This window comes from Peptoniphilus phoceensis (assembly GCF_001517665.2).
Lineage (GTDB): Bacteria > Bacillota > Clostridia > Tissierellales > Peptoniphilaceae > Peptoniphilus_A > Peptoniphilus_A timonensis.
The window spans coordinates 57672-288357 of sequence record NZ_LN999808.1 but is presented as its reverse complement, the minus strand read 5'-3'; the positions used below and the strand labels follow the sequence as shown (position 1 = coordinate 288357).

220 protein-coding genes, 3 tRNA genes, 1 other RNA gene, 1 pseudogene and 1 riboswitch (2 of these 226 only partly in view) are annotated in these 230686 nt (G+C 31.9%); of the genes and pseudogenes, 148 read left to right on the top strand and 77 right to left on the bottom strand.

The annotated features are described in order from the left end of the window. On the bottom strand, positions 1-901 hold the 5' portion of the coding sequence (msrB, locus tag BN3657_RS03415; protein ID WP_062551779.1) for a peptide-methionine (R)-S-oxide reductase MsrB. 41 nt of this gene lie to the left of the window's left edge; the window shows 901 of its 942 coding nt (coding positions 1-901); it begins with the start codon at positions 899-901; its stop codon lies off the left edge, out of view. Positions 902-1117: 216 nt separating this feature from the next. Here msrB and BN3657_RS03410 point away from each other — a divergent pair, with 216 nt between their 5' ends. Next, complete coding sequence (locus BN3657_RS03410) at positions 1118-3121, top strand: C69 family dipeptidase (RefSeq protein WP_062551778.1); 2004 nt, start codon at positions 1118-1120, stop codon at positions 3119-3121. A gap of 161 nt (positions 3122-3282) precedes the next feature. Here BN3657_RS03410 and ftsH read toward each other — a convergent pair whose 3' ends face one another. The 11 genes from ftsH to folE all read right to left on the bottom strand — a co-directional run bounded on the left by ftsH (position 3283) and on the right by folE (position 15848). Then, positions 3283-5124, bottom strand: coding sequence for an ATP-dependent zinc metalloprotease FtsH (ftsH, locus tag BN3657_RS03405; RefSeq protein ID WP_062551777.1), 1842 nt, complete (start codon positions 5122-5124; stop codon positions 3283-3285). 83 nt (positions 5125-5207) lie between these two features. Then, positions 5208-6248, bottom strand: coding sequence for a ribonucleotide-diphosphate reductase subunit beta (locus BN3657_RS03400; protein ID WP_062551776.1), 1041 nt, complete (start codon positions 6246-6248; stop codon positions 5208-5210). Between the two features lie 13 nt (positions 6249-6261). Beyond that, a complete protein-coding gene (locus BN3657_RS03395) occupies positions 6262-8790 on the bottom strand; it encodes a ribonucleoside-diphosphate reductase subunit alpha (RefSeq protein WP_062551775.1) in 2529 nt (842 codons plus the stop codon). Between the two features lie 156 nt (positions 8791-8946). Continuing rightward, positions 8947-10683 (bottom strand): copper amine oxidase N-terminal domain-containing protein, encoded by a 1737-nt coding sequence (locus BN3657_RS03390; protein WP_062551774.1) that lies wholly within the window; start codon positions 10681-10683, stop codon positions 8947-8949. A gap of 662 nt (positions 10684-11345) precedes the next feature. Beyond that, a complete protein-coding gene (gene tnpA, locus BN3657_RS03385; protein ID WP_062551533.1) occupies positions 11346-11801 on the bottom strand; it encodes an IS200/IS605 family transposase in 456 nt (151 codons plus the stop codon). Positions 11802-12180: 379 nt separating this feature from the next. Then, on the bottom strand, positions 12181-12900 hold the full coding sequence (locus BN3657_RS03380; RefSeq protein WP_062551773.1) for a hypothetical protein: 720 nt from the start codon (positions 12898-12900) through the stop codon (positions 12181-12183). Between the two features lie 15 nt (positions 12901-12915). Further along, entirely contained in the window at positions 12916-13413 is a 498-nt protein-coding gene (locus BN3657_RS03375) for a hypothetical protein (protein ID WP_062551772.1), read from the bottom strand. Beyond that, complete coding sequence (locus BN3657_RS03370) at positions 13410-13988, bottom strand: glycoside hydrolase family 73 protein (RefSeq protein WP_062551771.1); 579 nt, start codon at positions 13986-13988, stop codon at positions 13410-13412. Before BN3657_RS03370 ends, BN3657_RS03375 begins: the two co-directional genes overlap by 4 nt. Beyond that, complete coding sequence (folK, locus tag BN3657_RS03365; protein ID WP_062551770.1) at positions 13978-14796, bottom strand: 2-amino-4-hydroxy-6-hydroxymethyldihydropteridine diphosphokinase; 819 nt, start codon at positions 14794-14796, stop codon at positions 13978-13980. Before folK ends, BN3657_RS03370 begins: the two co-directional genes overlap by 11 nt. 18 nt (positions 14797-14814) lie before the next feature. Beyond that, positions 14815-15294 (bottom strand): HD domain-containing protein, encoded by a 480-nt coding sequence (locus BN3657_RS03360; RefSeq protein WP_062551769.1) that lies wholly within the window; start codon positions 15292-15294, stop codon positions 14815-14817. After that, a complete protein-coding gene (folE, locus tag BN3657_RS03355) occupies positions 15294-15848 on the bottom strand; it encodes a GTP cyclohydrolase I FolE (RefSeq protein WP_019139054.1) in 555 nt (184 codons plus the stop codon). Before folE ends, BN3657_RS03360 begins: the two co-directional genes overlap by 1 nt. A gap of 166 nt (positions 15849-16014) precedes the next feature. Between folE and BN3657_RS03350 the strand changes: the two genes are divergently transcribed. Then, on the top strand, positions 16015-17385 hold the full coding sequence (locus tag BN3657_RS03350; RefSeq protein WP_062551768.1) for a D-alanyl-D-alanine carboxypeptidase family protein: 1371 nt from the start codon (positions 16015-16017) through the stop codon (positions 17383-17385). A gap of 63 nt (positions 17386-17448) precedes the next feature. After that, positions 17449-17525 (top strand) — tRNA-Arg (locus BN3657_RS03345). Between the two features lie 36 nt (positions 17526-17561). On the opposite strand, the gene cutA is transcribed toward BN3657_RS03345, so the two are convergent. Continuing rightward, on the bottom strand, positions 17562-17879 hold the full coding sequence (gene cutA, locus BN3657_RS03340; protein WP_062551767.1) for a divalent cation tolerance protein CutA: 318 nt from the start codon (positions 17877-17879) through the stop codon (positions 17562-17564). A 91-nt stretch (positions 17880-17970) separates the two neighbouring features. On the opposite strand from cutA, the gene BN3657_RS03335 reads away from it, so the two are divergent. Continuing rightward, positions 17971-18303: a phage holin family protein gene (locus BN3657_RS03335; protein WP_062551766.1), complete on the top strand. Its 333-nt coding sequence runs from the start codon at positions 17971-17973 to the stop codon at positions 18301-18303. A 292-nt stretch (positions 18304-18595) separates the two neighbouring features. Here BN3657_RS03335 and BN3657_RS03330 read toward each other — a convergent pair whose 3' ends face one another. From BN3657_RS03330 to rpmH, 12 genes are all read right to left on the bottom strand, one after another. Then, positions 18596-19012, bottom strand: a complete 417-nt coding sequence (locus BN3657_RS03330) for a hypothetical protein (RefSeq protein ID WP_062551765.1) — start codon at positions 19010-19012, stop codon at positions 18596-18598. Beyond that, positions 19012-19902, bottom strand: coding sequence for a PhzF family phenazine biosynthesis protein (locus BN3657_RS03325; RefSeq protein WP_062551764.1), 891 nt, complete (start codon positions 19900-19902; stop codon positions 19012-19014). The genes BN3657_RS03330 and BN3657_RS03325 overlap by 1 nt, the downstream gene beginning before the upstream one ends. Positions 19903-19904: 2 nt before the next feature. Next, positions 19905-20756: a ParB/RepB/Spo0J family partition protein gene (locus BN3657_RS03320; RefSeq protein WP_019139060.1), complete on the bottom strand. Its 852-nt coding sequence runs from the start codon at positions 20754-20756 to the stop codon at positions 19905-19907. Beyond that, positions 20749-21504: a ParA family protein gene (locus BN3657_RS03315; RefSeq protein ID WP_062551763.1), complete on the bottom strand. Its 756-nt coding sequence runs from the start codon at positions 21502-21504 to the stop codon at positions 20749-20751. Before BN3657_RS03315 ends, BN3657_RS03320 begins: the two co-directional genes overlap by 8 nt. Before the next feature lie 186 nt (positions 21505-21690). After that, positions 21691-22383: a 16S rRNA (guanine(527)-N(7))-methyltransferase RsmG gene (rsmG, locus tag BN3657_RS03310; RefSeq protein ID WP_062551762.1), complete on the bottom strand. Its 693-nt coding sequence runs from the start codon at positions 22381-22383 to the stop codon at positions 21691-21693. Continuing rightward, entirely contained in the window at positions 22373-24277 is a 1905-nt protein-coding gene (gene mnmG / locus BN3657_RS03305) for a tRNA uridine-5-carboxymethylaminomethyl(34) synthesis enzyme MnmG (protein ID WP_062551761.1), read from the bottom strand. The genes rsmG and mnmG overlap by 11 nt, the downstream gene beginning before the upstream one ends. A gap of 6 nt (positions 24278-24283) precedes the next feature. Then, positions 24284-25663: a tRNA uridine-5-carboxymethylaminomethyl(34) synthesis GTPase MnmE gene (gene mnmE / locus BN3657_RS03300; protein ID WP_062551760.1), complete on the bottom strand. Its 1380-nt coding sequence runs from the start codon at positions 25661-25663 to the stop codon at positions 24284-24286. 76 nt (positions 25664-25739) lie between these two features. Further along, positions 25740-26543 (bottom strand): RNA-binding cell elongation regulator Jag/EloR, encoded by an 804-nt coding sequence (gene jag, locus BN3657_RS03295; RefSeq protein WP_062551759.1) that lies wholly within the window; start codon positions 26541-26543, stop codon positions 25740-25742. After that, positions 26543-27277, bottom strand: coding sequence for a YidC/Oxa1 family membrane protein insertase (locus tag BN3657_RS03290; RefSeq protein ID WP_062551758.1), 735 nt, complete (start codon positions 27275-27277; stop codon positions 26543-26545). Before BN3657_RS03290 ends, jag begins: the two co-directional genes overlap by 1 nt. An 18-nt stretch (positions 27278-27295) precedes the next feature. Then, a complete protein-coding gene (gene yidD / locus BN3657_RS03285) occupies positions 27296-27511 on the bottom strand; it encodes a membrane protein insertion efficiency factor YidD (protein WP_074017831.1) in 216 nt (71 codons plus the stop codon). Further along, on the bottom strand, positions 27508-27843 hold the full coding sequence (gene rnpA, locus BN3657_RS03280) for a ribonuclease P protein component (RefSeq protein ID WP_019139067.1): 336 nt from the start codon (positions 27841-27843) through the stop codon (positions 27508-27510). Before rnpA ends, yidD begins: the two co-directional genes overlap by 4 nt. 8 nt (positions 27844-27851) lie before the next feature. Beyond that, positions 27852-27986, bottom strand: a complete 135-nt coding sequence (gene rpmH, locus BN3657_RS03275; RefSeq protein WP_019139068.1) for a 50S ribosomal protein L34 — start codon at positions 27984-27986, stop codon at positions 27852-27854. A 432-nt stretch (positions 27987-28418) separates the two neighbouring features. On the opposite strand from rpmH, the gene dnaA reads away from it, so the two are divergent. From dnaA to BN3657_RS03225, 10 genes are all read left to right on the top strand, one after another. Then, the gene (gene dnaA / locus BN3657_RS03270; RefSeq protein WP_019139069.1) at positions 28419-29768 is read left to right on the top strand and encodes a chromosomal replication initiator protein DnaA; all 1350 of its coding nucleotides are present in this window, start codon (positions 28419-28421) and stop codon (positions 29766-29768) included. A 148-nt stretch (positions 29769-29916) separates the two neighbouring features. Beyond that, positions 29917-31011: a DNA polymerase III subunit beta gene (dnaN, locus tag BN3657_RS03265; protein ID WP_062551757.1), complete on the top strand. Its 1095-nt coding sequence runs from the start codon at positions 29917-29919 to the stop codon at positions 31009-31011. 2 nt (positions 31012-31013) lie between these two features. Then, a complete protein-coding gene (gene yaaA / locus BN3657_RS03260; protein WP_062551756.1) occupies positions 31014-31226 on the top strand; it encodes a S4 domain-containing protein YaaA in 213 nt (70 codons plus the stop codon). Continuing rightward, positions 31223-32296 carry a DNA replication/repair protein RecF gene (gene recF, locus BN3657_RS03255; protein ID WP_019139072.1) on the top strand — a complete coding sequence of 358 codons (1074 nt, stop codon included), beginning with the start codon at positions 31223-31225 and terminating at the stop codon, positions 32294-32296. The genes yaaA and recF overlap by 4 nt, the downstream gene beginning before the upstream one ends. A 16-nt stretch (positions 32297-32312) precedes the next feature. Then, a complete protein-coding gene (gene gyrB, locus BN3657_RS03250) occupies positions 32313-34226 on the top strand; it encodes a DNA topoisomerase (ATP-hydrolyzing) subunit B (RefSeq protein ID WP_019139073.1) in 1914 nt (637 codons plus the stop codon). A 9-nt stretch (positions 34227-34235) separates the two neighbouring features. Beyond that, positions 34236-36665, top strand: coding sequence for a DNA gyrase subunit A (gyrA, locus tag BN3657_RS03245; protein ID WP_062551755.1), 2430 nt, complete (start codon positions 34236-34238; stop codon positions 36663-36665). Positions 36666-36673: 8 nt separating this feature from the next. Beyond that, entirely contained in the window at positions 36674-36985 is a 312-nt protein-coding gene (locus BN3657_RS03240; protein ID WP_019139075.1) for an STAS domain-containing protein, read from the top strand. A gap of 1 nt (position 36986) precedes the next feature. Next, positions 36987-37337: an ATP-binding protein gene (locus tag BN3657_RS03235; RefSeq protein WP_019139076.1), complete on the top strand. Its 351-nt coding sequence runs from the start codon at positions 36987-36989 to the stop codon at positions 37335-37337. Positions 37338-37346: 9 nt separating this feature from the next. Next, on the top strand, positions 37347-38132 hold the full coding sequence (locus tag BN3657_RS03230; protein WP_019139077.1) for a SigB/SigF/SigG family RNA polymerase sigma factor: 786 nt from the start codon (positions 37347-37349) through the stop codon (positions 38130-38132). Beyond that, positions 38132-38788 carry a transporter associated domain-containing protein gene (locus BN3657_RS03225; RefSeq protein WP_019139078.1) on the top strand — a complete coding sequence of 219 codons (657 nt, stop codon included), beginning with the start codon at positions 38132-38134 and terminating at the stop codon, positions 38786-38788. Before BN3657_RS03230 ends, BN3657_RS03225 begins: the two co-directional genes overlap by 1 nt. A 39-nt stretch (positions 38789-38827) precedes the next feature. Here BN3657_RS03225 and BN3657_RS03220 read toward each other — a convergent pair. Then, positions 38828-38903 (bottom strand) — tRNA-Thr (locus BN3657_RS03220). A 99-nt stretch (positions 38904-39002) separates the two neighbouring features. Between BN3657_RS03220 and glpK the strand changes: the two genes are divergently transcribed. Both glpK and BN3657_RS03210 read left to right on the top strand, forming a co-directional pair. After that, the gene (gene glpK / locus BN3657_RS03215; RefSeq protein ID WP_062551754.1) at positions 39003-40490 is read left to right on the top strand and encodes a glycerol kinase GlpK; all 1488 of its coding nucleotides are present in this window, start codon (positions 39003-39005) and stop codon (positions 40488-40490) included. Positions 40491-40643: 153 nt separating this feature from the next. After that, positions 40644-41888 carry an L-cysteine desulfidase family protein gene (locus BN3657_RS03210; RefSeq protein ID WP_062551753.1) on the top strand — a complete coding sequence of 415 codons (1245 nt, stop codon included), beginning with the start codon at positions 40644-40646 and terminating at the stop codon, positions 41886-41888. Between the two features lie 51 nt (positions 41889-41939). Here BN3657_RS03210 and BN3657_RS03205 read toward each other — a convergent pair whose 3' ends face one another. Continuing rightward, a complete protein-coding gene (locus tag BN3657_RS03205; protein WP_062551752.1) occupies positions 41940-43385 on the bottom strand; it encodes a TraB/GumN family protein in 1446 nt (481 codons plus the stop codon). Then, positions 43385-44464 (bottom strand): pyridoxal phosphate-dependent aminotransferase, encoded by a 1080-nt coding sequence (locus tag BN3657_RS03200; protein WP_062551751.1) that lies wholly within the window; start codon positions 44462-44464, stop codon positions 43385-43387. Before BN3657_RS03200 ends, BN3657_RS03205 begins: the two co-directional genes overlap by 1 nt. Positions 44465-44551: 87 nt before the next feature. Between BN3657_RS03200 and BN3657_RS03195 the strand changes: the two genes are divergently transcribed. The 7 genes from BN3657_RS03195 (at position 44552) to BN3657_RS03165 (ending at position 51533) form a co-directional block, all read left to right on the top strand. Continuing rightward, complete coding sequence (locus tag BN3657_RS03195) at positions 44552-45550, top strand: threonine aldolase family protein (protein ID WP_062551750.1); 999 nt, start codon at positions 44552-44554, stop codon at positions 45548-45550. A gap of 8 nt (positions 45551-45558) precedes the next feature. Then, positions 45559-46194 (top strand): hemerythrin domain-containing protein, encoded by a 636-nt coding sequence (locus BN3657_RS03190; RefSeq protein WP_062551749.1) that lies wholly within the window; start codon positions 45559-45561, stop codon positions 46192-46194. Positions 46195-46518: 324 nt separating this feature from the next. Beyond that, a complete protein-coding gene (locus tag BN3657_RS03185; protein WP_230204178.1) occupies positions 46519-47424 on the top strand; it encodes a Fic family protein in 906 nt (301 codons plus the stop codon). Positions 47425-47566: 142 nt separating this feature from the next. Beyond that, positions 47567-50320 (top strand): heavy metal translocating P-type ATPase, encoded by a 2754-nt coding sequence (locus tag BN3657_RS03180; RefSeq protein ID WP_062551748.1) that lies wholly within the window; start codon positions 47567-47569, stop codon positions 50318-50320. Continuing rightward, the gene (locus BN3657_RS03175) at positions 50317-50586 is read left to right on the top strand and encodes a metal-sensing transcriptional repressor (protein ID WP_005955077.1); all 270 of its coding nucleotides are present in this window, start codon (positions 50317-50319) and stop codon (positions 50584-50586) included. The genes BN3657_RS03180 and BN3657_RS03175 overlap by 4 nt, the downstream gene beginning before the upstream one ends. A gap of 7 nt (positions 50587-50593) precedes the next feature. Next, complete coding sequence (locus BN3657_RS03170; RefSeq protein ID WP_062551747.1) at positions 50594-51064, top strand: hypothetical protein; 471 nt, start codon at positions 50594-50596, stop codon at positions 51062-51064. A gap of 7 nt (positions 51065-51071) precedes the next feature. Continuing rightward, positions 51072-51533, top strand: coding sequence for a hypothetical protein (locus tag BN3657_RS03165; protein WP_062551746.1), 462 nt, complete (start codon positions 51072-51074; stop codon positions 51531-51533). A 45-nt stretch (positions 51534-51578) separates the two neighbouring features. Here BN3657_RS03165 and BN3657_RS03160 read toward each other — a convergent pair whose 3' ends face one another. Together BN3657_RS03160 and BN3657_RS03155 are read right to left on the bottom strand one after the other, a co-directional pair. Continuing rightward, positions 51579-52979 carry a phospholipase D-like domain-containing protein gene (locus BN3657_RS03160; protein ID WP_187363614.1) on the bottom strand — a complete coding sequence of 467 codons (1401 nt, stop codon included), beginning with the start codon at positions 52977-52979 and terminating at the stop codon, positions 51579-51581. A 21-nt stretch (positions 52980-53000) separates the two neighbouring features. Further along, on the bottom strand, positions 53001-53420 hold the full coding sequence (locus tag BN3657_RS03155; RefSeq protein ID WP_062551744.1) for a hypothetical protein: 420 nt from the start codon (positions 53418-53420) through the stop codon (positions 53001-53003). 119 nt (positions 53421-53539) lie between these two features. Here BN3657_RS03155 and BN3657_RS03150 point away from each other — a divergent pair, with 119 nt between their 5' ends. The 3 genes from BN3657_RS03150 to BN3657_RS03140 are packed head-to-tail and all read left to right on the top strand — an operon-like array spanning position 53540 to position 55411. After that, positions 53540-53929, top strand: a complete 390-nt coding sequence (locus BN3657_RS03150; RefSeq protein WP_062551743.1) for a GntR family transcriptional regulator — start codon at positions 53540-53542, stop codon at positions 53927-53929. After that, complete coding sequence (locus tag BN3657_RS03145) at positions 53919-54761, top strand: ABC transporter ATP-binding protein (protein WP_062551742.1); 843 nt, start codon at positions 53919-53921, stop codon at positions 54759-54761. Before BN3657_RS03150 ends, BN3657_RS03145 begins: the two co-directional genes overlap by 11 nt. Next, positions 54758-55411: an ABC-2 transporter permease gene (locus BN3657_RS03140; protein ID WP_062551741.1), complete on the top strand. Its 654-nt coding sequence runs from the start codon at positions 54758-54760 to the stop codon at positions 55409-55411. The genes BN3657_RS03145 and BN3657_RS03140 overlap by 4 nt, the downstream gene beginning before the upstream one ends. A gap of 50 nt (positions 55412-55461) precedes the next feature. Here BN3657_RS03140 and BN3657_RS03135 read toward each other — a convergent pair whose 3' ends face one another. Both BN3657_RS03135 and BN3657_RS03130 read right to left on the bottom strand, forming a co-directional pair. Next, positions 55462-57306 carry an ABC transporter ATP-binding protein gene (locus BN3657_RS03135; RefSeq protein ID WP_062551740.1) on the bottom strand — a complete coding sequence of 615 codons (1845 nt, stop codon included), beginning with the start codon at positions 57304-57306 and terminating at the stop codon, positions 55462-55464. Continuing rightward, a complete protein-coding gene (locus BN3657_RS03130) occupies positions 57293-59029 on the bottom strand; it encodes an ABC transporter ATP-binding protein (RefSeq protein ID WP_062551739.1) in 1737 nt (578 codons plus the stop codon). Before BN3657_RS03130 ends, BN3657_RS03135 begins: the two co-directional genes overlap by 14 nt. Before the next feature lie 166 nt (positions 59030-59195). On the opposite strand from BN3657_RS03130, the gene BN3657_RS03125 reads away from it, so the two are divergent. Together BN3657_RS03125 and BN3657_RS03120 are read left to right on the top strand one after the other, a co-directional pair. Further along, a complete protein-coding gene (locus BN3657_RS03125; protein ID WP_019139172.1) occupies positions 59196-59435 on the top strand; it encodes a CDIF630_02480 family spore surface protein in 240 nt (79 codons plus the stop codon). A gap of 52 nt (positions 59436-59487) precedes the next feature. Next, entirely contained in the window at positions 59488-60039 is a 552-nt protein-coding gene (locus BN3657_RS03120; protein ID WP_062551738.1) for a phosphatase PAP2 family protein, read from the top strand. On the opposite strand, the gene BN3657_RS03115 is transcribed toward BN3657_RS03120, so the two are convergent. After that, a complete protein-coding gene (locus BN3657_RS03115; protein WP_074017830.1) occupies positions 60013-60465 on the bottom strand; it encodes a nucleoside deaminase in 453 nt (150 codons plus the stop codon). The genes BN3657_RS03120 and BN3657_RS03115 overlap by 27 nt on opposite strands. Positions 60466-60690: 225 nt before the next feature. On the opposite strand from BN3657_RS03115, the gene BN3657_RS03110 reads away from it, so the two are divergent. Further along, positions 60691-61569 (top strand): DegV family protein, encoded by an 879-nt coding sequence (locus BN3657_RS03110; protein WP_062551737.1) that lies wholly within the window; start codon positions 60691-60693, stop codon positions 61567-61569. Between the two features lie 34 nt (positions 61570-61603). On the opposite strand, the gene BN3657_RS03105 is transcribed toward BN3657_RS03110, so the two are convergent. Further along, positions 61604-62932 (bottom strand): MATE family efflux transporter, encoded by a 1329-nt coding sequence (locus BN3657_RS03105; RefSeq protein WP_062551736.1) that lies wholly within the window; start codon positions 62930-62932, stop codon positions 61604-61606. A 132-nt stretch (positions 62933-63064) separates the two neighbouring features. On the opposite strand from BN3657_RS03105, the gene BN3657_RS03100 reads away from it, so the two are divergent. Next, positions 63065-63799 carry a gamma-glutamyl-gamma-aminobutyrate hydrolase family protein gene (locus BN3657_RS03100; RefSeq protein ID WP_062551735.1) on the top strand — a complete coding sequence of 245 codons (735 nt, stop codon included), beginning with the start codon at positions 63065-63067 and terminating at the stop codon, positions 63797-63799. A 154-nt stretch (positions 63800-63953) separates the two neighbouring features. Here BN3657_RS03100 and BN3657_RS03095 read toward each other — a convergent pair. Beyond that, a pseudogene (locus tag BN3657_RS03095) lies at positions 63954-64902 on the bottom strand (IS30 family transposase). 250 nt (positions 64903-65152) lie between these two features. On the opposite strand from BN3657_RS03095, the gene BN3657_RS03090 reads away from it, so the two are divergent. From BN3657_RS03090 to BN3657_RS03080, 3 genes are all read left to right on the top strand, one after another. Then, on the top strand, positions 65153-66298 hold the full coding sequence (locus BN3657_RS03090) for a YibE/F family protein (protein WP_062551734.1): 1146 nt from the start codon (positions 65153-65155) through the stop codon (positions 66296-66298). 92 nt (positions 66299-66390) lie between these two features. Beyond that, positions 66391-68880, top strand: a complete 2490-nt coding sequence (locus BN3657_RS03085) for an S-layer homology domain-containing protein (RefSeq protein ID WP_062551733.1) — start codon at positions 66391-66393, stop codon at positions 68878-68880. 120 nt (positions 68881-69000) lie between these two features. Beyond that, positions 69001-69222, top strand: coding sequence for a helix-turn-helix domain-containing protein (locus BN3657_RS03080; protein ID WP_062551732.1), 222 nt, complete (start codon positions 69001-69003; stop codon positions 69220-69222). A gap of 180 nt (positions 69223-69402) precedes the next feature. Here BN3657_RS03080 and BN3657_RS03075 read toward each other — a convergent pair whose 3' ends face one another. Next, positions 69403-70494, bottom strand: a complete 1092-nt coding sequence (locus tag BN3657_RS03075) for a hypothetical protein (RefSeq protein WP_062551731.1) — start codon at positions 70492-70494, stop codon at positions 69403-69405. A 118-nt stretch (positions 70495-70612) separates the two neighbouring features. On the opposite strand from BN3657_RS03075, the gene BN3657_RS03070 reads away from it, so the two are divergent. The 6 genes from BN3657_RS03070 to BN3657_RS08545 all read left to right on the top strand — a co-directional run bounded on the left by BN3657_RS03070 (position 70613) and on the right by BN3657_RS08545 (position 76109). Further along, positions 70613-70882: an ACT domain-containing protein gene (locus BN3657_RS03070; RefSeq protein WP_019139166.1), complete on the top strand. Its 270-nt coding sequence runs from the start codon at positions 70613-70615 to the stop codon at positions 70880-70882. Positions 70883-70894: 12 nt separating this feature from the next. Continuing rightward, positions 70895-72250: a PFL family protein gene (locus tag BN3657_RS03065; protein ID WP_019139165.1), complete on the top strand. Its 1356-nt coding sequence runs from the start codon at positions 70895-70897 to the stop codon at positions 72248-72250. Positions 72251-72283: 33 nt separating this feature from the next. Then, positions 72284-73681 (top strand): APC family permease, encoded by a 1398-nt coding sequence (locus BN3657_RS03060; RefSeq protein ID WP_062551730.1) that lies wholly within the window; start codon positions 72284-72286, stop codon positions 73679-73681. Position 73682: 1 nt separating this feature from the next. Continuing rightward, entirely contained in the window at positions 73683-75302 is a 1620-nt protein-coding gene (locus tag BN3657_RS03055; protein WP_062551729.1) for an amidohydrolase, read from the top strand. Positions 75303-75318: 16 nt separating this feature from the next. Beyond that, positions 75319-75804: a GAF domain-containing protein gene (locus BN3657_RS03050; RefSeq protein ID WP_074017829.1), complete on the top strand. Its 486-nt coding sequence runs from the start codon at positions 75319-75321 to the stop codon at positions 75802-75804. A gap of 155 nt (positions 75805-75959) precedes the next feature. After that, a complete protein-coding gene (locus BN3657_RS08545) occupies positions 75960-76109 on the top strand; it encodes a hypothetical protein (RefSeq protein ID WP_187363613.1) in 150 nt (49 codons plus the stop codon). A gap of 54 nt (positions 76110-76163) precedes the next feature. On the opposite strand, the gene BN3657_RS03045 is transcribed toward BN3657_RS08545, so the two are convergent. Together BN3657_RS03045 and BN3657_RS03040 are read right to left on the bottom strand one after the other, a co-directional pair. Beyond that, on the bottom strand, positions 76164-76709 hold the full coding sequence (locus BN3657_RS03045) for a nitroreductase family protein (RefSeq protein ID WP_062551728.1): 546 nt from the start codon (positions 76707-76709) through the stop codon (positions 76164-76166). Further along, complete coding sequence (locus tag BN3657_RS03040; RefSeq protein ID WP_062551727.1) at positions 76699-77400, bottom strand: DUF188 domain-containing protein; 702 nt, start codon at positions 77398-77400, stop codon at positions 76699-76701. The genes BN3657_RS03045 and BN3657_RS03040 overlap by 11 nt, the downstream gene beginning before the upstream one ends. 97 nt (positions 77401-77497) lie before the next feature. Between BN3657_RS03040 and BN3657_RS03035 the strand changes: the two genes are divergently transcribed. Next, entirely contained in the window at positions 77498-78634 is a 1137-nt protein-coding gene (locus tag BN3657_RS03035) for an LCP family protein (protein ID WP_062551726.1), read from the top strand. A 146-nt stretch (positions 78635-78780) separates the two neighbouring features. Here BN3657_RS03035 and pepT read toward each other — a convergent pair whose 3' ends face one another. The 4 genes from pepT to BN3657_RS03015 all read right to left on the bottom strand — a co-directional run bounded on the left by pepT (position 78781) and on the right by BN3657_RS03015 (position 82143). After that, a complete protein-coding gene (gene pepT / locus BN3657_RS03030; RefSeq protein WP_098039829.1) occupies positions 78781-79980 on the bottom strand; it encodes a peptidase T in 1200 nt (399 codons plus the stop codon). A gap of 117 nt (positions 79981-80097) precedes the next feature. Beyond that, positions 80098-81108 (bottom strand): hypothetical protein, encoded by a 1011-nt coding sequence (locus BN3657_RS03025; RefSeq protein ID WP_195906151.1) that lies wholly within the window; start codon positions 81106-81108, stop codon positions 80098-80100. Between the two features lie 47 nt (positions 81109-81155). Further along, on the bottom strand, positions 81156-81578 hold the full coding sequence (locus tag BN3657_RS03020) for a PPC domain-containing DNA-binding protein (protein ID WP_062551724.1): 423 nt from the start codon (positions 81576-81578) through the stop codon (positions 81156-81158). A 91-nt stretch (positions 81579-81669) separates the two neighbouring features. Beyond that, positions 81670-82143 (bottom strand): methylglyoxal synthase, encoded by a 474-nt coding sequence (locus BN3657_RS03015; protein ID WP_062551723.1) that lies wholly within the window; start codon positions 82141-82143, stop codon positions 81670-81672. 117 nt (positions 82144-82260) lie between these two features. On the opposite strand from BN3657_RS03015, the gene rpsF reads away from it, so the two are divergent. The 5 genes from rpsF (at position 82261) to BN3657_RS02990 (ending at position 88375) form a co-directional block, all read left to right on the top strand. After that, positions 82261-82545 (top strand): 30S ribosomal protein S6, encoded by a 285-nt coding sequence (rpsF, locus tag BN3657_RS03010; protein ID WP_062551722.1) that lies wholly within the window; start codon positions 82261-82263, stop codon positions 82543-82545. Between the two features lie 9 nt (positions 82546-82554). Continuing rightward, entirely contained in the window at positions 82555-83100 is a 546-nt protein-coding gene (locus BN3657_RS03005) for a single-stranded DNA-binding protein (RefSeq protein ID WP_019139149.1), read from the top strand. An 11-nt stretch (positions 83101-83111) separates the two neighbouring features. Then, positions 83112-83336, top strand: a complete 225-nt coding sequence (gene rpsR, locus BN3657_RS03000) for a 30S ribosomal protein S18 (RefSeq protein WP_005957053.1) — start codon at positions 83112-83114, stop codon at positions 83334-83336. 330 nt (positions 83337-83666) lie between these two features. Beyond that, positions 83667-87116 (top strand): SdrD B-like domain-containing protein, encoded by a 3450-nt coding sequence (locus BN3657_RS02995; protein ID WP_062551721.1) that lies wholly within the window; start codon positions 83667-83669, stop codon positions 87114-87116. A gap of 221 nt (positions 87117-87337) precedes the next feature. Beyond that, a complete protein-coding gene (locus tag BN3657_RS02990; protein WP_062551720.1) occupies positions 87338-88375 on the top strand; it encodes a copper amine oxidase N-terminal domain-containing protein in 1038 nt (345 codons plus the stop codon). A gap of 24 nt (positions 88376-88399) precedes the next feature. Here the strand turns inward: BN3657_RS02990 and BN3657_RS02985 are convergent, their stop codons facing one another. From BN3657_RS02985 to BN3657_RS02970, 4 genes are all read right to left on the bottom strand, one after another. Further along, positions 88400-88645: a hypothetical protein gene (locus BN3657_RS02985; protein WP_062551719.1), complete on the bottom strand. Its 246-nt coding sequence runs from the start codon at positions 88643-88645 to the stop codon at positions 88400-88402. A 95-nt stretch (positions 88646-88740) separates the two neighbouring features. Beyond that, positions 88741-90045: a YjiH family protein gene (locus BN3657_RS02980; RefSeq protein WP_062551718.1), complete on the bottom strand. Its 1305-nt coding sequence runs from the start codon at positions 90043-90045 to the stop codon at positions 88741-88743. Positions 90046-90289: 244 nt separating this feature from the next. Further along, positions 90290-91996, bottom strand: a complete 1707-nt coding sequence (locus BN3657_RS02975) for a hypothetical protein (RefSeq protein WP_062551717.1) — start codon at positions 91994-91996, stop codon at positions 90290-90292. Continuing rightward, positions 91996-92904, bottom strand: a complete 909-nt coding sequence (locus BN3657_RS02970; protein ID WP_062551716.1) for an FUSC family protein — start codon at positions 92902-92904, stop codon at positions 91996-91998. Before BN3657_RS02970 ends, BN3657_RS02975 begins: the two co-directional genes overlap by 1 nt. Before the next feature lie 170 nt (positions 92905-93074). On the opposite strand from BN3657_RS02970, the gene hpf reads away from it, so the two are divergent. Both hpf and BN3657_RS02960 read left to right on the top strand, forming a co-directional pair. Then, a complete protein-coding gene (gene hpf, locus BN3657_RS02965) occupies positions 93075-93602 on the top strand; it encodes a ribosome hibernation-promoting factor, HPF/YfiA family (RefSeq protein ID WP_062551715.1) in 528 nt (175 codons plus the stop codon). A 225-nt stretch (positions 93603-93827) separates the two neighbouring features. Continuing rightward, complete coding sequence (locus tag BN3657_RS02960; RefSeq protein ID WP_062551714.1) at positions 93828-95444, top strand: alkaline phosphatase; 1617 nt, start codon at positions 93828-93830, stop codon at positions 95442-95444. 111 nt (positions 95445-95555) lie between these two features. Here the strand turns inward: BN3657_RS02960 and BN3657_RS02955 are convergent, their stop codons facing one another. The 5 genes from BN3657_RS02955 to BN3657_RS02935 form a co-directional block, all read right to left on the bottom strand. Further along, a complete protein-coding gene (locus BN3657_RS02955) occupies positions 95556-97244 on the bottom strand; it encodes a vWA domain-containing protein (RefSeq protein WP_062551713.1) in 1689 nt (562 codons plus the stop codon). 2 nt (positions 97245-97246) lie between these two features. Beyond that, positions 97247-98125, bottom strand: coding sequence for an AAA family ATPase (locus BN3657_RS02950; RefSeq protein WP_062551712.1), 879 nt, complete (start codon positions 98123-98125; stop codon positions 97247-97249). A gap of 13 nt (positions 98126-98138) precedes the next feature. After that, the gene (locus BN3657_RS02945) at positions 98139-98459 is read right to left on the bottom strand and encodes a hypothetical protein (protein ID WP_062551711.1); all 321 of its coding nucleotides are present in this window, start codon (positions 98457-98459) and stop codon (positions 98139-98141) included. A gap of 54 nt (positions 98460-98513) precedes the next feature. After that, complete coding sequence (locus tag BN3657_RS02940; protein ID WP_062551710.1) at positions 98514-99968, bottom strand: carbon starvation CstA family protein; 1455 nt, start codon at positions 99966-99968, stop codon at positions 98514-98516. A 360-nt stretch (positions 99969-100328) separates the two neighbouring features. Continuing rightward, positions 100329-100405 (bottom strand) — tRNA-Pro (locus BN3657_RS02935). 187 nt (positions 100406-100592) lie between these two features. Here BN3657_RS02935 and BN3657_RS02930 point away from each other — a divergent pair. The 5 genes from BN3657_RS02930 to BN3657_RS02910 all read left to right on the top strand — a co-directional run bounded on the left by BN3657_RS02930 (position 100593) and on the right by BN3657_RS02910 (position 103009). Beyond that, a complete protein-coding gene (locus BN3657_RS02930; protein ID WP_062551709.1) occupies positions 100593-101231 on the top strand; it encodes an HAD family hydrolase in 639 nt (212 codons plus the stop codon). Then, entirely contained in the window at positions 101228-101881 is a 654-nt protein-coding gene (locus tag BN3657_RS02925) for a VanZ family protein (protein ID WP_062551708.1), read from the top strand. The genes BN3657_RS02930 and BN3657_RS02925 overlap by 4 nt, the downstream gene beginning before the upstream one ends. 24 nt (positions 101882-101905) lie before the next feature. After that, positions 101906-102250: a transfer-messenger RNA gene (gene ssrA, locus BN3657_RS02920) on the top strand. A gap of 265 nt (positions 102251-102515) precedes the next feature. Continuing rightward, a complete protein-coding gene (locus tag BN3657_RS02915; protein ID WP_019139132.1) occupies positions 102516-102737 on the top strand; it encodes a type II toxin-antitoxin system RelB/DinJ family antitoxin in 222 nt (73 codons plus the stop codon). Next, entirely contained in the window at positions 102734-103009 is a 276-nt protein-coding gene (locus tag BN3657_RS02910; protein ID WP_062551707.1) for a type II toxin-antitoxin system RelE/ParE family toxin, read from the top strand. The genes BN3657_RS02915 and BN3657_RS02910 overlap by 4 nt, the downstream gene beginning before the upstream one ends. Positions 103010-103148: 139 nt before the next feature. On the opposite strand, the gene BN3657_RS02905 is transcribed toward BN3657_RS02910, so the two are convergent. Further along, the gene (locus tag BN3657_RS02905) at positions 103149-103565 is read right to left on the bottom strand and encodes a hypothetical protein (protein ID WP_062551706.1); all 417 of its coding nucleotides are present in this window, start codon (positions 103563-103565) and stop codon (positions 103149-103151) included. Positions 103566-103612: 47 nt separating this feature from the next. Here BN3657_RS02905 and BN3657_RS02900 point away from each other — a divergent pair, with 47 nt between their 5' ends. The 7 genes from BN3657_RS02900 to BN3657_RS02870 all read left to right on the top strand — a co-directional run bounded on the left by BN3657_RS02900 (position 103613) and on the right by BN3657_RS02870 (position 109436). Then, on the top strand, positions 103613-104608 hold the full coding sequence (locus BN3657_RS02900) for an MBL fold metallo-hydrolase (protein WP_062551705.1): 996 nt from the start codon (positions 103613-103615) through the stop codon (positions 104606-104608). A gap of 81 nt (positions 104609-104689) precedes the next feature. Continuing rightward, on the top strand, positions 104690-105664 hold the full coding sequence (folP, locus tag BN3657_RS02895) for a dihydropteroate synthase (RefSeq protein WP_062551704.1): 975 nt from the start codon (positions 104690-104692) through the stop codon (positions 105662-105664). A 53-nt stretch (positions 105665-105717) separates the two neighbouring features. Next, positions 105718-106689: a phosphate acetyltransferase gene (gene pta / locus BN3657_RS02890; RefSeq protein WP_062551703.1), complete on the top strand. Its 972-nt coding sequence runs from the start codon at positions 105718-105720 to the stop codon at positions 106687-106689. 83 nt (positions 106690-106772) lie between these two features. Continuing rightward, positions 106773-108038, top strand: coding sequence for an erythromycin esterase family protein (locus BN3657_RS02885; protein WP_062551702.1), 1266 nt, complete (start codon positions 106773-106775; stop codon positions 108036-108038). 69 nt (positions 108039-108107) lie between these two features. Next, positions 108108-108332, top strand: coding sequence for a type II toxin-antitoxin system RelB family antitoxin (gene relB, locus BN3657_RS02880; protein WP_062551701.1), 225 nt, complete (start codon positions 108108-108110; stop codon positions 108330-108332). Next, positions 108329-108595, top strand: coding sequence for a type II toxin-antitoxin system RelE family toxin (locus tag BN3657_RS02875; RefSeq protein ID WP_062551700.1), 267 nt, complete (start codon positions 108329-108331; stop codon positions 108593-108595). Before relB ends, BN3657_RS02875 begins: the two co-directional genes overlap by 4 nt. Positions 108596-108653: 58 nt before the next feature. Continuing rightward, positions 108654-109436, top strand: a complete 783-nt coding sequence (locus tag BN3657_RS02870) for an ADP-ribosylglycohydrolase family protein (protein WP_098039828.1) — start codon at positions 108654-108656, stop codon at positions 109434-109436. A gap of 61 nt (positions 109437-109497) precedes the next feature. On the opposite strand, the gene BN3657_RS02865 is transcribed toward BN3657_RS02870, so the two are convergent. Beyond that, complete coding sequence (locus BN3657_RS02865) at positions 109498-110055, bottom strand: chromate transporter (protein ID WP_062551698.1); 558 nt, start codon at positions 110053-110055, stop codon at positions 109498-109500. Further along, positions 110048-110608 carry a chromate transporter gene (locus BN3657_RS02860; protein ID WP_062551697.1) on the bottom strand — a complete coding sequence of 187 codons (561 nt, stop codon included), beginning with the start codon at positions 110606-110608 and terminating at the stop codon, positions 110048-110050. Before BN3657_RS02860 ends, BN3657_RS02865 begins: the two co-directional genes overlap by 8 nt. Before the next feature lie 78 nt (positions 110609-110686). Between BN3657_RS02860 and proC the strand changes: the two genes are divergently transcribed. The 12 genes from proC (at position 110687) to BN3657_RS02800 (ending at position 122720) form a co-directional block, all read left to right on the top strand. Next, positions 110687-111451, top strand: a complete 765-nt coding sequence (gene proC, locus BN3657_RS02855; RefSeq protein ID WP_062551696.1) for a pyrroline-5-carboxylate reductase — start codon at positions 110687-110689, stop codon at positions 111449-111451. A gap of 9 nt (positions 111452-111460) precedes the next feature. Further along, positions 111461-112027 (top strand): DJ-1 family glyoxalase III, encoded by a 567-nt coding sequence (locus tag BN3657_RS02850; protein WP_062551695.1) that lies wholly within the window; start codon positions 111461-111463, stop codon positions 112025-112027. A gap of 206 nt (positions 112028-112233) precedes the next feature. Continuing rightward, the gene (locus BN3657_RS02845; protein WP_062551694.1) at positions 112234-113382 is read left to right on the top strand and encodes a cation diffusion facilitator family transporter; all 1149 of its coding nucleotides are present in this window, start codon (positions 112234-112236) and stop codon (positions 113380-113382) included. A gap of 9 nt (positions 113383-113391) precedes the next feature. After that, positions 113392-114792, top strand: a complete 1401-nt coding sequence (trkA, locus tag BN3657_RS02840; RefSeq protein ID WP_062551693.1) for a Trk system potassium transporter TrkA — start codon at positions 113392-113394, stop codon at positions 114790-114792. Then, on the top strand, positions 114782-116236 hold the full coding sequence (locus BN3657_RS02835) for a TrkH family potassium uptake protein (protein ID WP_062551692.1): 1455 nt from the start codon (positions 114782-114784) through the stop codon (positions 116234-116236). The genes trkA and BN3657_RS02835 overlap by 11 nt, the downstream gene beginning before the upstream one ends. After that, entirely contained in the window at positions 116236-117603 is a 1368-nt protein-coding gene (locus BN3657_RS02830; protein ID WP_062551691.1) for an NAD-binding protein, read from the top strand. Before BN3657_RS02835 ends, BN3657_RS02830 begins: the two co-directional genes overlap by 1 nt. A gap of 4 nt (positions 117604-117607) precedes the next feature. After that, positions 117608-118279, top strand: a complete 672-nt coding sequence (locus BN3657_RS02825) for a uracil-DNA glycosylase (RefSeq protein WP_062551690.1) — start codon at positions 117608-117610, stop codon at positions 118277-118279. Between the two features lie 122 nt (positions 118280-118401). Next, the gene (locus BN3657_RS02820) at positions 118402-119175 is read left to right on the top strand and encodes a prolyl oligopeptidase family serine peptidase (RefSeq protein ID WP_062551689.1); all 774 of its coding nucleotides are present in this window, start codon (positions 118402-118404) and stop codon (positions 119173-119175) included. Beyond that, entirely contained in the window at positions 119175-120035 is an 861-nt protein-coding gene (locus BN3657_RS02815) for a polyphosphate kinase 2 family protein (RefSeq protein WP_062551688.1), read from the top strand. The genes BN3657_RS02820 and BN3657_RS02815 overlap by 1 nt, the downstream gene beginning before the upstream one ends. 186 nt (positions 120036-120221) lie before the next feature. Next, a complete protein-coding gene (locus tag BN3657_RS02810; RefSeq protein WP_062551687.1) occupies positions 120222-120923 on the top strand; it encodes a DUF5058 family protein in 702 nt (233 codons plus the stop codon). Between the two features lie 10 nt (positions 120924-120933). Next, complete coding sequence (locus BN3657_RS02805; RefSeq protein ID WP_062551686.1) at positions 120934-121602, top strand: hypothetical protein; 669 nt, start codon at positions 120934-120936, stop codon at positions 121600-121602. An 8-nt stretch (positions 121603-121610) separates the two neighbouring features. Next, positions 121611-122720, top strand: a complete 1110-nt coding sequence (locus BN3657_RS02800) for a M20/M25/M40 family metallo-hydrolase (protein WP_062551685.1) — start codon at positions 121611-121613, stop codon at positions 122718-122720. Between the two features lie 153 nt (positions 122721-122873). Here BN3657_RS02800 and rd read toward each other — a convergent pair whose 3' ends face one another. Further along, on the bottom strand, positions 122874-123035 hold the full coding sequence (gene rd, locus BN3657_RS02795) for a rubredoxin (protein WP_019139117.1): 162 nt from the start codon (positions 123033-123035) through the stop codon (positions 122874-122876). 163 nt (positions 123036-123198) lie between these two features. Between rd and BN3657_RS02790 the strand changes: the two genes are divergently transcribed. After that, the gene (locus BN3657_RS02790; RefSeq protein WP_062551684.1) at positions 123199-123591 is read left to right on the top strand and encodes an ATP-binding protein; all 393 of its coding nucleotides are present in this window, start codon (positions 123199-123201) and stop codon (positions 123589-123591) included. A gap of 155 nt (positions 123592-123746) precedes the next feature. Here the strand turns inward: BN3657_RS02790 and pepD are convergent, their stop codons facing one another. Both pepD and tyrS read right to left on the bottom strand, forming a co-directional pair. Beyond that, positions 123747-125141 (bottom strand): beta-Ala-His dipeptidase, encoded by a 1395-nt coding sequence (gene pepD, locus BN3657_RS02785; RefSeq protein WP_062551683.1) that lies wholly within the window; start codon positions 125139-125141, stop codon positions 123747-123749. A gap of 7 nt (positions 125142-125148) precedes the next feature. Continuing rightward, the gene (gene tyrS / locus BN3657_RS02780) at positions 125149-126375 is read right to left on the bottom strand and encodes a tyrosine--tRNA ligase (RefSeq protein WP_062551682.1); all 1227 of its coding nucleotides are present in this window, start codon (positions 126373-126375) and stop codon (positions 125149-125151) included. Between the two features lie 201 nt (positions 126376-126576). On the opposite strand from tyrS, the gene BN3657_RS02775 reads away from it, so the two are divergent. The 24 genes from BN3657_RS02775 to BN3657_RS02660 all read left to right on the top strand — a co-directional run bounded on the left by BN3657_RS02775 (position 126577) and on the right by BN3657_RS02660 (position 150764). Beyond that, positions 126577-127755, top strand: a complete 1179-nt coding sequence (locus BN3657_RS02775; protein WP_062551681.1) for an NAD(P)H-hydrate dehydratase — start codon at positions 126577-126579, stop codon at positions 127753-127755. A 133-nt stretch (positions 127756-127888) separates the two neighbouring features. After that, the gene (locus BN3657_RS02770; RefSeq protein WP_019139440.1) at positions 127889-128146 is read left to right on the top strand and encodes a hypothetical protein; all 258 of its coding nucleotides are present in this window, start codon (positions 127889-127891) and stop codon (positions 128144-128146) included. Positions 128147-128156: 10 nt separating this feature from the next. After that, on the top strand, positions 128157-128426 hold the full coding sequence (locus tag BN3657_RS02765; RefSeq protein WP_019139439.1) for a hypothetical protein: 270 nt from the start codon (positions 128157-128159) through the stop codon (positions 128424-128426). A gap of 122 nt (positions 128427-128548) precedes the next feature. Next, positions 128549-128893, top strand: coding sequence for a type II toxin-antitoxin system PemK/MazF family toxin (locus BN3657_RS02760; RefSeq protein WP_019139438.1), 345 nt, complete (start codon positions 128549-128551; stop codon positions 128891-128893). 177 nt (positions 128894-129070) lie between these two features. After that, the gene (locus BN3657_RS02755; protein ID WP_019139437.1) at positions 129071-129823 is read left to right on the top strand and encodes a WecB/TagA/CpsF family glycosyltransferase; all 753 of its coding nucleotides are present in this window, start codon (positions 129071-129073) and stop codon (positions 129821-129823) included. An 11-nt stretch (positions 129824-129834) separates the two neighbouring features. Next, positions 129835-131784, top strand: coding sequence for a transketolase (gene tkt, locus BN3657_RS02750; RefSeq protein WP_062551680.1), 1950 nt, complete (start codon positions 129835-129837; stop codon positions 131782-131784). A gap of 167 nt (positions 131785-131951) precedes the next feature. Then, on the top strand, positions 131952-132857 hold the full coding sequence (locus BN3657_RS02745; protein WP_062551679.1) for a DMT family transporter: 906 nt from the start codon (positions 131952-131954) through the stop codon (positions 132855-132857). Between the two features lie 84 nt (positions 132858-132941). Next, positions 132942-134021, top strand: coding sequence for a hypothetical protein (locus BN3657_RS02740; RefSeq protein ID WP_019139434.1), 1080 nt, complete (start codon positions 132942-132944; stop codon positions 134019-134021). A gap of 2 nt (positions 134022-134023) precedes the next feature. Next, positions 134024-134902: a mechanosensitive ion channel family protein gene (locus BN3657_RS02735; protein WP_062551678.1), complete on the top strand. Its 879-nt coding sequence runs from the start codon at positions 134024-134026 to the stop codon at positions 134900-134902. Beyond that, a complete protein-coding gene (locus BN3657_RS02730) occupies positions 134889-135113 on the top strand; it encodes a DUF951 domain-containing protein (protein ID WP_019139432.1) in 225 nt (74 codons plus the stop codon). The genes BN3657_RS02735 and BN3657_RS02730 overlap by 14 nt, the downstream gene beginning before the upstream one ends. A gap of 1 nt (position 135114) precedes the next feature. Beyond that, positions 135115-136323 (top strand): threonine ammonia-lyase, encoded by a 1209-nt coding sequence (gene ilvA, locus BN3657_RS02725; protein WP_062551677.1) that lies wholly within the window; start codon positions 135115-135117, stop codon positions 136321-136323. Between the two features lie 152 nt (positions 136324-136475). Then, positions 136476-137300, top strand: coding sequence for a triphosphoribosyl-dephospho-CoA synthase (locus BN3657_RS02720; RefSeq protein WP_062551676.1), 825 nt, complete (start codon positions 136476-136478; stop codon positions 137298-137300). Beyond that, a complete protein-coding gene (gene citC / locus BN3657_RS02715; protein WP_062551675.1) occupies positions 137293-138285 on the top strand; it encodes a [citrate (pro-3S)-lyase] ligase in 993 nt (330 codons plus the stop codon). Before BN3657_RS02720 ends, citC begins: the two co-directional genes overlap by 8 nt. After that, entirely contained in the window at positions 138272-138799 is a 528-nt protein-coding gene (gene citX / locus BN3657_RS02710) for a citrate lyase holo-[acyl-carrier protein] synthase (protein WP_062551674.1), read from the top strand. The genes citC and citX overlap by 14 nt, the downstream gene beginning before the upstream one ends. Before the next feature lie 301 nt (positions 138800-139100). Then, entirely contained in the window at positions 139101-140390 is a 1290-nt protein-coding gene (locus tag BN3657_RS02705; RefSeq protein ID WP_062551673.1) for a 2-hydroxycarboxylate transporter family protein, read from the top strand. Positions 140391-140405: 15 nt separating this feature from the next. Then, a complete protein-coding gene (gene citD / locus BN3657_RS02700; protein WP_062551672.1) occupies positions 140406-140687 on the top strand; it encodes a citrate lyase acyl carrier protein in 282 nt (93 codons plus the stop codon). Positions 140688-140691: 4 nt separating this feature from the next. After that, on the top strand, positions 140692-141591 hold the full coding sequence (gene citE / locus BN3657_RS02695) for a citrate (pro-3S)-lyase subunit beta (protein WP_062551671.1): 900 nt from the start codon (positions 140692-140694) through the stop codon (positions 141589-141591). After that, positions 141581-143128: a citrate lyase subunit alpha gene (gene citF, locus BN3657_RS02690; protein WP_062551670.1), complete on the top strand. Its 1548-nt coding sequence runs from the start codon at positions 141581-141583 to the stop codon at positions 143126-143128. The genes citE and citF overlap by 11 nt, the downstream gene beginning before the upstream one ends. Positions 143129-143393: 265 nt before the next feature. After that, positions 143394-144302 carry a hydroxyacid dehydrogenase gene (locus BN3657_RS02685; RefSeq protein WP_062551669.1) on the top strand — a complete coding sequence of 303 codons (909 nt, stop codon included), beginning with the start codon at positions 143394-143396 and terminating at the stop codon, positions 144300-144302. A 3-nt stretch (positions 144303-144305) separates the two neighbouring features. Then, on the top strand, positions 144306-145625 hold the full coding sequence (locus BN3657_RS02680) for a GntP family permease (protein ID WP_062551668.1): 1320 nt from the start codon (positions 144306-144308) through the stop codon (positions 145623-145625). A gap of 2 nt (positions 145626-145627) precedes the next feature. Continuing rightward, complete coding sequence (locus BN3657_RS02675; RefSeq protein WP_144020116.1) at positions 145628-146581, top strand: LysR family transcriptional regulator; 954 nt, start codon at positions 145628-145630, stop codon at positions 146579-146581. Between the two features lie 3 nt (positions 146582-146584). Beyond that, positions 146585-147454, top strand: a complete 870-nt coding sequence (locus BN3657_RS02670) for a fumarylacetoacetate hydrolase family protein (RefSeq protein WP_062551666.1) — start codon at positions 146585-146587, stop codon at positions 147452-147454. A 19-nt stretch (positions 147455-147473) separates the two neighbouring features. Beyond that, positions 147474-148268: an SDR family oxidoreductase gene (locus BN3657_RS02665; protein WP_062551665.1), complete on the top strand. Its 795-nt coding sequence runs from the start codon at positions 147474-147476 to the stop codon at positions 148266-148268. Positions 148269-148967: 699 nt separating this feature from the next. Next, on the top strand, positions 148968-150764 hold the full coding sequence (locus BN3657_RS02660) for a homoserine O-acetyltransferase/O-succinyltransferase family protein (protein ID WP_062551664.1): 1797 nt from the start codon (positions 148968-148970) through the stop codon (positions 150762-150764). Positions 150765-150861: 97 nt separating this feature from the next. Here the strand turns inward: BN3657_RS02660 and BN3657_RS02655 are convergent, their stop codons facing one another. Both BN3657_RS02655 and gap read right to left on the bottom strand, forming a co-directional pair. Continuing rightward, positions 150862-151722 carry a PPK2 family polyphosphate kinase gene (locus BN3657_RS02655; RefSeq protein WP_062551663.1) on the bottom strand — a complete coding sequence of 287 codons (861 nt, stop codon included), beginning with the start codon at positions 151720-151722 and terminating at the stop codon, positions 150862-150864. A 104-nt stretch (positions 151723-151826) separates the two neighbouring features. After that, positions 151827-152846: a type I glyceraldehyde-3-phosphate dehydrogenase gene (gap, locus tag BN3657_RS02650; RefSeq protein ID WP_062551662.1), complete on the bottom strand. Its 1020-nt coding sequence runs from the start codon at positions 152844-152846 to the stop codon at positions 151827-151829. A gap of 106 nt (positions 152847-152952) precedes the next feature. On the opposite strand from gap, the gene BN3657_RS02645 reads away from it, so the two are divergent. The 3 genes from BN3657_RS02645 (at position 152953) to BN3657_RS02635 (ending at position 155955) form a co-directional block, all read left to right on the top strand. Beyond that, a complete protein-coding gene (locus tag BN3657_RS02645; protein ID WP_062551661.1) occupies positions 152953-153543 on the top strand; it encodes an HDIG domain-containing metalloprotein in 591 nt (196 codons plus the stop codon). Between the two features lie 89 nt (positions 153544-153632). Beyond that, positions 153633-153857 (top strand): preprotein translocase subunit SecG, encoded by a 225-nt coding sequence (locus BN3657_RS02640; RefSeq protein WP_062551660.1) that lies wholly within the window; start codon positions 153633-153635, stop codon positions 153855-153857. Positions 153858-153951: 94 nt separating this feature from the next. Beyond that, positions 153952-155955, top strand: coding sequence for a sodium-translocating pyrophosphatase (locus BN3657_RS02635; protein ID WP_062551659.1), 2004 nt, complete (start codon positions 153952-153954; stop codon positions 155953-155955). Between the two features lie 143 nt (positions 155956-156098). On the opposite strand, the gene BN3657_RS02630 is transcribed toward BN3657_RS02635, so the two are convergent. Further along, complete coding sequence (locus BN3657_RS02630; RefSeq protein WP_062551658.1) at positions 156099-157526, bottom strand: leucyl aminopeptidase; 1428 nt, start codon at positions 157524-157526, stop codon at positions 156099-156101. Positions 157527-157705: 179 nt separating this feature from the next. On the opposite strand from BN3657_RS02630, the gene BN3657_RS02625 reads away from it, so the two are divergent. The 4 genes from BN3657_RS02625 to BN3657_RS02610 all read left to right on the top strand — a co-directional run bounded on the left by BN3657_RS02625 (position 157706) and on the right by BN3657_RS02610 (position 161262). Further along, a complete protein-coding gene (locus BN3657_RS02625; RefSeq protein WP_062551657.1) occupies positions 157706-158611 on the top strand; it encodes a DMT family transporter in 906 nt (301 codons plus the stop codon). 72 nt (positions 158612-158683) lie between these two features. Next, a complete protein-coding gene (locus tag BN3657_RS02620; RefSeq protein WP_019139422.1) occupies positions 158684-159310 on the top strand; it encodes a cytidylate kinase-like family protein in 627 nt (208 codons plus the stop codon). Between the two features lie 168 nt (positions 159311-159478). Continuing rightward, positions 159479-159952 (top strand): IS200/IS605 family transposase, encoded by a 474-nt coding sequence (tnpA, locus tag BN3657_RS02615; RefSeq protein WP_062551656.1) that lies wholly within the window; start codon positions 159479-159481, stop codon positions 159950-159952. A gap of 320 nt (positions 159953-160272) precedes the next feature. Continuing rightward, positions 160273-161262, top strand: a complete 990-nt coding sequence (locus BN3657_RS02610; protein WP_062551655.1) for a helix-turn-helix domain-containing protein — start codon at positions 160273-160275, stop codon at positions 161260-161262. A gap of 136 nt (positions 161263-161398) precedes the next feature. On the opposite strand, the gene BN3657_RS02605 is transcribed toward BN3657_RS02610, so the two are convergent. After that, entirely contained in the window at positions 161399-162007 is a 609-nt protein-coding gene (locus tag BN3657_RS02605; RefSeq protein ID WP_062551654.1) for a DUF4230 domain-containing protein, read from the bottom strand. A 160-nt stretch (positions 162008-162167) separates the two neighbouring features. Between BN3657_RS02605 and BN3657_RS02600 the strand changes: the two genes are divergently transcribed. Next, positions 162168-163520 (top strand): hemolysin family protein, encoded by a 1353-nt coding sequence (locus BN3657_RS02600; protein WP_062551653.1) that lies wholly within the window; start codon positions 162168-162170, stop codon positions 163518-163520. 322 nt (positions 163521-163842) lie between these two features. On the opposite strand, the gene BN3657_RS02595 is transcribed toward BN3657_RS02600, so the two are convergent. After that, a complete protein-coding gene (locus tag BN3657_RS02595; RefSeq protein WP_062551652.1) occupies positions 163843-164682 on the bottom strand; it encodes a gamma-glutamyl-gamma-aminobutyrate hydrolase family protein in 840 nt (279 codons plus the stop codon). 345 nt (positions 164683-165027) lie between these two features. Between BN3657_RS02595 and BN3657_RS02590 the strand changes: the two genes are divergently transcribed. The 6 genes from BN3657_RS02590 to BN3657_RS02565 all read left to right on the top strand — a co-directional run bounded on the left by BN3657_RS02590 (position 165028) and on the right by BN3657_RS02565 (position 173352). Next, on the top strand, positions 165028-165948 hold the full coding sequence (locus BN3657_RS02590) for a DnaJ C-terminal domain-containing protein (RefSeq protein WP_062551651.1): 921 nt from the start codon (positions 165028-165030) through the stop codon (positions 165946-165948). Between the two features lie 36 nt (positions 165949-165984). Then, entirely contained in the window at positions 165985-168564 is a 2580-nt protein-coding gene (clpB, locus tag BN3657_RS02585) for an ATP-dependent chaperone ClpB (protein ID WP_062551650.1), read from the top strand. A 190-nt stretch (positions 168565-168754) separates the two neighbouring features. Beyond that, positions 168755-170500: an S-layer homology domain-containing protein gene (locus BN3657_RS02580; RefSeq protein WP_062551649.1), complete on the top strand. Its 1746-nt coding sequence runs from the start codon at positions 168755-168757 to the stop codon at positions 170498-170500. Between the two features lie 203 nt (positions 170501-170703). Next, positions 170704-170873, top strand: a riboswitch (Lysine riboswitch). A gap of 103 nt (positions 170874-170976) precedes the next feature. Next, positions 170977-171828 (top strand): transporter substrate-binding domain-containing protein, encoded by an 852-nt coding sequence (locus tag BN3657_RS02575; RefSeq protein ID WP_062551648.1) that lies wholly within the window; start codon positions 170977-170979, stop codon positions 171826-171828. 20 nt (positions 171829-171848) lie between these two features. Continuing rightward, positions 171849-172619 (top strand): amino acid ABC transporter permease, encoded by a 771-nt coding sequence (locus BN3657_RS02570; protein WP_062551647.1) that lies wholly within the window; start codon positions 171849-171851, stop codon positions 172617-172619. Between the two features lies 1 nt (position 172620). Beyond that, on the top strand, positions 172621-173352 hold the full coding sequence (locus BN3657_RS02565; RefSeq protein ID WP_062551646.1) for an amino acid ABC transporter ATP-binding protein: 732 nt from the start codon (positions 172621-172623) through the stop codon (positions 173350-173352). A 161-nt stretch (positions 173353-173513) separates the two neighbouring features. On the opposite strand, the gene BN3657_RS02560 is transcribed toward BN3657_RS02565, so the two are convergent. Then, positions 173514-174503, bottom strand: coding sequence for a YeiH family protein (locus BN3657_RS02560; RefSeq protein WP_062551645.1), 990 nt, complete (start codon positions 174501-174503; stop codon positions 173514-173516). A 257-nt stretch (positions 174504-174760) separates the two neighbouring features. On the opposite strand from BN3657_RS02560, the gene metG reads away from it, so the two are divergent. The 17 genes from metG (at position 174761) to BN3657_RS02475 (ending at position 191109) form a co-directional block, all read left to right on the top strand. Further along, positions 174761-176713, top strand: coding sequence for a methionine--tRNA ligase (gene metG, locus BN3657_RS02555; RefSeq protein ID WP_062551644.1), 1953 nt, complete (start codon positions 174761-174763; stop codon positions 176711-176713). An 18-nt stretch (positions 176714-176731) separates the two neighbouring features. Beyond that, positions 176732-177496, top strand: coding sequence for a TatD family hydrolase (locus BN3657_RS02550; protein ID WP_062551643.1), 765 nt, complete (start codon positions 176732-176734; stop codon positions 177494-177496). Then, a complete protein-coding gene (gene rnmV, locus BN3657_RS02545) occupies positions 177493-178044 on the top strand; it encodes a ribonuclease M5 (RefSeq protein WP_062551642.1) in 552 nt (183 codons plus the stop codon). The genes BN3657_RS02550 and rnmV overlap by 4 nt, the downstream gene beginning before the upstream one ends. Continuing rightward, a complete protein-coding gene (rsmA, locus tag BN3657_RS02540) occupies positions 178037-178888 on the top strand; it encodes a 16S rRNA (adenine(1518)-N(6)/adenine(1519)-N(6))-dimethyltransferase RsmA (RefSeq protein WP_062551641.1) in 852 nt (283 codons plus the stop codon). Before rnmV ends, rsmA begins: the two co-directional genes overlap by 8 nt. A 7-nt stretch (positions 178889-178895) precedes the next feature. Continuing rightward, on the top strand, positions 178896-179246 hold the full coding sequence (locus BN3657_RS02535; RefSeq protein WP_062551640.1) for an ArsR/SmtB family transcription factor: 351 nt from the start codon (positions 178896-178898) through the stop codon (positions 179244-179246). 121 nt (positions 179247-179367) lie between these two features. Continuing rightward, on the top strand, positions 179368-179595 hold the full coding sequence (locus BN3657_RS02530) for a glutaredoxin family protein (RefSeq protein ID WP_019139403.1): 228 nt from the start codon (positions 179368-179370) through the stop codon (positions 179593-179595). A 62-nt stretch (positions 179596-179657) separates the two neighbouring features. After that, a complete protein-coding gene (locus tag BN3657_RS02525; RefSeq protein ID WP_062551639.1) occupies positions 179658-180224 on the top strand; it encodes a manganese efflux pump MntP in 567 nt (188 codons plus the stop codon). 541 nt (positions 180225-180765) lie between these two features. Continuing rightward, positions 180766-181080 carry an OadG family protein gene (locus tag BN3657_RS02520; RefSeq protein ID WP_062551638.1) on the top strand — a complete coding sequence of 105 codons (315 nt, stop codon included), beginning with the start codon at positions 180766-180768 and terminating at the stop codon, positions 181078-181080. A 41-nt stretch (positions 181081-181121) separates the two neighbouring features. Then, positions 181122-181559, top strand: coding sequence for a biotin/lipoyl-containing protein (locus BN3657_RS02515; protein ID WP_062551637.1), 438 nt, complete (start codon positions 181122-181124; stop codon positions 181557-181559). Positions 181560-181577: 18 nt separating this feature from the next. Continuing rightward, on the top strand, positions 181578-182714 hold the full coding sequence (locus BN3657_RS02510) for a sodium ion-translocating decarboxylase subunit beta (protein WP_062551636.1): 1137 nt from the start codon (positions 181578-181580) through the stop codon (positions 182712-182714). A gap of 72 nt (positions 182715-182786) precedes the next feature. Further along, positions 182787-183758 carry a glutaconate CoA-transferase subunit A gene (gctA, locus tag BN3657_RS02505; RefSeq protein ID WP_062551635.1) on the top strand — a complete coding sequence of 324 codons (972 nt, stop codon included), beginning with the start codon at positions 182787-182789 and terminating at the stop codon, positions 183756-183758. Next, positions 183758-184555: a glutaconate CoA-transferase subunit B gene (gene gctB, locus BN3657_RS02500; RefSeq protein WP_062551634.1), complete on the top strand. Its 798-nt coding sequence runs from the start codon at positions 183758-183760 to the stop codon at positions 184553-184555. The genes gctA and gctB overlap by 1 nt, the downstream gene beginning before the upstream one ends. 37 nt (positions 184556-184592) lie before the next feature. Continuing rightward, positions 184593-186362, top strand: a complete 1770-nt coding sequence (locus tag BN3657_RS02495) for an acyl-CoA carboxylase subunit beta (protein ID WP_019139396.1) — start codon at positions 184593-184595, stop codon at positions 186360-186362. Positions 186363-186603: 241 nt separating this feature from the next. Continuing rightward, a complete protein-coding gene (locus BN3657_RS02490; protein WP_019139395.1) occupies positions 186604-187422 on the top strand; it encodes an acyl-CoA dehydratase activase in 819 nt (272 codons plus the stop codon). Positions 187423-187442: 20 nt separating this feature from the next. Then, a complete protein-coding gene (locus tag BN3657_RS02485; protein ID WP_019139394.1) occupies positions 187443-188765 on the top strand; it encodes a 2-hydroxyacyl-CoA dehydratase subunit D in 1323 nt (440 codons plus the stop codon). A gap of 12 nt (positions 188766-188777) precedes the next feature. Next, on the top strand, positions 188778-189926 hold the full coding sequence (locus tag BN3657_RS02480) for a 2-hydroxyacyl-CoA dehydratase subunit D (RefSeq protein WP_019139393.1): 1149 nt from the start codon (positions 188778-188780) through the stop codon (positions 189924-189926). A 184-nt stretch (positions 189927-190110) separates the two neighbouring features. After that, on the top strand, positions 190111-191109 hold the full coding sequence (locus tag BN3657_RS02475; protein WP_062551633.1) for an ornithine cyclodeaminase: 999 nt from the start codon (positions 190111-190113) through the stop codon (positions 191107-191109). Between the two features lie 207 nt (positions 191110-191316). Here the strand turns inward: BN3657_RS02475 and BN3657_RS02470 are convergent, their stop codons facing one another. Further along, positions 191317-191910: a leucine-rich repeat domain-containing protein gene (locus BN3657_RS02470; RefSeq protein ID WP_019139391.1), complete on the bottom strand. Its 594-nt coding sequence runs from the start codon at positions 191908-191910 to the stop codon at positions 191317-191319. A gap of 382 nt (positions 191911-192292) precedes the next feature. Between BN3657_RS02470 and BN3657_RS02465 the strand changes: the two genes are divergently transcribed. The 5 genes from BN3657_RS02465 to BN3657_RS02445 all read left to right on the top strand — a co-directional run bounded on the left by BN3657_RS02465 (position 192293) and on the right by BN3657_RS02445 (position 196534). Beyond that, a complete protein-coding gene (locus BN3657_RS02465; RefSeq protein ID WP_062551632.1) occupies positions 192293-193522 on the top strand; it encodes a poly(R)-hydroxyalkanoic acid synthase subunit PhaE in 1230 nt (409 codons plus the stop codon). Between the two features lie 158 nt (positions 193523-193680). Next, positions 193681-194151 carry a DUF2975 domain-containing protein gene (locus BN3657_RS02460; protein WP_062551631.1) on the top strand — a complete coding sequence of 157 codons (471 nt, stop codon included), beginning with the start codon at positions 193681-193683 and terminating at the stop codon, positions 194149-194151. An 8-nt stretch (positions 194152-194159) separates the two neighbouring features. Continuing rightward, positions 194160-194378, top strand: coding sequence for a helix-turn-helix domain-containing protein (locus BN3657_RS02455; RefSeq protein WP_062551630.1), 219 nt, complete (start codon positions 194160-194162; stop codon positions 194376-194378). After that, a complete protein-coding gene (locus tag BN3657_RS02450) occupies positions 194371-194847 on the top strand; it encodes a hypothetical protein (protein WP_062551629.1) in 477 nt (158 codons plus the stop codon). The genes BN3657_RS02455 and BN3657_RS02450 overlap by 8 nt, the downstream gene beginning before the upstream one ends. A 202-nt stretch (positions 194848-195049) precedes the next feature. After that, positions 195050-196534: an aldehyde dehydrogenase family protein gene (locus tag BN3657_RS02445; RefSeq protein WP_062551628.1), complete on the top strand. Its 1485-nt coding sequence runs from the start codon at positions 195050-195052 to the stop codon at positions 196532-196534. A gap of 121 nt (positions 196535-196655) precedes the next feature. On the opposite strand, the gene BN3657_RS02440 is transcribed toward BN3657_RS02445, so the two are convergent. Then, positions 196656-197879, bottom strand: coding sequence for a sodium/glutamate symporter (locus BN3657_RS02440; protein ID WP_062551627.1), 1224 nt, complete (start codon positions 197877-197879; stop codon positions 196656-196658). A gap of 260 nt (positions 197880-198139) precedes the next feature. On the opposite strand from BN3657_RS02440, the gene hisS reads away from it, so the two are divergent. From hisS to BN3657_RS02410, 6 genes are all read left to right on the top strand, one after another. Continuing rightward, positions 198140-199447, top strand: coding sequence for a histidine--tRNA ligase (hisS, locus tag BN3657_RS02435; RefSeq protein ID WP_062551626.1), 1308 nt, complete (start codon positions 198140-198142; stop codon positions 199445-199447). Between the two features lie 104 nt (positions 199448-199551). Further along, a complete protein-coding gene (gene typA, locus BN3657_RS02430; protein ID WP_187363612.1) occupies positions 199552-201384 on the top strand; it encodes a translational GTPase TypA in 1833 nt (610 codons plus the stop codon). A 20-nt stretch (positions 201385-201404) separates the two neighbouring features. Then, positions 201405-202868 carry a cardiolipin synthase gene (gene cls, locus BN3657_RS02425; RefSeq protein ID WP_062551625.1) on the top strand — a complete coding sequence of 488 codons (1464 nt, stop codon included), beginning with the start codon at positions 201405-201407 and terminating at the stop codon, positions 202866-202868. Continuing rightward, entirely contained in the window at positions 202868-203407 is a 540-nt protein-coding gene (locus tag BN3657_RS02420) for a SprT-like domain-containing protein (protein ID WP_062551624.1), read from the top strand. The genes cls and BN3657_RS02420 overlap by 1 nt, the downstream gene beginning before the upstream one ends. An 8-nt stretch (positions 203408-203415) precedes the next feature. Continuing rightward, a complete protein-coding gene (locus tag BN3657_RS02415) occupies positions 203416-203631 on the top strand; it encodes a hypothetical protein (RefSeq protein WP_019139378.1) in 216 nt (71 codons plus the stop codon). Between the two features lie 102 nt (positions 203632-203733). After that, a complete protein-coding gene (locus tag BN3657_RS02410) occupies positions 203734-204489 on the top strand; it encodes a ZIP family metal transporter (protein ID WP_019139377.1) in 756 nt (251 codons plus the stop codon). A 312-nt stretch (positions 204490-204801) separates the two neighbouring features. Here BN3657_RS02410 and rlmH read toward each other — a convergent pair whose 3' ends face one another. Together rlmH and tpx are read right to left on the bottom strand one after the other, a co-directional pair. Beyond that, a complete protein-coding gene (gene rlmH / locus BN3657_RS02405; protein ID WP_062551623.1) occupies positions 204802-205284 on the bottom strand; it encodes a 23S rRNA (pseudouridine(1915)-N(3))-methyltransferase RlmH in 483 nt (160 codons plus the stop codon). Position 205285: 1 nt separating this feature from the next. Continuing rightward, complete coding sequence (tpx, locus tag BN3657_RS02400) at positions 205286-205786, bottom strand: thiol peroxidase (RefSeq protein WP_062551622.1); 501 nt, start codon at positions 205784-205786, stop codon at positions 205286-205288. A gap of 156 nt (positions 205787-205942) precedes the next feature. Here tpx and BN3657_RS02395 point away from each other — a divergent pair, with 156 nt between their 5' ends. From BN3657_RS02395 to BN3657_RS02385, 3 genes are all read left to right on the top strand, one after another. Continuing rightward, positions 205943-206359 carry a hypothetical protein gene (locus BN3657_RS02395; protein ID WP_062551621.1) on the top strand — a complete coding sequence of 139 codons (417 nt, stop codon included), beginning with the start codon at positions 205943-205945 and terminating at the stop codon, positions 206357-206359. Between the two features lie 50 nt (positions 206360-206409). Continuing rightward, positions 206410-206805, top strand: a complete 396-nt coding sequence (locus BN3657_RS02390) for a hypothetical protein (RefSeq protein ID WP_062551620.1) — start codon at positions 206410-206412, stop codon at positions 206803-206805. Positions 206806-206891: 86 nt separating this feature from the next. After that, positions 206892-207119 carry a hypothetical protein gene (locus BN3657_RS02385; RefSeq protein WP_062551619.1) on the top strand — a complete coding sequence of 76 codons (228 nt, stop codon included), beginning with the start codon at positions 206892-206894 and terminating at the stop codon, positions 207117-207119. 61 nt (positions 207120-207180) lie between these two features. Here the strand turns inward: BN3657_RS02385 and BN3657_RS08650 are convergent, their stop codons facing one another. The 5 genes from BN3657_RS08650 to htpG form a co-directional block, all read right to left on the bottom strand. Continuing rightward, on the bottom strand, positions 207181-207306 hold the full coding sequence (locus BN3657_RS08650; RefSeq protein ID WP_268258895.1) for a hypothetical protein: 126 nt from the start codon (positions 207304-207306) through the stop codon (positions 207181-207183). Between the two features lie 10 nt (positions 207307-207316). Further along, positions 207317-208429 carry a sodium ion-translocating decarboxylase subunit beta gene (locus BN3657_RS02380; RefSeq protein ID WP_062551618.1) on the bottom strand — a complete coding sequence of 371 codons (1113 nt, stop codon included), beginning with the start codon at positions 208427-208429 and terminating at the stop codon, positions 207317-207319. 128 nt (positions 208430-208557) lie between these two features. After that, positions 208558-209388: a nucleotidyl transferase AbiEii/AbiGii toxin family protein gene (locus BN3657_RS02375; RefSeq protein ID WP_062551617.1), complete on the bottom strand. Its 831-nt coding sequence runs from the start codon at positions 209386-209388 to the stop codon at positions 208558-208560. Beyond that, complete coding sequence (locus BN3657_RS02370) at positions 209381-209965, bottom strand: type IV toxin-antitoxin system AbiEi family antitoxin domain-containing protein (protein WP_230204183.1); 585 nt, start codon at positions 209963-209965, stop codon at positions 209381-209383. Before BN3657_RS02370 ends, BN3657_RS02375 begins: the two co-directional genes overlap by 8 nt. Before the next feature lie 678 nt (positions 209966-210643). Then, positions 210644-212497 (bottom strand): molecular chaperone HtpG, encoded by a 1854-nt coding sequence (gene htpG, locus BN3657_RS02360; protein WP_062551614.1) that lies wholly within the window; start codon positions 212495-212497, stop codon positions 210644-210646. A 310-nt stretch (positions 212498-212807) separates the two neighbouring features. Between htpG and BN3657_RS02355 the strand changes: the two genes are divergently transcribed. Then, positions 212808-220265 (top strand): InlB B-repeat-containing protein, encoded by a 7458-nt coding sequence (locus BN3657_RS02355; RefSeq protein WP_082676816.1) that lies wholly within the window; start codon positions 212808-212810, stop codon positions 220263-220265. 197 nt (positions 220266-220462) lie between these two features. Here the strand turns inward: BN3657_RS02355 and hutG are convergent, their stop codons facing one another. Both hutG and BN3657_RS02345 read right to left on the bottom strand, forming a co-directional pair. After that, positions 220463-221494, bottom strand: coding sequence for a formimidoylglutamase (gene hutG / locus BN3657_RS02350; protein ID WP_062551613.1), 1032 nt, complete (start codon positions 221492-221494; stop codon positions 220463-220465). An 8-nt stretch (positions 221495-221502) separates the two neighbouring features. Next, positions 221503-222456, bottom strand: a complete 954-nt coding sequence (locus BN3657_RS02345) for a 2-hydroxyacid dehydrogenase family protein (RefSeq protein WP_062551612.1) — start codon at positions 222454-222456, stop codon at positions 221503-221505. A gap of 198 nt (positions 222457-222654) precedes the next feature. Here BN3657_RS02345 and BN3657_RS02340 point away from each other — a divergent pair, with 198 nt between their 5' ends. The 3 genes from BN3657_RS02340 to tuf all read left to right on the top strand — a co-directional run bounded on the left by BN3657_RS02340 (position 222655) and on the right by tuf (position 225651). Further along, positions 222655-222927 (top strand): hypothetical protein, encoded by a 273-nt coding sequence (locus BN3657_RS02340; protein ID WP_062551611.1) that lies wholly within the window; start codon positions 222655-222657, stop codon positions 222925-222927. Positions 222928-223032: 105 nt separating this feature from the next. Next, on the top strand, positions 223033-224376 hold the full coding sequence (locus BN3657_RS02335) for an MATE family efflux transporter (RefSeq protein WP_187363611.1): 1344 nt from the start codon (positions 223033-223035) through the stop codon (positions 224374-224376). 81 nt (positions 224377-224457) lie between these two features. Continuing rightward, complete coding sequence (tuf, locus tag BN3657_RS02330; RefSeq protein WP_062551610.1) at positions 224458-225651, top strand: elongation factor Tu; 1194 nt, start codon at positions 224458-224460, stop codon at positions 225649-225651. Between the two features lie 359 nt (positions 225652-226010). Here the strand turns inward: tuf and BN3657_RS02325 are convergent, their stop codons facing one another. The 3 genes from BN3657_RS02325 to BN3657_RS02320 all read right to left on the bottom strand — a co-directional run bounded on the left by BN3657_RS02325 (position 226011) and on the right by BN3657_RS02320 (position 227968). Beyond that, complete coding sequence (locus BN3657_RS02325; protein ID WP_268258897.1) at positions 226011-226490, bottom strand: hypothetical protein; 480 nt, start codon at positions 226488-226490, stop codon at positions 226011-226013. Between the two features lie 139 nt (positions 226491-226629). Next, on the bottom strand, positions 226630-226800 hold the full coding sequence (locus BN3657_RS08480) for a hypothetical protein (RefSeq protein ID WP_154664283.1): 171 nt from the start codon (positions 226798-226800) through the stop codon (positions 226630-226632). A 226-nt stretch (positions 226801-227026) separates the two neighbouring features. After that, positions 227027-227968, bottom strand: a complete 942-nt coding sequence (locus BN3657_RS02320) for a LysR family transcriptional regulator (RefSeq protein WP_062551608.1) — start codon at positions 227966-227968, stop codon at positions 227027-227029. 127 nt (positions 227969-228095) lie between these two features. Here BN3657_RS02320 and BN3657_RS02315 point away from each other — a divergent pair, with 127 nt between their 5' ends. The 3 genes from BN3657_RS02315 to BN3657_RS02305 form a co-directional block, all read left to right on the top strand. Then, positions 228096-229313, top strand: coding sequence for a pyridoxal phosphate-dependent aminotransferase (locus tag BN3657_RS02315; RefSeq protein WP_062551607.1), 1218 nt, complete (start codon positions 228096-228098; stop codon positions 229311-229313). Next, positions 229313-229732, top strand: a complete 420-nt coding sequence (locus BN3657_RS02310) for a RidA family protein (RefSeq protein ID WP_062551606.1) — start codon at positions 229313-229315, stop codon at positions 229730-229732. The genes BN3657_RS02315 and BN3657_RS02310 overlap by 1 nt, the downstream gene beginning before the upstream one ends. A gap of 75 nt (positions 229733-229807) precedes the next feature. Continuing rightward, positions 229808-230686 carry the 5' portion of a GntP family permease gene (locus tag BN3657_RS02305; RefSeq protein ID WP_062551605.1) on the top strand. Its footprint extends 441 nt past the window's final position, so 879 of the gene's 1320 nt are visible here — the first part of the coding sequence; it begins with the start codon at positions 229808-229810; its stop codon lies off the right edge, out of view.

Here is a 230686-nt window from a genome sequence, read left to right as displayed (position 1 = left end):
CCATTTTTTCATAAGGAACAAAATCTAAAGAAGCACCATTTATACAATATCTAAGTCCTCCCATTTCAACAGGACCATCTGGAAAAACATGACCTAAGTGAGAATCTGATGACTTGGATCTTACTTCTGTTCTCACCATGCCAAAGGAAGTGTCCCTATCTTCTTCTAGATAAGTTGAAATAATTGGTCTTGAAAAAGATGGCCAACCACATCCAGCATCGAACTTGTCACTAGAAACAAAAAGTGGTTTTCTAGAAAGTTTGTCAACATAAATTCCCTTTCTATACTCATCATTTAATTCACTTGTAAAAGGTCTTTCTGTTCCAGAATTTTCCATTACATCATAGGAAATATCATCTAGATAATCTCTTTTGTTTTTGTTTAAAAATTCTCTTTCATCATCAATTATAGGATCATCTGCAAGACTCAAGTTCACATGACAATAACCCATAGGATTTTTCTCCAAATAATCTTGATGGTAGTCTTCTGCTTTTACAAAATTTTTAATAGGAGAGATTTCAACTGCAAGTTTTCCTAATTTTTCTTCTTCATATTTCATAATATCTCTTACAATTTGTTCAGAGTCTTTGTCTTCTTCTTCCCAATAGATACCAGTCCTGTACTGTCTACCAATATCATTTCCTTGTCTATTTATTGATTTTGGATCTATAATTCTAAAATAATGGAGTAAGATTTCTGTTAGAGAAATCCTTGAGAAGTCATAATAAATTTTAACAGTTTCTGCGTGATCAGTACTTGCTACAATTTCATAGTTTGTATCATCACTTTTTCCATTAGCATATCCAACTACTGTCTTCTTTATTCCTTTTAAGTTTTTAAAATAGGCTTCTGTTCCCCAAAAACATCCACCAGCAAGATAAATTACTTTAATATTTTTCATATTATCACCTAATTCACCTATACCCAAAAACCAAAATTTTTTAAATAAATAATTTTGTTTATTGATTTTAAGTGATACATTAATAAATTATAGTATTAAAATAAAACATTGACACATATGTTTAATGGTGTTACCTTATATTTATGAGATTCTCTGATTCCTCTATTTATAGATGAGGAAAACAATTTTATAAAAAAGAGAATTAAGGAGGTAATTATGAAAAGTAGTAAGAAAAAATTATTAGTAGCAGGTCTTGCATCTAGCTTAGTTTTATCTATTGCTATGCCTACTTTTGCCTGCACAGGAATCATTGTAGGTAAAGATCTTACAAGTGATGGGTCTTTTATCTTCGGAAGAACTGAAGACTATCAAAGAAACAGAACTATGAGACTCGTAACTCACCCTCGTGGAGAAATAAAGAAGGGCGATAAGTTAGTTGACGTCAATAACGGTTTTGAATACATACATAAAGAAGATTCTTTAAAGTTCTTCTCAACTCCAGATTCAAGTGCTAAACCAAAGGACATGGAACAAGGCGTCTACGATGCTGCCGGTTACAATGAAGCAGGTGTTGGCATTTTCTGTACAGTTTCTGCTGATCCATCAGAAGAAATCGAAAAAGCTGATCCTTTCGTTAAAAACGGTGTAAACGAAGCAAGCATGACTACATTTTTACTTGCTCACGCAAGATCAGCAAGAGGAGCAATTGAACTTTTAGCTGACACAATAGATAAACAAGGTGCATCTATGGGCGATATTGTTGCCTTTGGAGACCAAGACGAAGTTTGGTATATGGAAATCTATTCTGGTCACCAATATGTTGCAATAAATTATCCAACTGACAAATTCAGTATCTTCCCTAACGATTATTGGCTAGGTGGAGTTGATTTAAATGACAAGGAAAATGTCATTGCTTCAAAAGATATTGTTGAAGTTGCAAAAAAAGCAGGAACTTATAAAGAAACTGCAGATGGACTTATGGATATGGCAGGATCTTATGGTCCTAAAGAAATTGCAGAAACTAGCCGTTCAAGAGTTTGGTCTGGTATCCATGATCTAGATCCTAATTCAAAAGTTCCTTATGATGCTAAAAGATTTGACCTTTTAAATGACCTTTCTGAAGGCAGTGAAAAAATTGACATAAATCACGCTCTAAATGTTTTTAGAAATAGATTTGAAGGAACAGATTATGTCCCATCAGATAACAAGGCTGAAAGAAAAGCAAATCCTAATACTCACAAAAGACCAATAGGATCTATTAACACAATGCAAGCTCACATCTTCCAAATTAAGGAAGGATATCCTAAAGAAGCTCCAGGTCTAATGTGGATGACTTTAGGCAGCCCACTTAATATTCCTTGGATTCCAATTTTCCCTGATATTAATGATTCAACAGATGAAGCTAAAAATAATGCACCAACTTATGATGCAAACTCATATTACTGGGTTGGATCTTCTGTAAATGATTTAGTTTCTGGAAACAGGGAAGAACTAGGCGAATCAACAAGAAAGACTGTTACAGATTTTGAAGATAAGATTATGAAAGAACTTCCTCAAATCGAAAAAGAATGGATTGAACTTTATTCAAAAGATAAAGAAAAAGCAGCCGAATTTTCTACAAATAAAACAATGGAATGGGAAAAAGAAGCCTTTGATTTAGAAAAAGATCTTCAAGGAGAACTTTCAAAAGTTTCAAAAACTGACTTAATAGATCACTGGGCAAGAAAAGCAATTATCCAAGCTATTGACAAGAAATTAATGGTTGGAACAAGTGACCTTAAATTCTCTCCTAACGAAAAAATTAGCCGTGGAGAATTTATAACAATCTTGGGAAGACTTGGAAATGTAGATACTACAAAATACACTGAAGTAAAAGACAAAAATATCGAAGCTGGTAAGTTCTACACTGAATATATGAACTGGGCAGTTGAAAATAAACTTCTTCCAAAGACTTCTAAAGCCATAGCAAAAGAAAATATTACTCGTGAAGAAATGGCTCACATTTTAGCATCTTATTTAAAACTAATGGGCGACGATATTTCAACTCAAAAACTTGTTGTCTTTAACGATGAAAAAGAAATTTCTGACTGGGCTTATGAAGACATTCAATTCCTAGCTAACAAGGAAATTTTAAGCGGCACTTCAAATAACAAGTTCTCTCCAAAGGCAAACTTAACAAGGGCAGAAGTTGCACAAATAATTTCAAAACTTTCAAAATAAGTTAAATTAAAACTTTTATTCAAAGATAAATTGTAAAAACAATTATAAACAAAAAATCCTAGGCATAAAAACCTAGGATTTTATTTTTATCCCTAGACCTTTTTTTGCAATCAAAAAAGGCAGCCTAAGCCACCTTTTCACAAGTTACAAATTTATAAAATTTATTTTTCTTCATCAAAGTTCTTGTACTTTGATAAAATTTCCATAAATTCTTTTCCTGTTATTGTTTCTTCTTCAAGTAAATATTCAGCAAGTTCTTTCATTGCATCTCTATTGTCTGCAATTAACTTTCTAGCATTTTCTTGAGCTTTTTTAACTATGCTAACCATTAAGTCATCGATTTCTTTTCTTGTTTCTTCAGAGCAGTTCATGTTTCCAGTATCGCCCATATATCTTGAACCAGAATCTTGGAACTTAACCATGCCAAATTCATCAGCCATACCATATTGAGTTATCATAGCTCTTGCTGTTTCTGTTGCCTTTTCAATATCGTTGGCAGCTCCTGTTGACACTTCATTGAAGATTACTTCTTCTGCAGCACGTCCTCCACAAAGAGTTGTTATATGATTTATTAAATCTTCTCTAGTGTAAAGATTTTTTTCATCTTTAGGAACCTGCATAGTATATCCTAAGGCACCTGAAGTCCTTGGGATAATTGTAATTTTTTCCACAGGTTCAGACCCAGTTTGTAGGGCTGCAACAAGTGCGTGACCAATTTCGTGATAGGATACTCTCTTCTTTTCTTCTGGAGATAATATATCTTGTTTTCTTTGTGCTCCAGCAATTACAACTTCAATAGATTCTTGTATGTCTTCTTGTCTAACCTTATCGTGTCCCATTCTAACGGCACGAAGAGCTGCTTCATTAAGAATATTTGCTAGTTGGGCACCAGAAGCACCTGCAGTAGATCTTGCTATTAAAGAATAGTCAATATCTTCTTCCATTTTGTAAGATCTTGCATGAACTTTTAAGATTTCAATTCTATCTTTTAGTGTTGGAAGTTCAACTCTTATTTGTCTGTCAAATCTTCCTGGTCTTAAAAGAGCTGGGTCTAGAATTTCTGGTCTATTAGTTGCAGCAAGCATTACAATTCCAATGTTTCCGTCAAATCCATCCATTTCAGATAAAAGTTGATTAAGTGTTTGTTCTCTTTCATCATTTCCAGCAATTCCAGCAGAATCTCTCTTCTTTCCAATTGTGTCGATTTCGTCAATAAAAATTATACATGGAGCATTTTTCTTTGCCTCTTCAAAGAGCTCTCTAACTTTTGCTGCACCACGACCAACAAACATTTCGACAAATTCAGAGCCTGCAATTGAGAAGAAAGGAACGTGACTTTCTCCAGCCACTGCTCTTGCAAGTAAAGTCTTGCCAGTTCCTGGAGGACCAACTAAAAGTGCACCCTTAGGACACTTGGCACCAATTTCTGTATATTTCTTTGGATTTTTTAAGTAATCGACTATTTCCACAAGAGACTCTTCTGCTTCTTCTTGACCAGCAACATCGTCAAAGTTTACAGTTTCACCACTTGGTTCGTACTTTTCAATTTTCTTTCCACCGCCAAAGATTCCACCATTTCCAAGATTTTGCATTCTCTTAGTAAGTGCTCTTTGTAGCAAGAAGAAAAGTAGAATTGGAAATCCCCAAGTCATTATAAATGACACAAATAAACTTGGTTTTTCTGGTATTTCAGAAGAGTAGTCTACATTTTTTTCTTCTAAATCTTTTACAATATCTGGATCTTCCATTTTTCCAGTCTTGTAAATTTTCTTGTCATCTTTTAATTTGTAAAGAATTTGATCTTGTTTAAAACTAACTTCTTCAATTTTATTCTGGCTTAAATTCTTTCTAAAATCAGAATAGGAGGAGTTTTCCATACTATTTTGACTTAAAATTGGAAGAATTAACCAGTTTAGAGCAAAGACAGCCAAAATGGCAATTACATAATATCTAAGTAAATTATATTTGGGTCTTTTGTTATTATTGCCCTTATCTTCATTCATAATAAACCTCCCTCTTTTTTGATGAATTCCTTTAAAAGATAATAAAAACCGGATTAAAAATCCGGCTTAATTATTTTTAATTATTAAAGGTCATCTTCAATTACTGAAGATTTAGAATATGCAGATGGCTTTGCTTCGAAAAAGTCTGTCTTTATTTTATTTGGATCAGAATATTCGCTGACCCACTTCATTGATTCTGGCTCATCAATATTTTCATCAAATAGATTTCCAAAACCTAAATTTCTAGAACGCAAGTTGCCAAGATACATAATATAATCTTCAATCATTTTTTGATTTAGACCTCTTATTTCATCGCCTATGACATACTTACCCCAAGATATTTCTTCTTCAACACCTTTTTTAAGCATTTCTTTATATTTTTTTATATTTTCATCAGTAAATATTTCTGGATTTTCCTTTTTCATTTCAAGAATTATACTTCTAAATAACCAAAGATGAGTGTTTTCATCTCTATTTATATATCTTATTTCAGAAACTGTGCCAGGCATCTTGCCCATTCTTCCAAGATTGTAAAAGAAGGAGAAGCCTGAGTAAAAATAAATTCCTTCCAAGATATAATTTGCAATAAGTGCCTTCATGAAATTGTCCAAGTTTTCATCTTCATAAAAGTCTTGGTATTGGTCCCCAATAAATTTATTTCTTTTTAATAAAACTTCATCATCCTTATATTGGTAAAGAATTTCTTCTCTTTCTTCTGGAGAACATATTGTGTCCAAAATATAAGAATAGGATTGAGAGTGAATAGACTCTTGATAACCTTGGATTGAAAGACAAAGATTGATTTCATTTGCCGTAACATAAGATTGCAGTTTTGGTATTTGAGCTGTTTGAAGTGAATCAAGATAAATAAGAAAGGACAAAATCTTATCATAAGCTGTTTTTTCATGTTTATCTAAAATTCTATAGTCCTTAACATCTTGTGAAAGGTTTATTTCTTCTGGAATCCAGAAGTTATTCATAGCTTGACGATACCAATCACTTGTCCAAGAGTATTTTAAATTGTTAAAGTCATTTAAATTTGTAGTATTTCCATTAATAACTCTTCTTTTTGAAGTTTCAATATCTCCCTTTTCATTAAAGAGACCTCTTTTTGAAAGTTGCATAATTCCTCCTATTTTATGACGCACAATAATCGCAGTCTTCAACCTCTAAAGACTTGCTTCTAACATAATAAACAGACTTTAGTTTCTCCTTACAAGCTTTGATATATAGATTTAAAATCTTTCTCATTGTAAAGTCTGTAGTAATATAAAAGTTAATTGACTGAGCTTGGTCAATGTGTCTTTGACGAATTGCCGCAGCCTCAATTACAAAGTTTTGATCAAGTTCGTGGGCATTTTCATATAACCAGAAAGTTTGTGGACTAAGGTCTGGTGCAACTCTTGGTAAGATTGAACCTTTTTTTTCTTCTAAGAAGTATCTATTCATAACTGGATCAACTCCTGCACTTGTTGCCGAGATAATTGATGTTGAACCTGTTGGAGCTATTGCCATTATATATCCATTTCTAAGTCCATTTGCTTTTACTTCTTCTCTTAATTTATTCCACTTTTCATCTTTATAATCCCTTAGGTCAAAATAATTTCCATTTTGCCAGTCAGAACCTTCAAAGAAATCATAAGATCCTTTTTCCTTCGCAATCTCCATAGATGCTGTAATTGCGTGAAAATTAATTCTTTCATAAAGATTATCTGCCCATTTTAAGTGATCTTCTATGTCAGAAAATGCCATTCCAGCTTTTACAAGGGCATGGTGATAACCACTTGTTCCTAGTCCAATGGATCTGTATTTTCTATTTGTAACTTTTGCATAAGGTATTGGATAATAATTTAAGTCAATTACATTGTCTAGAGCCCTAACAGTTGTTGCCACAATATCTTTAAGCTCCTTGTCATTTTCTAGGTCAATATTTCCTAATACAAGTGATGCTAGATTACAAACAACAAAATCGCCTGGTTTTGTCTTTGTGACAATGACTTCATCTCCATCTTCTGTTTCTATTGTAGTTTCAAGAGTTTCAATAGCAGACATATTTTGCATAATTTCTGTACATAAATTTGATGAGTAAATCATGCCAACATGTTTATTTGGGTTCATTTCATTTACATTGTCCCTATAAAAAGCAAAAGGTGTTCCAGTTTCTGTAAGTGATTTTATTATAAGTCTTACTAAATCTTTTACGCTCATTTCACGGCGAGAAATATTTTTATCATCAATACATTCTCTATATTTTTCTTCCCACTCTTTTCCATAAAAATCTTCAAGAGCGTAACCCTTTTTTTCTAAAACTTCGTGAGGGTCAAACATATACCAAGTTGCATTAATGTCTTTTTCTGCCAATTCAAAAAATAAATTTGGGTAAGAAATAGCAGGGAAGATGTCGTGAGCCTTCATCCTATCATCACCATTATTTGTGCGAAGTTGCAAAAATTCTGGAATATCTTTGTGCCAAACATCAAGATAACAAGCGACGCTTCCTTGGCGAACACCAAGTTGATCTACGGCAACAGCAGTGTCATTAGCAAGTTTAATCCATCTTATTACACCACCAGCAACACCCTTAAATCCTCTAATATCAGACCCAGTTGCACGAACTTTTCCAAAATAAAGACCCATTCCGCCACCGTGTTTAGAGATTTGGGCGAAATTATCAATTGATCTATAAATTCCCTTTAAAGTATCAGGAACTGTGTCTACAAAACAAGAAGACAATTGATTGTATGGTTTTCTTGCATTAGACATTGTTGGTGTAGCAACTGTCACCTTTAAACTTGAATAAATATCATAGAATTTCTTCGCCCAATAAATTTTATTTTTCTCTGGTATAGCAAGGTGCATTGCAATTCCCATAAACATCTCTTGAATTGTTTCAACAAATCTTCCGTCATGACTTCTTATAACATATCTCTTAATTAAAAGATCTAAACCGGAGTAATTTAAAAGTCTATTTCTAGAATTATCAATATATTCTTCAAGTTCAAGAACTTCCTCTTTAGAATAATTTTCAAGGATATATTTTCCATAAAGACCCTTTTCAGTTAAGAAAACAATCTTTTCATAAAAATTATTAATCTTAAAATCTTCAAGATTTCTCTTAATTTTCTTTTCTAGGTCGTAGTTTAAAAATAAAGCTGCAATAAATTCCCATCTAGGTGCATCCTTATCTGTAAGTTCGCTGGCAGCCTTAATAATTTCAGAAAGATAGGCATCTTGTGTTTGATCTTTTTTTACAAAAGACTCAAATTTGTTATATAAATTTTCAAGCTCATACTTCTTTGGATCATAATTTTTCCTAACAAACTTCAAAATCTTTAGGACATTTTCGTCTGTAATGAAATTTGCAAATTTATCTAAAATTTGTCTTTCTTCAGAATGTCTATTTCTGTAAAGTATATAAGCTTTTACAACATCAATTTCTTTTTCATCGATAAGTTTTAATTCAACTAGATCCTGTATTTCCTCAACCGTTGGTGGATTTTTAGGATCATAGTTTTTTAAAAGGCTTTCTTTTATATCTAAGGCATAAGATGCTATTACAGCATCATCATAAGTCTTTCCAACAGAGTCAAAGGCTTTTTCAATGGCATTTTTTATCTTTAAATGATCAAAATTAACCTCTCTCTTATCTCTTTTTAATATTTTCATAAATCCCCCATATAGTAGATTTCATTAACTATTTAAAACATATACTACTATATAGTACCACAAACAAAAAATTTATAAATAGCTTATGATGAAAGAAAAAATATAAATAATTAAAAAAAATCCCAAGAGAACTTGCTCTTGGGAAAATTTTCTAGCTTATTTTACAACTGAAAACAATACTTTTGCTACTTTTTCTGCAGATTTTTCTGTTTTTTCAGTAAGCTTATCTTCTTTTTTATTTTCTTCTTTATCTTCTGGAACTTCTCCCATCATTTCATCTAATTCCTTTTGAATTTGATCTTGGTATTTCTTTAGAAGTTCTGGATCTTTGTCAATATCAGCCTTAGCTGCAAGAATTTTATCTAATTCTTCACCTTCATAAAGATTTTTTAAAGTTTCTTCTATTTCTTCATCTTTTTGACCAGATGATTTCATAGAAGCTATCATTTTATAATTTTCTTCTTTTTCTAATTCTTGAAGTTTTGTTTCTAATTCTTTTTCAGTAATATTAAAAATATCAACTATTGGCATTCCTTCGTTTGCATCGTATTTAACTTTGTAACCAAAAGCTTCAGATACAAATCTTACTGGAATATAAGTTTTATCTTTAATAATTGTAGCTGGTGAATCAAGCTTAACTTCTTTTCCATTTACAAGAGCCTTATCAGAATCAATCTTTAAAACAATCTTATAATTATCTTTTGAAACTGTTACACTTCTATCTTTTCCATTCCATTCAACTTTAGCGCCGATTTTTTCATAGAAAGCACGAGCAGCTAACATTGTTCTGTCATTAATAATCTTTGGAAGAGCTTCAGGATCTTCAAAAGTTATATCTTCGCCATTAACTCTTACAGTTAACATATTTACTTCTGGCATTATTAACTTCAAATATTCTTCTGAAGTCAATTTTTTAACTGAAGTTGGAAAGTTAATCTTAACATTTTCGTCTTTCACAGTATCAAAATTTCCCTTAACAGAAACTTTTACAAAATCAGCAACGTTAACTTTCATTGCTATTTCTTGAATCATTTTATTTTCTTCAAAAGTAGTTTTTTCAGATAAATTTGATCCTTTAATAGTTTCTTTAATTCCTTTAGCAGCTTCTTTTAAATCTTCTGCCTTGTATTCTTTGTTAAGTTCTTTAAAATCTTTTCTATCTTCTTCAGTCATTGGAAGTCCAGCCTTATCAACAATTGCTAGTGCAGAAGTTGAAACTGCATCCCAATTTTTCATAACGCCATCGGCAGATTTTATAAATTCATCTATGACAGCATCACTAGTAGTATTTAAAGTGTAAGTGTTACCTTCAACCTTAAAGTCAATTTCTTGTTTATAATCTTTTAAAGCAACTTCCATTAAATTTAATAAATCAGTCTTAAATTCCTCTGAATTAAAATATTTTGTAGCTTTTGGTGAAATGCCATTTTCTTCATTTGAAATTGAAATATAATCTTCTTTTATGTCTTTAAAAGAATCACTATTAAGTGCAAAGATGTCCTTTGACATAATAATTTCATTGTCCTTTACAAAAATGTCCATTTTCATTTTATTAGGTACATCTTTATTAAGTCCTGCAATTTCTTCTTGGCTATCTGATCTTTTAGCAATTTCTTTCTTTAAATTTGATAAGTCCATATCCATCAATACATGTGCCTTATCTTGACCCACTTGTTCACCAGTAAAACTTGCAGGGAACTTAATATTCACAGTTTCTTTACTTTCAGGATCCTTAACTTCGACATTATATTCGAGTTTTCCAGAGACCTTTGAGCCTTTCCAGTCTGCAACTTTTTGAGATGCATCTAGATAAGCTGTTGTGTTTGCACTACAAGCGCCAAGTGTTATGGCTGCAATAAGTACAAGAAAAATAGATAAAATTTTCTTTTTCATAGTATACCTCCTATTTGTCATGATTATATTATATATAAAAAACCATTGCAAATTAAATGAATATTACAAAAAATGTGTTAAACACAATAATTAACAAAGTTTAATATTTGAATATAATATAATAAAGTACAATTCTTCTCTAATTTAATATTACTTTTTTAACAATAACTATGTATTAATAAATCCCTCAATACCTCCTTTTTTTAACAAATATGTAAAATAAAGTTTATGAGTGTATATACTTTATATTTACACTATACTGCCCTTAAATACCTTTGTCAAGAATTTTATAAAATCTTTATAGAAATAACATATTCTATATCCTAATATAATAAATACCCTTAATTATTAATTTAATTTTTATTTTTGTAGTTTTCTAATTTTTATATTTTCAAACTCAATATAACAAAAATATTTATCTAACAAGTAAATAAATAGCAACTTTTGCTTGCATTTTACTTTCTCGTGAATTTTCACTAATTTTAATAAATTTTTCTTTTTTAATTCGAAATTCTTAAAATTCATCTAATCTTAACTTTGTAATTAAAACAAATAAAAATCCACCGGCGTAGCCGGTGGTTTTGCTTTTGCGGTCCAAAGGACCTTTTTTGCTAGCTGCGTCTCAAGGACGCTTGTGGTTTACCACTTGCAATTACTACTAGCTAACCCCTAAAGGGGTCTGTGTTGTCCATTGTTATCTGACCACTTAATTCATCCTCTTTAAGTTGGTTATGAATATACTCTTTTATTGCTTTTGTATTTTTTCCTGCTGTATCTACATAGTATCCTCGGCACCAAAATTGCCTTCCTCTGTATTTGTATTTTAAGCTACCCCACTTATCGTATATCATAATACTGCTTTTGCCTTTTAAAAATCCCATAAAACTAGATATACTCAATTTTGGTGGTATTTCTAACAACATGTGCACGTGATCTGGACAAACTTCTGCTTCTATTATGTTAACTCCTTTCCAGTTGCAAAGCTCTCTTAATATTGCACCTATTTCTAATCTTTTGCTTCCGTAAAATACTTTTCTTCTATATTTCGGAGCGAACACTACATGATATTTACAATTCCATTTTGTATGTGATAGACTATGTGTATGATTTAAATTCATAAAAAACCTCCTGTTATTTTTGTGTTCTGGTAAACCACAATTTATTTTAACATGGAGGTCTTTTTTTATTAGTTTTTCATCGCTAAAGCTAAATTGAACCCCTGGTCTAACCAGGGGTATTCTAATTACAAAAAAGAGACCCTTACGAGTCTCTAGATTTTAAAATTTTCAATTGTTATGTAACTATAGCTCTATACCTCTTAAATTAAGCATTCAACCTTTAGCACTAAGCTACTTCAAATGAGATACTTTGCTACCTTTCCCTTGCGGGATAATTTAAAACTTGTCATTGGAATCACCTTTTCTTAGTTACCAATTTGTTTTCTCTAGCTAGCTTACTTATAGTATAGAGCATGATTATGCTTTTGTCAATGTTTTCCTAAAAGTTTTTTATCTTTTTTAGATTAATTTTTTTCTCGTCAATTTTCCCTTCATTTAAGGCTTTGTTAATTTCTATAATTGCCTGATTTGCAGAGTTTAAAGAACCAATATTAACTATATAGTTTTTGGAGTCCTCTTTTCCTTTTATCACAATGTGATCATCCTTTGACTTGGAAATAGATTTCATACTTTCGTAAGGGAAAAAGTTATTTCCAATTACTAGCCCCTTACCATAAGATCCGACAACTGTTCCTAATCTATCTTTGCCATCTCTTATAGATGATTTAAAGGGTATTTCATAAATTATAGTGTCCTTGTCTTCTCTACTTGGGAATTTTCCATTTTGCAAATTAAATATAAATAATAGGAAAAGTCCTATTAAGAATAAGGGATTTGCCAAAAAGTTTATTATATCGTTGTTTCTTACATACATTTGTTGGAAAAAGTATATATTTACAAATATTAAAAATCCTATGTAGACAAAAACATTTAGGTTATAAGTTCTCTTTCTAATATTTAAGTCCTCTAGCTTTAATATTTTCTTGTACTTTTTTATAAAGTCAAGGGCTGTCATCAAAAAGAGATAGTTTACTATTGCCCACATAATTGAATACATTACTGATCCATTTCCAAGTTCTGATTTTAAGCCTGAAAACTGAAGCCCAAAGGGTATTATCGCCGATATTATTAAGACTATGTTTGATGTTTTTTTATTCAATTTTTATCCTCTTCCTTATTTTTTATTCTTTTTCTTTTTATTTCCATTAGTTTTTTTCATATTTTTATTTGTTTCTTCTTTTTCTAATGCAATTTCTTCTGCAATTTTATCGTTTTTTCTCGACATTGAAATTATCCCCAAGAATACAAAAACGTAAATTCCAATATTTAAAAACAACTTCTTAATCTCAAATTTTATAATTTCTAACTCTGCTGGGCTCACCCCTTCAAGAGTTTTAAACCTAAACAACGTTATTATTATGTCTATTGCCATCAAAATAATCATGTAAATAAAAAATGATTTTGTATCTTTATATCTCTTTTCATCTACGAAAAAGAAAACAATTAGGGTAGAAATCGATACTATCCCCAAAAAGATTGCCAGACTTTTGAAATTAAAAACTTTGACAAAATTATTTGTATCTAGATTGTTATATTTAAATACAAGAAAAACAATAGAAAGAATAATAGTTATTATGCTAGTTATTAGCCATTCTTTTTTTTCTTTTGTCACTTGTTTACCTCGTCATACTTATCCAATTCATACTTTTCTACAACTGATATTATTTTGTCAGCATAAGATGGATCTGTTGCATATCCGCCTTCTTTTATATATTTAGCCGCTTCTTTGTAATTCTTGGCAGTTTTTACTTTCTCATACCTCTTGGCTGTTGAGAGAAGTTTTGCATAATGTTCGAAAGATTCTCTTTTTGAAGAATATTTTTTAAAATTCTCCATGTATCTTCCACTTTCTCCATCTACATATTCTTCAGTTTCAAAAACAACACCCTGGTCTTTTTTTACTGCTTTTATTCCAAAATAATTGTTATATTCTTTAGAAAGTTCAGACCTACCCCAGTTACTCTCAAGTATTGATTGAGCTAACATTACAGAAGGCAAAATATTATTTTTTCTAGCTATTCTCACAGCCATTTTTTCAGTATCTTCTATATATGCTTGTCTAAAATCTATTTCTTCTTGGGCTCTTCTTTCTGAACTTGATTTAATTAAAAAATTCATGGCAATAATTATCCCAAAGAAAAATATTAAAATTATAAGACAACCACAAGCGATCCTCTTAATTTTCATCTTTCACTTCTTCGTAAAGTTTACTTATTTTTTTATTTAAGATTGGGTGAAAATAGTTTGGAATAAGTTCATTTAATGATTCCAATACAAATTCACGTTCTGCAATATAAGGATGTGGAACTATCAATTCATCTGTAAAGTGTATTTCTCTATCAATTAATAGAACGTCCAAGTCTATAGTTCTTTCTCCCCATTTTTCATGTCTAACTCTGCCTAAATCTAATTCAATTTTTTGCAATATATGAAGCAGATCATGAGGATCTTCAAAAGAAGATACTTTAACTACTGTGTTTAAAAAATCTCCTTGATCAGTTTTGCCCCAAGCCTTAGTTTCTATTATAGATGCTTTATCTAAAATATTAAGACCTGATTCTTTCATTTTTTCTAAGGCAGAATTTATATATCCTTCTCTGTCGCCAAGATTTGTACCTATTCCAATATAATAATCTCTTCTTTTTTTCTTACAGCGAACTTCTGCAGTATCTAGGGGAAGATTTATTGGCGCCCAAGGTTTTTTTATTGTCAAATCTACTGTCTTTGCTATTTCATAATTGTCAAAAATAAATTTTGTCATCTTATAAGCCAGAGTTTCGATTAAATCTTCAGTTTCATTTTTAAACAAGTCATATAATTCGTGGGATAATTTTCCATAATCAATGGACCTATCCAAGTTCTTTTCTATTGCACAATCTCTGAAGCTCATGCCTATATCTATACTAATTAAAAATTTTTGTCCAAGTTTTTTCTCTTCTTCAAAAAGTCCATGATTAGCATAGACTTCTAAATCTTTTATCTTGATAAAATCCATAATTCTCCCATCAATACATTAATATATTATTGTGTGATTTTTCTTGTGAAAACTCCAATTGCACATTTTATAGGCAGGACATCTAAAGCAAGGTCTAGAAAGTTTGTCTGCCCTATAAAAGATGTTAAAAAATTCATCTTCTGCTTTTTCCTTGCTCCTATGAGATCCTATACAATTTAGGATTCTTTCCTTTTCTTCATCAGAAAAATCTGTAAGTTCTAATATCTCTCTTGCAATTTTTACTGAGCCAATAGCGTGGTTTAAACCTTCCTTGATTTCAAGAACCCTCCCCAAATCATGAAGGAGGGCAGTTGCATAAATCATATCTTTTTCGACATCAACATTTTCTTCTAATTTTAGAATATAGCAAATTCTCGCAACAGATACGAAATGTTCATAGTTGTGTTTACAAAAAATCCTATCATTTTCAAGTTCTTCTAATTCGTTAAGATAGTCGTTGAAAATTTGGCTCTTTAATATTAAATCTGTTTCTTTCATTAAAATTCAATTAATCTAAAGGCTTCTTGTTTTTGTTTTTCATCTGTTTCTAAAACTCCTCTAGCAACAGCTGTTACAGTTTTTGAACCAGGTTTTTTTACGCCTCTCATATTCATACACATGTGTTCAGCTTCTATTACAACAAGAACTCCCTTTGGTTCAAGGTATTTCATCATTGCATCAGCTACTTCAATGCTAAGTCTTTCTTGAAGTTGTGGTTTTTTTGCATAAGTTTCCACAGTTCTTGCAAGCTTAGAAAGTCCAGCTACCTTTTCATTTGGAATATAGGCAATGTGAGCCTTTCCATAAAATGGCAGGAAGTGATGTTCGCACATGGAGTAAAAATCAATGTCTTTTACTACAACAATATTATCTTCTGTAATTTCAAAAGTTTTAGAAAGATGTTCTTCTGCAGTCTTTCCAAGTCCTGCAAATACTTCTTCATACATTCTAGCAACTCTTGCAGGAGTTTCCAAAAGACCTTCTCTCGTTTTGTCTTCTCCAATTGCTTCTATTATCATTTCAACTGCTTTTTCTATTTTTTGTTTATCCATTATGATCTCCTCATAGATTTATTTTTAAATTTATAAAATTTATTATAACATATTGACTCTTACATTGATAACATTACCCATAAATTAGCACTTCTATCTATTTCTAAAGATTGTCATTAATTTACAATCTATTTATAATTTGGTACAATATTTTTCGAGGTGCAAGATGAAGAAATTACTTCTGTATTTATCTCTAGGTCTAGTGCTCTTATCTTCTCCAGTTAATGTATTAGCAGAAGATAATACTAAATCTATTGAAAATACAAATGCAAGTAGCGAAAATAATATAGCTACAGAAAATAAAACAAGTGAAGAAAAAGAAGTGGACCCAAATACAATTAGAAATCAAAATTTTCTAGTTCCGACGAAAGAAGGGGTTCAAAAAGCCAATTTATATGAAGCTGAAAAAATAAAAAAATTAGAAGAACTTCCTCTGGAAAGCTTAACAAAATCTTACTTACTGGGAGACTATAAGTCAGGTGATATATTAGAAGGCTATAACTTAGATGAAGTTCGTGCCATGGCTTCAACTTCTAAATTAGTTTCGATTTTTGTAGTCTTGGATAAAATTCAAGAAGGCAAAATATCCTTGAGTGACGAAGTTGAAATAGATCACGAAGCTGCCGCATTGACAGGTTCTTCTTTTAAATTAAAAGAAGGCGATAAGGTAACTGTAGAAAAATTAGTGGAAGCTTCAATGGTAGTATCTGGCAATGACGCTATAACGGCCTTGGCAAAATATGTAGCAGGTTCAACAGATGCTTTTGTAAAAATGATGAACGACAAATGTGCCGATCTTGGTTTGAAAAATGCCCTTATGGTAAATCCAACAGGACTTACTAATTATGAAATACTTGACTACAACAAGATGACAACTAGGGAAATGTTTAAACTAGCATCTGAACTTATAAAGTTTCATCCAGATATATTACAATATACTACAATTGATAAATTAGAAGATCCAGCTAGAAATTTTATTGAATATAGTACAAACCCAGTTCTGGGAATTGTTCCAGAAATAGATGGCTTAAAAACTGGATATACCAATGCAGCAGGAAGATGCGTCATCTTAACTGGTCTAGAAAAGGGAGAAGAAGGTAAATCCAAAGACATGAGATTAATTGGAATAACCACTGGTTCAAACTCTGATTTTGAAAGATTTGTTGCCTGCAAAAGACTTATGACAAGAGGTTTTGAAGATTATGGATACAATGCTATTGGTGACACTTTTAAGGAAATTAGAACCATAGAAGTTCTTGACTCTCAAGATGAAAATATACCTGTTTACCAAAAAGATGTTGGATACATACTTTCTAAATCAACTGATAAATTTAGAGAAATTGTAGAAATTGATGATGAATTAAAAGCACCGATTGAAGCAGGCTCTTCAGTTGGAAAAATCAATTTTTATGATGGTGATGACCTAGTTTATACAAGTGATTTGATCGTAAAAGACAAGGTCTATGAAAAGGGAATAATTAACAAGTTTAAAAGAGTCTTTGAAGAAATCTTTGTTAACATGGAGAAAGCAGCTTGATCAAAAAAGAAGTGTCATAATTTATTGACACTTCTTAAATATTTATATACAATAATTTTATAGGTCTACGTAGCTCAGCAGGATAGAGCACACGCCTCCTAAGCGTGGGGCCGGAGGTTCGACTCCTCTCGTGGACGCCACAAATCACTTGCATTAGCAGGTGATTTTTTTACTATCTAAATATCTTTTAGTTCAATAATATTTATAACTGGAACTTCATAAGGATGATTGGACTTAATTGTACTTATTAAATCTTCTAAATCCTCTTCCTTAATCCTAAATTCAAGTTTACTTTCAAGGACTTCCTCCACTTTTCCAAGACTTCCAATATAAGGATTTGCACCTTCTATTGGACGAAAATGACCTAAAACTTCAGTTTCTGCATAACAATAATCATAATTTTCCTCTTTTAAAAAACCAGCATCGTTTATCTTTTTCATTAAATTTTTTGTATCTTCTCTAGGTATAAAAACCTCTATTTTCATGTGTTTCATAGAATACCTCCCATTTATTTTATACCCAAAATAATAAAAATTGTTTAAAATCAATCTCAGAGGTTATATATATATTAGGGAGGAATAATATATGATAAAATTATTAATCAAAGTATTGGTAAGTGGATTAGCTATTCTTATAACTTCTGCACTTTCAATCGGAATCCAAACAGACGGTTATTCAACTGCTATTATGGCAGCAATAGTTATTGGTCTTTTAGACTGGGCTATCAATAAATTCACAGGAGTTGACGCTTCACCATTTGGTAGAGGTGCAGTAGGATTTGTTGTTGCAGCAATAATTTTATTCATCACAGGTCAACTTGTTGATGGATTTACAGTATCAGTTCTTGGTGCTGTTGTTGGTGCACTTATCCTTGGTATTGTGGATTCTTTCCTACCAGTTGATAAAAAGACTATGTAGTTATAAAAATCGACTCGAGCTTGCTCGGGTCCTTTTTTTTGTGTTGTTTTCTGTGGATAAGTCGTGCTTTTCGCTTTTCCTCATTTATTTTCTTTATTTTTTAACAAATTTTATCCACAAAATTATTTTATTATCTACATTTGTTGATTTAATTTAAAATTTTAAACTTATACACAATATAAATTATGTTTATATCTTTTTTGTTTTAATTTTTTATCCACAGACTTCATAAAAGTAATTAATTGTCCACATTTTTTCAAATAAAAAACCCAGTGAGCCTTGCTCACCAGGTTTATCTTCCATATTTTTCTATTATCTCATCAATCATCTTTGAATCTTTTGAACTAATATTATAGTAAATATTATTAACTCTAACAGTTAAACCAGACTTTACAAATGAAATTTTATTTCCACTTGTAAAATAAACATTTATATAATTTACAATTTCACCATTTATATCTTTATTTGCCTGTTTTCCTCTTAAACCATTTAGGTCCTTTACAATTTTATTAACTGTTTTTCTATCTTTTATGGTTTTCATATTATCAGTCTTAAAACCAATAATTTCAATATAGTCAATGTCTTTTGGATTCATATCAACTATTTTATTTCTAGAAGAAACTAGGCTTATACCAAAAAACATTAGGACTGCAAAAAATATAACCAAAACCAATTTTGATCTATTTGATTTTTTATTTCTTCTTCCCATTATAAATAAATAACTCCATTCATAAACACGTAGGCTCTACCGCCAACCCTAATCTTATCATCACTTTCACCAATATTTGTTAAAACTTTTGAAATTCTTCCTATATAGTCACCTTGAATTGCAACTATAGAATCACTTTGCCCAATTTCATTTGCTTTTAAATAATGCATAGTAGCTGCTGTTGAAGTTCCACTTCCAAATTCTTCGTCAGCTCCAATAATTGGGGAGAAGGTTCTTTGTTTAACTTCTTTTCCATCTTCTGTTGTAAAAGCATGAATAGAAATAATATTTTCTTCCTTAGAAATTTTAATAGCCTCTTCTTTGTTTAAAACTATTGAAGACAAAAACTCTTCATTTTTTACGGGAACTAGAATATCACAGGTCCCCGTTGAGATTTTCTCCATATTTAAGTTTTCTTTTATAGTTAGACCGATAGCATTGCTATCTAAATTTAAAGCTCTTAAAACGCCTTCTGTGGCTTGATATTTTTCTCTTAATTTTATATCCAAGTTCATGTGGACATTTTGAATCTTAAAATTTCTATACTCAAGCTCAACTGGAATTTTTCCAATTTTGGTATGTTGAATAATATGTTTTGTTCCGCTATCCTGACTTTTTATATACTCATTTTCAGCTAAGGCATAAAAAGTAGCAATAGTTGCGTGACCACATAAATTTATTTCACCTTCTGGTGTGAAAAATCTTGTTAAATACCTATCTCTATCCAGTTCTTTTACAAATACTACGACAGACTGATTTATATCTTTAGCAATATTCTTCATTTCCAAATCTGTGAGTCTTCCATCATCAATTACAACACCAGTTGAATTGCCCATAAATGCCCTATCAGAAAAGGCTGATACTAAATATGTTGTGTAAAATCTCTTCATATTTAATCCAACTCTCTATTTAAAATTAAATCTAAAATTCTGGAAAGGTCTTCTTCGCCATAATATTCTATTTCAATTTTTCCGACCTTGCCTCTTTGTTTAAAGTTTACTTTAGTCCCCAGAGATCTTTCAACTTCATTTCTCATATTTGTTAAGAAAATATCCTCTTTTTCTTCATTTTTTTCTCTTTTTGAGGTCTTTTTATTGTTGTTTACAGGTAAAGAGTTTTTAATAATCTTCATTGCCTCTTTATACTGCTTATCTCCATCTTTTATAGATAAAAGCTTTTTTCCATGAGAAGTGCTAATTTTTTCTTCTTCAAGAAGTTTTAAAACTCTAGGATCTAGATTTAAAAGTCTGATAGTATTTCCAATGTATTGTCTAGATTTGCCAATTTCGTCAGCTAATTCCTTTTGAGTCAAATCCTGAGAATCCAAAAGATGTCTATAACTCATAGCTTCTTCAACTGGATTTAAATCTTTTCTTTGAATATTTTCTATGATAGCTATTCTACTAGATTCATCATCAGAAATATCTTTTACTATTGCAGGTACTTTATCAAGTCCTGCCATTCCAGCTGCTCTAAATCTTCTCTCCCCAGCAATAATCTCATATTTATCTTTTGTTTTCTTTAATAAAAGTGGTTGGATTATGCCGTATTTTTTTATAGAACTAGCTAGGTCTTTTAAGTCATCTTCATTAAAATTTTTTCTAGGTTGATCTTCATTAGGTAAAATTTTGGAAATTTCTATTTCCATTAATTTTGATTTTTCTTCTTCTATAACTTCTCTTATTTTGTCACTTGAATTTAGAAAATTTCCTATGCCTCTTCCAAGACTATTTTTCTTAGCCATTTATCTCACCTATTATTTCCTTAGCAAGGTCTGTGTACGCCTTAGCTCCCTTGGACTTTGAGTCATAATCAAATATATTCATGCCAAAACTTGGTGCCTCTGCCAATCTGACGTTTCTAGGGATAAAGGTCTTAAAAACTTTGCTTTCAAAGAATTTTTGAACCTCTTCGACAACTTGATTCGACAAATTCGTTCTTCCATCATACATGCACATTACAACGCCAAGTAAGCTTAAATTTGGATTAAAGTTTTCTCTAACCAAACTCATTGTATCCATAAGTTGTGACACACCTTCAAGAGCGTAGTACTCACATTGAACAGGAACTAAAATTTTGTCACTCGCAACAAGAGCCATCATTGATAAAATACCAAGTGATGGCGGAGAGTCAATTATTACAAAATCATAATTATCTTTTACTTTATCTATCATTTTTTTTAATTTAAACTGCCAATCTTCATGTCTTGCAAGTTCGATTTCAACTCCAGCAAATTCTCCATTTGAAGGTATTATGTCGAGCTTGTTAAATCCCGTTTGATATATTGAATTTTCTTCTTCATCTATCAAAAAATCATATATCATGTTTTCAAATTCATATAGACCAAGACCCGAAGTCGAGTTTCCTTGGGGATCCATGTCCACTATAAGAGTTTTTTTGCCTCTTAGAGCCAATGCTGAACTTAAATTTATGACTGTGGTGCTTTTTCCAACGCCACCCTTCTGATTAAAAACTGTAATTACAACAGACATATTCTTACCTCATTTCTATATTATAAATAATATCATGTTTCTTTATTATTTTAAAGATAAGCAAAAAAATAAGCTCCAAAAATTTTTTGAAGCTTATGCTCTACGTAGAGCATTATTATTTTTTATTTTCTTTTTTTGTTCTTATGCTCCACGTGGAGCATTTTTTATTTTCTGTTTTATTTTTCTTTAAAGTGGTGATTTTCTAGGCTTTCCTCCAGATCTAGGATATTTTTTATTTGTGGCTTTTACTTTTTTTATTAAAATTATATAGTGATCTATGTTATTAGGTAGTGGAGTGTGGATTACATCTTCAACGACACCACCCATAATTTCTATAGCTCTCTTTGCGTTTTTCAATTCCTCTTTATACTCTGGACCTTTTTGAGAAATAAAATATCCACCAACTTTTACAAATCCCATTGCATATTCTGTTAAGGTTGATAAATTCGCCACAGCCCTTGATACTGCTATGTCAAATTGTTCTCTGTATTCATCTGTTCTGGCAATTTCTTCAGCCCTTGCATGAATAGCTCTAATGTTTTGAAGTTCTAAGTCTTCTATTACTTTATCTAAAAAGTCAATTCTTTTTCTCAATGAATCAAGTAATGTTATGTCCAAATTTTCATTATAAAGTTTTAAGGGAACTCCAGGGAAACCCGCTCCTGTTCCAATGTCTATAATTTTTGCATTTCCATTAAACTTGCCTGTCTTTAATAAACTCAAAGAATCTAAAAAATGTTTAACATTAAATTCATCATCTTCAGTTATCCTAGTGAGATTTGTGTGTTTGTTGTAATCTAGAATTTCTTCCTTATATCTTTCAAATTTATCAATATTTTTGCTATCAAGGTCATATTCCTTCATGTAATCAATTAACATTTTTTCTCCTCATTTGTTCTAGGTAAATTAAAAGTACATTTATATCCGCTGGTGACACACCAGTAATTCTTGATGCTTGTCCAATTGATTCTGGTCTAATATCTGATAATTTTTCTCTTGCTTCTATCCTAAGTCCTTCTATTGATTTATAGTCAATATCCTTTGAAAGTCGCTTGTTTTCGAGCTTTTTAAATTGTCTGATCTGTATTTCTTGCTTTTTAATATAGCCTTCATATTTGATTTCGATTTCGATATTTCTAATTACGTCATCACGAACTACTGGTCTTTCTGGATCAAAAACTTTAAGCTTTTTATAATCAAGCTCAGGTCTTTTTATAAGTTCATAAAGGCTAAATGAATTTTGAGTTTCAGTTGAGCCAAGAGATTTTAAAATTTCATTGTTTTTAGCTGTTGGATTTATTTGAATTTTTTTAATTCTTTTAATTTCATCTTCAATAGCTTTTTTTCTATAAATATATCCTTCGTATCTTTCATCATCAACAAGCCCAATTTCTCTTCCTCTTTCAGTAAGTCTTAAATCGGCGTTATCTTGTCTTAGTGTAAGTCTGTATTCAGCTCTTGATGTCATCATTCTATATGGCTCACGACTTCCCTTAGTCACCAAATCATCAATTAATACACCTATATAGGCTTCTGACCTGTCTAAGATAAAAGGATCTTTTCCTTTTACCTTCAAAGCAGCATTTATACCTGCAACAATTCCTTGAGCTCCAGCTTCTTCATATCCACTTGATCCGTTGATTTGACCAGCAAAAAATAAGCCTTCATAATCCATATGTTCCAAACTTCTCTTTAAAAGAGTTGCATCTATGGCGTCATATTCTATGGCATAAGCAGGTCTTAAAATTTTACAATTTTCCATACCAATTATTTCTTTATAAAATTCTTGTTGTACTTCAACTGGTAAAGACGATGAAACTCCTTGAATATACATTTCATCAGTTGTAAGTCCTTCGGGTTCTATAAAAACTTGATGTGCATCTCTATCTGCAAATCTTGTAACTTTATCTTCGATGGATGGGCAATATCTTGGTCCTTTTCCTTCAATATCACCAAGTGCTAATGCCGATCTTCCTATATTTTCTCTAATAATTTCATGACATTTTTTTGTAGTATAAGTTAAATAGCAAAGTTCTTGATGAATGTCATAATTTTTGTCTATATTTAAGAAAGAGAAAGGGACAATATCTTCATCTCCACTTTGTTCTTTCATAACTGAATAATCTATTGATTTTCTCAAAACTCTTGCAGGAGTACCAGTCTTTAATCTTCTTAATTTCATTCCAAAATCTTTTTCCAAACTATCTGAAAGATAATTTGCTGGGCCAAAACCACTGGGACCAGAAGAATAATTTACTTCTCCCATAAAAATCCTGGATCTAAGGTAAGTTCCACTACAAATTACAACAGTTTTAGTGGTATACTTAGCACCATTTCTAGTTAAAACTCCACTTATTTTATTTCCTTCTTTTAAAATTCTAACAGCTTCATCTTCTACAAGATAGAGGTTTTCTTCGTTTTCTAAAACTCTTTTCATTGCTTCGTGATATTTTCTTTTATCAGCTTGCACCCTAAGCGAATGAACTGCAGGACCCTTTGAAGTGTTTAGCATTCTAGATTGGATAAAAGTTTTATCTATATTTTTTGCCATTTCACCACCAAGTGCGTCAATTTCACGTACTAAATGGCCCTTTCCAGTACCACCAATGTTAGGATTACAACTCATTTGAGCAATTGAATCCAAATTTATACATAAAAGGAGAGTTTTTGCACCAAGTCTTGCAGAAGCAAGGGCCGCTTCACTGCCAGCATGACCTGCTCCTATTACTACAGTGTCAAAATCTCCAGCTTCATAATATTTTATATCTGACATCTTTACCTACTTTCCTATACAAAAATCAGAAAATACTCTGTCCAAAATATCTTCTGTTGTAATTGTTCCTGTTATTTCAGAAATGTGTGCTATTACATTTTCAAGATCAACTTCTATTAAGTCTAAAAAGACTCTTTCTTTCAAGCTCTCATCCACCTCTAAAAGAGCTTTTTTAGCTTCTTTTAAGGCATTTATATGTCTTAAATTAGAAAGAACAGAATCAGAAGAAATTTGAAGCTCTCCGTCAAAAAATAAATCTATAATTAACTTTTCTACCTTTTTAACTGACTCATTTTCCATAACTGAAAGTCTTAGATAATCATTTCCAAAGTATTTTTCTATTTCTTCATCAGATATTTTTTGATCTAAGTCATTTTTATTTAAAATAGTTATGTGTTTTTTATCTTTAATCAAATTTAAAATTTCTTCATCATCTTTATCAAATTCTCGTGAAATATCAAAAATAGCAATTACAAGATCAGCTTCCTTTAACTTTTCCCTTGCAATATTTACGCCAATTTTTTCAACTTCGTCATCGGTTTCTCTAATTCCAGCAGTGTCAGTTATTTTTAATAAAACTCCATCTAAGTTAATATAATCTTCTATGACATCTCTAGTTGTACCTGCAATATCTGTGACAATTGCCCTGTCATATTTTAAAAGTCCATTTAGAAGAGAAGACTTCCCAACATTTGGCTTTCCAAGTATAACTGTATTTATACCATCTCTTAATAATCTAGAATTTTTTGAATTATCTAAGAGATTCTCCATTTTTTCTAAGATTTTTTCAGACCTATCAATTAAGTCCTTATAAGCTGCATCCTCTATATCTTCGTCAGGAAAATCAATATTTGCAACAATTAATGCTTGCATTGAAACAAGTTCATCTTTTAATTTATTTAAAACTTCACTTAAAGCTCCACCTAATTGATTAAGACCCATATCAAAAGATAAATCTGTCTTTGCCTTAATCATATCAATTACAGCTTCAGCTTGAGTTAAATCAATTCTTCCATTTAAAAATCCTCTTTTAGTGAATTCTCCCTTATCAGCAAGTCTTGCACCCTTTGATAAAATCAAATTTAAAATCCTTTTTACAGATACAACTCCACCGTGGCAGTGAACTTCCACAATATCTTCAGCTGTATAGGAATGAGGTCCCTTCATTTTTACAACTAAAACCTCATCTATTAACTTATCTCCATCACTTATGTGACCGTACATAAACTTTCTATTTTCAGCATCTGCCATCTTTATTCCACTGGCAGAAACAAATATTTCATCTATTATATTAATTGAATTATCGCCGCTCATTCTCACTATTGCAATTCCAGCTTCACCAATTGCAGTTGAAATAGCAGCTATAGTATCATTTAAATTTCCCATTATATCATTCCTTTTAGATTATATTACTACAATTAGGGCAAATAAAAAAGAAGGCTTTTAAAATAAGCCCTCTTTATCAGTATTTTCTCTCTTTTTGAATTACTACTTTTCTAAAAGGATCTTTTCCTTCTGAATGAGTAAGTACTCCTTCAAAATCTTGTAAAGCTGTGTGGATAATCTTTCTCTCATAAGAGTTCATAGGTTCAAGCTTAATAGACCTGCCTGTTTTTAAGACCTTGTTTGCCATTTTGCCAGCAAGATTTTCAAGAGTCTTTTTTCTCTTATCCCTATAGCCACTAGAGTCTAAATTGACTCTAATATATCTTGAAGATTTTTTATTAACTATCAAATTTAAAATATATTGGATTGAATCAAGAGTAACTCCTCTTTTTCCAATTAAAATTCCAAGTCTATTTTCATCTCCATTGACATTTACATTGAGAGTATTATCTTCTAATTCCATTTCCACAATATTTTCGAGTTCTAAAGTTTCGAGTATTTTGGATATGAATTCTCTAGCTGCACTTAAAATTTCTTCATTTTCTTCATCAAGTGTCTTTATAGCTTCTTCCATATCGACTTCATCTGTGGAAACTTCTTCATTTTCGAATTCAAGTTCATCATCAGTATTTTGAACTACATCTTGGCTCTTCTCTGGTTCAATATATTCATTAAATATTTCATTTAAAATACTTTTAGTTTCGTCTACTTTAGGCCATACCTTAACAGTAGCATCTTTGGAACCGATTAGTCCCAAAAAACCTTTTTGACCTTCATCAAGGACTTCTATTTCAGCATTTTCTCTTGTAATATTTAATTCAGTTAGAGCCTCTCTTACTGCTTCATCTACGGTTTTTGCCGTTTTAATTACATAATTCATTACTTGTCCTTAACCTCAACTTCTTCAATTTCATCTTCTACAATCTTATTAGTTATGAGCTGTTGAACTATTGAAAAAATATTAGATACAGTCCAATAAATTACAAGACCAGCTGCATATTTTCTTGCCATTGAAAAAATTAAAATTGGCATAACAACCATCATAGTAGTCATCATTGACTTAGCTTGATCAGCTCCTGCTCCTTGAGTTGCAGGATTTTTAGTAGTTATAAAACTTACTAAAAAAGTTGAAACTGCAGCTATAATTGGCATAATCAAAGTTGGATCTGCATTATCAATATTCTTTATATAGAAGAAATTCTTGTTCATGGCTTCATAAAAACCTGGATCTGTAAAAGCGAAGGTTTGTGGATTCAAAAATACCCTATAAAAAGCAATCAATACAACCATTGTTATTATCATTGGTAGACAACCGCCAGCCATATTGTAGTTAGCATCCTTATAAAGTTTTTGTTGTTTAGCAGCTAAAGTTTGTGGATCATTTTTGTACTTCTTTTGCATTTTCAAAAGCTCTGGTTGAAGTTTTGCCATTTTCTTTTGATTTTTCATTTGAGAAATATTTAGTGGCAAAATTAAAAGCTTTATAATAATAGTTGCAACTATTATTGAAAGTGCAAAAAATGAAACTAAAGCTGGTTCTTGTGGCATAATTGTTGCTAGTCCATCATAGATAAATCTAACAAAAGTACCAAGTATAGTACTAATTAAATGCATTAATAATTTCCTCCAATATTAAATGAGAGGATCGTACCCGCCTTTATGGAAGGGATGGCATTTTAAAATTCTCCTTATAGTTAAATAAGTTCCCTTAAAAAAACCATACTTCTCGTAAGCTTCGTAACTGTATTGTGAACAAGTTGGGGTAAATCTACAGTGTCTTCCTGGTAGGAGATAGGTTGAAATATATTTTTGATAAAATCTTATTAAGATCATACAAATTTTTTTCATTTAACCATCTTCTTTTGTCTTTTTAAAACAGAAAAAAAAGAATTCTTAAAGTCCTTAAAGTCTGAATCACATGCATCCTTTTTAGCAACGAATACATAATCATATCCAGGCTTTATTTTGTGAGAATTCTCTCTTAAAAGGTGTTTTAATCTTCTTCTAACAAAATTTCTATTTACTGCATTTCCGATTTTCTTAGTAGTAGTTATACCAAATCTAGGATAATCCCTATTATTTTTTGCAGTAAAAAGAGTAATGTATTTTGATCCAGAAATCTTCTTATTAGAATAAACCCTTTGAAATTCACTATTCTTTTTTAAATAACAATCCTTCATTATAAAACCTAAGCTGAAAGTCTCTTTCTGCCCTTTCTTCTTCTAGCCTTGATAACGGCTCTACCTGCTCTAGTTCTCATTCTTGAACGAAAACCATGTTCTCTTTTTCTTTGTTTGTTTTTTGGTTGAAAAGTTCTCTTCAAAATTCTCACCTCTTTCTATCCTTTTTATTTTATTTACTAAAATGTATCTTGTCAAGCAATATAGTCAATTAAATGAAATTTTAAAAGAAAATATTTTTAAATAATATATACCTAGGAAAGTCACCAAAGCCCTTCTTGTTGATAAGTCACATCTTATTTGTTAAAATATATGTGGATAATTGTGAATTGTGTGTAGATAAAAATAAAGCTGTTTATAAATAAAGTTATTAACAATCTGTTGATAAGATGTTGATAGTTTTATTTTTATTTTCTAAAATTTTGTAAATTAGCATTTTTTTAGAATAATTTATCAACATTTTTAAAAAAGTCCTAGTGTTTATATATACTTATCCACAATTTTAATCACAATTGTAAATATTATTATGAACTGTTATTTATCAACAATATATAAATTGTTAATAAGGAGGAAATATGGACAAGGAACTTTCCACTATGTGGGAGTCTTTCTTAAAAGAACTTGAAAAAAAATCAATGTCTCAAGTTACATACTCCACTTGGTTTTCCAGAATGCTTCCAAAATCAATTGACTACGATGATAAAAAAATAATCATCACAGTTCCATCGCCCTTTATAAGAGACTATCTTGCCAATAATAAGAGGCACTATGACTTAGTTGGAGAAGCTCTAAAAGAAGTAACTGGAATTGATTTTGATATAAGTATTATTTCAGAAGATGAAGCAACAGACCAAAACCCTGCCCAACTTGTAAATAAAGATTTCCTAAGTATTTCAAGACTTAACCCAAAATATACTTTTGATACTTTTGTGGTAGGAAAAAGTAACGAATTTGCTCATGCTGCAGCTTTAGCTGTCTCTGAAAATTATGAAAATCCGCAAAATGCCTTTTCAAACCCACTCTTCATTTATGGAGGTGTAGGACTTGGAAAGACCCATTTAATGCATGCAATTGGACATTTTGTACTAGAACAAGATCCTACAAAGAAAATTTTGTACGTTACAAGTGAGCAATTTACAAACGAGCTCATAAATTCAATTCAAACTAATAAAAACGAAGACTTTCGGAATAAATACAGAAAGGTTGACCTTCTTCTAATAGACGATATCCAGTTTATCGCCGATAAGGACAGGACTCAGGAAGAATTTTTCCATACTTTCAATGAGCTCCATGAACAAAATAAACAAATTGTCCTAACTTCTGATAAACCTCCTAAGGATATAAAGAGTCTGGAAGAGAGGTTGATTTCAAGATTTGCTTGGGGTCTTGTAGTTGATATTGGACCTCCAGATCTAGAAACTAGAATTGCAATTTTGAGAAAAAAAGCTGATTCTGAGGGCTTTGAAGTTAGCCAAGAAGTGATGAACTTTATTGCTGAAAATGTTAGAAGTAACATAAGAGAGCTAGAAGGAGCTTTATCTCGTGTTATGGCATATTCTAAATTAACTGATTCCGATATTTCAGTTGAATCTGCTGCCATAGTTTTAAGAGATATATACGAAACAAAGGCTAAAAAACAAATCACTGCAGAATATATAAAATCTGAAGTTGCTAAAAAATACGGACTAAATCTTGAAGATTTAAATTCTAGAAAAAGAACCAAGGCTATAGCTTATCCAAGACAAATAGCCATGTATATCACTAGAGAGCTTACGGATCTTAGCCTTCCAAAAATTGGTGATGTTTTTGGAGGTCGTGATCACTCTACTGTAATACACGCTTACGATAAAATCACCAAGGATTTAGAGGATGATCCTATATTTAAAATTGAGATAACTAATCTAATAAAAGAAATAAAATCTTAGTTGTTGATAAGTTTTTATAAGTGTGAATTTTATCCACAGCTTATCAATAATAAATTTTATTGTATCTCATATATTTTAGGGACTTATTAACAAATCCACAGGTCCTACTACTATTACTAATTAATATACTATTTTCTAGGAGGAAAAAATGCTAATAAAGGTTAACAGAAAAGAACTGACAAAACATATTTCCATTGTTCAAAAAGCAATTTCTCAAAGAACTACAATGCAAATACTTGAAGGTATAAAAATTTCAGCAAAAGATAACACTCTAACTCTAACTGCAACTGATACAGAAATAAGTATAAAGACTAAATTAAATGCAATAGTCGAAAGAGAAGGAGAAATAGTAATAAATTCCAGACTTTTTGGAGATATTATTAGAAAACTTGAAAATGACGTTATAGATATAAATGTAGAAAATTATATGATGAATTTAAAATGTGGAGATTCAATTTTTAATCTTTCTACACAAAAAGCTGATGAATATCCTGATCTTCCAAAAGTTGAAGAAGATCTTACTATAGATATATCTGCTAAGGATTTAAAAAATATTGTAAAGAAAACTACTTTTGCAGTTTCAAATGATGAATCAAGAATTGTATTCACAGGAGTCCTTATGGATATAAAGAAAAACTTCATAAATTTTGTGGCTCTTGATGGTTTTAGAATGGCAATTCAAAAACTTGAAAAGGAAACTGGAATTGAAAATTCAATTATTATTCCTTCAAGATCCTTAAATGAGCTTGTAAAGATCATTGACGATGAAGAAAATGTTAAATTAAATATTTCTAGAAATAATATTGTCTTTAAATTTAACAATACTGTATTTTACAGTACTCTATTAAGTGGAGATTTCTTTAGCTACAGTGCTCTTTTAAGAGATGAACATAAAATTTCAACTTCTGTATCTAAAAGAGAGTTTCAACTTGCAGTAGAAAGAGCATCTCTTCTTGCAAGGGAAGACAGGGCAAATCTTATAAAATTAAATGTATCCGAAAATTATATTGATATAAAAAGTAATTCTGAAATAGGAGATGTTTTTGAAAAAGTAAAGACATCTGAACATGATGAAAGTTTGGATATCGCTTTTAATTCAAGATATATTTTAGATGGAGTTAAGATTTTAGAATCAGATGAAATTCTTCTTAATTTTACTGATTCAGTTAATCCACTAATAATTACTGAAGCTGAAAATGATTCTTATATATATCTTGTATTACCAGTTAGACTTGCGGGGTAATTATGGAAACTATTAAAATAAATACTGAGTTTATAAAACTAGACTCTTTTCTCAAATTGACAAACCTTTGTGAATCAGGTGGTCTTGCAAAGACTATGATAAAAGAAGGTATGGTTACTGTTAATGGAGAAGTTGAAACTAGGAGAGGAAGAAAATTATATAAGGGAGATAAAATTTCTTTTGAAGGAAATGACTTTATAATTGGTGAAAAATGAAACTCAAATATCTAAGACTTTTTAATTTCAGAAATTACAAGAGTTTAGATTTTATTCCAGGTGAAAATATAAATGTCCTATATGGTCTTAATGCTTCAGGAAAGACTAATTTACTAGAATCTATTTATATGTCTATAAGAGCAAATTCTTTTAGAAGTTCAAAGGATCTTAATCTCATAAATATAGACGAAAATTCTTCTAGCATAATCTCAAGATATATGACTGATAATTATAAGGATGATTATAGGATTGAAATTTCAAAGTTTGAAAATAAAAAAGTTTTCATAAATGATGAAAAAGTAAACACTAAAGATTATAGAAAATCAAGATTTGTAGTTCTTTTTAATCCTGAAGATCTTAATATTATAAAGTATTCACCAAAGGAAAGAAGAAAATTTTTAGATGATTTGCTATCAAATATAGATTTAAATTACGATTTTTATATGTACAAGTATAGAAGACTTTTGTTCGAGAGAAATAAACTCTTGAAAATGAATATGGATAAAAATCTTTTAGATGTCTACGACAGAGAAATCGTAAAAAATGGAACTAAAATAATTATTATGAGATTAAGAGTTATCAAAAAGTTAAATGAAATTGCCAAAAAACATTATAAAAGATTATCTGGTGATGATTTAAATATAACTTATCTCTCAACTGTTCCAATATTTGTTGATGAAAAAGAATTAATGGAAAATTATCTAAAAATCTTAAAGGAATCTATATCAAAGGATTTAGAAAAGAGGTATACAAGTGTTGGACCTCATAGAGATGATTTGGATTTTAAAATAAATACTTTTTCATCAAAATCCTATGCTTCTCAGGGAGAACAGAGAAGTGTAGTATTGAGTTTAAAATTGGCTGAAGCAGATCTTATAAAAGATTTATATAAAACTAAGCCTCTGCTTTTACTTGACGATGTTTTTTCAGAGATTGATTCAAATAGAAGTAGATACTTATTACATTCACTAAAAGATTTACAGACATTTATCACTACAACTGAAGCTGATGAGTTTTTAAAATCAGTTGATGCTAATTTTTATAGGATAAGTGAAGGTAAAATTTTGTAAAAGAATAGGAGAAAAAATGGCAAAGGACAAAAGACATTATGACGCGTCGGATATACAGGTCTTAGAGGGACTTGATCCTGTTAGAAAAAGACCAGGTATGTATATCGGATCTACTGGTCCAAGAGGTTTACACCATCTAGTATATGAAGTTGTAGATAACTCTATAGATGAAGCTCTTGCTGGTATATGCGACCATATTATTATAAAAATAAATAAAAAGGGTTATGTTGAAATATCCGATAATGGTTCAGGTATTCCAGTTGACATTCACCCTCAAACAGGAAAATCTACTGTTGAAACTGTACTTACAATTCTTCACGCAGGTGGTAAATTTGATAACTCTGCCTACAAAGTTTCTGGTGGACTTCACGGTGTTGGTGTATCTGTAGTAAATGCCCTCTCAAATAAGTTAATTGCAACTGTAAAAAGAGATGGTAAAATTTACAGACAAGAGTTTGCTAAGGGAATTCGAAAAAGTGAACTTGAAATAATTGGAGAAACTAAAAAAGAAGATACTGGTACAACTATTTATTTTGAACCAGATGATACTATTTTTGAAACTGTAGAATTTTCTGACGAAGTACTTTCTAAAAGATTTAGAGAAATGGCCTTCTTAAATAAGGGAATAAAAATTGAATTTATAGATGAAAGAAAAGATATAAATGAAGTTTTCCATTATGAAGGCGGCATAAAGTCCTTTGTTGAATTTATAAATGTCAAGAAAAAACCAGTTCACGATGAAATCATCTACATAGATGAAATTAGGGAAGAAACTGCAGTGGAAATTGCAATTCAATATACAGATTCTTATTCAGAAGTTGTGCTTTCCTTTGCAAATAATATTAATACAGAAGAAGGTGGAACTCACCTTTCTGGATTTAGATCAGCTTTAACTAGAACCTTAAATGACTATGGTAGAAAAAATAATATTATAAAAGAAAAAGAAGAAAATCTATCTGGTGAAGATGTTAGAGAAGGAATTTCTGCTGTTATAAGTGTAAAATTACCTGATCCACAGTTCGAAGGCCAAACAAAGGCAAAACTTGGAAATTCAGAAACTAGAGGAGTTGTAGACTCAGTTTTATCTGAAAAACTAGAAATTTTCTTGGAAGAAAATCCAAAAGTAGGTAAGCAAATCCTTGACAAGGCCCTATCAGCAAGACGTGCTAGAGAAGCTGCTAGAAAGGCAAGGGACTTAACTAGAAAGAAAAACAATCTAGAATCTATGACTCTTCCAGGTAAACTTAAAGATTGCCAAAATGATGATCCAAAAAGAAATGAAATATTCCTTGTCGAAGGTAATTCAGCTGGTGGTTCTGCTACTGATGGTAGAGATTCAGCTTATCAAGCAATTTTACCATTGAGAGGTAAGATAATGAATGTTGAAAAAGCAAGACTTGATAGAATGCTTAATTCATCTGAAATTCGTGCTATGATAACAGCCTTTGGAACAGGAATTGGGGAAGAATTTAACATAGATAAACTAAGGTATGACAAGATAATAATAATGACCGATGCCGATGTAGACGGTGCTCATATTATGACACTTCTTTTGACCTTCTTCTTTAGATATATGAAACCTCTTATAGAAGATGGACATGTTTATGTTGCTCAAGCTCCACTTTATGGAATTGAAAAGGGAACAAAAATACTTAGATATTGTCACAATGAAAAAGAACTTAGACTCGCCCTTAATGAATACAAGGATTCTAAGATAAATATAAAGAGATATAAGGGTCTTGGAGAAATGAACCCAGAACAACTTTGGGAAACTACAATGAATCCAGACAATAGACTTCTTTTAAAGGTAAACATCGATGACATAACAGAAGCTGATGATACTTTCTCAGTTTTAATGGGCACAGATGTTGAACCAAGAAGAGATTTTATAACAGAAAATGCAATTTATGCAGATTATATAGATGCATAGGAGTGAAAGATGACTGAAAATAAATTTATAGAATCAGGAATACTTGATGTAGATATTAATAAAAAGATGAGGTCTTCTTATCTCGATTATTCAATGTCTGTAATAGTTGCAAGAGCACTTCCTGATGTACGTGATGGACTAAAACCAGTTCACAGAAGAATTTTATATGGAATGCAGGGACTTAATCTTGCATCAAATGGACCATACAGAAAGTCAGCAAGGCTTGTTGGGGATGTAATGGGTAAGTATCACCCTCACGGTGACTCATCTATTTACGAAGCAACAGTAAGACTTGCACAAGATTTTAACACAAGATATCCACTAGTTGATGGACAAGGAAACTTTGGTAATATAGACGGCGATGGAGCTGCAGCTATGCGTTACACAGAAGTGAGAATGACAAAGCTTGCAGAAGAAATGCTAAGAGATATAAATAAAGATACAGTTGATTTTGTTCCAAACTTTGATGAAAATGAAAAGGAACCAACTATACTTCCAGCAAGATTTCCAAATCTTTTAGTAAATGGTTCTTCTGGTATTGCAGTAGGTATGGCAACAAATATGGCTCCACACAATATGAATGAATCTATTGATGGAATCATAGCCTATATTGATAACGATGAAATTTCAATTGCTGAACTAAATCAAATAATAAAAGGACCAGATTTTCCTACTGGTGCTCAAATTATGGGCACAGATGGAATCAGAGCTGCTTATGAAACTGGCAGGGGAAAAATAACTGTTAGAGCAGTTGCTGAAATCAAAGCTTTTAAGAACAATCGTGAAAAAATTGTAATAACAGAACTTCCTTATCAAGTTAATAAGTCATCTCTTATCATGAAAATTGCAGATCTTGCCAAGAATAAAGTAATTGATGGTATTTCAAATATAACTGATGCTTCAAATAGAAAGGGAATCAACATAATTGTTGAATTAAAAAGAGATGCAAATGCTGAAGTTGTTTTAAATAAGCTTTATAAGAATACTCAAATGCAAACAACTTTTGGGATTATAAATCTTGCCCTCGTAAATGGAAAACCAGAAATCTTAAATTTAAAAGAAATAATAAGATATTATGTTGATCATCAAGTTGAAGTTGTAACTAGAAGGACAAAGTTTGACTTAGATAAGGCAGAAAAAAGAGCTCACATAGTTGAAGGTCTTTTTATAGCTCTTGACAATATTGACAGAATTATAAAAATTGTAAGAGCATCAAAAGATGACAAGGAAGCAAAGGAAAAGTTCTATGAAGAATTTAAACTTACAGAAGAACAATCTCAAGCTATCTTGGACATGAGAATTAGAAGACTTACAGGACTTGAAAGAGAAAAACTTGAAGCTGAATATGAAAAACTTCAAGCTGATATTAAATGGTTTAGAGAAATCTTGGAAAACAACGATGTACTTATGAACCTAATAAAAGAAGAACTTCTTGAAATAAAATCAAAATATGGAGATTTAAGAAGAACTGTAATTTCTCAAGATAGAACAGATATAGAAATTGAAGATATTATAAAGAAAGAAGATGTTGTAATAACACTTACTCAATTTGGATACATCAAGAGAATGAGTGAAGGAACTTATAAACCACAAAAAAGAGGCGGTAGGGGAGTTTCTTCTGGCAATATGAGAGATAAAGATTTTGTAAAAGAATTATTTGTCACATCAACTCACGATATGATTTTATTCTTTACATCTCTTGGAAATGTATTTAAATTAAAAGCTTATGAAATTCCTGAAGATTCAAGAACATCTAGAGGAACTGCAATTATAAACCTTCTAGATCTTGATGAAAATGAAAGAGTAACTTCTATAATACCTGTTAAAGAATATGATCCAGACATGAATTTCTTAATGGTAACTGAAAAGGGACTTATTAAGAGAACTTCATTTAAGGAGTACAAAAATATTAGAAAATCTGGTATCATTGCTATAAAATTAAATGAAGATGATAAATTAATAAATGTTCATTTGACTAAGAATAATGAAGATGTAATACTTGTAACTAAAAAAGGACTTTCTATTAGATTTAATGAAGAACAAGTTAGAAAATCTGGAAGAAATTCTATGGGAGTTAAATCCATTGATTTAGACAAAGATGATATTGTTGTTTCATCTGATCTTGTTTGTAAAGACAAGTACCTTTTAGTCATTTCTGAAAATGGTTATGGAAAATTAACTGAAATTGAAAAGTACAGGCCACAAAACAGAGGTGGAAAGGGACTTCTAACTTACAAGAACACTAAAAAAACTGGAGATGTGGCAGCAGCGACAGTTGTTGAAAAAGAAGACGATGTAATGATAATTGCAAATTCTGGAATTATCATAAGAATTCTTACTGAAGATATCTCCATCCAAGGAAGAAATACATCTGGAGTTAAGCTCATGAATTTGACAGATGCAAAAGTTGTAGCTGTTGCAAATTACATTGGAGACTAGGAGGATTTATGGAATTTAAATTAGAGTCAAAAAATACTGATGAATTTTTAATTTTATATCCAAAGGGAGAACTTGACGTTTATAACACAAAAAAATTCAAAGAAAAATCTATAAAGATTTATGAAAAAAATAAAAAGAATATTTTATTTGACTGTAAAGAACTAGAATATTTAGACTCAACAGGTCTAGGTTCTCTTATCTACATCTTAAAAGAAGTGGAAAAAGATAATAATAAAATTGTAATTGAGAACTTAAATCCTTCAATAATGAAGCTCTTTAAGATAACCAAGCTTGAAGATATGTTTGAAATCAGGGGGTAATATGGATACTTTAAAATACCAAATTCCCAACGATGCAAAATATTTTTCGACAGTTAGACTTATGCTTTCTGGTATCTTAAATCTTTTAAATAGGGATATCGAAGAAATAGAAGATTTAAAAATGGCAGTGACAGAAAGTTTAAATATTTGCCATAAATTATCCGAAAATGATCAAATTGATTTGATTTTTGAAATCGAAGAAAATGATAAGATAAGAATTTGTGTTAGTGAAATTAGTGAAGAAAAATTAGAGGAATCAGAAGACTTATCTCTTGCAAAAACTATTATAGATTGTCTTGTCGATGAATCTCATTTTGATGGAAGTAAATTTATTTTATCTAAAGAATTATAAGGGTCTGTTATGAATTTAAAAGAATACAATAATTTAGATAGGAGACTTACAAAAGAAGAAAGAAAAGATCTCTTCAAAGAATATTATGAAACAAAAAATCAGGAAATTAGAGATATTTTAATTGAAGAGCACCTTTATATCGCAGAAATACTATCTAAAAAATATACAGGCAGGGGAATAGATTATGACGATATCTACCAAGTGGCATCTATTGGTCTAATCTATGCCATAGAAAGATATGATCCTGAAAAGGGATTTGAATTTTCTTCCTTTGCTACTCCAACAATTATTGGAGAAATAAAAAAATATTTTAGAGATAATGGTTGGACAATTAGAGTTCCAAGAAGAATTCAAGAATTGTCAAAAAAAATCTCTAATGCGACAGTGAGCCTTTCACAAAAGTACCAAAAAACTCCAACTATAGACGAAATTGCAGAATATTTGGACTCAACTCCAGAAGAAGTAATGGAGGCTATGGAAGCGTCTAAGGTCTACACACCTCAATCTCTTGATGTTACTTATGAATCTGGTGACGAAAACGAAGTGAACCTATCTGATCTTATTGGAGTGGAAGAAAAATATTTTGACAAAATAGAATCTAACGACTTTTTCAAAAAAGCTATGGAAAACTTAGATGAAGTTGAAAGAACTATTTTAATAGATAGATACTTTAATAAGAAGACTCAAGTTGTTATTGCGGAAAAATTAAACATTTCTCAAATGACAGTTTCAAGAATGGAGAAAAAAGTTCTAGAGAAAATGAAAAAAGAACTTTCTAAGACTATGGAGGTATAATGAATAGAAATAGATACCTAGTAACACTTTTAAAATTAGTTAATATCTTTGAAATAATAGTATCAATCCTATTAATAGCAGGTGTAATAGTATCAATTCCAGATATTTTGAAGTATTATTTCAAAATAATCACAAGTAATGCTGGTTTATCTTATGAAATATTTCAAAATTTTCTATCCCACGTCCTCTTACTTGTAATAGCAATAGAATTTGTGGTTCTCATGATAGCGCATACAGATACAAATATTATCCACTTGATATTATTAGTAATATCAAGAAAGATGCTTGTCTATTCAGACACAATGCTTGATTTACTTATAGCAACAATCGCCATAGCAGTACTCTTTGCTGTTAGAAAATTCTTGTTAACAGGAGTAAGTATGGATAGTATTCAAGGTGAAGAAAATGAATATTCTGCTTCAACTCCTCTAAAGATTTTAAACAAGAGGTATGGATTTGATATTGAACCTGGAACAGCAACTACAATTGGAGGTTATGTTTCAGCACTTCTTATAAAAAATGCAGAAGAAGCTGAAGTTGGAGTAATAGTTGAAGATGGAGATTATATCTTCCAAATTGTTAAAATGGCAACTGGTGGAGTTATAGAAACAGTTTCCATAGAAAGAATTGACGAGAAAAAAGAAAAAGATAAATAAAAAAAGAGTGTCAGAATAAAAAATCTGACACTTTTTTTGTGGAGCTGATAGGCGGAGTCGAACCGCCGACCTATTGATTACGAAGCAATTGCTCTACCAACTGAGCCATATCAGCAAATAAGATAAAATAATTATAGCACTTCTAAAATCAAAGATAAATTGCAAAAAGAGAGCCTAAAAAAATCATTAATGTTATAATAAACTTGGTGATAAGATGAAATACATAATGGCTTTTGATGCAGGTACTACATCTGCTAGAACTATAATTTTTGATAAAAAGGGAAATCCAGTTTCAGTAGCACAAAAAGATTTAATTAAACACTTTCCAAAACCTGGTTATGTGGAAGAAGAGCCAGACGATCTTTGGTCAAAGCAAATAGGTACAGCAGTGGAAGCAATGTCTAGAAAGGAAATAGATCCAAAGGATATTGCAGCAATTGGCATAACAAATCAAAGAGAAACAACAATTGTCTGGAACAAAAAAACTATGGAGCCAATTTACAATGCAATTGTTTGGCAGTGCAAGAGAACTTCAAAATATTGTGAAGAATTAAAAGAAAAAGGTCTTGAAGAAAAAATTAAAGAAAAGACAGGACTAGTAATAGACCCTTATTTTTCAGCTACAAAAATAAGATGGATTCTGGAAAATGTTGAGGGAGCAAGAGAAATGGCAGAAAAAGGAGAACTCCTTTTTGGAACAGTAGAAACTTATCTCATCTACAAACTTACAGATGGAGAAGTTCACATAACTGACTACACCAATGCATCGAGAACTATGCTCTTTAACATAAAAGAAAAAAAGTGGGATGAAGAACTTTTAGAAATATTTGATATACCAAAATCCATGCTTCCAGAAATAAAAAATTCTAGCGAAGTTTATGGAAAATCTAAATCAAAATATTTGGGATGTGAAATACCAATTGCAGGAGCAATAGGAGATCAACAGTCATCACTTTTTGGAACAGCTTCTTTTGAAAAGGGAATGGCAAAATCAACCTTTGGAACAGGTGCCTTTATATTAATGAATACAGGAGATGAACTTATAAGATCACAAAATGGACTTGTGACGACTATAGCCTGGGCTATGGATGGAAAAATAAAATACGCTCTTGAAGGTTCAATCTTTGAAGCAGGATCCTGTATTGACTTTTTACGCGACAATTTGAGAATAATAGACCAAGCAGATGATTCAGAATATATGGCAAATAAAGTTGAAGATACCAATGACTGTTATTTCATACCAGCTTTTACAGGACTAGGTGCACCTTATTGGGATCAATATGCCAGGGGGTCCATAGTTGGTCTTACAGGCTCAGTAAATAAATATCACATAGTAAGAGCTGCCTTAGAATCAATAGGCTATTTAAGCTGTGATGTAATAAAGGCAATGCAGGAAGACTCAAATACAAAAATAAAGTCTCTCACAGTTGACGGAGGAGTTAGCAAAAATAATTTCTTGATGAAATTTTTATCAGATATTGTTGATGTCCACATAGAAAGACCAAAAATTGTAGAATTAACAGCTCTTGGAGCTTGCTACATGGCAGGCTTGGCAGTTGGTTTTTGGAAAAATACAGATGAAATTAAAGAAAATAACGATATAGACAAAAAATTTGATCCAGACATGGATGAAGATGAAAGAAGAGAAAAAATTTCAAGATGGCACGAAGCCATAAAATATTCCATGAATTGGGCAAAATAAATTTGTAAAATATAAAATTAAAAATATTAATTTACAGCTTCCTGCTAAAAAAGTAGGAAGTTTTTTTATAAAATCAGAAATTTAATATTAGGAAAAGCCTATCTTATTTTGTTATAATATAAATAAGTTAAGTTTATTAAAAGGAGATTTTTTATGGAATATAATGATTTTTTAAGGGAAAAAATGGTAGCTGCTTTTGGCTGTACTGAGCCCATAGCCTTGGCTTATGCAGCTAGTCGTGCGAGATTTATTTTGGGAGAAGATCCAGAAAAAATTAAAGCTAGGTTATCGGGCAATATAATAAAAAATGTAAACAGCGTAAAAGTCCCAGCAACTGAAGGAAGAAAAGGAATAGAAATTTCTCTTGCTGCTGGAGCTTTTTTGGGTGACTATACAAAAAAGCTTGAAGTCCTATCAGATATTGATAAGACAAAATTAAATTACTTAGATGAATTAATAGATAAGGGACTTTGTGATATAGAACTTCTTCACGAAAAAAAAGGACTTTACATAGATGTTTCCATGGAGAAGGGTGACAAAAAATCTCAAGTAATTATAAAGGATTTCCACACAAATATTATTTATGAAAGTTTAAACGACAAAATTCTTTTTGAAAAAAAGGATGAAGATAGGGAAGTGGAAAATGAAATTGAACTCTCCTTTGATAATATTTATGATTTTGCGAAAAATGGAAATTATGAAGATATTGTAGATGTCTTGGATAAGGAAATTGAATATAATTATGCAATTGCAAAAGAGGGAATTGAAAATCCTTGGGGTGCAAATATAGGCAAGATGGTTCTAGAAGATGCAGCTGATAAATATACTGAAAAGCTTGTTGCCTATGCTGCTGCAGGGTCTGATGCAAGAATGTCTGGTTGTGAAAAGCCTGTTGTTATAAATTCTGGATCCGGAAATCAAGGTATAACAGTTTCTGTTCCAATTATTATTTATGCCAAAGATCATGAAATCGAAAAAGATAAACTTTATAGATCCCTTATTTTTGCAAATTTAATAGGTCTTTATATAAAAGAGGGAATAGGAGAACTTTCAGCTTATTGTGGAGTTGTTTCTGCTGCATCTGCTTCAGTTTGTGGCCTTGCTTTTATGAGAGATGAAGAAAAAGATCTTATTAAGGAAATTCTTACAAATGCTCTTGCAACAAATTCTGGAATAATTTGCGATGGTGCAAAGGAATCTTGTGCTATAAAAATTGCTTCCAGTTTAAAAATGGCATTTTTAGCTTACAAACAAGCAAAAGCTGGCAATTCTTTTAAAGCAGGCGATGGCATTGTAAAATCTGACATAGATGAAATGATAAAAACAGTGGGACATATTGCCATGGATGGAATGAAAGAAACAGATGAAGTAATTTTAAAAGAAATGATTGGAAAATAAATAAGAGACATAGAAAAGACGAGGTTTTAACACCTCACCTTTTTTTAAAATTTATTTTTCTTTTATTTCGTATCCCATGTCTTTTAGTATTCCTGTTACAGAATTTTCAGGAACAAGGTGGGCTGATCCAACTAAGATGAAATAAGTGTGTTCTCCTTCTTCTTTTAACATGGCGTCAATTTTTTTTGCCATATTTTTATCTCTTTCAGTTAGAAGAGCCTCATTAAATTTTTCTTGAGATGAATCTCCACTTTGAGAAAGAATATTTTTCATTTTTTCCTTGTCGCCTTCTGACCAAGCAAGGAGCATACTATCTAGGCCTTGGTTTATGTTTTTATATCCATTTAACTCAATTTCACGAGTTAAAGACTCAATCATCTTTATATAAGACTTTTTGTCAAAGTTTGAAAGGAGATTTGATTGAAATTCCATTGATTCAAGTTCGTCAATTTCTATATTATTTATAAGACTCATGGCTACAAAATAAGATTCAACTCCAAAGGAAGCTGATGGAGCATTGAGTCTTGGGTCAATTGATAGAGTATTATATACAGCCCAAGGTCTTAGAGAAATTATTTTGTCTTCAGTCATTCCAAAACCCTTAAAAATTCTTAAAACCCTTGCGTATAAGTCATCTCCCAAGTCATTTTTTAGGTTTCCACCATCTTTATAATATAATTTTTCTTCCATTTTCTTTGCTTCATCTTTATTTGTGGTGTCAATTTCCATGAAAATTTTATCGGAAGATTTTAGAGCAGTTATAATTTCTTTATCAATTGGATATAAAAAATCTCTGCCAACATGAATTGATCCAAGCATATAAATTTTATTTTTCTTGTTGTCAATTTCATAAAAGAATCCCTTAGAAGTTTTGCCTTCATCTTGAAGGACCTTGTTTACAGCCCTATTGTAAAGAGAAATCATTTCTTGAAAAGGAATTTTTTCATTTAAGTATTTTTCATCACTTGATCCTAAAAATATTTTAGAATCCCTTAAGTTTTTTATGTCAAATTTTTCGATATTTAAAAGCTTTGAAATAGAATTTAAACATTCAAGTCGAGTGAGTTCTTTAAAATCAAAGTCTCCTCCAGTTTTTATTTTTCTAGATTCAATTTTTTCCTTTGAAAGTTTGTAAGAAATTTTTGCATCCTCAAGAGTTACAGGTTTTCTAAAATCTTTATTTTCATAAAAAGTTTTTGCAGGAAGAATTCCCATAAATTGAGCATCATTTAAGTCTTTAATTGCCCATGCAGAATAGCTAGGAGCTTTATTTTTTAAATCATTTTCATTTTTTGATTTTATTTCGTGAGCTTCTTCAATTTTTTTATCTAAGGTATTTTGTGGACTTTTATTTTCTCCATCAGATTTAATTTCGTTAACTTCTATGTCAGTTACTTGTGGTGATTCTTGAGAATTAGCAGCAAAAGTTGGAGTAAGTAAAAAAGGTATTAAGCTAAGTCCCAAAAATAAATTTTTAAAATTTTTATTTTTTTTCATCATTTCACCTCTTGGTAAATAATTTTTAAGTTTTTTAAAAGTTTTTCATTTGCATCATCATCTAAAATGCAAAATCTAAAGTAAGAATTATCTAAATTTTTAAAATTTTCACAATTTCTTATTACAAGACCCTTTTCCATAAGTTTTTGACGAAGCTTTCCAGCATCGATTCCCTTTAAAATTTTTACTAAAATAAAATTTCCATAACTTTCAAAGGCCTTTAAATTTTTAATTTTTGAAATTTCTTTGTAGAAATAATCTCTTCTAGATTTTATAAATTCGTAAACTTCATCAATATATTTTTCATCAGAAAACATGACTTTGCCGCAGATTTCTGCAACAGAATTTATTTGCCAGAGAATTTCTTTTTCTTTAAAGTACTTTAACAACTCTTCATTAGAAGATAAAGCGTAGCCAAGTCTTATGCCTGGGAGGGCAAAAAATTTGGAAGTTCCTCTTACAACTATTAGATTTTTATAAAATTTAGTGAGACTTGTGGAGGAGTAAACATCTCTATTGGTAAACTCAATATAAGTTTCATCCACCAAGATTTTTGTCTTTGTTTCATTTAATATTTTTTCTATTTCTTGTGATTTTAAAATTGTCCCTGTGGGATTATTTGGATTTGCAAAAATTAAAAATTCTACTTTTTTTTCATTAATAATTTTTATAATTTCGTCTAAATTTATTTTAAAATTATTTTTTTCTTCTAAATTGTATTCAATTATCTTGGAAGAAATTTTTTTTAGTTCTCTTTCATATTCAGAGTAGCAAGGTGACAAAATCATAGAAATTTTAGGTGCAAAAAAATTAATAGCATCCTTTAAAATTTCTGTAGAACCAAGTCCTAATACAATATTTTCACTCTTGCAATCTGCATAAGTTGATATTGATTTTTTTAGGTCAACATAGTCCACATCGGGATAAGATGAAAGTAAATTTAAATTATTTTTTAGTTCATCGAGAGCTTTTTTGCTTGGTCCCAATGGATTTATATTTGAAGAAAAATCTCTAATGTCTTTTATTTCTATGCCTTCATTTTTTGCAATTTCAAAAATATTTGCACCATGACTGTTCATTTAAACACCTCTTTTTATATTGTACCCTATTTGGTAAAATTTTACATTTATTATATAATAAGGGGTAAGAATAGGATGAGGTGGCTTATGAATAATTTTAGAAATGATTATAGTGATTTTGGATCCAAAGAAATTTATCAAGAGATAAATAATATTTTTGATAAACAAATTTCTGGTTATGGAACTGATGAAATCTCTAATGAAGCTAGAGATTTGATTTTGAAAGAATTAGGAAGAGATGCGGATATTGAATTTGTGTCTGGAGGAACAGCTACAAATATTTTAGCGACAACTTTTGGACTAAGACCTTATGAAGCTGTTTTATCTGCATCAAGTGGCCACATTACTCATCATGAAACTGGATCTATTGAGGCAACTGGACATAAGGTTGTCACAATAGAAACTTCTGATGGAAAATTAAGAGCCTCTGATATAAAAGATTTTGTGGAAAATCAAGCTGGAGAAATCGATGTAAAAATAAAAGTTATCTACATTTCTCAAACTACAGAAGTTGGAACAGTTTATTCTATGGATGAAATTAGAGAAATTTATGAAGTTTGCCAAGAAAAAGATTTGTATCTTTATATTGACGGAGCAAGAATTAGTCATGCCATGGCTGCAAATTCTAGTAAATTATCTGATTATGCCAAGTACTGTCACATTTTTTCCATTGGAGGAACAAAAAATGGGGCAATTTTTGGGGAAGCTTTAGTGATTTTAGATGAAAATTTGAAAAAAGATTTTAGATATTATTTAAAGCAAAGAGGAGGAATGATGGCAAAATCCTTCTTGATAGGCTTGTCCTTTAAGGTATTATTTCAAGATGGACTTTATTATGAAAATGCCAAGAGAGCTTATGAAATGTCTAGACTTCTTGTAGATGGTTTAAAAGATCTTGGAAGAAAAACACTCTTTGGAGAGTCAAATCAAGTTTTCATAAAATCAAATCCAGAAGAAATTGAAAAATTGCAAAAAGAAAATATTTTTGAAATAGAGAATAAGAAGGAATCTATAATTAGACTTGTTACAAATTATAGGACTAGTGAAGAGGAAGTAAGAGGATTTTTAAAATCTATAAATAATTAGGAGGAATTATGTTAGAAAGAAATATGACAGTTGAAGCTGCAGTTATGGAAAACCCAAAAGTTTTAAAGGAAATCCAAAAACTTGGTGGAGAATATGATTTTATTGCCATGGAAAGTCTTGAAGATGCTTTAAAATCTCTTGGTGAAAATTATGATATGTTCATAAAAAAAGTTGAAGGTCAAGATGACTTCAAGGACATGGACAGGGTTAGAAAGATGAATAAGGAAGAGCTAATCCACTACATCATAGAAGAAATTCACCCAAGTGAACTTGCTGCAACAGAAAAAATTGATGAAATTTTTAGGGGAGCAATTAAAAAGTATTATAGAGAAAGAGGAGAACAACTTTTTGTAATTTATGAAGTTCTTCTTTTAATAAAGGCAGAACTCGTTTCTCACTTCTCTAGTGAAGAAGAATTTGAATTTAAGGATGCCCTTAATGGAAAAGATGTTGATTTTGAAAATTTACTTGCAGAACATGAAAAGACAATTGGATTATTTGACAGAATAAAATACCTAACTCGTGATTACAAGATGAATGCAGAAGAAAAAGAAGTTCAAGAACTAAATAAACTAATGGCAGATCTTGACGAAGATATGAGAAGACACATCTACATTGAAAATGAAATTTTATTTAAAATGTAATTCTATTTTAAGAGTCTTTTAAAATTTAATAATTTTAAGAAAGATATGGTCTAAATTTTTGGACCATATTTTTTTGTATTTTATAAAAAATCATATAAAAAAACTTATATTTTGCACACTAATGTAAAAAATCTACTAAAAAGTGATATAATCTATTAAGGAATTTAGGCAATAAGGAGGTTTTTTATGCATAAGTTTGACTACAGCCGGCTAGAATAAGAGACATGGGATTCGGAAATATTAAAGTATGTTTCACAAATAAGCGAGTTTAAGGGAAGACAGGAGATTATTTTAAGTCAAAAACCTAATATTTTACAAAATATAATGGAAAATGTGAAAATTAAAAGTACACAGTATTCCAATGAAATGGAGGGCATAAGACTTTCAGAGGCAAGGATAAAAGATCTATATAACAAAAGGGTGGAGGCAAAAAACGAGGAAGAAAAAGAAGTTCTTGCCTATTTGGAAATTTTATCTACTATCAAAGAATCTTATGAGGATATTCCCATAAATTCAGATACAATTTTAAAGCTACATAAAGATTTGTATAAGTATTCTGATAAATCTTCTGCTGGAAAATTTAAGGACAGACAAAATTATGTCATAGAAAGAAATGTAAAGGGTGAAGAATTTGTAAAGTTTACCCCTCTTAATCCTGTAGAAACTCCAGATGCAATCGAAAAAATATGCAAAGAATACAATAAGGCAATAGAAAAAGAAGAGGTAAATCCACTAATACTTTTAAGTGTATTTATCCATGATTTTTTGTGCATTTATCCTTTTAATGAGGGAAATGGAAGAATTTTTAGACTTTTAACCACTTTACTTTTATATAAACTTGGATATTTCGTGGGAAGATATGTGAGTCTTGATGAAAAAATAAAGATTTCAGAAAGTTATTATTATTCATCACTTGAAAAAAGTGGACTAAATTGGCATGAAAATAAGGAAGATAAAAGTTTTTTCATCAAATATATTTTGGTAATTGTCTTAATATCCTATAAGGATTTTTGGGATATGGTATATATTTTTGATTCCAATCTATCTGCCTTAGACCAAGTTAAAAATTCAATTGACAAAAAAACTGGAAAATTCACGAAAAATGATATATTGCAAGACACTCCCACAATTAGCAAGGCATCTGTAGAAAATTCTCTAAAAGAATTGGTGGATAATGGCTATATTGAAAGAAGAGGAAAGGGAAGGGCAACTTTTTATCTTAAAAATTAATAAAATTTTTGACAGTGCTTAGGCACTGTTTTTTTATTTCATATTTTAATAAAGATTATCAAATACTTGAAAAAAATTTAATCTAATGTTACTATAAAAATAAAGAACACCCCCTAGGGGGTATGGGAGGTAATGAGGTAATATGGAAAAGAAATTTGATGTCACTGGAATGACTTGTTCAGCTTGTGTCGCCAATGTAACCAAGGCTGTAGAAAAGCTAGATGGTGTGAGTGACGCAAATGTGAACCTCATGACAAACTCAATGAAGGTAAATTTTGATGAAAATAAAATAAATGATGAAAAAATTATTAAAGCTGTAGAAAAAATTGGTTATGGAGCAAACCCAGCTGGTGAAAAAACAAAAAGTGAAGATAGACCAGTGGATGACAGGGAGAAGGGCCTAAAGCACAGGCTTATATCTTCAAGTATCTTTATGCTGATCCTCATGTATATAGCCATGGGGCCTATGATTCACTTGCCAACTCCAGGAATCTTTCATGGAAGAGAAGGGGCTATTATCTTTGCCTTTTCACAATTTCTCTTGGCCCTTCCTGTAGTCTACATCAACAGGGACTTTTACATCTCTGGATTTAAGGGACTGAAGAACAGGGCTCCAAACATGGATAGCCTTGTTGCCATTGGTTCTCTTGCAGCCCTTGTCTATGGAATCTTTGCCATTTACATGATGGCCTACGGCTTTGGCCAAGGAGATATGGAACTTGTAGATGCCTACAGGCACAATCTTTATTTTGAGTCTTCAGCCATGATTTTGACCCTTATAACTGTGGGAAAATACTTGGAAGAAAAGTCCAAGAACAAGACAAGGTCATCTCTTGCAAATTTAATGGACCTTGCCCCAAAGATGGCAACAGTAATAGAAGATGGCGAAGAAGTCGTGAAGAATATTGAAGATGTAAGAGTGGGAGATATCTTGCTTGTAAGACCTGGTGAATCTGTGGCAGTTGACGGTAAGGTCATTGAGGGTGCATCATCTCTTGATGAATCAGCGGTGACTGGCGAGTCAATGCCAGTTCAAAAGTCTGTGGGTGACAGGGTAATCTCTGCTTCCATTAACACAACTGGGTCCTTTAAGTTTCAGGCAGAGAAGGTTGGCGAAGACACAACTATTTCACAAATTATAAAATTAGTTGACGAGGCCAACCAGTCCAAGGCACCTATAGCCAAGCTTGCAGATGAAATTGCCGGTGTCTTTGTGCCAGCAGTCCTAATTATAGCTGCCCTAACCTTTGGAGTTTGGATGGCTCTGGGCTACGGATTTGAAAATGCCCTTAACTTTGCAATTTCAGTCCTAGTTATTTCTTGTCCTTGTGCCCTAGGCCTTGCAACTCCAGTTTCAATAATGGTGGCAACTGGCAAGTCTGCTGATTTTGGACTTCTCTTTAAAAATGCAGAAGTTTTGGAAAATCTTCACAAGATTGATGTCATAGTAATGGATAAGACTGGAACAATTACTGAAGGAAAACCTAAGCTTACAGATATTGTTACTGATTTAGGAGAAGATGAATTTTTAAAAATTGCCGCATCAATTGAAAAAAATTCACAACATCCACTGGCAACTGCAATTTTAAATTATGCAGAAGAAAAAAATATAAAATTAGATGATGCTAATAATTTTAATTCAGTAAGCGGCAGAGGTTTAAGTGCAGAAATAAATAGTGAAAAATTTTTTGCTGGAAATAAAGATTTTATGTTAGAAGAAAAAATTAACTTAAAAGACTTTGAAAGTAAGGCAGAAAAACTAGCAGGAGAAGGCAAGACTTCCATGTACTTTGCAAATGTTAGTGAAGTCCTTGGTATAATTTCTGTAAAAGATTTGCCAAAGAAGTCATCAAAAGATGCAATTAAACTCCTAAGAGATATGGGCAAAAAAATTATTATGCTAACTGGTGATAATGAAAAAACTGCAGAAGCAATTGCTGATGAAATTGGAGTTGACGAGACTCTTGCAGGACTTCTTCCACAAGATAAGAACAAGGAAATAGAAAAAATTCAAAAAACTGGTAAGAAAGTTCTTATGATTGGTGATGGAATAAACGACGCTCCATCCCTTGCCAAGGCCGACATAGGTATGGCAATAGGTCATGGGACAGATGTGGCAATAGAATCATCAGACGTAGTCCTAATGAGGTCTGATATCCTAGATGTTGTATCTGCTCTTGAACTTTCAAAGGCAACAATAAAAAACATCAAGCAAAATTTATTCTGGGCATTTTTCTACAATACAATAGGAATCCCACTAGCAGCAGGTCTTTTGTATCCAAGTTTTGGAATAAAATTATCGCCAATGTTTGCTGCCTTTGCCATGAGTATGTCTTCAGTTTTTGTTGTAAACAATGCCCTAAGACTTAGGAGGTTTAAACCAAGAGGAGTGAAAAAATCCTTGGAAGAAGCAAATTCTTCAAGTGAAAAAGAAAATATAAAAGAAGAAAATCTTATAGAAAAAAATAAAAAAAGAACTAAAATAAAAGTAGAAGGCATGACGTGTGGCCACTGCGAGAAAAGAGTTGCTGATGCCCTAGAAAAAACTGGCAAGGCAAAGGATGTTGTGGCAAACCACGAAAATTCTTCTGTAGAATTTATAGACCAAGGTCTAAGCCCAGAAGAAATAGAAAATGCCATTGAAGAAGCAGGTTATAAAATTATTAAAAATAAAGGAGAAGATAATATGGAAAAAATTTTAAATGTTGAAGGAATGTCTTGTAACCACTGTACAGCTACAGTAAAAAAAGCACTTGAAGCTCTTGACGGAGTAAAGGAAGCTGACGTTAGCCTAGAAGGAAAGAATGCAAAAGTAGAACTTGACAAGGAAGTGGCAGATGAAGCACTTGTTAAGGCTGTTGAAGATGCAGGATATACTGCAAAAATAGCAAAATGAGAGCAGACAAGGAAGTCCAACTTAGGAAATTAAAAACTGTCAGGGGACAAATTGATGGCCTTATAAAAATGGTGGAGGAAGACAGGTACTGCCTAGACGTCTCCAACCAGCTCATGGCATCAATCTCCATCCTAAAAAACATAAACAAGGATGTCCTGACAGCCCACCTAAGGGGTTGTGTCAAGGATTCCTACTCCAAGAGCCAGGAAGAAATTGACGAGAAAATCGAAGAAATTAACACTATAATAAATAAGTTGTCAAAGTAGGCTTGATATGAAATTTAAAAAAATATTTTATTTGTTCCTGGTCTTAATTTTTCTCACAGCTTGCAAGAAGGACCAAAGTCATGAGATAAAATTTTCCACTGGAGAAGTTTATAAATTTGAATCTTTAAGCGTGGAAGTAATTGCAGATGAAGAAGATATGACTACAAGAGAGATTTTTTCTTCTGAAGGCAATGAAGAAAAGTTAGGAGAGATAATAAGTCTCTTGGGAAACTGTAAAGTTGTGGACCAGGGATATTCCTATGCTTCAATTCCAGGTTACAATTCTTTATTAATTAATCTACGTAATAAAGATGAGGAAGATACAATATATATGTACAACTCAGAAAGAGATAGGGACACAAATAAATTTCACTATTCCTTCTATGGAAAGCTTGGCCACCAAGAAGGTCCTACACTCTTATCAGATAAGGATTTAATTTCGGATATAAAATATATAATAAATAAGTTGTCAAAGTAGGTGTGATATGAAATTTAAAAAATTATTTTATTTGTTCCTGATCTTAACTTTTCTCACAGCTTGTAAGAAGAATGAAGTCCATGAGATAAAATTTTCCACTGGAGAAGTTTATAAATTTCAAGATTTATCTGTGGAAGTAATTGCTGATGAAGAAGAAATGACCAAGAAAGAAATTTTCTCTTCTGAAGGCAATGAAGAAAAGTTAAAAGAGATAATTAGTCTTTTGGAAAAGTGCCAGGCTACAGATCCAGGCCATGGCTATGCTTCTATCCCAGATTATGATAGTTTAATTATTAAACTAAAGGATAAAAACAAAGAAGATACAATTTTTATGTACGACTCAAAAAGAGATAGAAACACAAAAAAATTTCACTATTCTTTATATGGAAGTCTTGGAAAATATGATGGGGCTTGTCTCTTATCCGATGACGACTTGATTTCAGAAATAAAGTATATAGTTGATAAATAAAAAAAATCACGGTAATTTCTACCGTGATTTTTTAATGTTTAAATTTTACCAAGTGCAAAGGCCTGTCTTTTCTTGGATTTTCCAGAGGATTCTCATGAAAAATCTACTTTCATAGAAGTCTTCGATAGGAAGAGTGTAATCGCCATCTTTGTTATTCCAAATTCTTGCGTAGTAGTCCTTCATCTCCTTCGCCATTGGTGAATCTTTTTCCATTGAAACTGCAAGGTTCGTCTCAAGGTTAAAGTTATCCAAGTTTCTCCTTGTGTAGTTGGCAGATCCAAGTATGGCAAGTGGGTCCTTGTCCTTAAAGTCGAAGTAAATAAATTTTGTGTGGAACTGTTCGCCAGAAGTTTTATACCAGCGAATATTTATGTCTGGATAGTCTTCCTTTAACTCGCTTAGGGCAGGTCTATTGGGTGAACCATTTTTTTCTAGTCCAAAGGCATCCTTGTTTAGGTCTGCAATGATTTTTACATCTACGCCACGCTTTGAAGCCTCGCCTAAATCTCTTAAAATCCTAAATTCTGAAAGATAAAAGATTCCAAGATTTATCTCGTCGCCCTTTTTACTTTCCTTAATATTTTTTGAAATCTCATCATAAATTTTGCCTTCACTTATGACTTTTAACTTGTAGGGAGAAGTAACTTCTTCTGCCTTAAAAATTTCTATTACGTCAGGTAATTTGTCAAAAAATATGGACTCAGACTTAATTAAATCCTCCATGGACTTGCCACGAAAGACCATGGCAACATTAGAGTGGTGGGCTGATGGGTCGTGAGGATTTGCCGATGCCACCAAAGCTTCCCTTTCTGAAATCAAGACCTTCCTGTGATTACCCTTGAAGTTAGCAAGTTTTAAAATTGATCTGATGTTGACTTTTTCTGCGTCTTTGTCAAAAAAGTTTTTGATCCAGCCGCCACCAGATGTCCCAAACCACTTTATATATGCCCTATAAAAACCAGACAAGAGGGCATTGGAGTCACGCATCTTGTTTAAGTCAGTGACCACCACATCAATTCCATTTTCACGAAGCTTCTTTAGATTATCTTCTTCATAAGCTCCGTAAAAATTATTTATGGGGTCTGTTACAAATAAAATTGGCATGTCAGGATTTTCTTTTTTCTTTGCAATTAAGAGGTCAGTCATCTCTTCCACTTGATTTGGAAAATCCATGTTGTCAGGATATTCATCGTTAAAGAGGAAAAAATCAAGGATTAGAAATTCTTTTGCATCCTTAATTATCTCCATCTCACGATTAAAAATTCTCTTTTCATGTTGCCTTTCTCCATCTTTTAAATATGTCAAATCATACAAAAACTCGCAATTTGCATCCTTAAAGTCAGATGACAGGTTGGTGCCAGCTGGATTTTTGGTATTCAAGCTGTATAAAATTGGAATAAAAATAAGTAATAAAATAAGTATCATAATTTTCTTTTTCTTTTTCAAAATCTTCTCCAAAAATTAAAATTACTTTGTGGGAATAAGGTCTTGGACTCTTGTCCCAGTACTTCCATACTCTTTATCAAATTTAATATAATATTTTCCTGTGTTTTTATATCTAATATAAAAAGAAATTTCTTCTCCATTTCTCAAGTTTTCATTTTTGCTCCACTCAATGCTTGGATTGTGAAGGATTTTTTCTATCTCTTCTCTGTCCTTTTCATTTTTTAAACTTACAATTTTTGGATATTCAAGGATTTCTATCTCAGCCTTGCCAGATCCATCGTAGCCAGTGAAGTGAAACTGAATTGTTAGAGGATCCATTGTGACAAAAGCATCAGGCTTTTTAATTTTTACAGCATAAAAGCATATAGCAAATATCATTATTATTGCAAAAATTATAAAAAACATATTTCTTTTCTTTGAGTTAATCTTTTTATCCTTCATAGATTCCTCCTTTTGTCCTATTATATCAAACTTTTATGAGTAACTTACAAATAAAAATTTACAAAAAAATTGACAAGTGTTATAGACTGTTATATAGTGTTATGTAACAAGGAGGCAAAATGAAAATTATTTTAATAAATGGATCCTCAGTTCCTCTTTATGAACAGATAAAGAATGCAATAAAAGAAAATATTTTAAAAAATAAAGTTAAAGAAGGAGAGCAGCTTCCTTCTGTAAGGACTCTTTCAAAAGATTTAAAGGTGAGCATTTTGACAGTAAAAAAAGCTTATGATGAGTTGGAAGAAGAGGGATTTGTCGAGTCTAGACAGGGACTTGGGACTTTTGTGGCAGGAAAAGATTCTGAAGTAAAAAGGGAGGAACTCCAAAAAGAATTAGAAGACCATTTGCAGGAGGCAATAAATTTGTCAGTAGAATTAAATTTGGATAAGAAAACAATTTTGGAATTATTTGAATTTTTATACAATGAAAGGGTGGAGTATGACAAATAAAATTGAAGTTAGGAATTTGAAAAAGACTTATGACAATTTTGTCCTTGGAGAAAATTCCCTAGAAATAAAAAAAGGATTTATCACTGGATTTATTGGAAAAAATGGAATGGGAAAGACAACAACTATAAAGTCCCTTTTATCCCTAATAAACTATGATGGAGAAATAATTGTAGATGGAAAAGATGTAAAAGATTTAGAATATCTTCAAGATGTTGGGATAATTATGGACGATTCTTTTTTGTCAAAGGATTGGAAAATCACTCTTGTAAATGAGGCTATGAAGTGTGGCTATGAAAATTGGAAGGAAGAAAAGTTTTTTCAATACATTAAAAATTTTGGAATTGAAAAAGATAAAAAAGTTAAAGAACTTTCTCGTGGTATGAAAATAAAGCTTATGTTTTCCATTGCCCTTTCACATGAGGCAAATCTCTTAATTTTAGATGAGCCAACAAGTGGACTTGACCCAAGTATGCGAGATGAACTCACAGATATGTTAAAGGAATTTGTGGAAGATGAAAATAATACAGTGCTTTTTTCCACCCACATAACTGAAGATCTAGATAGAATTGCTGACTATATTATTTTTATTGATGATGGAAAAATAATTGATTCATGTAGTAAAGAAGATTTTTTGGAAAAATATTTGATTTTAAAGGGTGGTTCAGAAGATATAGATCTTTTAAAAAACTTTGACCTTCTAGGAATAAAATCAAACTCTACTTCCTTTGAGGCACTTGTAAAAAAGATTGAAAAAGAAAATATTCCAGATGACTTATTTGTTGAAAATCCAGATATAAATAAGATTTTAGTTTTATATGGGAGGAAGAAATGAAAGATATTAAGAAGATTGTAAACTTAGACTATATTTCCATAAAGCCCTACTTTACCCTTAAAAATTTAATAATAATGACTTTCTTGTACTTGGTCTACTTCTTTATAACAAGTAATCCCATGACGGCAAACTCAGCAATCCTCATATTTTCTATAGTTTATTCTTCCTATCCCTTTTTAATAGGAGAAGAAGCAGGAATTGACAGCCTATACAGGATCTTTGGAATAAAATCTGAAAAAGTTGTAATAGGTAGGTATGCCTTTGCCCTCGTTTTATTTATCTTTGCCTTTTTAATAAGCATAGTTTTCTCAACGATTTTTTCTTTCTTTGTTGAGACCGCTGACATAAGAGAGTTTTTGGCGACAAGTTTTGCCTATCTTTTAGTCTATTTAGTTTTTATTTCCCTTAAGTATCCACTTTATTTTAAGTTTGGATATAAGAAGGCTAAGTCCATTTCGGCCTTAACCTTTGCCTTAATTGGGATACTTGCTTTTCTTGTCATGACTTTTAAGGATTCTTTAAATAACTTCTTTATATTTATGGAGAATAATATTTTTATGACCTTGTTAATTTCACTAGTACTTGTCTTGATTATAACTTTTATATCCATAAATCTCTCACAAAAATTTTATAAAAGAAGAGATTTCTAAAAAAATAAGGTGTTGGAAAAATCCAGCACCTCTTTTTATTTTATAAATTTTTATTCGTCGAAGCCACCTGTGTAGAGTTTGTAATAGATTCCCTTTTGTTCAAGTAGGTCAGCGTGGTCGCCTCTTTCTACTATTTCGCCATTTTGAAGCACAATTATTACGTCAGAATTCATAATTGTTGAAAGTCTATGTGCTATGACAAAAGTTGTTCTTCCCTTCATGATTTCATCCATTCCCTCTTGTACAATTTTTTCTGTACGAGAGTCAATAGATGATGTCGCTTCATCTAAGATCATAACTGGTGGGTTAAAAATTTCTGCTCTAGCAATAGATAAAAGTTGCATTTGTCCTTCTGATAATTCGCCACCAGAACCTGTTATAAGTGTGTCATAACCATCTCTCAAATTCTTTATAAAGTCGTGAGCATTGGTTCTTTTTGCTGCTTCAAGAGTTTTTTCCATATCAACTTCATCGACAGAATAGTTTATATTTTCAGCAATTGTGCCAGTGAAAAGGTGGGTGTCTTGTAAAACCATGCCAAGGGATGAGCGAAGGTCTTCTTTTTTTATCCTCTTAATGTCAATTCCGTCAAAGGTAATTTCTCCACTGTCAATGTCATAAAACCTATTTATCAAGTTTGTTATTGTTGTTTTACCTGCTCCAGTTGCTCCTACAAAGGCAATTTTTTGACCTGGTTTTGCATATAAATTTATATTTTTAAGAATTTTCTTTTTACCATCATAAGAGAAGTCAACATTTTTAAATCTAATATCGCCCAAAAGTTCTGTGTATTTATCTGATTTTAAATCATGCCAAAAATATTTTTCTTCTCCGTCAACAGTTTTTGAAACTTTTTCTACTTCTCCAGAGTAGTCTTCTGGCTCAACTTCTAAGAAATCAAAAATTCTTCTAGCTCCTGCAATGGCAAGGACAACAGAATTTATATTGCCACCGATTTGTCCCATAGGACCTGTCAAAGTTCTTGAAAGTTGTAAGAAAGATGCTACAACACCAACTGTGATGCCAAAACCACCGTGAACTGCCATAAGTCCACCAACTATGGCAAACAAAATATATTGGAAGTTTCCAATTCCAAAAATAAGTGGAAATAGGAAAAGTCCAAGTCTATTTGCTATCATTGTATTTTCCATTAATTCTTCATTAATTATTCTAAAATCTTCTCTGGCATTTTTTTCATGATTAAAAACTTTTACAACTTTTAGACCATCAATCATCTCTTCTATATAACCATTTGTCTTGGCAAGAGATTTTTGTTGACTCAAGAAATAATGAGAGGACTTGCCTCCAATTACATTCATGACAAAAATCATAAGCCCCACAGTTAAAATTATTACAAGAGATAGGGGTACAGATTGCGAAAACATAGCCACTAAAACCATAATTATTGTCATAAGCGATTGGACAAAGGAAGGGAAAGATTGAGATATCATTTCTCCAAGAGCTCTTACGTCATTTGTGTAATAAGACATTATGTCCCCGTGACTTTTGCTATCAAAGTAAGAGACTGGCAGTGATTGCATTTTTTTAAACATAATCTTTCTCATATCGCCAAGAGTAGATTCAGATATTGAAACCATTAGTCTTGAATAAGTGAAAGATGACAAGACGCCTATTGCCAAAAATATTCCCATCTTAATCAACATGGATAAAAGACCTGAAAAATCTGGATTTGAACTTTGGACTAAAGGCATGATGTAATCGTCTATTAAAAATCTCATAAATAGAGAAACAGAAATTGTGGCAAGAGAGGAAATTATTACCATAAGTGAAACGGCTAAGAGTTTAAACTTATGCCTTTTAAAAATAAATGAGAATAATTTTTTTGCAGCAACTTTGTTTTCTGGAGATGTAATTTTTGTCTTATTCTTTTGCATCAAAATCACCGTCACTTTCTTGTGTTTCATTTATTTCTCTATAAATAGGACTCTTATTTATAAGTTCTTCGTGAGTGCCAATTGATTCAATTTCTCCCACATCGAGAACTACAGTGTAGTCAGTATTTTTTAAGGACTTTATCTTTTGTGAAATCAAAATTTTTGTCATATCAGGTCTTAATTTATTTAGAGAGTCTATAATTTTTTCTTCAGTCTTGTTGTCAAGGGCAGAAGTTGAATCGTCCATAATTAAGATTTTTGGATCTTTTAAGATAGACCTCGCAATGGAAATTCTCTGTCTTTGACCTCCGGAAAAGTTCGTTCCGCCTCTTTGCACAGGCATATCCAAATCTTTTTCTGGGTCAATAAAATCGTCACAAGATGCAATATAAAGTGCCTCTTTTAATTTTTCATCAGATAGATCTTCTCCAGCCCACTTTAGATTTTCACGAAGAGTGCCAGTGAAAAGTTGATTTTTTTGTAAGACTACAGAAACGTCCTTTCGAAGAGATTTAAGATCATAGTTTAAGACATTTTCTCCTCCAACATAAACACTTCCCTTACTTGGGTCAAAGAGCCTTGCAATTAAACTAATAAGAGTTGTTTTACCAGATCCTGTTGGACCAATCATTCCCACATAATCGCCAGAATTTATCTTGAGATTAATATTTTTTAATACAGACTTGTCTAAATAACCTGAATAAGAAAAATAAACATCATCAAAAATTATTTCTCCATTTTTAATTTCTTTTATAGGATTTTTTGGACTTACAATAGATGGGTTAGTTGCAATCACTTCGTTGATACGTCTAATTGAGTTTCTAGCAATAGTTATTTGAACTAGAATCATGGAAAGCATCATAAGTGAAATTTGAATTTGAATTGCGTAAGTCACAAGACCTGTCAAAGCACCAGTTGTCATTGTCCCAGCTACAATAAAATGTGCTCCCAACCAAGCAATTAGAATTGTCATAAGATAAGTTGAAAAGTTCATAAGTGGATTTGAAAAGGCAAGAAGTTTTGACGCCTTAATGTAATTATCTTGAAGTTCATCAGAGATAGTATTAAACTTTTCTATTTCCTTGTCCTCTTTTACAAAAGATTTTACAACTCTTATTGCAGACAAGTTTTCTGAAACATCAGTATTTAGCTTATCTGTTATCCTAAAAACTTTTTCAAAAATTGGATAAGCTCCCTTTATAATAAGTCCCATTCCAATGCTGATTAGGGGAATTATAATTACAAAAGTAGGGGCAAGGTCTCTTGATAATTTAAAAGACATTATAAAACAAAAAATAAGAGTAAGTGGCGAACGAATTGCCATTCTTATAGTCATTTGAAATGCCATTTGTACTGTTTGGACATCAGTTGTCATTCTTGTTATGAGAGATCCACTTTTAAATTTGTCCATATTTTCAAAGGAAAAATCAGTGATGTTATCAAACATTGATCCCCTCATATTTTTTGCGAGTCCACTTGAAGCCTTTGTGGCAAGATAACCTGAAATTATTCCTGTTGCAAGTGAAATTGCCGCCACTATAAGTAGGATTATTCCGTATTTAATTATATTGTCAGAGGAATTTATTAAAATCCCCTGGTCTATTATTTTTGTCATAAAGAAGGGAATTGCTGCATTCATCAATACTTCTAATAAAACAAAAAAAGGCGATAGCACAGCGTATTTTTTGTACTCACCTAAGTTATCAAAGATTACTTTTAACATATAACACTTCCTAAATATTGATTTAACTATATTAAATTACCCAAAAAGAATATATTAAATCTTCTAATGCGAATATAATACTATTATACTGAAATTTTACTTAAAGTATTTGTATTTATTAGATATTTGTAATAATATATATTTAATAAATATATGGAGGGATAATATGACAGACAATAAAAAAGAAAAAGATTTAATTGAAAATTCAACAACTCTTTCTGATTCACAAAAAAAACAAATGAAAGCAAATATGGATCAACAAAAAGAAATTAATCCTAAAGACAGAGCAGATTCAGATCTTTATGCTAAAACTGAAGGACAAGATCCTGAAACAGGAATTGAAATCCCAACAGACGACGAAGTTGAAGAAGCTAAAGAATGGGTTGACAACGAAAACAGAATGTAATTTCATGGCCTAGTGATAGGCCTTTTTTTATAAAATAATTTGTGAGGTATTAATGGATAGCAAATTTTTAAACTGGCTCCTTGGTATAAGGAATGACACCTTAAATAGATACATGATTGCCATAACCCATCTTGGGACTGGAGGAGCAATATGGCTTTTCACAGTTTTCATTCTATTTTACCTAGGTTTTAGGATTGAGAGCATAAATATTATTCTTGCCCTAATATTTAATGGTATAGTCTGCAATATTTTTTTGAAAAACACTTTAAAAAGAAAAAGACCTTCTTGGATTTCAAAGGTGGAACTTTTAATAAAAAATCCCACAGATTTTTCTTTCCCATCAGGTCACGCATCTTCATCTTTTGCAGCAGCTCTTACAATTTATTTTTACTTTAAGGGAATGGGAATAGTATTTATTGTGATAGCTATTTTAATTGCATTTTCAAGAATTTATCACTTCGTACATTATCCAAGCGATGTAATCATTGGAGCAATTATTGGAATGATTATTGCCTTTCTCACAAAAAATTATTACGACAAGTTTATACTAGACTTTTTGCAAAACAATCTAGAATTTTTATTTAGACCTCTTCCTAAGATCTGAGAAAAAATTGGAAATGAGGCTTGCACATTCCTTTTCCATGATTCCATACTCATAACTGATATTGTGATTAGTTATGAGTTTTTCTATTTTTTGATGGGAAACAACAGCACCAAACCTCTTATTTCTTGCACCAAAATATAAATTTTTTATCCTAGAATTTAGGATGGCACCAACACACATTAGGCAAGGTTCAAGAGTTACATAAATATCACAAGATTCTAAATGATAAGAATTTAAGTGTTTTGCAGCCATATTTATAGCCATTATTTCTGCGTGGGCAGTGGGATTTTTTAAATCCTCTTTTTTATTGTAGCCGTAGGCAATTATTTTATTATTTTTTACAATTACACAGCCAATAGGCACATCGTCAGATAAAAGAGAGCGATGGGCGTATCGAAGGGCTTCTTTCATATATTTTTTTTCCATAAATTTATTATAACAAATATTTTGGAAATTAAATCAAGATTTAGACTTCATGAAAACTAATAAAATATTATATGAAAAATTAACTCTATGTTATAATATTAATATGTAAGTATTATTTTTATAAAATATTTTAATTAAAAAAGAAAAATCAAAAAGTTAAGATACATATAATTTAAATATTTAAGATTGATAAAAGAAGCTAAATAATCCTAATAGGAGGGACAAATGACTTTTAAAATAATATCAGATTCCTCATGTGATTTAGATAAAAAGACATTGGAAGATTTAGATATAGAGATTTTTAGGATAAAAAGTACAGATGAAGAAGGCGAAGACTTAAAAGAAGACATAGATAATCAAGAAATCTATAAAAGGATGAGAGAAGGAGCTTTTTTTAAGACAAGCCAAATAACTTTTTATGAGTACCTAAAAAAATTTGAAGAACTTGCAAAAGATGGAATAGACATTATTTGTTTAACCTTATCATCTGGCATGAGTGGAACCTTTCAAAATGCCTGCATGGCAAAAAAAGAAATTGAGGAAAAATATGATGTAAGAGTTGAAATTGTGGACTCTCTTGCTGCATCAGTTGGTTTTGGTCAAATAACTTATTTCGCAGGGCTTGCTGCAAAAAATGGAGCATCCTATGATGAAGTCTTAGACTTATTAGAGTTTTTAGTAAAAAACACTAAACACATCTTTACAGTATATGACTTAAAATACCTCTATGAAGGTGGCAGAGTTTCAAGAACTAAGGCAAAAATTTCAAGTGTATTGAATATTCTTCCAATTTTAGAAGTTGATGAAGAGGGAAAAATCTATTTATCAGATGTAGTTCGTGGAAAAAATAAATCCTATAAAAAAATGGTTGAAATTATGAAAGAAAAATCTAATTCCAATGGAGATGACAGAATTTTCCCAGTATATGCTGATAACAAAGAACTACTTGATTCTTTGATAAATAAACTAAAAGACAAGGGCTATAAGAAATTCCTAATTCTTGAAATTGGTCAGACTATAGCATCACACGTTGGTCCAGATATTTATGGCCTTGCTTATCTAGCAGAAAATATACCAGAAAAATTTAAAAAATATTTAGATTAAAATAAGAGGAAGTCAAAAAAGGCTTCCTCTTTTCTTAGGCATTTTTAACTTGTAATTTTGGTTTATTAACCATTTTATTTAGTGAGTAAAGTGAGATTAAAAATACTATAAATTCAGAAATTATTGCTCCGAAGAATAAATACCTTGTTCCAAGAAGGTGAACACAAAGATAAATTGATATAAATAGGGCAACTGACCCCCTCAAAATATTTATAATTATGGAATATTTTGGATCACCTATGGCTGATGAAAGTGAAGCTATAAATAAATTGTGACCTGCCAATAAAAACATGAGGGCATAAATTCTCATAGGTCTTATTGATGCAGAAATCATATTTTTGTTTTCCAAGAACATTTCAAATTGAGTTCTTGCTCCAAAGAAGGCTATTGCATACATAATAAGAGAAACTATAAATATAAATATAAAACTCATCTTTATAATTTTTAAACTTTTTTCTCTCTCTTCTGAACCATGATAGTAGGATAGGAGAGGAAGTGTCCCGTGACAAACTCCCTGGAAGGTAGAACTTGCAAATAGGGACATGTAATTTATTACTGCGTAGGCAGATAGATATTCTGGTGAAAGATATTTTATTATAAATAAGTTAAATATAAAGACAAAAGTTGCAGCATTTAGTTCAGATATAAATTCTCCAAAACCATAGGCGACAGTTGTTTTTAAATACTGAATTATTTCAGCAGCTGTCATTTTTATTTTTACAAAACGAAGATAGCCCTTGGCAGATCTAAAGTGAATGAAAAATATTAGACAGGATAAAAATTGAGCTATGCCAGTGGCAAGGGCAGCACCCTTTACTCCCATTTGGAACTTGTCAATTAAAATGTAATCTAAAATTATATTTGTGACACAGGCAGACACTGCACCAATTATTGCTGTTCTAGGAAAGCCATCGACCTTTACCAAAACCTCAAAGGCGTAGGCAATGATGTAGAAGGGCGAAAAGAAAACAATAACTGAAAGATATTGGTGTGATAAACTAAATAAACTTGAGTCTGCACCGAGAAATCTTATTATTTGATTCATAAAAATTATTCCAAGAATAGATAGGACAATGGAAAAAGCAAGGATAAATAAAATTATGAAGGTAAAAACCTTGTTTGCCTCGTCACGATTTCCCTTTCCAAGCTCTATTCCTATAATGGTTTGAGACCCAACTCCAGTTATAATTGCAATTGCAAATAGGAAATTTACATATGGAACTACTATTGTGACAGCAGATAGTTCCATTTCACCTGCAAAGTTTGCAACAAAAAATCCATCTACAATTGTATAAATCGAAAATACCCACATTGCTATAATAGATGGGATGACAAATTTGAAAAATTGTCTATTTAAACTCATAATGCACCTCTAATCTACTGATTATATATTAATTTAATTTTTTAAGCAATAAATGCTTAGACAAATTAAAAAATTACCAATTTTATCTTGACTTTGATATAATGAGTTTAATAAAACACAGGGAGGAAGATAATGAAACCACTTATAGGAATTTCTGTTAACTCACTTAGAGATATTTCTCAAAATGATGTTGGACAAATTGGGGTTGAAGGTCAAGATTGGCAATTAGTAGCAGCAGATTATATTAGGGCAGTGGAAAGAAATGGCGGAATCCCAATTTTAATACCAAATATAAAAAGTCTTGAGGACATGAGAGAAGTCTTAGATAAAATTGACGGACTACTTTTATCTGGAGGACATGACGTAAATCCAAGAACTTATAACGAAAGAAACTCTGGCAAGGCAGGAAATTTTGACAATATCAGAGACCACGAAGAAATTTTTATGACAGAGTATGCACTAGAAAAAGACATACCTTTCTTGGGAATTTGCAGAGGACTTCAAATTTTAAATGTTACTCTTGGAGGCACTATCCACCAAGACTTACCTTCAGCAGGTTTTCCAGCTCACTCAATGAGCAATTCACTTAGAAATGAACCATCACATGCACTAAAAATAGTAGAAGATTCTCCACTTTTTGATATTTTTAAAAGAGAAGAAATTTGGACTAACTCCTATCACCATCAAGGAGTAAATGAAATTGGAAAGGGATTAAAAAAAGCTGCTTTATCTGAAGAAGGATTAGTAGAAGCAGTTTATCTTGACGATAAAAAATTTGCCCTTGCAGTACAATGGCACCCAGAAATGATGTACGATGACAAAGAAATGAATATGATTTTTGAAAAATTTATTGACGCCTGCAAGTAAGTTTATAAGTTTTGAGAAAATTAAGGGGTTGTTGCAAAAGACACCTATATAGAAAAAGACGAGAAAACATAAAAAGGCTCTATAATATCTGTTGGGGAGTAAATCTCTAACAGATATTTTTATTTAAGATGAATTGCAAATAATATTGCGACACCTAAATTAAACTAAGCTCATGTAAAAATAATTCAAATGGAGTTTGATAATTTAGACATTTCATAGGTCTGCTGTTAAGCTATATTAAATTTTTAATAAGATCTTCTTCAGATATCTCTGCTAAATCTGTCTTTTTAGGATAATATTCTCTCAATAAACCATTTGAATTTTCATTACTTCCTCTTTGCCATGCTGAATATGGGTCAGCAAAGTAAAAGTCTATTCCAAGCTTTTCAACTTCGTCATAGCAAGCAAATTCTTTTCCTCTATCTGATGTGAAGCTCTTTAAGCCTTCTTTTGGAAGTGATTTAACAAGTTTATTGATTGCTTCAAACATTGAATCTTTGCTTCTATCTTTCATTGGTAATGCTATATAAAACCTTGTTTTTCTTTCAACAAATGTTGCTAAGCACCCTTTGCTTTTTCCTCTTAAAGACACAACTGTATCAAGTTCCCAGTCTTGTGCCCCTTGGGTATGTCCGAAGAAAACTCTATACTTTATGTTTTTTGGTCTTTTTCTTATATATGTACCTATGTTAAATTTTCCTCTTGTTTCTTTACTTTTTCTAGACTTACCTTTTCTTCTTAATTTTGAAATATCAAAGTCTATTATTCCAGAATAAATCCAGTTATATATTGTTTTAAAGCTTAATATTCCTTTATAAGGCAACCTACAATTTGCTCAGGTGACCATTTAGAATTAAGTTTTTCTTTGATACTTTCTAATATTTCATAAGTTACTTTAGTTTTCTGGCTTTTAAAGATGATTTAGATTCTTTATCTCTTTCTGCTAGGTCAGCTTCGTATTCAGTATCACATCTTTTAAGCTCTTTAGCTATTGTGGAATGGTGAAATCCTAAAATTTTTGCTATTCTTCTAGAAGAATAGCCCTCTTTGTTTAATACCTCTATCTTATTTCTTTCGTTTAGTGTAAGATTTTTATAGCTCATATTAACCTAGGTGTGTGTTTTTGTCATTATTAACAAATTACACGAAGTTAATATGAGTTTTTATTTTTTATTTGTGTTGCATTTCATTTTACAACTTATCAAATGAAAAGAGAGACTCGAATTAACGAGTCTCCCCAATATTTGACATAGAGCCTTTTTATAAAAGTGATGGGATAATAAATTTTATTTTACATTAAATATATATAAAATTTACTTTTGAATGCAATAATTTTGCAGAAGGAGTGAAAGGATGAGTAAAAAAATAAAATATATTTGTAACGGGGCGTTAGTTTTAATTTTAATTTTAATTTTTATTTTTATTTTTTGGAAAGATGTAGACTTTGGAGATACAGTTATAGTTCAAAACGCAGTTTCTTATGAGAAGGGTAAGGTTATAAAAGTTTTAGATGAAGATACAGTTGAGAGTTATCCAAATTTAAAGACTGGATCCCAAAAAGTTTTGGTTAAAATGAAAAATAAAAGGTTTGATAAACCAATAACTATAGAAAATAATTTATTTTCGGAACATTCTGTGTACTTAAAGGAAGGTTCTAAGGTAATAGTTTATGTGGACGAACCAAAGGGGATTGAGCCATATTATACAATTTATAATTACGACAGATCTGTCCCAATAGCTATTATGTTACTTTTATTTTTAATAATGTTATATGCAATTGGAAAGTCAAAGGGGATAAAATCTGCGGCATCACTTTTTATAAGTTTATATTTAATGTTTTGTTTTATGATCCCTCTAATATATTTGGGACATTCGCCAGTATGGGTTACAATATTAACCTGTGTCTTGGGAAGTATTTATTCGGTTGTAATACTTCAAGGTTACACATTAATTGGACTTGTAAACTTAATAAGTGTGTCAGTTGGATTTATATCTGCTGCAATATGTTTTTATATTTCATCTTATTTCACACATTTAAGTGGATATAATTTAGCTGATGTAGAAGGACTCTTACTTATAAATTCAAAAACAGGATTACAAATATATCCTCTTATGTTTGCAGGTGTTGCCATAGCAGCCTATGGAGCTTGTAAGGACGTTTCCGTTTCAATATCTTCTGCACTTCATGAGATATATGTAAAAAATCCTAAAATAACAAAAATAGAACTTTTTAAATCTGGGATGATAATAGGAAAGGATATTATAGGTACTATGGTCGATACTTTGGTATTTGCATTTTTGGGAAGCTCCATAGCTACAGTTTTAGTTTTAATATCCTATGGAGTTGATTTTAATCAATTAGTTAGTTCAGATTTTTTTGCTGTTGAACTTGTCAATTCGCTCATAGGTACAGCAGTAGTAATTATAATGGTTCCAGTTAGCGCTTATCTATCAGGAGTAATCTATAAAAAAGAAAAAATCAAATTAAAAAGAAGATAAATTTACAAAATCTTTAAGAATACATTACAGATTATATTCTTTGACTTTACAATATTGTGAAATAATAATTCTAACTGAAGAGGAGGTATATAATGAAAAGAAGATTCAGTTTATTTTTAGCTATACTAATGTTAGTTTCAGTATTTTCACCATTAGGATTGGGATTTGAAGGTAATGAAATTAGATTTAGTACAAATGTTGTAGAAGCGGCAGAAGGTGATGCTCAATTAAATGAAGCAACACCAAAAGAAGAAGTTAATGATGCATCAAATGAAGTGACACCTAAAGAAGAAGTTAATAATGCATCAGATGAAGTGACAACAGATGTAGACAATGGAACACCTTCTACAGAGGATAAAGATGTACAACCAGAATTAGATCTAAAAGATCAAAAAATTATTTTAACAAATGACATATTGACTATAGGAAAAGATGGCACAGAAAGAAACTTCACATGGTATGCAAATACAAAAGAAAAAGGAAAATTTGAGTTTGCAAAACTAAATGCAGAAAAAGATTTTAAAGATGCAACAGTTCTTGATGCAACAGTTATCGAAAAAACAAATCTTTCAGGATATTCAAGTAATCAAGTAACTTTAGATGGATTAGAACCAGACACTGAATATATGTATAGATTCTCTAATGGAGATACAGTTTCTGAAGTTAAAACTTTTAAAACTGGTGGAACAGGAGATTTTAGTTTCTTCGCAGCAGGAGACCCTCAAATAGGATCACATGGATATTTAAATGGTAAAGACGGCTGGGATAAAACACTAAAGCTTTTACCAGAATTAGATTCTAGTGCATCATTCTTACTTTCACTTGGAGATCAAGTAGATACTGGAAAGGACGAAGAACAATATGATGCATATATTAATAGAGAAGGTTTCAATGGATTAACTCTTGCACCAATAATAGGAAATCATGATGAAAGAGGAAATGCTCACGAAGAACACTTCAAAGTTTCAAATGTACAAGATGAAGGAAAATCAAATGCAGGAAGCAATTACTATTATGTTTACAACAACACATTATTTATCTGTTTAAATTCAAATAACAAAGATTATGCAGAACACAGAGTTACAATTAAAAAAGCAGTTGCAGAAAGTCCAAATGTAAAATGGAGAGTAGTAACATTTCATCATCCTCCATACACAGTAGCACGTCATGCATTAGATGATTATATTACAGATATGAGATCAACACTTGTTCCAATATTAAAAGAAAATAAAATTGACCTTGTACTAAATGGACACGACCACGTTTATACAAGAACTCATGTAATGGAAGGAACAAAACCAATAATTGAATGGGAAAATGGAGAAGAAGGAAAAGCACCGAGTGAATATGTAAATCCAAAGGGAATTATATATGTTACAACAAACTCTGCATCAGGTTCTAAATTTTATGACATAATGCAAGATAAAAATTTTGAATATTCAGCAGTAAAGAACCAAGAAAAAGTTCCAAACATTTCAAATGTAAAAGTTACAGATAATTCAATTGAAGTTACAACTTATAGAACTAGCGACAAATCTGTTGTAGATAGTTTTAAAATTGTAAAAGAAGATCCAACACCAGTAAAGCCATCAGAAGTTAGAGTTACTTTTAAAGTTGATGAAAATAAAGGAAAATTCTTACCAAATGAAGATGGTGTAATTCTAAATACAAGAGTTCTTCCAATGAATTTTGATGCAACAAAATTAGAGAAAATGGCACCAGAAGTAGAAGGACTTGAAGGATATAAATTTAAAGGTTGGGACAAAGAGTTTGTAGGTGAATTAGACCAAGATTTAACAATAAATGCTATATTTGAAAAAGTAGAAAAAACAGAACCAGAAGAAGATAATTCAGTTGAACCAACTAAACCAACTCCTACTCAACCAGAAAAAGATGACACAAGAGAAGAACCAATAAGACTCTTCCCTAGACATCATGATCGAACAGAAACTCATCCTGTTTATGTATCAAAATCAAGTATATTCACAAAAGAAGATGCATTAAAAAAGGTAAAGGAAATTGCAAATAAAAATTTAGCAAAAAATTCTGGAAAAGCTACTGATATTGATGGACATTGGGCTAAAGATTCAATAAATTACGCACTTGAAAATAATTTAATTGACTTAATAGGAAATGAATTTAAACCAAATAAAAATTCTACAAGATATAATGTAGTAAAGGCATTGGGAAGATTCAAAAAAATTGATGTGGAAAAATATAAAGGCAAGTCTTTGAAAGATGTTGATGCAAATTCAGAAGAATCTGCTTATGTAAATTGGGCAATCGAAAATGGTATTATAGTAGGCTATGAAGATAATACTTTTGGAGGAGATAGAGAGATAACTCGTGAAGAAATTGCGAGAATACTAAATTTATTTGCTGAAAAATTTGATATAAAAGTAAAGAATCTAGAAGCTCCTAAATTTAAGGATCAAAATAAGATTTCTGATTGGGCATCAAAAGATGTAAAAGAAGCAACAGAAAAGGGTCTATTAGTTGGACGTGATGATGGAACTTTTGGACCTAAAGATAATTTAACTAGGGCAGAAGTCGCTCAAATGATTGTAAACATGATTAAGTAAAATCATAAGTTAAAGTAAATCTCAGTGTAAGAGCTGAGGTTTATTTTTATCCAATTCTTTATTAAAAAAAATAAAAATTTATTGAAAATCATTAAATAAAATTTTTATTTTTAAGGCAATATGGGAAAAATAATTGTGGATTTAGACATTGAACTTGCAAAAAATAAGATGACTCTCACAGAACTTTCTGAAAAAGTTGGAATAACTATTACCAACCTTTCTATTTTAAAGACTAATAAGGCAAAGGCTATAAGATTTTCAACTCTTTCAGAAATTTGTAGGGCGCTAAATTGTGATGTTGGAGATATTTTGAGATATGTAAATGATGAAGATGAGCGATAAAAAATTTGCCTTAGCAGTACAATGGCACCCAGAAATGATGTACGATGACAAAGAAATGAACAAGATTTTTGAAAAATTTATTGAAGCTTGTAAGTAAGTTTATAAGTTTTTGAAAAAAAAGAAAGACCTAGTTTGTTAAAAAACAGGTCTTTCTTTTTTATTAATTTTTTTTAAATTATTTTATTCAAAATAATCAATTACAGTCTTAACTGCAATTCCAGTTTTTTCGTGATAAACTACTCCTTCGCAGTAGGACCAATTTACCTTTCCCACACTATTTTTTGCCTCTTCATAGTCCTTTTTCTTGGCAATTTCAACTGTGCCAGGGATGTGGTTTGGACCCTCTTTGATATAGATAACATCATCTTCATAGCCAGGAATATCTTCTAAACTGTGAGTAAAATTATCGAGACCCTTTTCTTCTGCCACATAAAGCAAGTCTTCCATTAATTTGTCATAGTCTTTTCCACTTCTATCATCTAAAAAGACATCAAAAATAGCTTGATCATCGCGAGCCATTTTTTTAAGTGAAGGTCCATAGCCTGATCCGTCTTCTGCTTCGATTTTTTTATCAAAGGCAAAATTTTTATCTTCATTTAAAGTATATTGAAGCTCCACAGGCAAAACATAGCCAGACTCTTCCTTAAAAATTCCATCTTTAAAAGAAAAGTTTGAATTTTTTATAGAGGCAAGGAAAATTAATTTTCCATCTTCAAAAAAGTCTTTAACTAAATAAGTATAATAAGTTTCATATTCTCCAGGATTTTTCATTGTTTCAATTTCTCTCATTTTATTTGAAATTAAAAGAGAAAGTGCCTTGTCCCTTAAATTATCTTTTGATTCTATAATTTGAGTTTTAATTTTTTTAGTTTCTTCATTTTTATAAATACCATCAACTTTTTTATTGGAAAGCTTAATTTCTCTTGAAGAATTAGAAACTATAAGATCTCCCAAGATATTTTCGCTTTTCTTTACACTTTCATCTGTAAGTTCAGCGTTTTTAAAGATTCTCCAATAATCTGAATCACTGAAATTTCCAATGATTTCAGCACTTTCGATTTTTTCGTTTTCATCTTTTCGGCATATGTATAATTTTGAATCTTTGTCCCTTGCCAAATCTTCCTTAAAACTCAAGTCTTTTTGATATTTTTCTGCTTCTTCTGTTTTTTGTGCCTCTTCTTCTTTTTTCTTTAAATTTTCTTCGTTTTTACTACATCCTGTTAAAAGCAAGATTCCAACAAGAAATAATACTATTAATTTTAACTTTTTCATTAACAGCCCTCCTTTTACCTTATAATATAATAAAGTGAGTTTAAATACAATTATAAATGCCATTATTAAAGTCCTAAATTATGGTATAATGATTGTAATTTTAAATAAGGGGGAAATTATGAGAGCTGTTATAACTGTAATAGGTAGTGACAAAATTGGTATTGTATACGAAGTTGTAAAAAAGATGGTGGAATTTGATTTAAATATTGTAGATATTACTCAAACAATTTTAGATGGTTATTTTACAATGATTGTAATGGTAGATTTAACTAAAATGAATGTTGAATTCCAAGAAGTTGTAGATGCCTATGAAAAACTTGGGGAAGAACTTGGACTTTCTATTAGGGTTCAACACACAGGTATCTTTGACAAGATGCACCAAATTTAAGGAGCGATCTTTATGGATAAAAAAAGAATTTTAGAGACAGTGAGGATGCTGGATCAAGAAAACTTAGATATAAGGACTGTAACTCTTGGCATTTCACTTTTAGATTGTATAGATAAGGACGGAGATCTTGCCCGTCAAAAGATTTATGAAAAGATAACAAAATATGGCAAACATCTAGTAGATTATGCAAATGAAGTTGCAAAAAAATACGGTGTAGAAATTGTAAATAAAAGAGTTTCTGTTACACCTATAGCCCTAATAGCTGGTGCAACTGATGAAAAAGACTACACAGAATTTGCGAGAACTCTCGACAAAGCTGCAAAGGAAATTGGTGTTGATTTTATTGGTGGTTTTTCTGCTTTAGTTCATGGAGAAATGACGCCAGCAGATGAAATTTTAATTAACTCTATCCCTCGTGCCCTTGCTGAAACTGATAAAGTTTGTTCTTCAGTAAATGTTGGTACAACAAAAAAGGGACTTAATATGGACGCAGTTAAGCTAATGGGAGAAAAGATTGTTGAAACTGCAGAAAATACTAAAGATGAAGATTCCATTGGTTGTGCAAAACTCGTTGTCTTTGCCAACGCAGTAGAAGATAATCCTTTTATGGCAGGAGCTTTTCACGGTGTAGGTATGGGAGATGTAGTCCTTCACGTAGGAGTTTCTGGACCTGGTGTTGTAAAATACGCCCTAGAAAAAGTTAAGGGAGAAAGTTTTGATGTAGTTTCTGAAACTATAAAGAAGACTGCTTTTAAAATAACAAGACTTGGAGAATTAATTGGAACAGAAGTTGCAAATAAAATTGGTGTTCCCTTTGGAACAATTGACTTATCCCTTGCACCAACTCCAGCCATTGGAGATTCTGTTGCAAGAATCCTAGAAGAAATTGGTCTTGAATTTGCAGGTGGTCACGGAACTACTGCAGCTCTTGCCATGCTAAATGATGCAGTGAAAAAAGGTGGCATCATGGCATCTGATCACGTTGGAGGACTATCTGGTGCCTTTATACCAGTGAGTGAAGACGAAGGAATGATAGAAGCTGCAAGAAATGGATACATTGGTCTTTCAAAACTTGAAGCCATGACTTGTGTTTGCTCCGTTGGTCTTGACATGATTGCAATCCCAGGAGATACAAAAGCATCAACACTTGCTGCAATTATTGCTGATGAAGCTATGATTGGAATAATAAATCAAAAGACAACGGCAGTTAGACTTATTCCAGTAATAGGAAAGAAAGTTGGAGAAGAAGCAACTTTTGGAGGACTATTGGGTTCTGCTCCAATTATTCCAGTTCATCCAGGCAGTGCAGAAAAATTTGCACAAAGAGGTGGATTTATTCCAGCTCCTGTTCACAGTTTTAAAAATTAAAAAATATAAAATAATAGAGGAAAGAGGTGTGCTATGAATAACAATTCAAAGGATATTGAAAAATTAACCACAGAGAATACTGAGTTTAATCGAGAAATTGGAGTTTTTGGTGGAGTTAGTATCATTGGCGGAATTATGATAGGTTCTGGAATTTTTTATCTAGGTTCCTATGTTCTTCAAAGGACTAATATGAACTCTGGTCTTGCCCTTATCTGTTGGGTAATTGGAGGACTTATAACACTTTTTGGAGGACTTTGTTATGCAGAACTTGGTACTGCTATGCCAAAGGCTGGAGGAAGAATTGTTTACTTAAATGAAGCCTATCATCCAATAGTTGGATTTATATCAGGCTTTACTGACTGGATAGTTGGTGGACCAGGTTCAGTTGCTGCAGTTGCAATTGCCCTTATGACTGTTTTTAAAAGTTTTTTCGAAATCTCTGATTTTGGAATTAAACTTGCAGCCATATTTTTAATAATTGCCCTAACTATTTACAATTTATTTGGAGTTAAGGCAGCCTCAATTTTACAAAATCTATCTATGGTAGCAAAACTTGTTCCCATAGGAATAGTAATGATAGCAGCATTATTTGTTGGGAAAATTAGTCCAGACTTGAGTCTTGGATCTGCTGTTGAATATTCAAAGACTTCTGGCACAAATATTTTTGGAATGATAGCCATAGCTGTCGTTGCAACTCTTTGGGCTTACGAAGGATGGACAAATTTAAATACAGTAGCAGAAGAAATTAAAGAACCTCACAAAAATCTTCCTCTTGCCCTAATAATTGGTATTGGTGGAATAACAGTTCTTTACACATTATTTAACTTTGCCATTATGAAGGTAATTCCTCACGAAGAAATCGTGGCAATGATAGATTCTGGCGATTTATATCTTGGAACAGAAGTAGCAAAAAGAGTATTTGGACAAGCTGGAGTACTCATAGTAAGTGCAGGAATGATTCTTGCAATGTTTGGGACCCTAAATGGACTTATACTTGCTCAACCAAGAATGTACTATGCAATGGCAGTGGAAGGTCACTTCTTTAAGTCCTTTGCAAAACTTCATCCAAAGTATAAAGTTCCAACAGCTCCAATGATTGTCCAATGTGTATTTGCTTGTTTACTTGTACTTTCATCAAATCTTGACCAATTGACTAACATGGTAGTAATAACTGGAATGATTTTCTCAGTTCTTACAATTTTATGTGTTCCAATTTTGAGAAAAAAATATCCAAAAATTGAAAGACCATACAAGGTTTGGTTCTATCCAGTTTCTGTAATTATAACAGCCCTAATTTTTGCAGGACTTGTTGTCCAAGGTGCATTAGAAGACCCAATTACAGGACTAACTGGTCTTGTTGTGCCAATGCTTGGTGCAATCACTTATATGATTTTTGATGCAAAATTAAAAAAAGAGAAAAAAGAGGTATAAGATGAAAAAATTATTTTACAATGGAAAAGTTTATGTCAATCGAGATGAATTTCAAGAGGCAATTTACCTTGAAGATGAATTTATAAAAGAAGTTGGAAAAACAGAAGACCTTGTAAAAAAATACCTCGATGATGATATAGAAAAAATTGACCTTGAAAAAAGAACAGTAATACCTGGATTAAACGATTCTCACCTTCACTTTATGCAATTTGGAGAAAGCATGAACCAAGTTGACATTGAAGGAGTTGAGTCCATTAAAGAAATGATAGATAGATGTAAACTTTTTATGGAAAAAAATCCAAAAAGATGTCAAAAGGGAATTCATGCCATTGGCTGGAACCAAGATTTATTTACTGGTGAAAAGAGAATCCCAAACCGCTTTGATTTAGACAAAATTTCAAGAGAAATCCCCATAGTTCTTGAAAGAGTTTGTGGTCACATAGTTTCATCAAACACAAAGGTCATAGAAATTCTTGGACTTACAAAGGATAGTCCACAATTTCCTGATGGAGAATTTTTAATAGGAGATGACGGTTATCCATCTGGAGTTTACACTGCCAATGCCTGCAACTTTGCTAAGGACGTTATACCAGATTTTACCCTTGATGAAAGACGTGAAATGCTAATAGAAACTATGGACTATGCAGTATCTTGCGGCCTTACATCAGTTCAGTCAAATGATGTTGGCACAACTTTTATGAATGGTCCAGTAGCTTTCAAACTTTTAAAAGATATTTATAAGGAAAATAAAAAAATTAGGTATAGACACCAAGTTTGCTTTAATGATTTTTCTGAATTTGAAAAATATTTGTCTGAAGGAGAATACACTTCTCATGACTATGACACAAATTATTTAAAGCTTGGACCTCTTAAACTATTTAAAGATGGATCACTTGGAGCAAGGACTGCCCTTATGCGCCATGGATACAATGATGACAGGGACAACCACGGACTTCCTTGGATAAAAGATGAAGAGATGAGAAAATATGTTAACTTGGCAACAAAAAATAATCTGCAAGTCATAACTCACGTTATTGGAGATAAGGCAATCGAAGATACTGTTAAGTGTTACGAAGATTCCTTTATTGATGGAGAAAATAAATTGCGTCACACTCTTGTTCACTGCCAAATAACTGACAGAGAACTCCTTGAAAGAATTGCAAGAGATGACATCTGCGTCATGGCACAGCCAATATTTTTGGATTATGACATGAAAGTTGTTGAAGAAAGATGTGGCAAAGAACTCGCATCCACATCTTATGCCTTTAAAAGCCTAAAAGACCTCGGAGCTCACCTTGCTTATGGAACTGATGCACCAGTTGAAAACCTAAATCCATTTCCAAATATTTACATGGCAGTGACTCGTAAAGATAAAAAGGGAAATCCAGAAGGAGGATTTTATCCAAAGGAATGTGTAGACGTTTATGAAGCCATTGATGCCTACACAGTAGAATCTGCCTATGTAGAATTTCAAGAAGACATTAAGGGAAGAATCAAAAAAGATTTCTTAGCTGATTTTGTTGTCTTAGATGAGGACATTTTTACAATTGACCCAATGGAAATAAAAGATATTAAACCAAGGATGACAGTTGTTGGTGGAAATATAGTTTTTAAAAGATAAAATTTTGGGAGAAAAGATGTTAGAGATTAAGGGAATAGAAAACTTAGACAACAAAGAAAGACTTGACTACATGCTAGATTTTGGCAAAGCCACAATAAAAACAGAAAAAGACATGATAGCCATGATGGCAAATATTTCTTCTATAATTTTTAATGTGGTGGAAGATTTAAATTGGGCAGGCTTTTATCTTGTAAGAGAAGATGAATTAGTTTTGGGACCCTTCCAAGGACTTCCTGCTTGCACAAGGCTTGCTGATGAGGGAGTTTGCGTATCAGCTTGGAAAAATAAAAAAGTTATGAGGATAGAAAATGTTCATGATTTTAAGGGTCACGTTGCCTGCGACTCGGAGTCTAACTCAGAATTAGTCTTGCCAATAAAAATAAAAGGCGAAGTAATAGGAGTTCTTGATTTAGATTCACCAAATATAGGTCGCTTTACAGAGCTCGAAGAAGAAAAATTTAAAGAACTTGTGAAGGCTATGGAAAAAGAATTAAATAAATAAATTTGAGGAGCTTAGCCTCCTCTTTTATTTTGTCTTAAAAGATTATAAAATCTTATTTATTAAGTAGAAGTAAAAACATAAGAAAGTAAATTCAAAAAATTTGCAGTTATTACTCATAAAATTATGATTTCATTAAATTAGAATGGAGTTAAGAAATGAAATACCTTACACTTTCAAATATTATTTTATTTATCGGAATTTATATTTTTGCAAGTTTTATCCTGGAGAAAGACAAGGAAAAGAAAAAATACTTGGGCATAATCCTAATATTTTTGGGCTGCATTTTAAAATTCTTAGATTTTTAAAATTAAAGATTAAAAAACTAGGCTTATTTAATAAGCCTAGTCATAAATTCAAATTTATTTATCTTCTGATACTATTTTATAAATTGCATCAGAAGATTTTCTTTTTTTCTCACGAAGTTTGTCATCTTTTGCGTAGCCAATTGCTATTACAAGTCTAATTCTTGATTTTGTCTTTAGAAATTTTTGCAATTTTTCTTCGTCAAACCAACCTATTATACAAGTTGAAAGTCCAAGACTTGTGGCCTCGGCAGTAAAATAAGCTGCTGATATTCCAATATCAATTGATTTATAATCTTGATTTTTTATACTTGAACCTATTTTTGCAGACAAGTTGTAATTTTCTTCTGTCACAATTGCAAAGGCATTTACGTCTTTTACAAAGGAATTCATTGTTCCAACTTGAAAATACTTAGAAATATTTTTCGCATCTTCGCCTTGAACTACATAATAGAAATAAGGTTGGGCATTGCAGGCAGAAGGAGAAAGTTTCATACTTTCAAGACAAGCTTCTAATTTTTCAATTTCAACTTCTCTTTCTGGATCATATTCTCTACAGGACTCTCTTATTTTTGCCAAATCTAAAAATTGATTAAATTCCATCTTTTCCTCCTAAAAATTCATCTAAATCTCCATCAAAGAAGAAAAATTTATCGTCACGCATTAGGCAAGGTACTCCAACACTACCTTCTTCCACGATTTCGTCAAAGGCATCTGAAAAATCTCTTTCTCTTAAAAATTTTTTAAGACTTGCCATTGATGATGTGATATCAACTATTTCACATTTTATCTTTCTCTTTTTTATTTCTTCTATTGCTGGTGGACAATCTGGGCAAAGGCTTGAAATAAAAAGTGTTAGCATATTTATTCCCTCCAAATATTTATCTAGTACCCTATAAAAATTTTCATCGGCACTTTTTTCTCTCTTAGAAATATTAAAATAAATTTCCCTATCTCTCATTTTCTTGTTGAAGTGTCTAACAGAAAGAAACTGCATTATATTGTCATCGTCTAGGAATTCTCCTTGAAAATCCAAAACTCTTGCTCCCTTTGAAAGGCCAAGAGAGGAAAGTCCCCTGTCATTTGTTATCACAAGGTCATCTTTTTTTGCATGATTTGCAATATAAATATCGGCTGCTTCCTTTGATATATCTACATCTACAACTTCTCCATAGGATGGAGTAAATTCTTGGCTATAATTTTTTACCATTATTAGCCTTGCAGCGTATTTTTTTGAGAGATTTTCACATATCTTTCTTATGGGCGAACCATCTGCGTCTAATAATATTTTCATACTTATATATTACCCCAAAAGATAAATTAAACTATCATATAAATAAAAGTATTGAAATATTGTCTTATTTTATATAGACTTATTTTAGGAGGTTAATATGAAATATATTTACAGAATATTTGTATTCCTTACTGTTGTACTCCTCCTTGGAGCCTTGGGACTTACATTTATATTTATGCCAAGAGGAAAAAAATTAGCAAATGATAATAAAATTGAAAATAAAGAAGCAATAGAAGAACCAGAAAAAATTTCTATATTCAACGAAGATGAAGACATTGTAAACATTCTTCTTATAGGAATTGACTCCAGTGATGTGACTTATGAAGTTGATGAAAATTCTAAAAGAGCAGATACAATTATGCTTTTGTCCATAGATCCAAACTTTGACAGAGTTAGACTTTTATCAATCCCAAGAGATACATATTACAAGCTAAAGGGATATGACAATTATAGGATGAATGCTGCTTATTCTCGTGGAGGAATTGATCTTCAAGTTTCAAGCGTCGAAGATTTTATGGGCGTTAAAATTGATCACTATGTCACAGTTAATTACGAAGCTGTAGAAGAACTTGTTGATGCTATTGGCGGTGTTGAAGTTTACACACCAGAGTACAAATACACTGATCCATCAACTGTACCACCACTTGAAATCAACTTTGAAGAAGGTCTCCACCTTTTAGATGGAAAAGATTCAGTAAAATATCTTAGAATGAGAAAAAATTATAAAAACCAAGACCTTGACAGGATAAAGGCTCAACAAGATTTTATTATGAAGATTTTTGACAAGATGAAATCACCAAAGATGCTTTTAAAACTTCCAAGATTAGTTTCTATTGCAAATAAACATGTTGAAACAGATATGAATTATGGTCAGCTTTCTTATCTTGCCTATTACGGTGTAACTCTCGATAAGGAAAATATTAATATAAAAACTGTAGACGGACATATGAAAAAGGGTTCTCCTCTTTATTATGTTGACAAAGAAAGTGCAAGATATGAGGCAAGAGAATTAGAAAGACTAAGACAAAATGCTTCAGATGAAGAATATTTAAGAGATTATACAGAAGAAGAATTAAAAAATATGACTGAAGAAGAAAGAGATCTAGCTGAACAAAAGATGAGAGATAAGAAGCTAAGAGAAAAGCTAAAAGAAGAAGCAATTTCAGAGGAAAATTCATCAGACGAGAATTCAAATAATGAAGCTAATTCTCTTAATTCAAATAATAATTTTTGATAGTGGCAAAATAGTGTGAGAGATAGAAAATTTCTTGCACTATTTTTTTGTGGAATTTTATAAAAAATTGTAATTTGTAAAGTTTTTCTAGCCTATAAATATATGAAAATAAAAAATCACCACAAAAGTGATGATTTTAAAATAACTTATTCAGCTAAAATTTTTATAATATTTTTCACAACTTCTTTAGATTTTTCCATTTGATCCAGGCTAACAAGCTCGTATCTTCCGTGATAATTGTAGCCACCCGTGAAAAGATTTGGGCAAGGAAGTCCCATAAAAGAAAGTTTAGATCCGTCTGTTCCACCTCTTATTGGTCCAATTTTTGGAGTGACATCTGATTTTTCAAAGGCGATCTTGGCAAGATCAATTATTTCCATGTGATCTTTTAGTTTTTCTCTCATATTGTAGTATTGGTCTTTTATTTCGATTTTAATTCTGTTGTCGTATTTTTTATTTAAAAATTCTGCGATTTCTTCAAATAATTCTTTTCTCTTTAAAAACTTTTCCTTTGAGTGGTCTCTAATAATATAGCTCATCTTTGTTGATTCAACACTTCCACAAATATTTGTAAGAAGGGAAAAACCTTCATATCCTTCTGTGTATTCTGGTCTTTCATTTAATGGAAGCATAGAATTAAATTCCATGGCAATAAGTTGAGAATTAACCATAGTATTTTTTGCAGAACCTGGATGAACATTTTTGCCTTGGATTTCGATTTTTGCTGAAGCCGCATTAAAAGTTTCATATTCAAGCTCGCCAATAGGTCCACCGTCTACAGTAAAAGCAAAGTCTGCATCAAATTTTTTTACATCAAAAAGATCTGCACCTCTTCCAATTTCTTCATCTGGAGTAAAGGCAATTCTTATGTCGCCAAACTTTTCCTCTTTATCATTAATAAGCTCTTCCACTGCAGAAACTATAATAGCAATGCCTGCCTTGTCGTCTGCACCTAAGAGTGTAGTTCCGTCAGTAGTAATAATAGTTTCCCCTTTTAAATCCTTTAAAAAAGGAAAATCTGCAAGAGAAGATGTAAATTCATCATTTAACTTTATATCTTTTCCATCATAATTTTCTATAACTCTTGCTTTTACATCTTTCCCAGTCATGTCAGGGGCAGTGTCCATGTGAGCAATGAAGCCCACAGTTTTTTTAGCTTTTACTCTGCCAGGGATTTTTCCATAGACGTAACCATTTTCATCAATTTCGGCTTCGATGCCAAGGGATTTTAACTCCTCCACTAAATAATTTCCAAGTTTTAGTTGTCTTTTAGTTGAAGGACAAGTTTCTGAACTTTCATCACTAGTTGTTTCAAAGGAAATATATTTTAAAAATCTATTTAACATTATCATTTCTCCTAAAATTAAATTTCTGCTTACAATTTTATCACACATAATATTTTTATAAAAATTATAAAAATATCCTCAGCAGTTTAAAATTAGACTTGCTAAGGATATATAAAATTATTTTTTATAATAATCAGATATTAAATCGTGTAGGGTATAACTTTCTTTTTTATTTTTTTCAGTTAAAAGATCTTGCCAATTTGGGAAATCCAATTTATCCATTGCAAAACAAAGAAGAGCACCTGAGGCATAAACAAGGTGTGAGCCAATAAGAGATTGATCAATTTGTCCCTTTTTTAGAGTAGGAAGAATGTCAGAGAAATTCACGTCTTTTGTATTGTCAAAGTATAAAATTCCAAGATCATAATCTATTGATTTTGCTGCTTTTATCTCAACATATTGGGCTGTTCCCTCAATAGTTTCTTCCACAAGCTCTGATTTTAATTTCTCGCTGTCAGTAAATTTTATGCGCTCATCCATGATTTTAAGGTAATCTTTTAAATATGAATCTAGCAAAATTTTATCTGAATTTTCTTTTTCAACTTCATCTTTTATTTTATCTAACAATTTGTATTCTTTGTCTAATAAATTAAGTTCATCATCAGAATAAGAAAGACCTCGAAAAGTTAAATCATCCCAGTCTTCTTGGACATAATAATGGAAAGCTTCGTGAGCTAGAAGAGGAAGAAATCTCTTAGAACTGTATTTTTCTGCGAGAGATTCTTCATTTGTCTTTAAATAAAAAATATTTTTTTGCCCCAAAATTGAATAATTTTTATCCTTAGTGTTAAAATTTCCCATTATAAAATTAAATCTCTTGGGATAATTTTTTGAAAGCCTATAAACTTGTATCTTAAAATTTTGTGGCATTTTAATTTCTTTTGCAGATAAACTTTTTATTTCTTCACTGGGATTTATCAAGTAAAAATCTCCAAGAAAATTTTTATTTATCATGGCAATAGTTTTTTCATCTAGCTTGTAATTTTTCCAAAGTTCAACTTTTTTGTCGTAAAACTTTTCATACTCTTCCAATAATTCTTTAGTATCAGAATCTAAATCCTCATAATTTGTTTTAAAAAGCCTATTAGAAATAAGAGGAAGGGCAAGTAACAATAATAATATAGTCAAAAAAACTTTTTTTTTAGTAAAATTCATTAATTGTGTCCCTATAAGAATTAATCAAACTTGTAAATATTTATGCCAGTTTTAGGATCTTTTTGTCTGTCAACTATGCCATCTATAATATTTATTGTAAGTTCACAAGTTACGCTTATCTTTGCACTTTTCATGTGACCGCCAAAGACATTGCCATCGCCATTAGATGCAGAAATGTGAATATGAGGATAGTATTCGCCATCGAGAGTTGAAATGCTACCTATAATAGAAAGAATTTCAAATTCTCCCTTAAAATTTCTTTCCTTGTAGTCTTTTTTTGAAACACTAAAGATGCCAATAGTGAAGTCATCAGTTGCACCAAGTCCATAGACACTTGCCAGTTTAATATTTTCCTTTAGGGCTATTTCCTTTAACTTTTCGTGAACTTCTTCAGTCCTGTCAATTCTTGCAACTATTTTGTCATCAAATCTTTTGTAATCCATATTTCCTCCTAAATATTAAAACTATTCTCCATATATGAAAATTATATGAAAATAAAAAATATCTATTAGCTTAAATAAAAAATTTTAAAAATTAATCAAAATCATTTTTTGAAATTCTATCTTCCACAGAATAATCATTGTCCAAAATTTCCACATCATATTCTCCTGAAAACATTGGTGAAGATAAAATATAATCAGCAGTAGTAGAAGATGTAGCAAGGGCAATATTATATAGAGTTGAAATCCTAAGAAGTGCCTTGACATCAGGGTCGTGAGGTTGTGCCTCAAGAGGATCCCAAAAGAAAATTAAAATATCAATTTGTGAATCAGAAATTTTTGCACCAAGTTGCTGGTCGCCACCTAGAGGACCAGAAACAAGTCTTTTGACATCAAGAGAAGTTTCCGCTGAAATTAGAGCTGCAGTAGTCCCTGTGCCAATAAAATTGTGTCCTTTTAGCTCATCTTCATGTCTTTTTACCCAAGACAAGAGTTCCTTTTTCTTGTGATCGTGGGCAACTAGGGCAATAGTCTTTTTTTCATTAACCTTAATTTTTTTAACTTGCATAAACACCTCATTTTTTTAAAAAATCTTGACTAAGTCTTTTCTTTAATATATAATATCAAAGATTGAAATCCTTGCATAGCTTAAATGCTATGCCGAAGACCATAAGGAGGTGAAAGTATGAATAAATACGAAGCGGTGATTATGTTTTACCCAGAAGTGGAAGAAGAAAAAAGAAATGCTTCTTTCGAAAGACTTAAAAAGGTAATCGAAAAAGACGGTAAAATCAATAATGTTGATGAATGGGGTATGAAAAAACTAGCTTACGAAATCGACTACAAGAATGAAGCTTACTATATTTTCGTAGAATTTGAAACAAAAGCAGAAGATATAGCAGAAATCAACAGAATAGCAAAGATCATGGACCCAGTAATGAGACAAATGATTATCAAAGTTGAAGACTAAGGAGTTTTTATGAATAGTGTAAGTTTAATCGGAAGATTAGCGAGAGATCCAGAACTTCGTTATGCACAAACAGGCACAGCAATGTGTCGTTTCACTGTTGCCGTAGATAGAAGACTAAGCAAGCAAAAAAGACAAGAAGCTGAAGCAGCAGGTCAGCCAACAGCTGATTTTATATCTTGCACAGCTTTTGGAGCAGTAGCTGAGCTTATAGCTAACTATCACAAAAAAGGCAGCCAAATCGGAATCGAAGGTAGAATCCAAACAGGATCTTATGAAAAAGATGGAAGAACTATTTACACAACAGATGTTGTAGTAAATAATATGACTTTTATTGGATCTAGCCAAGGAGGAGGACAAGCACAAGGCGGCTTTAACCAAAACCAAGGCGGATTTAATAATCAAAATAATTTCCAAAACCAAGGTGGATTCAATCAATCAGGTTTTAACAACCAAGGACCTGTAAATTCTGCTTACGAAAATGATTTTTCTAAGAACAATAACGATAACGATGACGATGGATTTTTCCCTGTTGATAATGACGATATACCATTTTAAGGAGGGTAAAAATGCAAAGAAGATTTGGCAGAAGGAAAAAAGTAGATCCTTTTGAAAAAGATAAGACTAAAAAAATTGACTATAAAGATGTTGAAACACTAAGAAATTACATTTCTGACCGTGGTAAAATTCTTCCAAGAAGAATCACTGGCTTAAATGCAAAACATCAAAGAGAAATGACAGTAGCTATTAAGAGAGCAAGACAAATTGCACTTCTTCCATATAGCGCTGACTAATATAAGATAAATTAACTGTTGGTTTATGCCAGCAGTTTTTTTATACAATAAAAAAATCTTCTTAAAAGGCTCCATTAAGAGAAATACATAAGATAAAATATTGTATTACTATGCAAAATTTTACCCATAGAACTTGAAAAAATCTTGATAGAATTCAAAAAAATACAAAAAAAATATTGTATTTTTCTTATGATTTTTGTTATAATTGCTAGCCTAAGGGTATACTTTAGAAAGACAAAAGGGCTGGGCAATCTACTAGTTGTTTCTAGGACAGTACTTATGCTCTTTGTGATTATATAATAGGTGTATATTAATGGAGGAAGAAAAATTTTGGAAAAATTAAAAGAATTTATTGAAAAGAAAAAGGAAAAATCTGCTAGCAGAAAACCTAGATACGGAACAAGAAAACTATCTGTTGGATTAGTATCTTGCGTACTAGGATACTGCATATTCTTGTCACCTACAGTAGTAAGCGCACAAGTAGCTGATGGCGAAGTGTCAGAAAGCACACAAATATCAGAAACTAGAGAAGTTAGCGAAACTTCGAAAGCCTCCGATACAGAAGCAGTTGAAAGTTCAAAAGTAGAAAGCCCAGCAAAAGAAATAGCTTCTGAAACTTCATCAAGGGAAGTAACTGAAGTGGCAGAAAAAACAGAAACTCCAGTAAAAGAAGTAGCTGAAGTAGAAGAAAAAAAAGTGGCAGAAGTTTCAGAAGATGTAGTTGAAGAAAAAGCAGTAGAAGGAAGAGAAACTGCTGATCAAGCTATGTCAAGAGAAGAAGCTCCTGAAGAAATTACTGAAGAAGAAGTTTCAGAAGAAGCAGTTGAAAATAAAGAAACAGAAGTGGAAGAAACTGAAGAAGCTAAAATAGAAGAAAGAGAAGAAGTTGATCCACTAAAAGAAGAACTACAATTAAATGAAGAAGAAGATCCAGAAGCCCTAGCTGCAGGCGAAATTGAAGAAGATGCCATCACAAATGTAGAAATTACAATCGGTGGAGCAAAAAACGGAGATAAAACTGAAATTGTAAACCCTACAGCCCTACCAGACAGAATAAAAGAAGGAACGACTGACATCAACCTTGAAGCTCAAGTAGACTTCGATATTCCGGAAGGAACAAAACAAGGCGAAACTTTTGACTTTGTTGTATCAGACAATGTGAACCTTCATGGCGTTCTTGAATCAGAAACAAAAGGCCAACCTGTTGTTTTTGACGGAGAAGAAATAGCAACTGCAGAAAAGTTAACAGACGGTAGAAATGGTTACAAGTATACTTTTAATGAAAAAGTGGATGGACTCAAAGATATTAGAGTAAGAATCATCTACCCTCTTTTCATAGATCCTGACGCAGTACCAATGGGTACAAAGGAATATGTAATAGGAGAAGATGGTAAGTATGTTTTAGATGACGAAGGAAACCCGGTACTAAAAGCAGACAACAAAGAAACAGTTTCTGTAACAGTAGCTGGCAAAACAGCTAGCAAGGACTATACAGTTGAATACGAAAATGGAGTTTTTGAAGAAAAGAGAACTGGTCCGACATTAAGTGGTACTGCTGATATTGACCAAGTTACAGATAATAACTACAACCATACTATTTATGTAAACCCAACTGCTGATCAATTGCTCAATGGATCTCATGTAACAGTTCAAAATGAAAAGGGCTATAACACAGTAACTTTTGATGATGAAGTTAAAAATTCTGTAAAAGTTTATAAGGTAAAAGACCCTAACAAATTACCATTAAGCTTTGGTAATGATTTTAACGATGGAAACTATGAAGATGTTACTGATAAGGCTGAAGTTAAATTAGAAAAAGATGCTAATAATGCTGATCTTAATAAATTAGTTGTAAATGTTAAACAAGGTAATACTAATGAATCAATGCCTTTTGACGACAAAAATTTTGATTCATCTTCTTATGTAATAACATACACAGGAAAGAGAACTCCTAACAAGGCTTTTAAAACGAATACTATCTTTACAGCAGATTGGAGAAAGGCTAATGGTAATGTTGAAGACCTATCACACATTGACAATGAAAGCTGGGCATGGACAAATGAAATTGTAATTGACGATGCTGATGCCATAGCTATAGCAAACAAAACTTATAGTCTTGGAGATAAGGTTTGGATTGATGTTGATGAAGATGGTTCACAAGGAGATAGTGAAGAAGGTCTAGAAGGCGTAAAAGTTATCCTTAAGGGAATCAACATGTCCGATAAGGAAACAACAACAGATGCTAACGGTAATTATAAATTTGAAGACCTAAAAAATGGTGAATATACCGTAGAATTTGAAATTCCAAGTGGTTATGCACCAACAACAGCTAATAAAGATGGAGTTACAGATGAAAAAAACTCCGACGCAAGCAAAGATGCGACAAACAATAAAATAGCTACAGCAACAGGTACAATCCAAGGAAAAGACAACATGAATGTCGATTTTGGTGTTGTTGTTTCTCAAGAAGGAAGCTTCCAAGAACACCACATCTACATCACAAAAGATCAAGATGGAGTAGAAACAGGAAGAACAACTGATGATGGAGAAGTAAAAGAAGGTAAGAAAGAAGAAACTTACACAACAGGAAAGATAGAAAAAGATGGTTTTGAGTTTGTAAGAACAGAAGACGCTAAAAACGAGCCAACATTTGATGCTCAAGGAGAAGAAGCAACAGGAAACTTCAAACCAGGAGTAAAACAAGAAATCACTTACGTTTACGAAAAGACAGTAAATGATCCACAAAAAGAAAAAGGATCCTTCCAAGAACACCACATCTACATCACAAAAGATCAAGATGGAGTAGAAACAGGAAGAACAACTGATGATGGAGAATTAAAAGAAGGTAAGAAAGAAGAAACTTACACAACAGGAAAGATAGAAAAAGATGGCTTTGAGTTTGTAAGAACAGAAGACGCTAAAAACGAGCCAACATTTGATGCTCAAGGAGAAGAAGCAACAGGAAACTTCAAACCAGGAGTAAAACAAGAAATCACTTATGTTTACGAAAAGACAGTAAATGATCCACAAAAAGAAAAAGGATCTTTCCAAGAACACCACATCTACATCACAAAAGACCAAGATGGAAAAGAAACAGGAAGAAAAGAAGAAGACGGTAAACTTCAAGAAGGTAAAAAAGAAGAAACTTACAAAACTGGTAAAGTTGAAAAAGATGGTTTTGAATTTGTAAGAACTGAAACTCCAGTTAATGAACCAACATTTGATGAAAATGGTGCTGAAAAAACAGGCAACTACAAACCAGGTGTTAAACAAGAAATAACTTACGTTTATGAAAAAACTGAAACTCCTTGGACTCCACTAGAACCATCAACTCCAGTAAATCCTAGTGAACCTTCTAAACCAGAAGAACCTAAGGATACTACTCCTCTTGTTCCTCTAACTCCAGCTGAAGAAGTTGAGTTTGAAAGAACAACTCATCATGATCACAAGACTCCAGGAACTCCTGTAGTGACTGAACTTCCATCAACTCCAGTAGTGGAAACTGAAAAACCAGTTGAAGAAAAAACTGAAGAAACTAAAGAAGTTGAAAATAAGGAAGAAAATGTAGAAGAAGTTAAGGATCTTGAAAGTGAAGATGAAATTGTAGAAAGCACAGCAAAAGAAAAAGACAAAAATCTTGCTCCAGTTTCTACAAATGATGATACAAAAGCACCAAAGACTGGTGACGCAGGTATACTTTCTTCAGCAGGACTAGCTTCACTTGCTGCAAGTGGTTTAGCTTATCTTGAATTAAAGAAGAGAAACAAAAAGAATAAATAAGTTATTTTGATTAAATGAATTAAAATAATTTGTTGAGAGATCCCCAGAAAGTCTGGGGATTTTTTCTTGTGCAAAATTACTATTAAGTCATTATAAGGCTCGAATTTGTAAATTTTCATAGCTTTATATTTTCCACTTCTTTTTAAGAGTTTTTAAGATATAATCATACTAAAGAGAGAAAATATGGAAATATTTTAAATTTAATTTATAAGGAGGTTTTTATGAAGAAGAAATTTATTTTGGCTGCATCTATTTTTGCTCTTGCCATTCCAACTTTTGTTTTTGCAAATTCTGATATTAGGATTTGGATGAAAGGGGAAGTTATCAAGTCTGATGTTGCTCCTTACATTTATAAGGATAGGACTATGGTACCTCTTAGGGTAATTTCTGAAAATCTTGGAAAAAAAGTTCTTTGGGATAGTGCCAATAGGAGTGTACAAATTAGTGATGATTATGGCAGTGTCCTTTATCTTACAATCGATAAAAAGGAAATAAATGATTTTGCTGGTGGAAATAGCAACACTATTAAACTAGATGTTGCTCCAAGTATTAAGGATGATAGGACTTTTGTGCCACTAAGGGCCATTGCAGAAGCTTTTGGCGAAAAGGTAGACTGGGACAAAGATAAAAGGCTTGTTATAATCGGCGAAGGCTATGACACTAAGAAAATAAAAAGTGAAGAGAAAAACAATGAAGAAGATTCTCTTGGCTTAGACTATTTGTATAATAAGGACATGGCAGGAAAGTCTGATGAGGAAAAAGCAGCTTATGAAAAAAAGATGAGAGAAATGCCTTCAAAGGTTTTTAAGGGATACAAGAATGGAGAAGTTGAAGCTTGTCTTGCTTGGTTGTCTTTTGCCAAAGCTAAGGAATTTTATGGACCTGAGCTAAATAAAGATCCCTTTATAAATCCAAATAAGGACGGGTTGGGAATAGATGTAAAAGAAAAAGGTGAATCTATGTCAAGTTTTGATGATTATGAAAAGGACGAGAAGTTTAAAAGGGAAATCATGGGCGTAGATTCTGGACCTTCAATGGCGATGCTTGAGTATTTTGATTATTATTTAAATTTTGATGGAACTTTTAATTCTTTTAGACTCCCTTCTCACTATCACAGTGCTCCTCCTGAAATGCTAAAGGAAGTAAAGAATATTGTTTCACATCCAAAGAAAATAAAGTTTATAAAGGCTGATAAGGGTGAAGTTGAAAAACTTTTAAAGACTTTGGGAGAAATGTCTTACAATCACTATAAGCAATAATTTTTATAAGAAGGCTAGCATAGGCTAGTCTTTTTTTGTATGGCTTCTTATAAAGAAATAGAAGAGATAGCCTATTAGAAAGCCTATAGCTTGTCTATCCCAAAAGTCAGAAGTAAATATTTTGATTTTTATAATTTCTAGGGATATTATAAATAAAGCCAAGATATAAAAATATTTTCTATTAAATAAATTTGATTTTTCTAAATTATAGGCAAATATTATTTCTAATATTATGTAGATTATTGCCTTAATTATAAAAAATAATTTCATAAAACCACCTATTTAATTTTAGCAAATAATTGTAAATTGCATGTAAAAAAACCAGGCACGGGGCCTGGCATTTTATTTATTATTAAAGAAATTATTTAAAATACAAGATAAAGTATTGGCATTGAAATTAAGATACTTAAAATGATTCTTTCAATCCAGATAATAATGTAATCTGAGAATTTAAGAGGGATTTCAGTTCCCATCATTACTGGGATTGATGCTGAGAAGAATAGGATTTCTGATACAGAAACTATTGCTACAAGCATTTTTGTAATTAGTCCAAGTCCTGCTTCTGCAACTATTGGTGCTGGAAGAAGCATTTCTGCTATACTCATTCCAAGAGCTTGTGCAACCATTAGTGGTTGTTCAACTTTTGTTATTAATGTGAATGGATAGAAAATATATCCAATTATGTCAAAGATTGGTGTGTATTCTGCAAGTAGAAGTCCAATCATACCTACGCCAAGTAGGGATGGAGCAATGTTAAGTGCCATTTTGAAACCGTCAATAAAGTTATCTTTTATAACTTTTCCTAGAGAGTCAGCATTTTTGTATCCAGTCATACCTGTTTCTAAAGCTTCGCTAAAAGAAACTTTTTTCTTTGCTTCAGGAACATATTCTTTACCAGAGTAATATTCTTGTGGTTTTTTATTTAGTGGGAATATTCTGGCAGTTATTGCTGTTACTGCAAATGTAACAAATAGTGTTATCCAGAAATAGGATAGCCAGTGGTCCATGATATCAAGAGTCTTTGCAACGATAATCATAAATGTCGCAGAAACTGTTGAGAAACCTGTTGCAATTATTGCAGCTTCTTTTTTTGTATAAGTATCTTCCATATAAACTCTATTTGTGATTAATAGTGCTAATGAATATGATCCTACGAAAGATGCTACTGCGTCTACTGCAGATCTACCAGGTGTTTTAAATACTGGTCTCATTACTGGTTCCATGAAAACTCCTATAAATTCCATAAGTCCAAAGCCAGTCAAAAAGGCAAGGAATACAGAACCTATTGGAACTATTGTTGTTACAGAAACCATTATTCCGTTCCAGATAAGTGGTAGCATGTCGCCATCAAAGATTCTTGCTGGTCCCTTTTTTGTTACGAACATAAACAAGAATACTAGTGATACAAGTTTTAAAGCAAAAAACACCATGTGAAGTTTACTTTTTTCCCATGATTTTGTCTTTACAGCATAAACTATACCAGCGATTACCATGAAAACTCCAAAGATTAAGTTGTAATTTGGAATTTTCTTAACAAAAGTTGTCAAGTGGTCAATTGGAATTGTGTTAGCTTCTCCAATTGTAATTGGCACGAAGAACATAAAAATACCAAATAAAGAATAAAGTATAAACATTAAAATGTCCTTCGAGTTAAACTTTTTACTTTCCATTATAAAGCCTCCCTTAAAAGTTCATTAAATCTATATCGATTTCCTTTATTATACCACAGTGTTAAAAAATGGAAAGCTTTTCTTAACGAATTTGTAACTTTTTGTTTGTAATTAATTAGATATCTAGAAAAATTTTTTTGTTTGACTATTTTTATAAAGATTGCTACACACTTTATAATTAAAAAGCTTCAATAAAAAAAGCCTGCAAGAGCAAGCTTTTCTAAGTTCTAAAAATTTATCTGTTTTATTTAAAATTAACTTCTATAACATTGTTGGAGTTGATTTCTTCTATTTTATAATAATTATAAATATCTTTTCCAAATTTTGTAATTTTAAATTTGTTATCATTTTCATAACTTATTATTCCTAAGTCTTTTAAAATATTTAGAAGAGCATTTTCTTCTCCAGTAAATTTTTTGTCATCAATAAAATCTTTATCATTTAATTCTTTCATTAAGTTAATGACAAAATCCTTATAAGTTTCATAATTTTTTCCAAAAGATGATTTTAAAAATTCTTTATTTGTAAGGGATTCTATCCAGATGGCTAACTTTGTTACATCGTCAAAGATTAGGTATTCATCGGCAACATCTGTTAGATAAATGTCTTCTTTTTGATCCTTATATTCTATTAGGGTCAAATATTTTTTAACCATGAAATTTAAATAAAGTTCAATTAGTGGGAAGTGTTTGTTTTTATAAGTTTTCACTTCATTTGTAGGAAGAAGGTCAATTGAATTTACAAAGTCTTTTAACTTTGCAGGTGAAAGGTCTTTCGATTTTAATACACTCACGTAATTCATGTCTAAAAAATATATAAAGTTGTCAAAGTTTTCTATAAATTCATTGGAGAAAACTGAATTTTTATTTTGACCTAGGATATTTAGGATCTTGTCATCAAAATAAAAACCTTCTTGGCTATTTTCCAAAAGATTTATATAATAAAAAATATTTTCTTGAATTTCTCTTAAATCCTCTATTATTTCTCTTATTTCAGGGTGTCTAGATAGAATTTTGGAGTAAAAAACAATTAAAAAATTTATTGAATTTGACAATTCTTCCCTATTTAGAAAAGTTCCACTTTTACAAAGTTCCCCTATAATTTCTTTGTATTTTAGGTCATAGTCACTAAATTTTTGTTCCTTTGCTTCTAGAGAGTTTTTGTAAATTTTGGAAAACAAATTTAAGAAAAATGAAATTACAAATTCATCACTAGATCCAGGAAAGATTTTTTTGTATAATTTTGGATCCTGAGCAATACTTAAATCTTCTTCATTGAAGGTGTCCAAGATTCTTTCAAATTCAGACATAGCTAAGTCGTCTAAATCCGGTCCTTCTTTTAAATTTTCATAAGTTACTTCATAAATTGCTAGTAGATTTAAAAGATCTCTTTTTACAAATTCCCTATTGATATCAAAGGGACCAAATTCATCTTCTATATGAAGAAAAAAGTTATTAATATTATTTTCATAGGCAAAGAAATATTTTTCATCCATCATCTGTACAACTTGTAGGATCATCTTTCTTTTGTCCTTTCCAAATAATCTCACAAGTCCAAAATTATCTTGGGAAAGTTCCAAATCTGGATCAAGTTCTACTTCTATATATTCATCTAAAAGACAGTCATAAAATAAATAGTGGTCTTCCTTTTTTTCTATCTTGAATAGAGAAACAAAGGAATTTTTTAGTAAACTTATAAATTCATTTATCTCATCTTTGCTGATTCCTCGAGATTCTAAAAGACCAGATAAGATTCTAGTTGAACTTTCGTCGAATTCTTTGAAATCAAAAAGGATAAAAGCTGCCAAATCCTTGTTGGATCTCTTCATCACATAGGGATTGTCCCTTATGGGGGCAAATTCATCACTTGATAAAAAATTTCTTAGTCCAAAGCTAGATTCACTTAGAATTTTTTTACTTATTTCATAAATTTCTTTTTTATCTTCTTTCATTATTTCACCTTTATTTCGTCTATTTCTTCCTTTAATTGGTCCATGTATTTTAAAATATATTCAATGTGGTAGTTATAGACCCTATCTTCCACACTTAAATCATCGAAATATTCTTCGTCAAGTTCGTATCTCTTTAAAGCTTCTTGTGAAACGGACTTGCTAAAGTGATCTGCCTTCATATTATTTACAACTTCTAGCCTCACAGCAATGCTCTCAATTAAATTTATAATTCTTTTCTCACGAGAAACCTTGTTGTATTTGTATTGAAAAGGAGTAGTGGCTTCTTTTTCTAAAAGTTTATAGAGCTTAGAGGCATGGGAAAAATCTGAATTAAATTCACTTAAATCAGTTTTCTTGTCATAAATAAGTTCTCTAAGTGCCTCATTTGCAGAGCTATAACATTTTTTAGATGCATTTATAAAATCTTCCCAGATGTTTGGAGATGAGATAAAATAATTTACCAAAACTCCCACGATTATCCCAATAAAAGTACCAATTATACGGTTAGTTGCGTAATAAAATTTATCTGAATCAGAACAGAAACTTGCAACAAAAACTATACAAGAAAGCTGAGTCATGTCCTTCATTTTCACAACTACAAGTATATAAATAGTGATTAAAATACCAATTCCAGCTATTAGTGGTTCAATATAAGCTGGCACCGATACTTTGGATGAGAGATATCCAAGAAGTACGCCAAATACGCAGGTAAAAGCCCTCTTCTTAAAGTCCTGAAGTGATTCAGACATAGAGGGTTTCATTGTTGATACTGCAGCAATGGATACAAATATTGCTGAATTTAGATCAAGAAGATAAGAAAGGTAAAGACCTATGACAACGGCAAGGGCAGTCTTGAAGGCACGCATTCCTATCCTGTATTTATAATCGATTTTATTTTTTATAGCCATAATATTCTTCCAATCTAAAAATTAAAAAACATATTACATTCTTTAAGCTCATTATATCAAGAATAGCTTAAAAAGTACATTTCAACCGTTTAGGATATTAAAGAAATAAAATGATATAATTAAAAAATTTTGGGTAAATATTAAACAAAGAAAAAAGGAGAGTGACATTTATGTTATTGAACTTTGTTGGAAAAAACATTGAACTTACAGAATCTTTGAAAGAAATTGCAGAAAAAAAATTCTCCAGGTTAGATAAATATTTTTCTGAAGAAGTGGAAACAAGACTTGTTTTCTCAACTATAAAAGATGAACAAACTGTTGAAGCTACAATATTTTTACCAAAGACAATTATAAGAGCAGAAGAAACTACAGACGATATGTACTCTTCAATGGACAACGCTGTGGATGCACTTGCTAGACAAATTAGAAAACATAAGACAAAATTAAAGAGAAGATACCAAAATAACGAAACAATTAGATTTGACGAAATTCTTGGAAAAGAAGCTGAAAAAGAAGAACCAGAACACAAAATTGTTAAGAGAAAGAATTTTGAATTAAATCCAATGGGCGAAGAAGAAGCTATTCTTCAAATGGATTTATTAAATCACAATTTCTTCGTATTTTTAGATGCAGATACAGATGGAGTTTCTATAGTTTATAAGAGAAAAGATGGAAACTACGGAAAAATTGAAGTTTAATATTACTTAAATAATAAATAATTTTAGGACGCTTAGGCGTCCTTTTTTGGTGGGGAATTTTAAAATTTTTTATTTGGGAATTATTAGACTATATTTATATTCAGAATTTTAAAATATAAAAAAGTTTTAGAAAAATTTTTAAGCTATTAGAATTTTTACATGAGATTAATATTTTATTTACAATCTTCTGTTAGATTATAGGTAAATAATCTTGAGGAGGATTAAATGAAAAAAATAAGAAGAATTATATCACTTACACTTGCAGTGATAAGTTTTGCACCATCTTTTGTCTTTGCTCAAAGTAAGGACTATGGCAGTGCAAAAAATGTAATTATGATGATACCTGATGGTATGAGTGTGGAAGCACTTACTACTGCGAGATGGATGACTGAAGAAAAGAAGTTTGTCATGGACGATATGGCAACAGGTCTTGTTAGGACAAACAATGCCAACACACCTATTGCAGATTCTGCTCCTGCTGGAACTGCTATGGCTACTGGTATAAAAACAGAATCACCTTTTGTTGGTTCTTATCCAAGCAAGGATGGCATGCCAGGTTTTTCTAATTTTGACAAAAATAGGGAAAAACAACCTATAGCAAATGTCCTTGAAGGTGCGAAGAGAAGTGGTAGATCCACAGGAATTGTTTCTACTTCAAATATTCAACACGCAACACCTGCTGATTTTTCTGCTCACAATCCTGACAGAAATAATTATGAAGATCTTGGCGAACAACAAGTTTATCAAGATATGGATTTAGTTCTTGGTGCTGGAAGTTCCTATTTGATGAAAGAAAAGAGAAAAGACAAGGAAGATCTTATAGCTGAAATTAAAAATAAGGGTTACGATTATGTAACTACTAAGAAAGCTTTAGAAGAAGCTAAGGGAGAAAAAATTTGGGGTCTTTTTGAAGATAAGTCTTTTCCTTATGAAATTGATAGGGACAAGGCCAATAAACCTTCTCTTGCAGAGATGACAGACAAGGCTTTAAAAACACTTTCAAAAAATGATAAGGGATTTTTCTTAATGGTTGAAGGTTCTGAAGTTGACTGGGCAGCTCATTCCAATGATCCAGTTGCTCTTATTCATGAAATAAAAGCTTTTGATGATGCTGTTAAAGTTGCAAAAGACTTTGCTGATTCTAATGAAGACACAGTTATTATAATTGCAGCAGATCACGGAACTGGTGGGATTACTTTTGGACACAGAAACATCACTAAGGGATATGATAAAGCTCCTCTTAATGAATTCACAAGCCTAATATCTTCTGCAAAGATTTCTGTTACAAAGGCTGCTGAAGAAGTGAAAGAAGACAAGTCAAATGTAGCAGAAGTCATGGCAAAAGATTTTGGAGTTAAAGATTTAACAGAAGAAGAACTTAATTTAATTAAGAAGGAAAAGGACACAGTTTCTGCAATGGGAAGAATTATTTCTGCTAGAAGTCACATTGCTTGGACAACTGGTGGTCATGTTGGCGGAGATGTTGGCCTTTATTCTTACTCCACTGCCAAAGATGCTAAGAGACTAATTGGAACAGTTCACAATTATGAAATTGGAAGATATATGGAAGACATTCTTGATATTGACCTCGATAAGTTGACAGAAGAACTTTATCAACCTATAAGAAAGGGCTTTGAAGAAAAGGGTGCAAAAGTTGAATTTAAAGCTAAGGGTCAAAATGATTATGAAGCTATAGTTACAAAGGGAAATGATAAGATTATATTCCCAGTTTCAAAAAATTATGCTATAAAAAATGGAGAAAAAGTAGAACTTGATGGTCTTACAATTTACAGCACAAAGTCTGTATATGTTCCACAAACTGCCTTTGATCTAGTAAAATAATTTAAATAAATTTTAATAAATCCTAATTTGATGAAAAAAATATCAATTCCAACTATATGATAATAAACAATTCTACTCTCAAAAAAAGGCTGCAGCTAAAACTGCAGTCTTTTATTTTTTCTCTATGTTTGCAATTTCTCTTTGGATAAAGCGACCTGCGACATTTGCGATTTCCTTTACACTTTTTATTTTTATGTAGTTTCTTCCAAATAAAAATTTAGCATTTTCTATTTTGTCGCTATTTAAAATTGCAGAAGTATGTATGCCTATTTTTCTCAGCTTGTCTAACTCTTTTTTTGTGTCAGTTAAGGATTCTTTTTCAGCATATTTTTTGGGAGCAAAAAAGTTTTTTGTTGTAAGAGCCTTTATGTCACGAGGATATGCGTCAGTGAGAGAAATTAAGAGATGATTTTTATTTTCTTTTTCTAATAATTCTTTATATGCTCTATAAAAAAGTCCATCCCTATTCCAACCACTTGCCCTGTATCTAAAAATTTTTTCAAATTCAGATTTTTCTTCATAATCTTTTAAAATTGTGATAACTGTGTAGTCACCAACAGTTTGGTAAGAAATCACACGATTTAAGATTTCATTATTTTCAAGGGACTTTGAAACAATGTAAGCTTCAATTGCAATATCACTTTCAAGATCCATAAGTGATGCAGAAGCGTCGAGGACGAGGTCCACCTTTAAAAAAGAATTTAAAGTTAAAACTTTTTTGGAAAAAATATTTACATTGTCAGAAATCATTGACTTGTAAGCAAGTTTTGAAATTAGTTTGCCGCTATTTGTTATAACTTCGTCACTTCCAGCATGAGATGAAAGTGCAAGTCTAATTTTTTTGGAAAGACTTTTGATTTCATTGTTGTAAAAATTTCTATTTTCCTTAAATTTTAAAAGATGTCTATTGTAGGCTTCTTCAATATTTTTTTCACTTACATTTTTAAAGTCGATACCTCTTGTGTAATGAAGTTTTGATTTTTTGTGAGCGTCTGTCAAATATTTTTCTTCTATTATTTTCATCTCATCTTCTGAAAAAATTGATTTGCCAAAGTTATCTTCAAGGTATTTTTTCTTTTCTTTTCGCCTTTTTAAGGAAAGAGAATATAAAAAATTTGAAAATATATTTTTGTTTTTATTTTTAAAATCCCCAAAAGCACTTGGACTAGTGGATCTTTCGAGTTTAACAAAAGACATAGAGTCAAAAAGACTAAAGTTTTGAAGTGGTGTGAATTTTAGAAACTCATTTTCTCTGTAAGATAAATTTTCTCGAAAGATATTTAAGATTCTTTCTTCTAAGTTATTTTCATCAGTGTCATCAGCTAGTTTTAAATTTTTATAAAGTTTTTCTTTTTTGGGACTTAATCTATAAGTTCTTCCCAAAATTTCACTGACTTTTTTTATTTGCATGTGGAAAAATAAGTTTTCTTTAAGTGCCAAATTTTTCCTTTGTAAATCATACTTGTCTTCCAAAAATTTTTGGGCATAGTTTTTTCTTAGAGATTTTAAAACTTTTCTAGACCTAACTTCTCTCTTGTATATGAAATCTTCCAAGATAAAAATTGCAAACATATCAAATTTATTTCTATAAAAATTGTACTCCCAATTTGAAAATAATTTTTCAAGCTTGTCACTGCCAAAATATTTTGCAGAAAGTCCAAGGATTAAATTTATATAAAAGTCGGGATTGCCAGAAAGGTCTTCACCACTGATGAAGGGTTCTGTTTCATAGTCCATGGATCCATCCCAGATTATATTCTTTATTCGATTTTCTTGAAATTTTGAATTTTTATTTGTCATAGTCACTTTATAAAAATATCTTCAAAAAATAAATTTTCTTCAAATCTAGTTTTTATTAAATCTTTTAAAATTTCTTCTTCATAGGGATCAAAAAGTTTATTTGAAATAGTTAGTTCAAGTGCAGAATCTAAACTAAGATTTTCTTTTACAAGGTCAATTGCATCAAAAATCCCTCTAAGATCTGGTGAGTTTTTTGAAATTTCCCCTGCTTCTGCTTTTAGTTTTAAATCGTAGAAAAAAGATGAGATGTCACTTACAAATTCTTCTTTCATATTGGGATATTCTTTTTGTATTAAAGCAAAGAGCCTTTCTTTAGAGATGAGGGGCATTTTTATTATTACAAAACGAGATAGAAGAGCCTCGTTTAATTCTCTTGTTCCTTCATAGCCATAATTCATAGTTGCAATAAATCTAGTGGCAGGATGAAGTTTTATAATGTCATAGCCCGGTATATCTATTAGTCTTCTGTAATCGAGGATGGAGTGGAGGACTGCCATTGCTTCATTTTTTGCCATATTTATTTCATCTAGGACAAGAAAACCACCACAGTTTGCAGCCTTTGTTATGGGACCTTCACGAAAAAGGACATTTCCATTTTTTAGGGTGTCATCACCTATTAAAACGGAGCTGTCAATATTTATGTGAAAGGACAAATTCCAGAGAGGTCTTTTAAAAATATAGGCTAGATTTTCTGCCAGTACATTTTTACCAGTTGATTTATCGCCAACAAGGAGAATATTTTTACCTGCCAAGATGGCAGAAATTGCCTGATTTAAAATTTCATCACCAGAATAAAAAAAGTGTGGGTCAGGAATTCTATTTTTATATTTTTCATCTAGTTCATAATTATTTATAAAGTCTTCGATTTTTGAATTTTTCATTTTATCACTTTTGTCATTTTTCAATTGAATTTATTTCATTTTCTACATATAATTTTTTGAAGTTTCCAATTCCAACTGCAGATATAATAATCTCTGTGTCCTCTCTTCCCTTTAGGTATAGTTCAATAGTTGGGTTGTAAAAAATAGATATACCAGAAACTTCTACTTTTTTATATCTACTTGTATCTTCATTTTTTTTTGTGCTTATGTCAAAATCATAAGTTCCCACGCTACAACAAGATGCCTTTACATCGACATCTGGATTTACAAATATTTTATCAATGTTTTTCTTTTTAAGATAATTTAAAGCCTTATCTTTTAATATAAAGTTCATAAAACCTCCTAATAAAAAAAGGTGGCATATTCCAGCCACCCTTCATTTAAACAATTAATCTAATTTTATAGATTCAATTCTAGTTTTATTTTTCTTACCAGTTTTTATTACAAAGAATGCATATAGAGCTGCTATAATAGCTGCTGCTGGGTATGCAACAGAGAAAGGTAAGCCAAGTCCAAGTTTTTTAACACTTATAATAAATGAGAATACTATAAATGTATAGAAAACACCTGGGATTAAAGTGATTAAATAATTTTTATTATTGTTAATCAAATAAATAGTAGCTACTGCAAGTGCAAAAGTTGCTACAAATTGGTTTGTGAAACCAAAGTATCTCCAAAGCATATTAAATCCATTAGGATTAGATTTTGCAAAGAATAGGATTGCTATTGCAGGAATAAATAAAACTGCAGCTAGTCCAGCTCTTTTTGCTCCAGATTTTTGGTCGATATTTAATTCTTCAGAGATAATTAGTCTAAGAGATCTAAAGGCAGTATCACCAGATGTGATAGGAAGTGCAATAACACCAAGAACTGCAAGTAGTCCTCCAACATTACCCATAAAGTATTTAGAAATTTCACCAACCATTAGTGTACCAGCTGTATCTAGTGGAGCTTTTCCAGTTGAGAAAATTACCATTGCACCAGCTGCCCAAACCATAGCTATAAAACCTTCAGCAATCATTGTAGAGTAGAAAGTTGACTTAGCTTCTGATTCTGACTTAACAGTTCTTGATACAAGTGTAACTTGAGAACCGTGGAAACCTGATAAGATACCACAAGCAACTGTAATAAAGAATGATGGTATAAATCTTTGTCCAAGTGGGTGTTCAGCAAGTAGTCCTGCATTTGCAAAAGCTAAATCGCCAGAACCTTTTACAAAGATTCCAATAAATACACCAATAGCAGAGATAATTAAAAAGGCACCAAATAGTGGATAAATTCTACCGATTAATTTATCAATAGGTAAAATAGTTGAAAGAATGTAGTATAGGAAAATAACTCCATAAATGATCCAAATAACATTTGAATCTACTCCAACCTTTAAAATATCATTTGCGATTAAGTCACCAGGAGTGTAGACAAAAACTACACCAGTTAAAAGAAGTAAGATTGCAATAACAATATTGTAAAATTTACGAACTCCATCGCCAATATATTTACCAACTAGTTTAGGAACTTGAGATCCACCATTTCTCATAGAAATGAAACCTGTCATGTAATCATGAACTGCTCCTGCAAGCACACAACCAATAGGAATTGCAAGAAATGCAATTGGTCCAAAAAGAATACCTTGAATAGGTCCTAGGATAGGTCCAGTACCTGCGATGTTTAATAAGTTAATGAGCCAGTTTTTCTTTTCGCTCATTACTACATAGTCAACTCCATCAGCTTTTTTAACAGCTGGAGTTTCTCTGTCGTCTGGTTCTAATTGACTTTCTACATATTTAGAATATAAAAATCCGCCAGCAAACAGAATTATAAGTCCAATAATAAATAGTAACATATAAATCTATAACCTCCTTTACTTTTATTATTCTCAGCTCAATTATAGAACAAGTAAAGAATAATTACAAGATAAAAGCATCTAGCAATTTCAATAGATAAATCGTTTGCATAGAAATTATATAAAAAATATTTTGCTTTTAAATTATTAAAATATACATTATGCAAAAAAATAATTAATTTTTGAAATATTAAACTATAAATCAGTCAAAAAATTATGAAAAAGTAAAAATTATGTATATAAGCTAAATTTTTATTTAAATTAAGGAAATAAATACTTTAACTTGGAAGGAGATAATTTTTTGGATAATTATCTAAAGAAAAGCAAAAAAAAAGAAGGATAAACCTTCAGATAAAAAAATGGTCGGGGTGAGAGGATTCGAACCCCCGGCCCCATGGTCCCAAACCACGTGCGCTACCAAACTGCGCTACACCCCGACGAGATACACAAAATGTGAATTTCTTATATATTATTTTCGAACAAATATTATTATAGCATGAAAAAAATATTTGTCAAAGCTTTTTTACAAAAAATTTAAAAATCAAAGGCTAATGGAGTCATTATACTTGAAATCTACTAAAAATACAACTAAAATAGTATTATTATGGGAAAAAAGGAGGTAACATGAAGGCTATTATATTTGATTTAGACGGAACTTTAGTTGATTCTATGGGATATTGGCGAAGTGTTTCTCGTGACTTCATGAAGACAAAGGGAATAGATATAGAAGATGCAGTTCAGCACAAGATGACAACTATGAACCTAGATGCTTCACTTAAATATTTAAGAGAATACTATAATTTGGAAGAAAGTTTTGATGAACTAATGAGTGGTTTTAGCAAAACTGTAGAAGATTTCTATGCCAATAAGGTGGATTTAAAAGAAAATTGTCTAGAAATTTTAAAATACTTTAAGGATCAAGGTAAAAAAGTTGTAATTGGGACTTCAACTGCAGATCACTTTGCAAATATAGTTATAAAAAAATATGGAATAGATAAACTTGTAGATGGACTTTACACTGCCGATTCTGTTGGATATTTAAAGGCTGAAGAAGAATTTTATCTATCCATTGCCCATTCTCTTGGGGAAAAATCAGAAAAAATTCTCTTAGTTGATGATTCATATTTAGCACTTAGAACTGCAAAAAGAGCAGGTCTTAAAACTGCTGGGATTTATGATGAAAACTCTAAGGAAACCTGGAAGACTATTGTAGAAGAAAATGAAAATTCCCTTGAGAATTTAATAGACCTAAAAAAATTATGAGATTATTTTTATTTTTTGCGGCAAGAACTATTCCAGCCTTTGTAATTACCTTTGTTGTCTTTTCCCTCATAAGAGTTAAATTTTTTTCCGACAGAAAGAAAAATTCCACTGGATTTAGAGAATTTTTACTAAGTATTTTTGCGGCTTACATAGCCTTTCTTGTAATAATGCTTTTCACACCGAATTCATACATAGCAAATTCTGGCATAAACTTGACAAACGAAAACTTTGATTTTGTTGGAAATTTTAAAGATAGGATAAATTCTGGTGCTTGGGGTGTAAACTTTGTGCCCTTTAGAACTATGAAAAACTATGTAAAATATTCTGGATTTTTACACACACTCACAAATATTTTTGGAAACATCTTAATTTTCATACCCTATGGAATTTTAGTAGCAGAGATTTTTCCAAAATTCAGGAAGCTATCAAGGATATTTTTGTTGAGCTTTACAACTTCTTTCTTTGTAGAGTTCATTCAATTTTTTATAGGAAGGTCTGTGGATATAGACGATTTAATTTTAAATGTAATTGGTTCAATTATTGGATATATAATTTGGAACAAAAATTTAAAATATAAATTTGCGAAGAAAAAGAGAAGAAAAATAAGAAGACCTAGAAGCCCTAAAATTGACAAAGACACGAGGATTTAGTATAATTTTAGTCTAAGTAAATATGGGGGCGAAAATGGTTTCGACGGGGATTTTGAGCTTTAAGTAGCGAGTCGTTGATGGATCACACAACGTAAAAATGGTCTATTAAAAAATAAACGACGAAAATAATTTCGCACTAGCTGCCTAATTTAGGTAGCAATCCGGCCAGACACCGCGAACTGTAACCGGGTTTCAAATTAGCGGGCAAACGAACTCTGTGATGCGTCATAGCAGAGGGGGTTTATGGCGATACCCTGTATGAGTTTGACACTCTAGTAATACAGGGGAAAATTAAAGAGGAGTCTGCACTCGGAGAATCTTTCTGTAAGAGGTCTTCGGACGTGGGTTCGACTCCCACCGCCTCCACCAAATATTTTTAGATAAATTAAATAAATTGTCTAAACTTAGCCATTCCTTAGGGGATGGTTTTTTTATTTGCCTTGACAATTAACCATATTTAACCATGTTTTACGCTAATTTCCCACACAAAGTCCCCACACGTTTTTTGGTGAATGCCCACTGATAATAATTTCAGATTTTAAATTTCCTGATTTATTTTATATAAATATCCAAGTAATATAATTGACAATTGCATGAAAGATGATATTATATAACTTATAAAGAGGGTGCTATTATGGCAAATGTAAATTTAAATATTAGACTTGATGAAAATTTAAAAAATGATTTTTCCAGGATATGTGATTCCATGGGAATGAGCATGTCTACTGCTTTTAATATTTTTGCAAAAGCTGTTGTGAGCGAAGAGGCTATTCCTTTTAAAGTAAAGGCAGGTAATCCCATTGTAGCTGAATTTGATAGTGTTGATGATTTTAAAGATTATGTAGACAAGTTATGAGAAAAATTAAAGTTAGGAAGAGTTTTGAAAAAGATTTAAAGAGAATTAAGAAAAGTGGAAATTTTAATCTTGAAAAACTTTATGAGATTGTAGATAAGTTAGCTAAAGGCATCACATTAGAAGAAAGATATAAGGATCATAAATTAAGTGGCAATTATGAAGGATTAAGAGAATGTCACATTAATCCAGATTGGCTACTTATTTATGAAATTAGAGATGATGAACTTATTCTTGTTTTAAATAGGACTGGTTCTCACAGTGATTTATTTTAATAGTATTTTTAAACACTCAATTGAGTGTTTTTATTTGCCTAATTTTATCCGCAAAAAAAGGACTTAATTATTTTAAGTCCTTTTAAGATGCAAACTAGTCTAATAAATTTATAAGTCTAGTTTTATATTTTTAATAATTTTATGAAGACTTTAATAGTCTTTCGTACTCTTCTATTAATTCTTCTGGTATTACAAAATTAAAATATCCTCCTGATTTTGACAGAAATAGGTACATTATACCTAGACTTGTGAATTTTTTCATGTTTATGTAGACATTTTCGTCTGTGTAGTCTACTGCTCCATTGTAGAAATCGTAAAAGGATTTATGCTCTTTTTCTGTAAAATTCATAAGTGTGTTTTTAAATTCTGATAAAATCACTTTATGAATTTCATCTATTTCTTCTCTATCCCCGAGACCACTTAGGTCCAAATCATAGGAAGATGCTATGAGCTTTCTTTGGTCCTGGTCTAAATTTTCTATAATGGGGTATAATTTATCAATAGGTAGTTTGTTAATGCTTTCAACTTTAAATAGTTTTAATAAAAAATCGCTCATAATTCACCTCGTATTTATTATACATGAAATGAGCAAAGGGAGGAAATATGTCTAGTATTAAAAAGCTTTCTGAAGGTGTTTATTGTAAAATTATTCCTCTTAGGGGCAACCCTTTAAAGAGTATTAATATTTACATGGTCAAGTCTAAGGGCGAGGCAATGATTGTGGATACTGGTTTTAATACAGAGGAAATAAGAAATGAAATGCTTTCTTTTATAAAGGAAATGGATGTAGATCTCAATAAAACAATTTTATTTTTAACTCATCTTCATTCAGATCATACAGGTCTTGCTTCTTGGTTTTCAGAAGAACTTGGAGTTGATATTTACATGGGAGATATCGACTATCGAATGATGTCGTCTTTTGCAAATGCCGATTCAAAGAGATGGAAGGAAGTTATGGAGATAGCTCACATTGAAGGTCTTGATGAAGATAATTTAAAAATAGAAGAACACGCAGGTTTTCGCTATAGACCAAAGAAAGAATTCCCATATACTTCTTTTAATCCAAATTATGTCTTAAAGGTGGGAGATTTTACCTTTAAGGGAATGGATTTTTCTGGTCACACTCCAGGAATGGTTGGTCTTTATGAAGAAGAGAGAAAGATTTTATTCTGTGGCGACCACCTTTTAGGTGACATAACTCCAAATATTACTTTTTGGAATTTTACTGTTGGAGATAGTCTTGGAAGATATCTTAAAAATATTGAAAAATTAAGAGAACTTCCTGTTGATCACTTGTATTCATCACACAGAGCATTAATAGAGGATATTCCAAAGAGAATTGATGAATTAAAAAATCACCACAAAAATAGAGTTGATGAAGCCCTAAAAACTTTAAAAAGAGAGGGCAAATGCACTGTTCGTGATATTGCAATGAATATGTCTTGGGACATGAGGGCTAAGGATTTTTCTGAATTTCCAAATACGCAAAAGTTTTTTGCAGCAGGTGAAGCTCATGCCCACTTAGAGTATCTTAGAGCAGAAGGCAAAGCTGATTATGTTAAGGACCAAGAGGGTATTTTGTGGTACTATGCAAAATAAATTGCATTTGATTTAAAAACTAAGAAGACATAAAATGTTTATAGTATAAATATTTATTAAAAATAAGAGTTGGAGTGAATAATGGAAAATTTAGTTTGTAAATACAAAGATAAAACTTTTGAAAGTGGCAAAGAAACAATATTGTGTGGAATTGTCAACGTGACACCAGATTCATTTTCTGATGGTGGATTGTGGTATGGAAAAGACAAGGCTGTCAATAGGGCACTTGAACTAATTGAAGCTGGAGCTGGCATGATAGACATTGGCGGAGAATCAACTAGACCGGGCTCTACTTATGTCGACATCAAAGAAGAGATTGAAAGAGTTGTGCCAGTTATAAAGGAATTAAAGACTAAGACTGATATTCCTCTTTCTATTGACACATGGAAAGCTGAAGTAGCAAAAGCAGCTATTGAAGCAGGTGTTGATTTTGTAAATGACATAACAGGTTTTATGGGAGATCCTAAAATGGCAGAAGTTGTGGGAAGAAGTGATGTCGGTGCAATTTTAATGTTTAATCCAAAGATTGCAAGACCAAATCACAAGTCCAGTGCAAATTTCCCATCCTTTGGAGGAGAAGGAGCTTTCACAGAAGAAGAATTAAAATCCTTCGAAGATATGGATATAGTTGAAGTCATGAAAAAATATCTAAAAAAATCACTTGAACGTGCAGAAAAAAATGGCATTGAAAGAGAAAGGATAATGCTTGACCCAGGAATCGGATTTGCTCTTACAAAAAAAGAAAACTTAAAATTAATTGATAAAATTGATGTCATAAGAGAAATGGGCTGCTTCACATTTTTAGGTGTTTCAAGAAAGAGATTTATAACAAATATTTTAAGTCAAAACAATATTGACGCTGATGGCAACAATGAAGAAGGATTTGAAAATAGAGACGAAGCATCAGCTGCACTTACAACTATTGCAGCTTACAAGGGAGTAGAAGTTTTAAGAGTTCACACAATGAAGCATCACTTAATAGCAAAACTCGTTGCTGACTCTGTTAGACTAAACCAAGTAATAGAAGATGTAAATTTTAAAGCATATTCACTTTAAATTAATTTTCATAAGATATATAATATTATTTAGTAATAACAAAGGGGGACATTATGTCATTAATAGAAGAATTAAAAGGAAAAGTAAGAGAATCAAAACCAGAAATAGTATTTCCAGAAGGCGATGACTCAAGAATTTTAAGAGCAGCTATTAGACTAAATAATGATGGAGATATTAAACCAATAGTTCTTGGAAACAAAGAAGAACTTCAAGCTCTTGCAGAAAAAGAAGGCGTAGAACTTGGAAATCTTGAAATTCTAGATCCAGCTAACTATGAAGGAAAAGAAGAAATGGTTAAAGCTTTTGTTGAAAGAAGAAAAGGAAAAGCAACAGAAGCACAAGCAGAAGAAATCCTAAAAGATCACAACTATTTCGGCACAATGCTTATCTACATGGGAAAAGCAAAAGGACTTGTATCAGGTGCAGCACACACAACTGCAGACACAGTTAGACCAGCTCTTCAAATTATAAAAACAAAAGAAGGATATAAGAGATGCTCTGGAGCATTTATCATGTTAAGAGATGAAGAAATGTATCTAATGGCTGATTGTGCTATTAACATTGACCTAGACAAAGATGGACTTGCAGAAGTTGCACTTGTATCAAACGAAACAGCAAGACAATTTGGCATGGATCCAAAAATTGCAATGCTTTCATTCTCAACTAAGGGATCAGCATCTCACGAAAGAGTAACAATGGTAGCAGAAGCAACAGAAATTGCAAAAGAAAAAAATCCAGAAATGGCAATAGATGGAGAACTTCAATTTGACGCAGCATTTGTAGAATCAGTAGCAAATAAAAAAGCACCAGGTTCAGAAGTTGCAGGTCACGCAAATGTATTTGTATTCCCTAACATTGAAGCAGGTAATATTGGATACAAGATTGCACAAAGATTTGGTGGATTTGAAGCAATAGGACCTATCCTTCAAGGACTTAATGCCCCAGTAAACGACCTTTCTCGTGGTTGCTCAGAAGACGAAGTATATTCACTAGCAATCATAACAGCAGCTCAAGCAGTTCTTTAATAAATTTTGACTTAAAGACTTCCTTAGGGGAGTCTTTATTTTTTTGCTTTTTATTTATATAATTCTTTTAAGAGGGTGAGAAAATGATAAAGAAAATTTTTAAAGGACTTTTAATTTTTTTAATAACTCTTATTTTTCTTGGAGGGCTTGGAGATTTTTTGTGGGTTAATCTTCCAAAATTAAGTGCAAGAAAAAATATTTCTGACATAGAAGACTATGGCAAAATGGTAAGTGAAATAAATTTAGATGATTATATAAAAGTTGTTGGACTTGGCGAAGCCACTCACGGCAATTCTGATTTTCAAGATTTAAAATTAGAAGTTTTAAAGACTTTAGTTGAAAAAAATAATTTAAAGAGCTTTGCTATTGAAGCTGATTTTGGCGAAGGCATGATTATAAATAATTACATTCATGGAAATAAAAGAGCTGAAAATATTTCTAGTGTTTTTTCTTTTAATATTTATCACACAAAGAATATGAATGACCTCATAAATTATATGTTTGACTACAACCAAAAGGCAAAGGATGAGGACAAGCTTTCCTTTTACGGATTTGATATGCAAAATCCAGAAAAATCTATGGAATTAATTTTAGAATTTTGCGAAAAAAATAATATTCTACAAGACAAAAACTTGCAAAAGGAATTTTCCTTTATTAAAGATGAAAATTTTAAGATTTCACAGATAAAAGAAAAAAAGGATTTGTTATTAGAAGTAAAAAATTATGTAGAAATTTTATCATCTCCCGAAGCAAAAATAGTTTCAAGAGCAATCACAAATGTAATGGACAGCGTAAAATATTATGAATTGGATTTTAAGGATTATGTAAAAGTAAATAATTTAAGAGATAAGTTAATGGCTGAAAATGTTAAGTGGATAAGTGATTTTGAAAAGGCAAAGGGAAATGATTTGCTTTTAATTTCTGGTCACAATGGACACATCGCAAAAAGTGAAAAATTTTATGAGCCCATGGGTTCTCACTTAAAGAAAATTTTTGGAGAAAAATATTTTATTATTGGAACTGACTTTTATAAGGGAATTGTAAATATAAATGAGGCTGGACCAGATAATAAAAGGGCAAACCATGCCTTTGTATCTGCAGATCCACTTGCCTACAGTGCGAGAAAATTTAAGGGCAAATATTATTTAGATTTTACAAAAATTCAAGATGGTGAAACCTTTGAATTTATAAATGAAGAGATTAACATGGGAAGTTTGGGCGAAGGATATTCTCCGCTTATGAAATTTATTCCAACAAGTTATAGAGTAAAGGAAGTCCCAAAAGATTTATATGATGCAATGATTTTTGTTTATTATGCAAAGCCAATTGCTGTAACCCATGAAGATTAGTTTATAAAAAAACTTTATACAATTGACTTATGTAACACAATGTAATACAATCGGATTAGAGGTGATGGTATGAAAACTGTATCTGTAAGACTTAATGCTGAAGAGGAGAGGGCTTTTACTGCCTATGCTGATCTTATGGGAGAACCTCTTTCCACTCTTTTTAAAAAATTAATGGAAGAGAAACTTGAAGATGAGTTCGACATGAAAGTTGCTGAAGACTTTCTTGAAAGAGAAACTAGGGGCGAAGTTGAAACTAGACCTATCGAAGATTTATTTAAAGAGCTTGACCTATGACTTACCAAGTAAGAACTACAAAAAAGTTTGACAAGTCCTTTAAAAAACTTGATAGGCAGTCCCAAAAACTTATAAAAAATTGGATGGAGGGCAATCTTATTGGTTGTCAGGACCCAAGATTTTCTGGCAAGCCCCTCACTGGCAACTTCAAAGGTATTTGGAGGTATAGGATAGGCTCCTATAGACTTCTTGCGAAAATTGACGACGAAAAATTAATTATTTTCGCCATAGATGTGGGACATAGAAGAAATATTTATAACTAAGATTCTTTTTTGAGTCTTAGTTTTTGTTTTATGGAAAATTTTTATGAAAGGAGTTTTTATGACAAAGTTAAGAGATGCAATTTATGGTTTTGCTGTTGCTGATGCTCTTGGTGTTCCCTTTGAGTTTAAGGAAAGAGGAACTTTTATGTGCAGTGATTGTGTTGGATTTGGTTCTTGGAATCAAGAGCCTGGCACTTGGTCTGACGACACTAGCATGACTCTTGCGACTTGCAAATCCATTAAAGATAAGAAAAAGATTGATATAGAAGATATAAGAAAAAATTTTAAGTCATGGCTATTTAATGATGAATTTACAGCTAATGGTGAAACTTTTGATGTAGGAATTACAACAAGAGATGCCCTAGTAGAGGGTCATGGAATTGATGATTTTTATGCAAATGGGAATGGATCTCTTATGAGAATTTTGCCCCTTGCCTTTACTGATGCAAGTGATGAGGAAATTGAAAGTGTATCAAGTATCACTCACGCTCATGAGATTTCTAAAAAGGCTTGCATAGATTATGTGCATCTTGCGAGAAAATTAATTGCAGGTGAAGATTTAGAAGACTTGGGATTTGGCGAAATAAAAAAGAAAAAGGAAGATGAGATTCAGTCTACGGGCTTTGTTCTCCATACACTAGAAGCTGCCATTTGGTGCATTTTAAATACAAATTCTTATAAAGATGCAGTCCTAAAGGCAGTAAATCTTGGTGACGACACCGACACAACAGCAGCTGTAACTGGTGGACTTGCTGGAATAATTTATGGATATGATGAAATCCCAAGAAAGTGGATAGATAAGTTAAAGAATAAAAAATTAATTGATGATTGTTTGTTTTAAATTGTAAAGTTAAAAGTTGCTAATAAAAAAATCCTTAGATTTTATTCTAAGGAGTTTTGTTTTACATAAATGTCAAGACATATTTTATTACAATTCCAATTACTGCACCAAGGCCTATTAGTTTAAATAGGTCTACTTTTTTTAGGTAGAGGATAAAGCCAACTATAAAGGAAATAAGGGCGGCAAGGCTAATTCCTGAAAGTTTTAGTCCTTCAGGGAAGACTGATGATTGAAATAGTTTTAAGGTAGTTATAAAAATCAATGACACAACTCCTGCTTTTATGCCAAGAAGGGAGTAGTCCATAATTTTAAATTTTTTGCCCTTGCTAAAGAGAAAATATCCTAATATCATCATCAAAATAAATTGAGGAAGGACAAGTCCACTTGTTGCAAAGATTGATCCTATTATTCCATTTACATTTTGACCAACAAAGGTTGCTGAATTTATAGCTATTGGTCCGGGTGTCATTTGTGATATTGAGATTAGGTCTATAAATTCTCTTGTTGAGATCCAAGCATTTTCTTCTACAACGTATTTTGAAATTAGTGGTATTACTGCGTAACCGCCGCCAAAGGCAAAGCATCCGATTTTAAAGAAAATTAAAAATAAATTAAGCATTTTTGTATCTCTCCATAACGCTAAAATAAGAAATTCCTGCAAGTGCACAGAATAGAATTATTAGTCCTGTGTTTATTTCTGTGAAAAATGCAACTAAGAAGACAAGAATTATCATAGCAAGGCTAAAGCGTGGGTTTTTCTTGTAAGATGAAATTCCCATGCGAATGACTGTTATAAATAGGACTGCAGAAATTATTCCGCTTATGCCTTCTAAGGCTGCATTTATAAAAAAGTTCGACTTAAACTCTTGGTAGAAGTTTGAAATTATGGACAAAATTATTAAACAAGGAAGGGAGGATGCAATAAGACAAGTTATTGCTCCAATAGGTCCTTTTAAGTAATAACCTGTTAAGACGGAGCAGGAAATTGCCATAGCACCAGGTCCACCTTGGGAAATGGCGACTATATCCATCATTTCATCTTCGTCAATAAGTTCTAAATCAGATACGAAAATATCTTTTATAACAGGGACAATTGTATATCCTCCTCCAAAGGTTATGGCATTTATTTTAAAAAATGTTAAAAATAACTTAATAAGAGAAATTTTTTTCATAAAATCACCGCCTTAAATTATAGCATAAAAATGAAAATTTAAATAATTTCGTGTATAATCTAATTAAGGAGTGATGAGATGAAGATGGGAATTATAGGCCTTGGCAACATGGGCGCTGCCATGGCACACGGTCTTTTAAATAATGATATAGAAACTTATCTTTTTGACATGGATAAGAAAAAGAGAGAATCTTTTAAAGATTTTGAAAAGGCAAATATTATGGAATCAGAAAATGATGTTGTAAAAAATTCTGATGCAATTATTTTTACAATTAAACCCTTTGTTTATGCTGAAGTTTTAGAAAAAATAAAGGAAGATGTAGAAAATCAAATTATTATTTCAGTTACATCAGCCTTTGATCTTAAAAAGCTTGAAGAAATTTTGCCTGGTAAAAAACTTATGATGGCTCTTCCAAATACACCTGCAAAGATTTTATCTTCAATGACAGGAATTTGTCCTGGAAAAAATATTTCAGAGGAAGAAGTAAAAGAAATTAGAGATGTTTTATCTAACTTTGGTCAAACTGAAATTGTTGAGGAAAAAAATATTAAAATTTATGAAGCAGTTTCTGGTTGTATGCCAGCTTATGTTTACATGTATATTGAAGCAGCAGCTGATGCAGCGGTTTCTCACGGAATGCAAAGGGATATGGCTTATAGAGTTATTTCACAAGCAGTGGCAGGTTCTGCAAAGATGGTAAGAGAATCTGGACTTCACCCAGGAGAATTAAAGGACCAAGTTACAACACCAGCAGGAACAACTATTAAGGGAGTAAAATCTTTAGAAAAGGATGGTTTTAGATCTGCAATTATAAATGCAGTGGATTCTATAATGAACAAATAGGAGGTCATTATGAAAGATTTATTGGTATTTTTGGCAGAAGGTTTTGAAGAAATTGAAGCTCTAACAATTGTTGATGTTTTGAGAAGAGCAGATTTAAAAGTAGATACAGTATCAATTAAGGATAGACCAGAAGTAAAAGGGGCTCATGATATAAAGGTATTTGCTGATAAGATTTTTGATGAAATTAATATTGAAGATTATAGAGCCATGTACATACCAGGAGGTCAACCTGGTGCTACAAATCTAATGAATGATAAAAGAGTTCTAGAATGTGCCAATGTCTTTAACGATGAAGAGAAAAATGTAATTGCAATTTGTGCTGGTCCGCAAGTTCTTGATGCTGCGGGTTTATTAAAGGACAAAAAGTTCACTTGCTATCCTGGAGTGGAAAATAAGCTTAAGGCAGAAAATATTGTGGATGAAGCAATTGTTGAAGATAATAATATTATAACTTCTATGGGTCCAGCTCTTGCCATTCTTCTTGGCGTAAAGTTAGTTGAAATATTAGCTTCCAAGGAAAAGGCGGAAGAAGTTGCAGAAGGCCTACTTCTTCCAGAGCTTAAAAAGTTTATTTAAATTAATTTAAATATAAGTTAGAAAATGTGCCAGAAAGTCTGGTGCATTTTTTTATCTATAAGTTATAAATTAGTCAGTGGATTTTAACTATTTTCTTTTCCTTTTATTACTAATCTACTAGTGTTATAATGATTGTAACTGAGGAAATCTGTTTAAAGTGGGCTTTTAGCCTATTTTTATTTATAATTAAATTTTTTGGAGGATAAATGCTCGCAAAACTTATTTTAAAAAGGGGAAAGAGTGCCTATGGCTATGACAGGGCAAAAATCTCGAAAGAAACTTCCTTTCTCGGACTTCTATCAAATATATTTGTAGCTGTCTTAAAAGTTATCTTGTATATATTTACTGGATCAATTTCAATTTTATCTGATGCAGTAAATAATATAACTGATTGCATTAGCTCTATTATTTCTATTTTAGGTATAAGACTTGCTGCTAAACCAAGAGATAAGGATCATCCTTATGGACACGGCAGACTCGAATATTTGATTTCTCTTGTAGTTTCTGGTATCGTACTTTCCGTTGGTTTTCAATTTTTGAAAACATCAGTTGAAAAAATAATACATCCAGTGGAAATATCTTATCCAAAATCCACTATTGTGATTTTAATTTTAACTATAATAATAAAATTTTGGCAGGCTTCCTTATATTCAAATGTGGGAAGAAAAATTGATTCTGTCACTTTAAAGGCACAAGAAAAGGACTCATTAAGTGACACTCTTATAACTTCAGTTGTAATTATTTCTATAATAATAGAAAAATTCACAGGAAAGCTCCTAGATGGATATGTGGGACTTTTAGTTGCCTTGTTTATCTTATATACTGCCATTTCATTAATATATGAAACAATTTCAATTATATTGGGGCGAGGTCTTAGTGATGAAACAAAACACGAGATAAAGTCAAAAGTTTCAAATTATGACGGTATCTCCAATGTTCACAACATGATGGTGACAGATTTTGGTCCAGACAATATGATTGTAATTATTGATGCTGCTCTAGATTATAATTTGACCTTAGAAGAAGCTCATAATATTGTAGATAAAGTCGAAAGAGAGATATCTGATTTACTTGGTATAAAATTAATTATTCATGCCGATCCAAAGGGAAGCAGCAATGAAATAGTTAATTCTGTATCTTTGGCACTAAAAAAAATAATAAGAGAATCACTTAATATTTATTCTTTTCACGATATAGTCCTTGAAGATAATAAAATTTATATAGATATTGACTATAATGCTGATTCTGTAAAGACAGTACATGAAAAAGAAAATCTAAAAATAGAGATAAGAGATAAATTGAAATCCATCTATCCTGATTATGAATTTGTGGTAAAACTTGATGCGATTTTTTAGGAGGAATATATGAAGGCTTTAGTTGTAGGCGCCGGAAAATTAGGCTATAGACTTGCAGCTTCACTACTAGATGAAGATTATGAAGTAACTGTAGTGGACAACAACGAAGATGTTATTGAAAATATATCAAATTCACTTGACGTTTTTAGTATTTGTGCAAATGCTTTGGATTTTGGCGTTTTAGAGGAACTTGATATTTCTCTATTTGATTATGTTGTTGCCACAACTACAAATGACGAAGCCAATGTAATACTTTGCACAATTTCCAAAAAACTTGGTGCAAAATATGCAATTGCAAGAGTAAGAGATCCTGAATATAGAAAGCATCTTGATTTTATATCAGAAGAACTAGAAATTGACAAGATAATAAATCCTGACAATGCAACAGCAAGGTCTATAGTTAAGTATTTGATGAAGAGATACCAACTTTATTCTGATGAATTTGCTGGTGGAAAAGTTTCTCTTGTTGAATTTAACATTGGAAATGATCCAAACTTTATAGATAGAAAGATTATGGATATTCAAAATATAAATGATTTATTAATTGCAGCAATTTCTAGAAATGGAGAAGCAATTATTCCAAATGGTCGTACTGTTTTAGAGGAAAATGATGTTATAATTCTTGCAGGAAAGTCTGAAAAAATAGAGCTTTTTGACAAGGATCACACAGGTGTAAATAGGACTAGATCTCTTAGGAGTACAATGATCCTTGGTGGAGGAAAGACTGGACTTTACCTTGCAATGTTACTTTTAAAAGAAAATATAGATGTAACTATTGTAGAAATAAACAAGGAAAGATGTCTTGAGTTAAAGGAAATGGTTCCAGATGCCAATATTATAAATGGTGATGGAACTGACATAGCAATTCTCGAAGAAGAAATGGTCCACACTTATGATTCCTTTGTCGCAGCAACGGGAATTGATGAAGCAAATTTACTTATGAGTCTTGTGGCAAAGCAAAGTGGAATTTATAAGTCAGTTGCCAAAATTTCTAGAACAAATTATGACAAGGTCTTAGATAAACTTGACATTGATGCGGTTTTTAACACGTCTTATATAACTGCTGCAGAGATGCTAAAAGAAATTAGGGGAAAGAGTTCCCTTGCCCTACACCTACTTTTAAATGGTCAAGTTGAGTGTGTGGAACTTATGATAAAAGAAAAACACCTTGTCTGTGGAAAGGCTCTTGAAAATTTAAATCTTCCAGACGGAATACTAATTATTGCAATAATAAGGGACAACAAGATGCTAGTTCCAAATGGTAAGTCAGTTCTTGAATCAGGAGATAGAATTATTTTATTCTCTATGCACCAAGTAGCTCCAAGAGTTCAAAAGATTTTTTCATCTGAAGGAAAGTTAAAGGACGCAATAAAGTCAATTAAGAATCGAGGAAAGAAAGATGAATTATAAGCTGATTGCGAAAATACTTGGATATATTTTATTAATAGAAACGGCCTTTATGACCCCATCTCTAGGTCTAAGCCTAGTAGAAAAGGATGGGTCCTCACAAGGTTTTTTAATCCCAATGGCTATAGCAGTTTTTTTGGGATTAATTTTAATTAATTTGAAAATAAGAAAGAGATCTCTTTCGCCAAGAGATGGAATTTTGACAGTAACAGCATCGTGGATATTGGTATCCATTATTGGAGCAATTCCACTTTTTGTTTCTGCTGATATGACTTATGTAGATTCTTTTTTTGAAATAGTTTCTGGTTTTACTACAACAGGAGCTACAGTTATATCTGGAATAGAATCATTTCCAAGGTCTGTCGTACTTTGGAGATCCATAACTCACTGGATTGGTGGTATGGGGATTTTGGTTTTTACAGTAGGACTTTTGCCAAAACTTGGAGTTGGTGCTTTTCAAATTTTTAAGGCAGAATCACCAGGGCCTGTGGCAGGAAAAATAGAGTCAAGAATTTCTCAATCATCTAAAAGACTCTACATAATTTATATTATTTTAACCTTAGCCCTATTTATAGCTTTAAAAATTGCTGGAATGTCTGTATTTGACTCATTAGTTCACGCTTTTGGTGTTCTTGGAACAGGTGGATTTTCATCTTACAATGATTCCTTTATGTCTTATGAAGGAAATGCAGTTCACTTTATTCTTGCAATTTTTATGTTTTTAAGTTCGACAAATTTTGCAATTTATGCTCTAATTTCTAAGAAGAAATTTAAAGAAGTTCGTCAAAATGATGAGTTAAAGCTTTGGATTTGTATAATTTTTGGATCAATTGTCTTAATAACAATAAACTTACTTGCCAATGGTTATACTTCAACTTTGATGGCTTTTAGAGATTCAGCCTTTCAAGTAACTTCAATTTCATCAACATCTGGTTTTGCCAATGCAGACTATGAATTGTGGCCAAGTTTTTCAAAGTTCATCTTGCTAATACTTATGTTATTTGGTGGTTGTGCAGGATCAACTGGCGGTGGAATAAAAATAACAAGAATTTCTATTTTGCTAAAATTAATTAAAAGAGAAATGAAAAGAGCAACTCACCCAAAGGCAGTTTTGCCAGTACTAGCAGATGGCAAGTCACTATCTGATGAAGTTGTCCTTGGAATAAATGCTTATCTTGGGACTTATTTTGTAATTGCTTTATTTTCTACAGCTATTGTAACTTTATCTGGAGTAGACGTAATTACAGGATTTTCTTCAGTGGCAACAACCTTATCCAATGTTGGTCCAGGATTTGGAGACATTGGTCCCACAAAGAACTTTTACTTTTACAGCGACTTTTATAAATTGTATTTCAGTGCACTTATGCTCTTAGGAAGGCTTGAATTCTTTACAATTTTGGCACTTTTCTCAAGGGGAAGACACAGAAAGGAAATTATTAAATTATAATGAAGATTTTAATTATAGGTTCAGGAAAAGTTGGCTCAACTATTGCCAACACCCTAAGTCTTGAAAAATATGAAGTTGATATAGTAGATAGAAACGAAAAAAACTTTGAAAATATTACAAATACTGTAAATATAATAAAGGCAGATGTTTTAGATGAAACTTTTATTTTAAATAATGATTTAGAGAAGTATGATTACGCCATTATTGCCACAGACAGTGACAAGACAAATCTTATAATGGCATCTATATTTAAGGGTTTAGATGTAAAAATAATTCTTCGTCTTGATGAAATGGAAAATATTTCTGAAATAGGAATTATAAAAAACACTCTTCCAAATATTGTAAATATTTTTAATTTAAGTTTAGAAACTGCAAAACTTGTTACAAAATTAATTGGATCTTCTGATTATTATGAAGCAGATTATTTTGGCAAGGGAAAAATTGAAGTAACTGGTCACTATATTGATATGGATGAAGAATTTGAGAATCAAAAAATAAAAGATATTGGTTCTCTATCCACAATTCTCGTAGTTGGCGTCCTAAGAGAAGGGGAATTAATTGTACCAGATGGTGAAACAGTTTTAAAAACAGGAGATTATATTTATCTAATGGGGCTTTCCTTTGATATAAGGAATTTCAAACACGCTCACTTTGAAATCAAAGAAAAGAAAGACCAAAGGGATGTTGTAATTGCATCTGGAGATTATAATTTTAACAGGATGATCTCAAATCTTGACAATATAAATTTAAAGATAATTGAACCCAACAGAGAAAAATTTGAAGAATACAGAAGAAATTTAAATAGAGCTTTTGTTGTAAATAAAAAACTGAGAAACGATAAAATTTTTAAAGAAGAAAATATTTCAAAAGATGGAGTATTTATTTCTATGACTGGATCAGATGAATTAAATATTGTTCTTGGTCTTTTAGCTAGAAATCATGGGATTTCTAAAAATATTATTATACAAAAGGACAACAATTACGATACAGTCTTAGAAAGCCTTGGGATTTATAGGGTAATAGATCCAAAAGTTATTGTTGCCAATGAAATAATAAAGGCCATAAACACTGACATGAAAGTTGCAGTCAACTATATGTTTGGTGGAAAGGCACAAGTATATGAAATAAAAATCCCAGATGATTTTGTCTACATTGGAAAAAAATTATCTGAAATTAACCTTCACAGAGAAATAATTATTGGAGGTATAATTAGGTTTGACAATTCAGCAGTAATACCAAGGGGAAATACTAGGATAGAAAAGGGCGACAGGCTCGTAATTTTCTCAACAAATGAGAGCAGAAAAGAATTGGAAGAGTTAATCGATCCAAGCTTAAAGAAGAGTATCTTCGATTTCTTCAGGAGATGATTATGTGAAAGAAATTTTTAAAAATGATTGGCAGGAAATCCTGCAAGATGAATTTGAAAAAGATTATTACAAGGACCTAAGAAAACTTTTAATAAAAGAATATAGAAATTATGAAATTTTTCCAAAGGCAGAGGATATTTTTAATGCCTTTCACTATACTTCTTATAAAGATTTAAAGGTTTTAATTTTGGGTCAAGATCCTTATCACAATGTGGGGCAGGCTCATGGACTTGCTTTTTCGGTTAAAGAGGGAGTTATGGTTCCACCTTCTCTTAAAAATATTTACAAGGAACTAAATTCTGATTTAGGACTTGAAATTCCAAATACAGGTTATTTAAAATCATGGGCAGACCAAGGGATTATGCTTTTAAACACGACCTTAACAGTAAGAGCTCATCAACCAATGAGTCATTCAAAAATTGGCTGGGAAATTTTCACAAACGCTGTTATAGAAAAAATTAGTGAAAAAGAAGACCCAGTAGTTTTTATACTTTGGGGCAATCATGCAAAAGCCCGCAGAAAATTTATAAAAGATGGAAATCATCTAATTATAGAAGGGCCTCACCCATCTCCACTTTCTGCAAATAGAGGATTTTTTGGATCTAGACCTTTTTCTAGAGCCAATGAATTTTTAAGGGAAAATGGAATTACTCCTCCAAGTTGGGAAGTTAAATAAAATTAAAAAATATTTTAGCAAAGAATTTTTGGTTTTATTAAATTCTTTGCTTTTTTATTGGAATTATCTTTACTCTTCAAGAAATTTTATATATCTTTGATATAATATATTTGAGGTGAATTATGGAGTATTTAAAATCAAATTATTCAGATATAAAAGAAATAAAAGTTGGAGAAGTGCCACTTGTGATAATAGAACCCAAGGAAAAAACAAATAAGACACTTGTTTTTTATCATGGTTGGGGTTCAGATGTGGAAAGACAAATTTTTAGGGGAAATATTTTTGCTTCCTATGGTTATAGAGTAATCCTTCCAGAAGCTCGCTATCACGGTGAAAGAAAAGATATAGATCTCGATTATGAAGATGAGGAAGTGGAAGGAAAATATATTTTAAAAGTTATCATGCACAATATCGAAGAAGCACCTTCTGTTTTTAAATTTGTAGAAGAAAATTATCCAGGAACTGAAATTGCAGTTGGAGGTCACTCTATGGGAGCTATAACTGCCGGTGGTCTTTACGCCTTTAAAAAAGATTTGAAGATGGCATTTATCTACAATGGCATAAATAATTGGCACGAACTTGTAAAGGGTGTAAACGAGTTAATAAATCAAGAAAAAATAGATGAGAGAGAATTTAGGATAAATGAATTTTTCCTAGATATGGATCCAATGGAAAGTCCAGAAGCCTTTAAGGATAGACCTCTTGTCCTTTACAATGGAAAAGATGATGACGTAATTGACCCATCTGGGCAAGAATCTTTTGCAAAAGAAATTGAAAAAGTTTATGAAGATAAAAAGCTTTTAGATTTTCAAATTTTTGAAATGACAGCTCATCAAGTTACTACTCAAATGATTGAATCATCAATTAAATTTTCTAAGGAAGTCGGGAGATTTTAATGAAAACAGAAAAATATTTAGTTAAGGAAAAGAAAAAACTAAACTTATATGATGTTCCAACTTCTTATAATGGAAAACTTGAAAAAAAAGAAGTTAAGAAAGTTTTAATTCCAAAAAACATTGAGATAATTAGAGAATTCCAGGAAAAGCTCTATGCAGAAAATAATCAGTCACTTTTAATAGTTCTTCAAGCTATGGATGCTGCAGGTAAGGACTCCTTAATAAAAAATATAATGACTGGAGTAAATCCACAGGGCACAAAAGTTGTTTCTTTTAAAAAACCAAGTGAAAATGAATTGGACCACGATTATCTTTGGAGAGTGGAAAAAGAATTGCCTCCTCGTGGAGAAATTGGAATCTTTAACAGAAGTCACTATGAAGATGTTCTTGTGTCAAGAGTTCACAATTTAGTCTTAGACCAGCCTTTCCCAAAAAATTTAGTGACTAAGGATATATGGGAAAAAAGATTTGAAGAAATAAATAATTTTGAAGAGTATCTTTCAAATAATGGGACAAAAATTGTAAAATTTTTCCTCCATGTTTCTAAAGAAGAGCAAAAAGAAAGACTTATGGAGAGAATCGTAAGGCCAGAAAAAAATTGGAAATTTGCATCTTCAGATATAACAGAGAGAAAGTATTTTGACGATTATATGAAGGCTTATGAAGATGTTTTAATAAATACTTCCACAAAAATTGCTCCTTGGTATATTGTGCCAGCAGACAGAAAGTGGTTCTCGAGATATCTTGTTTCAGAAGTTATTGTTGAAAAATTTAAGGAAATGAATCCAAAATATCCTGAACTTTCAAAAGAAGAATTAGAAAGTTTAGACAAGTGGAAGAAAATATTGGAGGAAGATTAAAAAAATAACTATAAAAAATTTTCCTAAAAAACTTTACAAAAACCTATCAAAGCGTGATAAAGACTCTATTTTATGGAGTCTTTTTTTGTTTATTTTTTATAAGTATTGTATTAATGTATAGATTTACAAGAAAAAAGTGTTGTGTTATACTGTCGATAATTTATTCAAAAAAAGGGAGGAATAATTATGAAAGATCAATGGCAGTTTGCCAACAGTCCACTAATGTATGTGGCTTGTTCTGTTGGTATAATCTTAGTTCTTTTCCAAGGAACATACCTCTTGAGGCGTGCCTTAAAGGCAACAGAGGAAATGGAAATGGATAAGAAAAGAATCAAAAAGGGAATAGTAACAGCATTAGTTGCTTCTATTGGACCAGCACTTGGCATTTGTGGATCCATACTTGCACTTATAGTTACTTTGGGTGCACCTGTAACGGCCCTTAGAATGTCAGTAATTGGCGGGACAAATTATGAAACTATGGCTGCAAATTTTGGTGCAAAAGCTTTAGGTTCAGAACTTTCTACTACAATGGATCCTACAGTTTATGCCAATGCCCTTTGGACACCGGCACTTGGTGTAATGGGCTGGTTAATTTTTATGATAATCTTTGGACACAAAATGGAATCAGTAAATCACGTCTTGACTGGCGGAAGAAAGGCACTTCTTCCAGCAGTTTCCGTTGGAGCAATGCTTGGAGCCTTTGCATATTTTTGTGTTGACAATTTATCAAAAATAAACACAAACCCAAAGGTTACTTTTGCAACTGTATTTGGCTTTATAATTATGTTTATCTGTCAAAAACTTGGAAAAAAATATTCTTGGTTAAAAGATTGGGGCCTTACTTTTGCAATGTTTATTGGTGCAATAGCAGCACAATTAATTTTTTAAGGAGGAAAAAATGACAGCTTACGAAAAATTTTCTAAATCAATTCACAACTTTGGAAGACTTACTATGCTTCTCGGTATGATTGCTGTACTTCTTCCACCAATGTTAATGACTTTTTATTTTGGATTTAACCCAGGACTTGCAGCTATAATAACTGGCGCAATTTCTCAAATTTCTGTATCAGGTGCCTTTTATTTTTCAGAACCAATAGCAAATTATCCAATTATTGGACCAGCAGGTTTATATATGTCAATTTTATCTGGAAATAGTGTAAACTTAAAAATTCCTGCAGCGGTTTCTGCAATTTCAGGTTCAGGATACAAACAAGGAACAGATGAAGGATCAATGATGGGAACAATTGGAATAGCTGTTTCAATTTATGTTGCAACATTTTTTGTAATTTTATCAACAATTTTTGCTCAAACAGTTATTGTGAATTTGCCAGGAAATGTTAAAGAAGTTTTGACGCTTATAATTCCAGCACTTTATGGAGGAATATTTGCACAATTTTCTGTTAAATCTTTTAAAACAGGAATATTTGCCCTGGTAGTTGCCTTTGTAATGTCCAAAATAGTTGGATTAATTCCTTTTAATGCAACTTTTTTAATAACACTTGTGACAGTTTTCTCATCAATTTATTTTGCGAAAACTCAACTTGAAACAATTAACAAGAACTCATAGGAGGAAATATGAAAAATTTTAGTAGAGATAAACTTTTAGAAATTTTTGAAGACTTGTTAGAAATTCATTCACCTTCATACAAGGAAAAAAAAGTAGCTATGTATATAATAAATTTTGTAAAAGAACTTGGAGGAGAAATTTATTTAGACGAATCACAAAAAGAATATGGAGGAAATTCTCCAACAATTTTTGCAAAATTTAAGGGAGAGGGAGAAGGTGTGACTTTTTCATCTCACATGGATGTAATTGAGCCTAACAAGGATTTAAAAATTATAAAAGAGGATAAAATTTGGAAAAGTGATGGCAAGACAACTCTTGGAGGCGACGACAAGGGTGGACTTGCAGCTATTCTCTATTCAATTTATTATCTTGTTAAAAATAATATTAAACACAGAGATATTTATGCAATTTTCACACCAGCTGAGGAAGTGGGAATGCTTGGCGCAAGAAATATAAATTGGGAAGAAGTTTATAAAAATATGAATCCTGCAAAAAATATGATTGTAGTGGATAATGCTGGAGCTTGTGATAAAGTAGCATATAAGGCTCCAACTTCTTATTCTTTTACTTTTAAGATAAGAGGAAAATCTGCCCATGCAGGAATAGAACCTGAAAAGGGAATTTCAGCAATTGTCCTTGCAGCAAAGGCAATATCACAATTTAAAACTCTTAGGATTGATGAATTTACAACATCAAATATTTCAGAAATTCATTCAGATTTCCCAACAAATGTTGTGCCAGCTTATGTAGAATTTTCTGGAGAGATAAGGGGACACGATAAGGATCACGTTCTTGAAATTTTAGAAGAATATAAAAAAATAGTTGGAGATTTGACAGAAGATTTTGAATTCGAAAAAACTCTCGATTATCCAGCTCTTGCTCCTAGAAATATGGAATTTGCTAAAGAAATTTTGAAGTCCTATAAAAATGTGGGAGTAGATGCCAAAGAAGTTATAATTGGTGGCGGATCTGATGCCAATTTTTTCGCTGACCAAGATTTCAACTCTCTTATAGTTGGTGTTGGAATGGAGAAAGTTCACACAAAAGAAGAATATATTGTCCTAGATGATTTGGAAAAGACAACAAGGGCAATTATAGATTATTTAAAATTAGATTAAAATAAAAAGTCATGTGATATTTGTAATTTAAAAGATAAACTCACATGGCTTTTTCTTTATAAAATATTATAAAAATCTAGAAATAAATATAAAAGATTTAACTAAATTATAAAAATTCACAAAAAAAGAAGGCACAAGGCCTTCCTCAAGAAATTATTCAACAGGTTCGAAGTCTGATTTTTCAGCTCCACACATAGGGCAAACCCAATCTTCAGGTAGATCTGCAAATGCAGTACCAGCTTTAATTCCGTTTTCTTCGTCGCCTACTTCAGGATCGTAGATATATCCACAAAGTGTACATTCATATTTTTTCATGTTTATCTTCCTCCTAATAAAATTACTTGCTATGCAAGCTTATTATCATTATAACAAATTGATAAATATAATACAGTAAAATTTTAAAATTAATAAATCTCAATGTTTTGGAGTTTAAATGGACAAAGTTATGGGTACTTTTTAAATAGATGGAGTGAGAATTATGGATACTTTATATAGATTTAATGGTTCTGTAAACAGCGATATATCTTTGATAAAAAGTTTTTTGGATTCAGCCATGACAGATTTATACTCTTACATAGCTGATCAAGAAAAGCTTTTTGACATAAAAGTTATATTAAACGAGCTGGTTATAAATGGAGCTATTCATGGAAATCAAGAAGATTTGGATAAAAAAGTTTCTTTAAATTTAGTTTTAAATAACGACTGTTTAAAAATTATTGTTTGTGATGAAGGCATGGGAGTGAATTTTGACACCTCCTTATATGATTGCGAAGAAAAAAAGTGCAATGGGAGAGGTTTACTCATTGTTGAAGCCTTGACAGATGAACTTATCCTAAATCAAAATGAAGTAATCGCAATAAAAAATCTCTGAGACTTTATTAATTTATAAATTATATATATGTAAATTTATGTAATTTATTAATTTATAAATAATAGAATAATTTTAGGAAGAGAAACCTTTAGGGGTTTCTTTTTTGTAAAGTAAAAATGGCTGCCTCTTGACAGCCATAAATTTTTATAATAATTTTATTTAATTTCTTTTAAAACTTTCTTTAAGTGTTCGTAAACTCTATTAGTTGATGAAATTGAAAGAGTTTCTTTTTGAGAGTGGGCACCTGTGATATCTGGTCCAATGGAAACAATGTCAAGTTCTCTATTTTTTGTGAAGAAAACTCCGCATTCAAGTCCACCGTGAGTAAATTCTTCTTCCATAGAAGATCCACTAAGTTCTTTATAAATTCTTTCTACAAGTTCTCTAAAGTCAGATTCTTCTCTGTATTCCCATTCAGGATATGGATTTATAAATTCAGCTTCTGCGCCGTAATTTTTTACAATGTCTAGATAAATATTTCCAAATTCTTCTGAAAGAGAAGAGCTTGCAAATCTAAGGGAAACAAAAACTTCTATTGCATCATTAACTTTTTTTGCAATTGCAAGATTTGATGAAGATTCCAATACTTTTTTCTCTTCATTAATGAAAGTGTGTGGTCCAGTTGGAAGTTCAAGTAAATATTTTGCAAGTTTTTCTGTAGATTCTGCTGTTAGAACTCTTCCTTGGTGAGAAGTTTTTTCACACTCAATAGTAAGTTCACCAGCAACATCCTTGAATTTTTCTTTTACAAATTTTATTGCATCATCAAGAGATTTTTCGTCAGCAACAAGACTTACTTTTCCTTCTCTAGGTATTGCATTTTGTTTTGTTCCGCAGTCTATATCAATTAATTTTGCATTATCAACTTTATTTAGGATTTCTGCAATTACTTTAATCATATTGCCCCTGTTGTTGGCAATTTCCATACCAGAGTGGCCACCTAAAAATCCGTGAAGATTAAGTTTAAAGGCATCGCCAGAATAATCTTCTTCTTGAAATTTAAATTTAGATTTTAGAAGTTTTCCACCTGCAGATGAAACTGTTAGTATTCCTTCTTCTTCTGAGTCAATATTGATTAAATATTTACCTTCAAGATATTTTGCATCAAGGTCTTTTGCCCCGTGCATGTCAGTTTCTTCTGATACAGTTACAATAATTTTAAGAGGTCCATGTTCTTCTTCGGCAAGGGCAAGTGACATGGCAACACCAATACCATCATCGGCACCAAGTGTTGTGTCGTTGGCGTGAAGAGAATCTCCTTCAGTGAGTAATTCTATTGGATCAGTTTCAAAATTGTGCTTTGAATCTTTTCCCTTTTCACAAACCATGTCCATGTGACCTTGTAAAATTACCTTTGGTCTATCTTCCATGCCCTTTGTAGCAGGAACTTCCATTATAATATTTAGGCTTTCATCTTGGACAACGTCGTAACCTTTTTCTTCTCCAAATTTTTTTAGAAAATCAGAAACTTCTTTTTCATTGCCAGATTCTCTAGGAATTTGTGATAATTTTTCAAAATAATCAAATACTTTTTTTGCTTCTAAATTCATATTAACCTCACTTTATAATAACTTTGTGGTAAATTTTTTTACCCTTTCTTATGATAATTTCTCCATCTTTGAAATCGTCTATTGTAAGTTCAAGTTTAGGATCAGCAATTTTTTCATCATCAATTGAAACTCCATCTTGAGTTATAAGTCTTCTTCCTTCAGAGTTTGTTTTTATAAGTCCAAGTTCTGTCATAAGATTTAAAATTCCAACAGGTTCTTGGAACTTTTCCTTGTCAAATTCTGTTGCAGGAATATCTTCAGATGCCTTGTCGCCACCAAAAAGTGAATGGGATGCATCGAGAGCAGCCTTTGCAGCTTCTTCGCCGTGAATATCTTTTACAACTTCGTAAGCAAGCACTTCTTTTGCCTTATTTATTTCTGCACCTTCTAATTTTTCGTATTCAGCAATTTTATCAAGTGGAAGCATAGTGAGAAGCTTCATAAATTTAATTACATCTCTATCGTCACAGTTTCTTAGGTATTGGAACATTTCATAAGGAGTAGTTTTCTTTGGATCAAGCCAAATTGCTCCAGCCATTGTTTTACCCATTTTTATACCAGCAGCAGTTGTTAGAAGTTTAAAAGTCATGGCATAAACTTTGTCGTTTTCAAGTTTTCTAACAAGTTCATAACCACCAAGGATATTTGACCATTGATCTGATCCACCTACTTCTAATTTACAGTGGTGTTTTCTATATAAATATAAGAAGTCGTAAGATTGCATTAACATATAAGAAAATTCAAAGAAAGTTAGTCCTTGTTCCATTCTATTTTTGTAGCAATCGAATTGTAACATCCTATTTACAGAGAAGTGAACACCAATTTCTCTTACAAATTCTAAGAAATTTAATTTTAAAAGCCAATCAGCATTGTTTTCAATATAACCCTTGCCATCAGAAAAATCTAAGAAATTAGAAATTTGTTCCTTAAATCTGGAAGCATTGTAGTTTATAGTTTCTCTATCCATAAGAGTTCTCATGTCGCTTTTGCCAGATGGATCTCCAATAGTTGTAGTTCCACCACCAAGTAGCGCTATTGGAATGTGACCTGCATTTTGCATGTGTTGCATTACCCTAATTTGGATAAAGTGACCAAGAGTTAGAGAATCGGCTGTTGCATCAAAACCAACATAAAAAGTAACGGCTTCTTTGCCAAGCATTTCTCTTAGCTCATCTTCATAGGTACATTGATCTAAGTAACCTCTCTCGCTTAAAATATCATATACATTTTCCATAAATTCCTCCAAAAAAATAAAAAGGACCCCAGGAACGAAAGGACGCATTCGTGGTACCACCTTTCTTCGCCGAGGCCTCAAAGATTAAAAAGACTCCAATATTGTAATTCAGCTTTCGCCTACTGTATATCTTCAACGTCAAATATTCATACTATTTATGATATAATAATCGAAAATAAAAAAAATGTCAATGGTGATAGCATGCTTGGTATAGATATAGTTGAAGTAAATCGAATAAAAAAGTTAATGGATAAAAATGAAAACTTTTTAAATAAAGTTTTTAACGAAGATGAAATAGAGAGAATAAAAAAAAGAAAAGTCCCCTATGAAAGAGCAGCAGGGATTTTTGCAGCAAAAGAAGCAATTGCAAAAGCTTGCGCTAAGGGATTTGGAGAGCTAGCTTTTAAAGATATAAAAATAAAATATATAGGAGATATTCCTTATGGGGAAGTTTTTGCAAAAAAATTTGAACTTTCTATTAGTCATGAGAGAAATTATGCAGTAGCTGTGGCGAGATTATGTGGAGAAAAAATTGTGGAAAAAGAAATAATTATAGATAGGGAAATGAAGTCCCTTTGGAAAAATAGAGATGATTTTGGACACAAGGGAGATTTTGGAAAAATTGGAATTATTGGTGGATCTATGGGCATGACTGGTTCTTCTTTTTTATCCTCAAATGCTGCTATAAAAGCAGGAGCTGGTCTTGTCTATAATATTGTGCCAAGAGAAATTTTTGAAATAATGTCCATAAAATTTGTTGAGCCAATAGCAAAAAGCTTTGACGATTTAAATGAAATGGAGGAATTTTTAAAGGGACTTGACGCAATTGCAATGGGGCCAGGCATGGGTCTTGGTGCTTATGCAAAAGAAGTATTTGAAAGGACAATAAAAATAGATAAAAAACTTTTAATAGACGCAGATGGACTAAATCTTTTGTCCAAAAAATTAAATTTATTGGAAGGAAGAAAGGATTTTTCAACAATACTTACTCCTCATGAAGGTGAATTTGCAAGATTAAGTGGCTTATCCCTAGATGAAATAAAAAATAATCGTGAAAAACTTGCAGTGGAATTTGCCAAAAAACACAAGATAATATTAGTTCTAAAGGGTCATGAAACAATAGTTACAGATGGAGAAAATATTTATATAAATGAAACTGGAAACTCTGGCATGGCAACAGGTGGATCAGGGGATGTCTTGACTGGAATAATTTCTGCATTTATGAAAAATTATAGTCTTTATGACGCAGCAAGACTTGGAGTTTATGTTCATGGACTTTCTGGAGATATTTATGCAGACAAAAATTCTAAGACAAGTTTGAGGGCCAGAGACTTAATAGAAAACCTAAGCACAGTATTTAAAAATTTTGAAAAAAAATAAATTTGTTTTTTTTTTTTGATTTATAATAAAATTAAAGTAAGGTAACCCGAGCTCTGCTTAAATATTTACATGTAAATATTAAAAGAATCGAAAATTAATTTATTATAAAAGTGAAGGTAGATGAAGAAATTTTATGAAATCATATCCATTTAAAGTCCATGCCTTTTGGCAGATCCTAAACATTTTTGTCCTAATTACAATGTCAGAGTCTGTCAAAAATCATAGAGATCCAATAATTGTAGCCTTGCCCGGTTTGTTGGCTCTTGTTTTAAATTTGATTTGGATAAAAAAAGAAAGAGACAATTGGAGCAAGGGATACAAGATAGCCATGGGTATTTATGTAGTAGTTTTAATTTTATTTACAATTAGTATGGTTAGGATGTCAATGTAAGGGAGTTATTATGTTTAAAAATAGAAAAATACTTTTTATAATTTTATTTGCCCTAGATATTTTTTATACATATCTTGCACTCACTGGAGTGGCAGAATTTTTTCACAGGTTTAGAGGGCCAATCTATGTACAAGTTCTTTGGTTTGTAGTAGTTTTTGCACCGGCAATTGTTCACTACCTACCAGGAGGAACAAAATATAATTTAAAGGAAACAATGAAATATACCATTCCTTTATTTGTTATGATTGCAATAAATTTTGTAATGCCAATGTACTTGTAATAAATTTTTAAAAATAATTGCATTCTAAATGAAAATAACAAGAAGAAATGTGATAGAATAGTATAAAGGTTGCTCATAGATCAATCTTTTAAATCTCTCTCTCGCCTTAAAAGGTGAATATTATGATGATAAAAAGAGGGGACATATTCTATGCCGACCTGTCTCCAGTCATTGGATCGGAACAGGGAGGAGTAAGGCCCGTAGTTGTTGTTCAAAATGACATTGGAAACAAGTATTCGCCTACTATAATTGTAGCTGCAATAACATCTCAACTTAACAAGGCGAAGCTACCAACCCATGTTAATGTAAAAGCTAAAGACGTTCCACTGCCAAAGAATTCTGTAATTCTTCTAGAGCAGCTTAGGACAATCGACAAAAAAAGGTTGAGAGAGAAAATCGGTAGGTTCGACAAGGATGTTATGCAAGAGGTGGATGCGGCAATAAGAGTTAGCTTGGCGATAAAATAATTGAGCAACATACATATTGACTATCTCGCAAGAGGTAGTCTTTTTTTGTAATTATTTTTAAATAAAATAAGGTTAATATTATTTTTAAATTTTATATATATGTTTTTTAGATTTTATGAGATATTTCTTTATAGAAAAGCTCCTTTCTATGTGATAAACTTATTAGCGGAGAGATTTATGGAAAAAGTAAAGATTTTTGGAGTTGAAATTTTTAATATTGATAATTCTCAGTGTGAGAAGATTTTAAGAGAATTTTTACATGGAGATTCTCTTAAAAAGATTTATACACCTAATACAGAAATTGTAATGGCTGCCAAGAGAGATGAGGATTTAAAAAATCTTGTGAACTCTGGTGATTTAGTCCTTGCAGATGGTATTGGCTTAATCTATGCATCTAAAATGAGAAATAAACCCTTAAAGGAAAGAGTCACAGGTTACGATACTTCTATTAAATTACTTGAGCTTGCTGATGAAATGGGTCTTAATTTATATTTCTTAGGTGGCAAGGAAGGTGTTGCAAGAGATGCAGCAAAAGCTGTTAATGAAAAGTATAAGAATCTCACAGTGAAGGGATTTCACAATGGTTATTTCAATTCCAAGCTAGATGGAGAAAAATCTAGCGAAGAAGAAAAGATAATTGAAGAAATAAATTCTAAGGATATTGATATTGTCTTTGTTGGTTTTGGCTTTCCTCGTCAGGAAAAGTGGATTGATGCTTGGAAAGACGATTTAAAGGCAAAAGTTATTATTGGAAATGGTGGAGTCTTAGATATTTTATCGGGAAGAGCAAATAGAGCGCCTGATATTTTTATTAAGCTTGGTCTTGAATGGCTTTATAGGCTTATAAAAAATCCTTCTAGGATAAAAAGGCAAATTGATTTGCCAAAATTTTTGTTGGCTGTAATGAAAGATAAAAATTCAATTGAGTGAGGAGTGGAATTTTGAATATCGAAAATAAAGCGGTTAATACTATAAGAATGCTGTCTGTTGACCAAATTGAAAATGCTAATTCAGGTCACCCAGGTTTACCTCTTGGTGCGGCACCAATGGCATATTCTCTTTTTAAGAATCATTTAGTGAGAGATTCTAAAGATTTAGATTGGAAAAATAGGGATAGATTTATCCTTTCTGCAGGACATGGTTCGGCTCTTTTATATTCACTTTTTTACCTATTTGATTATGGTTTAAGTCTTGACGATTTAAAAAACTTTAGACAACTTGACTCTAAGACACCAGGTCACCCAGAGTTTGGACACACAAAAGGTGTTGAAGCAACAACTGGACCTCTTGGTCAAGGTATAGCAATGGCAGTGGGTATGGCTATTGCAGAAGAAAAACTTGCTGCACTTTATAATAAAGAAGATTTAAAACTAGTTGATCACTATACTTATGCCCTAGTGGGTGATGGATGCCTAATGGAAGGTATTTCTAACGAAGCATCATCTCTTGCTGGCACATTAAAATTAAATAAGCTAATTGTGCTTTATGATTCAAATAAGATTTCCATTGAAGGCTCAACTGATCTTGCCTTCTCAGAAAATGTTCGTCAAAGATATGAAGCTCTTGGTTGGGACACTTTCTTAGTAGAAGATGGAAATAATCTAGAAGAAATAAATAAAAAAATTGAAGAAGCGAAAAAATCAGAAAGACCTGCTCTTATAGAAGTTAAGACAAAAATAGGCTATGGATCACCAAGAGAAGACTCTGCCAAGGCTCATGGTGAACCTCTTGGCAAGGAAGATAGAAAATCAACTCGTGAATTCTTTGAACTTCCAGATGAAGACTTTTATATTTCAGAAGATGTAAAAGAACACTTCAAAAATTTAGTTGAAGAAAACACAAGAAAAGCCAATGAAAAGAAAAAAATCGAAGAAGAATATTCTAAGAAATATCCTCAAGAATATGAAGATTATTTAGATTCCTTTAAAAGAGAAAAGAAGGATTTGTTAGAAGATTCTTACTACGATTCTTTCACAAAAGACATGGCAACTCGTGCCATTTCTGGAGAAGTTTTAAATAAAATTGCAAGAGATAACATCCATATATTTGGAGGATCAGCAGATCTTGGTCCATCAAATAAGACTATGTTAAAGGGAGAAGAATATTTTTCAGCTGAAAATAGATCTGGCAGAAATTTAACTTTTGGTGTTCGTGAAAATGCCATGGGTGCAATTACAAATGGAATGCTTCTTCACGGAGGATTAAGAACTTATGCAGCTACATTCTTAGTTTTCAGCGACTACTTAAAACCAACAATTAGACTTGCAGCTCTTATGAACATTCCAAATGTCTATATCTTCACTCACGACTCCATTGGAGTTGGAGAAGATGGTCCAACACACGAACCTATTGAACATCTTGCAATGTTAAGATCTATCCCTGGAGTAATAGTTTTAAGACCTGCCGATGGACGTGAAACTGCAGCAGCCCTAAACCTTGCCTTTAATTCAAAGAACACACCAATTGTTCTTGCACTATCAAGACAAAATCTTCCACAACTTGAAAACTCATCAAGAGAAGTAAATAAGGGTGCTTATATAATTAAAAAAGAAGAAGGAGAACTGGAAAAAATTGTTATAGCAACAGGTTCAGAAGTTTCTCTTGCACTAGAAGCAGCAGAAGGACTAAAGGGAGTGCGTGTAGTTTCAATGCCTTCTATGGAACTTTTCGATGCACAATCTTCTGAATATAAGGAAAAAATTCTTCCATCAAATATAACAAAGAGAATTTCTCTTGAAGCACTTTCTTCCTTTGGATGGCACAAATACATTGGCATGAAGGGTATGGCAATATCAATTGATACCTTTGGTGCTAGTGGAAAGGGATCAGAAGTCTTTGAAAGATTTGGATTTACCAAAGAAAATATAAAAAGAAAAATTCAAGAATTTTAATAGAATATAGAAGAGGAGGGCGACCTCCTTTTTTAATATAAATTTTTATTTGCAGTTTTAAATTTGAATTTTTTAAAATTTTAATGACTTATAATAATTTTTAGGACATCAATAGTTTGGATAATTATTTTTATATTATATAAAATTTACTAGATTGGAGGGTAGAAATGAAACTTATAAAAGAAAAGAGATGGGCAATAGTCTTTTCACTTTTGGCAATGCTACTTTGGGGATCTGCCATTCCTCTTATTAAACTAACCTATATCCATGCCAATATCTTGCCAGACGATCCAGGTGGGAAAATTTTTATTGCTGGCATAAGGTTTTTTATGGGAGGACTTTTGACCTTCATCTATTTTTTTCTTTTCAACAAGGAAGAAGTGAAGAGGGAGAATGTAAATTTTAAATTTATTTTAATTATTGGATTGTTGCAGACATGTTTGCAGTATGGTTTTTACTATATTGGACTCTCCAACACTTTGGGGTCTCTTACTGCAGTTATTCAGTCATCAAATGCTTTTATCACAGTTTTGTTTTCCGTTCTCTTAATTAGTGATGAGAAACTTACTAAGAGAAAGGTCGTAGCCTTACTTGTTGGTTCAATTGGTTTACTTATAACAAATTTAAACTCACAGGGAAGCTTCCACTTTAAGTTTACTGGCGAAGGTTTTGTCTTAATTGCACAAACAGTTAATGCTCTGTCCAGTGTCCTCATAAGAAAGTATGCTAGGAATTTAAATGGATTTCTTCTAACTGGTTCACAATTTTCCCTTGGAGCTCTGCCACTTATAATTATTGGGGCATTGACAAAGACTTCTACTGTAAACTACGACTTCCTTTTATTCCTAATGTTATCTTATGGGGCCTTTATTTCTGCAACAGCCTTCACAACTTGGACCTTTGTCCTTCAAAATCACAGCTCCAGTGAGTTTGGAATTTATAAACTATTTATTCCAATTTTTGGGACAATTTTATCGATTCTTGTACTTGGAGAAGAGCTAACTATGAATATAATCTTGGGATTATTTTTCGTTCTTTTTGGGGCAATAATTTTAAACAAAAAAATCTTATAAATAGGGGGCAAAGCCCTCTTTTTTTATGGCATTTAAATGCAAAAGTAAAAGTATAAATGTTATAATGAAATCGGGAGTGGTATTTTGAAAATTAAAAAAAATCACGCAATTATTTTATTATTACTTGTAATTTTTATAGGATTTATATATTTTAATCACAAAAACTTTTCTAAAGACAGAACTATTGTAAGACTCAAGGGTGTAAGTGTAAATGAACCAATTCAGGATTTTAGCATTTCATCAAAGTCTGTATTTTTGTGGGCTGATCCAGTTTTATATATCACAGACAAAGAAGGCAATATTGTCAAAAAAATTCAAAGAGAAGATGAAAATATAGAAGCTTTTTTTGCAAATAATTATGCTTTTCTTTATGAAAAAGATTTGGGTAAGGTTCACATGTATTCAGAGATGGGAGAACTTTTATCTACCACTGATGTCAAAGGAGATATCTTTAATATTTCTTATGAAAATGCCAACATAATTTTTCACATAATAGATGAAAAAAATGAAATTTTGTACTTAATGGGCAATGATTCAACTCTTACAGAAATTTATAAAACTGGAAATCAAATTTTAACTCACGATGTTGTAGATGATAAAAATCTTTCAGTTGCAGAAATAAAAAATGATGCATCAGGTTACAGTTCTCTTATTTACAATTTGAACAAGGGTGAAAAGAAAAGTCAGGTCCTAAATCATGAAATAGTAATGTTTCTAAAAAAAGATAAGAGATCTCTTTTGGCTTTGACAGACAAATCTATTTACAGGTTTATGAATTCAGGCACAAAGTATGAAGACAAGGTTCCAAATATTTCCGATATCTTAGTTGAAGGCAAAAAAACTTATCTTCTACATTCAGGGATAATTACAGAGTACAATTATATTTTAAAACCAGGAGAAAAAAAGATAATCGCAGCTAATGTCAACAAGATGGAAAATATCTCTGGTTCAATTTATGTATATGGACCTAGTGATGTTGGTGGAGAAATTGGAAAATCAGGAGAATTTTACACAAGGCTTGGATATTCTCTTGACAAGATAAAGATAAATGGACTTCTCATAGGGGCCCTTAGAAATGGCGACTTGAGTTTGTACTCAGTTGTAAATTCAAATACAACAAGAGAAGAAGATAGTAAAATAGAAACAACTTACAAAGAGGTGTAATAGTGAATATAGATAAAAATACAGGAGCAGTAGCAGACGAGGCGGATAGAGCCCTTAGATCTACCTTTGGTGGACTGGAATCTTGGGAAAGGCTTCTTGTAGTTGCCCTTGTAATTATTGGAATTTGTATAATTTTAAGGCTTATAGATTCTTTTATAAATAAACAGTTAAATTCCGAGAAAATAATGGAAAAAGGATCTTACAATAGAATTGTAACAGTTACAAATTTAATAAGGCGTGCCATAAAAGTAGTTTTAATTTTTATTGGAGTGACAATAGTCATGAGCGTCTTTAACATTTCCATAGCTCCAATTATTGCAACTCTTGGAGTATTTTCACTGGCAATAGGTGTTGGGGCTCAAAGTCTTGTTAAAGATTTTATAAATGGATTTTTTATTATTTTTGAAGATCAATATTCTGTTGGAGATTTAATCGAAATAGGAGAAATCGAGGGCATAGTGGAAGATTTAGGACTTAGGGTCACAAAAATTCGTGACTTTGATAAAATACTTCACGTTATTCCCAATAGTAATATTTCCATTGTTTCCAATAAAGAAAGAGCTAACATAAGAACCAAAATTGAATTTTATTTGGATAACTCATGTGATCCCGACTTTGTAGAAGAAAAAATAAAAGCTTCTATTGAAAAATATAGGGACCACAAAGATATGGTAATGGGACCAAATTTTTGGGGAGTTACAGAAAATGGAAAAGACGCATATAAAATGGCTCTTGTATATTACACAAGACAAGGTCATCAATACGATCTTGAGTATGCTCTTAGATCAGAAATTTTAAAAACAATGCAAAGAGAAAATATTAAATCTCCTATGATTAGGAATAAATTTATAAAAGGAGAAGATAAAGATGCTTTACTATGAATTAGGCGATATAGTTACTCTAAAAAAAGGACATCCCTGCGGAGAAAACAAATGGGAAATAGCAAGAAAGGGTGCAGATATGAAATTAAAGTGCCTAGGTTGTGACAGAGTCGTTTGGATGAGCCGCATGGATTTTGAAAAAAGAGTGAGAAAAATATTAGAAGGAGAAAAATTTGTAAGTATAGTCCATCATAAAAAAGAAGGTGAATAAAATGGACGTGAAAGAAGTTTACGCTGCCAAAGAGAGACTTGAAGGTCATATCAAAAAAACACCTGTAGTTTATGCACCAAATCTTGGCGATGATATTTATTTAAAAGTTGAAGTTCTTCAAGATACAGGATCCTTTAAACTTAGAGGGGCTTATAATAAAATTGCAACCCTATCTGATGAAGAAGCAGAAAGAGGGGTTGTGGCTTGTTCTGCAGGAAATCACGCCCAAGGTGTTGCAAAATCAGCAAGCGAGAGGGGAATAAGATCTGTAATCTGTATGCCTTATCACGCTCCTCTATCAAAAGTAAAAGCAACAAAAAGTTATGGAGCTGAAGTAAAATTAATAAAAGATTCCTTTGACGATGCAGCCGCCTATGCAAAAAAATTATCAGAAGAAGAAGGCTACACTTTTATAGCTCCCTTTGATGACGAAAAAATTATTGCAGGACAAGGAACAGTTGCTCTAGAAATCCTTGAAGAAGTAAAAGACATTGACATAATAGTTGTCCCAATAGGTGGCGGCGGACTAATATCTGGAGTTGCCCTTGCAGCAAAATCAATGAATCCAGACATAAAGATAATAGGAGTTCAAACACAAATTTCTCCATCTATGTATGAATCAGTTAAAGAAGGAAAAATTTTAACTGTCAAAGGTGGTTCAACAATAGCTGATGGGATTGCAGTAAAAACCCCTGGCAAAATTACATATGAACTAGTAAAAAAATATGTAGATGAAATAGTTCTTGTGACAGAAGGAGAAATCTCTTCAGCAATATTAACCCTTCTCGAAGAAAACAAAATAATAACAGAAGGTGCAGCAGCATCAACAGTGGCAGCCCTAATGTATAAAAAATTCAGCCACAAGGGCAAAAAAGTTTGTTGTGTCTTATCTGGAGGAAATATAGATGTCACTAGAGTTTCAAAGGTTATAGAAAAGGGACTTTATAAAACCAATAGACGCATGGAACTTAGAATAAAACTAAATGACCAACCAGGTCAAATATCTAGAGTGTCAGAAATTTTGGAAAAAGAAGGAGCTAACATAGTTCAAATTGGTCAAAACATAGACTTAGTTGGGGATACAATAGACTCCATGATAGTTAGCGTCGTAATTGATACAAAGGGAAAAGATCACCAGGATCAAATTTTGACAGCACTAAATCAACACGCCTATGTCTATAAAGCAAGATATAACGACGCCCAATTCTAAGTTATAACTAATTTATAAAAAATTAAAATTATCTAGTAAATTGAGAGGCTTTGCTCTCTCTTTTTTTTATCTACAAAAAATGTGAGTGTGCTAAACAAAAATAAAAAGTAGATGAAAATTTTTTTATTTATTATAATGAAGGCGGAGGGATTATGTTAAATTCAGATAAAATCGCAAGGCTTGCTACTTACGCTCTCATATATGAAGTATCACTTAGCCCAAAGCCAGGGCTTGTTAGTTTAATAGATAGAGGAGCCCATGATGACATGGACTACATGGACTTTTTAAAATCTTCTTTAGTTCTTTTTGATTACTTTAAAATTGCTTATGAACTTGGAGAAAAATCAGATGGAGAAGATTTTTTAGAACTTAGAGAATATGGGAAAGTTTATGAGAATAAAATGATGGAAGCCACTGCTGGAGCTAACACTCATAAAGGGATTATTTTTTCTCTAGGTCTCATGGTTTATGCGACGGCTATTGAAATAAATAAAGAAAAATTTTCTTTTGAAAAAATTATCAATCGGGTAGCTTATTTAAATCGAGGAATAACAAAAGAATTAGAAATATATAGGGCGAGAAGTCATGGAGAAAAGAATTATAAAAAATATGGACTAAAAGGTATTAGAGAAGAGGCTGAAGAAGGATTTAAAAAGACTCTTTTGGGACTTGACTTCTTAAAGAAAGTTGAGAAGAAGACAAATTTTGACTATGCACTTACTGGGACTCTATTTTATTTTATGTCTCTTATAGAGGATTCAAACATAATTAAAAGAGGAGGGCTTGAAGGTCTGGAGTTTTTAAAAGAAACTTCAGCCTATGTACTTGAAAACAAATTGTACGAAAATGAAAATGGAATGAGAGAAATCAAAAAGATAAATGAAGAATACAAGAGGAGGAATCTAAGTCCAGGTGGTTGTGCTGACTTTTTGATTCTTACCTTGTATTTTTATCTCCTGGAGGGAAACATTGATTGATTATAGACAAGTTATGAAATTTGAAAAAAAGGATGTTGAAAAATTCTTGGAGGGCTTTGACATAAACTACGAGAGGGACGTGGATTATACAATTGTTGCTCTTGATGGCGACAAAATTGTTGGGACAGGGTCTTGTTCTGGTAGGGTTTTAAAATGCTTTGCCATAGACACAAATTATCAAGGTATGGGAATTACAAACTCAATAATAACAAGACTACTTGACTACCAATACCAAGTTGGAAATAAGCATCTTTTTATTTTCACTAAACCAAAAAATATTAAAATTTTTACAGATTTTGGATTTTCTTTAGTTGAAAAGACAGACGATGTTGCTCTTTTAGATAATAAAATTGACGAGCTAAATCAGCTTTTAAAAAATATTGAGGATAAAAGGGAGTCTGGAGCAATTGTAGTTAATGCCAATCCCATGACAAAGGGACATTTATATTCAATTAACGAAGCGAGAAAAATGACAGACCTTTTACACATTTTTATGGTGGAAGAGGATGGATCAACATTTCCTTATGACTTTAGGTACAAGATTGTAAAAGAAGAGCTGGAAAAGTTTGATGATATCGTTGTTCATCCTGGCAACGACTATATAATTTCAAAAAATACTTTTCCAACATATTTTTATAAAGATGAAAAAACTATCTTAAAGGCTTATTCAGAGCTTGACACAAAAATTTTTGGAAAGTATTTTGCCAAAAGCTTAAATATCAAAAAAAGATTTGTTGGGACAGAAGATAAGGACGTTGTGACAAAAAATTACAACGAAACCATGGAAAGGATTTTGCCAGATTATGGCGTAGAAGTTGTTGAAATTCCAAGGACAAGCCTGGACAATGAAATAATTTCTGCATCAAAAGTTAGGACCCTTTTAAAAGAAAGAAAATTTGAAGAAGCTTACAAATTTTTGCCAGATGCGACAATTAAGGCTCTAAAGTCAGAAGAAGGGCAGAGGATAATAAATGAAAGACTCTAAAATATATTCCATGAATAGGATGCTTGAGGCTAAGGAAAAAAGATACTACAAAATAAAAAATCTTACAGAAAAATATAAGGCCCCAGTTCTATCTTTTATGTTAAACATTCCAGGTGAAGAAAAAAATTTTATAGAAGCTGTGGATTTTCATAAAAAATATATAGAAAAGATAAAAAAACTTTTGAAAGAAAATAAAATAAAAATATTATTCGAAGATTACGAAAATTTAGTTACAGGAATGGAGTATATAGCAGTTCTCAACGGCAATGGAAGTTTAATAAAAAAACTCATGATTGAAGTAGAGGAAAATTCTCTAAGTGGAAGGCTTCTCGACTTGGATATTTACGATAAGAATTTTTCACAAGTTTCAAGATCTTCACTGGGACTTCCAGAGAGGAAATGTATAATTTGTGGCGACACAGCAAGAAGCTGTATCAAGGAAGAAAGACACAAGCTAGAAGAACTAGAAGAAAAGGTTAGGGAGATTATAAAAAAAGATTTGAAAGAGTTTTAAATTTTAAAGATATCATATATATATATATATAAAATAAAAAGTTAAATTAAATATTTAAAATAGTTTATAGAATAAAGATAAGAAGTTTTTAATGGAACTTTTTATTTTTTTATTTAGACCTTTTTAAGGCTTGAAAACATCTTATTTAGCAAAAATTTTTAATATAAACCGAGAAATCAAACAAAAATATTTTGTTAACATGACAATTTAATGTTTGCTTCAAATGGCTATATTTAGACCTTCTTTCTCTTGCTTAATAAAGCAGTTGTAGGGTATTATAGAAGAAAAGGAGGTTTTTTCTATGAAGAAAAAATATTTTGGACTTAACCTTCCTATGCTATTGATATTATCTATAATTATTTTTATAGCAACATATTTGGGAGTTTTGTCAAAAGATTTAGCGGGCGGAGTTGCCCTGATGTTCGCAATAGGTATTATTTTATATGAAATTGGTGAGAGAATTCCAATTTGGAACACTTATGTTGGTGGTGGACTTGTTCTTGCCTTCTTGGGTACAGCAGCTTTAGTTTATCTACATGTTATTCCAGAAGAGTATGCAGAACTTATTTCATCTGTTAACTCTAAGCCAATGGGAGTTTTAAACTTCTTTATCATCATGCTTATTACTGGTTCACTTCTTGGACTTAATAGAGACCTTATGATTAAGTCTTTCGCAGGTTATATTCCAGCAATTCTTGGTGGAGTTTTAGGTGCTGCTATTCTTGGAATAATTGGTGGACTTTTCTTTGGAGTCTCACCAGCAAACACAGTTTTAAAATACGTTCTTCCTGTAATGGGTGGAGGTAACGGAGCTGGTGCTGTACCTCTAAGTCAAATTTATGAAAGAGTAACAGGGGACGATGCTGCAAACTACTATGGTTTTGCAATATCTATCCTTACAATTGCTAATATCTTTGCTATTATTGCTGGAGGTATTTTAAATAAACTTGGAAGTAGTAAGCCAGGACTTACAGGAGATAAGAAAACTCTTATGAGATCTGCTCCTGAAATTGAACAAAATGAAGAAAAATTCACAACTCAATTAAAGGATTATACTGGAGCTATTTTAATGGGACTTACTTTCTATCAACTAGGTAGACTTATAGCTGATAAGGTTTGGGATCCACTAGTTCCTTCAGTTCCAATTCACCCATTTGCCTTTATGATTATTTTAGTTGCCCTTGCTAATGGCCTTGGAATTATTCCAGGATCACTTAGACAAGCTGCAAAGGAAGTGCAATCTTTCTTCACAAAAAACATTGTAATCTTAATTATGGTTGGTGTTGGTATTGAAACCGATTTACTTGAACTAAAAGAAGCTATCACTTTAGGTAATGTTATTATGTCATTCTTAATTGTTGTTGGTGCTGTCATTGGTTCAGGATTTGTTGGTCACCTTGTAGGGTTCTACTTCGTTGACTCTGCTGTAACTGCAGGACTTTGTATGGCAAACAGAGGAGGATCTGGTGACTTGGCAGTTCTTGGAGCAGCTGACAGAATGGATTTAATTTCTTATGCACAACTTTCATCAAGACTTGGTGGAGGAATAATACTTGTTATAGGATCAATACTCTTTGGAACGCTCATGTAGACAGGAGGGATTTTTTTGAAACTAAAAAAAGAAGCAATGGCTGGAACTCTTGAGTCAAATGATATTTTAATAACAGTTGACAACGGCGAAGGCATAACTATTGAACTTGAAAGTTCAGTAAAAAAGCAATTTGGAAAACAAATTGAAAAAGTTATTAGAGAAACTTTAAAAGAATTAGATGTAGAAAATGCAAAAGTTGCTGCAGTAGATAAGGGTGCCCTTGACTACACAATTAAAGCAAGAGTAGCGGCAGCATGTTTTAGAGCAGCTGAAAGTACAGAATATAATTGGAGCTGATATTTTGAAAGAGAGATTAAGAAGAACGATGATGTTTCTTCCAGGAAATAATCCTGCAAACATCACTGATGCTCATATTTATGGTCCTGACTCAATTATGATCGACCTTGAAGATGCTACGAGCATCAATCAAAAAGACGCGGCAAGATTTTTGGTTTATAATGCATTAAAGACTTTGGACTATGGAGATACTGAGGTTGTTGTTAGAATTAACGCCCTTGATACTCCTTTTGGACGTGAAGATATTAAGGCAGTTGTTAAAGCTGGTGTAGATGTAATTAGATTACCTAAGTCAGAAACTGCACAAGATGTTAAAGATGTAGATGAAATTATCACAGAAGTTGAAGAAGAAATGGGTTGCCAAGGAAGAACTCTAATGATGGCAGCTATTGAATCTCCAACTGGTGTTATTAACGCAGTTGATATTGCAAAAGCATCACCAAGAATGATGGGTATTGCTTTAGGAGCAGCTGACTACGTTACAAATTTAAAGACACAAAGGTCATCTCATGGTTGGGAACTTTTCGCAGCAAGAAGTCAAATTGTTTTAGCTGCAAGAAATGCAGGTATTGCTTGTTTTGATACAGTTAACACAAATCTTGATGACATGGATGCTTTTAGGGAAGAAGTTCAATTTATTAAGGACCTTGGATTTGACGGAAAATCTGTCATCCACCCTAAACAAATTGCAGTTGTAAATGAAGTTTATACACCAACTCAAAAAGATATTACGAAATCACTTCGTATTATTGCAGGTTCTAAGGAAGCTGAAAGAAAGGGTTCTGGAGTTATTACTGTTGACGGCAAAATGGTTGACTATCCAGTTATTGCTGGCGCACAAAGAGTTCTAGACCTTGCAGTTGCAAGTGGCGTGCTAAAGAAGGAGGATATTGATGAACTATAATAAAAACGCAGTAGGAAGAGATATCCCTGAATACCTTGAAGGCATTGGCGAACTTGTTCCTTTCAAAGGCGAAGGTAAATATCTTAGAACTGATAAAAAAGCTTCTCCAAAAATTAGATATGGAAATAGAGATGAAAAGAAACTTCTAGGATCTATTGAAGAAGCTGTTAAGAAGAGTGGACTTAAGGACGGAATGACAATTTCTTTCCACCACCACCTAAGAAATGGTGACTATGTTGTAAATATGGTTATGCAAGTTATTAGAGATATGGGTATTAAAGATTTAACTCTTGCTCCATCATCACTTTCACCATGCCATGACAAATTGATTCCACTAATTGAAGAAGGTGTAATCACTGGAATTCAATCATCTGGACTTAGAGGAGAACTTGGAGAAAAAATTTCTGGGGGTATCCTTAAAAAACCTTGCATCATCCGTTCCCACGGTGGACGTGCAAGAGCTATTGAAGATGGGGAACTTCACATTGATGTGGCCTTTTTAGCAGCGCCAGCATGTGACGAATATGGAAACATAAATGGTAGAGAAGGAAAAGCTGCATGTGGATCACTTGGTTATGCCATTGTTGATGCACAGTATGCTGATTGTGTAATTGCGATTACAGATAACCTTGTACCATTTCCAAATATCCCTGCTTCAATTGGCATGATGTATGTTGATTATGTTGTTGAAGTTGATGCAATTGGTGATCCAAAGGGAATTGTTTCTGGATCAATTAGATTTAACGATAACCCACGTGATTTATTAATTGCAAATAATGCTGTTAAGGCAATTAAGGCATCTGGACTTTATAAAGATGGATTTAAATTCCAAACTGGTGCAGCAGGTTCAACACTTGCAGTTGCAAAACTTCTTCGTGAAGAGATGAAAAAAGATGGAATAAAAGCATCAATGGCACTAGGTGGCATAACTGGTTATATGGTGACAATGCTTGAAGAAGGCCTAATCGATGGAATTTATGACACACAATCCTTTGACCTTGACGCAGTAAGATCAATTCGTGAAAACAAGAAACACTTTGAACAAGCTGCATCTTCTTATGCAAATCCAAATAATCCAACACCTGCAGTTAATACGCTTGACTTTGTCCTACTTGGAGCTCTTGAAGTTGACACTGATTTTAACGTAAATGTAATGACAAGATCAGACGGAGTTATTAACCAAGCAGTTGGTGGTCACCAAGATACAGCACCTGGTGCAGAAATGTCGCTTATTCTTGCACCACTTGTTAGATCAAGAAACCCAATTGTCAAAGATAAAGTTACAACAGTTTGTACACCAGGAGAATCAGTTGATGTAATTTGTACTGATTACGGTATAGCTGTTAATCCAAAGAGAAAAGACTTAATCGAAAAATTCCAAGAAGCTGGGATTGAACTTAAAGACATCAAGGAACTACAAGAAATGGCAGAAAAACTTACAGGCAAACCTGAAGAAGTTGAATTTTCTGATGAAGTAGTTGCAGTTGTAGAATACAGAGATGGTTCTATAATTGATGTCATTAAAAAAGAAGCTTAAAAGTAAATCTAACTATACTCATTTAAAGGGAGGCACTAGCCTCTCTTTTTTTGCGGAAAATTTGAAACTTGTAATATATTGATTAATATATTAGTGAATTAAATAGATTAATATTACAAGATTACTAAACAATAAAACCACAATAAAAACATTATAACATTCAGATATAGGCATAGACCTATTCAAATATAACAAATTTAGACTTTGAAAAACGAAAAGAAGTGAAGTAATATTATGTTAAACAGATGAATAGGAGGTGTAAGCAATGAAAATATTAATAACAGAAAAAATTAACCAGAAAGGATTGGAGATGATAGAACAGTCGGGATTTACAGTAATAAATGCATATGGAAATGAGGAAATAATAAATAAAAATATTTCAGAAGTAGAGGGAATTGTTGTGAGGACATTTCCTTTGAATTCTAATCTATTAAAGAAAGCAAAAAAACTAAAAATTATCAGTAAACATGGAGTTGGAATTGATAATATTGATACAGAATATTGTAGTAATAACGGTATAGTTATAACAAAAACTCCTGGAGCTAACAGCCTTTCTGTAGCTGAGCATGCTTTTAGTATGATGATATCGTTGTCAAAAAACTTAAAACATATTTCTAAAGAATATGTAGCTAATGGATTTGAGGCTAAAAATAATATAATAGGTTTTGAAATGTCCAATAAAACGTTAGGAATAATTGGTCTAGGATCAATTGGACAGAACTTACTTAAACTAACAAAAGGGTTTAATATGAAAGTACTAGCTTTCGACCCTTACTTGAAAAACAAGGTTGATGGGGTCAAAATTGTTGAAGAAATTGAGGAGTTAATAGTATCAAGTGATTTCATATCCATACATTGTGCACTAACAGATTCTACAAGAAATCTTATTAATTATGAAAAATTAAAAAAAATGAAAAAAAATGCTATTTTAGTTAACTGCGCTAGAGGAGGAATTATAAATGAAAATGACTTAATTAAGGCAATAAATGAAAATTTAATTTATGGAGCTGGATTGGATGTTACAGAAAAAGAACCTCTAGAAAAAGATGATGAGTTATTTAATCATGATAACATAATTATAACTCCCCATTCTGCTGTTTCAACAAAAGAGGCGTCAGAAAATGTAGCTATTATTGCTGCGACAAATATCATTAATTATTTTAAGGAGGAATAGAAAATGAGCAATACATATGTTTTTATTGTTTTTTTTGCCATGATATTTTTATTAATATTGCTTGTAGCAAAGTTTAAAATTCATGCAGTTACTTCATTATTCTTTGTTTCCATTCTACTTGGTATTTTAATAAAAACACCTATTAACGAAATTCCAAAAATATTAAATGAAGGATTCGGCGGAACAATGAAAAATGTTGGTATAATAATCCTTTTAGGAGCTTTATTAGGTGAGGTTATGAGTAATACTGGAGCAGTATTAAAGATTACCCAGCAATTTATAAAATGGTTTGGAAAAAAACATGCAATAGCAGCTGTAGGTGTAAGTGCTTATATAATGGGTATTCCAATATTTCCAGATACAGTAAGTTTGCTACTAATTCCTATGTTAACGAACCTTGCATCAGAAACCGGAATATCCATGATGGCGTTTGCCGGAATTGTAGGAATTGGTGTAACAACATCTTCTTTGGTCCCACCAACACCGGGTCCAGTAGCAGGAGCAGCTCTATTAAATTTACCATTAGGGCAGGCTATTCCATGGGGAATTATTGTTTCAATTCCGGGGTTGATTGCGACTATTATTTATTGCAAAACATTAAAAAAACAAGTTCCCTTGAATGATGCATATTTAAAATCAAGTGACGAAAACATAAAACTACCATCGTTTGCGACATCAATAACACCTATAGTTATACCTGTAGTTCTAATAGTATTAAATACAGTTATTAACACTATTTATCCAGATAGTACATTATCGAGCACTTTTGCATTTATAGGTTCACCTGTAATTGCGTTAACTATAGGTTGCCTATATGCGATTATTTCGCAAGTAAATAATTGGTGGAAAAATGATGACGTTAAAACGAATTGGATAGACAAAGCGTTATTAGGAGCTGCGGGTCCTGTGTTTATTACGGCTCTAGGTGGATCTTTGGCAGCATTTATAAAGAATGCTGGAGTTGCTGAAATGTTAGCTGACATGATTATTAATGCGCATATACCAGGAATATTTGTTCCAATGTTAATTGCGTTGTTAATAAGATCAATTACAGGATCGAATACATTAGGTGTTACGACAGCAGCTGCCTTATGTCAACCAATGCTCGCGAGCCTAGGCATTTCACCACTAGCAGCATATTTATCTATGTGTTCAGGAGCCGTTATAGTCAGTCATGCTAATAGTTCAGGATTCTGGCTTGTTAGTACTATGTGTAAGTTAGATGTTAAAGATTCTTTCGTTGCTATTAGTGGCGCTTCTGCCATATCAGGAATATTTTGTTGTGCAACGACTCTAATTTTATATTTCTTAGGAATAATTTAAAAATGGAAATAGATAAATATTCTACTTATTTTTTAACAATATATAATGAAAAGAGTATATCTAAAGCCGCTAGGAAATTATACATTACTCAGCCATCTTTAAGTCAATACTTAATCAGACTCGAGGATAATTTAGGAGTTAAGCTATTTGAGCGAAAAAAGAATTCACTCGAAATAACTAAAGAGGGTGAGATTTATAAGGATTATATTTTAAAACAACGATTATTATATGATAAATTTTGTTCGGAGATAGAAGAGTATACTAATTTAAAAACATCTACTATAAAATTCGGAATAGGGACATGGAGAGGTTCTCAAATTTTACCTGAATTAATAGAAATGATTTTGAAAAAGAGCAAAGATAAACTAAAATTTAAATTATTTGAATATCCTGTAAGTGAACTCACAATTAAATTAAATAATGGTGTATTTGATTTTTGTCTTATGAATGCATTTGCCAACAATGTTGATGATGATTTGATTTGTGAAGTGATAAATTATGAAAAAATTTATTTAATAATTAGCAAGAAACTTATTAAAACTTTAGGAACAGAAGAAATTACACTAGAAAATTTAACTAGAAACGCACCATTCATTTCATTGAATGAAAACTTAAGTGTTGGCAAAGCTGTAAATAACTTTATTAATAAAAATAGTGTGTTAACAAATAAGTTTATAAGTACAACAAATAATCAAACATTAATAGAATTAGTAAAAAAAGGCTTAGGATACAGTTTTTTAATTGAAACAGGAATATATAATTTGAAAGATGATGACATTATAGTTTATGATTTGAACAGCAAAGACCTGATAATACCACTATCTATAATTTATAAAAAGAATTCTTATATTTCTAGTGTAGAAACTAGTTTTATAGAGGAAATAACGAAATTTTATGACGATAGAATTAATAAGATAAGAAATGATTTTGATATTGTTATATTGAAGAAGGAGTAAAAAATGAGATTAATCAATTTTGTAGAAAACAATAAAGATAACGCTGCAATAAGATGCGATGATAAAGTTTTTCCTATCAAAATGCTAAACGATAAATACAATACTGAATGGAGTTTAACAGTTCAAGAAATTATTAATAATGAAGAAATATTTGATTTAAATAAATGGTATAAAGATGTTATTGCTAATAATTGTGAAAAAATAAATGAGTTTTTAAATTATAAAGATTTAACTATAGGACCATTATATAGAAGAACAAAAAGAATTTGGGGAATAGGTTTAAATTATTCAGAACATGCGGGTGACTTAGCAGAAAAATCACCTACAGGTATCCCGGCTTCTTTCATAAAGAATGAATCTACTATTTGTGGCCCGAATGATAACATTATAATACCAACACAAAGTAAAAAAGTAACGGCAGAAGCAGAACTAGGAGTCATAATTGGAAAAAAATGTAAAAATGTAGAGGAAAAAGATTGGCTTGAATATGTCGCTGGGTTTACAACAATCCTAGATCAAACTGCTGAAGATATATTAAGATTAAATCCTAGATATTTAACGATGGTTAAAAACTTTGATACATTCTTTAGTTTTGGACCTGAATTGGTAACACCTGATGAAATAAAAGAACTAAATAATATAAAAGTTAGGACGATGATTAATGGGAAAGTCCATGCAGAAAACTTTATCTCTAACATGACTTTCAGCCCTTCATTTTTAGTTTCTTTTTATAGCAAAGTATTTACTTGGAACCCAGGAGATATTTTATCGACAGGAACTCCTAGAGCTGTTCATATTCAAGAGGGTGATATCGTAGGGTGTGAAATTGATGGTTTTGAAAGCTTAAGTAATGGTGTTGTAAATAAAAATTAATATAGGAGATGAATCTATTATGAATTTAGGATTAAAAGGCAAAAATGTATTAGTGATGGCGTCCGCAGCTGGGCTAGGAAAAGCAATTGCAAAGGAATTGGCTCACGAAGGCGCTAACGTTGTTATTTGCACTTCTAAAGAATACGAAGATGAGCTAGATAATGCAGTTCAAGATATATTTAGAGAAACTAACAATAGACCGCATAAATATATTTGTAATATAAATAATCCCGAAGACATAAAGAAGCTTGTATCTAATGTTAATAATGATTTAGGCGATATTTATGCATTAGCAAATATGTGTCCAGGACCTAAACCAGGTCAATTTGAAGATTTTTCTGACACTGAATGGCAAAGTGCCTTTGAAACATGTCTTCTATCTTACGTAAGAACAATTAGAGCGGTCTTGCCGAGCATGAAAAGAATTGGAGCTGGAAGGATTATAAATTCAACCTCTTCTTCTGTAAAAGATACTTTAGAAAATCTTATATTATCAAATTCGATGAGAATGGGGGTCGTAGGAATGTCCAAAACGTTGTCAAAAGAATTTGGTAAGTATAATATTTTGATTAATGTTATTGGACCTGGAAGAATATCTACTGATAGAATAACAAACTTAAATAAAGTTAGGGCTGAAAAGCAAAACATTTCTGTTGAAGAATATGAAAAAAATGATTTGAAAAGTTTTCCATTAGGAAGATATGGTAATCCGGAAGAGTATGCTAAATTAGCTACGTTTTTATTAAGTGAATCAAATTCATATATTAGCGGTCAAACTATATTAGTTGATGGGGCTATGACAAGCGCATATTAATTTGCAAGGTATATATTAGATTGAATTAAATATTTGAAAAGATTAGTACATTTCATCATAAGTTCTCAATAGTAACTCGAAATTTTAATTAATATAATAATATGATTTTGAACAAATATTAGAAAATTGAATATTTATTATAAATTCTTAAATTTAAGTAATAGAAAAAAGATTGCTTTCTAAAATTTCAAAAATAAGGTATACTTTTTCTATTGATTATATCAATAGAAAAAACTTCCTTAGCTAGCCAGGGAAGTCATTTCACTTGGTTTGATTTATTATTAAAAGTGGCTAACTTATTATTGTAATTTACCTACTTAAAAAATTGTAAATTCAAAAATTCTAGGATTATAAAAATATTTTAACAATTGACATTAAGATTTTTTGGTGCTATTATAATAAAAAATAACTCAATAGAGGGAAGAGTATCCTTTTTGACTGATTAAAGAGAGCTTCGTTTGGTGAGAGAAGTAGAGGAAGATTTGGAGAACATGGTCCGTCTTGAGGGTCTATCGATATTTAGATAGGCACGGGAGCGCCCGTTATAGCGATAGAGTATGATAGTACTTGAAGAGTCTTTTACTGTGAAGTGAAAGAGAATTAAGGTGGTAACACGAACTAGCTTTCGTCCTTTGTGGGGCGGAAGCTTTTTTTATTGTTTTCCTTCCTCAAGTACAAATAAAAAAGAGGAGAATAGAAATGCCATTAATAATACCTAGAGATTTAATTGTTGAAGAAGTTTTGGAGAGAGAAAATATTTTTACAATGAGAGATTCTTCTGCTAAAGAGCAGGACATAAGACCTCTTAATATTGCTATTGTAAATTTGATGCCCAAAAAAGAGGAGACAGAACTTCAACTTTTGAGGATGTTATCAAATACTGCCCTTCAAATTAACATTGACCTTGTGAGAATGGAATCTTACAATCCAAATAACAGCGATGCTAAAAGATTGAAGTCTTTTTATAAAACTTATGATGATATAAAAAACAATAAGTACGATGCAATGATTATAACTGGTGCACCAATTGAGACCCTAGCTTATGAAAAAATTAAGTATTGGGATGAACTAAGGACAATTTTTGAATTTGCAAAGAAAAATGTTTATTCTACAATGTTTATTTGTTGGTCTGCCCAAGCTGCTCTATATCATTATTATAAAATTAATCATAAGTTAAGTGACGGAAAAATTTTTGGGGTTTTTGAATTTGATAAGTTAAAGGAAAATAAAATTATTAAGGGTTTTGATGATACTTTTTTGATTCCAACATCAAGACACACTTATGTTGATATAGAAGATCTTGAAGATGTTTCTGATTTGGAAGTTCTTGCAGCAAGACCTGATACTGGAGTTGCCCTAGCTACAACTAAGGACAATAGGTTTGTCTTTAATTTTGGTCACTGGGAATACGACAAGGACACCCTTCACAATGAATATATAAGGGATCTTTCTCAAGGTAAAAAAAAAAGCCCGCCGATAAATTATTATGAAGACAATGATCCCAAGAAAGATATAAAAATTAGATGGAGATCTGCTGGCAATTTATTTTTCTCCAACTGGCTAAATTATTGTGTTTATCAAGAAACTCCTTTTGCCATTGAAAGTATTGAAGGTAAGTCTGTTTCTAAATTTGGTGGAAGCTCTTTAAAGGATGCAGGCCAATTTGCAAAAGTCAAAAAAATTATTTTCTCTAAAGAGGACAGAGATGTCATAGTTGTATCAGCACCTGGAAGAAGATTTAAGGAAGATACAAAAATTACTGACGAGTTAATTTCTCTAGCGAATAAAAATTTAAGGATCCAAGAGCTTCATGAAATTATTAAATCTCTAGAAGAAGAATTGGAAATCCAAAGTCTTGGTCGTGACAGTCAACTTGAAAAAATTAAAAACAGATTTTTATCTATTGCTGAAGATTTAAATTTGGAAGAGTTTTGGGATGATGAATTAAAATTTGTCTTTGATGAAATAAAAAATTCTAGAGATAAGGATTTTATTGTAAGCAGGGGAGAATATTTAAATGCAAAACTTTTGTCAAAATATTTAAATTATGATTTTATTGATGCAAAGGATCTTATAATTTTTGATGAAAAAGGACAGGTTGATCTTTATAAATCAAAAGAAGCAATAAAAAATCACATAGGTGAAAATAAAAAGGCAGTTGTGCCAGGATTTTATGGAAGTGATAAGGAAAGTGACATTGTTACTTTTACAAGAGGTGGTAGCGACTACACGGGAAGCCTTATTGCTTATGCTCTTGATTCAAAAGTTTATGAAAATTGGACAGATGTAAATGGAATAATGACATCTGATCCTAATAAAAATCCAGATGCCAAGACAATTGACAAGCTTAGCTACACAGAGTTAAAGGAAATAATTGAGGGTGGAGCAGAGGTTTATCAAGGTGACGCCATAAGTCCAGTTGCTAAGAAAAATATTACAATTAAAATTTTAAATACAAATGATCCAGAAAATCATGGGACAATTATTAAGGATTAAAAATAAAGCCAGGGACTGTTCCTTGGCTTTTTAAAATGCATAATTTTTTAAGTTTCTTCTATAATAATATAAAAATAATAGTAGTGAAATTAAAAAATTAAATTTCCTTATTTTTTAACTTCTCAGCAATTTCCTCTGCCTTCTTTTTTTCATCAGCAGAAAATGTTGGGTATTTTGGATTCATTTTTTCTATTGTTTCAATTAATGCAAGAGTTGCAATTTTTCTTGAAAGCCAAGGATTATCAGCTGGAAGGACATACCAAGGTGCAAGTTCTGTTGAAGTATTGTTTAACATTTCTTCAAAAGCAACTTGATACTTATCCCAATTTTTTCTATCATCTAGGTCTGAGAAAGAAAATTCTGCATTTTTCTTTGGATTTTCAATTCTTTCTAGAAGTCTTTTTCTCTGTTCATCTTTTGAAACGTGAAAGTAGAATTTTAATATTTTGAAGCCGTTGTCTATTAAATATTCTTCAAAGTTATTTATGTGTCTGTATCTTTTTTCCCAAAGATTTTCATCATTTTTAATTTCCTCAGGCAGATGGTCTAGGCTGTCATAGATTTTTGGAGAGATTATATCTTCGTAATAAGATCTATTTAATATTGCAATTTCGCCTCTTTTTGGAAGTCCTTTGTGCATTCTCCAAAGATAGTCGTGAGCATTTTCTTCATCAGTTGGCTTTCCATAAGAAGTATTTTTTAGTCCTTGTGGAGTTAAGTTTGAAAATATGTATTTTATTATTTCATCCTTTCCTGCCGCATCAATTGCTTGAAGGACAACTAAAATTCCTTGTTTGGATTCAGCAAAAAGTTTTTCGTGAAGTTCTCTTAGTTTTGGAACAAGTTCCCTATACAATTCATCTTTTATGTCTGAATCTTTTTCTTTACTCAAAATTTTCTCATCTAAATTTTCAATTGCAATTTTTTCGCCAATAATTTTATATTTATCTGTGATCATTTTTTCTCCTTATTAATAGATTTTATATAATAATGATAGCTTATATAAGAATCTTATGCAAATAAAAAGGACCTGCCTTAGCAAGTCCTTTGAGAGAAAACTTCTTATAGAGATTCTACAATCTTTTCTGTTAAATCAATAACTCTTTCAGTGTAGCCCCATTCGTTGTCGTACCAAGAAATTAATTTAACCATTTTTCCATTAACTGTTGTAAGAAGTGAGTCAAAAATAGAAGAGTGAGTATTTCCAATGATATCAGAAGAAACAAGTTCGTCTTCAGAATATTCAAGTATTCCCTTTAATTCATTTTCGGATGCCTTTTTGATAGCTGCATTGATTTCTTCTACTGTAGCTTCTTTTTCAAGTTCGAAAGTAACATCAACAAGTGATCCAGTTGGAACAGGAACTCTTAGGGCAAAACCTGTTAAAATTCCGTCAACTTCTGGAATAACTTTTCCAACAGCTTTTGCTGCACCAGTTGAAGTAGGGATAATATTTTCTGCACCCATTCTTGCACGTCTCATGTCCTTTTTGTGAACACCATCGTGAATATTTTGGTCATTTGTATAAGCGTGAACAGTGGACATAAGTCCTTTCTTGATACCAAAGTTTTCAAGAATAACTTTAGTTACTGGAGCAAGACAGTTTGTTGTACAAGATGCATTGGAAATAATATCATCTTTTTCTGGATTGTATTTGTCGTCATTTACTCCCATAACAACTGTAAGCATATTGCCCTTTCCAGGAGAAGTTAGGACAACTTTTTTTGCACCACTTTCTAGGTGACCTCTTGCTTTTTCTTCATCTTTGAAGGCACCAGATGAATCGATTACAACATCAACTCCAAGTTCTTTCCAGTTCATTTGATCAGGAGTTTTTGATTCAACAAAAGTAACTTTTTTGCCGTTAATAATCATTCCGTCATCAGTAAATTCAATTTCTCCTGGGAACTTTCTATAAATTGAGTCAAATTTAAAAAGGTGAGTTCTTTCTTTTAAAGTTTTTTCTAAATTTCTAACGGCTACATGAGTAATGTCAAAATTAACATCATCTCTTAGTGCCCAAATTCTAAGAGCATCTCTACCAATTCTTCCAAATCCCATTATGCCAACATTTTTTTTCATAAAAACCTCCATTGTTCATTGCATTCTTACATTCATTATAACACAAGTAGAAAAAAGTGAAATTCAAAAATTATTGTGATAATATAGGGAAAAAGGAAGTGGAAATATGAACAGCGGAATAAGTAGAGAAGATGCTTTAAAACTTTTAAAAGATTACAACAAGGAAGAATTTCACATAAGACATGCCTTGACCCTTGAAAATGTTATGGGATACTTTGCAGAAGAGTTTGACCAAGAAAATGTGGACTTTTGGAAAATGGCAGGACTTCTTCACGATGTAGACTATGAAAAATATCCAGAAGAGCACTTAAAAAATACTCCAGAGATTTTAAAAGCTTCTGGTGGAAGTGATGAACTCATCCATGCAATTTTATCACACGGTTCTGGAATTTGTTCTGATGTTGAGCCAGAACTTTTTATGGAGAAAGTTCTCTTTGCAACAGATGAACTAACTGGTCTTATTTATGCGGCATCACTTATGAGACCGTCTAAAAGCAGCAAGGACATGAATTTAAAAAGTGTGAAGAAAAAATTTAAGGACAAAAAATTTGCAGAAGGCTGCTCTCGAGAAGTTATAAAAAAAGGAGCAGAAAATTTAGATTGGCAATTAGATGATTTAATAGAAAGAACTCTAAAGGCAATGCAAGATAGAGAAGATATTATAGAAGAAAACTTAAAAAAGGAAACTAGCTTCTAAAAAATGCCAAAAATCGTATAAATTCGTTGATTAGCAAGCCTTCCTGTGTTAGAATCTATATGTTATAGAAATTTAAGGGAGGTATAAGTTTGCAAACTTTATTATCTATTGTAATTATTGTTGCTAGCATAATTGTAATTAGTGTAGTTGCACAAATGGAATCTGATCAAGCTGGTCTTGGAACTCTTCAAGGCGAAGAAACTAGCATGTGGGGATCACACAAAGGTTCAAGTAAGAAAGACATCCAAAACAAAATTGTGATCATTTCAAGCATCGTTTTTGCACTTGCACTTATTATTTTAGCTGCGATTTAATTAAAAATTTAGGGAAGAGTTTTTCCCAGAGTAATCATTTAGGATTGTGGTTTTTACTGCTGCAATCTAATTAAAATTTAAGGAGGATTAGAGAATGAATATGTTATATCTAGCTCCTATCGTCGGCGTTTTGGCACTTTTATTTGCTTTTTACAAGGCAAGCTTCGTGTCAAAGCAAGATGCTGGTAATGAAAGAATGAAAGAAATTTCTTCTTACATTTCAGAAGGAGCCATGGCATTCTTAACAAGAGAATATAAAGCCCTTGTTGTTTTTGTCATTGTACTTGCAATTATTTTGGCAGTAGGACTTAAATCAATCCCAACTGCTATTTGTTTCGTAGTAGGAGCTATCTTTTCAGTAGCTGCTGGTTATGTTGGTATGAAGGTTGCTACAAGAGCAAACGTTAGAACAACTAACGCAGCATGGAAGGGTGGCCTAGGTAAAGCCCTTGACGTTGCCTTTTCTGGTGGAGTTGTAATGGGAATGTGCGTTGTTGGTCTAGGAATTATTGGTATTACTGGCGCATATTTCTTAACAGGTGGACAAACTGAAATTATTACAGGATTTTCACTTGGAGCATCATCTATTGCACTTTTCGCAAGAGTTGGTGGTGGTATCTACACTAAGGCAGCAGACGTTGGAGCTGACCTTGTAGGTAAAGTTGAAGCTGGTATCCCAGAAGACGATCCAAGAAACCCTGCAGTTATCGCTGATAACGTAGGAGATAATGTTGGGGACGTTGCTGGAATGGGAGCTGACTTATTTGAATCTTACGTTGGAGCACTTCTTTCAGTTATAACTCTTGGAGTTGTAGCTTATGGAGAAGAAGGTGTTATTTTCGGTATTCTTGTTGCAACAATTGGTATTTTAGCATCAATTGTAGCTGCTTTCTTTGTAAAGGGAGATAAGAATCCACAAAAAGCTCTTAACGCAGGTGAATATGTAGCAGCTGGCGTTACAATGATTGCTTCAGCACTTCTATCAAACTACATCTTTGGAAGTTTTTCACCTTTTGCACCAGTTATTATTGGTATTGCAGTTGGTCTAATAATTTCCAAATTCACAGAATATTACACAGCTGATGATTATGCACCAGTTAAGAGAATTGGAGCTGAATCAGAAACTGGTTCTTCAACAAATATTATTGCTGGACTTTCTGTTGGTATGATGTCAACAGTTGGACCTATCATTGTTATTGCAATTGGTATTATTGCATCTTACCTTGGAGCAGGCGGAAACCTTGATCCAATCGTAGGACTTTACGGAATTTCACTAGCAGCTGTTGGTATGCTTTCAACAACTGGTATGACAATTGCCGTTGATGCTTATGGACCAATCGCAGATAACGCTGGTGGTATTGCAGAAATGTGCGAACTACCAGAAGACGTTCGTGATATCACAGACTCACTTGACTCTGTTGGTAATACAACAGCAGCTATAGGTAAGGGATTTGCAATAGGTTCAGCTGCACTTACTGCACTTGCACTTTTCGTTTCTTACATTAACGCTACTGGACTTAGTGGAATTGATATTTCTAAACCAGAAGTTATTGCTGCAACATTCGTTGGTGGTATGCTTCCATTTGCCTTCTCTGCACTTACTATGTCAGCAGTAGGTAATGCAGCATCTGAAATGATTGACGAAGTAAGAAGACAATTTAGAGAAATTCCTGGAATCATGGAAGGAAAAGCTACTCCTGAATATGCAACTTGTGTTGACATCTCAACAGGTGCTGCTCTAAAACAAATGATTGTACCAGGACTAATCGCTGTAATTGTTCCAATACTTGTAGGTCTACTACTTGGTACTGAAGCACTAGGTGGACTTCAAGCAGGAGCTCTTGTAACAGGCGTACTAATGGCAATCTTTATGTCAAACGCTGGTGGAGCTTGGGACAACGCTAAAAAATACATCGAAGGTGGAGCTCACGGTGGTAAAGGTTCAGAAGCTCACAAGGCAGCTGTAACTGGAGATACTGTTGGTGACCCATTTAAAGATACATCAGGACCTTCTCTTAATATTCTAATTAAACTTATAACTGTTGTATCCCTTGTATTCGCACCACTATTTGTTCAATACGGTGGACTATTCCTATAAAAAAACAAATCTGTTAGAGAGAAATCTCTAGCAGATTTTTTATTGCAAACTATATTAACTTTTATGTACTCTGTCAGAATTTATCTGGCAGAGTTTTTTAATTGAAACAACCACTAGCCTTAGCCAGTGGTTGTGGTAAAATTTTAGCAATCTGTTGGGTCTAATAGGTTATTTAAAGTCTTTACATGAACTCCAGTTGCATTCTTTGGAAGATAGCCTGATTTTTTACTTCTATAAGCTGTTGCTGCTATGTCTAGGTGAACCCAAGGTGTATTTTCTTTTACGAACTCACCAACAAAGAGTCCTGCAGTAACAGTGCCTGCATGTCTACCTGAAGTGTTTTTAATGTCTGCAACTTCTGATTTGTTTAATTTTTTGTAGTCTTCATCATAAGGGAAGGCCCACATTTTTTCTCCAGCTAGCTTACCAGCTTCAAGGACTTCATTGTAGAAGTCTTCGTTATTTGTAACTGCACCTGTGTAAACTTCTCCAAGGGCAATTGTCACTGCACCAGTAAGTGTAGCAAGGTCAATAATTTTTTCTGCTCCAAGGTCATTTGTGGCATAGTGAACTGCATCAGCAAGGGTAATTCTTCCCTCAGCGTCAGTATTTGCAACTTCAATTGTAAGTCCCTTCATAGAGTCAATTACATCTCCTGACTTGTAAGATGATCCAGAAATCATATTTTCACAAGCTGCTATTACTCCAACTACATTTGTCTTTGCCTTGTTCTTTGCAAGGGCATAGATTGTCCCAATAACTGTACCTGCACCACCCATATCGCAGTGCATGTAGTTCATGCCAGATGCAGATTTTATGTTGTAGCCACCAGAGTCATAAGTTAGTCCCTTTCCAACAAGGGCAACTTTTTCTGTGTCGGCATTTTTGTATTCCATAACGATTAGTCTTGGGCGGTTACTTGCACCAGCTGCAACTCTTAAAAAGGCCTTCATGCCAATTTTTTCGATTTCATCTTCTTCATAAATTGTAACCTTAACGCCAAGATCTTCTAATTTTTCTTTAGTAATATTAGCAAGAGTTTCTGGATAAATTACATTGGCTCTTTCGTTTACAAGGTCCCTTGCAAGGAAGACTCCATCCATAATATTTTCCATTTTATTTAAGCCGGCACGAAGTTTTTCTTCAGGGCCTTTAAAGGCAGTGTAGTTGACTGTGATTTCAAAGTCAGCCTTCTTTTCTTTGACATCAGTTTTCTTTGTGAATTCATATTCACCTTGGCGAAGTCCTTCATAAGCTGACATGATAGTTTTCTTGTTGCACATAGAAAGGTCTGGCATTTTAATCTCAACTTCATGCTCTTCATTTTTTCTTAAAATATTTCCCAGTTCAAAGAAAAGATTTCTCACATCTTCTAGGTCAAGTTCATCATCGCCTAGTCCCATGAAAATTTTTGATTCTTCAAGAAAGCTAGGAAGGTATAGACTTTCTTTGAACTTATAAGAAAATTTTTTCTTTTCTAAATAATCTTTAATTTCACTTGGAAATTCTTCATCTTTTTTTACAAAGTGGACTTTTAGTCCCCCTTCTTTATACAAATTAAATTTAATCATATTTCACCTCTATTTCAATTATACATGAGAATTTTAAAAGTTCTAATTAATAAAAGTATAAAAATAATCCAATCACATTACTATTTTTTCATGATAAATTATGATAATATTAAATTATAGAATTTTAACATCAATTTAGACTTAAACTTCTGAATTGGTGTTTTTTGGGTGGTGTAAAAATGACAAGAGAGTTTAAAGCGTCCATAATGTTATTTGTAACAGCAATTATTTGGGGACTTGCCTTCGTGGCACAGACAGCGGGAATGGAACACTTGGGGCCCCTTTCTTTTACTGCAGCAAGGTCTTTTGTGGCAGTGGTATTTTTATATTTAACCTTAATATTTTTTAGGAAAAAATCAAAATCTTTTAGGGAAGAAAAATTTGACATGAAGAGGACAATTGTTGGAGGAAGTATTTGTGGAATAGTTTTTACTATTGCCATTAATCTCCAACAGTTTTCCCTAATATACACGACAGCTGCCAAGGCAAGTTTTTTGACAGCCCTATACATAGTTTTTATTCCAATTCTTGGTTTATTTTTGGGGAAGAAGCCTAGCATAAAATTAGTTTTTTGCATTTTTCTTGCTATGATAGGAACTTATCTTCTCTCTATAAAGGGAGATTTTCACATGAATAAGGGAGATATAATTGTAATTTTATCTGCTCTTGTTTTTGCCATACACATTTTAATTATGACAAATTTTTCTAAGGGAACAAATGTAGTTTTGGTTTCCATGATTCAGTTTGCCATCTGTGGAATTACTTCTCTAATTGGAGCCTTTATATTTGAAGATGTTAGTATGGATGCAATTTTAAAATCCTATTTAACTATTTTATATGTAGGGATTTTATCATCTGGAGTTGGTTTTACTATTCAGCTGTTGGCACTAAAAGATTTAGATCCTGTTATAGCTTCTATGATAAGTTCACTAGAATCAGTTTTTGGCGCTCTCTTTGGCTGGCTTCTTCTTTCACAAGAGATGTCAGAAAGAGAAATATTTGGAGCTATAATAATTTTTGGGGCGACACTACTTGCCCAAGTTCCCATAGAAAGCTTTTTTAGAAAAAAACTAAAAAAATCTTAAAATTTCACAATATATATAATTTGATTAAAAAAATTTCACAATCCTATTGTATAATTGTGGGGAGGTGAAGATATGTCACTATTTGAAAAACTTTTCCAAAAAGCAGGAAAAAAGATAATTACAATCGACGGAGAATATGGCAGCGGGGCAAATGAAATTGCTAAAAAAGTTGCTGATAAATTAAATTACGAATTTTTTGATGAAAAATTAATAGAGCTAATGAGCCTTGAAAAAAAGGTAAAGCCTGAAGAAATAAAAAAAGATGATTCCTTTTTACAGGGAACTATATATGACCTATATAGACAAAATTATTCCTATTCCCAAGAGGATATTGCAACTAATGATGCAGCTTTTCTACTAGATTCAAAAATTATTAGGGAAATTGCAAAAAGCAAAAAAGCAGTTATCTTTGGCAAGTGTGGTGATTTTGTCTTGGAAGATTTCCCAAAACTTTCTGTATTTATTTATGCTTCCAAAGAGTTTGAAGAGGAGAGAATTTTAAATACTTACAATATAAAAAAAGACAAGCTTGAAATAAAGATGACTCGTGAAAACAACAGACGAGCCAACCATTACAGCAGAAACACTGGAAGAGTTTGGGGAGATGCACATAACTATGACATTTCAATAAATTCATCCTCCTTTGACTTTGAAAGCATAGCAAATTTAATAGTAGAGATGTCACAAAATAGAAAGTAAAAAATCCTGGCGAAAGTCAGGATTTTTTATTTGTACGCTTTAGCATGAATAAACCACCAGCTATGCTGGTGGTAGGAAAACTAGCTTTAGCTTCAAGCAAAAAACCTCCCCGTGATAAACTATATATGTTACTGGCAGTAGCATAAATAGAAAAGGGAGGTATCCTGAATGGATAAGAACAGTCTATCACATACATCTTGGAATTGTAAATATCATATAGTGTTTGCTCCAAAGTACAGGAGACAAGTAATATATGGAAGATTAAAACAAGATATAGGAAAAATATTAAGGGATCTATGTGATAGAAAAGGAATAAATATAATAGAGGCAGAATGTTGTCCAGACCATATTCATATGTTGTTGGAGATTCCACCAAAATATAGCATATCCCAAACAATGGGTTATTTGAAAGGCAAAAGTAGTCTGATAATATTTGATAGACATGCAAACTTAAAATACAAATACGGGAATAGACATTTTTGGTGTAGAGGATATTATGTAGATACAGCGGGCAAAAATGCGAAGAAGATACAAGAATATATAAGAAATCAATTAAAAGAAGATTACATGGCAGATCAAATAAGTATAAAAGAATTTGTAGACCCGTTTACGGGTGAGCAAGTGAACAAAAGCAAAAAATAAGGTGCTTTAGCACCAGCTGTAAAATTGGTGCACGAGAAAGAAAGTTCAAAGCATGGAATGCTGCCGGTAACAGCCCCTTATAGGGGCAAAACAAACCACCGGCTTAGCCGGTGGTTATGATTGGAAAAATTTATAAAAAATTTACACTATATTTAAATAAATTATATATTTCATAGAAAAACACTTTGTAAAATAAAGGAAAAAGAGAAAAATTTGAAAATTTTAAGACTTGCAACCATGAGTTTACAAATTGACAAGCACTATTTATGGATTGCCACCATAAATTTTTATAAAATTTACTCAGAAAAGGAGGTAAGACTATGATTTTAGCAGACAAAATTATAAATCTTAGAAAGAAAAATGCTTGGTCACAAGAAGAACTTGCAGAAAAACTTGGTGTAAGTAGACAATCTATTTCAAAATATGAAAGTGCCCAGTCAGTTCCTGACATGGAAAAAATTTTAAAACTTAGCAGAATATTTGGAGTTACAACAGACTATCTGATTAAAGATGAAATTGAAGACCCTGAGTTTTTAGATGAGGACTATGAAGAAACTAGAAAGAAAAAAGTTTCTATGGAAATGGCAAATGAGTATTTAACTTTAAAGGAAAATTCGGGTAAAAATATTGCACTTGGAGTTTCACTTTGCATAATTTCTCCAATCCCTTTAATTATTTCATCAGAAGCTTATGAGAGTAAATTATTGTCGGTTCCAGAAAATGTAGTAGAGGGAATTTGCCTTACAGTTTTAATTTTATTTGTAATCGCTGCTGTTGGTATTTTTGTGACAGAAGCTATGAAGTTAAAAAAATATGAATTTATTGAAAATGAAGAAATAGAAACAGATTATGGTGTAGATGGGATGGCAAAGGATAGAGGCGAAAAATTTCACGATTATTTTATGAAATATAATTTAATTGGAATTTTACTTATTGTAGCATCAGTTATTCCTATTTTTATTGGGATGATTGTTTCCGTAGACGACATGGTCATGGCTATTTCGGTTTCAATTTTGCTTGTACTTGTTTCTATTGGTGTAAATTTTTTGGTTAAGACAAATATTTATATGAATTCAATAAAGGCAATTTTAGAAGAAGAAGATTTTACAAGGGAAAATAAGGCTTTTAGGAAAAAATCAGAACCTTTTGTAACTGCCTATTGGATAATTGCAACAGCAATATATTTAGCTTATTCCTTTGTGACAAATAATTGGGATAGATCCTGGATTGTCTGGCCTTTGGCAGGGGTGTCCTTTGTAATTTACAATATAATATTGAGATTTTTCTTGGAGAATAATTTAAAAAATTGAAGAGATTAGGAAAGTAGATTTCATTTATTTGGAATCTATTTTTATTTGAATTTTAGAATAAGTATGAGATTTATAAAAATTAAACTCAATTATAAAAAAGGACATTTAATAAAATGCCCTTTTAAGTCTATTAAATTTATTTTAAATTACTATCACTTGTGACCTTGATTTTGTAGTCACTTAAAATTGTGTCGCCTATAAGAGTTTCCTCGATTGCTTTTTTAGCTTCTTGGTCAGCTTCTTTTAGAAGACCTCTTTTTATTGCCTTATCTTCAACTTCTTTCTTTTGATCCTTAGAAAAATTGTTGTAATCTTCAATATCAATCCTGTTAAAAATAGATTCTCTTTCGTCGAAAACTTTTAGCGAATCTTCATAAATTTCGTGGCTTAATATTTTTGCAGCTGGAATTTTTATTTCAATGCTTTTACCTTTTAATTTCACGTCCATTTTTTCAAGGTCCACTCCTGCGTGGATAACTCCGTCATAAGAAACGATGAATTTTTTTGATGTGAAGGGAACTTTGTAGCCGTAAAAAGTATTTTGATTTTCAAATTGTCCCATATTTGTGTAGTAATATTTAAGACTTGTCAGTTCTCTTACATTAATTAATTTATTAAAAATTAAAGTTGATGTAATTTCTGGCTCCATTTCATTTTTCATAGATTTTTTTCCTGCAAAAAAAGTGGAGAAAAGTCCAATTACGACCAAGAGCAGTAAAATAATTTTCTTATTAAATTTTTTCATTAATTACCTCCAATCTAAACTCCTGATTTATTAATACCACAATAAATTTTTTTCTAAAGCTTGTCAAGTAGCTAAAAAAAGCAAGGAAAGATTTATTATTTTATTTTACAATCACAAGTTCTTTGATATAATTAATCTAAAAGATATGGAGGAAGATGTTATGGACGATGGCGCCTTGTGGGCTAAGCTCATTTTAATAGCAATACTTACAAGCATTAACGCATTTTTTGCGTCAGCTGAAATGGCAATGGTTTCAGTAAACAACAACAAGATAAAAGAATTGGCAGAAGAAGGAGATAAGAGGGCAAAAACCCTTTTATCATTATCACAAGATCAAACTAGATTTTTGTCAACTATCCAAGTTGCAATAACTTTGGCAGGATTTTTCTCATCTGGATCTGCAGCCACTTCTATTTCAAAAGTTTTTGGAGAATTTTTAAGAGGATACGGGATACCTTACGGTAGCACTGTGGCATTTATTTTGGTGACACTTTTTCTATCCTATATAACCCTTGTTTTTGGAGAACTTGTGCCAAAGAGAATTGCTCTACAAAATTCAGAGAAAGTTGCCCTTAAAGCAAGTAATGTAATTGCTTTTGCGTCAAAAATATTTTATCCCTTTGTCAAACTGTTGTCTTTATCAACAGTCTTGGTTTTAAAAATCATGGGAAAATATTCTGAAGATGTTGAAGAGAAAATTTCAGAAGAAGAACTAAAATCATATATAAAGGTTTCAACGCAACAAGGAGTTATAAACTCAGCTGGTGAAGAAATGATAGTAAATATAATGGATTTTGATGACAAACTTGCCTATGAAATTATGACACCAAGGACTTCAATTTATATGTTGGACTATGACGAATTTACAACAGAAACAGTAACAGAAGTTTTGAAAAATGGCTATTCAAGGATGCCTGTTTATAGAGAAAATACAGATAACATCCTGGGAACAGTTTATATCAAGGATCTTTTTGTAGAATATGCAAAAAATAATTATGAATCTATAAATTTGGATAACTGTATAAAAGCGCCCTATTATGTGCCAGAAACTAAAAAAATTGACATGCTTTTAAAAGAACTGCAAGCATCAAAAAACTATGTGGCAATTTTAATTGACGAGTACGGCGGTTTCTCTGGCATGGTTACTGTAGAAGATATAGTAGAAGAAATAGTAGGAGAAATTGAAGACGAATACGACAAAGAAGATCACAATGTTGAAAAAATTGCTGAAAATGAATATATAGTTGATGGATCCATGGACATAGAAGACATAAACGATGCACTTGGAGTTTCACTTTATTCAGAAAACCATGAAACAATTTCTGGACTTATAATCGAAAAGCTTGGCTTTATCCCAGATGAAAAACAAAAGAAAAAATTAAGTGTAAAGGCATCTGGATGTATCTTGACAGAACTTGCAGTTGCTGAAAAGAGAATAATAAAGGCTAGCATCAAGGTTATACCAGAAGAACAAGAAGAAGCAAAAAGAGAATACAAAGAATTTAATTCATAAAAATATTAACAGGTCCTAGTGACCTGTTTTTTGATAAAATTTTTTAATTAAGCTTTAGGTAAACATAAAGAAGTAAAAATGAAAATTTATAAGTGAAATTCTTTAGAAAACAAGAAGAATAAATGCTAGTTTTAATTAATATTATATTATAAAAAAGGGCAAAAAAATTGCCGAGACAATCTCGGCGAGTAAAAGGAATTTAATCAAAAAGTGTATTAAATAATCTGTTACTAGTTTAACATAGTAGTATGAATATGACAATAAAAAAATTAAAAAAATTAGAGGGAATTTTTCCCTCTAAAATGTAAAACTAGATTAAATTTTATTTTTGTTGTGATAATTCTTGTGCTTTTACGATAAATGTTTTATAAAGATTTAAAGCATCTTCATTGTTATCTTCAATTATTAATGCTTCAGGATGAAATTGTAGTCCTAAATAATATGTCTTGTCAGTTCTAGTAATTGCTTCAATTGTTCCATCAGGAGCCTTTGCCAAAATGTCTAAGTTATTTCCAAGGTCTTTAATTGCTTGGTGATGCCAAGAGTTAACTTCAACTTTGCCTGACTTTCCAAATCCTTCAGCTAAAATATTGTCTGGTAAAACTTCAATATCGTGTTTTACGAAAACTTTTCTTTCAGGATCTCTATGAACAATATCAGTAGGTTTTTGAACAATTATATCTTGATACAAAGTTCCTCCTGATAAAATATTAGTAAGTTGCATTCCTCTGCAAGTGGCAAGTGTTGGCTTGTCTTCTTCTAATAAAGCGTTAAGTAAAAATACGTCAGACTTATCTCTTCTTGGGTTAATGTCTTCTAATGTTGGAATTGGTTCTTCCTTGTAAAGTGCAGGGTTTAAATCGTCTCCACCAGTTACAACAACACCTTGAACTTCACTAATTTCTTTTTTAGCTTGATCAAGTGATTTCATTTCTTTCAAGAAAACAACTTTTGCTCCAGCTTTTCTTAGTGCGTCTGCATACATTTGTGTATCAATGTCTACTTTGTCTTTGGAGTCTTTGTCTACTTCATCTGTTGACCAAGAAATTCCTATTACTGGTGCGTTCTTATCTTCTTTTTTTGAGCAAGCTGTAAATGTTAACAGTGCTATTAATAAAAGACTGATGAAAATAATAATATTTTTTTTGTTGTTTTTTCTCATGATATGCTCCTCTTCTAAATATTATTTTTCTAGCTTTACAAATTAAGTATATCGTTTTCACAAAAACCAATCAAGAATTTTTAAAAAAAATAAAAAAATAAATTAGCAGACTACTTGCAAGAGTGCTAACGATGTTGTATAATGAAATAGTCAAAGATAGTCAAAATTATTTTTGACATAGCTTTTTAATTTAAATTGATTTCACATAAAGAAAAAGTAAAATAAAATATTTAATTTAAATGAGAAAATAATCAATTTAATTCACATTTATTTATGTTGTAATTATTTTTATTGGGATATAAATAATTTGAGATTAAATGTTTAAATATATGAGGAGGTTAAAATTTGAAATACAAAGATTATTATGAAATCCTTGGAGTTTCTAAAGATGCAGATGAAAAGGAGATAAAGAGCGCTTATAGGAAGCTTGCGAAAAAATATCACCCTGATCTTCATCAAGGAGATGATGCTGCGGCAGAAAAGTTTAAGGAAGTTTCAGAGGCTTATGAGGTTTTATCTGATAAGGATAAGAGAAATAAATATGATAAATTTGGATCTAATTATGATTTTTCATCTGGATATGACTTTGACCCTTCTCAATATGGTTACACTTATACCACAGGAGGAAGTGGAGCAGATTTTTCCGATTTCTTTGAAACGATTTTTGGTTCATCTAAATCAGGAGGCAATTTCTCTGGTGGTTTCAATATAAATGACATCTTTGGAGATTTCTCTTCTAAGGGAAGGGGAAAGTCCAATAAAAAGGCGAGAAATAAATTTGAGTCAGAACTTTCTATCTCCATAAAAGAAGCCTATGAAGGTGTGACTAAAAATGTTTCTTTAACTTACAAACAGGAGGAATATGATATTGCTGTTAAAATTCCTGCTGGAATAACAAGCAATAAGAAAGTCAAGGTAAAGGGAGAAAAGTTTGGTCTTCCAGGCGATATTTTATTTAAGATAAATATTCGCGATGAAAAAAATCTTTCTCTTGATGGCCTTGATATTATTAAGACAGAAAATATTTATCCTTGGGAGGCAGCTCTTGGAACTACAAAGACTGTTGAAACTTTAAAGGGAAAATTAAAGTTAAAGATTCCAAAAGCTTTTGTCGGTGGAAACAAGATGAGAATTCCTTCAAAGGGATTCAAGGATTTAAAGGGAAATGTTGGAGATTTATATGTGATCTTTAATATTGTAAATCCTAAAGAATTATCTGAGGAACAAGAAAAATTATATAAAGAATTAGAAAAAATAAGCAAATAATATTTAATATAGATTAATTATAAATGAGGTGTTTTTATGAATTTTGACAAATTTACTCAAAAATCCCTTGAAGCCGTTCAAGGCGCATACAATACTGCGAAGGAATACGGCAATCCAGAGGTAAAAGAAATTCACATCAACTACGCCCTTTTAAATGACAAAGAAGGCCTTATACCTAGGGTCTTGACATATATGGACAAAAATCCTGAAATGATTAAAAGTGACATTTTAAAGGTAATTGAAAGACTTCCAAAGCAATCAGGCGCAGAAGTTTATGCTGATTCTTCTTATAGAGAACTCTTCCAAAAGGCAGAGGGATTTATGAAGAAAATGGGAGATGACTTCCTTTCAGTTGAGCACATTTACCTTGGACTTTTGAACATGAAGGGGACAGATTCTTCTTCAATTTTTAACAAAAATAAAATTGATGCAGATGGATTTTTAAATGCTCTTAAAAAAATTAGGGGTAACCAACACGTCACTACTGATAATCCAGAAGGAACTTATGATGCCCTTAAAAAATATGGTCAAGATTTAACTGAGCTTGCAAGAGATGGAAAACTTGATCCAGTTATTGGTCGTGATGAAGAAGTTAGAAATGTAATTAGGATTCTTTCTCGTAGGACTAAAAACAATCCAGTTTTAATTGGTCCTCCTGGAGTTGGTAAGACTGCCATTGCTGGTGGACTTGCTCAAAGAATTGTTTCTGAAGATGTGCCAGAGGGTCTAAAAAATAAAACTGTTTTTTCTCTCGATATGGGAGCTCTTATAGCAGGTGCAAAATATCGTGGAGAATTTGAAGAAAGACTAAAGGCTGTTTTAAATGAAGTGAAAAAATCTGAAGGAGATATAATTCTTTTTATAGATGAAATTCACAATATTGTGGGAGCAGGCAAGACTGATGGCGCAATGGACGCATCTAATTTATTAAAACCAATGCTTGCTCGTGGAGAACTTCACGCAATTGGTGCAACAACTCTTGACGAATACAGAAAATATATAGAAAAAGATCCCGCTCTTGAAAGAAGATTTCAAAAGGTAATGGTAAAGGAACCAAGTGTTGAAGATACTATTGCCATACTTCGTGGATTAAAAGATAAATATGAAATTTATCATGGAATTAGAATTGCTGATCCAGCAGTTATTGCTGCAGCAACTTTATCTGATAGATATATTACTGACAGGTTCTTGCCAGATAAGGCAATTGATTTGATGGACGAAGCTTGTGCAATGCTTAGGACAGAAATTGATTCTATGCCAACAGAAATTGATGAAGTGAGAAGAAGAATTTTGCAACTTGAAATTGAAAATCAAGCCCTTAAAAAGGAAACTGATGAAGCAAGTGCAGAAAGACTTAAAAAACTTCAAGTAGAACTTTCTGAAGAAAAAGCTGAATTTGATAGATTAAAATCAAAATGGGAAGCAGAAAAGAAAGAACTTGACTCAACAAAGGACATAAAGAAAAAAATTGAAGATACAAATCATGCAATTGAAGAAGCTGAGAGAAATTATGACCTTGAAAAACTTTCTGAATTGAAATATGGCACTCTTCCAAAATTAAAAGAAGAGCTTGCAAATAGAGAAAAATCTAAAAAAGATGAATCTTCTATGGTAAAAGAAGAAGTCACAGAAGATGAAATAGCTTATGTTGTAAGCAGATGGACTGGAATTCCAGTAGAAAAATTAAATAAAACTGAAAGAGAAAAACTTTTAAATTTAGAAGACATTCTTCACAAGAGAGTTATTGGTCAAGACAAGGCAATAGAACTTGTGTCTGATGCAGTCCTAAGAGCTAGAGCTGGTTTAAAAGATAGGAACAAACCAATAGGATCATTTATATTCTTGGGACCAACTGGTGTAGGAAAAACTGAAACAGCAAAGGCACTTACAGAAACACTTTTTGATGATGAGAGAAATTTGATAAGAATAGATATGTCTGAGTATATGGAAAAACACTCTGTATCTAGACTTGTGGGATCTCCTCCAGGATATGTTGGATACGATGAAGGCGGACAACTCACTGAAGCAGTTAGGAGAAAACCATATTCAGTTATCTTGTTTGATGAAATTGAAAAGGCGCATCCAGATGTCTTTAACATTCTTTTGCAAGTACTTGATGACGGCAGACTTACTGACAATCAAGGCAGGACTGTTGATTTTAAAAATACAGTTATAATCATGACATCAAATATTGGATCTCACTTCCTAATCGACGGCATTGACGAAGAAGGAAAAATAAAAGAAGATGCAAGAAATAATGTTATGAGTGACCTTCGTGGATCCTTTAGACCAGAATTTTTAAATAGGGTCGACGAAATTGTCTTGTTTAAACCTCTTCAAAGAAGTGAAATTTATAGAATCATCAAGCAAAGTGTGAGAGAAGTTGAAAGAAAACTTGATGATCGAGATATCAAAATTGAAGTTACAGATGGAGCTTTGGACTTTATCTTAAATGCATCTTTTAGTCCTCAATATGGAGCAAGACCAGTTAAGAGATATATTTCTCATGCTCTTGAAACAAAAATTTCAAAGATGATAATAAAAGGCGAGGTTATGGATGGGGACACAATTTTAGTAGGTGTAGAAGCAGACGACTTGTTTGTTAAAGTAAAATAATATATGGGACTTGCTTAGGCAGGTCCTTTTTAATGAAAATTTTTATTTCTCATTTATTACAAATTGTTAAGAAAATGTTAAATTAGCTAGTTAACCCTAAATTATCACTTTTTTATCACAAACAGGATTTAAACTCAGTAACATAGTATGAAATAGGAGAATATTTTATATTTTAATTAGGAGGAAAATTATGAAACCATATAGTAAGAAATATTTAACACTTGCACTTGCAGGAGTTTTAGCAGCATCAATTCCAGTATCTGCTTTCGCAAATAATGAAGCTAAAGATTCAAATAAAACAGAAAAGCCTGCAATAACAGAAAAAGAAAAAAGTGATGCAGAAAAAAGCAATCTATCAGAATTTAATTACAATCTTAACAGGGGAGAAAGATTCTACACTAGAGATATTAGTCTACCTGATGGAGCAAAGATAATTGGAAACGAAAATTTTGAATACGATAAGAGTGGAAACCATTACGAATATGTTACAGTTCAATTTAAAGATGGTTCTACAAAAGAAGTAAGACTTAATTTCAAAGTAAGTGATAAATATGACAATAGATATGAAAGACTTAACCTTAGAAATGTAAGATACGATGGAACTCATATCAAGGGCGAAACTTCAGCTGATGCAAAAATTTATGTTAGAGACGACTATTATAGAGAATTTAGAAACTCTAAATATATTGGAAGAGCTGATAAAGACGGAAATTTTGAAATTAAATACGATATCAAGGAAGGTAAGAGCGTAACAATTTACGCTGAAAATGAATACGGATATTCAAAAGATGTAGAAGTTAAAAATGACAACTACAAAGACATCAAGGGATCAAAAATAGATGCAACTGATCTTAGACTTATGGGTAGAACTTTGAGCGGATTTATTAAAAATCATCCTTTTGAAAACATAAGAGTTTATAAGGATGGAGAACTTCTTGGAAGTTTTAGAACTGACAAAAACTCATACTTCACAGTTGTTTTAAGTGAAAGCATAAGAGAAAGAGAACTTGATGATTTAAGATTCTACACTGATTCTAAAAAAGTAGAAAATAAAAAGCTTAAAGTTACAGAAGCTCTTGCAGGACAAAAACTTGTAAAGGGTACTGCAAACACTGACGAAGAAATCACAGTTTATGATGCATCTGGCAAGAAAATCAGTACAACTGCTGTAAATAATGCAGGAGTATTTACTGCTTTCTTAGATAGAGCTTTAATCTATGGCGAAACTATAAAAGTTGAAGCTAAAGACAAGGACAAAGAAGTAAGTAAAATTGATTACAAAGTTACAAGAAATGAAGTTGAACAAGTCAAGGCAATCTCATATATCAAGGGATATCCTGATGGAACATTTAAACCTCAAGATAATGTTACAAGAGCAGAAGCAGCTCAAATGTTTGCTACACTTTTAAACGGTGGAACTAACTTTGGAACAAGCTCAATGACAAAATTCTCTGATGCAAATGACGATTGGTATTCTAAAGCAATCAACTATGTTGTTGCAAAAAACCTAATTTCTGGTTACCCTAATGGAACATTTAAACCAAATGAAAGCATCACAAGAGCAGAATTTGCACAAATGATTTCTGGATATGTTAAGAATGAAAAGAATTCTTCTTCTGACTTCCAAGATGTTAAAGATCACTGGGCAAAAGACGCAATTGACAAACTTTATGGAAACAAAAATGTTAGTGGTTATCCAGATGGATCTTTCAAACCAAATGCAAAAATCACAAGAGCAGAAGCTGTTACAATCCTAAACTCTGTATTTAACAGAAACACAAACAAGAATTCACTTAACAATGTGAACACTTCATCACTAAACAAATTCTCTGATGTTAGTGAAGGATTCTGGGCTTACTACAACATTCTTGATGCAGCAAACACTCACGATAGAGAAAGACTAAACTCAACTTCTGACGTTGACATGTGGAAATAAGTTTACAAATTAGTTTATAATATAACTTTAAAGGCTCCCTTTTGGGAGTCTTTTTTGTATTTATAAATTTTTTTGATTTTTAAACCCGTGAAAACACAAAAGCAAATAAATTTATAGAAAATGTCACAAAAATTAAAATTGTCCTTGACTTTTATAAATCTCCTATATATAATTGATGAAACAATTAAATAAATTGTATTGAAAAATACGATAGAGGCGCGAACTTTATCAGTAATCTTTTTGAGCAAGACCATGCACTGACAAAAGATGAAAGGAAAATTCGCCGAAGTATATTATTGGTTATAAATAATATACTGGGCATGCAGAGAATATTTGCATGACTGTCACAAATATGTGGGGAGCTATCTAAGGTTAAATACTTTGTCTTAAATTTAGACATTTTTAACAGTTTGGTTTTCCAGACTGTTTTTTTATTACTTTTTGATAGTTACCGAAGATTTTTACGGAGGTATATCATGAATTTAAGAAAGAACGTAGCAAGAGTTTTAGTAGTAGGAGCTTTAGCAAGCACAATGCTTTTAACAGGATGTAATCCAAAGGGTGATGGAGGAGCTGCTACACCAGCTGATTCTGATACACTAAGAGTTGGAATGGAATGCGACTATGCACCTTTTAACTGGACACAAACTAGTGAAGAAAATGGATACAAAATTGCATCTGGCGGTTATGCAGGTGGATACGATGTTGAAATAGCAAAGAAAATTGCTGAATCCATGGACAAAAACTTGGAAATTGTAAAAACTGAATGGAATGGTCTTACTCCAGCAATTACTTCTGGAAAGATTGATCTTATAATAGCAGGTATGAGTCCAACTGCAGAAAGACGAGAAACACTTGACTTCTCAAACACTTATTACACATCAGATCTTGTAATTGTAGTTAAAAAAGATGGAGCTTATGCAAATGCAAGTAGTCTTAATGATTTTAAGGGTGCAAATATAACTGGTCAACTTAACACTTTCCACTATGAAGTAATTGACCAAATTGAAGGCGTAAATAAATCTACTGCTTTAGAAACTTTCCCAGCAATGATAGTTGCTCTTAGAAGTGGAAAAATTGATGGATATGTATCTGAAAGACCAGGTGCTCTATCAGCAGTTGCTGCAAATGATGATTTAACTTTTGTAGAATTTGCTGAAGGTAAGGGATTTGAAACTTCAGTTGATGATACTTCAATTTCAGTTGGAGTTAAAAAGGGTAATACTGAACTTTTAGAAAAGGTAAATGACGCACTTTCAAAAATTTCTGAAGAAGAAAGACAAAGTATAATGGAAGAAGCTGTGGCTAACCAACCACTAGGCGAATAAGATAAGGTTGGGAGATAAAGATGCCAAGTAGTTTTTTCGGATGGATCGGATTTTTATTAAAAGAATATGGACCCCTCTTTGTTGAGGGGACTATAAACACAATTATAATTGCCGTTGTTGGCACATTAATTGGTTTTTTAATAGGTCTTTTAATTGCAATAGTTAGAACCATAAAAGTAAATAAAAAATCTTCAGCATTTAAAAGAGTTGGACTTAAAATTTTAAATGCTATCATCACTATTTATATTCAAGTAATTAGGGGAACGCCAATGATGGTTCAAGCCATGATGTTTTATTACGGTTCTCTTCAATACTTCAATCTAAATATGGCAGCCATGCCTTCAGCCTTAATAATAGTTTCAGTAAACACTGGAGCTTACATGGCAGAAATAATAAGAGGTGGAATTATTTCAATTGACAAGGGACAAACAGAAGGAGCTCTTTCAATTGGAATGACACATTGGCAAACAATGACAGAAGTTGTACTTCCACAAGCTGTTAGAAATATAATTCCATCAGTTGGAAATGAATTTATTGTAAACATAAAAGACTCATCAGTTTTAAATGTAATTTCTGTTTCAGAACTATTTTTCATTTCAAAGTCAGCAGCTGGAACATATCTAAGATATTTTGAAGTTTTCTTCATAACAGCTTTAATCTATTTATTTTTAACAGTGAGCGTGAGCCAAATTATGAAACTTGTTGAAAAGAAACTTGATGGAGATGGAACTTATAAAATTTACGGATCTCAATCAACAGCAGAAGTTATAGAAGTTAAGGAAGAGGTGTGAGATGACTAGCATTTTTGAAATAGAAAATTTACAAAAAAGTTTTGGAGAAAATGAAGTTTTAAAGGGAATAAATTTCAAAGTTCAAAAGGGCGAAGTTGTTTCAATAATTGGATCATCTGGATCAGGGAAATCAACTCTACTTAGATGTATAAATCTATTGGAAGAACCCGACTCTGGGGAAATAAGATACCATGGAGAAAATATATTAGAAGATATTCCTTCTATTAATAATTATAGAACTAATGTGGGAATGGTTTTTCAATCCTTTAATCTTTTTAACAACATGAGTGTCCTTGAAAATTGTATAATTGGACAAGTAAAAGTCCTAAAAAAATCTCGTGAAGAGGCAGTAAAAGTTGCTGATAAATTTTTAGAAAAAGTTGGCATGTATCCTTTTAGAGATGCAAGACCAACATCTTTATCTGGTGGGCAAAAGCAAAGAGTTGCCATAGCAAGATCTCTTGCCATGAATCCAGAAGTTCTTCTTTTTGATGAGCCAACATCAGCTCTTGATCCCGAAATGGTTAAAGAAGTTTTAAATGTAATGAGGGACTTGGCAGATGAAGGCTTGACAATGCTTGTTGTAACTCACGAGATGGGTTTTGCAAGAGATGTTTCTAATAGAGTTCTCTTTATGGACAAGGGTGTCATAGCAGAAGACGAAGATTCAAAAGAATTTTTCACAAATCCAAAAACAACAAGGGCTAGAGAATTCTTGTCAATGGTTTTATAAAGATTTTATAAATTTTTCTTTTAATAAATTTTAAAGACTCGAAAGGGTCTTTATTTTTTTATAATTTTATAAAAATAGAGTTAAAGATTTTAAAGTAAAGCTAAAATTTATAAATTAAAAACAGCCTAATTAAAGGCTGCTAAAATTTAGATTATTTTAAATTACCAAATGTGAAGAAGCTTTTGCATAAATAGACTGACAAAAATTATGCCTATCCAACATAAGCCTCCTTCTATTATTGCCTTGCCACCTTGAGAAATTAATTTCTTAATATCAGTGTTAAGACCAATTGCTGTCATTGCCATAATTATGAAAAACTTAGACAAAAATTTCATTGCTGACAAGAAAGTAGCAGGAAGAGTAAGTAAACTTGTCAAAACTGATGCAAGTAGGAAAAATAAAACAAAAGTTGGGAAAGTTTTTAAGATGCTAACTTTTTTTGTATTTTCCTTTGATTTTACTATTCCAAGAACAAGGGTTATGGGAATAATGGCAAGAGTTCTTGTAAGTTTTACAATTGTGGCATAATTTAGAGCTGTGTCATCATTAAACATAGTTGACCAAGTTCCACTTGCAGCTACAACTGAAGATGTGTCATTAATAGCAGTGCCTGCCCACATTCCAAAACCTGTATGAGTCATGCCGAGTTTAACACCTAGAGTTGGAAAAATAAGAGCAGCAATAATATTAAACAAAAATATTACAGAAATTGAAGTTGCAATATCTTCGTCCTTTGCATCAATGACAGGAGCAGTTGCTGCAATGGCAGATCCCCCACAAATTGATGAACCAACCCCGATTAGTGTTGCAATTTTAGAATCAATCTTTAAAAATTTCGCTGCAAGATAAGAAATAATAAGGGCAGTAGAAATTGTGGATAAAATTATCAAAAGAGATGATTTTCCAACAACAATTACTTCTCTAAGATTTAAACCAAAGCCAAGCAAAATTACGGCATATTGCAAAATCTTTTTTGATGTAAATTTAATTCCATCTTCTAGTGACTCTGGTCTTTTAAAATTATTTAAAATAATTCCAAGTAAAATTCCAAAGACAGGTCCACCAACTACTGGGAATTTTTTACCTAAAAAATAAGCAAAAACAGCAATAAACGCAGAAAAAACAATGCCTTTGTAGATGTTTTTATTCATATGTATCCTCCTTATAAGATTTTTAATTTATGTTTTTTAACAACAATTATCTATTATACAACAAGATAAAAAAAATAACTTGGAAATTTATTTTTTCTATTAAATGAAGCTACCAGAAGATAAATAAAAGGGCTTGAAATTGATTTTATAGGCTAATTCAGTTATAATTATTCTAATATATATAGAAAATTATCGGAATATTGACAGATTTTGCCAAGACCTTATCCCATTGGATTGGGTTTTTTTATGGAGGTTTTATGAGTAATAAAAAATTTTATGTAACGACACCAATTTATTATCCAAGTGATAATCTTCACATTGGTCACACTTACTGTACTGTTGCAGTTGACTGTGTTAAGAGATTTAAGAAAATGCAAGGCTATGATGTTTTCTTTACTACTGGTACTGATGAGCATGGTCAAAAGATAGAAGATAAGGCTAAAGAGTTTGGCATGGAGCCAAAGGAATATGTTGATGGAATAGTTAAAAATATCAAAAAACTTTGGTCTATCATGGATATTGATTATGATTATTTTGTCAGATCTACAGACAAAGACCATGAAGAAGATGTCAAAAATATTTTCCAAAAGCTCTATGACAAGGGAGATATTTACAAGGGTGAATACGAAGGATATTATTGTAAGCCTTGTGAATCTTTCTGGACTGAAGCTCAATTAGAAGAAGGTCACACTTGTCCTGACTGTGGCAGAGAAACTGAACTAACTCATGAAGAATCTTACTTCTTTAGACTTTCAAAATATAAGGACAGACTTTTAAAATATTATGAAGATCACCCAGAGTTTATTGAACCTGCTTTTAGAAAAAATGAAATGGTTAGGAACTTTTTTGAAGGAGAAGGTGGTCTTGAAGATCTTTCTGTTTCAAGATCAACTTTTGACTGGGGAGTAAAGGTTCCTTTTGATCTTAAGCACGTTGTGTATGTTTGGATTGATGCCCTAACTTGCTACTTGACAGCAATTGGTTATGGTACTGATGAAAATAAATTTAAAGAATATTGGCCAGCAGGCGTTCACTTTGTCGGAAAGGAAATTATTAGATTCCACGTTATTATATGGCCAGCTCTTTTAATGGCACTTGATTTGCCACTTCCAGAAAAAGTATTTGGTCATGGCTGGATTTTATTTGATAACGACAAGATGAGCAAGTCTAAGGGAAATGTTATTTATCCTGAACCAATTATAAAACTTTACGGCGTTGACGCCCTTAAATATTTCTTGTTGCGTGAATTCTCCTTTGGATCTGATGGATCTTTTAATATAGAAAAATTCATGCAAAGACTTAACTCTGACCTTGCAAATGATCTTGGAAACTTACTTTCAAGAACTGTTTCCATGATTTCTAAATATAATGAAGGCATTATAAAGGATATGGGAATAAGAGAAGATGTCGACGATGATTTAGAAAATCTTGCAGTTTCTGTTGTCGACGAAGTTGAAAAGGCAATGGAACATTATGAATTTTCTGTGGCTTTAGAAGCAATTTGGAAACTTATTAGAAGAACTAACAAGTATGTTGATGAAACTGAACCTTGGAAATTGGCAAAAGATGAAGATAAAAAAGACAGACTAAATACTGTTTTATATAATTTGGCAGAAAGTCTTAGAATTGTTTCTGTATTGATTTATCCATTTATAAAGGAAACATCTCTAAAGATAAGAGAACAACTTGGTCTTGATGATAAAATTAATTGGGAAGATTCAAGAGTTTTTGGACTACTTCCTGATGAAACTAAGGTTAGAAAGGGAGAAGTAATTTTCCCAAGACTTGATATTGATACTGAAATTGAAAAGTTCAATGAAGAAAATACAGCTCTTCTAAAATCAAGAATTATGACAGATAAAAAGGATAAAGAAGATATAAAAGAAGAAATTACAATAGAAGATTTTGATAAACTTGACATTAGGGTTGCTGAAGTCCTTGATGTAGAAGATCATCCAAATGCTGACAAATTATTTGTACTAAAATTAAAAGTTGGAGATATGGATAGACAAGTCGTTTCTGGAATCAAAAACTACTACAAAAAAGAAGATTTAATTGGCAAGAAAGTCCTAATGATTGTTAACTTAAAATCAATTAAGTTAAGAGGAGTAGAATCCAAGGGTATGATTCTTGCTGCAGCAGATGATGAAGATAATTTAAGTCTTGCATCAACTTTAGCTGATATTAAATCAGGAGCAAAGATTAGTTAAATTTAGTTAGGAGAAAAGATGATAGATTCACATGTACACTTAGATGATCCTGCCTTTGATGAAGATAGGGAAAGTCTTATAAAGAGTCTAGCTGAAAATGGAATAGAACTCGTTATTAATAATTCTTCTGATCTAGCATCTTCAGAAAGGTCAGTAGAACTTGCAAATAAGTATGAAAATATCTATGCAGCTATAGGAGTCCATCCTCACGAAGCTGATTCTTATAATGATGAAGTGGAAAAAAGACTTATAGAACTTTCTAAAAATAAAAAAGTTCTTGCTATTGGAGAAATTGGACTAGATTATTACTATGACAATTCTCCTAGGGATGTTCAAAAAGAAGTCTTTAAAAAACAAATTGAGCTTGCAGCAAGGCTTGGCAAAAATATTGTGATTCACTCACGTGATGCAGCTAAGGACACTTTTGATATTTTAAAAGAAGCTCATGAAAAATATGACTTCACAGCTCTTATTCATTGTTTTTCACAATCAGTAGAAATGATGGAAGAGTACATGAAGATGGGAGACTACATTGCCCTTGGCGGAGCAGTTACTTTTAAAAATTCAAAGACTCCAAAGGAAGTTGCAAAAGTTGTTCCTTTGGACAGGCTACTACTTGAGACAGACTGTCCTTATATGACTCCAGTCCCTTATAGGGGCAAGAGAAATGAACCAAAACTTGTGAAGTTTACTTGCCAATATATTGCTGATTTAAGACAGACTGATCCAGCTGAAATAGAAAAAGTTACAGCAGAAAATACAAAGAGGTTTTTTGGAATATGAAAATGACAATTAAAGAAGTAATTGTCGCAGAGGGTCGTGATGATGAAATTGCCATAAAAAAGGCAGTTGATGCAGAAATTATAACCACTCACGGCTTTGCTTTTGGAAGAAAGTTAATAAATCTCTTAAAAGAAATGGATAAGAAGAAGGGAATAATAATTTTTACGGATTCTGACTACATGGGTTCTCAAATTAGAAAGAGAATTGCTGATGAAATCCCTACTGCAAAACATGCCTACCTTTCTCAAAGTGTATCCACAAAACATGGAGATATTGGTGTTGAAAATGCCTCTCCAGAAGAAATCTTAAAAGCACTAAAAGCAGCTAGAGCAACAAAGACAGAAATGTCTTCGGAATTTACTATGGCTGATTTAATAGAAAATAGATTGATAAATTTTGATGATTCAAAAAATAGACGAGAAATGCTTTCGGAAATCCTAAAAATAGGATATGGAAATGGTAAAAAGACTCTTCACAAATTAAATTCCTTTGGCATAACGAGGGAAGAATTTGATGAAGCGATGAAGGAAGTGAACTCCCATAGATAGATTATATAAACCCAGCAAACTTTCAGAGGTTCTTTCAAAGTACGGCTTTAGATTTACAAAATCTCTGGGACAAAACTTTTTAATAGATGGAAATATAGTTAGAAAAATTGCTGATGCAGCTGAAGTAAATGAAAATGACAACATTTTGGAAATAGGTCCTGGTGTTGGAACCATGACAGAAGAACTTGCCTTACGTGCAAAAAAAGTCTTGGCAGTTGAAATTGATGAGAAATTAAGAGAACTTCATAAGGAAACTTTAAATATAGATAATGTAAAAGTTATTTATGGCGACTTTCTCGACTTAGATTTAAAAAAATTGACAGAAGAAGAATTTGGGGATGAGCCCTTTAAAGTTGTGGCAAATCTTCCCTATTATGTGACTACGCCAATAATAGAAAAATTAATTTTATCTAAAGTAAATTTAATTTCAATTACTGTAATGGTTCAAAAGGAAGTTGCAAAAAGACTTGCAGCCAAGCCGGGGAATAAGGACTATGGATCTTTATCTGTTTTTATAAATTATTACACAGATTGTAATTACAAGTTTCAAGTTCCAAGTTCAGTATTTATGCCAAAGCCAAATGTTGACTCAGCAGTTGTCAACCTAAAGATGAAAGAAAGAGAAGATCTTGATACAGACTTCTTATTTAAAATAGTTAGGGCAGCCTTTACTACTAGGAGAAAAACTCTAGTAAATTCTTTTTCAAATTCAAAACTTCCTTATACAAAGGATGATATAAAAAGAGCTCTTGAATTAAGCGGAATTGATGGAAGTAGAAGGGCGGAAACCTTAACTTTAGAAGAATTTATAATTTTAAGTGTAAATTTTAAAAGTGTGGGGTAATGAAATAATGAAGGGAAATTTTATAGATGATATTCCTGAAAAAGTTCAAAAGGATATATCAAACTTTAATGAAAAAGAAAATTTAATAGAAAATTTATCCCAAATTTTCAAGGCCCTATCTGATCCAACTAGAATAAAAATAATTTATGCTCTAATAAATGGTCCCCTTTGTGTTTCTGATATTTCAGAATTATTAGACATGAGTCAGTCATCTATATCTCACCAACTTGCCCTACTTAGATCACAAAATCTAATTAAGGTAAAAAGGCGTGGGAGAAGGGCATATTATTCCCTAGATGATGAGCACGTCCTATGTATATTTAAGGATGGACTAGAACATGCAGAGCACAAGTTGTAAGATTTATAAAAGTATACTATCTATTTTGTAAATTTTATCTATAAAACAAAGAAGTAGTCTTAAATTATTTGATTTTTTTAAGAGTTGGAGTATAATTAAAAGACAATGAGGAGGAAATAAAATGAGTAAAGTAACAGTATATACAAGCAACACTTGCCCTTATTGCACAATGGCAAAAGATTATCTAAAAGAAAGAGAAGTATCTTTCGAAGAAAAAAACGTACAAACTGATAAGGAAGCAAGACAAGAATTAATGGCAATGGGATACACAGGTGTTCCAGTAATTTGCGTTGATGATGAACAAATCGTTGGCTTTGACAAAAATAGATTAGACGAACTATTAAAATAATTGTTTAAAAAATGAGATAAAGATAGATGCTTTTTGGCATCTATTTTTTTTGGGGAGAGAAGATGAATTTATTTTCAGTATTTTTAGTAGGCCTTGGACTTTCAATGGATGCCTTTGCAGCAGCTGTTTGTAAGGGACTTGCAATAAAGAAAAACTTTTTAGAAAAATCCCTTGTTATTGCCCTTTTCTTTGGAGTTTTTCAAGGTTTAATGCCCTACATAGGTTACCTTTTGGGTTCGATTTTTGCAGAAAAACTTCAAGCAATTGACCATTGGATTGCTTTTATCCTTCTTGGTGTAATTGGATTAAACATGATAAGAGAAGCAAGAGATAAAACTTGTCCAATAGAAGAAGATAGGCTTGATATAAAAAATTTATTTGTACTTGCCATTGCAACATCTATTGATGCTTTGGCAGTTGGGGTTTCCTTTGCCTTTTTAGAAATAAAGATATCACTTGCAGTTTTAGTTATAGGATTAACAACTTTTGCGATATCTTTTGTTGGAGTTCAAATAGGGAAGTTTTTTGGAATAGCCTTAAAAGACAAGGCACAAATCACTGGTGGAATAATATTAATTCTTTTAGGTGTAAAAATATTAGCCCAACATTTGGGCTTACTTTCTTTCTAGTTTTGCCATTAAATTTTTAAAATCTTAAAATTCTTTCTATATTAAAACCAAATGTGTACTTACAAAAAACTTCCGGAATTATTTTTGGGAAGTTTTTTCTATATAAATTCTTATAAAATAAAAATCAGATGTGAAAAATTTTTTAAATTTTAAAATAGTTAATTGATATTATAACTTTACAAAAAGATAAGTCATCTTAGGATTTTATTTGAAAAAGGTAAATAAAATATTTGAATTTTCATTTAGTCAAAGATTTTGCCTCAAAAATTAAAATTTAATAAAAAATAAAATATTATTAAATCTTTTTTTAACAAATGTAATCAATAGTTAAAAATAATTAAAATTTGTTTATTTGGAAGATTTTATTAAAAAGGCTTTCCTTTATTTTGACCATATTTTAATGTATAATTAGTTTGCAAAAGATTTTGATTAATTGACGTTACATATTGTTTTTAATTGAATTAATTTTAGGTCTTTGTTATAATATTCTTAAAAGCTGGAATGGATTCCGTAATATGAAATCACGTGGGGAGGTGTGATAATGTTAGGAGATGTTAGTCTTACCATGAGCGAGGCTTTTGGAGTGGCATTGACAGGTTTGTGTGTTGTATTCTTGGCTCTTATATCTTTGTTAATAGCAATTGTTATTATTACTAAAGTAGTAGGAGCAATTCAAGGTAAAGAAGACCCATCAAAAGCAAATGCAAGTCAAGCGAAAAAGTCTTCACCGAAAGCAGCACCAGTTGATAATTCAATGGACCCTGCACTTTTAGCAGCAATAGTTGGAGCGATCAGCATGCAAGAAAGATCAAGAGTTGAAAGTTTTAGAATCGTATCTATAAACGAAAAGAAATAAATTATTTAAATTATTCTATTATTTATGAAAAGGAGAAATTAATGAAGTATCAAGTTAAAGTAGATGGAAAAGTTTTTGAAGTAGAAGTTGAAAAAGTTGGCGGAGGATATGCATCTCTTACACCAGCATCATTAACAGCAGCACCAGCAGCAGCACCTGCAGCAGCTCCTCAAGCAGCACCTGCACCAGCAGCAGCACCTGCACCTGCAGCACCAGCTCCTCAAGCAGCAGCTCCTGCACCAGCAGCAGCACCTGCAGCATCAGGCGGATCTGGAGATGTAGTTGCACCAATGCCAGGAACTGTTCTTAAAGTAAATGTAAACAATGGAGACACAGTAGCATCAGGAGATGTAATTCTTATTCTTGAAGCTATGAAGATGGAAAACGAAATCGTAGCTCCATGTGCAGGTAAAGTAACACTTAATGTAAAAGCGGGAGAAACTGTAGATACTGACGCATTACTAGCAAGTGTTGAATAATAGGGAGGTCAAAAACATATGTTAATTGAAACATTACAGGGAATACTCGCCGAATCGGGGTTTGCATCCTTACAATGGCAAAATGTGGTAATGTTTGTAATTTCTTTTATTCTTCTATATCTTGCGATAAAAAAAGAATTTGAACCACTATTACTTCTTCCTATTGCATTCGGTATGCTTCTTAGAAACTTACCGCTAACAGGATTAATGGATGTAGCAGACCCTTGGCAATCATCAGGTGTGCTTGCAATAATGTATAATGGTGTTAAGTCAAACTTATTCCCATGTCTAATTTTCATGGGTGTAGGAGCAATGACTGACTTTGGTCCACTTATTGCAAATCCAATTTCACTTTTACTAGGTTCAGCAGCACAATTTGGTATTTATGTAGCCTTTATCGTAGCTGTTAAACTTGGATTTACTGGACCAGAATCAGCAGCAATTGCTATTATCGGTGGAGCAGATGGTCCAACAGCTATTTTCACAACATCACAATTAGCACCACACTTACTTGCACCAATAGCAGTAGCAGCTTATTCATACATGGCACTTATTCCAATGATTCAACCGCCAATTATGAAGGCTTTAACTACTGAAAAAGAAAGACAAACAGTTATGACATCACTAAGAAAAGTAACTAAGCTAGAAAAAGTTATTTTCCCAGTGGTAGTTGTACTTTTCACATCACTACTTCTTCCAGACGTAGCACCACTTCTTGGTATGCTTATGCTTGGAAACCTATTTAAGGAATCAGGAGTAGTAGCTAGATTATCTGACACTGTACAAAATGCTCTTATGAACATTGTTACTATCATGCTTGGTGTAACAGTTGGAGCAACTGCAGACGGAGCAACTTTCCTACAACCAGCAACAATTAAAATTATTGCTCTTGGTTTAATGGCATTCTGTTTTGCAACAGCAGGCGGTGTTATTTTTGGAAAAATTTTATATATTGTAACTGGTGGAAAAATTAATCCACTAATTGGATCAGCTGGTGTATCAGCAGTACCAATGGCAGCGCGTGTTTCACAAGTTGAAGGTAGAAAATACAATCCTACAAACTTCTTACTAATGCACGCAATGGGACCTAACGTTGCGGGAGTTATTGGCTCAGCCGTAGCAGCAGGTGTATTCTTAATTCTATTTAGTCATTAATTCATTCAGCTCCATTGTGAGCTGAATATTTATGCAATCAAGTTATATATTGAACAATAAGGAGGTTTTAACTTGAGTAAAGTAATGAATCTTAAAGACGCCATAGCAAAATATGTTGAAAATGGCGACGTAATATCTCTTGGGGGATTTACAACTAACAGAAAGCCTTACGCAGCAGTAAACGAAATCTTACGTCAAGGACAAAAAGATTTTATCGTTGAAGCAGGACCTGCAGGAGGAGATTGGGACACATTAATTGGAGCTGGCAGAGTAAAAGCATACATAAATTGCTACACTGCTAACTCAGGATATACAAACGTATCTAGAAGATTTAGAGCAGCAATTGAAAAGGGAGAACTTCTAATGGAAGACTACTCTCAAGACGTTGAAATGCAAAGAATTCACGCAGCTGCACTTGGACTTCCATATCTACCATGTAGATTAATGATGGGTTCTGGTCTAGTTGATGAATGGGGTATCTCTAAAGAAGAAAGACAAAAAATCGACAAACTTCCAAATGACAAATTCATCTATGTTGAAAACCCATTCAAAGAAGGAGAAAAACTTGTTGCAGCACCAGTTCCAGAAATTGACACTGCAATAATTCACGTACAAATGGCTTCTCCAGATGGAACTACAAGAATTCTTGGAAACACATTCCACGATGTTGATATTGCAATTGCAGCTAAAAAAGTTATCGTAACTTGCGAAGAACTTGTAAGTGATGAATACATTAAAAACTTTGATGCAGCTGACAACAAAATTCCAGGATTCTGTGTTGATGCAGTAGTTCACGCACCATTTGGAGCTCACCCTTCACAATGTTATGACTATTATGACTACGATGCTGATTTCTACAAAATGTACAATGTTAAATCAAAGACAGAAGAAGATTTCAATGCATTCCTAGACGAATGGGTATACGGAGTTGACGATCACGAATCATACCTAAACAAACTTGGTGCTACAAGACTTATAGGACTTAGAAATGTTCCAGGATTTGGATACGCAACAGACGTACTAAAGAAGGGAGAAGAAAAATAATGGCTAGATACGATAATTACACTAATAAAGAAATGCAAGCAGTTACAATTGCAAGACAAATTAAAGATGGTCAAATCGCAATTGTAGGTACAGGACTACCACTAATTGGTGCTTCTCTTGCAAAAGCAGTTTATGCTCCTAACTGTTACCTAATCGTAGAATCAGGACTTATGGACTGTGACCCAATCGAAGTTCCAAGATCAGTTGGTGACAACAGATTTATGGCACACTGTGGTGTTCACTGGACAAATGCAACTTACGTTGGATTCCAAGCTAACGAATGGAGACACGACAAGAAGAGAATGATCGCATTTATCGGTGGAGCTCAAATCGACCCATACGGAAATGTTAACTCTACAGTAATCGGCGACTACCACCACCCTAAGACAAGATTTACAGGATCTGGTGGAGCTAACGGTATTGCAACTTATGTAAACACAATTATCATGATGCAACACGAAAAGAGAAGATTTATAGAAAAAGTTGACTATATTACTTCTCCAGGTTGGATCGACGGCCCTGGTGGAAGAACTAGAGTAGGTATTCCTGAAAATGTTGGACCACAAATGGTTGTAACTGATAAAGGTATCTTAAAATTCGATGAAGATACTAAGAAAATGTATCTTGCAGGATACTATCCTTCTTCATCACCAGAAGATGTTCTTGAAAACACTGGATTTGATCTTGATGTATCTCGTGCAGTTGAACTTGAAGAACCAGATGAAGATGTTATTAAACTAATAAGAGAAGAAATCGACCCAGGCGAAGCTTTTATAAAGAGACCTGTTGAAGATTAATAGTAAATAAATAGATAGATAGAAAATAGGAGGACAAATGACTCAATATTCACTTTCTTCATATTTCCAAAATATGAAGACTATTGGGAATCCTTTGAGGGCAGTAGACGAAGATAACTTCAATCAACTAAGAGAAGTTGAAGAAGAAATCAGAGAGTTTGCTGAAAAAGCTCTTGCTGCTGGAAAACCAGATGCAAAAGTAAATGAACGTGGCGAAATGACCGCACTTCAAAGAATTGCTGAACTTATCGACGAAGGTACTTGGTGCCCACTAAATACAATTTATAACCCTGGTGACAATGATCACGGAACAACTGGTGTTGTTAAAGGACTTGCAAAAGTTGATGACAGATGGGTTTACATCGTTGCATCAGATAACAAGAAACTTGCAGGTGCATGGATTGCAGGACAAGCTGATGACCTTCTAAGAGCATCAGATACAGCTGAAAGACTTAGAATTCCACTAGTTTATATACTAAACTGTTCAGGTGTAAAACTTGATGAACAAGAAAAAGTATATCCAAACAGACGTGGTGGCGGTACTCCATTCTACAGAAACTCAAGACTTAACCAATGTGGAGTTCCTGTAATTGTTGGTATTTATGGTACTAACCCAGCAGGTGGTGGATACCACTCAATTTCACCTACAATTATAATTGCACATAAAGATGCAAACATGGCTGTTGGTGGAGCTGGAATCCTTGGCGGTATGAATCCTAAGGGATATATCGACGAAGAAGGAGCAAATCAAATAGCAGATCAAACTGCTAACGCTAAGAAAACTACTCCTCCAGGATCAGTTGGAGTTCACTTTGCTCAAACTGGTTTCATGAGAGAATGTTATGTTGAAGAAGAAGGCGTACTTGAAGGTATTAGAAAATATCTTTCTATGCTTCCAAAATTTGATAGAGAATTCTTTAGAGTAGACGATCCAAAGAATCCACTATATGATCCTAACGATATGTATTCTTTAATTCCACTTAACGGTAAAAAAGCTTATGATGTTTATGATGTAATCGCAAGACTTTTTGACGGTTCAGAATTCATGGAATACAAAAAAGGATACGGTAGAGAAATGGTAACTGGTCTTGCTAAAGTTAACGGACTTTTAGTTGGTGTTGTAGCTAACGTTCAAGGTCTATTAATGGGCTATCCAGAATACTACAATGATCCAAAACACATCTCAATTGGTGGTAAACTTTATAGACAAGGTCTTATAAAGATGAATGAATTCGTAACACTTTGTGCTAGAGATAGACTTCCTATAGTATGGTTACAAGATACTACTGGTATCGACGTTGGTGACGATGCTGAAAAGGCAGAACTACTAGGACTTGGTCAATCACTTATTTATTCAATCCAAAACTCTGATCTTCCACAAATGGAAATTACAATGAGAAAAGGTACTGCAGCAGCTCACTATGTACTTGGTGGACCTCAAGGTAATGACACTAACGCATTCTCACTTGGAACTGCAGCAACTGAAATCAACGTAATGAATGGGGAAACAGCAGCTACTGCAATGTACTCTAGAAGACTTGCAAAAGATAAAAAAGCTGGAAAAGATCTTCAACCTACTATTGACAAGATGAACGACTTGATTCAAGATTATGCAGAAAAATCAAAACCATTCTCTTGTGCTAAGTATGGTCTAGTAGATGAAATTGTAAATATGAATCTTTGGAGAAACTATATTATTGCTTTCACTGAAAGTGCTTACCAAGATCCAGATTCTATTTGTCCAGTTCATCAAATGCTTACTCCAAGAATTATTAGAGATTACGATAGACTAAATAATATTAAATAATATAAAAAATATGACAATTTATTGGATAATCTCAAAAGGATTATCCAATATTTTTGCATATGACAATATGCCTTACTATAAGTAAAAAATAATATTTATTTTATTATAATAGTAAAGTCTCAAGCCCTTAGAATCCTTGAAAATTCGGCTTTCAAGCCTCTAGTGATTTTGACAAAGATACATAATTATAGTAGAATTAAGAAGAGTAAGATATTAATGTTAAAATTAAAGAGGAGATTGTATGGCAGAAGCTATTTATACAATGGGCGTCGATATTGGTTCGACTGCCTCAAAGAGTATTATTTTAAAGGATGGCAAGGAAATTATCTCAAGCTCCTGTATTGATGTTGGAGCTGGAACAAGTGGTCCATCAAGAACAATTAAAGAAACTCTTGAGAGTGCTAACTTGACAAGAGAGGACATAGCCTATGTTATGGCAACTGGATATGGCAGAACTTCACTAGAAGAAGCAGATTTCCAAATGTCTGAACTTTCATGTCACGCTAAGGGTGCTTATTTCTTATTCCCAAATGTACGTACAATCATTGATATCGGTGGACAAGATGCCAAGGCTCTAAAAATTGGAGATAATGGTATGCTTGAAAACTTTGTTATGAATGATAAGTGTGCCGCAGGTACTGGAAGGTTCTTAGATGTAATCGCAAAAGTTCTTGAAGTAGATGTTTCCAAGCTAGAAGAATTAGACAAACTGTCTACTAAAGACGTTAGTATTTCTTCTACTTGCACTGTTTTTGCTGAATCAGAAGTTATTTCACAACTCGCAAGTGGAACGAAGATTGAAGATATAGTTAAGGGGATTCACCAATCAATTGCCGCAAGAGTAGGTTCTCTTGCAAAGAGGGTTGGTTTAAATGACGACATAGTATTTACAGGTGGTGTTGCTTTAAACGAGGGTATGGTTAGAGCTCTCGAAGATAATACAGGACACAAGATCCACACTTCACCTTTATGTCAACTAAATGGTGCTCTTGGAGCAGCGCTATTTGGATATCAAAAATGTAAATTGGAAAAATTAAAAGATAAAAAGGCTAATGCATAATTTATTTTAGGAGGTAAACTATGGCTGAAAAAATTCAAAAAATACCTGGTAAGAAACCAAGACCAATCGAAGGAAACATTCCTGCAGCTCAAGCGTTAAGAAATGTAGTAGATAGAGTTTACGGAGCAGCATGGGATGCTAAAAAAAGAGGAGAACTAGTTGGATGGTCATCATCTAAATTCCCTATTGAACTTGCAAAGGCATTTGGACTACACGCAGTATATCCAGAAAACCACGCAGCAACAACTGCAGCTAAAAAAGACGGTTTAAGACTTTGTCAAACAGCTGAAGATATGGGATACGACAACGACATTTGTGGTTATGCAAGAATTTCACTTGCTTATGCAGCTGGAGAACCAACTGACTCAAGAAAGATGCCACAACCAGACTTCGTACTTTGCTGTAACAACATCTGTAACATGATGACTAAATGGTATGAAAACATTGCAAGAATGCACGATATTCCAATGATTATGATTGATATTCCATTCCAAAATACAGTTGATGTACCAGAAGAAAAAGTTGATTACTTAATGGGACAATTCGAATACGCTATTCACCAACTTGAAAAACTTACTGGTAAGAAATTTGATGAAAAGAAATTCGAAGAAGCTTGTCAAATTGCTAACAGAACTGCAGCAGCATGGCTTAAAGCATGTTCTTACATGGCTTATGAACCATCTCCACTTTCTGGATTTGACCTATTTAACCACATGGCAGACATTGTAGCTGCAAGATGTGAAATTGATGCAGCAGAAGGATTTGAACTTCTAGCAGCAGAATATGAACAATCAGTTAAGGAAGGAACTTCTACTTGGGAATACCCAGAAGAACACAGAATCCTATTTGAAGGTATACCTTGCTGGCCAGGACTAAGAAACCTATTTGAACCATTAAAACAAAATGGTGTTAACGTAACTGCAGTAGTATATGCACCTGCTTTCGGTTTCCAATACACAACTGTTAGAGAAATGGCTGCAGCTTACTGTAAAGCACCTTGTTCAGTATGTATCGAAGACGGTGTTGAATGGAGAGAAACAATGGCTAAAGAAAACGGAGTTTCTGGAGCACTTGTTAACTACAATAGATCTTGTAAACCATGGTCAGGAGCAATGCCTGAAATCGAAAGAAGATGGAGAGAAGACCTTGATATTCCAGTAGTTCACTTTGACGGTGACCAAGCTGACGAAAGAAACTTCTCTCAAGAACAATACAAGACAAGAGTTCAAGGTTTAGTAGAAATTATGAACGAAAGAAAAGCAGACAGACTTGCTAAGGGCGAAGATGTTTACACTAATTTCGAAAACACTAAAGAAACTGACTGGTCTAAGACTACAATTTAATAGGGGTGCAAAATGACTGATATAAAAGAATTATTAAAAGAATTTAAACATATAGCAGAAAACGGAAGAGAACAAATTGACAAGTACCTTGCTGAAGGTAAAAAAGTTGTCGGTGTATTCCCTTACTATGCACCTGAAGAAATTATCTATGCAGGTGGACTAGTACCTTACGGAGTTTGGGGAGGACAAGGTCCAATTGATAAGGCTAAAGAATATTTCCCAACATTCTACTATTCACTAGCTCTTAGATGTCTAGAAATGGGTCTTGACGGATCACTAGACGGACTTAGCGCATCAATGATTACAACTCTTGATGATACACTAAGACCATTCTCTCAAAACTACAAAGTTTCTGTAGGTAGAGAAATCCCAATGATTTTCTTAAACCACGCACAACACAGAAAAGAAGACTTTGGTAAAACTTACAATGCAAAAATCTTTAAACAAGCTGCAGAAAGATTAGAAGAAATTTGTGATGTTAAAATCACTGACGAAAATCTAAAGAAAGCTTTCGAAGTATATAACGAAAACAGAGCTCTAAAGAGAGAATTTGTTAAATTATGTGGTGACTACTCTAAGACAATTAAAGCATCTGATAGATGTAACGTTCTTAAAGCTTCTTTCCACATGCTTAAAGATGAACACAACAAGATGCTAAAAGAACTTATTGAAGCTCTTAAAGCAATGCCAAAAGAAGAATGCAATGGACCAAGAGTAGTAACTTCTGGTATCATCACTGACAACCCAGCACTTCTTGAAGTTCTTGACAACTTCAACATCTGTGTAGTTGCAGATGACGTTGCAAGTGAATCAAGAGGATTCAAAGTTGACGTTGATACTTCTATTGAAGATCCTTACATGGCTCTTGCTGATCAATTTGCAAGAATGGACGAAGATCCAATTCTTTACGATCCAGATATTTGGAAGAGACCAAAATATGTTGTTGACCTAGCTCTTGATAATGATGCTGACGGATGTCTTCTATTCATGATGACATTTAACGATACAGAAGAAATGGAATATCCATCATTAAAACAAGCTTACGAAAAAGCTGGTATTCCACTAATTAAGATGGGTTATGACCAACAAATGACTGACTTTGGTCAAGCTAAAACTCAACTTGAAACATTTAACGAAATGGTTCAACTTAATAGAATGTAATAAAAATATAAATTTTAGGCGCCGAGCAATCGGCGTCTTTTTTATGCCTAAAAATAGTAGCATCTTTTCTGATATAATAATCTTTAGAAGTTAATAAAATATTTTATAAAATGTAAAGCTAAAAGAAATTTAAAAGTTTAAGTAAATTTAATTTATATATTATAAAAAATAAGGAGAAAAACTTATGGAGATTTTAATTTTAAGGGAAGAAGATATTTTAAAAGCAGTTGATATAAAAGATATTATTGAAGCTGACAAAGAAGCTCTAAAATCTTATAGCCAAGGGAAATCCGACATTCCTCTTAGAACTGTTATTGATGTTGATAAAGAAAGTTCTAGCACTGCAATTTTTATGCCTGGTTTTATTAAAGATAAAAATGCTCTTGGCATGAAAATAATTGATATCTATCCACAAAATATTGAAAAAGGACTTGTAAGTGCACCTTCTACAATGATTTTAATAGATAGGGCAAATGGTTTTGTTAAAGCTATTTTAGATGGAACAGTTTTGACAAGATTAAGAACAGGAGCAGTTTCTGGTGCTGCAACAGAACTTTTATCTAATAAAGATGCTAAAGAATTTTTATTAATAGGAACTGGGGGACAAGCTGCAACACAATTAGAAGCAGTCCTTGCAGTTAGAAAAATCAAGAAGGCCTATGTGTATGATATAAATTTTAAAAGGGCAGAAACTTTTGCAAAAGAAATGGATGAAAAATTAAAAAAATATGGAGCAGAAATTCTTCCTGTAAATGATATGAATAAGATATTGGGTCAAGTTGATATCATAACAACAGTTACTACTTCTAAAAAAGCAGTCTTCAATGGAAATAAAGTAAAAAGAGGAGTCCATATAAATAGTGTTGGATCTTATAGGCCGGATATGCAAGAAACACCTGCTGAATTTATTGTAAGAGCTGATAAAATTTTTACAGATACAAATGAAGGTGTAATAAAAGAAGCTGGTGATGTAATAATTCCTATAAAAGAGGGAAAAATTAAAGAAGAAAAAATTTCTCACGAGCTGGGCAATCTTCTTTTGGGAGAGGAAGTTGGAAGAGAATCAAAAGATGAGATAACTTGGTTTAAGACAGTTGGCTTTGCCGGTCTTGATCTAGTTGCTGCAGAGCGAATTTATGAACTTGCCCTTGAAAAGGAAATAGGTAGAAAAATAGAGATGTAAAATTATATATTTCTATATAAAACTGTCAGGCTTGGCAGTTTTTTATTTTGAATAAAGTTAAAATTTTTAGAAAATTTAATAAAAGCCAGTAGGAATTTATTAAAAAAAGTATAAGAGATTAGTAAATTTAAAAGGTAAAAATTTAAAAATAATAAAAATAGGCAATAAAAAACTGTTGCCCTAAGACAACAGTTAAAAATATAAATTTTAGTCTTCTTTAACAACAGTGTTTTCTTCGAAAGCTCTGTGATCAAGTTTTTCTATACCAGCTGGTACGTTAACTTCACGGATGTTGTTCTTTCTGAAAGCATACATGTCGATTTCCTTGATGTTTTTAGGTAAGTTGATTTCAGTAAGGTTGTTCTTGTAGAAAGCACTTACTCCAATGAATTCAACTGTATCAGGAATTGCAATTTCACCAATTTGGTTTAGTGAGAAAGCATTGTCGCCGATGTATTCTAGATCTTCTGGTAATTTAACATCAGTTAATTTGTTTCTGTAGAATGCGTAAGCATCAATCTTTTTGATTCCATCAGGAATTTCAACTTCTGTAAGATTGTTAACTCCAAAAGCTTCGTAGTGAATTTCTTCAACAGTTTCAGGAATTACAACAGAGTTAAGTTTTCTTCTAAAGAAGCATTGTTCTCCAATAACTCTAATCTTTGTTCCGTCAGGTCCTTCAGTAGGCACTACCATATCAAATAATTCTTCATTCTTGATTTTGTCTTTGCCCTTTCTTGTCATTCCCTTTAGAACATCGCCATCAAATATAAAATCATCAAACTCCCAAGGTTTTTCCATAATATGTACGTCCTCCCCCTAATTAAAATTTTTCTTAAATACATTATAACATAAGGACAAAGAATTATAAAGGAAGCTTGCAAAATGGGAAAAGTATGAACACTTTTTATGATTAAAATAATCTTTTTTACTAAAAGTGTGATTAAAATAAAATATGTTACGAAATATAAATTATAAACGCTTTAATTGGGTAACATATTTATAAGGAGATATATAAAAAGTGTCAACAATATGTAAAATTTTAAATATTTTTGGGGAAAAGGTAATCATTATTTGACTATATTGTCATTTATTGTTATAACTTAATAAAGCAAAAGTTTTGAGAATACTTGTGGAATAGTATTAAAGAAATTAGTGGATGATATTTAAGAGGAGGAAAAAAATGTATAATAATAATTTTTTTGAAGATATGATGGAAATGCAGAAAAATATATTTGAAAAGCAAAAGGAAGCTTATGGTAAATTTATGGATTCTTTTAATTTTGGGGACTTCAATTCCTTTAATCCAAATATGTTTATGAATAACTTTAAAAATCCAATGGAATTTTTCAACAATTACACAGAAATGAATAAAAATTTTGAAGAAAACTTTAGAGATTTCTTTGCACAAGTTCCAGGATATCAAGATTCTATTGAATCTTACAAGAAAAATATGGAATTTTTGAATAAGCTTTATCTTGCTTATGGTGATTTTTATAAGGACCTAGATCTTGTAGCTGCACAAAATAAATTAATTGAACTTTTTGAACTTTATAGCGATGAGTTAGTTGAAATGTCTAAAAAGTATTTCTATAAATTAATTCCAGACAGTTATTATAGAGTTCTAGAAAACTTTAATTTGGAAAAATTTATTAGACCAGCTATAGAAAATTCTAAGAAATCTATTGATTTTTATGAAAATGCCATAAAAAATAGACCAGAACTTTTAGTTGCAGATGTTAAAGATTTTTACCAAGGAATTTTGGACAAGATTTATGAAATGCCAACTATTGGCATAAGCCCTGAAGAAAAGGAAAAATCTAAGAGAGAATTACAAAATTATCTAGACCTTGAACTTAAACTTTTGGATTTCAATTTATTCCTTGAAAAGAAAAATCAAGAGACAGCATTAAAGGCACAAAGAGCTTATATAGAAGGGCTTGAAACAGAAGCTTCTTTAGAAGATTTTGCAGATTTCTATAGATTCTATATGAATAACTTTGAAAAAGCTTATAAGGAACTTGTAAATTCTAATGAATACAAAGAAAAGGTTCAAGAAATTTTAGATGTAGTTGAAAAAAATAAGCTTTCTTACAAGGAAAAACTTGCAGAAAGATTGGCAGATTTTCCAATAGCAACAGCTAAAGATGCAGAAGAATTTATGACTGAAGTTCAAGAACTTTCTAAAGAATTTGCAGATGAAAAGAAATCTAAATCAAGTCTAGAAAGAAAGCTTACAAAGATAAAGAACGATTCTGAAAAAGAAATAAAGGCTCTTAAAGATGAAATTACACAATTAAAAGAAGAAAATCAAAAGGCAAAAGTAGATGCTGATGAATCTCTTAAAAAAGAAATTGAAGAATTAAAGAAAGAATTAAATCTTCTAAAAAATGAAATGAAGAAAAGTAAATAAATAATAAATAAGAATTTTTCAAAAAAGTCTGTGGCTTATCCCGCAGACTTTTTTATTTTGAAATTTTAATTATCTAAAGTAGAATTTTATTGATAAACGATAAATATTTATTGTAATTCATTAAATGGTTCTATATAATAAAAGAAAAGGAGGATCTTATGAAATCTTTTAGAGTTAAATTTATTGGTGGACTTTTAGTATTTGCAATTATTATTTTAATGGGTCTTTCCTATGGACTTATTAAGGCTTCAAATTTCATGGCTAAACTTTATCCCATGTTTATGAACATGAAATATCCAATGTTATTTTTGTGTGAAGCTATTATAATTGCTTTAATCATAGCAATTTTATTTGGACTCTTTGCCCTTAAAAAATATGGAGAAGATAAGCTTTTTGATACAAATATGTTATTTGATTTGCAAATAGTTGCCCTTTCTTTTATTGGAATTTTTTTACTTTCAATCCTTGCAATTATTTATACAAATTTTAATCTAGATGGATCTATAACAAATCTTATTTTTATTGGGCTTGGTATCTTGGCAATGTTAGTTGGACAAATTTTTCTTCTTTTAGCTGATCTCATTAAGGAAGGAATTGTCTTAAAAGAAGAAAATGATCTTACGATTTGAGGTAGATTATGGGAAAAATAATTGTGGATTTGGATATAGAACTTGCAAAAAATAAAATGACATTGACAGAATTATCTGAAGAAGTGGGCATTACTATTGCCAATCTTTCTATTTTAAAAACTAATAAGGCAAAGGCAATAAGATTTTCTACTCTTTCGGAAATTTGCAGAGTCCTAAATTGTGAGGTTGGAGATATTTTAAGGTATCAAGGTGATGAAGATGACTGATAAAAAATTTAAAAAAGTTTTAATTACAATGTTCATAATTTTTCTTGCAGCAATTCCTATTTTGTTTTTGTTATCAGACAATAGGGATCAAGCAGTGAAGGAAGTGGAAAATGAATTTGGAATAAGATTTCCTAAATCTGTAAAGAGAATTAGAGAACTTTATAAGGAGCCAAGTTTTCACGGAGATGGCGAGGCGGCAGTTTTATTTTCTTTTGATAAAAATGATAGTGAAGAGATAAAAAAATCTTTAAAAGATTATTATGTAAAGGATGAAAATAAATTATCCCAAATAGAAACTTGTTACTTACAAGTTAAAAAGAGAGGCTTTGATCCTTCTCTTGATTTAAAAAATGAAATTTATTTTAAAGCAACATCAGAATATGTTTTTGCAGGAATGTATGGAAATTTTGTTGCTCTAATACTTGATGAAGACAGGGGAGAAATTTTATATTTAGAATGGGATACTTAATAAAAGTAAAATTGATAAAGAAAATCAAATAGAAAACAAAGAAAAAAGACTGAAAAAGGTCTTTTTTAGTGCTTAAAAGAGAAAAAACTTTCGCTAAGTAAAATATTAAAAATAAGATTTTTGAAGTTTTAAAATAATTATGAGGGGTAATTTTTATATGAGAGCTTTATATGATACATTAAAGTAAAATAAGGAGTGTAAAATGACTAAACCAAATATTAATTTAGATAAAAAGTATGGCCTATTTATTGGTGGAGAATTTGTTGAAAGTGAAAGTGGAGAAAGCTTAGATGTATTCTGTCCAGCTGATGGAGAAAAATTATCATCCATTGCCCAAGCATCAGAAAAAGATGTAGATAATGCAGTTAAGGCTGCTTGGGAAGGCTTCAAGGAATACAAAAAGACTAATAGATATGAAAGAGCAAAAATCCTAAACAAGATTGCTGATATTATCGACGAAAATGCAGACCATCTTGCAATGGTTGAAACTCTTGATAATGGTAAACCAATTAGAGAAACAAGAAATATTGATATTCCTCTAGCATCAGAACACTTTAGATATTTTGCTGGAGCAATCCTAGCAGAAGAAGGAACTGCAAATGCTATTGATGAAAACACTCTATCCATTGTTCTTCGTGAACCTCTTGGAGTTGTTGGACAAATTATTCCATGGAACTTCCCATTCTTAATGGCAGCTTGGAAACTTTCTCCAGCTCTTGCAGCAGGTGATGCAGTTGTTATTAAACCATCTTCAACAACTTCATTATCTCTACTTGAACTTATGAAGTTAATAAAAGACGTTGTTCCAAAGGGAGTTATCAATGTTGTTACAGGATCTGGTTCTAAATCTGGAGAATATTTACAACACCATGAAGGACTTTCAAAACTTGCTTTCACTGGTTCAACTGAAGTAGGTTATAAAATTGCTGAAGCTGCAGCAGAAAAATTAATTCCTGCAACTCTAGAACTTGGCGGCAAGTCAGCTAATATATTCTTCGATGATTGCGACATGGATCTTGCACTTGATGGACTTGCTATGGGAATTTTATTTAACCAAGGTCAAGTATGTTGTGCAGGTTCAAGAGTTTTCGTACACGAAGATATCTATGACGAATTTGTTGAAAAGGCAATTGAAAAATTCAAGAATATAAAAGTTGGTCTACCTTGGGAAGAAGACACACAAGTGGGAGCACAAGTAAATAAATCACAAACTGAAAAAGTTCTTGGTTATGTAGAAGTTGCAAGAAAAGAAGGAGCAACTATTGCTGTTGGTGGCGAAAAAGCTACAAAGAATGGCACAGAAAATGGTTACTTCACAATGCCAACTCTTATTACAAATGCTGACAATAATATGAAAGTTGCAAGAGATGAAATCTTTGGACCAGTTGCTGTTGTAATTAAGTTTAAAGATGAAGATGAAGTTATTAAGATGGCAAATGATTCTGACTATGGTCTTGCAGGAGCTGTTTGGACTAGAGATATCAACAAGGCAATTAGAGTTGCAAGAGGAATCGAAACAGGAAGAGTTTGGGTTAACACTTATAACCAACTTCCAGCAGGTGCACCATTTGGCGGCTACAAGAAATCAGGTATTGGTAGAGAAAACCACAAGATGATGCTTGATGCTTATTCACAAGTTAAGAATATTTTCATTAACACATCTGAAAAAGCTTCAGGACTTTACTAATTAATTAAAAATAAATATAAAAATTTAAAATAAGAAAAGGGCTAATAGTTTTTTATTACTAGCCCTTTTACATTTTCAAAAATAAATTTCAAATATAATTTAAGAATTATTAAATTTTAAATTACATACCCATGCCCATTTTTGTAGCAATGTCCAAGAATTTTGTAATTATTAGTGCATTTGTAAAGTTTGAAATAAAACCACCAATTACTGGAACAACAAAGAAGGCAAGTTTAGAAAATCTATATTTGTCACAAACTGTTTTCATTGTAGTCATTGAAACTGGAACAGCTCCTGTTGAGAATCCAAGGTGACCTACAGTCATAACAGCTGCATCGTAATTCTTGCCAAGTAGCCTAAATGTCAAGAAGTATGTGAATGCTAGAACAAGAACAACTTGAGCAAGAAGAAGTACAATAAGTTGAGGTCCTAGGTCTGCTAGTTGCCACAATTTCATACTTACAATTGACATAGAAACAAAGAGTGCAAGAGAAAAATCTCCAACAGTATCAATTGCTTCAAGAAGTGAATCTTCGGCTCTTCCAGTCTTGTCTAAAAATACTCTTATAAGAATTCCACCAAGCATACAACAAACGTGAATTGGAATGTTTGCTCCAGTTTTTTGAAGACCTAAGAAAACTAATTGACCAATACCACAAGCAAGAACCAACATATTGACAGAAGAAACCACAGTTTTCTTGTTCATCATTACAGTTTTTGCAGTATCTACAATTGTTGTAGCTTGATTGTCGAGTTCTGGATCTTCAAAGCCAAATCTTCTGACAATAAAGTTACCGTAAGGTCCACCAATAAGAGAACCAGCAATAAGACCAAAAGTAGCAGATGCAATTGCAACTTCCATTGCAGCAGATTGACCTGCCTTAACAGCTATTGGTGCAAAACTTGCAGCATTTCCGTGTCCACCTGTCATTGGTATTGAACCAGTCATCATAGAGATAAGTGGGTGAACATGCAGTAAGTTACCAACACCTATTGCTACTGCATTTTGACAAGCAGCAAGTAGGGCAGCCAAAGCTGCAAAAATAACTACAAGTTTTCCACCTTTTTTCAAAAGTGAAAGGCTGGCTGCAGCTCCACTGGCAGCAAAGAATAAGCAGTAAAATAAAGTGTTAACTGTTTGGAAATCAAAGTTTGGTTCCATAACTCCTGCATAGTATAAAAGCATTGTTATAATAGAAACAATAGTGCCGCCTATTACTGCTGAAGGCAGACAGTACTTAACTAGGACAGGGAATTTTTTTCTTAGGAAATCTCCCAAGTAAATGGCTAATACGCCTAGAAGTAGAGTTTCGAACATGCCGAACTCAATTACCGTTCTTTCCATCTTTTTTCCTCCTAAAATTTTCTATTAATATTGTTATAAATATTAACTAAATTATTATAAATGATAATAACTCGCAAGTCAAAAGAGAAGGGCAAATAAAATTTTAAAAATTTTAAAAAATAGCATTTGTATATTGTGAAAAAAGAAAACTTTCATATAATACTATACAAAAGTACAAAAAGATATCTAAATGTGATAAAATAAAAATATTAATAATAACTATAAGAAGAAATAAGAATTTATAAAACAGGAGTGATATCATGACAATAGTAAAACCATCAACCCTTCCAGGTTTTATGGAACTACTTCCAAAGGATCAAATTCTCTTTAATGAGATGAAAGACATAATAAGAAAGAATTTTGAAAAACACGGCTTTTTGCCAATAGATACTCCAGTTATAGAAAAATCTGAAGTCCTACTAGCAAAGGGCGGTGGAGAAACTGAAAAGCAAATTTACAGATTTTCAAAGGGCGACACAGACATGAGTCTTAGATTTGACCTAACAGTTCCTCTAGCAAGATATACTGTAGAACACATGAACGATTTATCTTTCCCTTTTAAAAGATATCAAATAGGAAAGGTATATAGAGGAGAAAAAGCTCAAAAAGGACGTTTTAGAGAGTTTTACCAATGTGATATTGACACAATTGGTATGGGAGAATTATCCCTAGTAAATGATGCAGAATTTCCAGTTGTAATTTTCCACACTTTTAAAGATTTAGGATTCACAGATTTTACAATTCACCTAAATAATAGAAAGATTTTAAAGGGATTTTTTGCCTCACTTGGCATCGAAGACTCAATGAATGTTTTGAGAACTGTGGATAAACTCGACAAGATTGGCGAAGAAAGTGTCCTCGAAGAATTAGCTGAATCTGGAGTTGACAAGGCTTCTGGAGAAAAAATTCTAGAATTTATAAAAATCGGTGGATCTGTGGATGAAATCCTAGAGCAACTTAGAGATTTAAATATAGAAAATGAAATCTTCCTTGAAGGACTTGACGAAATTACTCAAGTTGTTGGCTACATGAGAGATTTTGGCATAGATGAAGACTCATTTGACATTGACCTAAAAATAGCTAGAGGTCTTGATTATTATACAGGAACAGTTTACGAAACTACTCTTGATAATTATCCAAAAATTGGTTCAGTTTGCTCTGGTGGTAGATACGAAGATCTTGCAAGTTATTACACAGACAAAACTCTTCCAGGAGTTGGAATTTCCATTGGACTTTCTAGGCTTTTCTACCAATTAAATGAAGCAAAAATTATTTCTAGTGAAGAAAAATCTCTAGTTGATCTTTTGATAATACCTATGGATGACTGTCTTTCTGATGGTATTAAACTTCTCAGCGAATTAAGAGAAAAGGGAGTAAAAGTTTCAGTTTATACAGAATTTGCAAAACTTAAAAAGAAATTTAAGTATGCAGACCAAACAAAGGTAGACTATGTAATAGTACTTGGCGAAGAAGAAATTAAGTCAAGAAAGTATAGTTTGAAAAACATGCACTCAGGAGACCAAGTTGACGTAACTTTTGACGAATTGGTAGAAAGATTTAGGAGATAGGTGCGACTCCTTTGAAAAAGCTTAAAAATGCAAGAAATCGTGCAACTTATGTTGCACTTTTTTTTATTTAAGATTAAAATAGGATAGAAACATGAAGAAATGAGATGAGATTTTTGAAAAGAGAAGATATTAGAAATATTGCAATTATTGCCCACGTTGACCACGGCAAAACTACTTTAGTTGATGCCCTACTAAGACAATCAGGTATTTTTAGGGAAAATCAAAAGGTTAATGAAAGGGTAATGGATTCTAACGACATTGAAAAAGAAAGAGGAATCACTATTCTTTCTAAAAACACTGCTGTGAATCACAATGGTGTAAAGATTAATATTATTGACACTCCAGGACACGCCGACTTTGGTGGCGAAGTGGAACGTGTTTTAAAAATGGTAAATGGTGTTGTTTTATTAGTAGATGCCTTTGAAGGACCAATGCCTCAAACAAAATTTGTTTTAAAGAAATCCTTTGAACTTAATCTTCCAGTTATTGTCTGCATAAATAAGGTAGACAGACCAGAAGCAAGACCACTTGATGTTGTAGACGAAGTTCTTGATTTATTTATTGAACTTGGTGCTGACGATGATGTTCTTGAATGTCCTTTTGTTTTTGCATCTGCAAAACAAGGCATTGCAGCACTTGATTTAGATGACAAGATGGAAAATATGGACCCACTTTTTGAAACTATTATCAAATACATTCCAAGTCCAGAACAAAGAGATGATGAACCTTTTAAACTTTTAATTTCTACAATTGACTACAATGAATATATTGGAAGAATTGGTATTGGTAAAATCGAACAAGGTGTAATTAAAGAAAACGACAAACTTGTTAGAGTTAATAAAGAATTGCCAGATTTCCAAGAAAACATTAAAATTGCACAAATTTATGAATTTGAAGGTCTAGATAGAGTTGAGGTGGATTCATCAAGGTCAGGTTCTATAGTTGCTGTTACTGGTATCGAAGACATAAATATTGGAGATACAATCACTTCTACAGAAGATACAGAAGCTCTTGAATTTGTAAAAATTTCTGAACCAACTATATCTATGAACTTCTCTGTAAATGATTCACCTTTTGCAGGAAGAGTAGGTAAGTTTTTGACTTCAAGACAAATCAAGGCAAGATTAAATAAAGAACTACAAACTGATGTTGGACTTAGAGTAGAAGAAACTGAAACAACTGACTCCTTCAAGGTAAGTGGTAGAGGAGAACTTCACCTTTCTGTTTTAATTGAAAACATGAGACGTGAAGGTTATGAATTCCAAGTTTCTAAACCACAAGTTTTATATAAATATGATGAAAATGGCAAAAAACTTGAACCAACTGAAAGAGTTACTATTGATGTTGACAATGTTTATGCTGGTTCTGTTATAGAAAAACTTGGAAGAAGAAAAGGTGAACTTGTAAATATAGTTGAACCAAATGGTGGTTATCAAAGACTTGAATTTATAATTCCATCAAGGGGACTTATTGGTTATAGAACTGAATTTATGACTGACACTAAGGGTTCTGGAATCCTAAATTCTATTTTTGAATCTTATGTACCATTTAAGGGAGATATTCCAAGAAGAGTTAATGCTTCCATAGTTTCTTTTGACACAGGAACAGCTTCAGCTTATGGACTTAACAATGCCCAAGAACGTGGAACTCTATTTGTTGTTCCAGGAGAAGATGTTTACGAAGGACAAGTTGTTGGCGAATCACCAAAGGGAGTTGAAATCGAAGTTTCTGTTACAAAGTCAAAGAAACAAACAAATGTAAGAGCATCTGGTTCTGATGAAGCTCTTAGACTTTCTCCAGCAAGAAAAATGAGTCTTGAAGAAGCTCTTGAATTTATTGAAGATGATGAGTTAATCGAAATCACACCTAATGAATTTAGACTTAGAAAGAAAATCTTAAATTCACAAACAAGATATAAATCAAAGAAAAATAAATAATTTTAATAGAGGAGAAGAAGATGTTAAGTGCATATTTTGGGATGTTTAAAAACTTCGCCCAAGTTTATTCAATATTATTTATAATAAATGTATTAGTATCCACTTTTATAATTTTATTTGACAACAAGAAGCCAATATCCACTCTTTTGTGGGTAATGGCAATTAACTTCTTGCCTCTTATAGGTTTTATCCTCTATATTTTCATAGGACAAGACATATCAAAATCTAGGATATTTAGTGGAAAGAGTAAAAAAGATGAACTCCTTAGCAAGGAATCTAAGGCTCAATTAAGAGAATTAAAAAACAAAGATTTTAGATTTTCTAACAAGAGGACATCTAATTATCTAGATATGGTAGAGATGTTTAACAAGGCAGAAAATGAAATGCTCTACACTGACAACAAGATAAAAATTTATAATGACGGTGTGGAAAAATTTGATGCCCTATTTGAAGATTTAAAAAAAGCTAAGCACACTATCTATGTGCAATACTATATTTTTAAATCAGATGGAATTTCCGCTGAATTTATGAATATACTAAAGTCAAAGGCCAAAGATGGTCTTGACGTTTACTTATTAGTAGATGGTATGGGTGTTAGAAAAATGAAACTTAGGGATAGAAAGTCCCTAAAAGAAGCTGGAGTTAAATTTGCAATATTTTTCCCAGGAATTATAGATAAAGTTAACACTCACATGAACTACAGAAATCACAGGAAAATCGTAGTAATAGACAAGAGAATTGCTTACGTTGGCGGATTTAATGTTGGCGATGAATATATATCCAAGGGACCTATGGGTTATTGGAGAGATACTCACCTAAGAATTGAAGGACCAGCAGTAAATGGACTAGCTTGGAGATTTTTCTTGGATTTTAAATTTGCATCAGACGCACACACAAAGGGATTCACAACTGAAATCTTTGATGAAATAGACGATGGAGTCGACATAAATATAGTTACCAGTGGACCAGACACAAAGGCAGATTCCATAAGAAATGGATATGAAAAACTTATAACTTCTGCCAGAAAGGAACTTTATATTCAAACTCCTTACTTTGTTCCCGATGAAGGCCTTTTTAAAGCAATAAAAGTTGCTGCCCTAAGTGGTGTTGATGTAAATATAATGTTTCCTGCAAAAAAAGATCATCCCTTTGTTCACTGGGCTTCACTTTCCTTTTTAGGAGAATTAATAAGATGGGGAGCTCATGTTTACCAATACGAAGGAGGTTTTCTTCACACAAAAATTGTTATATCAGATGACTACTTATCAAGCGTTGGTACAGCAAATTTTGACATAAGATCCTTTGAACTTAACTTTGAAGTCAATGCCTTCTTGTATGATGAAGAATTAAATAAAAAATTAAAGGATGACTTTAAAAAAGATTTGGAAAAATGCACAGAGATAACAAAAGAAATTTATACCAATAGATCTAGGATAACAAAAATAAAGGAATCCTTCTCAAGACTTTTGTCACCAATTTTATAATGGATATAGAAATTAATAGAAAAAAGATAAAGAGTCTTCGAATAAAAGTAGAAGATGGTATAATTAAAGTATCAGCTCCAAGGAATTTAAGTGATAGAAAAATAAATAACTTTATTGAGGAAAATCTCGAAACAATAGAAAAACTAAAAGAAAATGACAAGAGAAGAAGACGCTACAAAAATCACTTATTTGGAGAAAAAGTGAACTTTACATCAGAAGAAGATCTGGAAAAAATTTATAGAAGAGAATTAAAAAAAGTCTTAGATGAAATTTTTCCAAAATACGAAGCTATGACAGGGCTTTATGCCAATTCCTATGAAATTCGGAAGATGAAAGTGAGATGGGGAACTTGCTATCCCAAGAGGAGAGATATAAAAATAAATCTCTATTTGGCAGAGAGACCCTATGAGCAAATCGAAGCAGTAGTCTTGCATGAACTTCTTCATCTAAAACACTTAAAGCACGACAAGAAATTTTTAAGTGCTTGCAAGAAGTACATGGCAAATTATGAAGAAATTGAAAGAGAATTAAAGACCTAGGTGATAAAATGAAAAAAGCTTTAAAAATTTTGGGAATAGTGGTATTAATCCTTGTCCTTATGAAACTTTTTAATATTTCCATATTTATTGGAAATCAAAAAATTGACAGACATCTCATATTAAATGGAATAAGAAATTTCAACCTAGGAGATCTTTTTGACAAAGTTTCAAGATTTGCAGAAGAAATAGCGGGTGGCATAAGAAGAGCTGTGAATAGTTTATAAAAAATAAAATTAGAAAAGCACGCCAGTCGTGCTTTATTTTTTTGGAAAAAGTAAGGATTTAATGTGATATAATTATTTAGTAATTAGAATTAAGGTGATTATATGAATTTAACTTTTATTATTCTGGGCTGTGTCGTGCCTGGACTTATGACAGGGGTTGGTGCAATCCCTATATTTTTTGCAAAGAATGTGAGCCAAAAGGTGCTAGATGTACTACTCGCAGCAGCAGCTGGAGTAATGCTCTCTGCAACTTGCTTTTCACTAATTATCCCAAGCCTTGAAGCAGGAAGTGGCAAGATGGGAGTAATAGTTACAGGTCTTGGAATTTTTTGTGGAGCACTCATGCTTGATTTAATAGATAAGTATGCACCTCATGAGCATTTAATCGACAAGAAACATGAAGGAGTGGATGTAAAAAATCTTTCCAAAATTTGGCTCTTTGTAATAGCAATAGCAATCCACAATTTTCCAGAAGGACTTGCCACTGGAGTTGGCTTTGGTGGAGAAAATATGTCTAATGGACTTTCAGTTGCCTTTGGTATAGCGTTACAAAATATGCCAGAAGGACTTGCCGTCGCCCTTGCCCTTGTGAGGGAAGGTTACTCTCGCAAAAAAGGTTTTATAATAGCAACACTTACTGGACTTGTTGAACCCATTGGAGCCTTTTTGGGAGTTTGGCTTGTGTCAATATTCTCATCAACACTTGGATTTATACTTGCCCTTGCAGGAGGAGCAATGCTTTTTGTAATTAGCGATGAAATTATTCCAGAAACCCACTCCAATGGTTACGAAAGAGCAGCAACCTATGGCGTCATTTTTGGATTTATTCTCATGATGTTTTTAGACTCACTAATTTAATATAAGATGAAAATGAACTTGCCAATCTGGCAAGTTTTTTTATAAAAATTTTTCAAAAAAATCAGCCCAATATTGGACTGATTATAATTTTTCAAAAAAATCAGCCCAATATTGGACTGATTATAATTTTTCTAAATCATCAAAGACAAGTTCTATTTTGTTTCTATAATCTACTTTATCTTCGTCTTTTTTCAAAATAAATACCCTGATCAAAGGACAAAATTGTCTTGTCAGCTAAATTTTCAATATTTGTAAGACGAAAGTCGTGAAAGGAAAAAAACTTAATTTAGTAAATTTAATTTCATAATAAGATCACTTGTGGTAGGGGTGGTTATTTATTATCCTGAAGGCCCTGTAGATTTGTTCCATGAGGATTACTCGCATAAGCTTGTGAGGGAAGGTCATCTTTGAGAAGCTTAGTTTGTAGTTTGCTCTTTGTAAAACTTCATCAGATAGTCCTAGACTTCCTCCAATTACAAAAGTAATATTTGAGTGACCGTCAATCATGAGATTATTAATTTTATCTGCAAAAGCTAAAGAGTCAAGGCTCTTTCCCTCAATGGCAAGGGCAATTACATAGGCATCGTCTTTTATCTTTGACAAAATCTTTTCGCCCTCAGTATTTTTTACCCTCTCCATGTCCTTTTGGGACAAGTTTTCGGGGCAGGGTTCGTCCATAATTTCAAAAATGCTTAAATCTGCGTAAGACTTAAGCATTTTTTTGTACTCATTTATGGCATCTTTAAAATAAGATTCTTTGATCTTTCCAAGTACGATTAAATTAATATTTATCATATTAGCTTAATTTTTTAACTTCTTCAAGAGCCTTGTCAAAGTTAACATCATCAGTTACTTCAGGAACATATTCAACGTAAGCTACTTTTCCATCTCTATCAACAATTACAACGCCACGAGCAAGAAGTTGTAATTCTTCCATCATGAAGCCAAATTTTTGACCAAATTCCTTGTATCTGTAGTCAGAAACAATGTCTGCATTGTCGATTCCCTTAACTGAACAGAATCTTTCTTGTGCAAAAGGTAAATCAACAGTTACAGTAACAATTTTCACATCATCAGATAATTTTGTAGCTTCTTCGTTAAAAGTTGTAGCTTGAAGAGCACAAACTGGTGTATCAATTGATGGTGCAACTGAATAAACTACGATTTTTCCCTTTAAATCTTCTGAATTAAAATCAGATAAATCTTTATTAACTGCTTTAAAAGATGGAGCTACATCTCCAACTTTGATTTCTTTACCTTCTAGATTTACTTTATCTCCGCCAAATGTTATATCCATTGTAATTACCTCCAAAAAAATATTTACTTTAATTTACACTATATTTATATCCAATTATTTATAATTTTAACAAGGGATTGCAATAAAATTTCATCTTAATTAAAATATAAGTAAGAAAGCTTTTGCGAGTTAAAGGAATTGAAGGAGGAGGGAAATATGAAAAAGAATTTAAAGTTTTTATTATTAATTTTTGTGCTAGGAATAATTTTTACGGCTTGCACAGGAAAAGACCAAGGTCTTCCAGATAAGAAAATTAGTGAAATAAATTGGACTTTAGATAGTATGATAAATACAGATGACGGAGAAAAGTTAAGTAACGATGTGGCTATCAAATTTGGAGATAAAAATTTTGTCATGATTGATAGGACTAATGCCATGGACTTTACTGGAAGCTATGAATTAAAAAGGGCTGGAAGTGGTTACCAAGTTATAATGAATTTTGATGACTTTGAAGAAGCTGTGCTTGCTGGATATGGCATGAAAACTGAGAATGACAAGGACCCTGTGCCAAATTTAGTTTTTGATTTTATGGAAAGGACCTATTCTTTTATCGGCGAATATAAGGATAAATAAAATATTATCTAGATAAAAACATTATTGTCGTAATAGGAAGGAGCTATTATTTGAAAAAATATATAAATTTTTTAATATCATTATTCTTATTTCCAATGTTAAATCTAATCTTCATAAAAGTTCTTGGATACATCAATGGGAGAATTCAAGCGACCTTTGACATAAAATATATGATTATCTTAGATATTGTAAAAATTTTAATGATTTTATTTTTGGGTTTTATGCTCGCCTATTATTTTAATTTCTCATGCAAACTATCCAAAAAGACTCTTGGAATATTTTTATTAATTGAAATTTTTATACTTGCAATTTATATAGTCATAAAAAAATATTATTTGCAAGAAAATTTTTACTATCTTTTTGATCTTAATGCTTTGTATTTTATCTTGCTTATAGGAGGAAATACTTTTTTACTTTTACATCAAAATCGTGAATTAAAATCATGAATTATAGTAAAGATTTATACTCTATTATTTAAGGAGTTAGAAATTACTAGTTAAGAAAGATACTATATTTTTATGAGGGAGGATATATGAAATATATATTAAAAACGTGCATATATGTGTTCTTAAACTTCATATTAGTTCTTTTCATTAGACAAGATTTTAGTGGAAATAATGCTGATTTAATTATTTCTATGTATATTTTTATTGTAATTGTTTTTGTTGTTCTTAATGAAAAGTTAAATAAGATTTTAGAAAAACTTGATAATTTAGAAAAATCAAACAGTGATAAAAATGATGAAAGAATTGAAAAATAAATTTAAAAAAAGTGATGTGTAAATAGATTTACCTATCTTGCACATCACTTTTTAATTATATTTATTTTTCTTTAAAAACTTTTAGCATTATTTTTGTAAAGATGTAGAAGAGTATTAGGACTGCGAAAACTCCAGTGAGTCCCCAGACTGCGACTTCTACTCCCTGCATAAATACTGTCATGTCCATTTTATCACCTCTACATAAAGATTGGCACGAGAGCCAAGATCATTGAACCTGCAACTACTGAGCCAAGTTGTCCTGCCACATTGGCTGACATAGCTTGCATAAGGATAAAGTTAGTTGGGTCTTCCTTTGCTGCCATCATTTGAACAACTCTACCAGACATAGGGAAGGCTGAGATGCCAGCAGCTCCTATCATTGGGTTTACCTTGTTCTTTAAAAATAAATTTAAAAACTTTGCAAAGAGAACGCCGCCTGCTGTGTCAAAGATAAAGGCAACAAGTCCCATGGCAAGAATCATAAGTGTGTGGATATTTAAGAAAGCATCGGCAGACATTGTTCCACCAATCGTTATGCCAAGTAAAATTGTAACTAAGTTTGAAAGTTCATTTTGTGCAGAAGTTGAAAGTCTTTCAAGAACTCCGCAGACTCTAATTAAGTTTCCAAACATTAGAGCGCCAATAAGTGCAACAGATATTGGTGCGATAATCCCAGCTATTACTGTTATGACAATTGGGAAGAGAATTTCAACTTTTTTCGGCACGTGGACAGTAGTGTACTTCATTCTAATTTTTCTCTCTTTTTCAGTAGTAAGAAGTTTAATAACTGGTGGTTGAATAATTGGAACGAGAGACATATATGAGTATGCCGCCACAGATATTGGTCCAAGATAATTTGGAGCAAAGACCTTTGCAACATAAATTGATGTAGGGCCATCTGCTGCACCGATTATGCCAATTGAAGCTGCCTCTTGAAGGCTAAACTTTCCTGTTGAAATTGCAAATAACATTGTGGCAAAAATCCCAAATTGTGCTGCTGCTCCAAAGAAGAGCATAAAAGGCGATGCTATAAGTGGTTTAAAATCAATCATAGCACCTACAGCTATGAAGATTAAAACGGGGAAAAGCTCAGTTGTAATCCCAGCCTTATAAAGTATTGTCAAGAAACCTTCTTCGCCAACGGCAGATGATAGTGGAATATTAGAAATAATTGCCCCAAAACCAATGGGAAGAAGAAGTGACGGTTCGTATTGTTTTTCAATAGCAAGATAAATTAAAATGCCGCCAATGACAAACATAATTAAGTGTTTAACTTCGAGATTTAAAATCCCTGATAAAAGTGTTTCCATTTGACCTCCTATAAAATTTTTAACATGAAAAAATATAACATAAAAGACTATAATATTCAATTCTTGTGGAAATCATAATAGTTTACATTTTTATGTGAGCTAAAGGATATTTAATAAAAAAATAAAATCTAAGAATTTATTTTTTGAACGAGTTCTTTTATATTTAATATAACTTCTTCAAAACTAATATTAGAGTAGTTTAATTGAGTTTTTATATAGTTTTTCCACCTGTTTAAAATATTTTCGCTAGTTGCAATTAAATCAATTGTATTTAAAAGCTCATCAACATTGAAGTCGTTGCCCCTATAAGAAAAAGTATTTATGCAGGCATTTTTTAGATTATCAAAATTTATTTCTTCTTTTTTAAGCAAGTAAATAATATAAACATCAAAAAAATCCTTACTTCTACTGTTAAAAACTCCTCGTGAGTAAATAGTTTCCATTTTTTCTGCGAGAATAGTTTCAATATTGTAAGCCTTTAAATTAAAGTTTTCTCCAGTAAAAATACTTTTGTAATTGTAGTTCACTTCTTTTGGCGTTATAGGATCTCCAGTTGCTATGTCGATGTGAATTTTTTCTTTAATATTTTCTAATTTACACATTATTTCAACTCTGTATCCGCCGTAAATATCATCTTCTTTTATGCTATTTAAATCAATAAGCTCAAAAGAAATATCATCAGATTTCTTTAATATTTTTTCAAACTTTTCTCTAAGGATTTCTTCTTCCAAAGAAAAATTTTTTATTGAAAAATCAATATCTCTAGTTGTCCTCTCTTCGAGACCTATAATATTGGACAATAAAAAGCCTCCCTTAAAAATAAAATCAGATGAAAAGTCGCTGTCAGCAATTTGCTTCAGTATTCTTTCCAAAAAATAATAGGTTTGAATGGAATTATAACTTAAGCCTGATTTTTGAGATATTTTTAAACAAAGGGTTCTCAACTTATTTTTATTCATAGATAACCTCGATTATTTCGCTAACTTCTCTTTCAATTTTCATTTTCTTTGCATAAGCATAAAGTTTATTCAAATCTTTATTCTTATCCTTAATGTATTTTTTTATGCTTTTGGAAAAAAGTTCACTGTCTATCTCCTTTCGACTTTTTACAAAATCACAAAAAGTTCGCTCTTTATTATATGCCTTAACATTATTTCCATATTTTGTTTTTACTTTCGTAATTCCAAGCTCATAAATATCTTTACTTACATAATGAACTATTACATTTTTATCAATTCTGTGAGCATTGTAGCCTCTATAAACTGTTACTTCCATCTTTTGGGGAATAAAATCTGTGACGTCGTAAAGGTATAGAGAAGATCTATAAGAAAAAATAGGCACATCATATCTATTTGAAAAAAAATAATATTCATCGTAGTCGCCTTCTTTTGATATGTAAATGCCTCTATCAACTCTAGCTAGTCTTCCATTTTTAACCATTCTATGAAGATAGATAGTAGGTATGTTATTTTTTACAAGTTCTCTATTAGTTATTATCCCATGGTTTTCTTTTATTTTATTTTCAATAATCTCCATATAATTCAAAATATCACCTCAGCTTTTGTTGCTTTTGTACTTACATTTTATCAATTCGTACGCAAGTTTACAACAAAATTTATTTATTATCATAATTGCTAAGAAATCTTTATGTAATAGTATTTAGACGATAAAAAATAGTTTAAAAATTTTAGTGATAAAAAACTTAATGGAAATTAAAAGTTAGGAGCTTATTTTGGAAAAATATATAAATTCTATAATTTCATTATTTTGTTTCCCAATTTTAAACCTAGTTTGCACAAAGGTTTTTGAATACATAAATGGGAGAATTCAAGCAACCTTTGATATAAAATATATGATTATCTTAGATGTTGTAAAAATTTTAATGATTTTATTTTTGGGCTTTATGCTCGCCTATTATTTTAATTTTGCAAGCAAACTACCAAAAAAGACTGCTGTAATATTTTTATTAATTGAAATTTTTATACTCGCAATTTACATATTCACAAAAATATACTATTTACAAGAAAAATTTTTCTACCTTTATGATTTCAGTGCACTGTATTTTTTATTGCTTATAGGAGAAAATATTTTTTTACTTTTTAATAAGAAGTCATAAGTTTTTTAAAACTTACAGACAAATAAAAATCAATAATAAAAGGCTCTTCTCACAAGGAAAAGAGCCTTTTTGTATTTTAAACTTTATAAAATTTTTATTTACATTAACTTTGAAACATTTCTTGCATAGGCAATTGGGTCTTTTATGTCTAGACCTGCAACTAGTCTTGCTCCGTCATATAATAATTCTGTGTAAGTCTTAAATTCTTCAGAAGATTCGTCCATTTCTTTTAATTTCTTAACAGCAGAGTGGTTTGGATTTATTTCTAGAACCTTGTCAGCCTTAAAGCCACCATTATTTGGCATGTGGCTTAAAGTTTTTTCCATTTCAATTGATATTTCACCCTTGCTTGAAAGATAAGCTGCGTCATCTTTTAAGTTTGGATTTTCCCTTATTGATGAAACTTCACCAGATAAAATTTCTTTCATCTTTTTAACATAGTCGCCAAGATTTTTTTCATCCTCTTCTTTTACTTCATCAGTTTCAGAAATTGATTTAAACTTTTTGTCGTCATATTCTTCTAGCATCTTGATGACAAATTCGTCAATTGGATCTGTCAAGGCAAGGACTTCTATGTCCTCATCTATAAAGTGCTTGATTTGTGGTAGGTCCTTAATAGCTTCGATTGAAGATCCATTTGCATAGTAGATGAAGTCTTGATCTGGCTTCATTTCTTTTCTGTATTCATTGAAAGTTGCATCTTCTCTTTTTGTTGTGGCAAAAATAAATAGGTCTTTTAATTTATCTTTGTCCGCACCATAATTTTCATAAGCACCAGATTTTAAACTAACTCCAAAGTTTTTAAAGAATTCTCTGTATTTTTCTCTGTCATTTTTTAAGATTTTTGCAAGTTCGTCAAGGATTTTCTTTTCTATATTTTTCTTAATTAGTTGTAGTTCACGAGTTTTTTGTAGCATTTCACGTGATATGTTTAGAGAAATATCTTCAGAATCCACAACGCCCTTTACAAAACTCAAATAATCTGGAAGAAGGTCTTCGCATTTTTCCATTATGAGAACTCCATTGGAGTAAAGTTCAAGTCCGCCCTTTTTATCTGGGTTTAGGAAGTCAAAGGGTCTTCTTGATGGAATGTATAGAATTGCTTTAAAGGAAATCATACCTTCCACGCTGATGTGAATGTGGGCAAGAGGATCTTCAAAGCCAAAGTGTCTTTGTCTGAAGAAATTGTTGTAATCCTCATCTTTTAATTCGTTTTTATTTTTTCTCCACATAGGAACAGATGAGTTAAGCACATCATCTTCTCTATAGGATTCAAATTTTGGATCTTCTTCTGTTGCATCAGCTGCTGGTCTTTTCTTTTCCACTTCCATTTTAATTGGGTAGGAAATATAGTTGGAGTAGTGGCTCACAAGATCTCTTATCTTGTATTCATCAAGATACTCGTCATAATTTTCTTCTTCAGTGTTTGCCTTTAGGTGAAGAGTTATAATAGTTCCGTGATTTTCTTTTTCGGCATCTTCAATTGAGTAACCATCTGCACCCTTGGATTTCCAAAGATGAGCGACATCTTCCTTATAAGATTTAGTCAAGACAGAAATTTCATCTGCAACCATAAAGGCAGAGTAGAAACCTACACCAAATTGACCAATTATTTCGTGGTCAGCATCTTTTTTATTTAAATTTTTAAAATCAAGAGAGCCAGATTTTGCTATTGTACCTAAATTTTCTACAAGTTCATCTTCAGTCATTCCAAGGCCACCATCTTCAATAGTGATAGTTCTATTTTCCTTGTTTGGAGTAATTCTAATAAAATAATCTTCGTGGTTAAACTTAACATCCTCATTGTTTAGGGCAATGTAATACATCTTGTCCATTGCATCAGATGCGTTGGATATAAGTTCTCTTAGAAATATTTCTTTATTTGTGTAAATGGAATTTATCATTAAATCCATTAATCTTTCAGTTTCAGCATTGTATTTTTTATTTTGCATATAATCACCTTTCTTCGTTAGCACTCGAATTGTGCATCTGCTAATAATATATATCTTTTTATGCCAATAGTCAAATCTTTAATAGAATATTTTTGATTTTTATTTAGCCCAAAATTATTATTAAAATTTTATAAAACATTTTAGAAGTTTTAAACTTTTAGGAAAATTTTATATTTCTCATGAAATACACAAAAAATATTGAAATAATAAACTTACTTTAATATAATAATGTCATAAGATAAATACCAGGAATGAATTTAAAGGACTGGTTATTTTGCATTAATAAATATATATAACTAAGGAGGAAAAAATGAAGAAGAGTAGAAAGAATAAGCTGCAAAGTTTTTTTAAACAAGGAATTTGTGGACTTTTAGCTTTTATGATGCTAATAACAGCCTTTCCTTTACAAGCTCTAGCAGCAGATTTAGATTATGACAAAACAACAATAACTTCTCAGCAGAATTTAAACAAAGAACCTGTGACAATAAAAAAGGCAGAGGGAAAGAGTGCAGAAGATATTGTAAAAAACCCTGACATGCCAAAGCTCTACACCATGCGTGCAGACTATAAATTGCCAAGAAATGATGAAGAAGTCATTGGCTATCAACCCTATATTGCTACTGTTGGTGATGATGAATATACATATACTGACTTAGACGACAATGAGGATCAAAAAGTTTTGACAGAAGAAGAAAAATCTAAGATAGATAAAATAATAGATTTGCCAGGTATTGATGGATATACTTCGCCTACAAAAAGCTTTCATGTAAATTATGACTACATCAAAGAAAATGCAAAAAAGGGAAACTTGGATGTCAATGAATACATTGGAAGACATCCATATCTTTATAAGGCAAAACGCGGAACAATAAAGATAAAACACACTTTCCAAATGTTAGAAAATCGTGATGAATATGGTTTTAGAGATGGAGATAATGAATTTATTTACACAAGTCAAAACGGCCTTACAGGAACTTCTGTCACTATAAAAGCCTTAGACGGAGAACAAATTAAAGGCTATGTTCCTGAAGTAAATGTTCTTACAACTCAAGTTCCACAAAATTCAAATGATTTTGAAATAGAAATGCGTTACAACCGCGCTATTTATGATGTGAATTTTGATTCCAATGGTGGAACTGATTTGCCAGGAATGACTCTCATCTATGGACAAACAATTCCAAAATTAAATTTTGATATTAAAAAGGCAGGTTCAGAGTTACAAGGTTGGAAGGCAGATAAAGATATAAATTATACAGATGTTGATGGCAATAAGAAGACTCTTCCTAAAGATACTCTTATTACCAAAGCAGATTTTGAAGCAGGTGGAAAATTCCAAGACGGCATAAAATATGCCATGCCTGCAGAAAGTCTTACTTTTACTGCAGAATGGACTGAAAATAAGACAGCTGAATATGTTATCCAATTTTGGACTGAAAAACCAGATTATGATGACCAAGATGACACACTAGCTTTGCGTGATCGTTACGACTTTATCGGTGCAAGAAGAGTAGATAATGCCGAAACAGGTTCTACTCCTAACCTTACTGATTTGGATATACATGGAATCACCTTCCCAGACTTAAATGAGGGACGATTAGAAAAGGCTCAAGATGACAAAGAGGAATTCGAAAGATATTACTTCTTAAATGAAGATTTGACTAAGAAGCAAAACGCATCCGAAAAAGATCCTACAGTTCAAAAATCCGTTCTATCAACAGGAGAAACTGTCTATAACGTCTACTACGACCGCAGAGTCTATACCCTTTACTTTACAGCAGCTAATGAAGAGGGATGGGATCCATCGTCTAGCTATTGGCCTACTTTAACAAGAAATGGACAAGTCATAGGAAAAGAAGGATCTCCTTATAAAGTAGAGGCTCGCTTCAACCAAAGCTTAGATAAAATTTGGCCAAAGGATGAGGAAATTTCAAATCTTCCGCCTGCCAGTAGCACACCAGGTGTAGACATGGGTCCAATAGGGTGGACAATTAATGTTAATGAACCAGGAGAACTAATTTTTCGTGACACGCCGCCTTATCGCTTAAGTGCAGAAGATTTTATCGACAGTCAAGATATAGTGGGTACAGGAGAATTTGAGGGAAATGGTCACGGAGATAAAATACCTATAGGAGAAAATCAAACAAAAGATAGGGAAAAATATGAGATTTCTCTGGCAGCGACATCATGGGATGAATCCGTTGTCCACCACATTGATATTATAAAAGACGATTTCGATGGCAATGAACAAATAGATTATGACCTTTCCTATTGGAAGAGCGACACCAATGCATTCTATGCTTTCATTTTACCTAATCTTCAAGGCTTTACCCTTAAAAAAGAGACAAGGGAAGCAGAATGGGTATTGGCTGAACCAACAACTAGTCAGTATAGAACTATTAACGACTTAAATAATGCGAGAAATGATATAACGCCTTTTAGAAGTGACGCCGACAAGATTCAATATATCGATAAATTTCCTTGGGGCACAAAATTCTTTGATGGGAGAAATGCCTACAATTATGCAAACTATTCTCGTAACAAGTATAAATTAAAATTAAATAACGATCCTAAGATAGTAAAAAACGACGGTGAATATGGTGCAGGTAATATTTTAGATGTGCCTTATGAAATGCCACTAAAGGATTTGAAATTAGATACAGGCCATGTGCCTACTAGACCAGCTTGGGTACCAGAGGATTGGAGCTTCTTAGGCTGGGCATTGGATCCCGCCGGCCAAAACTTGGTAAAAGACGGTAATGAAACAAAACTTCATTACGACCAAGTTCTCTATGCCAAGTGGGGTGAACCAGAAACTATTTGGAAGGTAAAATTTGATCCAAATGGTGGAAGTTTAAGAAACTTAAGCACAGAAAATATTACAAATGAATCTAAAAAACTTGAAATAGATGGTGTAAGTCACACTTATCCAGAAAAAGTAGATGGTGAAGCCAACACCTTCAATCTTGTCCACAAGATGACCCTAAAAGAACCTAAAGATGCCAACAACAATATTATTGAGCCAACAAGACCTGGATACAACTTCGCTGGTTGGGAATTTGTAAGATACACAAAAGATGAAAATGGTAATGACACTGAAACTGAAGATACAAGTTATAAAGATTTGTATAAAGTGCCTGAAATGTATCACTTTGGAAATAAAGTTGTATCTAATGTTCATCTTAGAGCAATTTGGAACAAACAAGACCTAATAACAGTTGAATCTATACACCACTTTTTAAATTTGAATTATGAGGAAGAATCTAAAGAAGTACAAAATCTTTATAACAGAAGAGTTGGATCTTATACAACAGGTCTTGCAAGTAGACAGGATGACAAGTACCTCTTAGTTCCACAAGCTGAGTGGGATGCACTTTATAATGCAAATACTGATTATAAAACTTATAAGGATGAAACTAATAGAGATAACTCCTACAACCAAATTCTAAGAGTTGAGCCAGAAAAAGTTCATGACTCTGAAACAGGGGATTTAGTTGGTAATCCTAAGGAAAAGAACAATCGCTTTGAATTTTTCTACAAGCCATTTAAGGAAAGAGTTTACCAAGTAAATTATCTTGATGAAAGAGGTAAAGCAGAAGTTGAAGCCTTTATGGAAAAGGCTAAAGCTGCTTATCAAGCTATAAAAGATAATGAAGGCATGACTTCTGAAGAAAAGAGTGATGCATATAAAGAACTTCTTGCAAGTAATAAAGAAGAATTTGCAAAGATAAAAGAAAAATATGCCGTTATTCCTAGTGAAACAGTGGTAAATGGCAAGCGTCACTATGATGCTAGAAACTACAGAAAAATTCCTGGTTGGGTTCTAAATGACAAGCCACAACAACAATTATTCTTTGACATTTATGAAGACACAGATACTTTTGCTGGCATAAATGAAACTGGACTTGATGAAATTAATTTCTTCTACAAGGACGTAAGAATTATAGAAGTAAAAGACAAGGATGATCCTATTCCAGATGGATATAAGAGAGTTACTTTTATCGCAGAAGATGGTGGAAACTTTAGAGATGACAAAGACAATCCAGTTAAGGAACTTTATTATGATGTAATAGTTGGTCTAAAATCAGATAATCTTCCTGTTCCAGAAAAATTAAAAGATAATGAAACAAAAGAAGAAGGCAAGTATTACATCACAGCAGACAATGGAAAGAAATTTATTAAATGGGACAATGAAAAACTTTTAAATAGCAACACTATTATAGATAGGGACTACACATTTACAGCTTATTTCGATTGGTCAGGTGTAAAGGTAAATGAACTTGTGAGAACAGAATCCTACAAGGATCCTGATGGAAAATGGACAAATGATTTTGTTCCAACAATTAATGAATTAAAAGCTCAAGTTAAGTGGGTTAATAAAGATGGTACTGTAAGTAACTTGCCAGCAGATGCTACAGTAACTCTAGTTGATGACGCTGGAAATCCGCTTACTCAAGATGACATCTATAAAAAAGTAAAAGAAATGAACAAGTCAGACACAGATGAACTTGTAAGGACAGAAATCTTTAAGGCAAAAGTTACTTTTAAGGGAAATCAAGCAGATAAAGAAGTTGACATTCCTGTAAAAATTTATAAAAACCGCTATGAAGCTTTGACAAGTGGTGGGAAACCAGAAATTTTGAGCAAGGCTGAAAATAAAAATGCTGTAGACGGTGGACTGAAAGAAATTCTAGAAGACACTGAATCAAAATCATATGTAAAAGTAACTGTTGCTCCAACTGGTAATTTAAATTCCAAGGACAATAAAGTTTACTATGTAAATCCAAAAGCTTGGGTGGAAATTCCAGAAATTGAACTGACAGATGAGGAAAAAGCTGCTTTAGGTTTTACAAATTGGACAGCAGATAAGAGGGAACAAAATGAAAAGCAAGAAGAAAATGGAATATATGACTTTGCTAAACGTCACAAATTCACTGAAGATACAATAATTTCTCCGGGCTTTTCAAAAGATGTAGTTCCTCAAAATGGAGAAGACAAACCAAAAGTTCCAGATAGCTTTGTTAAAGTCATTGTAAAAACGACAGATAAGGCAACAGATGAAACAGCTTTTGAAAGAACTTTCTGGGTTAATCCGACAAAAGAAGTTACTATTCTATTAGCAAATCCAAGAGGTAAGGAAAATCAAGAAGTTGAAATTGATGGACTTGGAAAGAAAAATGTAAATTATATCTTTAAAGAATGGCAAAAAGTACAAACTGGGGATGCTGATGATAATCTAGCAGATGTAAAACCGCCAGTAAAAATTGACTTAACTAAGAACCAATACACTGACAAGGTAACTATTATTGAAGCAGCTTATAAAAAATCAATTCAAGCTGAAAAAATTGATGATCCACTAAATACAAATAAGTTAGACATACCACAAGATAAAAAAATTACAGATGAAGATTTAATTTCTAAGATTACACCTCAAAAGGGAAAAGAAATTGATTCAATTACAGTAATTGAAAATCCTGACACATCAGAACCAGGATCAAAAAAAGCAAAAGTAATAGTTAAATACAAGGATGGATCAAGTCAAGGAACTAATGATAGTCCAGTTGTAATTCCAGTAGAAGTTCACAAAAAGATAATTCCAGAACTCGTTCCTGGTCAAAAACCAGAAGGAGCTATGGATAATTATGTGAAAGTAGTTTTCAAGGCTGGTGAAGGCGGAACATTAAGTGGCGACACAGTTTATTATGTATCGCCAGAAGTTGAAGTTGATATGAATGAATCAGCTAATAAAATTACAAAGAATCCAAGTATTGGCTACACTTCAAATGGTGGAAATTGGTCGCCAGAAATAAAATCTGAAATGATTACAGATGAAAAGACTTATACTTTTAACTTTGTTAAGTCTGATGACGTAATTGAAAAGAATGATGATCCTAGCCAAGTTATTCCTGATGGTTACGTAACAGTAATTTTTAGATCTGATGAAAATGGTAAGCTTGAAGGAAATGTCACAGAAAAAACTTATTTTGTAAATCCTAAAGCAGGCATTAAGCTTGTTGAATTAGAAGAAGGTCAAACAGCTGGCGATAAAGAACTTGTAGTTCCAAAAACTATTCCTAATGAAGGTTTTGAATTTGCTTATTGGTCTGAATCCTTAGATTTGACTAATTCAATCAAAGGCAATAGAGAATATGTTGCTCACTTTACAAAAGGTCAAGTTACATTGACTTATGATGCAGGTGGTGCGACAGGAACTGTACCTGACCCAGAATCCACAAACATTGGTGGAAGAATAAATCTTTCTTATCCAAGAGGATTAAGTAATGGTAGTAAAAACTTTATAGGTTGGATGATTGATGGAAGATTATACCAAGCAGGAAGTCCATTAACTTTAACAGAAAATAAAATTGCTGTGGCTCAATGGACAGAAGATATTTATCCAGCAGATGAAGATGGAAATAAGACAGAAGATACACCTGAAAATTATGTTAAGGTTACTCTTGTTCCAACAGAAAAGGCCATAGATTCTGCTAATAAGATTTATTATGTAAATCCAGATAAATATCTTAAAATTCCAGCAGAAGATCCTGAGCTAAAAGAAGATTATGCAAAAGAGGGATATAGTTTTTCAAACTGGGATAAACCATTATTTGGAAAGTTTGTTGATGGAACAGTTATAACTGCTAAATACAAAATATCTTCTAGTCCAATTACACCATTAGAACCTGACGCAGGAATTGTAGAAACAAGGGTTGGAATTGAACCTAAGGAAAAGGACTACAAGGACAAAATTACTCCTCCTAAGGGAAAGACAATTGAAAGTGTTGAAATAATTGAAAAACCAGATGTAAGTAAAGAAGGAGTAAGTAGTGCTAAAGTTAATGTAATTTACACTGATGGATCTTCTAGCACAGTTGACGTTACAGTTGTAGTTTATGGAAAGATACCAGAAAAACCTGATTATCCTGATTATCCAGAAATACCAGATTATCCATCTTATCCAGAATATCCAGACAGACCTTATATACCAATGTATCCTGAAGTAAGGTATGAAACTATTATTCAAGAAAAAATTGTTAAGGTTCCAATGCCTATTTCTGATGATAACTACTTCAAAGAAGTAAGGTACATGCAAGGTTTCAAAAAAGAATTTAGACCACATGATGGACTTACTCGTGCTGAAGCTGCACAAATTCTTGCCAATGCATTAGTAGAAGATGGATATAAATATAATCCTGACTACAAACTACCTTACAAAGACATTGGAGAAGCTTGGTACACTAGAGCAGTCAAAATTGTTACAGAAGCCAATGTTTTTGAAGGTTATGATGATGGAAACTTTAAGCCACAAGGTAAAATCACAAGAAATGAATGGATTGCAACTTTAAAGAGATTCCAAGAATTAAAGGATCTTGATGGCAATCACATGAATTTAAAAGATGGTCACTGGGCAAGCAAAGAAATCGAAGCAGCTTACAATGAAGGTTGGTTAAAGATTTATTCTGATGGACTTGCAAAATATGAAGGAGATAAATTTATACCAAGAGAAGAAGTTGCTGCAGTTTCTAACAAGGCTTTCAAGAGAACACTTGACAAGACTTATATTAGAAACAACGAAAAGAGTTTAATAACTTATAAGGATGTCAATAGAGATATGTGGTCTTACGAAGATATTCTTTGTGCAAGTAACACTTTCTTAAACAAGAAAGATTTATATAGGGCACACTGGATCAACGAAGACAATAATACATTTAATATTGATACAAGAGATTTTGAAATTGTAAAGGCAAAATTTCAAAGAAATCCTAGATAAGTAAAAGTGAATAAAGAAAAAGTGGAGGGCGAAAGCCTTCCATTTTTTTATTGGATTTATAAGTTCTATTAAGATAAAAATTTTATAAAAGTTATAGGAAATAAAATAAAACCACAAGAATTTTAGACTTCTTTGTGGTTTTATTGAACTTATATAAAATTTATTTTTCAAAAATTATTGTGATTATAAAATTTAAATTATTGTGGGATATATTTTTTGTTTTCTTTTCCCAAAACGTGTTGTGCCATAGTTGATACAACTGTGTAAACTAAAATTGATGCCAAGTTGGCAGTTACAGAATCGTGGTCAAATCTTGGAGATACTTCTGCAATGTCAAAGCTAACTGGCTTTCCAGTTGAGAATACGTGCTTTAATAGCAAGATTACTTTTTCTGGGTCAACACCAAGAGCTTGTGGTGCAGAAACACCAGGTGCAAAAGAAGATGTGAAGCAGTCCATGCAAATTGTCACATAAAGGTGATCTTGTTCGTGGATATATTCATCAAGTTCGTGGACAATTTCAAAGAAGTTGCCGTTTATTAAATCTTTTCCAAGAACATATTTTACTCCTAAATCTTCAGCTGTTCTAAAAAGTGCAAGAGTGTTGGAGTGTTTTTGAATTCCCATTACATAGTAGGCATATTCAGTTCCCTTTTCTTGTGTGTAATCTGCAATTTGTCTAAACATTGTGCCACTTGTTCCATTTCCCTTTTCATAAGGTCTAAGGTCAAAGTGAGCATCAAAATTTAAAATTCCAAGTTTTTTGTCTTCTTTATCATCAAGGTAAGTTGAAATTCCCTTGTAGTGACCAAAGGCAGTTTCGTGTCCGCCACCTAAGACTAGTGGGAATAAATTTAATTCTAAAACTCTTTTTACAGCCTTTGCTAGTTCGTCTTGGCTTGATTCAAGAGTTGTGAATTTACTTGTGACATTTCCGCAGTCAAAAATCTTTACTTCTTTGGAAAATTGACAAGGAAGTTTTGCAAGTTCCTTTCTAATGGCAGCAGGACCTGCGGCAGCACCAAATCTTCCCTTGTTGAGTTCAATTCCTTGGTCAGATTCAAATCCTATGATGCCAAATCCCAACTTTCCTTCAAAAGGACTTAGACTTTCATCATTTAAATCAAGTGCTTCAACCCATTGATGCCATCTAAAAGATTCATAATCATTTTCGTCGTCAATTCTTCCTGACCATATTCCCATTTCTTGTGGACTGTAATAATTTATCATTTTACACCTCAGTTTACTTTGTTCTTTGGACTTTTTCCATCTTTAAAATCAATTAAATTGTCCCTTGCATTTTCGCCCATCTCAAGTCTTGCTTCAAAAGTTGCATTTCCAAGATGAGGAGCGAGAATTACATTATCAAGGTCTACTAATTTTTTATTTACCCTAGGTTCGTCTTCATAAACATCAAGGGCAGCGCCTGTGATTTTATTTTCTATTAGAGCATCTGCAAGAGCCTCTTCATCAACAATTGGACCTCTTGACGCATTTATTAATATAGCAGATTTTTTCATCATTTCAAGTTCTTTTTTGGAGATCATGTGGTGAAGTTCAGGTACATAGGCAGTGTGAAGACTTAAAAAGTCTGAAGATTTAATTACATCATCTTTTTCCATATATTCAAGGCCAAATTCTTTTTCAAAATCTTCTTTTCTTGTGCGGGAATAATAAATTACCTTCATTTCAAAAGCTTGAGCTCTTTTTGCAAGGTTCTTTCCTATATTTCCAAGACCAATTATGCCAAGAGTCTTGCCCTTTAGTTGACTTCCAAGATAAAAAGTTGGTCTCCAGCCATAAAATTCTCCGGCTCTTGTTACTTTGTCACCAGATACAATTTTTCTTGCAACAGCAAGCATAAGTCCAAAAGCAAGTTCTGCAGTTGATACAGCGGAGGCAGGAGCAGGTGCGTTTGTAACAACAATTCCTTTTTCTCTTGCATAATCAATATCTATATTGTCAAAGCCAGCTCCATAGTTTGCAATTATTTTTAAAGAATTTCCTGCATCAATTATATCCTTGTCAATCTTGTCTGATAGGGGACAGAGAAGGGCGTCTTGTCCCTTAATCATTTCCATAATTTCTTCTTTTGTTAGTGGGACGTTGGAGTCGTGGTATTTTATATCAAAATTTTTATCTAAGTCCTTGTAAATATCTTCTGGGATATTACTTGTAATTAATAATTTCACTAAATCACCTCATTAATTTTATTTTAACACATAGACAAAAAATAGTATAAAAGAAAAAAGCAACAGGAAAACGTATTGACTAAAAAACAAGCAAATGTTATATTAAGCTAAAAGAGAGAAGATGTTTCCAATGTTTATATTATATTAATAAAAGAGATTAGTGTAGACATAGCTTTTATTAATATAAAGGAGATTACGATGGAAAAAATTTATAAAGTATTAAAATATTTTTTATATTTAATTAGTTCGATAGTAATGATGCTATTTGGAAGTCGTGGATTAGGTTTTGATTCTATAATTTATTTTATAAATCATATTACATGGAAAATCACAGGAGATATAAGTCAAAGCGTAAAGTATTTAACTTTTTTTCAAATTGTTGAAAATATAATAAGTCTTATTGGTTTAACTTTATTTATCTATACTATTACAAATATATTATTACTGTTAAGAGAAAAAAATGATATTTAAGAAGTTGGGAATTTTCCTAACTTCTTTTTTATACTTCAAAAATCTTATAATCTCATATATAATAGAAAAGTTAATATTATAATAAAAAAGTTAAGAGGTGATTAAGTGCAAAACAATGAAAATAAATTGGGGACTATGTCAATTCCAAAACTTTTATTTCAAGTTTCCTTTCCCATTGTAATTTCCATGTTTATCCAATCTATGTATAACTTGGTGGACTCCTATTATATTGGAAAGATAAATGAAGAGGCTTTTACAGCTATTTCCATTGCCTTTCCCATACAAAATATAATGATAGGAATTGGAGTGGGAACAGGAGTTGGTATGAGTTCATTAATATCGAGATACTTGGGAGAAAAGAATTTTAAGGGTGCCAATGAGACGGCAGAAAACGGTCTGAGCCTTGCCCTATTATATGGAATTTTTCTTTTAGTCTTATCAAGATTTTTACCAAGACCCTTTTTGTCTGCACAAACTACAGATCAAAATATAATAAATTATGGTGTGGACTATCTACAAATTGTAATGGGTCTTTCCATGGGACTTTTCACCCAAATATTTTTAGAGAGGACTCTTCAATCAACAGGTAGGACAGTTTTCACCATGCTCACACAACTCACTGGAGCAATACTAAATATAATCCTAGATCCAATTTTTATCTTTGGTTATTTTGGACTGCCTGCTATGGGAGTAAAGGGTGCAGCAGTTGCCACAGTAACGGGACAAATTATTGGAGCAATCTTTGGAAGCTTTTTGCAACACAAATTTAATCCAGAAATTACTATTAAGAAGCCATCCCTTAGCCCAAAAATTATAAAGGCAATTTATGTTGTGGGCGTGCCATCCATGATTACAATAACAATTCAGTCCTTTACTATTTATCTTTTAAATAAAATGCTATCAGAAATTTCTACATCTGCCATAGCAGCTCTTGGAGCATATTTCAAGGTTCAGTCCTTTGTCTTTATGCCAATTTTTGGTATAAACAATGGTCTTGTCCCAATAATTGCCTATAACTATGGAGCAAAAAATAAAGACAGGATAAAAAAATCAATTAAACTTGCCTTTACAACAGTAACAGTAATGACTTTAATTGTGTCAGTACTTATTATTTCTTTCCCAAGAGAAATCCTAGGAATTTTCTCTGCTTCAGGAAAGATGCTTGAAATTGGTGTACCAATGCTTAGAATTTGTGCCTTGTCCTATGTATTTGCAGGTATATCAATAGTGGGAACAAGTATTTTTCAAGCCTTTGGCAATGGAATCTTGGCACTACTAGATTCTATCCTAAGACAAATTATTGTCCTTTTGCCAGTAGCCTACATTGCCATTAGGTTTTTTACAGTCAACGAAATCTGGTGGGGATATGTAATTGCAGAATTTGCATCAGTACTTTTTATATCATATTTTATGAATACCTTTGTGAGAAGAAAAATGGAAGCAATTTAAGGCTTAAAAGTGCCTTAAATGTTGAAAAAAAATCCAATATGAGGTATTATGAACTTAATTTAAAAATCCAGGAGGAATATAATGGGAAAAGCAAAATTTGAAAGAAATAAACCACACGTAAACATTGGAACAATTGGTCACGTTGACCACGGTAAAACAACTCTTACAGCTGCAATCACACTTGTAATGAACAAGAGATTTGGCGGCGGAGAATTCGTAGATTACGCAAACATTGATAAAGCACCAGAAGAAAGAGAAAGAGGAATCACAATCTCAACTTCTCACGTAGAATACGAAACAGAAAAAAGACACTACGCACACGTTGACTGCCCAGGACACGCTGACTATGTTAAGAACATGATCACAGGAGCAGCACAAATGGACGGAGCAATCCTAGTAGTATCAGCAGCAGACGGTCCAATGCCACAAACAAGAGAACACATCCTACTTGCAAGACAAGTTGGTGTACCTAAGATTGTAGTATTCCTAAACAAAGAAGACCAAGTAGACGATCCAGAACTAATTGAATTAGTAGAAATGGAAGTAAGAGATCTACTAAGCGAATACGACTTTGATGGAGACAACACACCAATCGTAGTAGGATCAGCACTAAAAGCCCTAGAAGATCCAGACGGAGAATGGGGAGACAAAGTAGCAAAACTAATGGAAGAAGTAGACGAATACATTCCAACACCAGCAAGAGACACAGAACACCCATTCCTAATGCCAATCGAAGACATCTTCTCAATCACAGGAAGAGGAACAGTAGCAACAGGAAGAGTAGAACAAGGTGTAGTAAAAGTAGGAGACACAGTAGAACTAGTTGGCTTAACAGACGAAATGAGACAAGTAGTAGTAACAGGTGTAGAAATGTTTAGAAAACAACTAGACCAAGCAGAAGCTGGAGACAACATAGGAGCCCTACTAAGAGGAGTACAAAGAGAAGAAATCCAAAGAGGACAAGTACTAGCAGCACCAGGAACAATTCACCCACACACAAAATTCGAAGCAGAAGTGTACGTACTAACAAAAGAAGAAGGAGGAAGACACACTCCATTCTTTAACGGATACAGACCACAATTCTACTTCAGAACAACAGACGTAACAGGAGATATCCAACTAGCAGAAGGCGTAGAAATGGTAATGCCAGGAGATAACTCAACATTTACAGTAACACTAATCACACCAATCGCAATGGACGAAGGACTAAGATTCGCTATTCGTGAAGGTGGAAGAACTGTAGCATCAGGAGTAGTATCAAAGATTATTGACTAATCCTTTGGATTACAATCTTAATAAATAAAAAATTAGAGGGAGTTTATGCTCCCTCTTTTTTAATGTAAATTTTTGGAGTTGATATAAAGAATTGTAAGAAAACAGTTTATAAAAAATTTTAGAATAATAGAAAAGATTTATTGAATAGAATATAATAACGAATCAAAAGTAAATAAAAAATCTATTAAATTATATTTTAAATATAGAGGGTGAATTTTATAAAGTTGTGAAAAAAAGTTAAGATTTAATATATAAATTTTGACTAAATTAACATATTTATTATATCTATAAAAATTGATGTGCCAGCTGTATTGGACTAGATTCTTTTTCGAATACAACTAATTCACCAATAGTATCTGTCATATATTTAACTCTTTTGTTTTTTTGTTAATTGAATATAAAGTATTATCTTCATCAACTAGTTTTAATACAGCTTCAGAACTTAATTTATCGTCATTTCTGACACCAGATTCTACTAGTTTAGATCGCATATTATCATTTTTTGCAAAAATGACGTTTTTGATATCTATATTTTCTATTCCCTTTATGCTAATATATTCAAGTTTTAAATCTAAATTCATCAAAATATTTGATAAAATCAGCAATTTAGTGTCTGTATCATATCCGCTGATATAATATGTTGGATATGCTTCAGGTATACCAATCCTATGAGCTTCTTTTAGGGAAGAACTAAATGTAATTTCATTGTTTCCCATTTGCTTCAGAATAAAATTACTTGTTCTATTTAATACAGCCTCAATTGATTTTACTTCAGCTTCAGCTAAATCATGAAGTCTTGCATTGAGAGGAGAAAGAGCTCCACCACCAGTGCAACCAATGCCACGTTTAAATTTCTCCCGCCGGAAAGATTCTTTAATTTTTTGTGTTTATATATTACGAGACCCTTATTTGCAGTTACAACATTGATAATATTTAAAAGAGCAGCCTCAATATGTTTCTGAGCAATACCAATATTTTTTAGAATTGTAGGAGTATCTCTATAAGTACATCTATGTCTTTATTAGACATCAAAAAGTCAAAATTTATTTTCTTATAATAAAGTTCATTTGACTCTAGGCTTTCAGATAAAATCAAGTCATCAAAATCAATTACCTTGGTATTACAAATTTCCAATTTATTGCCAAGCATATAATTCAAAATAGTCTGTATTCCTAAATTTGCAAGATTCTTGTTGTTATATTTAACAGATTAACAAAAGCTCTCCACACATTTTCGTATCCTATAATTCCAATTCTAATGAATTATCTCCTTATAAAATAGTTTCTAAAAATAAATTATAATTTAAGAGGGATAACTTCAAGTGTTTGAGCATAGAAACATTTAAATGTTCTTATAAGAATTAACATATAATTATTTAGAGCTGAAAATTTTTTAAGTAATTGATAAAATCTTTTTCCTTGTCAGATAAAACTTTATTTTTTAAATAAAAAAAGTTTACAGTTCTTTTTGCGTACTCACTATTTAATTTATAATAAAACAGAGAATCATTAAACTTATCCTGTTTAACAATACGATCTCTAATAAAAACTATTCCTTTGCCAGATTTTGCTATGTCATATGAAGTTTGTAGCTGATCCATATAAATCAAAATATTTGGTCTAAAGCCATATTCGTAGCAAATATTCATAGCACGTTCGTGTAAATCATTACCTTCTTTTAAGAAAATAAAATTTTCATTTTGAAATAATTTTAAATCAACACATTTTTCTCGACTAACAGTATCCAAATTAGTTATATCTTCATAACTCAAAACAAACTCACCTAAACTATTATTTATTGGATTAGATTTAGGTACTGCCAAAATTAATTCTTCATTGAACCAAACTTGTGTATTAAATAATTTTTGGTTTAAATTTTCGACACATACTCCCAGATCAGCCAGGTTAAATTTTAAAAATTCATCAATTTCACCTGTTCCAATTTCTATGATTGCAATTTTTAGTTCGGGATCAATCCCAGAGTATTCTTCAATAATCTCAGGGAATATTTGTGTGCAGAAATAAGTTGATCCGCAAAGAGTAAAAATATTTTGTTTAGAGTCAGTTAATTTTTTTAAATTTTCAGAGGTAGTTTTCTCTAATTCCATTACTTTTTCTATTGCATCTATATAAATTTTACCAGCTTCAGTTAGTTGAATCGGGTTTGATTTTCTATCGAATAATACGACGCCTAAATCATCTTCAACTTTTTTTACAATATTACTAAGAGAGGGCTGTGAAACAAATAAAGATTTTGCTGCATTAGAAAAACTTTTATGTACATAAACTTCATAAATATATTCATTATAATCAAACATAATATCTCCTATAATCAAATTTATATAATCTTATACGACAATACGTATTAGACAATGAAAAGGTTTTACTGGTAATATTATATCATAGAAATAAAAATATTTTAATTTATAGAAAGAAGGTTGAAAAATGACTAGAGTTGAAGAAAAATTTAAAAGATTAGGTATTGATAATGCCCCAGGTCAAGAAGGACTTCAATCTGAAGAAAAGCTTGAACTGAGGGGTGAAAAAATAAAAGGAGAGCTTGTTGATTTTTCACATGGTGATGTAGATGCTCATCCGCCTATACCAGGCTCTTTAGAAAGATTTATTGAGTCCTATAAGGCTGGTGGCAAACAAGCTTACTCTGAATACAGGGGTCACAAGTTTATTCGTGAAAAAGTTGCTAAAAACATTGAAAGTTTCACAGGAGTAAAAATAAATCCTAACAATAATATAATTATAACTCCAGGAACACAGGGAGCATTATTTTTAGCTATGAGTTCTCTAATTGCTGCCGAAGATAAGGTTGCAATCTTAGAACCAGATTATTTTGATAATAGAAAATTAGCAGAATTTCTAGAAGCAGATATTTATCCAGTCCAATTAGACTACTTAAATGCACCTTCAGGAAGTTCAGGTATTGACTTTAATGCTCTAGAAAATGCTTTTAAAGACGGAGTAAGAGTTTTCTTATTTACAAATCCAGGCAATCCAACGGGTGCTGTGTACTCAAAGAAAGAGCTTGAAGAGATTGCAAGATTAGCTAAGAAATATGATGTTACTTTACTTGCAGACGAGTTATATTCAAGACAAATTTTTGATGGACGTGAATATCATCATATGATTAATGAAGATGTAGATTTCGATAAGTTAATAACTATAATGGGACCATCAAAGACTGAATCAATGAGTGGATTTAGACTTGGTATAGCCTATGGGTCTAAACAAATTATTGACAGAATGGAAAAACTTCAGGCTATAGTTTCTCTTAGAGCACCAGGCTATAACCAAGCAATGCTTGACTTGTGGTTTGATGAACCTGAAGGATGGTTAGAAGACAGGATAAAGGCACATCAAGAAATTAGAGACGACTTAGTTGCTAAATTTAGAAAAGTTGAAGGAGTTAAGATTAGACCAACTGAAGGTGGATCTTATATATTCCCTAAACTACCTAAGCTAGATGTAAGTATTGGAGATTTTGTTAAAATTTTAAGAATTCACGCAAATGTAATAGTAACAGTTGGTACAGAATTTGGGCCACAATTTGATGATTGCATAAGACTTAACTTCTCCCAAGATCCTAAAAAAGCATCAGATGCAGTAGATAGAATTGTAGAAATGATAGAAAGGTACAGGTCAAAATAATGGAAAAAAACCCAATTCCTCAAGGAAAATATATACCAGCTAAGAAATCACAAAATTTAATTTTTTCAGCAGGTATGACACCAAGGTTAGATGGAAAATTGATAATAGAAGGTAGGATTATGATTTCTGATGATATTAGTAAGTTCAGAGATGGGGTAAGACAAGCAGCAAAAAATGCACTTGTTGCTATAAAAAACACACTTGAAGATAATCAAGAAATAGAGTCTATTGTAACTATGACAGTATATGTAAACGCTGAAGAAGGTTTCACATCACATTCAAAAATTGCGGACTTTGCATCTGACTATATTGTCGAGAACTTAGGTGATATTGCAATTTGTTCAAGAGCAGCTATTGGAGTATATTCACTTCCAGGTAATGCACCAGTGGAAGTCCAACTCGTAGTAAGTTACCACTAAAAAATTTTTAGTATAAAAAATCTAATTATTAAAATAAATTTTTGTATTATGATGGATTAAAAAAGGAGGAATATTATGAATAGTACATATATATTAACGGTTTTCTTTGTAGCAATTATAATATTACTATTATTAGTAAGTAAGTTTAAAGTTCATGCCAGTATGAGTATGCTTTTGGTTACTATATTTTTGGCGGTGGCTATTAAAACGCCATTAAATGAGGTGCCAAAATTAATCAATGAGGGTTTTGGAAACACAGCTAAAAATGTAGCATTAGTAATATTTTTAGGATCAGTTTTAGGAGAGATATTGAGTAAAACTGGAGCAGCTATAAAAATAACGAATACTTTTATAAAGTGGTTTGGTCAAAAAAAGGTACTTTGGGCGATAGCATTGAGTTGTTTTATAATGGGAATACCTATATTTCCTGATACAATTGGATTATTATTAATACCTATTTGTTCGAATATTTCTGTAACAACTGGACTATCAATGATGCAATTTGCTGCAGTAATACAAGTTGGGGTTATTACAAGTTCTTTAGTTCCACCAACTCCAGGGCCTGTTGCAGCGGCATCTATCTTAGGACTATCGTTAGGAGAAGTTATTCCGTGGGGAATCTTGGTAGCGATACCTGGAGCAATCGTAAATGTTTTGTGGGCGAAAAGCATAAAGAAATATATAGAACCCAAAGATGAATTTATAACAGAAGTGGATAAGTTAGACAATATTCCAAATTTTGGTAAATCTATTATTCCTTTAATAATACCAATTTTCCTAATTCTAATAGACAATGTTGTAGGTGTTCTATATCCAGAAACTAGGATTAATGAAATAACTTCATTTGTAGGTAATCCATTATCTGCACTCCTTATAGGAGTATTCATGGCTATGTTTTTACAAATTGAAAAATTTTGGCAAAAAAAAGAATATAGAAATGATATATTTGAAAAT

Bases quoted from the DNA above. Each gene is read 5' to 3' on its own strand.
- BN3657_RS02835 (WP_062551692.1), top strand. From the start codon at position 114,782: ATGAATTATAAGCTGATTGCGAAAATACTTGGATATATTTTATTAATA.
- tnpA (WP_062551533.1), bottom strand. From the start codon at position 11,801: ATGAATTTAAATCATACACATAGTCTATCACATACAAAATGGAATTGT.
- BN3657_RS02380 (WP_062551618.1), bottom strand. From the start codon at position 208,429: ATGGAAACACTTTTATCAGGGATTTTAAATCTCGAAGTTAAACACTTA.
- BN3657_RS03085 (WP_062551733.1), top strand. From the start codon at position 66,391: ATGAAAAGAAGATTCAGTTTATTTTTAGCTATACTAATGTTAGTTTCA.
- BN3657_RS02420 (WP_062551624.1), top strand. From the start codon at position 202,868: ATGGATATAGAAATTAATAGAAAAAAGATAAAGAGTCTTCGAATAAAA.
- BN3657_RS02510 (WP_062551636.1), top strand. From the start codon at position 181,578: ATGTTAATTGAAACATTACAGGGAATACTCGCCGAATCGGGGTTTGCA.
- dnaA (WP_019139069.1), top strand. From the start codon at position 28,419: ATGGACAAGGAACTTTCCACTATGTGGGAGTCTTTCTTAAAAGAACTT.
- BN3657_RS02930 (WP_062551709.1), top strand. From the start codon at position 100,593: ATGAAGGCTATTATATTTGATTTAGACGGAACTTTAGTTGATTCTATG.
- BN3657_RS02790 (WP_062551684.1), top strand. From the start codon at position 123,199: ATGGATACTTTATATAGATTTAATGGTTCTGTAAACAGCGATATATCT.
- BN3657_RS03395 (WP_062551775.1), bottom strand. From the start codon at position 8,790: ATGAAAATATTAAAAAGAGATAAGAGAGAGGTTAATTTTGATCATTTA.
- BN3657_RS02960 (WP_062551714.1), top strand. From the start codon at position 93,828: ATGAAAAAAATAAGAAGAATTATATCACTTACACTTGCAGTGATAAGT.
- BN3657_RS03070 (WP_019139166.1), top strand. From the start codon at position 70,613: ATGAGAGCTGTTATAACTGTAATAGGTAGTGACAAAATTGGTATTGTA.
- BN3657_RS03370 (WP_062551771.1), bottom strand. From the start codon at position 13,988: ATGAAAATTAAGAGGATCGCTTGTGGTTGTCTTATAATTTTAATATTT.
- BN3657_RS02340 (WP_062551611.1), top strand. From the start codon at position 222,655: ATGGAAAAAATTTATAAAGTATTAAAATATTTTTTATATTTAATTAGT.
- BN3657_RS08650 (WP_268258895.1), bottom strand. From the start codon at position 207,306: ATGGACATGACAGTATTTATGCAGGGAGTAGAAGTCGCAGTCTGGGGA.
- BN3657_RS03195 (WP_062551750.1), top strand. From the start codon at position 44,552: ATGAATAATTTTAGAAATGATTATAGTGATTTTGGATCCAAAGAAATT.
- BN3657_RS03135 (WP_062551740.1), bottom strand. From the start codon at position 57,306: ATGCAAAAGAATAAGACAAAAATTACATCTCCAGAAAACAAAGTTGCT.
- BN3657_RS02870 (WP_098039828.1), top strand. From the start codon at position 108,654: ATGACAAAGTTAAGAGATGCAATTTATGGTTTTGCTGTTGCTGATGCT.
- BN3657_RS03125 (WP_019139172.1), top strand. From the start codon at position 59,196: ATGACAGACAATAAAAAAGAAAAAGATTTAATTGAAAATTCAACAACT.
- BN3657_RS02660 (WP_062551664.1), top strand. From the start codon at position 148,968: ATGCCATTAATAATACCTAGAGATTTAATTGTTGAAGAAGTTTTGGAG.
- hpf (WP_062551715.1), top strand. From the start codon at position 93,075: ATGTTATTGAACTTTGTTGGAAAAAACATTGAACTTACAGAATCTTTG.
- BN3657_RS03410 (WP_062551778.1), top strand. From the start codon at position 1,118: ATGAAAAGTAGTAAGAAAAAATTATTAGTAGCAGGTCTTGCATCTAGC.
- BN3657_RS02645 (WP_062551661.1), top strand. From the start codon at position 152,953: ATGAACAGCGGAATAAGTAGAGAAGATGCTTTAAAACTTTTAAAAGAT.
- BN3657_RS02515 (WP_062551637.1), top strand. From the start codon at position 181,122: ATGAAGTATCAAGTTAAAGTAGATGGAAAAGTTTTTGAAGTAGAAGTT.
- BN3657_RS02940 (WP_062551710.1), bottom strand. From the start codon at position 99,968: ATGTTACTATTTATTATTGGACTTATAATTCTGTTTGCTGGCGGATTT.
- BN3657_RS03325 (WP_062551764.1), bottom strand. From the start codon at position 19,902: ATGAAGAGATTTTACACAACATATTTAGTATCAGCCTTTTCTGATAGG.
- gap (WP_062551662.1), bottom strand. From the start codon at position 152,846: ATGAAAAAAAATGTTGGCATAATGGGATTTGGAAGAATTGGTAGAGAT.
- BN3657_RS02925 (WP_062551708.1), top strand. From the start codon at position 101,228: ATGAGATTATTTTTATTTTTTGCGGCAAGAACTATTCCAGCCTTTGTA.
- BN3657_RS03390 (WP_062551774.1), bottom strand. From the start codon at position 10,683: ATGAAAAAGAAAATTTTATCTATTTTTCTTGTACTTATTGCAGCCATA.
- BN3657_RS02720 (WP_062551676.1), top strand. From the start codon at position 136,476: ATGTTAAATTCAGATAAAATCGCAAGGCTTGCTACTTACGCTCTCATA.
- metG (WP_062551644.1), top strand. From the start codon at position 174,761: ATGAGTAATAAAAAATTTTATGTAACGACACCAATTTATTATCCAAGT.
- BN3657_RS02565 (WP_062551646.1), top strand. From the start codon at position 172,621: ATGACTAGCATTTTTGAAATAGAAAATTTACAAAAAAGTTTTGGAGAA.
- BN3657_RS02865 (WP_062551698.1), bottom strand. From the start codon at position 110,055: ATGCTTAATTTATTTTTAATTTTCTTTAAAATCGGATGCTTTGCCTTT.
- rpsF (WP_062551722.1), top strand. From the start codon at position 82,261: ATGAATAAATACGAAGCGGTGATTATGTTTTACCCAGAAGTGGAAGAA.
- BN3657_RS03115 (WP_074017830.1), bottom strand. From the start codon at position 60,465: ATGGAAAAAAAATATATGAAAGAAGCCCTTCGATACGCCCATCGCTCT.
- BN3657_RS02625 (WP_062551657.1), top strand. From the start codon at position 157,706: ATGACAAGAGAGTTTAAAGCGTCCATAATGTTATTTGTAACAGCAATT.
- gyrA (WP_062551755.1), top strand. From the start codon at position 34,236: ATGACTGAAAATAAATTTATAGAATCAGGAATACTTGATGTAGATATT.
- citX (WP_062551674.1), top strand. From the start codon at position 138,272: ATGAAAGACTCTAAAATATATTCCATGAATAGGATGCTTGAGGCTAAG.
- BN3657_RS03240 (WP_019139075.1), top strand. From the start codon at position 36,674: ATGGAATTTAAATTAGAGTCAAAAAATACTGATGAATTTTTAATTTTA.
- gyrB (WP_019139073.1), top strand. From the start codon at position 32,313: ATGGCAAAGGACAAAAGACATTATGACGCGTCGGATATACAGGTCTTA.
- BN3657_RS03210 (WP_062551753.1), top strand. From the start codon at position 40,644: ATGGAATATAATGATTTTTTAAGGGAAAAAATGGTAGCTGCTTTTGGC.
- BN3657_RS02830 (WP_062551691.1), top strand. From the start codon at position 116,236: ATGAAGATTTTAATTATAGGTTCAGGAAAAGTTGGCTCAACTATTGCC.
- BN3657_RS02605 (WP_062551654.1), bottom strand. From the start codon at position 162,007: ATGAAAAAATTTAATAAGAAAATTATTTTACTGCTCTTGGTCGTAATT.
- BN3657_RS02570 (WP_062551647.1), top strand. From the start codon at position 171,849: ATGCCAAGTAGTTTTTTCGGATGGATCGGATTTTTATTAAAAGAATAT.
- BN3657_RS02680 (WP_062551668.1), top strand. From the start codon at position 144,306: ATGAGCAATACATATGTTTTTATTGTTTTTTTTGCCATGATATTTTTA.
- BN3657_RS03155 (WP_062551744.1), bottom strand. From the start codon at position 53,420: ATGAAGGATAAAAAGATTAACTCAAAGAAAAGAAATATGTTTTTTATA.
- proC (WP_062551696.1), top strand. From the start codon at position 110,687: ATGAAGATGGGAATTATAGGCCTTGGCAACATGGGCGCTGCCATGGCA.
- BN3657_RS03225 (WP_019139078.1), top strand. From the start codon at position 38,132: ATGAATAGAAATAGATACCTAGTAACACTTTTAAAATTAGTTAATATC.
- recF (WP_019139072.1), top strand. From the start codon at position 31,223: ATGAAACTCAAATATCTAAGACTTTTTAATTTCAGAAATTACAAGAGT.
- BN3657_RS02805 (WP_062551686.1), top strand. From the start codon at position 120,934: ATGACAGCTTACGAAAAATTTTCTAAATCAATTCACAACTTTGGAAGA.
- BN3657_RS03175 (WP_005955077.1), top strand. From the start codon at position 50,317: ATGAGAGCAGACAAGGAAGTCCAACTTAGGAAATTAAAAACTGTCAGG.
- BN3657_RS03050 (WP_074017829.1), top strand. From the start codon at position 75,319: ATGTTAGAGATTAAGGGAATAGAAAACTTAGACAACAAAGAAAGACTT.
- tnpA (WP_062551656.1), top strand. From the start codon at position 159,479: ATGGATAAGAACAGTCTATCACATACATCTTGGAATTGTAAATATCAT.
- BN3657_RS03035 (WP_062551726.1), top strand. From the start codon at position 77,498: ATGAAATATATTTACAGAATATTTGTATTCCTTACTGTTGTACTCCTC.
- hutG (WP_062551613.1), bottom strand. From the start codon at position 221,494: ATGATAAATTATTACAGTCCACAAGAAATGGGAATATGGTCAGGAAGA.
- BN3657_RS03145 (WP_062551742.1), top strand. From the start codon at position 53,919: ATGACAAATAAAATTGAAGTTAGGAATTTGAAAAAGACTTATGACAAT.
- BN3657_RS03185 (WP_230204178.1), top strand. From the start codon at position 46,519: ATGGAAAATGTGAAAATTAAAAGTACACAGTATTCCAATGAAATGGAG.
- BN3657_RS02860 (WP_062551697.1), bottom strand. From the start codon at position 110,608: ATGAAAAAAATTTCTCTTATTAAGTTATTTTTAACATTTTTTAAAATA.
- BN3657_RS03200 (WP_062551751.1), bottom strand. From the start codon at position 44,464: ATGAACAGTCATGGTGCAAATATTTTTGAAATTGCAAAAAATGAAGGC.
- BN3657_RS02440 (WP_062551627.1), bottom strand. From the start codon at position 197,879: ATGGAAAGAACGGTAATTGAGTTCGGCATGTTCGAAACTCTACTTCTA.
- BN3657_RS03110 (WP_062551737.1), top strand. From the start codon at position 60,691: ATGACTTTTAAAATAATATCAGATTCCTCATGTGATTTAGATAAAAAG.
- BN3657_RS02630 (WP_062551658.1), bottom strand. From the start codon at position 157,526: ATGATTAAATTTAATTTGTATAAAGAAGGGGGACTAAAAGTCCACTTT.
- rnpA (WP_019139067.1), bottom strand. From the start codon at position 27,843: ATGAAGGATTGTTATTTAAAAAAGAATAGTGAATTTCAAAGGGTTTAT.
- BN3657_RS02745 (WP_062551679.1), top strand. From the start codon at position 131,952: ATGAAACTTATAAAAGAAAAGAGATGGGCAATAGTCTTTTCACTTTTG.
- BN3657_RS02760 (WP_019139438.1), top strand. From the start codon at position 128,549: ATGATGATAAAAAGAGGGGACATATTCTATGCCGACCTGTCTCCAGTC.
- BN3657_RS03090 (WP_062551734.1), top strand. From the start codon at position 65,153: ATGAGTAAAAAAATAAAATATATTTGTAACGGGGCGTTAGTTTTAATT.
- BN3657_RS03020 (WP_062551724.1), bottom strand. From the start codon at position 81,578: ATGGATTACAAAAGATTTGATGACAAAATAGTTGCAAGAATTGACAGG.
- rnmV (WP_062551642.1), top strand. From the start codon at position 177,493: ATGAAAATGACAATTAAAGAAGTAATTGTCGCAGAGGGTCGTGATGAT.
- cutA (WP_062551767.1), bottom strand. From the start codon at position 17,879: ATGAAACACATGAAAATAGAGGTTTTTATACCTAGAGAAGATACAAAA.
- BN3657_RS02675 (WP_144020116.1), top strand. From the start codon at position 145,628: ATGGAAATAGATAAATATTCTACTTATTTTTTAACAATATATAATGAA.
- BN3657_RS02370 (WP_230204183.1), bottom strand. From the start codon at position 209,965: ATGGAGATTATTGAAAATAAAATAAAAGAAAACCATGGGATAATAACT.
- rd (WP_019139117.1), bottom strand. From the start codon at position 123,035: ATGAAAAAATATGAATGTACACTTTGTGGATATATCTACGATCCTGAA.
- BN3657_RS02465 (WP_062551632.1), top strand. From the start codon at position 192,293: ATGTATAATAATAATTTTTTTGAAGATATGATGGAAATGCAGAAAAAT.
- folE (WP_019139054.1), bottom strand. From the start codon at position 15,848: ATGGATAAACAAAAAATAGAAAAAGCAGTTGAAATGATAATAGAAGCA.
- folP (WP_062551704.1), top strand. From the start codon at position 104,690: ATGGAAAATTTAGTTTGTAAATACAAAGATAAAACTTTTGAAAGTGGC.
- BN3657_RS02915 (WP_019139132.1), top strand. From the start codon at position 102,516: ATGGCAAATGTAAATTTAAATATTAGACTTGATGAAAATTTAAAAAAT.
- BN3657_RS02975 (WP_062551717.1), bottom strand. From the start codon at position 91,996: ATGAAAGAAGATAAAAAAGAAATTTATGAAATAAGTAAAAAAATTCTA.
- glpK (WP_062551754.1), top strand. From the start codon at position 39,003: ATGAAATACATAATGGCTTTTGATGCAGGTACTACATCTGCTAGAACT.
- dnaN (WP_062551757.1), top strand. From the start codon at position 29,917: ATGCTAATAAAGGTTAACAGAAAAGAACTGACAAAACATATTTCCATT.
- BN3657_RS02395 (WP_062551621.1), top strand. From the start codon at position 205,943: ATGAAAAAGAATTTAAAGTTTTTATTATTAATTTTTGTGCTAGGAATA.
- BN3657_RS03140 (WP_062551741.1), top strand. From the start codon at position 54,758: ATGAAAGATATTAAGAAGATTGTAAACTTAGACTATATTTCCATAAAG.
- BN3657_RS02415 (WP_019139378.1), top strand. From the start codon at position 203,416: ATGAAAAAAGCTTTAAAAATTTTGGGAATAGTGGTATTAATCCTTGTC.
- BN3657_RS03330 (WP_062551765.1), bottom strand. From the start codon at position 19,012: ATGGGAAGAAGAAATAAAAAATCAAATAGATCAAAATTGGTTTTGGTT.
- BN3657_RS03080 (WP_062551732.1), top strand. From the start codon at position 69,001: ATGGGAAAAATAATTGTGGATTTAGACATTGAACTTGCAAAAAATAAG.
- BN3657_RS03315 (WP_062551763.1), bottom strand. From the start codon at position 21,504: ATGTCTGTTGTAATTACAGTTTTTAATCAGAAGGGTGGCGTTGGAAAA.
- cls (WP_062551625.1), top strand. From the start codon at position 201,405: ATGTTAAGTGCATATTTTGGGATGTTTAAAAACTTCGCCCAAGTTTAT.
- BN3657_RS02485 (WP_019139394.1), top strand. From the start codon at position 187,443: ATGGCTGAAAAAATTCAAAAAATACCTGGTAAGAAACCAAGACCAATC.
- BN3657_RS02820 (WP_062551689.1), top strand. From the start codon at position 118,402: ATGGAGTATTTAAAATCAAATTATTCAGATATAAAAGAAATAAAAGTT.
- rlmH (WP_062551623.1), bottom strand. From the start codon at position 205,284: ATGATAAATATTAATTTAATCGTACTTGGAAAGATCAAAGAATCTTAT.
- BN3657_RS03060 (WP_062551730.1), top strand. From the start codon at position 72,284: ATGAATAACAATTCAAAGGATATTGAAAAATTAACCACAGAGAATACT.
- BN3657_RS08545 (WP_187363613.1), top strand. From the start codon at position 75,960: ATGAAATACCTTACACTTTCAAATATTATTTTATTTATCGGAATTTAT.
- gctB (WP_062551634.1), top strand. From the start codon at position 183,758: ATGGCTAGATACGATAATTACACTAATAAAGAAATGCAAGCAGTTACA.
- BN3657_RS02950 (WP_062551712.1), bottom strand. From the start codon at position 98,125: ATGAAAAATTCAAAAATCGAAGACTTTATAAATAATTATGAACTAGAT.
- mnmE (WP_062551760.1), bottom strand. From the start codon at position 25,663: ATGGGAAATTTAAATGATACTATAGCTGCTATTTCAACTGCAATTGGT.
- BN3657_RS03230 (WP_019139077.1), top strand. From the start codon at position 37,347: ATGAATTTAAAAGAATACAATAATTTAGATAGGAGACTTACAAAAGAA.
- BN3657_RS02755 (WP_019139437.1), top strand. From the start codon at position 129,071: ATGGAAAAAGTAAAGATTTTTGGAGTTGAAATTTTTAATATTGATAAT.
- BN3657_RS03335 (WP_062551766.1), top strand. From the start codon at position 17,971: ATGATAAAATTATTAATCAAAGTATTGGTAAGTGGATTAGCTATTCTT.
- BN3657_RS02945 (WP_062551711.1), bottom strand. From the start codon at position 98,459: ATGAACTTTATATTAAAAGATAAGGCTTTAAATTATCTTAAAAAGAAA.
- BN3657_RS03055 (WP_062551729.1), top strand. From the start codon at position 73,683: ATGAAAAAATTATTTTACAATGGAAAAGTTTATGTCAATCGAGATGAA.
- BN3657_RS02910 (WP_062551707.1), top strand. From the start codon at position 102,734: ATGAGAAAAATTAAAGTTAGGAAGAGTTTTGAAAAAGATTTAAAGAGA.
- BN3657_RS02845 (WP_062551694.1), top strand. From the start codon at position 112,234: ATGCTCGCAAAACTTATTTTAAAAAGGGGAAAGAGTGCCTATGGCTAT.
- BN3657_RS03290 (WP_062551758.1), bottom strand. From the start codon at position 27,277: ATGCATTTAATTAGTACTATACTTGGTACTTTTGTTAGATTTATCTAT.
- tyrS (WP_062551682.1), bottom strand. From the start codon at position 126,375: ATGGAAAATGTATATGATATTTTAAGCGAGAGAGGTTACTTAGATCAA.
- BN3657_RS02770 (WP_019139440.1), top strand. From the start codon at position 127,889: ATGAAATCATATCCATTTAAAGTCCATGCCTTTTGGCAGATCCTAAAC.
- BN3657_RS02310 (WP_062551606.1), top strand. From the start codon at position 229,313: ATGGAAAAAAACCCAATTCCTCAAGGAAAATATATACCAGCTAAGAAA.
- BN3657_RS02655 (WP_062551663.1), bottom strand. From the start codon at position 151,722: ATGATCACAGATAAATATAAAATTATTGGCGAAAAAATTGCAATTGAA.
- BN3657_RS03190 (WP_062551749.1), top strand. From the start codon at position 45,559: ATGTTAGAAAGAAATATGACAGTTGAAGCTGCAGTTATGGAAAACCCA.
- BN3657_RS02385 (WP_062551619.1), top strand. From the start codon at position 206,892: ATGAAATATATATTAAAAACGTGCATATATGTGTTCTTAAACTTCATA.
- BN3657_RS03120 (WP_062551738.1), top strand. From the start codon at position 59,488: ATGGATAGCAAATTTTTAAACTGGCTCCTTGGTATAAGGAATGACACC.
- BN3657_RS03235 (WP_019139076.1), top strand. From the start codon at position 36,987: ATGGATACTTTAAAATACCAAATTCCCAACGATGCAAAATATTTTTCG.
- BN3657_RS03005 (WP_019139149.1), top strand. From the start codon at position 82,555: ATGAATAGTGTAAGTTTAATCGGAAGATTAGCGAGAGATCCAGAACTT.
- BN3657_RS02560 (WP_062551645.1), bottom strand. From the start codon at position 174,503: ATGAATAAAAACATCTACAAAGGCATTGTTTTTTCTGCGTTTATTGCT.
- BN3657_RS02470 (WP_019139391.1), bottom strand. From the start codon at position 191,910: ATGGAAAAACCTTGGGAGTTTGATGATTTTATATTTGATGGCGATGTT.
- BN3657_RS03170 (WP_062551747.1), top strand. From the start codon at position 50,594: ATGAAATTTAAAAAAATATTTTATTTGTTCCTGGTCTTAATTTTTCTC.
- relB (WP_062551701.1), top strand. From the start codon at position 108,108: ATGAAAACTGTATCTGTAAGACTTAATGCTGAAGAGGAGAGGGCTTTT.
- BN3657_RS02810 (WP_062551687.1), top strand. From the start codon at position 120,222: ATGAAAGATCAATGGCAGTTTGCCAACAGTCCACTAATGTATGTGGCT.
- BN3657_RS03130 (WP_062551739.1), bottom strand. From the start codon at position 59,029: ATGTTAAAAGTAATCTTTGATAACTTAGGTGAGTACAAAAAATACGCT.
- BN3657_RS02530 (WP_019139403.1), top strand. From the start codon at position 179,368: ATGAGTAAAGTAACAGTATATACAAGCAACACTTGCCCTTATTGCACA.
- BN3657_RS02900 (WP_062551705.1), top strand. From the start codon at position 103,613: ATGTCTAGTATTAAAAAGCTTTCTGAAGGTGTTTATTGTAAAATTATT.
- BN3657_RS02815 (WP_062551688.1), top strand. From the start codon at position 119,175: ATGAAAACAGAAAAATATTTAGTTAAGGAAAAGAAAAAACTAAACTTA.
- BN3657_RS02730 (WP_019139432.1), top strand. From the start codon at position 134,889: ATGCTTTACTATGAATTAGGCGATATAGTTACTCTAAAAAAAGGACAT.
- BN3657_RS02610 (WP_062551655.1), top strand. From the start codon at position 160,273: ATGATTTTAGCAGACAAAATTATAAATCTTAGAAAGAAAAATGCTTGG.
- folK (WP_062551770.1), bottom strand. From the start codon at position 14,796: ATGGATTTTATCAAGATAAAAGATTTAGAAGTCTATGCTAATCATGGA.
- BN3657_RS02455 (WP_062551630.1), top strand. From the start codon at position 194,160: ATGGGAAAAATAATTGTGGATTTGGATATAGAACTTGCAAAAAATAAA.
- rpsR (WP_005957053.1), top strand. From the start codon at position 83,112: ATGCAAAGAAGATTTGGCAGAAGGAAAAAAGTAGATCCTTTTGAAAAA.
- BN3657_RS03105 (WP_062551736.1), bottom strand. From the start codon at position 62,932: ATGAGTTTAAATAGACAATTTTTCAAATTTGTCATCCCATCTATTATA.
- rsmG (WP_062551762.1), bottom strand. From the start codon at position 22,383: ATGTTAATTGATTACATGAAGGAATATGACCTTGATAGCAAAAATATT.
- BN3657_RS02520 (WP_062551638.1), top strand. From the start codon at position 180,766: ATGTTAGGAGATGTTAGTCTTACCATGAGCGAGGCTTTTGGAGTGGCA.
- BN3657_RS03320 (WP_019139060.1), bottom strand. From the start codon at position 20,756: ATGGCTAAGAAAAATAGTCTTGGAAGAGGCATAGGAAATTTTCTAAAT.
- BN3657_RS02885 (WP_062551702.1), top strand. From the start codon at position 106,773: ATGATAAAGAAAATTTTTAAAGGACTTTTAATTTTTTTAATAACTCTT.
- htpG (WP_062551614.1), bottom strand. From the start codon at position 212,497: ATGCAAAATAAAAAATACAATGCTGAAACTGAAAGATTAATGGATTTA.
- BN3657_RS08480 (WP_154664283.1), bottom strand. From the start codon at position 226,800: ATGCTTGGCAATAAATTGGAAATTTGTAATACCAAGGTAATTGATTTT.
- citF (WP_062551670.1), top strand. From the start codon at position 141,581: ATGAACTATAATAAAAACGCAGTAGGAAGAGATATCCCTGAATACCTT.
- BN3657_RS02410 (WP_019139377.1), top strand. From the start codon at position 203,734: ATGAATTTAACTTTTATTATTCTGGGCTGTGTCGTGCCTGGACTTATG.
- BN3657_RS02320 (WP_062551608.1), bottom strand. From the start codon at position 227,968: ATGTTTGATTATAATGAATATATTTATGAAGTTTATGTACATAAAAGT.
- BN3657_RS02635 (WP_062551659.1), top strand. From the start codon at position 153,952: ATGAATATGTTATATCTAGCTCCTATCGTCGGCGTTTTGGCACTTTTA.
- BN3657_RS03205 (WP_062551752.1), bottom strand. From the start codon at position 43,385: ATGAAAAAAAATAAAAATTTTAAAAATTTATTTTTGGGACTTAGCTTA.
- BN3657_RS02315 (WP_062551607.1), top strand. From the start codon at position 228,096: ATGACTAGAGTTGAAGAAAAATTTAAAAGATTAGGTATTGATAATGCC.
- BN3657_RS02955 (WP_062551713.1), bottom strand. From the start codon at position 97,244: ATGACAAATAAAAATTCAAAATTTCAAGAAAATCGAATAAAGAATATA.
- BN3657_RS03180 (WP_062551748.1), top strand. From the start codon at position 47,567: ATGGAAAAGAAATTTGATGTCACTGGAATGACTTGTTCAGCTTGTGTC.
- BN3657_RS03040 (WP_062551727.1), bottom strand. From the start codon at position 77,400: ATGAAAATATTATTAGACGCAGATGGTTCGCCCATAAGAAAGATATGT.
- typA (WP_187363612.1), top strand. From the start codon at position 199,552: ATGAGATTTTTGAAAAGAGAAGATATTAGAAATATTGCAATTATTGCC.
- BN3657_RS02480 (WP_019139393.1), top strand. From the start codon at position 188,778: ATGACTGATATAAAAGAATTATTAAAAGAATTTAAACATATAGCAGAA.
- BN3657_RS03100 (WP_062551735.1), top strand. From the start codon at position 63,065: ATGAAACCACTTATAGGAATTTCTGTTAACTCACTTAGAGATATTTCT.
- BN3657_RS02665 (WP_062551665.1), top strand. From the start codon at position 147,474: ATGAATTTAGGATTAAAAGGCAAAAATGTATTAGTGATGGCGTCCGCA.
- BN3657_RS02875 (WP_062551700.1), top strand. From the start codon at position 108,329: ATGACTTACCAAGTAAGAACTACAAAAAAGTTTGACAAGTCCTTTAAA.
- mnmG (WP_062551761.1), bottom strand. From the start codon at position 24,277: ATGTCAGATATAAAATATTATGAAGCTGGAGATTTTGACACTGTAGTA.
- BN3657_RS03400 (WP_062551776.1), bottom strand. From the start codon at position 6,248: ATGCAACTTTCAAAAAGAGGTCTCTTTAATGAAAAGGGAGATATTGAA.
- pta (WP_062551703.1), top strand. From the start codon at position 105,718: ATGTCATTAATAGAAGAATTAAAAGGAAAAGTAAGAGAATCAAAACCA.
- BN3657_RS02445 (WP_062551628.1), top strand. From the start codon at position 195,050: ATGACTAAACCAAATATTAATTTAGATAAAAAGTATGGCCTATTTATT.
- BN3657_RS02800 (WP_062551685.1), top strand. From the start codon at position 121,611: ATGAAAAATTTTAGTAGAGATAAACTTTTAGAAATTTTTGAAGACTTG.
- BN3657_RS02970 (WP_062551716.1), bottom strand. From the start codon at position 92,904: ATGGCTATAAAAAATAAAATCGATTATAAATACAGGATAGGAATGCGT.
- BN3657_RS02475 (WP_062551633.1), top strand. From the start codon at position 190,111: ATGGAGATTTTAATTTTAAGGGAAGAAGATATTTTAAAAGCAGTTGAT.
- BN3657_RS02670 (WP_062551666.1), top strand. From the start codon at position 146,585: ATGAGATTAATCAATTTTGTAGAAAACAATAAAGATAACGCTGCAATA.
- BN3657_RS02850 (WP_062551695.1), top strand. From the start codon at position 111,461: ATGAAAGATTTATTGGTATTTTTGGCAGAAGGTTTTGAAGAAATTGAA.
- BN3657_RS02775 (WP_062551681.1), top strand. From the start codon at position 126,577: ATGCTTGGTATAGATATAGTTGAAGTAAATCGAATAAAAAAGTTAATG.
- BN3657_RS02620 (WP_019139422.1), top strand. From the start codon at position 158,684: ATGTCACTATTTGAAAAACTTTTCCAAAAAGCAGGAAAAAAGATAATT.
- BN3657_RS02985 (WP_062551719.1), bottom strand. From the start codon at position 88,645: ATGAAATTATTTTTTATAATTAAGGCAATAATCTACATAATATTAGAA.
- BN3657_RS02490 (WP_019139395.1), top strand. From the start codon at position 186,604: ATGGCAGAAGCTATTTATACAATGGGCGTCGATATTGGTTCGACTGCC.
- BN3657_RS03165 (WP_062551746.1), top strand. From the start codon at position 51,072: ATGAAATTTAAAAAATTATTTTATTTGTTCCTGATCTTAACTTTTCTC.
- jag (WP_062551759.1), bottom strand. From the start codon at position 26,543: ATGAATTATGTAATTAAAACGGCAAAAACCGTAGATGAAGCAGTAAGA.
- BN3657_RS02450 (WP_062551629.1), top strand. From the start codon at position 194,371: ATGACTGATAAAAAATTTAAAAAAGTTTTAATTACAATGTTCATAATT.
- BN3657_RS03075 (WP_062551731.1), bottom strand. From the start codon at position 70,494: ATGAAAAAGTTAAAATTAATAGTATTATTTCTTGTTGGAATCTTGCTT.
- BN3657_RS02705 (WP_062551673.1), top strand. From the start codon at position 139,101: ATGAAGAAAAAATATTTTGGACTTAACCTTCCTATGCTATTGATATTA.
- BN3657_RS02905 (WP_062551706.1), bottom strand. From the start codon at position 103,565: ATGAGCGATTTTTTATTAAAACTATTTAAAGTTGAAAGCATTAACAAA.
- pepT (WP_098039829.1), bottom strand. From the start codon at position 79,980: ATGTTAAATAGATTTTTAAAATATATTTCCTTTGAAACAACTAGTGAT.
- tuf (WP_062551610.1), top strand. From the start codon at position 224,458: ATGGGAAAAGCAAAATTTGAAAGAAATAAACCACACGTAAACATTGGA.
- BN3657_RS02685 (WP_062551669.1), top strand. From the start codon at position 143,394: ATGAAAATATTAATAACAGAAAAAATTAACCAGAAAGGATTGGAGATG.
- BN3657_RS03065 (WP_019139165.1), top strand. From the start codon at position 70,895: ATGGATAAAAAAAGAATTTTAGAGACAGTGAGGATGCTGGATCAAGAA.
- BN3657_RS02980 (WP_062551718.1), bottom strand. From the start codon at position 90,045: ATGGAAAGTAAAAAGTTTAACTCGAAGGACATTTTAATGTTTATACTT.
- pepD (WP_062551683.1), bottom strand. From the start codon at position 125,141: ATGAATTTAGAAGCAAAAAAAGTATTTGATTATTTTGAAAAATTATCA.
- BN3657_RS03150 (WP_062551743.1), top strand. From the start codon at position 53,540: ATGAAAATTATTTTAATAAATGGATCCTCAGTTCCTCTTTATGAACAG.
- BN3657_RS02525 (WP_062551639.1), top strand. From the start codon at position 179,658: ATGAATTTATTTTCAGTATTTTTAGTAGGCCTTGGACTTTCAATGGAT.
- BN3657_RS02460 (WP_062551631.1), top strand. From the start codon at position 193,681: ATGAAATCTTTTAGAGTTAAATTTATTGGTGGACTTTTAGTATTTGCA.
- hisS (WP_062551626.1), top strand. From the start codon at position 198,140: ATGACAATAGTAAAACCATCAACCCTTCCAGGTTTTATGGAACTACTT.
- BN3657_RS02495 (WP_019139396.1), top strand. From the start codon at position 184,593: ATGACTCAATATTCACTTTCTTCATATTTCCAAAATATGAAGACTATT.
- BN3657_RS02575 (WP_062551648.1), top strand. From the start codon at position 170,977: ATGAATTTAAGAAAGAACGTAGCAAGAGTTTTAGTAGTAGGAGCTTTA.
- BN3657_RS02535 (WP_062551640.1), top strand. From the start codon at position 178,896: ATGAAGGGAAATTTTATAGATGATATTCCTGAAAAAGTTCAAAAGGAT.
- BN3657_RS02550 (WP_062551643.1), top strand. From the start codon at position 176,732: ATGATAGATTCACATGTACACTTAGATGATCCTGCCTTTGATGAAGAT.
- BN3657_RS03045 (WP_062551728.1), bottom strand. From the start codon at position 76,709: ATGGAATTTAATCAATTTTTAGATTTGGCAAAAATAAGAGAGTCCTGT.
- BN3657_RS03350 (WP_062551768.1), top strand. From the start codon at position 16,015: ATGAAGAAATTACTTCTGTATTTATCTCTAGGTCTAGTGCTCTTATCT.
- yidD (WP_074017831.1), bottom strand. From the start codon at position 27,511: ATGAAAAAAATTTGTATGATCTTAATAAGATTTTATCAAAAATATATT.
- BN3657_RS02990 (WP_062551720.1), top strand. From the start codon at position 87,338: ATGAAGAAGAAATTTATTTTGGCTGCATCTATTTTTGCTCTTGCCATT.
- BN3657_RS03015 (WP_062551723.1), bottom strand. From the start codon at position 82,143: ATGCAAGTTAAAAAAATTAAGGTTAATGAAAAAAAGACTATTGCCCTA.
- yaaA (WP_062551756.1), top strand. From the start codon at position 31,014: ATGGAAACTATTAAAATAAATACTGAGTTTATAAAACTAGACTCTTTT.
- BN3657_RS03360 (WP_062551769.1), bottom strand. From the start codon at position 15,294: ATGAAAGAAACAGATTTAATATTAAAGAGCCAAATTTTCAACGACTAT.
- clpB (WP_062551650.1), top strand. From the start codon at position 165,985: ATGAATTTTGACAAATTTACTCAAAAATCCCTTGAAGCCGTTCAAGGC.
- ftsH (WP_062551777.1), bottom strand. From the start codon at position 5,124: ATGAATGAAGATAAGGGCAATAATAACAAAAGACCCAAATATAATTTA.
- BN3657_RS02355 (WP_082676816.1), top strand. From the start codon at position 212,808: ATGAAGAAGAGTAGAAAGAATAAGCTGCAAAGTTTTTTTAAACAAGGA.
- ilvA (WP_062551677.1), top strand. From the start codon at position 135,115: ATGGACGTGAAAGAAGTTTACGCTGCCAAAGAGAGACTTGAAGGTCAT.
- BN3657_RS02375 (WP_062551617.1), bottom strand. From the start codon at position 209,388: ATGAATAAAAATAAGTTGAGAACCCTTTGTTTAAAAATATCTCAAAAA.
- tpx (WP_062551622.1), bottom strand. From the start codon at position 205,786: ATGGATATAACATTTGGCGGAGATAAAGTAAATCTAGAAGGTAAAGAA.
- BN3657_RS02765 (WP_019139439.1), top strand. From the start codon at position 128,157: ATGTTTAAAAATAGAAAAATACTTTTTATAATTTTATTTGCCCTAGAT.
- BN3657_RS02600 (WP_062551653.1), top strand. From the start codon at position 162,168: ATGGACGATGGCGCCTTGTGGGCTAAGCTCATTTTAATAGCAATACTT.
- BN3657_RS02580 (WP_062551649.1), top strand. From the start codon at position 168,755: ATGAAACCATATAGTAAGAAATATTTAACACTTGCACTTGCAGGAGTT.
- BN3657_RS02595 (WP_062551652.1), bottom strand. From the start codon at position 164,682: ATGAGAAAAAACAACAAAAAAAATATTATTATTTTCATCAGTCTTTTA.
- trkA (WP_062551693.1), top strand. From the start codon at position 113,392: ATGAAGGCTTTAGTTGTAGGCGCCGGAAAATTAGGCTATAGACTTGCA.